Origin of the sequence: Xanthomonas sp. NCPPB 1325 (genome assembly GCF_041477645.2) — a bacterium.
Lineage (GTDB): Bacteria > Pseudomonadota > Gammaproteobacteria > Xanthomonadales > Xanthomonadaceae > Xanthomonas > Xanthomonas cannabis.
This window is the reverse complement of sequence record NZ_CM192985.1, coordinates 3033514-3264199: the sequence shown is the minus strand read 5'-3', so window position 1 is coordinate 3264199 and position 230686 is coordinate 3033514. Positions and strand designations below refer to the sequence as shown.

At 64.7% G+C, this 230686-nt stretch carries 194 protein-coding genes, 4 tRNA genes, 1 other RNA gene and 3 pseudogenes (2 of these 202 running past the window's edge); 136 read left to right on the top strand and 66 right to left on the bottom strand.

Annotation, left to right across the window (positions count from 1 at the left end; all coding sequences use genetic code 11):
- The 3 genes from ACCQ10_RS13915 to mfd form a co-directional block, all read right to left on the bottom strand.
- Positions 1-747: the 5' end (the start) of a chemotaxis protein CheA gene (locus ACCQ10_RS13915; RefSeq protein WP_372361018.1), read on the bottom strand. It extends 1263 nt beyond the left edge of the window; the window shows 747 of its 2010 coding nt (coding positions 1-747); its start codon is at positions 745-747; the stop codon falls past the left edge of the window.
- Between the two features lie 16 nt (positions 748-763).
- Positions 764-1093 carry an STAS domain-containing protein gene (locus tag ACCQ10_RS13910; protein ID WP_372361017.1) on the bottom strand — a complete coding sequence of 110 codons (330 nt, stop codon included), beginning with the start codon at positions 1091-1093 and terminating at the stop codon, positions 764-766.
- Between the two features lie 490 nt (positions 1094-1583).
- Entirely contained in the window at positions 1584-5051 is a 3468-nt protein-coding gene (gene mfd, locus ACCQ10_RS13905) for a transcription-repair coupling factor (RefSeq protein ID WP_372361016.1), read from the bottom strand.
- 564 nt (positions 5052-5615) lie between these two features.
- Between mfd and ACCQ10_RS13900 the strand changes: the two genes are divergently transcribed.
- Positions 5616-6539, top strand: a complete 924-nt coding sequence (locus tag ACCQ10_RS13900; protein WP_184386145.1) for an IS110 family RNA-guided transposase — start codon at positions 5616-5618, stop codon at positions 6537-6539.
- A gap of 980 nt (positions 6540-7519) precedes the next feature.
- Here ACCQ10_RS13900 and ACCQ10_RS13895 read toward each other — a convergent pair.
- The gene (locus ACCQ10_RS13895) at positions 7520-8062 is read right to left on the bottom strand and encodes a GNAT family N-acetyltransferase (RefSeq protein ID WP_047697449.1); all 543 of its coding nucleotides are present in this window, start codon (positions 8060-8062) and stop codon (positions 7520-7522) included.
- Positions 8063-8442: 380 nt separating this feature from the next.
- Positions 8443-9351 (bottom strand): 23S rRNA (adenine(2030)-N(6))-methyltransferase RlmJ, encoded by a 909-nt coding sequence (locus ACCQ10_RS13890; protein ID WP_372361015.1) that lies wholly within the window; start codon positions 9349-9351, stop codon positions 8443-8445.
- Between the two features lie 208 nt (positions 9352-9559).
- Between ACCQ10_RS13890 and creB the strand changes: the two genes are divergently transcribed.
- The 9 genes from creB (at position 9560) to ACCQ10_RS13845 (ending at position 18467) form a co-directional block, all read left to right on the top strand.
- The gene (gene creB, locus ACCQ10_RS13885; protein WP_372361014.1) at positions 9560-10264 is read left to right on the top strand and encodes a two-component system response regulator CreB; all 705 of its coding nucleotides are present in this window, start codon (positions 9560-9562) and stop codon (positions 10262-10264) included.
- 47 nt (positions 10265-10311) lie between these two features.
- Positions 10312-11760: a two-component system sensor histidine kinase CreC gene (gene creC / locus ACCQ10_RS13880; protein ID WP_372361013.1), complete on the top strand. Its 1449-nt coding sequence runs from the start codon at positions 10312-10314 to the stop codon at positions 11758-11760.
- Positions 11761-11882: 122 nt separating this feature from the next.
- Positions 11883-13202, top strand: coding sequence for a cell envelope integrity protein CreD (gene creD / locus ACCQ10_RS13875; RefSeq protein WP_372361012.1), 1320 nt, complete (start codon positions 11883-11885; stop codon positions 13200-13202).
- Between the two features lie 7 nt (positions 13203-13209).
- Complete coding sequence (locus tag ACCQ10_RS13870) at positions 13210-13623, top strand: hypothetical protein (protein WP_372361011.1); 414 nt, start codon at positions 13210-13212, stop codon at positions 13621-13623.
- Positions 13624-13672: 49 nt separating this feature from the next.
- Complete coding sequence (locus ACCQ10_RS13865) at positions 13673-14275, top strand: GNAT family N-acetyltransferase (protein ID WP_372361010.1); 603 nt, start codon at positions 13673-13675, stop codon at positions 14273-14275.
- A gap of 66 nt (positions 14276-14341) precedes the next feature.
- The gene (locus tag ACCQ10_RS13860) at positions 14342-15238 is read left to right on the top strand and encodes a carbon-nitrogen hydrolase family protein (protein ID WP_372361009.1); all 897 of its coding nucleotides are present in this window, start codon (positions 14342-14344) and stop codon (positions 15236-15238) included.
- Positions 15239-15382: 144 nt separating this feature from the next.
- Complete coding sequence (locus tag ACCQ10_RS13855) at positions 15383-16474, top strand: DUF3616 domain-containing protein (RefSeq protein WP_228314107.1); 1092 nt, start codon at positions 15383-15385, stop codon at positions 16472-16474.
- A gap of 69 nt (positions 16475-16543) precedes the next feature.
- Positions 16544-17947 (top strand): glutamate--tRNA ligase, encoded by a 1404-nt coding sequence (gltX, locus tag ACCQ10_RS13850; protein ID WP_372361008.1) that lies wholly within the window; start codon positions 16544-16546, stop codon positions 17945-17947.
- Positions 17948-17960: 13 nt separating this feature from the next.
- On the top strand, positions 17961-18467 hold the full coding sequence (locus ACCQ10_RS13845) for a transcriptional repressor (protein WP_039413527.1): 507 nt from the start codon (positions 17961-17963) through the stop codon (positions 18465-18467).
- A gap of 221 nt (positions 18468-18688) precedes the next feature.
- On the opposite strand, the gene ACCQ10_RS13840 is transcribed toward ACCQ10_RS13845, so the two are convergent.
- Positions 18689-19597, bottom strand: coding sequence for an AraC family transcriptional regulator (locus ACCQ10_RS13840; RefSeq protein WP_372361007.1), 909 nt, complete (start codon positions 19595-19597; stop codon positions 18689-18691).
- Positions 19598-19815: 218 nt separating this feature from the next.
- On the opposite strand from ACCQ10_RS13840, the gene ACCQ10_RS13835 reads away from it, so the two are divergent.
- Positions 19816-20019 (top strand): hypothetical protein, encoded by a 204-nt coding sequence (locus ACCQ10_RS13835; RefSeq protein ID WP_372363126.1) that lies wholly within the window; start codon positions 19816-19818, stop codon positions 20017-20019.
- Positions 20020-20161: 142 nt separating this feature from the next.
- On the opposite strand, the pseudogene ACCQ10_RS13830 reads toward ACCQ10_RS13835, so the two are convergent.
- Both ACCQ10_RS13830 and ACCQ10_RS13825 read right to left on the bottom strand, forming a co-directional pair.
- Positions 20162-20605 (bottom strand): annotated as a pseudogene (locus ACCQ10_RS13830) (TonB-dependent receptor domain-containing protein); the annotation flags it as partial.
- 164 nt (positions 20606-20769) lie between these two features.
- The gene (locus tag ACCQ10_RS13825; protein WP_039564203.1) at positions 20770-21675 is read right to left on the bottom strand and encodes a LysR family transcriptional regulator; all 906 of its coding nucleotides are present in this window, start codon (positions 21673-21675) and stop codon (positions 20770-20772) included.
- Positions 21676-21775: 100 nt separating this feature from the next.
- On the opposite strand from ACCQ10_RS13825, the gene ACCQ10_RS13820 reads away from it, so the two are divergent.
- Positions 21776-22984 carry an MFS transporter gene (locus ACCQ10_RS13820; RefSeq protein ID WP_372361006.1) on the top strand — a complete coding sequence of 403 codons (1209 nt, stop codon included), beginning with the start codon at positions 21776-21778 and terminating at the stop codon, positions 22982-22984.
- A gap of 484 nt (positions 22985-23468) precedes the next feature.
- Here ACCQ10_RS13820 and ACCQ10_RS13815 read toward each other — a convergent pair whose 3' ends face one another.
- Together ACCQ10_RS13815 and ACCQ10_RS13810 are read right to left on the bottom strand one after the other, a co-directional pair.
- Positions 23469-25850, bottom strand: a complete 2382-nt coding sequence (locus ACCQ10_RS13815; RefSeq protein ID WP_372361005.1) for a TonB-dependent receptor — start codon at positions 25848-25850, stop codon at positions 23469-23471.
- Positions 25851-26242: 392 nt separating this feature from the next.
- The gene (locus ACCQ10_RS13810) at positions 26243-28309 is read right to left on the bottom strand and encodes a TonB-dependent receptor (protein ID WP_372361004.1); all 2067 of its coding nucleotides are present in this window, start codon (positions 28307-28309) and stop codon (positions 26243-26245) included.
- Positions 28310-28470: 161 nt separating this feature from the next.
- Here ACCQ10_RS13810 and ACCQ10_RS13805 point away from each other — a divergent pair, with 161 nt between their 5' ends.
- Together ACCQ10_RS13805 and ACCQ10_RS13800 are read left to right on the top strand one after the other, a co-directional pair.
- Positions 28471-28887: a MerC domain-containing protein gene (locus tag ACCQ10_RS13805; protein ID WP_166745043.1), complete on the top strand. Its 417-nt coding sequence runs from the start codon at positions 28471-28473 to the stop codon at positions 28885-28887.
- Positions 28888-29169: 282 nt separating this feature from the next.
- Complete coding sequence (locus tag ACCQ10_RS13800) at positions 29170-29352, top strand: 30S ribosomal protein THX (protein ID WP_008571876.1); 183 nt, start codon at positions 29170-29172, stop codon at positions 29350-29352.
- Positions 29353-29611: 259 nt separating this feature from the next.
- Here ACCQ10_RS13800 and ACCQ10_RS13795 read toward each other — a convergent pair whose 3' ends face one another.
- From ACCQ10_RS13795 to ACCQ10_RS13780, 4 genes are all read right to left on the bottom strand, one after another.
- Positions 29612-30949, bottom strand: coding sequence for a chloride channel protein (locus ACCQ10_RS13795; protein WP_372361003.1), 1338 nt, complete (start codon positions 30947-30949; stop codon positions 29612-29614).
- Between the two features lie 84 nt (positions 30950-31033).
- Positions 31034-32338: an alkaline phosphatase family protein gene (locus tag ACCQ10_RS13790; protein ID WP_372361002.1), complete on the bottom strand. Its 1305-nt coding sequence runs from the start codon at positions 32336-32338 to the stop codon at positions 31034-31036.
- A gap of 37 nt (positions 32339-32375) precedes the next feature.
- Positions 32376-32921 (bottom strand): methylated-DNA--[protein]-cysteine S-methyltransferase, encoded by a 546-nt coding sequence (locus ACCQ10_RS13785; protein ID WP_372361001.1) that lies wholly within the window; start codon positions 32919-32921, stop codon positions 32376-32378.
- Positions 32918-34381, bottom strand: a complete 1464-nt coding sequence (locus ACCQ10_RS13780; RefSeq protein WP_372361000.1) for an AlkA N-terminal domain-containing protein — start codon at positions 34379-34381, stop codon at positions 32918-32920. Before ACCQ10_RS13780 ends, ACCQ10_RS13785 begins: the two co-directional genes overlap by 4 nt.
- A gap of 262 nt (positions 34382-34643) precedes the next feature.
- Between ACCQ10_RS13780 and ACCQ10_RS13775 the strand changes: the two genes are divergently transcribed.
- The 5 genes from ACCQ10_RS13775 (at position 34644) to ubiM (ending at position 38625) form a co-directional block, all read left to right on the top strand.
- Positions 34644-35816 (top strand): COG3904 family protein, encoded by a 1173-nt coding sequence (locus tag ACCQ10_RS13775; protein WP_372360999.1) that lies wholly within the window; start codon positions 34644-34646, stop codon positions 35814-35816.
- Positions 35817-35893: 77 nt separating this feature from the next.
- The gene (locus ACCQ10_RS13770) at positions 35894-36148 is read left to right on the top strand and encodes a hypothetical protein (RefSeq protein ID WP_372360998.1); all 255 of its coding nucleotides are present in this window, start codon (positions 35894-35896) and stop codon (positions 36146-36148) included.
- A 242-nt stretch (positions 36149-36390) separates the two neighbouring features.
- The gene (locus tag ACCQ10_RS13765; RefSeq protein ID WP_047695670.1) at positions 36391-36936 is read left to right on the top strand and encodes a DUF4019 domain-containing protein; all 546 of its coding nucleotides are present in this window, start codon (positions 36391-36393) and stop codon (positions 36934-36936) included.
- 25 nt (positions 36937-36961) lie between these two features.
- Positions 36962-37363, top strand: a complete 402-nt coding sequence (locus ACCQ10_RS13760) for an MAPEG family protein (protein WP_039411317.1) — start codon at positions 36962-36964, stop codon at positions 37361-37363.
- An 86-nt stretch (positions 37364-37449) separates the two neighbouring features.
- Positions 37450-38625, top strand: a complete 1176-nt coding sequence (gene ubiM, locus ACCQ10_RS13755; RefSeq protein ID WP_372360997.1) for a 5-demethoxyubiquinol-8 5-hydroxylase UbiM — start codon at positions 37450-37452, stop codon at positions 38623-38625.
- A gap of 176 nt (positions 38626-38801) precedes the next feature.
- Here ubiM and ACCQ10_RS13750 read toward each other — a convergent pair whose 3' ends face one another.
- The 3 genes from ACCQ10_RS13750 to ACCQ10_RS13740 form a co-directional block, all read right to left on the bottom strand.
- Positions 38802-39044: an RNA-binding S4 domain-containing protein gene (locus ACCQ10_RS13750; RefSeq protein WP_372360996.1), complete on the bottom strand. Its 243-nt coding sequence runs from the start codon at positions 39042-39044 to the stop codon at positions 38802-38804.
- Positions 39045-39204: 160 nt separating this feature from the next.
- Positions 39205-39852, bottom strand: a complete 648-nt coding sequence (locus ACCQ10_RS13745) for a hypothetical protein (protein ID WP_372360995.1) — start codon at positions 39850-39852, stop codon at positions 39205-39207.
- Between the two features lie 28 nt (positions 39853-39880).
- Entirely contained in the window at positions 39881-40381 is a 501-nt protein-coding gene (locus tag ACCQ10_RS13740; RefSeq protein WP_372360994.1) for an RNA polymerase sigma factor, read from the bottom strand.
- A 170-nt stretch (positions 40382-40551) separates the two neighbouring features.
- Between ACCQ10_RS13740 and ACCQ10_RS13735 the strand changes: the two genes are divergently transcribed.
- From ACCQ10_RS13735 to ACCQ10_RS13720, 4 genes are all read left to right on the top strand, one after another.
- Positions 40552-42456, top strand: a complete 1905-nt coding sequence (locus ACCQ10_RS13735) for a DEAD/DEAH box helicase (RefSeq protein WP_372360993.1) — start codon at positions 40552-40554, stop codon at positions 42454-42456.
- 258 nt (positions 42457-42714) lie between these two features.
- A complete protein-coding gene (locus ACCQ10_RS13730) occupies positions 42715-45120 on the top strand; it encodes a putative bifunctional diguanylate cyclase/phosphodiesterase (RefSeq protein WP_372360992.1) in 2406 nt (801 codons plus the stop codon).
- Between the two features lie 81 nt (positions 45121-45201).
- The gene (locus ACCQ10_RS13725; RefSeq protein ID WP_184439047.1) at positions 45202-45924 is read left to right on the top strand and encodes a pseudouridine synthase; all 723 of its coding nucleotides are present in this window, start codon (positions 45202-45204) and stop codon (positions 45922-45924) included.
- 81 nt (positions 45925-46005) lie between these two features.
- The gene (locus tag ACCQ10_RS13720; RefSeq protein ID WP_372363125.1) at positions 46006-47115 is read left to right on the top strand and encodes a GGDEF domain-containing protein; all 1110 of its coding nucleotides are present in this window, start codon (positions 46006-46008) and stop codon (positions 47113-47115) included.
- Between the two features lie 129 nt (positions 47116-47244).
- Here ACCQ10_RS13720 and ACCQ10_RS13715 read toward each other — a convergent pair whose 3' ends face one another.
- Positions 47245-48192: a DMT family transporter gene (locus tag ACCQ10_RS13715; RefSeq protein ID WP_372360991.1), complete on the bottom strand. Its 948-nt coding sequence runs from the start codon at positions 48190-48192 to the stop codon at positions 47245-47247.
- Between the two features lie 359 nt (positions 48193-48551).
- The gene (locus ACCQ10_RS13710) at positions 48552-49385 is read right to left on the bottom strand and encodes a DUF72 domain-containing protein (protein WP_372360990.1); all 834 of its coding nucleotides are present in this window, start codon (positions 49383-49385) and stop codon (positions 48552-48554) included.
- A gap of 303 nt (positions 49386-49688) precedes the next feature.
- Here ACCQ10_RS13710 and rraA point away from each other — a divergent pair, with 303 nt between their 5' ends.
- The 5 genes from rraA to ACCQ10_RS13685 all read left to right on the top strand — a co-directional run bounded on the left by rraA (position 49689) and on the right by ACCQ10_RS13685 (position 55977).
- Entirely contained in the window at positions 49689-50189 is a 501-nt protein-coding gene (rraA, locus tag ACCQ10_RS13705; protein WP_372360989.1) for a ribonuclease E activity regulator RraA, read from the top strand.
- 22 nt (positions 50190-50211) lie between these two features.
- The gene (locus ACCQ10_RS13700) at positions 50212-51807 is read left to right on the top strand and encodes a serine hydrolase (protein WP_372360988.1); all 1596 of its coding nucleotides are present in this window, start codon (positions 50212-50214) and stop codon (positions 51805-51807) included.
- A 210-nt stretch (positions 51808-52017) separates the two neighbouring features.
- Positions 52018-53283, top strand: a complete 1266-nt coding sequence (locus tag ACCQ10_RS13695) for a cation:proton antiporter (RefSeq protein WP_372360987.1) — start codon at positions 52018-52020, stop codon at positions 53281-53283.
- Between the two features lie 108 nt (positions 53284-53391).
- Positions 53392-53988 (top strand): plasmid pRiA4b ORF-3 family protein, encoded by a 597-nt coding sequence (locus tag ACCQ10_RS13690; RefSeq protein WP_372360986.1) that lies wholly within the window; start codon positions 53392-53394, stop codon positions 53986-53988.
- Positions 53989-54144: 156 nt separating this feature from the next.
- Positions 54145-55977, top strand: a complete 1833-nt coding sequence (locus tag ACCQ10_RS13685; RefSeq protein ID WP_372360985.1) for an ABC transporter ATP-binding protein — start codon at positions 54145-54147, stop codon at positions 55975-55977.
- A 323-nt stretch (positions 55978-56300) separates the two neighbouring features.
- On the opposite strand, the gene ACCQ10_RS13680 is transcribed toward ACCQ10_RS13685, so the two are convergent.
- The gene (locus tag ACCQ10_RS13680) at positions 56301-58106 is read right to left on the bottom strand and encodes a DUF885 domain-containing protein (protein ID WP_372360984.1); all 1806 of its coding nucleotides are present in this window, start codon (positions 58104-58106) and stop codon (positions 56301-56303) included.
- Positions 58107-58329: 223 nt separating this feature from the next.
- Between ACCQ10_RS13680 and ACCQ10_RS13675 the strand changes: the two genes are divergently transcribed.
- Both ACCQ10_RS13675 and ACCQ10_RS13670 read left to right on the top strand, forming a co-directional pair.
- A complete protein-coding gene (locus ACCQ10_RS13675) occupies positions 58330-58686 on the top strand; it encodes a GFA family protein (protein ID WP_372360983.1) in 357 nt (118 codons plus the stop codon).
- Positions 58683-59486, top strand: a complete 804-nt coding sequence (locus ACCQ10_RS13670) for a DUF4349 domain-containing protein (RefSeq protein ID WP_372360982.1) — start codon at positions 58683-58685, stop codon at positions 59484-59486. The genes ACCQ10_RS13675 and ACCQ10_RS13670 overlap by 4 nt, the downstream gene beginning before the upstream one ends.
- Positions 59487-59676: 190 nt before the next feature.
- Here the strand turns inward: ACCQ10_RS13670 and ACCQ10_RS13665 are convergent, their stop codons facing one another.
- Positions 59677-59970 carry a hypothetical protein gene (locus tag ACCQ10_RS13665; protein WP_039412560.1) on the bottom strand — a complete coding sequence of 98 codons (294 nt, stop codon included), beginning with the start codon at positions 59968-59970 and terminating at the stop codon, positions 59677-59679.
- Positions 59971-60375: 405 nt separating this feature from the next.
- Positions 60376-61341 (bottom strand): LysR substrate-binding domain-containing protein, encoded by a 966-nt coding sequence (locus ACCQ10_RS13660; protein WP_039412562.1) that lies wholly within the window; start codon positions 61339-61341, stop codon positions 60376-60378.
- Positions 61342-61511: 170 nt separating this feature from the next.
- Here ACCQ10_RS13660 and ACCQ10_RS13655 point away from each other — a divergent pair, with 170 nt between their 5' ends.
- Entirely contained in the window at positions 61512-62399 is an 888-nt protein-coding gene (locus ACCQ10_RS13655; RefSeq protein ID WP_372360981.1) for a DMT family transporter, read from the top strand.
- Between the two features lie 103 nt (positions 62400-62502).
- Here the strand turns inward: ACCQ10_RS13655 and ACCQ10_RS13650 are convergent, their stop codons facing one another.
- From ACCQ10_RS13650 to trxA, 4 genes are all read right to left on the bottom strand, one after another.
- Positions 62503-63423, bottom strand: a complete 921-nt coding sequence (locus tag ACCQ10_RS13650) for a peptidylprolyl isomerase (protein WP_039563969.1) — start codon at positions 63421-63423, stop codon at positions 62503-62505.
- Positions 63424-63547: 124 nt separating this feature from the next.
- Positions 63548-63787: a DUF378 domain-containing protein gene (locus ACCQ10_RS13645; RefSeq protein WP_039412568.1), complete on the bottom strand. Its 240-nt coding sequence runs from the start codon at positions 63785-63787 to the stop codon at positions 63548-63550.
- A gap of 181 nt (positions 63788-63968) precedes the next feature.
- Entirely contained in the window at positions 63969-64418 is a 450-nt protein-coding gene (locus tag ACCQ10_RS13640) for a DUF4442 domain-containing protein (RefSeq protein ID WP_039412570.1), read from the bottom strand.
- 222 nt (positions 64419-64640) lie between these two features.
- The gene (gene trxA, locus ACCQ10_RS13635; protein WP_039563966.1) at positions 64641-65498 is read right to left on the bottom strand and encodes a thioredoxin; all 858 of its coding nucleotides are present in this window, start codon (positions 65496-65498) and stop codon (positions 64641-64643) included.
- Between the two features lie 165 nt (positions 65499-65663).
- Here trxA and ACCQ10_RS13630 point away from each other — a divergent pair, with 165 nt between their 5' ends.
- The 7 genes from ACCQ10_RS13630 (at position 65664) to ACCQ10_RS13600 (ending at position 73590) form a co-directional block, all read left to right on the top strand.
- On the top strand, positions 65664-66281 hold the full coding sequence (locus ACCQ10_RS13630; RefSeq protein ID WP_372360980.1) for a DUF998 domain-containing protein: 618 nt from the start codon (positions 65664-65666) through the stop codon (positions 66279-66281).
- A gap of 67 nt (positions 66282-66348) precedes the next feature.
- On the top strand, positions 66349-68991 hold the full coding sequence (gene leuS, locus ACCQ10_RS13625; RefSeq protein ID WP_372360979.1) for a leucine--tRNA ligase: 2643 nt from the start codon (positions 66349-66351) through the stop codon (positions 68989-68991).
- Between the two features lie 351 nt (positions 68992-69342).
- The gene (locus ACCQ10_RS13620) at positions 69343-69984 is read left to right on the top strand and encodes an LPS-assembly lipoprotein LptE (RefSeq protein ID WP_372360978.1); all 642 of its coding nucleotides are present in this window, start codon (positions 69343-69345) and stop codon (positions 69982-69984) included.
- Between the two features lie 154 nt (positions 69985-70138).
- Positions 70139-71167: a DNA polymerase III subunit delta gene (holA, locus tag ACCQ10_RS13615; RefSeq protein WP_047695698.1), complete on the top strand. Its 1029-nt coding sequence runs from the start codon at positions 70139-70141 to the stop codon at positions 71165-71167.
- Entirely contained in the window at positions 71164-71970 is an 807-nt protein-coding gene (nadD, locus tag ACCQ10_RS13610) for a nicotinate-nucleotide adenylyltransferase (protein ID WP_372360977.1), read from the top strand. Before holA ends, nadD begins: the two co-directional genes overlap by 4 nt.
- Before the next feature lie 56 nt (positions 71971-72026).
- Entirely contained in the window at positions 72027-72437 is a 411-nt protein-coding gene (gene rsfS / locus ACCQ10_RS13605; protein WP_184439087.1) for a ribosome silencing factor, read from the top strand.
- Positions 72409-73590 (top strand): J domain-containing protein, encoded by a 1182-nt coding sequence (locus ACCQ10_RS13600; RefSeq protein ID WP_372360976.1) that lies wholly within the window; start codon positions 72409-72411, stop codon positions 73588-73590. Before rsfS ends, ACCQ10_RS13600 begins: the two co-directional genes overlap by 29 nt.
- 242 nt (positions 73591-73832) lie before the next feature.
- On the opposite strand, the gene ACCQ10_RS13595 is transcribed toward ACCQ10_RS13600, so the two are convergent.
- Positions 73833-75368, bottom strand: a complete 1536-nt coding sequence (locus ACCQ10_RS13595) for an alkaline phosphatase PhoX (RefSeq protein ID WP_372360975.1) — start codon at positions 75366-75368, stop codon at positions 73833-73835.
- 121 nt (positions 75369-75489) lie between these two features.
- Here ACCQ10_RS13595 and rlmH point away from each other — a divergent pair, with 121 nt between their 5' ends.
- Positions 75490-75960 (top strand): 23S rRNA (pseudouridine(1915)-N(3))-methyltransferase RlmH, encoded by a 471-nt coding sequence (rlmH, locus tag ACCQ10_RS13590; protein WP_039411730.1) that lies wholly within the window; start codon positions 75490-75492, stop codon positions 75958-75960.
- Between the two features lie 439 nt (positions 75961-76399).
- On the opposite strand, the gene ACCQ10_RS13585 is transcribed toward rlmH, so the two are convergent.
- The 3 genes and pseudogenes from ACCQ10_RS13585 to ACCQ10_RS13575 all read right to left on the bottom strand — a co-directional run bounded on the left by ACCQ10_RS13585 (position 76400) and on the right by ACCQ10_RS13575 (position 78477).
- Positions 76400-77071 carry an energy transducer TonB gene (locus ACCQ10_RS13585; protein ID WP_506191957.1) on the bottom strand — a complete coding sequence of 224 codons (672 nt, stop codon included), beginning with the start codon at positions 77069-77071 and terminating at the stop codon, positions 76400-76402.
- Positions 77072-77376: 305 nt separating this feature from the next.
- A pseudogene (locus ACCQ10_RS13580) lies at positions 77377-77587 on the bottom strand (hypothetical protein); the annotation flags it as partial.
- Positions 77588-77742: 155 nt separating this feature from the next.
- Positions 77743-78477 (bottom strand): SIMPL domain-containing protein, encoded by a 735-nt coding sequence (locus tag ACCQ10_RS13575; protein ID WP_372360974.1) that lies wholly within the window; start codon positions 78475-78477, stop codon positions 77743-77745.
- A gap of 130 nt (positions 78478-78607) precedes the next feature.
- Between ACCQ10_RS13575 and ACCQ10_RS13570 the strand changes: the two genes are divergently transcribed.
- The 3 genes from ACCQ10_RS13570 to ACCQ10_RS13560 all read left to right on the top strand — a co-directional run bounded on the left by ACCQ10_RS13570 (position 78608) and on the right by ACCQ10_RS13560 (position 84766).
- Positions 78608-79180 (top strand): Maf-like protein, encoded by a 573-nt coding sequence (locus tag ACCQ10_RS13570; RefSeq protein WP_372360973.1) that lies wholly within the window; start codon positions 78608-78610, stop codon positions 79178-79180.
- On the top strand, positions 79180-80679 hold the full coding sequence (gene rng, locus ACCQ10_RS13565) for a ribonuclease G (protein ID WP_047695708.1): 1500 nt from the start codon (positions 79180-79182) through the stop codon (positions 80677-80679). Before ACCQ10_RS13570 ends, rng begins: the two co-directional genes overlap by 1 nt.
- Positions 80680-80848: 169 nt before the next feature.
- On the top strand, positions 80849-84766 hold the full coding sequence (locus ACCQ10_RS13560) for a YhdP family protein (RefSeq protein WP_372360972.1): 3918 nt from the start codon (positions 80849-80851) through the stop codon (positions 84764-84766).
- A gap of 126 nt (positions 84767-84892) precedes the next feature.
- Here the strand turns inward: ACCQ10_RS13560 and ACCQ10_RS13555 are convergent, their stop codons facing one another.
- Entirely contained in the window at positions 84893-85642 is a 750-nt protein-coding gene (locus tag ACCQ10_RS13555; RefSeq protein WP_372360971.1) for a DUF6065 family protein, read from the bottom strand.
- 98 nt (positions 85643-85740) lie between these two features.
- Here ACCQ10_RS13555 and tldD point away from each other — a divergent pair, with 98 nt between their 5' ends.
- A complete protein-coding gene (gene tldD, locus ACCQ10_RS13550) occupies positions 85741-87186 on the top strand; it encodes a metalloprotease TldD (RefSeq protein ID WP_372360970.1) in 1446 nt (481 codons plus the stop codon).
- 95 nt (positions 87187-87281) lie between these two features.
- On the opposite strand, the gene yjgA is transcribed toward tldD, so the two are convergent.
- Positions 87282-87866: a ribosome biogenesis factor YjgA gene (gene yjgA / locus ACCQ10_RS13545; RefSeq protein ID WP_260177394.1), complete on the bottom strand. Its 585-nt coding sequence runs from the start codon at positions 87864-87866 to the stop codon at positions 87282-87284.
- A gap of 199 nt (positions 87867-88065) precedes the next feature.
- Here yjgA and pmbA point away from each other — a divergent pair, with 199 nt between their 5' ends.
- Positions 88066-89433, top strand: coding sequence for a metalloprotease PmbA (pmbA, locus tag ACCQ10_RS13540; protein WP_372360969.1), 1368 nt, complete (start codon positions 88066-88068; stop codon positions 89431-89433).
- A 228-nt stretch (positions 89434-89661) separates the two neighbouring features.
- The gene (locus ACCQ10_RS13535) at positions 89662-90051 is read left to right on the top strand and encodes a DUF4870 domain-containing protein (protein WP_372360968.1); all 390 of its coding nucleotides are present in this window, start codon (positions 89662-89664) and stop codon (positions 90049-90051) included.
- 69 nt (positions 90052-90120) lie between these two features.
- Here the strand turns inward: ACCQ10_RS13535 and ACCQ10_RS13530 are convergent, their stop codons facing one another.
- From ACCQ10_RS13530 to ACCQ10_RS13510, 5 genes are all read right to left on the bottom strand, one after another.
- Complete coding sequence (locus ACCQ10_RS13530; RefSeq protein ID WP_372360967.1) at positions 90121-91218, bottom strand: M35 family metalloendopeptidase; 1098 nt, start codon at positions 91216-91218, stop codon at positions 90121-90123.
- A gap of 719 nt (positions 91219-91937) precedes the next feature.
- Positions 91938-92813, bottom strand: a complete 876-nt coding sequence (locus ACCQ10_RS13525) for a polyprenyl synthetase family protein (protein ID WP_372360966.1) — start codon at positions 92811-92813, stop codon at positions 91938-91940.
- Position 92814: 1 nt separating this feature from the next.
- Positions 92815-93078, bottom strand: a complete 264-nt coding sequence (locus ACCQ10_RS13520) for an exodeoxyribonuclease VII small subunit (RefSeq protein WP_372360965.1) — start codon at positions 93076-93078, stop codon at positions 92815-92817.
- Positions 93079-93109: 31 nt separating this feature from the next.
- Positions 93110-94411 carry a tRNA lysidine(34) synthetase TilS gene (gene tilS / locus ACCQ10_RS13515; protein WP_372360963.1) on the bottom strand — a complete coding sequence of 434 codons (1302 nt, stop codon included), beginning with the start codon at positions 94409-94411 and terminating at the stop codon, positions 93110-93112.
- Between the two features lie 280 nt (positions 94412-94691).
- On the bottom strand, positions 94692-96425 hold the full coding sequence (locus tag ACCQ10_RS13510) for an alkaline phosphatase family protein (protein ID WP_372360962.1): 1734 nt from the start codon (positions 96423-96425) through the stop codon (positions 94692-94694).
- Positions 96426-96540: 115 nt separating this feature from the next.
- Between ACCQ10_RS13510 and ACCQ10_RS13505 the strand changes: the two genes are divergently transcribed.
- From ACCQ10_RS13505 to ACCQ10_RS13495, 3 genes are all read left to right on the top strand, one after another.
- Complete coding sequence (locus ACCQ10_RS13505; RefSeq protein WP_372360961.1) at positions 96541-97881, top strand: dicarboxylate/amino acid:cation symporter; 1341 nt, start codon at positions 96541-96543, stop codon at positions 97879-97881.
- 9 nt (positions 97882-97890) lie between these two features.
- Positions 97891-98733, top strand: coding sequence for a class I SAM-dependent methyltransferase (locus tag ACCQ10_RS13500; protein WP_372360960.1), 843 nt, complete (start codon positions 97891-97893; stop codon positions 98731-98733).
- 290 nt (positions 98734-99023) lie between these two features.
- Positions 99024-99515, top strand: a complete 492-nt coding sequence (locus tag ACCQ10_RS13495; protein WP_039406085.1) for an acyl-CoA thioesterase — start codon at positions 99024-99026, stop codon at positions 99513-99515.
- 221 nt (positions 99516-99736) lie between these two features.
- Here ACCQ10_RS13495 and ACCQ10_RS13490 read toward each other — a convergent pair whose 3' ends face one another.
- A complete protein-coding gene (locus tag ACCQ10_RS13490) occupies positions 99737-100486 on the bottom strand; it encodes a C40 family peptidase (RefSeq protein ID WP_047695720.1) in 750 nt (249 codons plus the stop codon).
- Between the two features lie 109 nt (positions 100487-100595).
- The gene (locus tag ACCQ10_RS13485; protein WP_372363123.1) at positions 100596-101138 is read right to left on the bottom strand and encodes a C40 family peptidase; all 543 of its coding nucleotides are present in this window, start codon (positions 101136-101138) and stop codon (positions 100596-100598) included.
- Positions 101139-101247: 109 nt separating this feature from the next.
- Here ACCQ10_RS13485 and ACCQ10_RS13480 point away from each other — a divergent pair, with 109 nt between their 5' ends.
- The 6 genes from ACCQ10_RS13480 (at position 101248) to ACCQ10_RS13455 (ending at position 107394) form a co-directional block, all read left to right on the top strand.
- On the top strand, positions 101248-101727 hold the full coding sequence (locus tag ACCQ10_RS13480) for an FKBP-type peptidyl-prolyl cis-trans isomerase (RefSeq protein WP_047695722.1): 480 nt from the start codon (positions 101248-101250) through the stop codon (positions 101725-101727).
- A 233-nt stretch (positions 101728-101960) separates the two neighbouring features.
- Positions 101961-103202 (top strand): DUF418 domain-containing protein, encoded by a 1242-nt coding sequence (locus ACCQ10_RS13475; protein WP_372360958.1) that lies wholly within the window; start codon positions 101961-101963, stop codon positions 103200-103202.
- 6 nt (positions 103203-103208) lie between these two features.
- Complete coding sequence (locus ACCQ10_RS13470) at positions 103209-104459, top strand: NAD(P)/FAD-dependent oxidoreductase (protein ID WP_372360957.1); 1251 nt, start codon at positions 103209-103211, stop codon at positions 104457-104459.
- Entirely contained in the window at positions 104456-105826 is a 1371-nt protein-coding gene (gene gorA / locus ACCQ10_RS13465) for a glutathione-disulfide reductase (protein WP_166751458.1), read from the top strand. Before ACCQ10_RS13470 ends, gorA begins: the two co-directional genes overlap by 4 nt.
- 420 nt (positions 105827-106246) lie before the next feature.
- The gene (locus tag ACCQ10_RS13460) at positions 106247-106654 is read left to right on the top strand and encodes an MGMT family protein (protein WP_372360956.1); all 408 of its coding nucleotides are present in this window, start codon (positions 106247-106249) and stop codon (positions 106652-106654) included.
- Between the two features lie 41 nt (positions 106655-106695).
- Entirely contained in the window at positions 106696-107394 is a 699-nt protein-coding gene (locus tag ACCQ10_RS13455) for a rhomboid family intramembrane serine protease (RefSeq protein WP_372360955.1), read from the top strand.
- A 211-nt stretch (positions 107395-107605) separates the two neighbouring features.
- Here ACCQ10_RS13455 and ACCQ10_RS13450 read toward each other — a convergent pair whose 3' ends face one another.
- From ACCQ10_RS13450 to ACCQ10_RS13440, 3 genes are all read right to left on the bottom strand, one after another.
- Positions 107606-109618: a M13 family metallopeptidase gene (locus ACCQ10_RS13450; protein ID WP_372360954.1), complete on the bottom strand. Its 2013-nt coding sequence runs from the start codon at positions 109616-109618 to the stop codon at positions 107606-107608.
- 170 nt (positions 109619-109788) lie between these two features.
- Positions 109789-111876 carry a M13 family metallopeptidase gene (locus ACCQ10_RS13445; protein WP_372360953.1) on the bottom strand — a complete coding sequence of 696 codons (2088 nt, stop codon included), beginning with the start codon at positions 111874-111876 and terminating at the stop codon, positions 109789-109791.
- Between the two features lie 399 nt (positions 111877-112275).
- Complete coding sequence (locus tag ACCQ10_RS13440) at positions 112276-114387, bottom strand: M13 family metallopeptidase (RefSeq protein WP_372363122.1); 2112 nt, start codon at positions 114385-114387, stop codon at positions 112276-112278.
- A 343-nt stretch (positions 114388-114730) separates the two neighbouring features.
- Here ACCQ10_RS13440 and ACCQ10_RS13435 point away from each other — a divergent pair.
- Positions 114731-114930: pseudogene (locus ACCQ10_RS13435) on the top strand (FAD-dependent oxidoreductase); the annotation flags it as partial.
- An 86-nt stretch (positions 114931-115016) separates the two neighbouring features.
- Here ACCQ10_RS13435 and ACCQ10_RS13430 read toward each other — a convergent pair.
- Positions 115017-118073: a TonB-dependent receptor gene (locus ACCQ10_RS13430; protein ID WP_372360952.1), complete on the bottom strand. Its 3057-nt coding sequence runs from the start codon at positions 118071-118073 to the stop codon at positions 115017-115019.
- A gap of 364 nt (positions 118074-118437) precedes the next feature.
- A complete protein-coding gene (locus ACCQ10_RS13425; RefSeq protein WP_372360951.1) occupies positions 118438-121428 on the bottom strand; it encodes a TonB-dependent receptor plug domain-containing protein in 2991 nt (996 codons plus the stop codon).
- 332 nt (positions 121429-121760) lie between these two features.
- Between ACCQ10_RS13425 and apbC the strand changes: the two genes are divergently transcribed.
- The 3 genes from apbC (at position 121761) to dcd (ending at position 123423) form a co-directional block, all read left to right on the top strand.
- Entirely contained in the window at positions 121761-122612 is an 852-nt protein-coding gene (gene apbC / locus ACCQ10_RS13420) for an iron-sulfur cluster carrier protein ApbC (RefSeq protein ID WP_372360950.1), read from the top strand.
- A gap of 60 nt (positions 122613-122672) precedes the next feature.
- A non-coding RNA gene (locus tag ACCQ10_RS13415) (sX9 sRNA) lies at positions 122673-122748 on the top strand.
- A 105-nt stretch (positions 122749-122853) separates the two neighbouring features.
- Positions 122854-123423, top strand: coding sequence for a dCTP deaminase (gene dcd / locus ACCQ10_RS13410; RefSeq protein WP_005912996.1), 570 nt, complete (start codon positions 122854-122856; stop codon positions 123421-123423).
- Positions 123424-123443: 20 nt separating this feature from the next.
- Here dcd and ACCQ10_RS13405 read toward each other — a convergent pair whose 3' ends face one another.
- The 4 genes from ACCQ10_RS13405 to ACCQ10_RS13390 form a co-directional block, all read right to left on the bottom strand.
- Complete coding sequence (locus tag ACCQ10_RS13405; RefSeq protein ID WP_166745086.1) at positions 123444-123629, bottom strand: LiaI-LiaF-like domain-containing protein; 186 nt, start codon at positions 123627-123629, stop codon at positions 123444-123446.
- 392 nt (positions 123630-124021) lie between these two features.
- The gene (locus tag ACCQ10_RS13400; RefSeq protein ID WP_003486900.1) at positions 124022-124189 is read right to left on the bottom strand and encodes a LiaI-LiaF-like domain-containing protein; all 168 of its coding nucleotides are present in this window, start codon (positions 124187-124189) and stop codon (positions 124022-124024) included.
- Positions 124190-124217: 28 nt separating this feature from the next.
- Positions 124218-124655 carry an HIT domain-containing protein gene (locus tag ACCQ10_RS13395; RefSeq protein ID WP_372360949.1) on the bottom strand — a complete coding sequence of 146 codons (438 nt, stop codon included), beginning with the start codon at positions 124653-124655 and terminating at the stop codon, positions 124218-124220.
- Positions 124652-125314: a dienelactone hydrolase family protein gene (locus ACCQ10_RS13390; RefSeq protein ID WP_039406157.1), complete on the bottom strand. Its 663-nt coding sequence runs from the start codon at positions 125312-125314 to the stop codon at positions 124652-124654. The genes ACCQ10_RS13395 and ACCQ10_RS13390 overlap by 4 nt, the downstream gene beginning before the upstream one ends.
- Positions 125315-125496: 182 nt before the next feature.
- On the opposite strand from ACCQ10_RS13390, the gene rimO reads away from it, so the two are divergent.
- Complete coding sequence (gene rimO, locus ACCQ10_RS13385) at positions 125497-126870, top strand: 30S ribosomal protein S12 methylthiotransferase RimO (protein WP_166748946.1); 1374 nt, start codon at positions 125497-125499, stop codon at positions 126868-126870.
- A gap of 183 nt (positions 126871-127053) precedes the next feature.
- On the opposite strand, the gene greB is transcribed toward rimO, so the two are convergent.
- Entirely contained in the window at positions 127054-127560 is a 507-nt protein-coding gene (greB, locus tag ACCQ10_RS13380) for a transcription elongation factor GreB (RefSeq protein WP_372360948.1), read from the bottom strand.
- A gap of 111 nt (positions 127561-127671) precedes the next feature.
- Between greB and ACCQ10_RS13375 the strand changes: the two genes are divergently transcribed.
- Positions 127672-129138 (top strand): rhomboid family intramembrane serine protease, encoded by a 1467-nt coding sequence (locus ACCQ10_RS13375; RefSeq protein ID WP_372360947.1) that lies wholly within the window; start codon positions 127672-127674, stop codon positions 129136-129138.
- Positions 129139-129344: 206 nt separating this feature from the next.
- Here ACCQ10_RS13375 and ACCQ10_RS13370 read toward each other — a convergent pair whose 3' ends face one another.
- The gene (locus ACCQ10_RS13370) at positions 129345-130616 is read right to left on the bottom strand and encodes a tetratricopeptide repeat protein (RefSeq protein WP_372360946.1); all 1272 of its coding nucleotides are present in this window, start codon (positions 130614-130616) and stop codon (positions 129345-129347) included.
- A gap of 223 nt (positions 130617-130839) precedes the next feature.
- On the opposite strand from ACCQ10_RS13370, the gene nudK reads away from it, so the two are divergent.
- Entirely contained in the window at positions 130840-131439 is a 600-nt protein-coding gene (gene nudK / locus ACCQ10_RS13365) for a GDP-mannose pyrophosphatase NudK (protein WP_372360945.1), read from the top strand.
- Positions 131440-131645: 206 nt separating this feature from the next.
- On the opposite strand, the gene ACCQ10_RS13360 is transcribed toward nudK, so the two are convergent.
- Both ACCQ10_RS13360 and ACCQ10_RS13355 read right to left on the bottom strand, forming a co-directional pair.
- Positions 131646-132167, bottom strand: coding sequence for a hypothetical protein (locus tag ACCQ10_RS13360; RefSeq protein WP_372360944.1), 522 nt, complete (start codon positions 132165-132167; stop codon positions 131646-131648).
- Between the two features lie 24 nt (positions 132168-132191).
- Positions 132192-133697: a helicase HerA-like domain-containing protein gene (locus ACCQ10_RS13355; RefSeq protein ID WP_372360943.1), complete on the bottom strand. Its 1506-nt coding sequence runs from the start codon at positions 133695-133697 to the stop codon at positions 132192-132194.
- Between the two features lie 285 nt (positions 133698-133982).
- Here ACCQ10_RS13355 and ACCQ10_RS13350 point away from each other — a divergent pair, with 285 nt between their 5' ends.
- Entirely contained in the window at positions 133983-135566 is a 1584-nt protein-coding gene (locus ACCQ10_RS13350) for a transglycosylase SLT domain-containing protein (RefSeq protein WP_372360942.1), read from the top strand.
- A gap of 405 nt (positions 135567-135971) precedes the next feature.
- Here the strand turns inward: ACCQ10_RS13350 and asd are convergent, their stop codons facing one another.
- Entirely contained in the window at positions 135972-136814 is an 843-nt protein-coding gene (gene asd, locus ACCQ10_RS13345) for an archaetidylserine decarboxylase (RefSeq protein WP_372360941.1), read from the bottom strand.
- A complete protein-coding gene (locus ACCQ10_RS13340; RefSeq protein WP_372360940.1) occupies positions 136811-137461 on the bottom strand; it encodes an SCO family protein in 651 nt (216 codons plus the stop codon). Before ACCQ10_RS13340 ends, asd begins: the two co-directional genes overlap by 4 nt.
- 80 nt (positions 137462-137541) lie before the next feature.
- On the opposite strand from ACCQ10_RS13340, the gene prmB reads away from it, so the two are divergent.
- From prmB to ACCQ10_RS13300, 8 genes are all read left to right on the top strand, one after another.
- Entirely contained in the window at positions 137542-138468 is a 927-nt protein-coding gene (gene prmB, locus ACCQ10_RS13335; protein ID WP_372360939.1) for a 50S ribosomal protein L3 N(5)-glutamine methyltransferase, read from the top strand.
- A gap of 10 nt (positions 138469-138478) precedes the next feature.
- Positions 138479-139582, top strand: a complete 1104-nt coding sequence (aroC, locus tag ACCQ10_RS13330) for a chorismate synthase (RefSeq protein WP_372360938.1) — start codon at positions 138479-138481, stop codon at positions 139580-139582.
- Positions 139575-140648, top strand: a complete 1074-nt coding sequence (locus tag ACCQ10_RS13325) for a 2-hydroxyacid dehydrogenase (protein WP_372360937.1) — start codon at positions 139575-139577, stop codon at positions 140646-140648. Before aroC ends, ACCQ10_RS13325 begins: the two co-directional genes overlap by 8 nt.
- An 85-nt stretch (positions 140649-140733) precedes the next feature.
- A complete protein-coding gene (locus ACCQ10_RS13320; protein ID WP_372360936.1) occupies positions 140734-141759 on the top strand; it encodes an aspartate-semialdehyde dehydrogenase in 1026 nt (341 codons plus the stop codon).
- Between the two features lie 200 nt (positions 141760-141959).
- The gene (locus ACCQ10_RS13315) at positions 141960-143957 is read left to right on the top strand and encodes a motility hub landmark protein FimV (RefSeq protein ID WP_506191956.1); all 1998 of its coding nucleotides are present in this window, start codon (positions 141960-141962) and stop codon (positions 143955-143957) included.
- Positions 143954-144346 (top strand): VOC family protein, encoded by a 393-nt coding sequence (locus tag ACCQ10_RS13310; RefSeq protein ID WP_184385068.1) that lies wholly within the window; start codon positions 143954-143956, stop codon positions 144344-144346. Before ACCQ10_RS13315 ends, ACCQ10_RS13310 begins: the two co-directional genes overlap by 4 nt.
- A gap of 179 nt (positions 144347-144525) precedes the next feature.
- Positions 144526-145299 carry a tRNA pseudouridine(38-40) synthase TruA gene (gene truA, locus ACCQ10_RS13305; RefSeq protein WP_372360935.1) on the top strand — a complete coding sequence of 258 codons (774 nt, stop codon included), beginning with the start codon at positions 144526-144528 and terminating at the stop codon, positions 145297-145299.
- On the top strand, positions 145296-145964 hold the full coding sequence (locus tag ACCQ10_RS13300) for a phosphoribosylanthranilate isomerase (RefSeq protein WP_184555109.1): 669 nt from the start codon (positions 145296-145298) through the stop codon (positions 145962-145964). Before truA ends, ACCQ10_RS13300 begins: the two co-directional genes overlap by 4 nt.
- Before the next feature lie 346 nt (positions 145965-146310).
- On the opposite strand, the gene ACCQ10_RS13295 is transcribed toward ACCQ10_RS13300, so the two are convergent.
- Complete coding sequence (locus tag ACCQ10_RS13295) at positions 146311-147237, bottom strand: LysR family transcriptional regulator (protein ID WP_372360934.1); 927 nt, start codon at positions 147235-147237, stop codon at positions 146311-146313.
- A 107-nt stretch (positions 147238-147344) separates the two neighbouring features.
- On the opposite strand from ACCQ10_RS13295, the gene trpB reads away from it, so the two are divergent.
- Genes trpB through trpA form a run of 3 tightly spaced genes read left to right on the top strand, consistent with a single transcriptional unit; the run spans position 147345 to position 149889 of the window.
- Positions 147345-148562, top strand: a complete 1218-nt coding sequence (trpB, locus tag ACCQ10_RS13290) for a tryptophan synthase subunit beta (protein ID WP_039566623.1) — start codon at positions 147345-147347, stop codon at positions 148560-148562.
- Between the two features lie 47 nt (positions 148563-148609).
- On the top strand, positions 148610-149077 hold the full coding sequence (locus ACCQ10_RS13285) for a hypothetical protein (protein WP_372360933.1): 468 nt from the start codon (positions 148610-148612) through the stop codon (positions 149075-149077).
- Positions 149074-149889 (top strand): tryptophan synthase subunit alpha, encoded by an 816-nt coding sequence (gene trpA / locus ACCQ10_RS13280; protein ID WP_372360931.1) that lies wholly within the window; start codon positions 149074-149076, stop codon positions 149887-149889. Before ACCQ10_RS13285 ends, trpA begins: the two co-directional genes overlap by 4 nt.
- Positions 149890-149901: 12 nt before the next feature.
- Here the strand turns inward: trpA and ACCQ10_RS13275 are convergent, their stop codons facing one another.
- Complete coding sequence (locus ACCQ10_RS13275) at positions 149902-150654, bottom strand: hypothetical protein (RefSeq protein WP_372360930.1); 753 nt, start codon at positions 150652-150654, stop codon at positions 149902-149904.
- 272 nt (positions 150655-150926) lie between these two features.
- Here ACCQ10_RS13275 and accD point away from each other — a divergent pair, with 272 nt between their 5' ends.
- From accD to ACCQ10_RS13240, 7 genes are all read left to right on the top strand, one after another.
- Entirely contained in the window at positions 150927-151811 is an 885-nt protein-coding gene (gene accD / locus ACCQ10_RS13270; protein ID WP_372360929.1) for an acetyl-CoA carboxylase, carboxyltransferase subunit beta, read from the top strand.
- Positions 151812-151932: 121 nt separating this feature from the next.
- Positions 151933-153282, top strand: a complete 1350-nt coding sequence (gene glmM / locus ACCQ10_RS13265) for a phosphoglucosamine mutase (protein ID WP_372360928.1) — start codon at positions 151933-151935, stop codon at positions 153280-153282.
- A 123-nt stretch (positions 153283-153405) separates the two neighbouring features.
- Positions 153406-154344, top strand: a complete 939-nt coding sequence (locus ACCQ10_RS13260; RefSeq protein ID WP_372360927.1) for an isopenicillin N synthase family dioxygenase — start codon at positions 153406-153408, stop codon at positions 154342-154344.
- A gap of 250 nt (positions 154345-154594) precedes the next feature.
- On the top strand, positions 154595-155278 hold the full coding sequence (locus ACCQ10_RS13255; RefSeq protein ID WP_372360926.1) for a methylamine utilization protein: 684 nt from the start codon (positions 154595-154597) through the stop codon (positions 155276-155278).
- Complete coding sequence (locus ACCQ10_RS13250; RefSeq protein ID WP_372360925.1) at positions 155275-157641, top strand: putative bifunctional diguanylate cyclase/phosphodiesterase; 2367 nt, start codon at positions 155275-155277, stop codon at positions 157639-157641. The genes ACCQ10_RS13255 and ACCQ10_RS13250 overlap by 4 nt, the downstream gene beginning before the upstream one ends.
- On the top strand, positions 157638-158510 hold the full coding sequence (locus ACCQ10_RS13245; protein WP_372360924.1) for a DUF3034 family protein: 873 nt from the start codon (positions 157638-157640) through the stop codon (positions 158508-158510). Before ACCQ10_RS13250 ends, ACCQ10_RS13245 begins: the two co-directional genes overlap by 4 nt.
- The gene (locus ACCQ10_RS13240) at positions 158510-158938 is read left to right on the top strand and encodes a group I truncated hemoglobin (protein ID WP_047693174.1); all 429 of its coding nucleotides are present in this window, start codon (positions 158510-158512) and stop codon (positions 158936-158938) included. The genes ACCQ10_RS13245 and ACCQ10_RS13240 overlap by 1 nt, the downstream gene beginning before the upstream one ends.
- 206 nt (positions 158939-159144) lie before the next feature.
- On the opposite strand, the gene ACCQ10_RS13235 is transcribed toward ACCQ10_RS13240, so the two are convergent.
- Positions 159145-159945, bottom strand: a complete 801-nt coding sequence (locus ACCQ10_RS13235) for an SDR family NAD(P)-dependent oxidoreductase (RefSeq protein ID WP_372360923.1) — start codon at positions 159943-159945, stop codon at positions 159145-159147.
- 112 nt (positions 159946-160057) lie between these two features.
- Here ACCQ10_RS13235 and tpiA point away from each other — a divergent pair, with 112 nt between their 5' ends.
- The 25 genes from tpiA to pnp all read left to right on the top strand — a co-directional run bounded on the left by tpiA (position 160058) and on the right by pnp (position 185995).
- Positions 160058-160813 carry a triose-phosphate isomerase gene (gene tpiA / locus ACCQ10_RS13230; protein ID WP_372363120.1) on the top strand — a complete coding sequence of 252 codons (756 nt, stop codon included), beginning with the start codon at positions 160058-160060 and terminating at the stop codon, positions 160811-160813.
- A gap of 33 nt (positions 160814-160846) precedes the next feature.
- Positions 160847-161320, top strand: a complete 474-nt coding sequence (gene secG / locus ACCQ10_RS13225; RefSeq protein ID WP_039407398.1) for a preprotein translocase subunit SecG — start codon at positions 160847-160849, stop codon at positions 161318-161320.
- Between the two features lie 49 nt (positions 161321-161369).
- A tRNA-Leu gene (locus tag ACCQ10_RS13220) sits at positions 161370-161454 on the top strand.
- Between the two features lie 102 nt (positions 161455-161556).
- Entirely contained in the window at positions 161557-161913 is a 357-nt protein-coding gene (locus ACCQ10_RS13215; protein ID WP_047693170.1) for an NADH-quinone oxidoreductase subunit A, read from the top strand.
- On the top strand, positions 161904-162458 hold the full coding sequence (locus tag ACCQ10_RS13210) for a NuoB/complex I 20 kDa subunit family protein (protein WP_010371165.1): 555 nt from the start codon (positions 161904-161906) through the stop codon (positions 162456-162458). The genes ACCQ10_RS13215 and ACCQ10_RS13210 overlap by 10 nt, the downstream gene beginning before the upstream one ends.
- Before the next feature lie 36 nt (positions 162459-162494).
- Positions 162495-163247: an NADH-quinone oxidoreductase subunit C gene (locus tag ACCQ10_RS13205; protein WP_039407413.1), complete on the top strand. Its 753-nt coding sequence runs from the start codon at positions 162495-162497 to the stop codon at positions 163245-163247.
- A complete protein-coding gene (locus ACCQ10_RS13200) occupies positions 163244-164551 on the top strand; it encodes an NADH-quinone oxidoreductase subunit D (RefSeq protein ID WP_047693168.1) in 1308 nt (435 codons plus the stop codon). The genes ACCQ10_RS13205 and ACCQ10_RS13200 overlap by 4 nt, the downstream gene beginning before the upstream one ends.
- Positions 164548-165075 (top strand): NADH-quinone oxidoreductase subunit NuoE, encoded by a 528-nt coding sequence (gene nuoE / locus ACCQ10_RS13195; protein WP_003485548.1) that lies wholly within the window; start codon positions 164548-164550, stop codon positions 165073-165075. Before ACCQ10_RS13200 ends, nuoE begins: the two co-directional genes overlap by 4 nt.
- Before the next feature lie 3 nt (positions 165076-165078).
- Entirely contained in the window at positions 165079-166413 is a 1335-nt protein-coding gene (gene nuoF / locus ACCQ10_RS13190) for an NADH-quinone oxidoreductase subunit NuoF (protein WP_047693166.1), read from the top strand.
- Positions 166410-168644, top strand: a complete 2235-nt coding sequence (gene nuoG / locus ACCQ10_RS13185; RefSeq protein ID WP_372360922.1) for an NADH-quinone oxidoreductase subunit NuoG — start codon at positions 166410-166412, stop codon at positions 168642-168644. Before nuoF ends, nuoG begins: the two co-directional genes overlap by 4 nt.
- Positions 168641-169732 (top strand): NADH-quinone oxidoreductase subunit NuoH, encoded by a 1092-nt coding sequence (nuoH, locus tag ACCQ10_RS13180; RefSeq protein ID WP_372360921.1) that lies wholly within the window; start codon positions 168641-168643, stop codon positions 169730-169732. The genes nuoG and nuoH overlap by 4 nt, the downstream gene beginning before the upstream one ends.
- A 3-nt stretch (positions 169733-169735) precedes the next feature.
- The gene (nuoI, locus tag ACCQ10_RS13175) at positions 169736-170224 is read left to right on the top strand and encodes an NADH-quinone oxidoreductase subunit NuoI (RefSeq protein ID WP_003485557.1); all 489 of its coding nucleotides are present in this window, start codon (positions 169736-169738) and stop codon (positions 170222-170224) included.
- Between the two features lie 4 nt (positions 170225-170228).
- On the top strand, positions 170229-170891 hold the full coding sequence (locus ACCQ10_RS13170; RefSeq protein WP_162183121.1) for an NADH-quinone oxidoreductase subunit J: 663 nt from the start codon (positions 170229-170231) through the stop codon (positions 170889-170891).
- Entirely contained in the window at positions 170888-171193 is a 306-nt protein-coding gene (gene nuoK / locus ACCQ10_RS13165; protein WP_039407444.1) for an NADH-quinone oxidoreductase subunit NuoK, read from the top strand. Before ACCQ10_RS13170 ends, nuoK begins: the two co-directional genes overlap by 4 nt.
- Before the next feature lie 7 nt (positions 171194-171200).
- A complete protein-coding gene (gene nuoL / locus ACCQ10_RS13160) occupies positions 171201-173375 on the top strand; it encodes an NADH-quinone oxidoreductase subunit L (RefSeq protein WP_372360920.1) in 2175 nt (724 codons plus the stop codon).
- A gap of 20 nt (positions 173376-173395) precedes the next feature.
- A complete protein-coding gene (locus tag ACCQ10_RS13155; protein WP_372360919.1) occupies positions 173396-174898 on the top strand; it encodes an NADH-quinone oxidoreductase subunit M in 1503 nt (500 codons plus the stop codon).
- Positions 174899-174933: 35 nt separating this feature from the next.
- A complete protein-coding gene (nuoN, locus tag ACCQ10_RS13150) occupies positions 174934-176394 on the top strand; it encodes an NADH-quinone oxidoreductase subunit NuoN (protein WP_039407547.1) in 1461 nt (486 codons plus the stop codon).
- A gap of 202 nt (positions 176395-176596) precedes the next feature.
- Positions 176597-176673: transfer RNA gene (locus tag ACCQ10_RS13145), tRNA-Met, on the top strand.
- Positions 176674-176870: 197 nt separating this feature from the next.
- The gene (gene rimP, locus ACCQ10_RS13140) at positions 176871-177461 is read left to right on the top strand and encodes a ribosome maturation factor RimP (protein WP_372360918.1); all 591 of its coding nucleotides are present in this window, start codon (positions 176871-176873) and stop codon (positions 177459-177461) included.
- A gap of 4 nt (positions 177462-177465) precedes the next feature.
- Positions 177466-178977, top strand: a complete 1512-nt coding sequence (gene nusA, locus ACCQ10_RS13135; protein ID WP_184439149.1) for a transcription termination factor NusA — start codon at positions 177466-177468, stop codon at positions 178975-178977.
- A 95-nt stretch (positions 178978-179072) separates the two neighbouring features.
- Positions 179073-181781 (top strand): translation initiation factor IF-2, encoded by a 2709-nt coding sequence (gene infB / locus ACCQ10_RS13130; RefSeq protein WP_372360917.1) that lies wholly within the window; start codon positions 179073-179075, stop codon positions 181779-181781.
- A 116-nt stretch (positions 181782-181897) separates the two neighbouring features.
- A complete protein-coding gene (rbfA, locus tag ACCQ10_RS13125; protein WP_179454090.1) occupies positions 181898-182290 on the top strand; it encodes a 30S ribosome-binding factor RbfA in 393 nt (130 codons plus the stop codon).
- A 79-nt stretch (positions 182291-182369) separates the two neighbouring features.
- Positions 182370-183296 (top strand): tRNA pseudouridine(55) synthase TruB, encoded by a 927-nt coding sequence (gene truB, locus ACCQ10_RS13120; RefSeq protein WP_372360916.1) that lies wholly within the window; start codon positions 182370-182372, stop codon positions 183294-183296.
- A 156-nt stretch (positions 183297-183452) separates the two neighbouring features.
- Positions 183453-183713, top strand: coding sequence for a 30S ribosomal protein S15 (gene rpsO, locus ACCQ10_RS13115; protein ID WP_005991399.1), 261 nt, complete (start codon positions 183453-183455; stop codon positions 183711-183713).
- Between the two features lie 167 nt (positions 183714-183880).
- A complete protein-coding gene (pnp, locus tag ACCQ10_RS13110) occupies positions 183881-185995 on the top strand; it encodes a polyribonucleotide nucleotidyltransferase (protein ID WP_039407470.1) in 2115 nt (704 codons plus the stop codon).
- 375 nt (positions 185996-186370) lie between these two features.
- Here pnp and ACCQ10_RS13105 read toward each other — a convergent pair whose 3' ends face one another.
- The 3 genes from ACCQ10_RS13105 to ACCQ10_RS13095 all read right to left on the bottom strand — a co-directional run bounded on the left by ACCQ10_RS13105 (position 186371) and on the right by ACCQ10_RS13095 (position 188640).
- Positions 186371-187429, bottom strand: a complete 1059-nt coding sequence (locus ACCQ10_RS13105) for a DUF2272 domain-containing protein (RefSeq protein ID WP_372360915.1) — start codon at positions 187427-187429, stop codon at positions 186371-186373.
- Positions 187430-187492: 63 nt separating this feature from the next.
- Positions 187493-188374 (bottom strand): carboxylating nicotinate-nucleotide diphosphorylase, encoded by an 882-nt coding sequence (gene nadC / locus ACCQ10_RS13100; RefSeq protein ID WP_372360914.1) that lies wholly within the window; start codon positions 188372-188374, stop codon positions 187493-187495.
- Positions 188371-188640: a Trm112 family protein gene (locus tag ACCQ10_RS13095; protein ID WP_372360912.1), complete on the bottom strand. Its 270-nt coding sequence runs from the start codon at positions 188638-188640 to the stop codon at positions 188371-188373. The genes nadC and ACCQ10_RS13095 overlap by 4 nt, the downstream gene beginning before the upstream one ends.
- 58 nt (positions 188641-188698) lie before the next feature.
- Here ACCQ10_RS13095 and purE point away from each other — a divergent pair, with 58 nt between their 5' ends.
- The gene (purE, locus tag ACCQ10_RS13090; protein ID WP_372360911.1) at positions 188699-189202 is read left to right on the top strand and encodes a 5-(carboxyamino)imidazole ribonucleotide mutase; all 504 of its coding nucleotides are present in this window, start codon (positions 188699-188701) and stop codon (positions 189200-189202) included.
- A complete protein-coding gene (locus ACCQ10_RS13085; RefSeq protein WP_372360910.1) occupies positions 189199-190344 on the top strand; it encodes a 5-(carboxyamino)imidazole ribonucleotide synthase in 1146 nt (381 codons plus the stop codon). The genes purE and ACCQ10_RS13085 overlap by 4 nt, the downstream gene beginning before the upstream one ends.
- A gap of 143 nt (positions 190345-190487) precedes the next feature.
- On the opposite strand, the gene ACCQ10_RS13080 is transcribed toward ACCQ10_RS13085, so the two are convergent.
- The gene (locus tag ACCQ10_RS13080; RefSeq protein ID WP_047693152.1) at positions 190488-191066 is read right to left on the bottom strand and encodes a superoxide dismutase; all 579 of its coding nucleotides are present in this window, start codon (positions 191064-191066) and stop codon (positions 190488-190490) included.
- A gap of 120 nt (positions 191067-191186) precedes the next feature.
- Between ACCQ10_RS13080 and grxD the strand changes: the two genes are divergently transcribed.
- The 12 genes from grxD (at position 191187) to ACCQ10_RS13020 (ending at position 205299) form a co-directional block, all read left to right on the top strand.
- The gene (gene grxD / locus ACCQ10_RS13075) at positions 191187-191507 is read left to right on the top strand and encodes a Grx4 family monothiol glutaredoxin (RefSeq protein WP_039407489.1); all 321 of its coding nucleotides are present in this window, start codon (positions 191187-191189) and stop codon (positions 191505-191507) included.
- On the top strand, positions 191504-192247 hold the full coding sequence (locus ACCQ10_RS13070) for an SDR family NAD(P)-dependent oxidoreductase (RefSeq protein ID WP_372360909.1): 744 nt from the start codon (positions 191504-191506) through the stop codon (positions 192245-192247). Before grxD ends, ACCQ10_RS13070 begins: the two co-directional genes overlap by 4 nt.
- A complete protein-coding gene (locus ACCQ10_RS13065; protein WP_039407493.1) occupies positions 192244-192843 on the top strand; it encodes a YhgN family NAAT transporter in 600 nt (199 codons plus the stop codon). The genes ACCQ10_RS13070 and ACCQ10_RS13065 overlap by 4 nt, the downstream gene beginning before the upstream one ends.
- 359 nt (positions 192844-193202) lie before the next feature.
- Positions 193203-196448, top strand: a complete 3246-nt coding sequence (locus ACCQ10_RS13060; RefSeq protein WP_372360908.1) for a TonB-dependent receptor — start codon at positions 193203-193205, stop codon at positions 196446-196448.
- Between the two features lie 106 nt (positions 196449-196554).
- Positions 196555-197940 carry a nucleotide 5'-monophosphate nucleosidase PpnN gene (ppnN, locus tag ACCQ10_RS13055; protein ID WP_372360906.1) on the top strand — a complete coding sequence of 462 codons (1386 nt, stop codon included), beginning with the start codon at positions 196555-196557 and terminating at the stop codon, positions 197938-197940.
- A gap of 194 nt (positions 197941-198134) precedes the next feature.
- Entirely contained in the window at positions 198135-198650 is a 516-nt protein-coding gene (locus tag ACCQ10_RS13050; RefSeq protein WP_039407499.1) for a GspH/FimT family pseudopilin, read from the top strand.
- Positions 198647-199126 carry a type IV pilus modification protein PilV gene (pilV, locus tag ACCQ10_RS13045; RefSeq protein ID WP_081419188.1) on the top strand — a complete coding sequence of 160 codons (480 nt, stop codon included), beginning with the start codon at positions 198647-198649 and terminating at the stop codon, positions 199124-199126. The genes ACCQ10_RS13050 and pilV overlap by 4 nt, the downstream gene beginning before the upstream one ends.
- Positions 199123-200289 (top strand): PilW family protein, encoded by a 1167-nt coding sequence (locus ACCQ10_RS13040; protein ID WP_372360905.1) that lies wholly within the window; start codon positions 199123-199125, stop codon positions 200287-200289. Before pilV ends, ACCQ10_RS13040 begins: the two co-directional genes overlap by 4 nt.
- 3 nt (positions 200290-200292) lie before the next feature.
- Complete coding sequence (locus ACCQ10_RS13035) at positions 200293-200802, top strand: pilus assembly PilX family protein (RefSeq protein WP_166752969.1); 510 nt, start codon at positions 200293-200295, stop codon at positions 200800-200802.
- Between the two features lie 10 nt (positions 200803-200812).
- Positions 200813-204709, top strand: coding sequence for a pilus assembly protein (locus ACCQ10_RS13030; RefSeq protein WP_372360904.1), 3897 nt, complete (start codon positions 200813-200815; stop codon positions 204707-204709).
- An 11-nt stretch (positions 204710-204720) separates the two neighbouring features.
- The gene (locus ACCQ10_RS13025; protein WP_372360903.1) at positions 204721-205170 is read left to right on the top strand and encodes a type IV pilin protein; all 450 of its coding nucleotides are present in this window, start codon (positions 204721-204723) and stop codon (positions 205168-205170) included.
- Positions 205171-205222: 52 nt separating this feature from the next.
- A tRNA-Asn gene (locus tag ACCQ10_RS13020) sits at positions 205223-205299 on the top strand.
- A gap of 47 nt (positions 205300-205346) precedes the next feature.
- On the opposite strand, the gene ACCQ10_RS13015 is transcribed toward ACCQ10_RS13020, so the two are convergent.
- A complete protein-coding gene (locus ACCQ10_RS13015) occupies positions 205347-205889 on the bottom strand; it encodes a GspH/FimT family pseudopilin (RefSeq protein ID WP_372360902.1) in 543 nt (180 codons plus the stop codon).
- 138 nt (positions 205890-206027) lie between these two features.
- Here ACCQ10_RS13015 and uvrB point away from each other — a divergent pair, with 138 nt between their 5' ends.
- From uvrB to ACCQ10_RS12930, 17 genes are all read left to right on the top strand, one after another.
- Positions 206028-208049 carry an excinuclease ABC subunit UvrB gene (gene uvrB, locus ACCQ10_RS13010; protein ID WP_372360901.1) on the top strand — a complete coding sequence of 674 codons (2022 nt, stop codon included), beginning with the start codon at positions 206028-206030 and terminating at the stop codon, positions 208047-208049.
- A 95-nt stretch (positions 208050-208144) separates the two neighbouring features.
- Positions 208145-208219: transfer RNA gene (locus tag ACCQ10_RS13005), tRNA-Val, on the top strand.
- 383 nt (positions 208220-208602) lie between these two features.
- Positions 208603-208845 (top strand): hypothetical protein, encoded by a 243-nt coding sequence (locus ACCQ10_RS13000; protein ID WP_372360900.1) that lies wholly within the window; start codon positions 208603-208605, stop codon positions 208843-208845.
- Between the two features lie 34 nt (positions 208846-208879).
- The gene (locus ACCQ10_RS12995) at positions 208880-210553 is read left to right on the top strand and encodes a type IV secretory system conjugative DNA transfer family protein (protein ID WP_372360899.1); all 1674 of its coding nucleotides are present in this window, start codon (positions 208880-208882) and stop codon (positions 210551-210553) included.
- Between the two features lie 343 nt (positions 210554-210896).
- Positions 210897-211307, top strand: a complete 411-nt coding sequence (locus tag ACCQ10_RS12990; protein WP_372360898.1) for a hypothetical protein — start codon at positions 210897-210899, stop codon at positions 211305-211307.
- A gap of 69 nt (positions 211308-211376) precedes the next feature.
- On the top strand, positions 211377-212297 hold the full coding sequence (locus ACCQ10_RS12985; RefSeq protein ID WP_372360897.1) for a VirB8 family type IV secretion system protein: 921 nt from the start codon (positions 211377-211379) through the stop codon (positions 212295-212297).
- Positions 212298-212317: 20 nt separating this feature from the next.
- Positions 212318-213064 carry a TrbG/VirB9 family P-type conjugative transfer protein gene (locus ACCQ10_RS12980; RefSeq protein WP_372363119.1) on the top strand — a complete coding sequence of 249 codons (747 nt, stop codon included), beginning with the start codon at positions 212318-212320 and terminating at the stop codon, positions 213062-213064.
- A complete protein-coding gene (locus ACCQ10_RS12975; protein WP_372360896.1) occupies positions 213061-214314 on the top strand; it encodes a TraB/TrbI/VirB10 family type IV secretion system protein in 1254 nt (417 codons plus the stop codon). Before ACCQ10_RS12980 ends, ACCQ10_RS12975 begins: the two co-directional genes overlap by 4 nt.
- Positions 214315-214325: 11 nt before the next feature.
- Positions 214326-215363 carry a P-type DNA transfer ATPase VirB11 gene (gene virB11, locus ACCQ10_RS12970; protein ID WP_372360895.1) on the top strand — a complete coding sequence of 346 codons (1038 nt, stop codon included), beginning with the start codon at positions 214326-214328 and terminating at the stop codon, positions 215361-215363.
- Positions 215364-215471: 108 nt separating this feature from the next.
- Positions 215472-216413 carry a lytic transglycosylase domain-containing protein gene (locus ACCQ10_RS12965; protein WP_372360894.1) on the top strand — a complete coding sequence of 314 codons (942 nt, stop codon included), beginning with the start codon at positions 215472-215474 and terminating at the stop codon, positions 216411-216413.
- 62 nt (positions 216414-216475) lie between these two features.
- Positions 216476-216868, top strand: coding sequence for a TrbC/VirB2 family protein (locus ACCQ10_RS12960; protein ID WP_104542500.1), 393 nt, complete (start codon positions 216476-216478; stop codon positions 216866-216868).
- Between the two features lies 1 nt (position 216869).
- Positions 216870-217172: a VirB3 family type IV secretion system protein gene (locus ACCQ10_RS12955; protein ID WP_166745141.1), complete on the top strand. Its 303-nt coding sequence runs from the start codon at positions 216870-216872 to the stop codon at positions 217170-217172.
- 93 nt (positions 217173-217265) lie between these two features.
- A complete protein-coding gene (locus tag ACCQ10_RS12950) occupies positions 217266-219698 on the top strand; it encodes a VirB4 family type IV secretion/conjugal transfer ATPase (RefSeq protein WP_372360892.1) in 2433 nt (810 codons plus the stop codon).
- A 67-nt stretch (positions 219699-219765) separates the two neighbouring features.
- A complete protein-coding gene (locus ACCQ10_RS12945) occupies positions 219766-220539 on the top strand; it encodes a TrbJ/VirB5 family protein (RefSeq protein ID WP_166745139.1) in 774 nt (257 codons plus the stop codon).
- 53 nt (positions 220540-220592) lie between these two features.
- Positions 220593-221759, top strand: a complete 1167-nt coding sequence (locus ACCQ10_RS12940) for a TrbL/VirB6 family protein (RefSeq protein ID WP_372360891.1) — start codon at positions 220593-220595, stop codon at positions 221757-221759.
- Between the two features lie 43 nt (positions 221760-221802).
- Positions 221803-222342 carry a DUF4189 domain-containing protein gene (locus ACCQ10_RS12935; RefSeq protein ID WP_166745138.1) on the top strand — a complete coding sequence of 180 codons (540 nt, stop codon included), beginning with the start codon at positions 221803-221805 and terminating at the stop codon, positions 222340-222342.
- Between the two features lie 748 nt (positions 222343-223090).
- Positions 223091-224707: an alpha-glucosidase gene (locus ACCQ10_RS12930; RefSeq protein WP_372360890.1), complete on the top strand. Its 1617-nt coding sequence runs from the start codon at positions 223091-223093 to the stop codon at positions 224705-224707.
- A gap of 297 nt (positions 224708-225004) precedes the next feature.
- On the opposite strand, the gene ACCQ10_RS12925 is transcribed toward ACCQ10_RS12930, so the two are convergent.
- From ACCQ10_RS12925 to ACCQ10_RS12910, 4 genes are all read right to left on the bottom strand, one after another.
- A complete protein-coding gene (locus ACCQ10_RS12925) occupies positions 225005-225829 on the bottom strand; it encodes an IS3 family transposase (protein ID WP_372360889.1) in 825 nt (274 codons plus the stop codon).
- Positions 225829-226143 carry a DUF1153 domain-containing protein gene (locus ACCQ10_RS12920; RefSeq protein WP_017163777.1) on the bottom strand — a complete coding sequence of 105 codons (315 nt, stop codon included), beginning with the start codon at positions 226141-226143 and terminating at the stop codon, positions 225829-225831. The genes ACCQ10_RS12925 and ACCQ10_RS12920 overlap by 1 nt, the downstream gene beginning before the upstream one ends.
- A gap of 621 nt (positions 226144-226764) precedes the next feature.
- On the bottom strand, positions 226765-229539 hold the full coding sequence (locus ACCQ10_RS12915; protein WP_372360887.1) for a TonB-dependent receptor: 2775 nt from the start codon (positions 229537-229539) through the stop codon (positions 226765-226767).
- 309 nt (positions 229540-229848) lie between these two features.
- Positions 229849-230686, bottom strand: the end of a protein-coding gene (locus ACCQ10_RS12910) for a glycoside hydrolase family 97 protein (RefSeq protein ID WP_372360886.1). It continues 1244 nt past the right edge of the window; 838 of the gene's 2082 nt are visible here — the last part of the coding sequence; its start codon lies off the right edge, out of view — the gene reads right to left on this strand; its stop codon occupies positions 229849-229851.

Here is a 230686-nt window from a genome sequence, read left to right as displayed (position 1 = left end):
GAGCAGGGCTGCCGCATCGGCGGGCGCCGGCACCGCGACGATGTCCAGATCGCAATCGTCGCGAACGAATTCGAACACTTCTTCGATCGCGGCGCGGTCGGCATCGCTGCGCAGCAGGATCTGGAAACCCAGGTAGTTGGCTTCCGGATCGAGCTCTTCAAAGCTCGGCAGCTTGCTGTGATCGGTGCTGATCGCTTCCACCGAACCCAGGCTGCGCAGATTGCGGATCAGCTTGAGCGGCGAGTTGCCGAAGCGCAGCGCGTCGGCAAACAGGGTGAGCGTGATGCGCCAGTACCCGCTCTGCTTTTCCGGCGTGCTGTGCTGGATGGCAGCGGTGGTGACGCCACAGGCGCTGGCATGCAAATAGGTCTGCAATTGCGCCAGCAGGGGTTCGGCTTCGGCGGCGAGGGCGGCCGGATCGGCATGGCCGGGGTCGGCCGCGGTTTCCACCAGCGCGTGGATGTGGTCACAGCACACCAGCAGCAGGCCGATCAGCTCCGAGCTCAAGGTCAGCGTCTCGTCGCGCACCAGGTCCAGCACGCTTTCCACCACATGGGTGAAGCCCACCAGCTGCGGCAGGTCGAACAGGCCACCCGAACCCTTGATGGTGTGCGCGGCGCGGAAGATCGCATTGACCGCATCCGGCGACGATTCGCCACGCTCGGCTTCGAGCAGGTGGCGTTCCATGTCTTCGAGCAGGTCCCGGCTTTCGGCCAGGAAGGTCTGCATCAGCTGGTTCATGTCCATGTGCGTCACCAGTCCGTTAGTGAATGCGTTCGCCGAGGCCTGCAACCGCGTGCGGGTACAGCGCTTCGAGCAGGCCGAGCAGTTCGACCACATCCACCACCGCGCGGCTGGAATCGGTCAGCGAAAACGGCCGCCCGTCGGCCTGGATGGCCTGCTTGATGGCCAGCAGCAACTGCAGGCCGGTGGTATCGATCTCGCTGACCGCGCCCAGGTCCAGATGCAATCCACCCGGATGCGCCAGTGCCGGCTGTAGCAGCGGCTTGAGTTCGGCGGCGCGACGGATGGTCATCTCGCCTTCCAGGGCAAGCGTCAACGGCGCGGGGAGATCGGAAAGCGGGCTGTTCATGAGTGCCTCGGGCGATGCCGCACGGGGAGTGCGCTGACGCGGGATGGATCGCAATGGCATGGGGTGGCGTGGCGCTGTTTTGCACACGGGGTCATGCCGGTCCATGCTGGTATCGGCGCCTGACAGGAATATTTAGGCCAAATTCAGCGCAATGACGGTTTTGCGAAATACGTCACTGCACGGGCATTAACAGCTCAGCTTCGTCGCAAGCAGGCTCAGGAAGGCACTGTCCCGGGCTGTCCTGGGACAGGCGAGACGCTGGATCAAATGCTGGCTGACGGTGCAGGTGTTGCCCTGCATGCGCGGGGCATGTGCGATGTGCTGTTCGGCGATGCCGGGCTGCGGCCGTGGCGCTGCCGACTCCGGCCGGATCGAACGGGCAGGGCGTGGCGTACAGACGCAACGAGCAGGTGATCGCTCACCTGCTCGCAGGGACTATCGCGTTGGCGGCCCTGTCCAGGGCCGCATGATCGCCAGGCTGTGCCGCGCTTCAGCCCGGTGCCAGTGCCGCCAGCAGGCCGCGTGCCGCATTGAAGCGGTCGGCGCCTTCGGGCATCGGCAGTTTGATGCGCAGCTTGTCCGGGCCGTCCATGGTGTAGATCTTGGGCTGCTTCTGGATCATCTGGATGATGGTCATCGGGTCGATCGACGGCTTGGCCTCGAACACCAGGCGTCCGCCGTTCTCGCCCAGATCCAGCTTGCGCACGCCCAAGGCATTGGCCTGCAGCTTGAGCTCGGCAATGGCGAACAGGTGCTTGACCGGGTCCGGCAGCAGGCCGAAACGGTCGATCATTTCCACCTGCAGCTCGCGCAGCGCGTCAGGATCGCGTGCGCTGGAAATACGCTTGTACAGGGTCAGCCGCGTGTGCACGTCCGGCAGGTAATCCTCCGGAATCAACGCCGCCACATGCAGCTCGACCTCCGCGCCACGCACTTCCTCGCCGGCATCCAGATCGGGCAACTTGCCCTGGCGGATGCTGCGCACGGCGCGTTCCAGCAGCTCGGTGTACAGGCTGAAGCCGACCTCGGCCATCTGCCCGCTCTGGTCTTCGCCCAGCAACTCGCCGGCACCGCGGATTTCCAGATCGTGCGTGGCCAGGGTGAAGCCGGCGCCAAGCTCGTCCATGGATGCAATCGCCTCCAGGCGCTTTTCTGCATCGGAGGTCATCGAGCGCCGATCGGGCACCACCAGGTACGCATAGGCACGGTGGTGCGAGCGGCCGACGCGGCCACGCAGCTGATGCAACTGGGCCAGGCCAAACCGATCGGCGCGGTTGATGATGATGGTATTGGCATTGGGGATGTCGATCCCCGACTCGATGATCGTGGTCGACAGCAGCACGTTGAAGCGTTGCTTCTGGAAATCCAGCATCACCCGTTCCAGCTCGCGCTCGGGCATCTGCCCGTGTGCGATGCCGATGCGCGCTTCGGGCACCAGTTCGGACAGGTCGCGCTGCATGCGCACGATGCTTTCCACATCGTTGTGCAGGAAGTACAGCTGCCCACCACGGCTGAGTTCGCGCTGGAAGGCTTCGCGCAGCAGCGCGTTGTCCCAGGCCGTGATGAAGGTCTGCACCGCCAGCCGGTTCGGCGGCGGGGTGGCGATGATGGACAGATCGCGCAGCCCGGCCATGGCCATGTTGAGCGTGCGCGGGATGGGTGTTGCGGTCAGCGTGAGCAGATGCACGTTGGCGCGCATCGCCTTGAGCGCTTCTTTTTGCCGCACGCCGAAGCGCTGTTCCTCGTCGACCACGACCAGGCCGAGATCCTTGAACTTCACGTCCGGCTGCAATAGCCGATGCGTGCCGATGATGACGTCGATCTCGCCGCTGGCCACCTTCTCCAGTTCGGCCTTGATTTCCTTGGTGCTCTTGAAGCGCGAGAGCACTTCCACCTTCATCGGATAATCGGCGAAACGGTCGCGGAAATTGCGGTAATGCTGTTCTGCCAGCAGCGTGGTGGGCACCAGCACGGCCACCTGCTTGCCGGCGCTGGCGGCCGCAAACGCGGCGCGCACCGCGACCTCGGTCTTGCCGAAGCCGACATCGCCGCAGACCACGCGGTCCATCGGCTGGCTGCTGGCCAGGTCGCGTAGCGTGGCATCGATGGCGGCCAACTGGTCGCCGGTTTCCTCGAACGGAAAGCCGGCCGCGAACGGCTCGTACATCGCGCGGTCCACCTGCAAGGCCAGACCCGCACGCGCGCGGCGGCGCGCCTGGATTTCCAGCAATTCGGCGGCCACGTCGCGCACCTTCTCGGCCGCCTTGCGCTTGGCCTTGGTCCATTGCTCGCCGCCCAGCGAATGCAGCGGCGCGGTCTCGGCCGAGGCGCCGGAATAGCGGCTGATCAGGTGCAGCTGCGCCACCGGCACATACAGCCGGTCGCCCTTGGCGTATTCGATTTCCAGGAACTCGCCGGGCATGCCGCCGGCATCGAGCACGATCAGGCCGCGGTAACGGCCCACGCCGTGATCCTCGTGCACGATCGGCGCGCCTTCGGACAGTTCGCCCAGGTCGCGGATGATCGCTTCCGGCTCGCGTCCCACCCGCCGCGAGCGACGCGGCTGGTTGGCCCGCTCGGGAAACAGCTGGCGCTCGGTGAGCACCGCAATCTGCGGGGCATCCAGCGCAAATCCGTCGTCCAGTGCGGCCACGGTGATGCCGAAACGCAGCGTGGTCGCAGCCAGGAATGCAGGCACATCGGCCACCACCTCGGGCTTCAACTGCGCGGCGGCCAGCACTTCCATCAAGGCTTCGCGGCGGCCGGCCGAGTCGGCGGCCACCAGCACCCGGCCGGGGTAATGGCTCAGGAACGTCGCCAGCGCCTGGCCGGCCGGCGCGTCCTTCGCGGCCACCGGCAAGGGCGGCAGCGGCTGGTCGCCGAGCGGGGCGGCCTCATCGATGCGCGCATGATCGCTGGCCCACACTTCGATGCGCGCCAGCTTGTTGAGCCGCTCGCGCAGCGCATCCGGGGATTGGTACAACTCGTCCGGCGGCAGCAGCGGGCGTTCCACATCGTGGCGACGCTGTTCGTAGCGGTTTTGTGCCTGGGTCCAGAACGCATCGGCCGCATTGGAGACACCGCTGGCGATCAACGGCAGGGCGCGCTTGTCCAGGTACTCGAACAAGGTGGCGGTCTTGGCGAAGAACATCGGCAGGTAGTACTCGATGCCCGAGGGCGCGATGCCGGACTTGAGGTCCTGGTACAACGCACTGCGCCGGGTATCCACATCGAAGCGTTCGCGCAGGCAGGCCAGCACGCGCTCGATGCTGGCATCATCCATCGGCACTTCGCGGCCGGGAAGCATCTTGACCGCGTCCACCTTGTCCAGCGAGCGCTGCGATTCCGGGTCGAAGGCGCGGATGGAATCGATATCCTCATCCAGCAATTCAACGCGCAACGGTGTGTCTGCGCCCATCGGGAACACGTCGAGCAAGCCGCCGCGCACCGCAAAATCGCCCGGGTCCATCACCTGCGGCACGTTGCGGTAGCCGGCGCTTTCCAGGCGGCGTTTTTCCGCATCCAGGTCCAGGCGCTGGCCCACGGTGAGATCGAAGCTGCCGCCAACGATGTAGCTCAGCGGCGCCAGCTGCTGCATCAGGGTCTGCACCGGCACGATCACCACACCCTTGGTCAGGCCGGGCAGGCGATGCAAGGCCGCCAGGCGCTGGCTGATGATTTCCGGGTGCGGGCTGAACTGGTCGTACGGCAGGGTTTCCCAATCGGGAAACGGCACCACCGGCAGCGCGGAGTCTTCGCCCAGTAGGGCGAGCAGATCGGCTTCGATCTGGTGCGCGCTCTGGTTGTCGCGGGCGATCACCAGCAACGGGCCGGCATGTGCTTCGGCGGCACGCGCGATCGACCAGGCCAGCGCCGTCGCAGACGAGGGTGCGCGCCAGTAGGCGCGGAGCTGGCCGGACTTGGGCAGCGGCGGAGAGGGGAAGATAGGCGACGGCATCAGCCCACAATTTTATCAGAGCCCCCGCCGCGGCCGGTCCATCTGGCGTGAAAGGGGGGGGGCGGTGTGTGCAGCAAGGCCCCGCAGCGTCGAGGGCGCGGTGCCCTCACCGCTCGCGGGACACGCCGTTAACCCGTCCATGGGGGCTCGATGGCGGCATCCATGCCGCCAACGGTCCCGCAATCGGCGAGGGCACCGCACCAGACAGTTGGCTGGTGGCTCTGTTGAAGAACGAAAACACACCAGAGTGTCGCTGGCAGCTGTTCTGTTGAAAACTCTGCAAACCGACCATCTCGACTGGTCCTTGCCCGCCCACCGTCGCGGGACCTTGAGCGGCATGGATGCCGCGCCAGAGCCTTATCTGTTCGGAATGTGGCAGCGTAGGTGTCGAGAGCCGGCGTGGGCTGCCGTATGAGCCTGGATCTAAGCGATCGCCTTGGAGCTTGGCACCCACGCCGGAATCTCCCTTGTTTCGCCCGAACAGTTGCCCGAGGTGACACTCGAAACGATAAGACTGGGCAGGCGAGGGAGCTCTCGACATTTCCAGCCTAGCGGAGATCTCCCATGAGCGGAATCGGGATCGATGTGTGCAAGAAGTCCCTGGATGCGGCTGTCTTTCAAGGTGAGGCCCGCCAGTTCAGCAACACGGCAAGCGGGCACTGCAAGCTCGTCCATTGGCTGAGGACACTGCCAGTTAGGCAGGTGGTGCTGGAGGCGACCGGTGGCTACGAGCTGGCCGCGCTGGACGCGCTGCATCAGGCGGGAATCCCGGTGGCACGCGCCAATGCGTCTCGGGCGCGTCACTTGGCCAACGGCTTGGGACTGGCAAAAACCGATCGGCTGGACGCGGGCATGCTGGCGTGTATGGCCGAGAAGATGGAGCTTCATCCCTATGTTCCACTGCCGCCGTGGCAGCGTCATCTGGGCGAGCATGTCCGCGCCCGCCGCCAGCTCATCGATCTGCTGAAGACGGCCAAACAACAGCTGTTGCAGGTGGCGGACAAACCGCTACGCAAGCTGCTGCAGGCCAACGTGAACCAGCTCGTGCGCAGTGTGGCGCGGCTGGATGAACTGATCGCCGGGCAGCTAAAGACGCTGCTCATCGAGCAACCGCACCTGGCGGCGTTGAAGACGCTCAAAGGGGTCGGTCCGGTATTGCTGGCCGTGTTGGCGTGCCGGTTGCCGGAGCTTGGGACGCTCAACGGAAAGCAGATCTCCCGATTGGTGGGGGTTGCCCCGCTATCGCGCGACAGCGGCAAGATGCGTGGGAAACGAGGGATCGGCGGAGGCCGTGCCGATATCCGGCAAGCGCTGTACATGGCGGCGATGTCCTCGGCGCGTCACGAGCCCCGCCTGCGTGATTTTTATAGAGCGTTACGGACACGCGGCAAGGAAGGCAAGGTCGCGATCGTGGCGGTGATGCGCAAGATGCTGGTCATCCTCAATGCGCGCGTGCGCGATGAAAGAGCCGCCACGCAGCCAGCCTGAGCATGCTCGATGGCCATGAGCAGACGCAAAAGCGTGCCGGCCAGCGGCCGCCACCTATGGATGAACACGTCTGAAGGAAACCGATCAGAGCTCGCGGATCGAGATCCTGATCAACACAGTTGCTCCATGGACGGATTCACGGCGTGTCCCGCGATGGTGGGCGGGCAAGGGCCCTGCAGCAAACGCAAAGTCGTCGAGTGCGCGGTGCCCTCACCGCTCGCGGGACACGCCGTCAACCCGTCCATGGGGGCTCGGTGGCGGCATCCATGCCGCCAACGGTCCCGCAATCGGCGAGGACACCGCACCAGACAGTTGGCTAGTGGTTTGTTGAAGAGCAAAGACACCGCGTCGCCAGTTAGCAAATCGCTTTTTGAAGACTCTGCGCACCGACCAACTCGACTGGTCCTTGCCCGCCCACCGTCGCGGGACCTTGAGCGGCATGGATGCCGCGCCAGAGCCTTCAGGGACGGATTCACGGCGTGTCCTGCGATGGTGGGCGGGCAAGGGCCCTGCAGCAAACGCAAAGACGTCGAGTGCGCGGTGCCCTCACCGCTCGCGGGACACGCCGTCAACCCGTCCATGGGGGCTCGGTGGCGGCATCCATGCCGCCAACGGTCCCGCAATCGGCGAGGGCACCGCACCAGACAGTTGGCTGGTGGCCTACTGAAAGCGATTTACTGCAGAGAGTTGGGCAATGGCTGCGGATCGCCGGCTTGTGACATTCGAAAGCGCTGCGACAGGACATCGAATGTGCTGGCAAGTGATCCATTTAAGGACGCGCAATTTACTGCTTGCGCCATGCGCACCGACCATCGTGACTGGTCCTTGCCCGCTCACCGTCGCGGGACCTTGCGCGGCATGGATGCCGCGCCAGAGCCTCCAGGGACGGATTCACGGCGTGTCCTGCGATGGTGGGCGGGCAAGGGCCCTGCAGCAAACCAACAGCCGAGCCGCTCCGACGAATCCCGAATCCCAGCCCCTCAGGCATCCAGCTCCAGCACCATCCGCACCAGCTCCGGCGAATCAGGGTGCGCCTGCGGCTTGAAGCCCAGCGATTCGGCCAGCTGCAGCATCGGCACGTTGCTTTGCAGCACATCGCCGAACAGGCAATCCAGGTACTTGCGGCGCGCCCACTTCACCAGCTTGCGCATCAATTGCCGGCCCAGGCCCTGGCCGGCAACGAAGCTGCTGACCAGGATGGTGTATTCGGCCTGGCGGGTGCCCGGCACCAACGCGGCGCGGGCGACCGCACCCACCAGCGCCTCGCCGGGCGGCAGCTGTTCGGCGGCGACCAGCACGATCTCGCTCTTGGGGTTGGGATGGGTCAGGCGTTGCACCATCTCCGGGGTGATTTCGGCGGAGGAGCGCACGAAACGCGCGCGGATTTCCTCCGGGCCCAACAGGCTGAAAGCCCCTTGCAGCGGCGGACCGTCCTCGGGACGGATCGGGCGGAGCAGAAGGGTGCGGCCATTGGGCAGGCTGAAGTTTTCATGCCAGGGAGGCATGCGATTGCGAATGGCCATGACCGGTGTTCCTTGAAGATCGGAAGATTCTGGCACCAGCCCGGCGCGCTACCGTGAATGAATCCGGTGCGTCGTCGGGGGCCAACAGAGGGGTGGCAGTGCTTCCCACTGGACTGTAACGAGCCGAGCCGTGAGCCGGTCGTGAGCTTGGCGCCCGGCTGCGGCGGCTGCCGGATGTGCCGAGCCAGTGCGTGCGCAGGCGATTGCGCTTGTGACGCACACGCGCAGCCACCACGCGGCGCGGAGGGCGTGCCCTGCCAGTGGCACACATCTGCAGCGCCCGGGAGCACGCGCGGATGCGCCACCGCAGTGCGACCGTCGCGCTGCAGCGCCTTATTCGGCTGCAGCTCCCGACAGGCGGGCAGGTGGAAGGCACCGCATCACGCGTCCTGGCGCAGCCATTCCAGCCGGGTGGAGGCACCCAGCTCGCCCAGGTGCTTCTTCAGCACCGGCAGCGCCGGCGTCAGCACCTTGTCGAATTGCCAGGGTGCGTTGACGATCAACAGCCCGCTGCCGGTCAGGCGCAGCGGCGAGTCGTCCGGGCGCACCTGCAGCTCTGCCACCAGCACCGACTTGGCCGGCAGCGTGGCGGCCTTGCGCATGAACGGCTGCAGGCTGCGGCGCAGCTTGATCGGGTACCACACCATGCAGATCGCCTGCGGCCAGCGTGCCAGCGCCTCGCGCACGCTGTGGATGATCTGCTGGTATTCGGCGTCTTGCGATTCGTACGGCGGGTCGATCAGCACCAGCCCGCGGCCGATCTTGGTCTCGCCGGCGCGTGGCGGCAGAAACGCACGGATGGCTGCATAGCCGTCGCCGGCATGCACACGCACGCGGTTGTCCTTGGCGAACAGGCCCTTGAGCGCCTCGGCTTCGTCCGGTTGCAGTTCGCAGAACGCCATGCGGTCCTGCGCGCGCAGCGCCTGCGCGGCCAGCAGCGGCGAGCCGGGGTAGTAATTGAGCTGGATGCCTGCGGTGGGGCGGGTGGGCTTGTGGCCGGGCGTGGCCGGGCGGGCGACGGCCTGGTTGTCGGCCTGCACCGCGCGCAGGTAGCGCTCGACCACCTCGGGCAAGGTGGCCTCGGCCATCAGCCGCATCACCCCGGCGTCGGCTTCGTTGGTCTTGCGGCTTTCCTCGCCACCGAGTTGATAGCGCCCGCGCCCGGCGTGGGTGTCGAGCACGAAGAACGGGGTGTCCTTGCGCTTGAGGGTGTCGATCAGGGCAAGCAGGGCGATGTGCTTGAGCACGTCGGCATGGTTGCCGGCATGGAAGGCGTGGCGATAGTTCATCGCGGCAGTGTAAGCGGGCGCGCTGGTTTGCGCTGGCCTGCGGGTCTGGATGCTGCGCATGGGCGCCGTGTGCGCCGGGTGCATACCCGCCGCGTCGGCGCTTGGTGTTGTCGAGGGGCGCCGCATTGCGCGCCGTGCCTGCAACCATCGCCTGTGCGGAGCGCCTGCGGTGCCGCGATGGCGCTACAGGCCGCGCCGGCATGCGGCTATGCTGCGCGGCATGTCCGACTCTCCTGCCCGCGTGCTCGTCGTCGAAGACGAAGCCGCCATCGCCGATACCGTGCTGTACGCGCTGCGCAGCGAAGGCTATGCGCCCGAGCATTGCCTGCTGGGCCGCGAGGCGCTGGCGCGGCTGCGCGCCCAGCCGGCCGATGTGGTGGTGCTGGACGTGGGCCTGCCGGACATCAACGGCTTCGAGGTGTGCCGCAGCTTGCGCAGCTTCAGCGAGGTGCCGGTGATCTTCCTGACCGCGCGCAACGACGAGATCGACCGCGTGCTCGGGCTGGAGCTGGGCGCCGACGACTACATGGCCAAGCCGTTCTCCCCGCGCGAGTTGGTGGCGCGGGTGCGCGCACGCCTGCGTCGCCGCAGCGTGGCAACGGTGTCCGAGCCGGGCTGGCAGCCGCATGGGGCCTTCGCGATCGACCGCGAAGGCAGCCGCATCCGCTACGGCGATGCCTTGTTGCCGCTGACCCGTTACGAATACGCCTTGCTGGCGGCGTTGCTGCAGCGCCCCGGTGCGATCCTGAGCCGTGCGCAGTTGATGGACCGTGGCTGGGACGCCAGCGCCGATAGCGCCGACCGCACCGTCGACACCCACATCAAGACCTTGCGCGGCAAGCTGCGCCTGGCCGGCGTGCCGGCCGACCCGATCCGCACGCACCGTGGTCTGGGCTATGCGCTGGAGCTGTAAGGCGATGGGTGGGCCCGCGCAGGCGTTGACCGGCGTGGCGCACTGAAATGCGGCTCGGCCTCAAGCTGTTTCTGGGCTTCTTTCTGATCGTCGGGCTGGCCGCGTTCTTCGTGATGCGGGTCTTCGTCAACGAGGTCAAGCCAGGCGTGCGCCAGGCGATGGAAGCGACCCTGGTGGATGCGGCCAATGTGCTGGCGGAGATGGCCAGCGGCGACCTGGCGGCCGGCCACATCGCCGACGGCCGCTTTGCGCGCAACCTGGCGCAGGCGCAGCAGCGTGACCCAAAGGCCTGGGTGTGGCGTTTCCGCAAGAACAACGTGGATTACCGCGTCACCGTGACCGACGCGCGCGGGGTGGTGGTGTTCGATTCGCAAGGCCGCGACGTAGGCCGCGACAATTCGCGCTGGAACGATGTCTACCGCACCTTGCGCGGCGAATACGGCGCGCGTTCCAGTCCGGAAAGCGACGGCGACCCCGGTGCGACGGTCATGCATGTGGCCGCGCCGATTTACGCGCCCGGCCAGCCGGGCACGTTGATCGGCGTGCTCACATTGGCCCAGCCCAATCGCAGCATCGACCCGTTCATCGAAGCCAGCCAGCGCAACATCCTGCAGCGGGGTGCCTGGTTGATCGGCATTTCCGCGTTGATCGGCATCGCGATGACCTGGTGGCTGATGCGCGGCATCGGCCGGCTCAACCGCTATGCGCAGGCGGTGAGCGCCGGCATTCCGGTGCCGCCGCCCAAGCCGCGCGGCGATGAGATCGGCGATCTGGGCCAGGCGCTGGAAACCATGCGCCGCAAGCTGGAGGGCAAGGCTTACGTCGAGCAGTACGTGCAGTCGCTGACGCATGAGATGAAGAGCCCGCTGGCGGCGATCCGCGGGGCATCGGAGTTGTTGACCGAGCCGTTGCCCGAGCCCGATCGCCAGCACTTCGTGGCCAGCATCCGCGCGCAGGAGCAGCGGCTGACCGAAACCATCGACAAGCTGCTGGCGTTGGCCGAAGTGGAGCAGCACGGCTGGCTGCAGACGCGCGAGCCAATTGCCGTGCCAACCCTGCTGCAGGCGGCGCTGGACGCCGCACGGCAGCGTGCCGCCAGCGCCGGTGTGCGGGTGGAGTGCGATGCGGCGTGCGCAACGGCCAGTACGCAGGCCGTGCAGGGCGACGCCTACCTGTTGCGTCAGGCGTTGGTCAATCTGCTGGAAAACGCCATCGCCTTCTCGCCGGAGGGCGGCACCGTGCGGCTGCATACCCAGGCGCAGGACGGCCAGTTGCACCTGCTGGTCGAAGACCGCGGCAGTGGCGTGCCGGACTACGCGATCGAACGCGTCTTCGAGCGGTTCTATTCACTGGCGCGCCCGCAGACCGGACAACGCAGCTCCGGGCTGGGCCTGCCGTTCGTGCGCGAGGTGGCCCGCCTGCATGGCGGCGAGGTGAGCTTGCGCAATCGCGACGGTGGTGGTGCGGTGGCAACGCTGCGTCTGCCAATCTCCTGAGGCATTGCGGCAGGACGACCTGTTGCCGGTCGACCACCCACTTCACATTCGCTTCAACTTCGCCTCAAACCCCCACCATCGATGCGGCGCAGCCTGACCACCTCCCAGACTGAGGACGGTCGATGAAATCCCTGAAACTGTTGTTGCGGTTCGCCACCATCGGCGGACTGATCCTGCTGCTGTTGATTCCGTTGTTGCTGATCCGTGGCGCGGTGCAGGACCGCGCGCGCTACCGCGACCAGGCGGTGGAGCGGGTGGCGCAGAGCAAGGCGGGCGAGCAGCAATTCATTGCGCCGGTACGCGTGCTGCCCTATACCGAAGACGTGCAGGTGACCGAGCCGGACGAGCAGGGCAACCAGCGCAAGGTGTGGCGCAAGCGCGAGGGCGCGCTGTTGCAGACGCCGCGCAGCCTGAAGCTCAGCGGCGAGATGGTGCCTTCGGTGCGCGAGGTGGGCCTGTATCGCGTGCAGGTGTATTCGTGGAAGGCGACCCTGCACGCGGAATACGCCCCCTTTGACTATGCCGCCGCACCGACCCGCGTGTATGGCCAGCCGCATCTGGCGGTGGGCATTTCCGATGTGCGCGGGCTGGTGGGCACGCCGCGTCTGCAGGTGGACGGCCGTGCGGCGACGCTGGAAAGCGGTGCCGGCGCGCTGGCGGATCGATCGACCGGTGTGCATGCCGAGCTGAGCCCCCTGGCCGACCCGCTCGCCGGGCGGCTGCAGGAAGGCAATGTGGTGGACATGCAGTTCGTGCTGGACGGTACCCGCCGGCTGGCCATCGCACCGATCGCCGACAACAACGAGATTGCGTTGCGCTCCAGCTGGCAGCACCCGTCCTTCGGCGGGCGCTTCCTGCCGAATGCGCCCACCATCAGCGATCGCGGCTTCGATGCCAGCTGGTCGTTGTCGTCCCTGGCCACCGGCGCGCAGACGCAGCTGCAATCCAGCCAGTCGTCGCTGGATACGCTGGAAGTGCGCCTGGTCGACCCGGTGGACGTGTATACCCAGGCCGATCGCGCCAGCAAGTACGGCATTCTGTTTGTGGTGCTGACCTTCGTGGCGTTCGTGCTGTTCGAGCTGATCAAGCGCTTGCCGATCCACCCGCTGCAATACCTGCTGGTCGGCCTGGCGCTGGCGATCTTTTTCCTGCTGCTGCTGAGCCTTTCCGAGCACATCGCGTTCTGGCAGGCATATCTGGTGTCGGCGGCGGCGTGCATCGGGCTGCAGTGTTTCTATCTGTCCGGCGTCTTGCGCAGCTGGACGCGCGCGGCGGGCTTTTCGCTGATGCTCACTGCCTTGTATGGCGTGCTGTACAGCCTGCTGATCTCCGAAGACAACGCGCTGCTGATGGGCTCGTTGCTGCTGTTCGGCATCCTGGCCAGCATCATGTGGGTGACCCGCAAGCTCGATTGGTACGAGCTTGGCAACAGCCTGCGCTGAGGTCGGCATGCGCGCACATGCTCAGGTGATGCGGCGGGCGCAGCGTCTGCTGCCCGCCGGGATCGACACGGTGGCGCTGCTTCCCGCAGCGCCACCTTGGTGGGACTGTTCGCCGCTGTCGGCACTGCCGTTGGCGTGCGAGGGCCGCCGTGGGGTGATCGGGTTGCGCCTGGATGCGCGTACCGTGCAGGCGTTGCGCACGCACGGCTCTGCGTTCCTGCAGCGGCAGCGGCAGGCGAGGCCAACCGGCACGCCGGTTCGTGGCTATGGGCCCTGGCAACGCCTGAGCAACGGCAGTTACTGGGCGCGCAGCAGCGACGCCTTGCTCGGCGTGCTGGTGGCCCAGGACGAAGCGGCGGTGTGGTTGCTGTGGCAGCAGCCCGCCAGCACGGCCCGCGCGCATGGCGGCTGGCTGCGCTGAGGCGCGGCGGCACGGCATCGCCCCGGCCAGGCTCGCTTACCATGGCGCCATGACCAGGACCTCGCTCACCGTTGAAACCGTGCGTGGCGCTGCGGTGTTGCCGTATCTGGACGCGCTGGCGCAGTTGCGTATCGCAGTGTTCGCCGCATGGCCATACCTGTACGAGGGCGACACCGGCTACGAGCGCGAGTACCTGGCGGCCTATGCCGCCTCGCCGCAGAGCGTGTTCGTGCTGGCGCGCGACGGCGATGCGGTGGTCGGTGCATCCACCGGCCTGCCGCTGCTCGACGACAGCGATGCGTTCCATGCGCCGTTCCGCGCCGCCGGCATCGAGCCGGCCGGCGTGTTCTATTTCGGCGAATCGGTGCTGCTGCCGGCGTATCGCGGGCAGGGGCTCGGCCACGCCTTCTTCGACCAGCGCGAGGCGCATGCCCGCGCGCTGGGCCGGTTTGCGCTCACGGCCTTCTGCTCGGTAGAGCGGGCATCGGACGATCCGCGCAAACCTGCGGACTATCGCCCCAACGATGCGTTCTGGCGCAAGCGCGGTTACGCACCGCGGGCGGGGATGCAGGTGCGGCTGGAATGGGCGGAGTTGCAACGCGGCCCGGTCGACCACAGCTTGCGTGTCTGGACGCGCGCGCTGGACCCTTGAGCGCGCGCACGCGATCGCGCCGTTGCGTGCTCGTTGCTTTCCACTGTCGTGACAGGACTCTTGCCCATGAATGCGCCACTCACCATTGCCGTTGCCAAGTATCCGATCGGCCGGCCGAAGGACTTCGACGCCTTCGCTGCGCGCATGGCGGCGCTGGTCGGCGAGGCCGCCGCGGCCGGTGCACACGTGGCCGTGCTGCCGGAATATCTGTCGCTGGAGCTGGCCGCCACGTTCGGGACGCAGGTGTCTGCCGGCCTGCCCGAATCGCTGGCTGCGCTCCAGGCGCTGCGGGGGCGCTGGCTGGAGCTGTTTGCCGGCCTGGCGCGGCAACATCGGCTGCACCTGATCGCGGGAAGTTTTCTGCTGGATCTGGGCCAGGGCCGTTACCGTAACCGCAGCGACTGGTTCACGCCTGCCGGTGCTCACGGTTGGCAGGACAAGCTGCAGCTCACCGGGTTCGAAAAGGCCACCGGGCTGATCGAGCCGGGCGATGCGCTCAAGGTGTTCGACCTGGACGGCGTGCGCGCGGCGATTGCGATCTGCTACGACAGCGAATTCCCGTTGCCGGTGCGGGCCCAGTACGAGGCCGGCGCACGCCTGCTGGTCGTGCCCAGTTGCACAGACACCGCCGCCGGCGCCACCCGTGTGCGGGTCGGCTGTCTGGCACGCGCACTGGAAAACCGCATGTTCGTTGCGCAATCGGTGACCGCGGGCGAGGCGCCGTGGAGCCCGGCGCTGGACGTCAACACCGGCGAAGCGGCAGTGTTTGCGCCGATGGATGTGGGCTTTCCGGAAGACGGCGTAGTGGCGCAGACCCGGGGCGAGGCGGTCTGGGCGTACGCGGCGCTGGATGTCGCTGCCTTGGAGGCCAGCCGCGCGCAGGCGCAGGTGGCCAACGACCGCGATTGGCCCGGCCAGTGGGCGGCCGGCCTGGCGCGTGCCCGGCTGGCGCCGTGGGAGTGAGCGTGCGGTGATCGCGGCCGCGGCTTGGGCGCGGCGCCGCGTTAGCACCGCCTCGCCACGGTCCGTTCTGTGACGACGGCGCCCACCGGTGCGGCGGCCGTGGTGTACTGGCGGTCTTCTTCCGCACCGTCGCCCACCTGCTCAATGGCCAAGAAAACCCTGATTCCGCATAGCGTCCGGCTGGAGTTCACGCCTGGCGCACTGGTGCACAGCAATCTTTCCGGCGCGGCGTTCACCGACGACTGGCTGTGGGTCGCCGGCGACGAAGCCTGTGCAGTGGACCGGCTGCGCAAGCTGCCGCCCGGCCAGCGCGAGAGCCTGCGCTTCGGCGAGGGGCAGAGTTTTCCGCTGGCCGAGCTGCTGGACCTGCCCGGCGACGATGCCGAGGAAGCCGACCTGGAAGGCATGGGCCTGTCGGACGGGTATCTGTGGGTGGTCGGCTCGCACGGGTTGAAGCGCAAGAACGCCAAGCCCGGTCGCGACGATGCCGACAACGCCAAGCGCCTGAGCAAACTCAAACTCGATGCCAACCGCCGCCTGCTGGCCTGCCTGCCGATCGAGCGCGATGCCGACGGCACGCCGCAGCTGGTGCGCGAAGCCGCCGACGGTCGCCGCGCGTTGCGGCTCAAGGGCGACGCCAGGCATAACCAGCTCACCGAGCTGCTGGCCGACGACCCGCATTTCGGCCCGTTTTTGAAGATTCCGGGCAAGGACAACGGCTTCGATATCGAAGGCATCGTGGTGGATGGCCAGCGCCTGCTGCTGGGCCTGCGCGGGCCGGTGCTGCGCGGCTGGTCGGCGCTGCTGGAGATTGCGGTGGAGGCGCATGGCGACCACCTGCGCCTGGCACCGCTGGACGAGGACGGCACGCTGCTGCGCAAGCACTTCCTGCAGTTGGGTGGGCTGGGCATCCGCGACCTGCATTACTCCGGCGACGATCTGTACCTGCTGGCCGGGCCGACGATGGTGTTGAACGGCGAAATCCGCCTGTTCAAGTGGCCGGATGCGCGCAGCGCGCTGGCCGCCAATCGCGCGCCGGTGCGCTTTCAGCACGCGCTGCTGGCGTCGGCGGTGCTGCCGCATGGCACCGACAGCGACCGCGCCGAAGCCATCTGCAACCTGCCGCCGCAACTGGCCGGCGCCACGCCCAGCTGGCTGGTGCTGTACGACGCGCCCGGCCCGGCGCGCAGCGGCGGCGATTGCGTGGTATATGGCGACCTGCTGCGCAACCGCTGAACCGGCGGGCCGGGCAGGGGCCCGCTGCGCAAGGTAAAATCGGCGCACTCCCGTTTCGCCGAGCGCTCCATGACCTGCCGCACCCGCTTCGCTCCCAGCCCCACCGGTTACCTGCACATCGGCGGCGCCCGCACCGCCCTGTACTGCTGGCTGGAGGCACGCCACCGTGGCGGGCAGTTCGTGCTGCGCATCGAGGACACCGACCGCGAACGCAGCACCCAGGAAGCGATCGACGCCATCCTGGAAGCGATGGACTGGCTGGGCCTGCACTACGACGAAGGCCCGATCTACCAGACCCAGCGCGTGGCCCGCTATCAGGAGGTCGCCGAGCAGCTGCTCGCGCAGGGCAAGGCGTATCACGCCTACGAGACCCGCGAAGAGCTCGATGCGATGCGCGAAGCGGCGATGGCCCGGCAGGAAAAGCCCCGCTACAACGGCGCCGCCCGCGAGCAGAACCTGCCGTATCGCGACGACCCCAATCGGGTCATCCGCTTCAAGAACCCGGTCGGCGGCAGCGTGGTGTTCGAGGACCTGATCAAGGGCCGCATCGAGATCGCCAACAGCGAGCTCGACGACATGGTGATCTTCCGCCCGGACGGCTTCCCCACCTACAACTTCGCGGTGGTGGTGGACGACTGGGACATGGGCATCACCGAGGTGATCCGCGGCGACGACCACATCAACAACACCCCGCGCCAGATCAACATCTATGAAGCGCTGGGCGCACCGGTGCCCAGGTTCGCGCACATGCCGATGATCCTGGACGAGCAGGGCGCCAAGCTGTCCAAGCGCACCGGCGCGGCCGATGTCATGCAGTACAAGGACGCCGGCTACCTGCCGCACGCGTTGATCAATTATCTGGCACGCCTGGGCTGGTCGCATGGCGACCAGGAACTGTTCACCCCGCAGGAACTGCTGGACCTGTTCGACGTCAAGGACGTCAATTCCAAGGCCGCGCGCCTGGACATGGCCAAGCTGGGCTGGGTCAACCAGCACTATCTCAAGACCGACGACCCGGCCAGCATCGCCCCGCAGCTGGAATACCAGCTTGCCAAGCTGGGGGTGGACATCGCCGCCGGCCCGGCCGCTGCGGATGTGGTGGTGGCATTGCGCGAGCGCGTGCAGACCCTGAAGGAAATGGCCGAAAAAGCCGTGGTCTGGTACCAGCCGCTGGAAACCTACGACGAAGCGGCGGTGATGAAGCACCTGAAGCTGGGTGCCGAGGTACCGCTGGGCAAGGCGCGCGAACTGCTGGCTGCGCTGAGCGAATGGAGCGTGGAGGGCGTGTCGGCGGCGTTGCACGATGCGGCCGCTGCGCTGGAGCTGGGCATGGGCAAGGTCGCCCAGCCGCTGCGCGTGGCCATCACCGGCACCCAGGTCAGCCCGGATATTTCTCAGACGGTGTACCTGGCCGGCCGCGAGGGCGCCTTGAAACGCATCGATGCGGCACTCATCAAGATTGGAGCGGCCTGACGCCGGAGCCTGTATGACCAAGCACACCCACGCCCAAGACCACGCCTGTACCGAGCCGCACCACCACGTCGACGACGCCAACGGCTTCGTGCGCGCGGTGGAGCGTGCCTGCAGCGAACGCGGCCTGCGGCTGACCCCCATCCGCGCCAACGTGCTGCGGTTGATTGCCGACGCCGGCAAGCCGGTCAAGGCCTACGAACTGCTGGACTGGGTGCGCGAGGGCAAGGGCGTGGGCGCCGATGCACCGCCCACGGTGTACCGCGCGCTGGATTTTCTGATGGCCAATGGCTTTGTGCACAAGCTCGAATCGGTCAACGCCTTCGTCGCCTGCCATCACCCCAACAGCGCCCAGCATTCGGTGCCGTTCCTGATCTGCGACCGCTGCCACAGCGCAGTGGAACTGGAAGACCGCGAGGTGGTCTCGCAGCTGGAAGCCCGCGCCAAGGCGCTCGGGTTCCAGCCGCAGGCGCAGACGCTGGAAGTGCACGGCCTGTGCGCCAAGTGCGCGGTGGCGGAGTGACGATCGCCTGGGCAACAGGCGGTTTATCTAGCCGGCGGCAATAGACACACGCGGTACTCCGCTGCCCGTGAATGGGTTCTGCTGCGCGTACAGCATTTCGGATTACGCGTCCGGGAAGTCCTCGTCGCGCCCGGGGGCGCTCCTACAGGGACGGATTGCTTGGCTGGATCGGTGCGCAGACGCGCCTCCACCGGTCGCTCGCCCTGTCCTGCGCGACAGCCTCATGCCGCTTCGGTGGCATCCGGTGTGCTGGCGCGCAGCCGCTGTGCATCGCGGGCCGGGGGTTCGCCCAGGATGCGCGCGTAGTCGCGGCTGAACTGCGAGGCGCTTTCGTAGCCGACCCGGAAGCCGGCGTCGGCGGCGGTGAGTGCCTCGGCCACCATCAGCCGGCGCGCCTCGTGCACGCGCAGGTGCGAGCGGTATTCCAGTGGCGTCATCGAGGTCACCGTCTTGAAATGCGCATGGAAGGTGGAGCGGCTCATGGCCGACAGGTCCGCAATCTGCTCGATGCTGAAACGCTGCGCATAGTGCTCGCGCAACCAGACGATGGCCTTGGAGATCTGGTTGAGCCGACTGTCGGCGATGGCCATCTGGCGCACCACCGCGTTGGCGGGATCGGCCATCAGACGGTACAGCAGCTCGCGGGTCACCAGCGGTGCCAGCGCGGCGATTTCCTGCGGCCGGTCGAGCAGGCGTGCCAGCCGCACGGCGGTGTCGTGCAGCGGCGGCGTGCTGTGGTTGAGCAGCAGGCCGGTTGCGGCAGCGTCGCGTTGCGGCTCGGCCAGTTCGGGGTGATGGATGGCCAGCTCGCTGAGTACGGCGGTGTCCAGATCCAGGCAGAAGCACAGGTACGGTTGCGCGGCGCTGGCCTGGGTGACCGAGCCGACGATGGGCAGATCCACCGAGGCCACCAGGTACATGTCCGGGTGATAGTCGTAGGACTGCGCGCCCAGCATCGCGCGCTTGCGGCCCTGCGCCACCAGGCACAGCATCGGCGTGTAGACGGTCGGGATGGACAGCGTTTGCGTGGAGCTGCGCATGATCTGCAGCCCGGCAATCGCGGTGGCATGCAGGCCGTCGGCCGGCGCATGCCGTAGTAACAGGGTGCTCAACTCGATCAGCGAAGGCATGCGCAACTCGTCGATGGTGCAGGGCGGCCCGGCCGCGACGGGCCGATCGTACAAGACCGCAGGTCATGCGGCCGGCAACGGGGTTGGCGAACGCAGCCGCCTGCACGAGCTCGCGCGTGGTCACCGACGCGATGGCCTGCCGGCGGCGCGGCGGCTGCTGATAGCGCGCTCACGCGCGCGCCGTATCATGGCGGCCCGCTCCCGTACCTGCGCCACCCATGCCTGCAAAGCCCTTGTCCCTGCCGACGCCGACCACCGCTGCCGAGTGGAAACGCCTCGAAGCTGCAGCCAGCGCAGAGCTCGCCCGGCGTACCGCACAGGCGCATCAGCAGATCCTGGGGCTGTTGAGCACGCATGGGCACCTGTTGAGCGATGCGCAGCGCCGCAGTCTGCACAAGCGCCTGCGACGCGGCGGGCGTTGAGCGTGTGCCGCCGGGCGCCTGAGGTAGGCGCCGCGGACTCGTCTGCGGCAGCGTGAGCCGGGATGCACACGACCGGCGCGATCAGGTCGCTGTAATAGCGCTTGCCGGTGTAGTGCGCCGACAGTTGCGCCCACGTGGCGCCATCGTCGTAGCCGAGCTGGAGATTGGCCAGCGTTCGAGCCGAGCCCACCACCTGCTTGTCGCGAATGGCCACCACGGCGCTGCCGGCCACGTCATCGTCGTCGTGGGCGTCGTTAGAGGAGCTGCTGCCGCAAAGCGACCAGTGCGTCAGAAAATTCCAGCTGGCCGCCAGCTCCACTCCCTGCAAGGTGGCGCCGCCGACGTTCTGCAGCACGGTCTGGTTGTCTACCGCCGCCGCGCTGATCGATGAGGCCAGCAAGCGATTGCGGGACTGCACGTGGTAGGCGGTGATGGCGCTCTGCACGGAGGCACCGGTGTGGCGGAAGCCCGGTTCGGTGGTGGCGGTCTTTTCCGGTTTCAGCGGCAAGGCCGCAGGCAAGGCGGCAGGGGAGTGGCATGGGCATGGAGTGACTCGCTGAGGGATGAGCTGTCGAGCAGCAGCCATGTCCTGCGGCAAGCGGCCTGATCGGTTTCTGCGGTGCGTCAGTGCTGCGCGTGCATACGGCTGCTCAACCCATTGCAGCGCCGTTGCATTCAACAGCGCTGGTGTCACGCGCCTGGTCACGCGACGCAAACCAGGCGCAGGCGCTCACTCCCGCGCAAGGTGCGTCACTCCCACGGCGGCCGCGTGCCCAACCGCTCCAGCAGGAAGTCCACGAACGCGCGCACCCGTGGTGGCTGCAGCCGGCGCGCCGGCATCACTGCGCTGATCTGCGAGGCGGGCGGCGGGTAGTCGGGCATGACCGCGACCAGGCGACCGCTGCGCAGTTCGTCGGCGATATGCCAGTACGAATGCACGGCGATGCCCTGGCCGGCCACCACCGCATCGCGCACCAGTTCGCCCAGGTTGCTTTCGAAGCGGCTCTGCATGCGCACGCGCACCAGCCCGCCGTCGGGCGTCTGCAGGGTCCACACATCCTGGCGGCCGTCGCGGCCCATCAGCAGCACGCCGGCGTGCTGCGCAAGTTCGTCCGGCGTGCGCGGCGTGCCGTGGCGATGGAGATAGTCGGGCGAGGCGGCGAGGGTGCGGCGGTTGTCGGCGATGCGCCGGGCCACCAGCCCGGAGTCGTCCAGCGGGCCGATGCGGATTGCCAGGTCGAAGCCCTGCCTGACCAGGTCCACCACGTCGTCGCTCAGATGCGCGCTGATGCGCAGGCGCGGGTGGCGCGCCTGGAATTCGGTGAGCAGCGGCGACACGAACTGCCGTCCGAAGGTGGCCGACAAGGTCATGCGCAGGACGCCGCCGACATCGTGTGCGCTCTCACGCAGATCGTCGGCCAGCGCCTCCAGATCGTCCACCAGCACCCGCCCGCGGTCGGCCAGCTGCTGGCCTTCGGCCGTCGGATGCAGGCGCCGCGTGGTCCGGTGCAGCAGGCGCACGCCGAGCTCGCGTTCCAGCCGCTTCAGGCGTTGGCTGGCCACTGCCACCGACAGGTCCAGGCTGTGCGCGGCGGCCGTGATCGACCCCAGGTCCAGCACGCGCAGGAACAAGGCGATGTCGCCGAGCCGGTCCATGCAATTCTCAACCATTTGTTGAAAGTGAATCAGGATAACAGGGCTGTTTGCACAGGGCGGCGCGGCGCAGGCTGTCGGCACTCCTTGCTGGCCAACGCCCATGTCCGCTGTAGCGTCTTCCCGTTTCCCGCCAGCACTGCTGGCATTGACCATTGGTGCCTTCGGCATCGGCACCACCGAGTTCGTGATCATGGGCCTGCTGCAGCAGGTGGCCGGCGATCTGGGCGTGTCGCTCAGCGCCGCCGGCCTGCTGATCAGCGGCTATGCGCTGGGTGTGTTCGTTGGCGCGCCGGTGCTGACGCTGGCCAGCGCCCGCCTGCCGCGCAAGGCGGTGCTGGTCGGGCTGATGCTGATCTTCACCGTCGGCAACGTGGCCTGCGCGCTGGCGCCGGATTACCCCACCCTGATGGTGGCGCGCATGCTGACCTCGCTCGCCCACGGCACCTTCTTCGGCGTGGGCGCGGTGGTGGCGACCTCGCTGGTGTCGCCGGAGCGGCGCGCGTCGGCCATCTCGCTGATGTTCGCCGGGCTCACCGTGGCCACCCTGCTCGGAGTGCCGGCCGGTGCCTGGCTGGGCCTGCAACTGGGCTGGCGGGCCACGTTCTGGGCGGTGGCGGTCATCGGCGTGCTCGCCACTGCGGCGGTGGCGCTGTGGGTGCCGGCGGCCGCAGGCGCGGCGGCGCCGGTGCCGTGGCGGCAGGAAGTGGCGGTGCTGGCACGTGGCCAGGTGCTGTTGGCGCTGGCAATGACGGTGGTGGGCTATGCCGGGGTCTTTGCGGTGTTCACCTACATCCAGCCGATGCTGGTGCAGGTCACCGGGTTCGCGCAGGCGGCCGTGTCGCCGGTCCTGCTGGTGTTCGGGGTGGGCATGATCGTGGGCAACCTGCTCGGTGGCCGGCTGGCCGACCGTCGCCCCACTGCTGCGTTGCTGGGCAGCCTGGGCGCCCTGGTGCTGGTGCTCGGGGCAATGGGATTGGTCCTGCACAGCAAGACCGCGATGGTGGTGTTTGTCGGTCTGCTGGGCGTGGCCGCGTTCGCCACGGTGGCGCCGTTGCAGCTGCGCGTGCTCGAACACGCGCGCGGCGCCGGCCAGAACCTGGCCTCCAGCCTGAACATCGCAGCGTTCAATCTCGGCAATGCGTTGGGTGCGTGGCTGGGCGGGGTGGTGATCGCCACGCGGGCCGGGCTGGTGGCCACCCCGTGGGTCGCCGCGCTGCTGACGGCCATTGGCCTGGCCATCGCGCTGTGGAGCGTGCACCTGCAACGTCGGCGCACTCTCGGGTCGGCCGGTTGTCTGCAGGCTCGCTGACGCTGCGCGGCGATCACGCTCCGCGCGTTGCCGCAGGCCTGGTGCTGCGGGCAGTGAGCGCGATGGCAGGCGCTGGTATCGAACACCTCGATCGATTCGCCCGGCAAGACCCGCTGGCAACTGCGCGTTGCCATCGCTGCGAGGCCGTTGCCGCTTGTTCCGTGCGTGTAGCGTTCGCGCTGTCGAGATAGACGCTGTGGTGATCGGAGCGTGCGCATGGCGACGGCTATTCCGGATTGCTTGCTTGGCAGCCACCGAGTTTCAGCCGTGCCGCCCGCCGTGTCCGTCCACACCGTCACCTGCAGGCGATGCGGATGGCGGCGAACGCGGCACGGCCCGCGAGCAGGCCGCGCCAGCGCTGAAGCAGTAGTGCAAGCGCCCGGCGTACCGAGCTTGCAGATGGTCTCGATGCCCAGGCACGGCCCGCGTGATGGCCGGGCGCCAGCACGCGGGACGGCTGCCGCCGTGGATCACCTGCGGCCGGTCACCAGCGGTAGGCCACCGACATCTGGTATTGCCGCCCGGCGATCGGCCGGCCCATGAACACCCCGCCGGTGGCAGCGCCGGGCACGCGCACATTGCCTTCGGTGAGCCCCAGCGTGTCGGTGACGTTGCTGCCGCTGGCGGTCACTTCCCAGTGATCGCCCACATGCAGATTGGCGCCGATATCGACCATGTCGTAAGACGGCAGGCGTTGGCTGTTGGCCAGGTCCGCGAAGCGCTCGCCGATGTAGGAATAGGTGGCGAACAGCTTGATGTCGCCGAACGGCAGCATCCAGTAATAGCTCGGCGTGAGCCGGAACTGCCGTTTGGGTTGGCGCATCACCTGGTTGCCGGTGAACTCGCGATAGTTGCGATAGTTCGCATCCAGCCACACCCCGGTACCGGCCAGCTCGAAGCCGCCGAACGGGCGGATGGCGCCTTCCACTTCCAGGCCGCGCGCGCGCGAATCGCCGACAGCGGTGAAGTTCTGGCCATTGGACAGGAATGCCTGGAACGGCGAATTCTTGAACGTGTTGTAGAACGCGGTGAGATACAGGTCGTAGCTGCTGGCGCCCGACTTCAACCCCAACTCGTATTGATCCACTTCCTGCACGCGGTTCTGTCCATCGCGCAGATTGTCGAAGCCGGGGAACTTCGCCCCCGAGTTGACCCGCGCAAACAGGCTGTTGTTCTGGTCGAGCGTGAAGTTCAGGCCGGCTGTCCACGAAAACGCTTCATCGTCCTGATCGATGCGCCGCGTGGTCGCCAGTGCCAACGAGGTGGCGTTGTCGTAAAGCGTGGCGGGGTTGCCGTCCAGGTCGACGGTTGCGGTGTCGTGCACATCGCCGGTGACACTCTGGCGCTCATAGCGCGCCCCCAGGTCCAGGCGTAGGCGCTCGTTGAGTTCCCACTCGTCGGCAACGAAGGCGGCGATATTTTCACCATCGTACTTCGCACGCAAATTGAAGAAGGCCGTGCTGGTAAACCCCTGGCGGGTGGCCTGGCGCCCGTCGTCCAGCGCCACGTCGATGCGGCGCGCATTGTTCTGGGCCGTGAGCAGCATGGTGTTGCCCAGGTACCAGGTGTCGGCCGAGGAATACTTGGCGTAATACGCGCCCACGGTGAGCGTATTGCCGGCAAACAACTCGCGGCTCAGGCGCAGGTCGTTGGTGAAGGAGTTCAGACGCTTGTCCACCGACCACCAGCCGGCTTCGAGCACCTGTTGATCTGTATCCACTGCACCGCCGCCATTGGTGTAGCTGGCGCTGCCGCCGCTGCCGTAGCTTGCAATGAAATCGCTCAAGCGCTGCGGTGCGTCGCCGGTGAACAGCGCATAGGTCGGCGCGCTGCCACTCATCACATTGAAGCGGTCGGCAACGGTCCAGCCGCCGCTTTCCCAGTTCCATTCGCCGCCGAACACATCGATATTGACGCCGCGCCCGTCGGCCAGATCGCGCCGCAACGTCTGGCCATTGGGCCCGACCAGCAGATCGACGTTGCGGAAGTCGCGGCCGAGCAGGGTGCCGGTCTGCGCATTCAGGCCGGGAAAGCTGGACAGATCGTTGCCGTTGTTGCGCGAGAGCAACGGAATGGCGGTGTAGAACGCGTTGTTGTCGTCGGTATGCCGCGCATAGAACGACAGCTCGCCGCTGTCCCAGCGCTTGCTCAGGGTGGCGCTGAACTGGCCGCCCTTGTCGGCAGCGAACTGCGGGTCGCGCACGCCGTCGGTTTCTCGGAAGAAGCCGCCTACGCTGTAGTACCAGCCATTGCCCATCGGTCCGCTGTTGAAGACGTCGATGCGACGCAGTGCGTTGTTGCCGCCGGTCAGGCGCACGCTGCCTTCGGGTTCGTCCTGGCCTTTTTTCTGGATGAAATTGACGGTGAGGCCAGGCTGGCCATTGGAGAAGATCGGGCTGGAGCCGCCACGCAACACTTCCATGCGCTCGACCGTATCGTCGACGCGGAACAGCGTTGAATTTTCCAGGAACGACAGGGTCGGCGGCGGGAACAACGGCGAGCCATCCAGCTGCATGGTCACGAACGGCGCATCGCCCTCGGACGGCATGCCGCGCACGAAGATGTTGGCGCCGGTGCCGCCGCCGCTCGGTTCGGCCCACACGCCGGGCACGATCTTGAGCAGGTCGGCGGTGCTTTGCGGCACCGCCTGCTGGATCTGCTCCGGGCTGGCGGTGGTGATCGAAAAACTGGCATCGCGTTTGGCCAGGCCCTTGAAGCGCGCGGTGCCACTGACGATCACCGCATCCAGTGTGGTGGCGTCCTGAGGACCCGCGGCGGGCGTGGCGGTCTGCGTATGGCCATCCGGTGCCAGCAGCACGGCGGCGATGGCAAGCGAGAGGGTGTAGCGGGGTGAGGAAAAACGCATGCGCAAGGTTCCTTGGTCTCGGTGCAAGAACGCTGCCGTGCCACGCAGTGGCGCGCATGCAACGGCAGGCAGTGCATGCGCGCGCCCGCGCTGTCGCGTCGCTGGGCGCCCCCTGTCAGCGCAGTGCAATGAAGTTTTAACCCCAGATGCGCCACAGCCTGTTGTGCGACGCAGCAGCTACGGCCTCGGTGTGTCGCTGCTCGCATGGCAGGGTGTGCCTGCGCTGTGGCGACCATCACATCCTGCGTCCCACGCGTCGCATGCAGTGACGGATGCAACTGCCTGCGTCGGTGCAGTGCCAATGCGCTGCGCGCCGGTACGTCGATACCGCGCATAAAAGAGGCCGCCCGAAGGCGGCCTCGCTTCCAGTCAGCGGGGGAGAGAGACCGCTGTCAGAAGAACATCCGCACGCCGAACGAGGCGCTGCGGCCGGGAAGCATCACGTCGTCCTTGAGGAAGGAGGTATGCACGCGCGCGTCCTGGTTGGTCAGGTTGTTGCCGTCCAGGAACACTTCCCACGCGTTGCTGCCGTGGTCCACGTGATACGCCAGATGCGCATCGACGAAGGTGTAGCCGTCGGTCGGGGTCTCGTTCACCGCCACCTTGTCCTGCTTCAGCGTGCGCGTGGCGCCGAGCGAGGCGCGCCACTGGTCGGCATTCCAGCGCATCTGCGCACCGAAACGGCCAGGCGCGATACGCGGCAGGTTGCCGCCGTCCTTCAGGCGCGCACGCACGGTGTCGCCGAATACGCGCAGGTCCCACGCACCGGTGTCGTTGTTGGCCAGGTGGAACGTGGCTTCGCCTTCGAAACCGTGGAAGATCGCGTCGGCCTGGGTCCACTGGCGGATCGGCAGGAAGTCGTTGTCTTCTTCGTTGAACCACTGGCCGCCGGTGTCGACGATGTAGACGAAGTCGTTGTAGCGGTTGTAGTACGCCGCCACCTTGGCGTCCACCCACTCGTTCTGGAAGTTCAGGCCCAACTCGGCCTGGTTGGCCTTTTCGGTCTTAAGATCGGCATCGCCGATCTCGAAGGCGAGCGTGGCGATGTGCGGGCCGTTGGCGAACAGCTCTTCCTCGGCCGGTGCGCGCTCGGCGTGGTCGAGGTTGGCGGTCAGTCGCCACTGTTCGTTGAAGCGGAAACCGCCGCTGGCCGAGAAGCTGGTCGGGGTGAAATCGCGGTCCACACCGATGTCGGTCTGGTACTTGACCTTGTCCACGCGCGCACCGACCTCGGCGGTCACCCGTTCCCAGCTGTTGCGCGCCACGGCGAAGGCGCCAAGCGAGCGGGTATCGGTCTTGGGCACGAAGGATTCTTCGCCGATCGCCTGGAAGGTGGTGTCGCTGCCCTGCAGGCCGAACGCAGTCTGCCAGCCGCCGCCGAAGGTGAAGGATGCTTCCACGCGGCCTTCGTTGGCGCGCTTGGTGAACACGGTGCCCACTTCGTCGCCTTCGAACTCGGTATGCGCGTAATCGGTATGGCCGAAGCTGTAGCGCAGCGCGCTGCCTTCGCCCCACGGATCGGTCAGCCCGCCCTTGAGGTCGTAGCGGTCCTGCTGCAGCTTCAACGAGACGCCGCGCTCGCCGATGGACGGGTCGCCTGGCTCGCCGGGGTTGCCGTAGTTGTCGCGGAACCGCGATGCCGACAGGCCCACGAAGCCCCAGTCTCCGGACAGCGATGCGCCGATCGAGCCCACCTTGGAATCGATCCAGCTGTTGAGCTGGCGGCCCTGCGGGGTGTCGTAATCGTTCTGGTTGCGGTACACGCCATCGGCATGAACCGACAGACCGCTGCCATTGCCGGCGTCGACGCGGAACATGTCGGTGTTGCCGTCCTTGTCGCCGCCGTCGAAGCGCACTTCGGCGCGCCCGCTGAAGCCGTCCACCGGCGTTTCGGCAATGCGCCCGTCAACCACGTTGACCACACCGCCAATGGCGCCGGAGCCGTACAGCAGCGTGGACGGGCCCTTGAGCACTTCGATCTGGTTGGCCAGGAACGGCTCGATCGCCGGCGAGTGGTCCTGGCTGACGGTGGACACGTCCTGGGTGGACAGGCCATCGCGCAGCACCGCCACGCGCGGGCCGTCCAGGCCGCGGATGATCGGCCGGCCCACGCCGGGGCCGAAGTTGGAACTCTGCACGCCCGGCAGGCTGGCCACCGTCTCGCCCAGGCTCGAGCTGCGCACTTCGTCCAGGCGTTCGCCGGCCAGCACCTCGACCGGGCGGCTCAGCTCACCGGCGGCATCGCGCAGCGGGCTGGCGGTGACGACGACCTTGTCCAGATCCTTGATATGGCGGCCGCTGGAGGGCGTGGCGTCGTGCCGGGTGTCCGAGGACGGTGGCGTCTGCGGGTCGCCAGCGGCCGACGCGTCGTCTGCCATGGCCAGGGCGGGGGACAGCAGGCCGGCCAATGCCAGCGAAAGGGCGGAGCGGCGCAGCGAGGGAACGAGGGAGGGGGACATATCGACCGGACTCTCAGAATTGTTACTGTATATCAATAGGATGGCGCAGCTTGCCTGCTGCGCCGACGGGCAAGACCCGCCCTGCGCGATGCAGTGATGCGGGGCTGGAACAAGGAAGATGTTATATTATTCCACGTCGCCGCGAGTACCTGCTGGAAGTCATGCCCCTACCCACGCTTCGCCATCTGCTCGACCGCTTCGGTGCAACCGGGTCGCTGCTGTGCGCCGTGCACTGCGCGGTGCTGCCGCTGGTCCTGGCCCTGGCGCCTTCGCTGGGCCTTTCTTTCTGGCTGGGGGACGGCGTGGAACTGGCCATCGTGGTGTTTGTGACCTTGCTGGGATTGTTCAGCCTGGTCCTGGGCTATCGCCGGCACAGGGCGCTGCATGCGCTGGCATTGCTGCTGCCGGGCCTGGCGTTGTTGTGGCTGGGCCTGCTGTACGACCCGCTGCATCACTCGGTGGTGCCGCACGCGGTGGTGATGACCTTGGGCGGCACCCTGGTGGGCATCGCCCATCTGGTCAATCTGCGTCTCAACCACGGGCACGGGCATGTCCACGATGCCAGCTGCGCGCACTGAGATCGGCTGAGTCGTTCGGCGGTCGGCAGGGTGCGCCAGCGACGCCTTGAGCTGTCGCAGGCACCTGATCGCAATGATGGGTATCCGCTACCGACCAGGCACGGGCGTGCTGCACGGGCGGGCCGCTTGCCCGGCGCCAGCGTTGGGCGGCTCTACCGTCGGGCTGCGCGCCTTGCGGCCGACGTGATAGGCTTGCCGGCCTTGCGCGAGGCGCCGCCGGTGCAAACCTCGCCAGACCCGTGCCAGCACGGGAATTTGTATTCACATTCAGGAGTCGACGAAATGGGTAAGGGTGACCGTAAGACCGCCAAGGGCAAGCGCTACAACGCCAGCTACGGCAATTCGCGTTCGCACGCGGTGAGCAAGGTTGTCGTGGGTGCAGCTGCCCCGGTTGCCAAGAAGGGTGTGGTCAAGGCGCCGGCCAAGAAGGCCGTTGCCAAGAAGACCGTTGCCAAGGCCGGTTGATTCCAGCCACTTCGCGACATCGAAACGCGGCGCTTGCGCCGCGTTTTTTTATGCCCGACATCAGCGCAACATGCTGTTCGTCTGCCTGTTGGCGTGCATGGACCGACGCTGGACCACGTGGACCATGCGGCGCATCACCGCCGTCGGTAGCCGCTGCAAATCAAGGCAAGACACTCAAGAGTGGCTTGCGCCATGGCATTCACCGGCGCTGTCCGTGATGGATCGGAGACAGCCTGCGCGCCTCACTGGTGCAACGTCTCTAGTGCGCTGTGTCCGCCGCCGGTGCGGTGTTCTTCGCCGCTGGGGTCAGCAACTGCTCGGCCAGCCCACGATAAATCGGCGTTTTGCACACCAGCCCCGACACCGCGCGTGCAATCAACACGGTGGCCAGGATCGGCAGCAGCATCTGGCTGGTGTCGGTGAGCTCCAGCGAGATCACCGCCGAGGTCAGCGGTGCCTGGGTCACGCCGGTGAGATAGGCGCACATGCCCAGCAGCACGAAGGTGCGCGGGTCCACGCCCGGCATCAGCAACGACAGGTTGTGGCCGATGCCGGCACCGACCGCCAGCGCCGGCGAAAACAGGCCACCCGGAATCCCCGCCAGATACGACACCAGATTGGCGATGAGCTTCATCAGCCCGAATTCGTGCCCCACCACCGCCTGCCCCTGCACCAGGCTGCGTGCCTGCTCGTAGCCGGTGCCGAAGGCGCCTTGCCCGAACACCAGCGCCAACCCGACCAGGGCTACGCCGCACAACGCCGCCAACAGCACCGGATGGCGCCGGCGCAGGCTGCCCAGCCAGCGCGGCTTGCCACTGACGCTGGCCAGCACCAGACGCGCAAAGATCCCGCCCAGCAGCCCGGCCACGCTGCCGCACAGCGCAATCGCCAGCCAGGCCTGGCCCAGTGGCAAGGCCACCGCCACCTTGCCGAAATACGTGTAGTTGCCCAGCACGCCCAGCGACACCACGCCGCCCACGATCACCGCGGTGAGCAGGGTGCCGGAAAAGCGGTGCTCGAAGCGCCCGCTCAATTCCTCGATCGCAAACACCACCCCCGCCAGCGGCGTGTTGAACGCCGCGGCAATGCCGGCGGCGCCGCCGGCCAGCAAAAAGTGCGAGAGCTCGCGTGGATCATGAAAGCCGAACCAGCGCCCGAACACATGCATCAGGCTGGCGCCGACATGCACGGTGGGGCCTTCGCGCCCGACCGAGGCGCCACCCAGCAACGACAACGTGGTCAAGGCAAGCTTGCCGATCGACACGCGCAGCGACAGGTTGGTCTCGCGAAACGCCGGGTCCGGATGCTCCAGCGCGGCGATGACCTGCGGAATGCCGCTGCCACGGGTGGGACGCAGGGCGCCGGCGGTGAGCCAGGCAAGCAGGGCGAAGATGCCCGGCGTCAGCAGCAGTGCCCACCAGATCGAGTGTGCGGTGATGCGCTGGAACAGGTGGAAGGCCGCATCGCTGGCCTTGGCGAACACGATCGCCACCAGAGCCACCGCGATCGCACCACCCCACAGTGCTGCGCGGCGACGCCAGCCTGCGCTGGACAACAACGGCCGCAGACGATGCGGCGACGGATCGGGAACGGACATCGCAGTGCGGCGACGGATCGGGAACGGACATCGCAGTATTGTCGCACCCACCGGCCGTCGCCGGTGAACAGTGTGCTCAGTGCATCAGTGTGTGACGTCCGGCGGCACGCGCAGTGCCGGCAGCAAGGTGGCCGGGTTGCCATCGTTCGGCGCAGCCGCAATGCCCAGCAGGCGCGTCATCAAGGCATACACATCGACGTTGTCGAAGCCGGGCAAGGTCTTGCCCTGTGCCAGGTCCGGGCCTTGCGCCACGAACACCGCACGCATCGATGGCAGCGACGGGTCGAAGCCGTGCGAGCCGCGCACGCCCTGCTGCGGGCGCCTGGCCAGTTTGTCCGGGAACAATGCGTCCCAGCCCTCATGCATCTGGCACACGATCGGTGGAATGCGCGGGTTGCTGCCGTAATGCCAGTGCGTCGGCAATTCTTCCTTGCGCCAGCAGTCGTACTGCGCATGCATGCCGAGCAGGGCGGCTTCGGCGGCGGCCTGTTGCCCGGGCATTGGCGCAAACCCGATCACCTGCCCGTCGGTGAGCGCGGTGGCCACCGTGGCCGGCGCGATGTCTTCCACGCTGATCGCATGGCCCGGCGCCACCTCGGCCATACCGTGGTCGGACACCACGATGATGTTGGTGCGCGCGCGGGTGCCGTCGCGCTGCATGCCGGCCAGCAGCCGGCCGATAGCGGCATCCACCGCGCGCACGCTGTCGGCGTATTCGCGCGACTCCGGGCCGTGGTCATGGCCGGCTTCGTCCACGTGTTCGAAGTACAGCGTGACCAATCGCTTGCGCGCGGCGCCGGAGTCGCCCAGCCAGCCGAGCACGGTGTCCACGCGTGCGTCCAGGCTGACGCCTTCTTCGTAATGGCGCCACTGGGTGGGCCGCACGCCCTGGATCGCCGCTTCGCTGCCCGGCCACGACCATGTCGCCGCATGCAGGCCGGCGTTTTCTGCGCCCACCCACAACGGCTGGCCACCCCACCAGCGCGCATCGCCTACGGCCTCGGGCTTGCTCAGCCAGAAACTGCCCAGCGCCGGGTCGCGCATGCTGTTGTGCACGATGCCGTGGTGGTCCGGGCGCAGCCCGGTGACCAGCGTGTAATGGTTGGGAAAGGTCAGCGACGGATACGACGGCGTCATCCAGCGCGCACGCACGCCCGCGCGCGCCAGCTGCGACAGGTGCGGGGTGATACCGCGGTCGAGCATGTCCGCACGCAGCCCGTCGATGGAGATCAGCAGCAAGGTGTGCGCGCTGGCGTCGGCTGCCGCGTCCTGTGCGGGCGACGCGGCAGCGGGCGAGGGTGGCGCAGCGCCACGGACGGAAGATTGCGAGGTACAGGCCGCGAGCAGCACGCTGGCCATTGCGGCGAACACAAGACGTCGGTCGATCATGCACGCGAGTGTAAGGCGCGTCGATGACGCCGCGAAGTCAGGGCGTGTGGGGCGGGTGTGCGTGGGCGAACAGATCGTCGGCGCGTGCACGCTGGCGTGGCGACCAGCCCTCCAGCTGCAACAACGCCTGCTTGGTCGGCAGGCCGCCGCCGAAGCCGGTCAACGCCCCGTTGGCGCCGATCACGCGGTGGCACGGCAACACGATCGGCAGCGGGTTGCGGCCGTTGGCGGCGCCCACCGCACGGCTGGCGGCAGGCCGCCCCACCGCCTGCGCCAGTTGCACGTAACTCCAGGTCTGGCCGAACGGAATCTGCGCCAGCGTGTGCCAGACCTCCAGTTGAAACGGCGTGCCGGCCGGCGCCAACGGCAGGTCGAAACGGCGTCGCCCGCCGTGCAGATAGTCCAGCAGTTGCTCGCGCGCCTCGCGCACCAGTGCGGCCTCCGGATCGTGCATCCAGCGCGCCCGCCCGGCGGCGTCGTAACGGTTCTGCGCGAACAGGATGTGGCGAAGGCCAGCGTGGTCGGCGGCCACGGTCAGCGCGCCGATCGGCGACGGGAAAGTGTCGTAACGCACTGCGCTCATGGGCGGGGTTCCTTGTGATCGACGGCCAGATGCCACAGGTGCAGCACCGCATACGCGCGCCATGGCCGCCAGGCCTGCGAGCGCGCCTCGGTGGCGCGCTCGCTCAGCCGCTCCGGCGCGCCAAGCACCTGCTGCAGGATCAGATCGCCGGCCGGAAACGCGTCCGGATGCGACAGCGCGCGCATGGCGATGTAGTGCGCGGTCCACGGTCCGATGCCGGGCAGGGCAGTACAGGCCGCGACGAAATCGACCAGCCGCTGGCCGGCACCGAACTGCAGCCGGCCCTGCGCACAGGCGCCGGCCAGCGCCCGCAAGGTGGCGGCGCGGGCGCGTGGCAGGCCCAGCTGTTCCAGCGGTGCGTCGGCCAGTTGCTCGGGGGTTGGAAAACTGCGGTCCAGGCCTGGCGGCATGTCGGCATGCTGGCCGCCGTGGCGGTCGACCAGGCGCGCCGCCAGCGTCGTGGCACCGGCCACGCTGATCTGCTGGCCCAACACCGCACGCACGGCCACTTCGAACCCGTCCCATCCCCCCGGCACGCGCAGGCCGGGCCGGCGCGCAATCGCCTCGGCCAGCAGCGGCTCCCGGGCAAGCGTGGCGTGCACGGCCTGCAGGTCCGCGTCCAGGTCGAACAGCCGGCGCACGCGGCGCACGATCTGCGGGATCCGGCGTGGGTCGGTGGCGCCGATGCGCAGCAGCAGCTCGGCGCGCTGCGGCGCCGGTGCGACCTCGATCACGCTGGCGTTGCCGGGCGTGCCGATCACGCGCCGGTAGCTGCCGGCGTCGATCTGCTCGATCCCCGGGATCGAGCGCCGCCGCAAAAATGCCAGCATCGCCGGCCAGTCCAGCGGCGGCCGATAGCCCAGGCGCAGCGTGAGTTCGCCGCCGGGGACTTCGGCGCGCTGCCTGCGCAAGGCCGACGGCGGCATCCCGCAGCCCTGCACGAAGGCCGCATTGAAGCGGCGCAGGCTGTTGAAACCCGCGGCCAGCGCGACCTCGGTCACCGGCAGTGCGGTTTCGGTGAGCAGTTGCTTGGCCAGCAGCAGCCGACGCGTGCCATGCACCTGGATCGGCGTGGCGCCGAGCTGCTGCACGAACTGCCGCTGCAACTGCCGCGCACTCACGCCGATCGCATCGGCCAGGGTCTGCACCGGCTGCTCCTGCAACACGCCGTCGGCGATCATCGCCAGGGCACGCTGCACGCTCTCCTCGCCCAGATGCTGCTGCGCCTGCGGCGACAGCTCCGGCCGGCAGCGCAGGCATGGTCGGTAGCCGGCTGCACTGGCCGCCGCCGCGCTCGGGTAGTAGCTGACGTTGCCCGGCTTGGGCGCCGGCGCCGGGCACACCGGGCGGCAATAAATGCCGGTGCTGCGCACGGCGGTAAAGAACAGCCCGTCGAAGCGCGCATCGCGCGCCAGGCGGGCGCGGTCGCATTGGGTCCGGTCGGGCGTGAGCGATTGCATGGCGCCAGTCTATGCGCTGCCCATCGCCCCGGCTGGCCGTTTTCGGACAGCACTGTGCTCAGCGTGACGCCGCCTCGTCCGACGCGACGATGTGCAACCGCCGCGACGTCAGCGTCGCTGTGCCGGAGTGCGATGCCGCCGGATGCTACGCACGCGTGCCGGCAGCTGGCCTGACAGGTGCCGGGTTAAGGTCGGGTTCGGGGCATGCTGCGCGTCCGCCCTAGACTGGGAGCCCGCTCACGCTCTCGATGGCCCGCACCCGATGTTGAAACCGCTTTGCCTGTCCCTTGCGTGTCTGCTTCTGCTGGCGGCGTGCGATCGCACCGGCACCTCCGCCGATGCCGCGATGGCGCAGCAGAACGGCGGCGCGCAGGCCGGCGACGGCGACCATATGGTGTCGGTGGATACGCCCGAGCCGGTGCCGCCGCCGCGCCCGCGTACCCAGGCCGGCGAGGCGGGTTGGCCGCAGGCCGAGCTTGACGCCGGCCAGGCCTGGATCAGCTGCGCCACCGATTACGGAAAGGAGGCCGGCGACGGCACGCTGCTGCCGGCGCTGGATCGCGCCAGCGTGGAAGCGGCGCTGGCGCCGTGCCGCGACACCGGGCTGCTGCGGGTGCGCTACGCCGGCAAGATCAACGCCGGCTTTGCCGCGCTGGTCTGGCGGCTGGCGGCAGTGGCCGAGCAGTGGCGTCTGCCGCATCGCATCCTGGATCTGGACTCCAGCGGCGGGCAGGTGGAGGCCGCGATCCGCGCCGGCGACACCATCGGCGAATCCAACTGGACGATCTGGGTGCGCGAAGGCTCGATCTGCCACAGTGCCTGCGTGTTCGTGCTTGCCGCCGGCGACAACCGTCTGGTGGCCGGCAAGGTCGGCATCCACCGGATGATGCGGATCAGCTCCAAGGCCACTTCGCGGGCCGAGCTCAATCGCGAGCTGCGCGAGGTCTACGGCAACGTCAAGGATTACCTGGAGCGCAACGGCGTGGCAGTGGCGGTGGCCGACCTGATGATGACGGTGCCCAACCGCAGCCTGCGCCTGCTCACCATGGAAGAGCTGCGCGAATACGGGCTGGACGGCACCAATGCCGTGCAGGACGACCTGGAGCGAATCCGCCAGATGCGCAAGTGCGGCGATGCGTTCGTGCGCCGCAAGGATGCGTTTCTGGTCGCCTTCGACCAGAAGTGCAAGGGCGAGGGCGCGGACCTGGATGCGGTCAACGCCTGCGGCCTGGCCTTGAAGCAACGCTTCGGCTTTCCGGATGCGGCCTGCCCGGAAGAAAGCCCGCTGGCGGAAACCGACGCGGCGGCCCTGCCGACCACCCCGGCGGCCGACGCGCAGCGCGATGCCGCCCCCGCAGAGCAGGCACCGGCCGCACCGGACGCCCAGCCGGCCGCCGAGTCCGCGCTGCCGTCAGCCGCCCAGGCCGACGGTTGAGGTCGGCCGCAGGTTTCACGCGTATCGCACTGGGCGCTGCCTATCGTCGCCGGAACACAACCGAGCCGGGGGGCAGTATGCGAGGGAAGACCAAAGGCGTTTTGCTGGCATATCTGCCGTCCGCCCTGCTGGTGCTGGGGGGCTTTGGCGTGGCCGAGCTACTGCGTGTGGCCGCTGCCGCACTGCGCGAGCAGTGGCCAGCCACCCTGGCGATGTGGCTGAGCCTGGCGGCCTTGATTGCGGCCATCGCGCGCGCGTTCTGGGTCAGCTGGCGCCTGTGGCGACCACGTAGCGTGGCGACGGTGCCGCCCGCATCAGGCGGTGAGGTGTAGGCGCTGCGCTCGACCGGCACCGTTCTCGCCTTCGGATGCGGCGCGCGCGATGGGCTGCCCACCTCATTCCCATCAGGCAGACCTGCGCAGTGCGCCCGCGCGGCACCGACCAGACATTTTTCGGCGATTCCTTCGCCACATCCGCAGCTGCACTTGTGTTGCGCAGGTCGCGCCATAGACTGCGCAGCGCACCGCACGCTGCGGCCGTTTCTTCCATCCGATCCGTACAAGGTCCCTGTCCCATGCTCCGTCCTCGTTTGCTTGTCGCGTTTGTGCTGGCTCCCGCGCTGGCGTTTGCCCAACAGCCGCAGCCGTCCAGCCGCCCGGCCACCGCCACGCAGGCAACGCCGTCCGCGCAGCGGCCGTCTGCGGCGCAGCCGGCTCCCGCCCCGAGCGCCGCCCAGCAGGCCCAGGTGGCCAAGCAGGACATCGAAATGACCCAGGCGGCCCTGCGCGTGGCGCAGATGGTCGATGCCAATAAAGCCGCTTCGTTGTGGGACGGCGCGTCCGCTGTCGCCAAGACCGCGGTCAAGCGCGACGCCTTCGTCGCCCAGCTGGCTGGCGAGCGTGCGCGCCTGGGTGCGGTGGTCGGGCGCGGCCAGAGCTCGGTAACGCGGGTGAAGTACGGCCCCGGCGCGCAGGTGCCCGAGGGGCTGTACGTCAACGTCAGTTTCCCGACCCGGTTTGCCAATGCGCCGCAGCCGGTGCGTGAACTGGTTTCGTTCCGTCTGGACGAAGACAAGACCTGGCGCGTTGCCGGCTACAGCCTGCGCACGGCGGCCAAGTGATGGTGCCGCTTCCCGGGAGCCTTGCATGCAACTGACCATCGAACTGCAGATGCTCGGCTGGGCCATGGTGCTTGGCCTGGTACAGCTGCTGGCGGCCTCCGGCAGCATGACGGCCCAGCGTGGCACCAAGTGGAACGCCAGCGCCCGCGACGGCGAGGCCAAGCCGCTGACCGGCGTTGCGGCGCGGCTGGACCGCGCGTTCCGCAACTATCTGGAAACCTTTCCGATCTTCGCCGCCGCCGTGCTGGCGGTGAGCGTGGCCGGGCGCACCAGCGCAGACACCGCGCTGGGTGTGCAGCTGTATCTGTGGGCGCGCGTGGCCTATGTGCCGGCCTATGCGGCCGGCATTCCCTACGTGCGCAGCGCGATCTGGGTGGTGTCGTTCTGGGGCATCGTCAAGCTGCTGCGCGCGCTGCTGGGCTGGTGACGCGTGGATGCACGCCTGATCCTGATCAAGGGGCAGGCCGGGGATAGCGTCTAGACTGGGCGCATCGGCAGTGGCGGGTGCGCAGCATGCAATCGGTGGATATTGCGATCATTGGCGCCGGGCCGGTCGGGCTCGGTTTTGCACGTGCCCTGGCCGGCAGCGGCCTGTCGGTCGCGCTGGTCGAGCAACAGCCGCGCGAGTCGCTTGCCGAACCGGCCTTCGATGGACGCGAGATTGCGCTCACGCACGCCTCGCGTAGCGTGCTGGAGCAGTTGGGCATCTGGCAGCAGTTCCCCGCAACGGCAATCTCGCCACTGCGCGATGCGCGCGTCATGGATGGGCACTCGTCCTTTGCGCTGACCTTTGCCGCGGCTGCGCCCGCTGCCGGCGCGCTGGGCTGGCTGGTACCCAATCATCTGATCCGTCGCGCGGCCTGGCAGGCCGTGCAGACGCAGGATGGACTGCAGATCCACTGCGGTTGCAGCGTGCACGCGCTGCACCACGGTGCCGGGCGCGTGGAGCTGCAACTCTCCGATGGGCAGCGGCTGTCGTCGCGCCTGCTGGTTGCGGCCGACAGCCGGTTTTCCACGACCCGGCGGCTGCTCGGCATCGGGGCGCAGTTGCGCGATTTCGGCAAGACCATGCTGGTGTGCCGGATGCGCCACACGCTACCGCACCAGCATGCGGCGTGGGAGTGGTTTGGCTACGGCAAGACGCTGGCGTTGTTGCCGTTGCACGGTCACCGCGCCGGCGCCGTCCTCACCCTGCCGCCGCGACAGGTCAACGCACTGCTTGCGCTGGATGAGGACCAGTTCAGCGCCGCCGTAAGTGACGCATTCGAGCATCGCCTCGGCCGCATGCACCAGGACGGCAGCCGGCATGCCTATCCGCTGGTTGCCGCCTACGCGCACCGGTTCGTGGCCGAGCGCGCGGCCTTGATCGGCGATGCGGCGGTGGGCATGCATCCGGTCACCGCGCACGGGTTCAACTTTGGATTGCAGAGCCAGGCGCGCCTGGCCGAGCGCGTGCGTGCCGCCGCCGTTGCCGGGTGCGACATCGGCAGCGCCGGGCTGTTGCATGACTACCAACGCGTGCACCGCCTTGCCACCCGGCCCTTGTTCGAGGCGACCAATGCCCTGGCTGCGCTCTACACCGATGACCGCCTGCCGGCGCGCGTGTTGCGAGGCGGCGCGTTGCGTGCGGCGCATGCGGTCGCTCCTTTCCGGCGCGCGATTGCGGCACATTTGACCCAGCGCAGCTGACGCGACGAAAAGACCTTCCCAGGTTGATCGTCACCACATCGCGGGTCGGGTGGCGTGGTCACAAAGGCCAGGCTGTGCTGCGCGATGCCGCTCGATGCAGGCGGTTCGCCCGTGTTGCAGCCATGCGCCGGATCATCCGGGAACGGCGCGATGTTGCGCTTGCCGCTCAACGCGCGTCATGCAGGGCGGTCGGCATCCGGGTCCATCGCCAGCACACGAATCTCCACCTCTTCCAGCTGCACCAGCTGGCCCGGACGAATCTTCGCGGTCTTGCGCAGTTCCTGCACGCCATCGACGCTGACGGCACCACTGGCGACGATCGCCTTGCCCTGGCCGCCACTGTCAGCAATGCCGGCCAGCTTGAGCAGTTGATTGAGTTCGATGTACTCGCCGTCCAGGTAGAATTCCAGGAATTGCATGCTGCGCTCGATGACAGGAAGACGGCGATTATCCGCCTGTCGCCGTCCACAACACCACCGTGGCAAGACGACGGGGCCGGCGGCTGCAATCGGTAGCGCAGCGGTACCCAGGCCACTGGCTGCATCCATTGCACGATCGTCGTAGGCGGCGTCTACCCACCTATTCGCGTCGAAAGCGTGCGATTTCATCGAGCATGCCTTCGGCACGCACGACCCCGGGGCCGGCATGCGCGTTGTCGATGCGCTCCAGCCACGGATGGCGGCTGCGCTGAAGCCGTCGATAGCCGAGCCAGGTGCCAATGCCGCCGAGCACACCCACCAGCAGATTGAGCAGCAGCCAGTCGTGCGGCAGGGTCAGGCCGGTCAGTGCGCGCCAGCCGGCGTCCGCCACCGCTACCCACAGCACCCAGAACGCCACGCCCAGCCACGGGGTTACCCGCGTGCGCCAGCGCCGCAACTGCGCGAGCGCGCGCTGCGTGGGCAGCAGCGGTCCGGCAAAGTCCAGCTGCGCCAACAGCTGCAGCTGCCGTAGTGCGGAGATCGCCAGCGCAATGCTCCACAGCTGCAGCAGCACGCCGCCGATGATCGCCGCGGCCTGATCGGTATGGGCAAGCCAGCTGTGCGCGATCAGGAAGTGCAGCACCACCGCGCACAGCAAGTGCGCCGATTGGCTCAGCCACAGCGGGCGCAGGCTGGCGCGCGCTGCATGGCGACGTAGTTCGCCGCTGATGTGGCCGATCTGCGTGGTGTGCTGATCCAGGCGGTGTTCCATCGCGCGCCAGGCGCGTTGCATGTCGTCGAGTTCCATCGAGTGTTCCTTCGGTTAAGTGGGGTGGTCAGAGTTCGGCGCGGATGCGTGCCTTGAGGCGGCTGAGTTTCGTGGCGACGTTGGTCTCGCTGATGCCGAGCACCTCGCCGATCTCGCGGTAGCTGTGCGCGTCCAGGTACAGCAGCATCAAGGCCCGTTCCAGTTGCGGCAGGTGCGCGATAAAGCCGTAGAGCGCGGCGACCTGCTGTTCGTGCGCCGGGTCGCGTGCCAGCGGGTCGGCGATGCTGTCGGCCACCGCCTCCAGCGGAAGCGGGTCGTGCGGCACGCGGCTGCGGCCGCGCAGATCGCTGATTGCCACGTTCAAGGCGATGCGGTACATCCAGGTGGAAAAACGCCGGCCGGTGTCATAGCCGGGAAATGCACGCCATAACTGCACGGTGATGTCTTGCGCCAGCTCGGCACGGTCGTCCGGGTTCCAGCAATAGCTGGCCGCGACCTTCAGGACGATGCCACGGTGCTGCTGCAACAAGGCGTTGAAGCGGGTGTGCAGGTCTGTTTCCAGGGGCATGGCTCCGGCCAGGCGGGTGGATGACAAGGGTCGAACAGATGATTCGTCGCAGCGGGCGAATCCTCACAACCTGAACGGAACGTCACGGCCCTTCGACAGGAGGGGGTCTAAGGGCGCACACTATGCTGCTTTGCGCCTGCCGGCTCCGTGCGGCGCCTCCGGAGTTACCCATGACCCAAGAATCTTCCGCGCCGCTGCTGTTTGCAGACCTCGGCCTCTCGGACGCTGTGATGAAAGCCGTCGCCAACGTCGGCTACGAGTCGCCGTCGCCGATCCAGGCCGCCACCATTCCCGCGCTGCTGGCAGGCCGCGACGTGCTCGGCCAGGCGCAGACCGGTACCGGCAAGACCGCCGCGTTCGCGCTGCCGGTGCTGTCCAACGCCGACCTCCACCAGGTCAAGCCGCAAGCCCTGGTGCTGGCGCCCACCCGCGAGCTGGCTATCCAGGTCGCCGAGGCATTCCAGAAATATGCCGAGGCCATTCCCGGCTTCCGCGTGCTGCCGGTGTACGGCGGCCAGCCCTATGCCCAGCAGCTGAGCGCGCTCAAGCGCGGCGTGCATGTGGTGGTGGGCACCCCGGGCCGGGTGATCGACCATCTGGACCGCGGCACGCTGGACCTGTCGCAGCTCAAGACCCTGGTGCTGGACGAAGCCGACGAAATGCTGCGCATGGGCTTTATCGACGACGTCGAAGCCGTGCTCAAGAAGCTGCCGGAGCAGCGCCAGGTGGCCTTGTTCTCGGCCACCATGCCGCCGGCCATCCGCCGCATTGCGCAGACCTATCTGAAGGACCCGGCCGAAGTCACCATCGCGGCCAAGACCACCACCTCGGCCAACATCCGCCAGCGCTACTGGTGGGTGAGTGGGCTGCACAAGCTGGATGCGCTGACCCGCATCCTCGAGGTCGAGCCGTTCGACGGCATGATCATCTTCGCGCGTACCAAGGCGGCCACCGAAGAACTGGCGCAGAAGCTGCAGGCACGCGGCATGGCTGCGGCCGCCATCAACGGCGACATGCAGCAGGCCGCGCGTGAGAAGACCATCGCCCAGCTCAAGGACGGCAAGCTGGACATCCTGGTCGCCACCGACGTGGCCGCCCGCGGTCTGGACGTGGAACGCATCAGCCACGTGCTCAATTACGACATTCCCTACGACACCGAAAGCTACGTGCACCGCATCGGCCGTACCGGCCGTGCCGGGCGTGCCGGCGACGCGATCCTGTTCGTGACCCCGCGCGAAAAGGGCATGCTGCGCTCGATCGAACGCGCTACCCGTCAGCCGATCGAAGAAATGCAGCTGCCGAGCGTGGATGCGGTCAACGACACCCGCGTGGCGCGTTTCATGACCCGCATCACCGAGACCCTGGCCGGTGGTCAGATCGACATGTATCGCGATCTGCTGCAGCGCTACGAGGCCGAAAACAATGTGCCGGCGATCGATATCGCTGCCGCGCTGGCCAAGCTGCTGCAGGGCGATGCGCCGTTCCTGCTGACCCCGCCGGTGCGTGGTGCGCGCGAAGAGTTCGCACCGCGCGAGCGCAGCGAACGCGCCGACCGTGGCGAGCGTCCGCGCTTCGAGCCGAAGTTCGAGCGTGGTCCGCGTGCCCACGACGGCGAGCGCGCGCCGCGTCCGCCGCGCGGCGACGATGCCGGCGGCGAGCGCCCGCGTCGCGAGCCGGCACCACGCGGCGAGCCGGAGTTCGGCATGGAAAGCTATCGCATCGAAGTGGGCCACACCCACGGCGTGAAGCCGGCCAATATCGTCGGTGCCATCGCCAACGAGGCCGGCCTGGAAAGCCGCTACATCGGCCGTATCGACATCCAGGACGATTACTCGATCCTGGACCTGCCGGCCGACATGCCGCGCGAGTTGCTCACGCACCTGAAGAAGGTCTGGGTGTCCGGTCAGCAGCTCAACATGCGCAAGCTGGAAGACGGCGAAGCCGCAGCGTCGGCGGCCAAGCCACGCTTCCCGCGAGGCGGCAAGCCGTCCGGTCGTCCGAACGGCCCGGGCCGCCCGATGGATCGCTCCGGCACGCCGCATCGCAAGGGCCCGCCCAAGCCGCGCGGCGAGTAAGCGCGGCCGGGGCCGGTGGCAGCCGGCAGGCGCTGCAAGTGGTTGATTTGGCTATGCCTATAAGAGCATAGAAAGCCCGGCGTCGTTGCCGGGCCCGTTCCAGCGCCGCCCTGGACGCCGTCCCGCCGCCTGCAGCCGGCCCGACCGGCCGTCCGGCACGCGAACCCTGCCATACAGACTGGGCCATTGCGGCCGTTACTGCCTTCAGGCGCCCACTGGGCGCCTGAATCGCATCGGGGCGGCGAAGGACGGATGGCAATGGGGCAGGCGGCACGCGGCAAGAGTGGTGGGCAGACCCTGCATCTGATGCGCGGCTGGCTGACGCTTCCTTTGGCGCTCCTGATCGGCATGGCGGTGGCGATGGCGGTGATCTCGGCGCTGGTGATCGAGATCCAGTCCGGAGCCACTGCCTGGATCGTCGGCGAGAGCCACTGGTCCAAGGCCCAGCAGGAATCGGTCTACTGGCTGGAGCGCTATCTGGGAAGCGGCGACCCGGCCGATCTGCAGGCGGCCTGCCGGGCGCTGGAGGTGCCGCTGGGCGATCGCTCGGCGCGCATCGCGGTCGAGCAGCCGGTGATCGACTGGGACACGGTCTACGCCGGGCTGGCCGCCGGCCGCAATGCCCGTGAGGACATGCCGCAGATGGTGCGGCTGTACCGCTACGGCCAGCGCGTACCGCATCTGGGCGAGGCGATCGCACTGTGGCAGCAGACCGACAGCGATATCCTGCAATTGAATGCGCTGGCCGACCGGGCCGCGTCCGCGCAGGCCACTGCCACGCCCGACCCACGCACCCTGCAGGCGCTGCGCGATGAGCTGCATCTGCTGGACGCACGCATGCGCCGCATCGCGGCGGAATTTCTGGTGTTGCTGACCCGCTGTGCGCGGCTGCTGCACGATGTGATGGTGGTCTGCAGCCTGGCCACCCTGCTGCTGGTGCTGACCACCTGCGTGCTGGCCATGCGCCGTATCCGCGATTACCTGCTGTCGCACGAAGGCCGCTTCCGCACCGCGTTTCAGCAGGCGGCGCTGGGCATGGTCAAGTTCGATCTGCGAGGCCACGTGCTGGACGCCAACGCCTCGATGGCCAACATCCTGCGCTATCGCCCGGAGGAACTGCAGGCCTGCACACTGGCGCAGGTGATGCACCCGGACGACATCGTGCTGGACAGCCGCGGCATGATCGACTGGCCACGCCTGCTGCAATCGGGCGAGCTGCGCTTCCTGCGCGCCGATGGCGGGGTGATGTGGGGGCGCTGGAGCGCGTCGCTGGTGGAGCCTGGCCCGGAAGAACCCACGCTGGTGCTGGCGGTGATCGAAGATGTCTCGCACGCGCACGAGCTGGCCGACGAAGTCGCCTACCATGCGCGCCACGATGCCTTGACCGGCTTGATCAACCGCCGCGAGATCGAACGCCGGTTGCTGAAGCTGATCGAGCTGCCGCAATCGCCACAGTTGTGCCATGCGCTGTGCTTCGTGGACCTGGATCATTTCAAGCTGGTCAACGACACCTTCGGGCATGCGGTCGGCGACAAGTTCCTGTGCCACTTCGCCGATGTCATCACCATGCAGCTGCGTCCGGGCGACTGGCTGGGGCGGCTGGGCGGCGACGAATTCGCGATCCTGCTGGCCAATACCGATCTGGCGCAGGCGCAGGCCCTGCTGGAGCGCATGCACGGGGTGCTCGGGCAGCCGTGGAGCCATCAGGATGGCAAGCCGCTGACGCCGAGCTGCAGCTTCGGCGTGGTGGAAGTCTGCCACGGCGCCAGCGATGTCAACGCACTGATGACCGCGGCCGATCTGGCCTGCTATGCGGCCAAGGAAGAAGGCCGCAACCGGATTCGCTGCTTCAGCGAAAACGATCTGGCATTGGCGCGCCGCCGCCATGACGGTGGCTGGATCAGCGCGGTGCAGCAGGCCATCGCCGAAAGCCGGTTGCTGCTGTATGCGCAGAAGATCCAGGTGCTCAGCGACCCGGGGCGGGTGCAGTACGAAGTGCTGGTGCGCATGCGCGCGCGCGACGGGCGCGTGCTGAGCCCTGGCGAGTTTCTGCCGGCGGTGGAGCGCTACGGGCTCGGGCGCATGGTCGATGCCTATGTGCTGGAAACCCTGTGCGCGCACCTGGCCGACAACCCAATGCATGTGGCCACGCTGGACCTGTGCCACGTCAATTTGTCCGCGCAGTCGATCGCGCAGCCGGATTTCCTGGATTTTGTCTGCGCCCTGTTCGAGCGCTATCCCACCTTGGTGCCCAAGCTGTGCATGGAAATCACCGAGACCGCGGTGATCGGCGATCTGGAGCACGCGCAGCGTTTCGTGCAGAGCGTGCGCGCACGCGGCTGCCACGTGGCGCTGGACGATTTCGGCAGCGGGCTGGCCTCGTTCGGCTACCTCAAGCAGTTCACCGTGGATGTGCTGAAGATCGATTGCGGGTTCGTGCGTAATTACGCGCACGATGCGGTGGACCGCGCGGCGGTGCATTCGATCGCCCAGGTCGGCCTGGCCCTGGGGATCGAGGTGGTGGCCGAAGGGGTCGAGTCCGAAGCCGATATTCCCGGCCTGCGCGAGGCTGGCGTCGGCCAGGTTCAGGGCTTCAGCCTGCACCGCCCATGCCCGCTGGAAGACCTGGTCGCGCCGCAGCCGCTGCTGGCAAGCACCGGATGAGGCCTGCGGGCAGACGTCGCGGTAGCGGCGCACGGCGATGCGAGAGTGCGTTGCCGGCGCCAAATCGCCGATAATCCGACGATGACGATCCGACTCAACAAACACATCGCCGATACCGGCTTCTGCTCACGCCGCGAGGCCGATCGGCTGATCGGCGAGCGCCGTGTCACCGTCAACGGCGTGGTGGCCGGCACCGGGGCGGTGGTGGGCGAGCAGGACACCGTGCTGGTGGATGGCCAGCCGCTGCGCGCGCGCGAAGCCAAGAAGCCGGGCGGGCGCAAACATGTCTATATCGCGCTCAACAAGCCGGTGGGCATCACCTGCACCACCGAGAGTTCGGTCAAGGGCAACATCGTCGACTTCGTCGGCCACGAGCAGCGCATCTTTCCGATCGGACGGCTGGACAAGGAGTCCGAGGGGCTGATCCTGCTGACCAGCAACGGCAACATCGTCAATGACATCCTGCGTGCGGAAAACCGCCACCAGAAAGAGTACCTGGTGGCGGTCAACAAGGCGGTCACCGACGAATTTCTGCGCGGCATGGCACGTGGCGTGCGCATCCATAACGAGACCACGTTGCCGTGCCGTACCGCGCGCATCGCCAAGTTCGGCTTTCGCATCGTGCTGGAGCAGGGCCTGAACCGGCAGATCCGGCTGATGGCCGCCGAGTTCGGCTATCGGGTGACGCAGTTGCGGCGGGTGCGCATCGACAACATCAAGCTGGCGGCGCTCAAGCCGGGGCAATGGCGCAACCTCAGCGATGCGGAACTGCGCGGATTGCTGCCGCAGCGCACCGACTGGTGAGCCGGCGCGCCGGATGAACCGCAGACTGCGCGGACGGCCAGCCGTTGCCTGCGCAGAGCGCTCGCCCGACGGGGCTCCGGCATACTTCCGACGCTAACGACTCAGCAGGGGGCTGACCGCGTGATCAAACCGCAATTGCCAGGGAACGAAGCCGAACGGCTGATCGCCCTGCGTCAGTACGAGCTGCTGGATTCGCCACCCGAACGCGCCTTCGACGACCTCACGCTGGTGGCGTCCACCGTGTGCGAGACGCAGATGGCGGCCGTGGTGCTGGTGGATGCGCATCGGCAGTGGTTCAAGGCGGCTCATGGCGTGCCGCGTAGCGAAGCCCCGCGCGATATCTCGTTCTGCGCACATGCCATCCTGCGCCCGGACGAGGTGATGACGGTCGAAGACACCTTGCTGGACCCGCGCTTTTTCGACAATCCGATGGTGACCGGGGAAGGCGCGGTGCGCTTCTATGCCGGTGCGCCGCTGGTCACCAGCGACGGCATGCCGCTGGGTTCGTTGTGCGTGTTCGATCAGGCGCCGGCGCATCTGCGCGACGCGCAACGCGCCGCGCTGCAGGCATTGTCGCGGCAGGCCTCGCATCTGCTGGAACTGCGTTTGGCAGGCAAGCAGCTGCGGCAGCAACTGCGCGAGCGCGACTGGTACGAGCAGCAGATGGCGCAGTATTACGCGGCGATGGAGGCGGTCAATGCCGATCTGGTCGAGCAGACCCGCACCGACCCGCTGACCGGCCTGCCCAATCGTCGCGCGTTCACCGCTGCGCTCGCCGCCGCCACGCAGCAGACGCGCGTGGCCAATCAACCGCTATCGGTGGCCTTGCTGGACGTGGACCACTTCAAGGTGGTGAACGATGTCCATGGGCATGACCAGGGCGATCTGGTGCTGCGCGAGCTGTCGGCGCTGTTGCGTGCGCATGCGGCCGGCGCGGGCACGATTGCGCGCTACGGTGGCGAAGAGTTCGTATTGCTGCTGCCCAACGTGGACCTGCAGCAGGCGCGGGTGCAGTGCGAATACCTGCGCCAGAGCGTGGCGACGATGACGCTCGCGCTGCCGGTGACGGTGAGCATCGGCGTGGCCATGCTGTACCCGCACGAGAGCGTGGAGGCGGTGATCAAGCGTGCCGACCAGGCCTTGTACGCGGCCAAGCGCGGCGGCCGCGATCAGGTGGTGGCGCTGGAGTAGCGCGTGGCTTGCCGGGTGGAGCTTCGTGGCCGGGACAGCGCAGGACGCGTGTGTGCAGCGCCGCGACGGTGCTGCAGCTGTACGGCTGGCCAGTGCGGATGTCGCTGGCGCACCCTCGTGACGATCGGATCAATCGACGATGTTCTTCGCCTCGGCGGTGCCGAGCAGTTCCGGATGCACCACCTTGCGCCGGCGTTCCAGCACCGGATGCAGGAACACGGCGCCGAGAATGATCGCCACGCCCAGATAGAACTGCAGGGTCAGCTCGCGCTGCTCGCCGAGCAGGGCGATGGCCAGCACGATGGCGTAGACCGGTTCCAGGTTGGTCACCAGTTGTACCGAATACGCGCTCAGATGACGCAGCGCCATCAGCGCCAGCGCAAACGGCAGCAACGTGCAGGCCAGTGACAGGGCGAGCAGCAGCACACCGTCGTGCAGGCTGGGCAGGACCAGCAGGCTGCCATGCAGCGATGGCAGCAACAGCGGCATGGCCGGCGCCAGCACGGTCAGGGTCAAGGTGCCGGCACCCAACTCCAGTGCGGTAACGGTCAGCGGGTCTGCATGCGCGACCATGCGCTTGTTGAGCGAGCCGAACAGGCCGACGAAGACCGCCGAGATCGCGCCGACCACCACGCCGGCTCGCATGCCATCGGGCACGCCGCCAACCACCAGCGCCACCCCCGGCAGCACCACCAGACCGAACAGCAACTCGCGCGGACGGAACGGCCGCTGCGTGACCCACGGCTCGATCACCGCGGTGAACACCGGCGCCAGGGCGATGCAGGTCGCCGCCACCGAGGCATTGGCCAGCTTGATCGCGCCGTAGAAGGTCAGCCAGTGCAACGCCACCAGCGCGCCGATGCCGCAATAGCCCAGCACCACGCGCCCGGACAGGCCGTGTAGCCCGCGCCACACGCGTGGCCACAAGGCCAGCGCCACCACCACGATCAACATCCGCCACCACACCAGCGGCAAGGCCTGCAGCGTGATCAATTTGCCCAGGATCGCGGTGATGCCCCAGAGCAGCACGCAGAAATGAATTTGCAGTTGCGCCTTGCGCAGGTCGGTCGTGGGCATGCGCCATTGTCGCCGAAAAGTTGCGGGCCGACGTCGGGCGGCGACGGCAGCTTGGCTGGCGATGGCAGTCCCGCTCCCGGCTGCAGCGGGTACCGAGTACCAAGTACCAAGTCCCTCTCCCCCTGGAGAGACGCGAGGGTACGGCTTACCCATTGCCCATGACTGCTGCACCATGCACGGTGTCGCTGGGGGCCCAACGCCACGGTGAGCGCGTAAGACCATTCGCATGATCGGTGCGAAACGATCATGGCGATCATGGCCAGGCAGCAGATGTGAGGTCGTCGCATATCGCCACTTGTCTGCCACGCGCCACCGTTAAAAACTGCCGCACGCACAACGGTGCAACGTCGGCGAGGCAGCTAACCTGCCGACAACGCCTTCAACAACGCCATCGCCGCCGCCGGATTGCGTTCCTTTGCCGCACTGATGAAGAACACGAACACCTCGCGCGGCGCAGCAGGCGTTTTCGACGGATCTTCGATGTGCGGCAGATCGTCCGGGTCTTCGCCGCGGCGCCATGCCTGGATGCGTTCGGCCCAGCGTGCCAGCGCAGGCGCGGGGTAGCCCGCATGCAGGCGCGCCTGGCTTCGCATCAGCCGCGCGTAGACAACGTCGGTGGAGAGGTCGGCGAAGGAGGGGTGTTCGTCCGAATCGGTGAATACCGTCGAGACGCCATGGCGGCGCACCAGCGCCAGCAACGACGCATCCACCGCATCCGGATCGCGGATTTCCAGCACGTGGCGCAGCGTGCGGCCGCCCGTGTGCCTGGGCAGCAGTGCCAGGAAGTCGTCCAGGTCGTCGGCCTGCAGGCGATGCCCGTGTTCGAACTGCCACACCAGCGGGCCAAGCGTGTCGCCGAGCTCGACAATGCCGCCGACGAAGTCCTCCACCTGGGCCCTGGTGCCCGCCAGTCTGCGCGACTGGGTAATACGTCGCGGCGCCTTGGCCGAGAACACGAACCCGGGCGGCACCTCGTCGCGCCACTTTGCATAGGTTGCCGGCTTCTGCGCGCCGTAATAGGTGCCGTTGATTTCGATGGCGGTGACGTGGCGGCTGGCGTATTCCAGCTCGCGGCGCTGCACCAGTCCTTCCGGATAGAACATGCCCGCACGCCAAGGCGCGTACACCCAACCGCCGATGCCGACGTGGATGCCATCCAGGGAGGGCGGGGCGGAAGCGAACAGATCAGTCATCGCAGGGGTACTCGCTGGCAGGAGGGCACGGTTGCGGCGCGTGCTGCGCGAATCCGGCAGCGACCGCAGCGCATAGCCTGGCGCATCCGGACTGGATGGCGCGTGAGAACGGCGGCGTTGCAGCGGCAACGGCCGTGCGCGTCGCGACGGACTGCAGCGGACGCAAGCACATCGATCGCGCAACCGTCAGCCACGCCATTTCGCACGCTTGCCGTCCTGGCCCCACCGCGACATGCGGCAGCCAGCGCCCGCACGCCGGCGCAGCCGGCTACCATGCCTGCATCGCCGCATGAGACCGTCTCGATGACCTGGACCACTCCCGATCTGTGCGACCGCTTTCCCGAGGTGAGCGTTGCCGAGCCATTGTTCCGCCACTTTGGCGGGCGCACCGCGTTCTGCGGGCCGATCGCAACGGTGCGCTGTGTTGAAGACAACTCGCGCGTGCGCGAACTGGCCTCCACGCCGGGCGACGGGCGGGTGCTGGTGGTGGACGGGCAGGGCTCGTTGAAGCATGCGCTGCTGGGCGACCAGATCGCAGCGCAGGCGGTGGCCAACGGCTGGGCCGGGGTGGTGATCCATGGCTGCGTGCGCGATGTCGAGATCCTGGGCACGCTGCCGCTGGGCGTGCTGGCCTTGGCTGCCTGCCCACGCCGTACCGAACGGCGCGACCTGGGCGATGCGCAGGTGCCGGTGAATTTTGCCGGGGTCCCGTTCGTGCCCGGGCACTGGCTCTACGCCGACGCCAACGGCGTGCTGATGACGCCGCTGCCGCTGTCGCTGGACAGTGCCGGTGGCACACCCTGATCGACAACAGGAGGACGTGGTGGTGATCGTGAACCGATGGCTGACGGGAGGTGTGCTGATGCTGGCAACCCTGGTGACAACGACGCATGCGGCCGACCTGCCGGCCGGCATGCAGCAGTTCGACGCGCAGATGGAACGCGTGCGTACCCAGTTCGACGTGCCCGGCATCGCCGTGGCCATCGTCAAGGATGGCCAGGTGGTGCTGGAGCGTGGCTACGGCGTCCGCGAGATCGGCAAGCCCGATCCGGTGCAGGCCGATACGCTGTTTGCGATCGCCTCCAACACCAAGGCGTTCACCGCTGCCTCGCTGTCGATTCTGGCCGACGAAGGCAGGCTCTCGCTCGACGACAAGGTCATCGACCACCTGCCGTGGTTCCGCATGTCCGACCCATATGTCAGCGACCAAATGCGCATCCGCGACTTGCTGGCGCATCGCAGCGGCCTGAGCCTGGGCGCAGGCGACCTGTTGTTCTGGCCAACCACCAGCTACAGCACCGAAGAGGTCGTGCAGCGGCTGGCCAAGGTGCCATTGAAAGGCGGTTTCCGCGATCGCTATGCATACGACAATATCCTGTACGCCGTGGCGCAGAAGGTGATCGAGCAGGTCTCCGGGCAACCCTACGCTGGGTTTCTGCAGCAGCGCATCCTTGCGCCGGTGGGCATGCGCGGTACGCGCTTCAACGCCGATCATCTGCAACCCGGTGACACCGCGGCGGTGGGCCATGCCAAGTACGACTTCACCGAGTTGCGCACGGTGGCGCCGTTGACCTGGTCCAACAACTCCGGTGCCGGCGGCATCTACTCCAGTGCGCACGACATGGCGTTGTGGATGAAGGTGCAACTGGCCGGCGGCGTGTTGCCGGACGGCACACCGCTGTTCAGTGCAAAGCGGCAGCAGGAGATGTGGTCGATGATCACGCCGATCGCCGTCGCCGCTCCGGCAGTGCCCGAACTGGCCGGCGCGCAGCCCAATTTCGCCGGCTATGGCGAAGGCTGGAGCCTGAGCGACTATCGCGGCCATCGTCTGGTGTGGCATACCGGCGGCTGGCCCGGCATGGTGTCGCGGCTGACGCTGGTGCCCGACCAGAAGCTGGGCGTGGTGGTGCTGACCAATCAGGAAGTCGGCGCGGCGTTCAATGCGGTGACGCTGCAGGTGCTGGACGCATTCCTGCAGGTGCCACCCACCGATTGGACCGGGGCGTACGCCAAGGCCGTGGCCAAGGCCGGCAGCGAGGCCGATACCAGTTGGAAGGCGCATCAGGACGCACGCGCGGCGCGCTCCACGCCGTCGTTGCCGCTGCGCGGCTATGCGGCGACCTATCGCGACCCCTGGTATGGCGATGTGGTGATCCGCCAGGACGGCAAGCGGCTGCGCCTGCAGTTCACCAAGACCGCCCAATTGGTGGGCACGCTGGAGCATTGGCAGCATGACAGCTTCATCGTGCGCTGGGACGACCGCTCCTTGAACGCGGACGCCTTCGTCGACTTCGCGTTGACCCCGGACGGTGCGGTGCGCGAGATGCGCATGCAGGCGATCTCGCCGCTGACCGATTTCAGCTTCGATTTTCAGGATCTGCTGCTGACGCCCGTGCAGACGCAGGCCGCTGCGCCGAAGTGAAGCGGCGCTCGGTTGCCGGGCGCTCGCTGTCCTGCAGTGCGCTGGTGCCGGAGTCGGTTGCGGCCGGCGGCCACCGCAGCGCAGCTCTGCACGCTGAAGTGGTCATGGCGCCCGGCGCGTGCAGCGTTGCAGCGACCGCCGCCGCCTCGCTACCGCCGGGCGGCACGTGTGGTTATGATCCGCGCACTTCTCAAGGATGTCGCCGTAGGCATGACCACTCCACAGATGTCGGTGTATTTCTTTCTGCAGGCTGCAGCCATCCTGTTGGTGTGCCGGTTGGTCGGGCTGCTGGCCAAGCGCCTGGGGCAGCCGCAGGTGGTTGGCGAGATGATTGCCGGGGTGATGCTGGGGCCATCGTTGTTCGGCCTGCTGGCGCCGGGCGCTCAGGCGGCGTTGTTCCCCAAACAGACCATGGATGTGTTGTACGTGTTCGCGCAGTTCGGCGTGGGCCTGTACATGTTTCTGGTCGGGACCGACTTCCGCGGCGATCACTTCCGTGCGCGCTACCGCAGCGCGATGAGCGTGTCCCTGGCCGGCATCGCGGTGCCGTTCGCGCTGGCATTTGCGATGTGCCCATGGCTGCTCACCGTCGACGGCCTGTTCTCCGAGAAGGCCAAGCTGACGGAAGCGTCGCTGTTTCTGGGCGCAGCCATCGCCATCACTGCCTTCCCGATGCTGGCGCGCATCATCCACGAAGGTGGCCTGACCAAGAGCCCGCTGGGAACGCTGGCGTTGACGGCTGGCGCGTTCGACGACGCCGCGGCGTGGTGCATCCTGGCGGTGGTGCTGGCCAGCTTCGGCGGCAGCTGGGGCAGCGCCTATCTGGCCATCGGTGGCGGCGTGGGCTACGCGGTATTCATGATTTTCGTCGGACGGCATCTGTTGCGTCGCCTGGCCGATCACGTGGTGCCGGATCAGCCGCTCAGCAACAGCGTGTTGGCGATCGTGCTGATGCTGTTCTGCGTGAGCGCGTGGGCGATGGACGCGATCGGCATCCACGCGGTGTTCGGTGGCTTCCTGCTGGGTGTCTGCCTGCCCAAGGGGCCGTTGACGGAAAAACTGCGCGAGATGATGCAGCCGTTCGTGGTGGTCTTGCTGCTGCCGTTGTTCTTTACCTATTCGGGGCTGAAGACCCAGCTCAGCGTGCTGTTGCAGCCGCAGATCATGCTGGCCGGTGTCGCGATCCTGGCCGCATCGTTCGTTGGCAAGGGTGTGGCCTGCTGGGCCGCGGCGCGCGTTACCGGTGAAAACAACCGCGACGCGATGGCGATCGGCTCGCTGATGAATGCACGCGGCCTGATGGAGCTGATCATCATCAACATCGGCCTGCAGGCCGGTGTGATCGAGCAGGGCCTGTTCTCGGTACTGGTGCTGATGGCGATCCTGTCCACGCTGATGGCGACGCCGCTGTTCAACTGGATCATGCGTCGCCACGCCAACGTGAGCGATGCGGTGCCGAGTCTGCAGCAGCGCTGAGCATTGGCAGCGGCGTCGATGGCGACGCCGCTGCATGGGCGAGTGGACCTCATCCGGTTCTGGGCTGGCTACGCCATACTGGCATCGGATATCCGCAATCGAGTCGTCATGACCAAGGCAAGAAAGAAGGCCGCGCAGCAGGCGGTGCAGGCGCCGGCGCCGATCTATCAATTGCAGATCGCGCTGGCGGGCAGTGCGCCGCTGGTGTGGCGGCGGATGGTGATTGCGGGGTCGCTCCGTCTGGCGACCGTGCACCGCGTGCTGCAGGCTGTGATGGGCTGGAGCGGCGCACACCCGTACGAATTCGACTTCGGCGGTGGCCGCTATGGCGAGGCCGGGCTGGATGTGCCGGAGCGCTCGCGGCTCAAGCATGCCGCCCGGGTCACGCTGGAAAGCGCGGTGGGCGAGCTTGGCGAATTCGCCTATTTCTATGGTGCCGGCGCTGGCTGGACGCACACGCTGCAGGTCGAGGCCGTGCTGGCGCCGGATGCGGGCCTGCGCATCGCGCGCTGCATCGAGGGCGCCAATGCCTGCCCGCCGGAACGCAGTGGCGGGATCGAGGCCTACCAGGCGCTCTTGCAGATCATCGCCGACACGGACCACCCGCAGCACGTGCAGGAGCTGGCCACGCTCGGTGGGCGTCTGGATCCAGCCCATTTCGATCTGGCCGAGGTCAACCGGCTGCTGGCGCGGATTCGCGAGTAGATCCAGATGCCGGCAATGCCGTGGCGTGTAGGTGCAGCAACATGGGCACCCACGCACGACGCTGCCACCGCGCTACGCCAGGCTGCCGGAGCAACGCACTGCGGCTTGACGCCCGATCGGCTAGCCTGACGACCCGGTGTTAGCGAAGTATGTGCAATGTTCCGCTGGTTCGAATCCCTGATCGACATCTTTCCGCCCATCGAGCGGGGGATGCCGCCACGTCGCGTTTGGCGGTTCTATCTGCACTACCTGCGGCCGCTGTGGCCGATCCTGCTGGCCACGCTGATCGCGGGCTTGTTGCTGGCCTTGGTGGAAGTGGCGATGTTCGACTTCCTCGGCCGCATCGTGGACATGTTGAATGAGCGGCCAGGGCCCGACTTCTTCCGCCGCCACGCCAGCGAACTGGCGTGGATGGCGGGGATCACCCTGATCGCGCGGCCGTTCTTCACCGGCCTGCACAATCTGCTGGTCAACCAGGCGATCGTGCCGGGATTGAGCAACCGCTCGCGCTGGTTGATGCACAACTATGTGGTGCGGCAGAGCCTGGGGTTTTTCAATAACGATTTCGCCGGCCGCATTGCGAACCGCGTCATGCAGACCGGCACGTCGCTGCGCGAATCGGCGGTGCAGATGGTCGATGCGCTGTGGTACATCGTGGTCTATACCGGCAGCGCGTTGTGGCTGTTCGCTCAGGCCGATCCGTGGCTGATGGCGCCGCTGTTGATCTGGCTGGTGGTGTATGTCGCGCTGATGGCGTTCTTCGTGCCGCGCATGAAGGCGCGCGCCTGGATCGCGTCGGATGCGCGCTCCAAGGCCACCGGGCGCATCGTCGATGGCTACACCAATATTTCCACGCTCAAGCTGTTCGCCCATGCCGGCCGCGAGGAAGCCTATGTGCGCGAGGCGATCGACGAGCTGGCGGTCAAGCATCGCGGGCAGACGCGCGTGACGACCTCGATGGACACGGCCATCGCGGTGGCCAACGGGTTCCTCATCGTCGGGACGTGCGGGCTGGCGCTCTGGCTATGGAGCCGCGGGCAGATCAGCGTTGGCGCCATCACCCTGGCGACCGGGCTGGTGATTCGCATCCACAATATGTCCGGCTGGATCATGTGGACGGTCAACGGCATTTTTGAAGATATCGGCACCGTGCAGGACGGCATGCAGACCATCTCGCAGCCGGTGCAGGTGCAGGATGTGCCGACTGCGGTGCCGTTGCAGGTGACGCACGGCCAGGTGCGGTTCGAGCACATCCATTTCCATTACGGCAAGCGCGGTGGCGTGATCGCCGGGCTGGATCTGCGGGTGCGCGCCGGCGAAAAGATCGGCCTGGTGGGGCCCTCGGGCGCCGGCAAGTCGACGTTGGTCAACGTGCTGTTGCGGCTGTACGACCTGGAGCAGGGGCGCATCCTCATCGATGGGCAGGACATTGCGCAGGTCACGCAGGATAGCCTGCGCGGGCAGATCGGGTTGGTGACCCAGGACACCTCGTTGCTGCATCGTTCGATCCGCGACAATCTGCTGTACGGCCGGCCGCAGGCCAGCGACGCGCAGATCCTGGATGCGGTGCGCAAGGCGCGCGCGGAAGGTTTCATCGACACGCTGATCGACGGCGAAGGCCGTCGCGGCTTCGATGCGCATGTGGGCGAGCGCGGCGTCAAGCTCTCCGGCGGTCAGCGCCAGCGCATCGCGATCGCGCGGGTGCTGTTGAAGGACGCGCCGATCCTGGTTCTGGACGAAGCGACCTCGGCGCTGGATTCGGAAGTGGAAGCGGCGATCCAGGACAGCCTGGATGCGCTCATGGGCGACAAAACCGTCATCGCGATTGCGCACCGGCTGTCGACCATCGCGCGCATGGACCGGCTGGTGGTCATGGATGCCGGCCGCATCGTCGAAACCGGCACGCATGCCGAGCTGATCGCGCATGGTGGGCTATATGCACGGCTGTGGGCGCGCCAGACCGGCGGATTTGTTGCGGCAGATGCGTGACGCAAGGCGGTGCGCGGTCGTTGCGTGACACGTGCGCGGTCGTTGCGCGACAGCTGGGCGCCGGCTCGCCGCTCGCCAAGAAATAGCAACAGAGCAAGCCCCTCTCCTGCGGGAGAGGGGTTGGGGTGAGGGTACGGGGCGAAGCCACTTGGCACCTCGTCTCCGAAGCGCCTGGCGACGCGTTCCACAGCGCCGGCCGCAACAACGTCACCGGGCGCCCCTCATCCGCCCCTACGGGGCACCTTCTCCCGCGCGCGGGAGAAGGAAGACTTGCAGTCTTTGATCGACCAGCAGCAAGCCCTCTCCTGCGGGAGAAGGATCGATCACTCGATCGGCTGATCCAGCATCAGCTCGCGTGCGAAGCGTACCGGTGGCGCGCCGTAGGACAGCATCTTGTCGTGATAGGCCTTCAGGTTGAAGCTCTCGCCCAGCTTGTCCTGCACCGCCTTGCGCGTATCCAGATGCTCCTGCACACCGACAAAGTAGGTCGGCAGCTGTGCGGACGACAACTGCGCGCGCACCCACTTGCCCGACGCTTCGCTTTCCTGCTGGAAGGTGTCGTGGGTCATCAGGTGCATCGCCTTGTCGCGATCCCAGCCGTCCACATGCACGCCCTGGTCGAGGATGGCATTGGCAATGGTGCGCAGGTAGAACTTGAGCTGCACCAGGTGGAACAGCGGGTCGTTATCCAGATAGCCCTGTTCCTGCATCATGCGCTCGGTGTACACCGCCCAGCCCTCGGCGAACATGCCCGAACGCAGCACCGCACGCAGCGTGGAGGGGAACTTGGCCGAATGCCAGCCTTCCAGGTAATGGCCCGGCGTGCCCTCGTGGATGCTGAGCAGGTGGATCATGCGGGTGTTGTACTCGCGCAGGAACGAATCGACCTGCTTGTCGTTCCAGTCGTCGGGAATCGGCGACACCGCATAGAACGTCTTCAGATTCTTGTCCAGCGGGCCGGGCGAATCGCAATACGCCACTGCCACGCCACGCTGGAATTCCGGCATGAGGATGATGTCCACCGGCGAATCGGGCAGCGTCATCAAATCCTTCTGGCGCACGAACTCGGTGGATTGCGCCAGTGCGGCCTTGGCGGCGTCCACCACCTTGTCGCGCGCGGGCTTGTCGGCATAGGCCAGTTCCAGCGCGGCCTCGATCGCGGCCTGCTGCTGGTCGTCGTTGGGCGATTCGGGCAGCTTGGGAGCGCCGGGCTTGTCCTTGAGCACGGTGCGCGCAATGCCGTACATCTCGCCGCGCACGCGCTTGAGTTCGGACTCGGCGCGTTGCTTGATCTCGGCACGCGACAGCGACGACAACAGCGCAAATTTCAGCTTCTGGTCGTATTTTTCCGCACCGACGCGGAAGTCGCCCTTGGCGTTGGGCACCAGCACGGTGTCCAGCCAGGTCTGCTGCTCGGCCACCGCCTTGCGCAGGTTGTCGATGGCCGCCTGCGCGCGCGCCGCCTCGATCGGGCCAAGCTGGCTGATGTTGGGCGCGATGAAGGTATCGACGATGCTGAGGATGCCCTTGTTCTGCTTGGCCACCGTCTCGGCATGGATCTTCGGCACGCGCGCCGGGTCCAGGTTCTCGCGCGACCGCGCAAAGATGCTGGGAATCTTTTCCATGCGCTGGGTGGCCGCGGCAAGGCGCTCGGGCAGCGGCGCGAACTCGCGCGCCATCAGGCCGTACAGCGCGCTGCCGGCCAGGCCGTTATAGACCTGCGGGTCCCAGGCCCAGCTTTGCAGCACCTCGGTATTCCAGATTTCCGACTGCAGCTGGTTGCGCAGGATCGCCGCATCCACCTGGTTCTCGCGCGAAAGCTTGGCCACGTCGATGGCATCCAGCTCGCCCAGCAGCTTCTTGCCGGCGTCCAGGCTGCGCTGGCGTCCTGCTGTGCTGAGGTCGTCGATCTGGGTGTCGAAGCGGTGGTCGCCGGTCTGGGTGGCGGTCACTGGCGACAGCTGCATCCAGGTGTCCAGCGCCTGTTTGGACAACGCCGCAAAGCGCGCATCCGGGGTCTGTGCGTCCTGGGCGGGAGCTGCGGTGGTGCCGGCTTGCGGCGATTCGGGCTGCTGCTGGCAGGCGCTCAGGCCGGCGATCAGGGCGAGGACAAGCAGGCGTTGACGCATCGTGGGTCCTGGTGGAAGCAAACCGCCAGCATAGGCAACTGTGCGGTTGTCCGCATCCGCCATTGGTTTAGAGTGGCGATCGCATCTACACCGCCCATCCGCCAGGCGGGCGCGGCCGCGGTGCATCCAGCCGAGCTGGCGCTCGCCCAGGCGGCAGCGCCTTCGCCAGGCACTACGCCCGATCGTCGCCGCGTTGCGGTGGCGCTTCCAAGGAGGAATACCCATGCACTACGCCGGTAGCTGTCATTGCGGACGCATCGCGTTCGATCTGGAGACCGAGACGCCGATCACCGAGGTCTACGACTGCAATTGCTCGTTCTGCCGCCGCCGCGGTGGCCTGCTCTGGTTTGGCGCGCGTACCCAACTGCACTTGCAGGCGGCCCCGGATGCGCTGGGCAGCTATCGCTTCAATCGGCAGCATATCGAGCATCATCATTGCCCGCAGTGCGGCATTGCGCCCTTCAGCGAGGGCGCGGACCCGAAGACCGGCGAAGCCGGCGTCGCGGTCAACGTGCGCTGCCTGCCCGGGCTGGATCTTGCCGGCCTGCGCGTCCACATGGTCGACGGGGCTAGCCGATGAGCCGCCGCTTGCGCAGGTACGCTATTGCGTTGCTGGTTGGTTGGGGGCTGAGCGGCTGTGCGCGTCCACCCGCAGAGATGGGTGGAGATGGTGGCGCCCCGGCCCCGGCGCCGCCCGCCGCGCAGGGCAACGCGCTGGCGTACGAACACGATGTCCGTATCGAGCTGCCGGCCGATCAGATCGGTCAACGCATCGCGTCGGTGCGCACGGCCTGCCAGAACGCGCAGTTCGGCAGCTGCGCGCTGCTGGCGGTGGAGCAGGAGGGCGGGCGCGATGCCAGCGGCAGCGTGCGCGTGCGGGTGGTGCCCGACGGGATCGAGCCGCTGGTGCAACTGGCCGGCCAGCACGGCGAGGTGGCAGCCCGCAGCACGCGTGCCGAAGACCTGGCGCAGCAGATCGCCGATACCGGCCTGGCCCAGGCGCGGCTGCAGAAGGAACACGCCCGCCTGCTGGAGTTGCAGCAACGTCGCGATCTGTCGGTGACCGATCTGCTCGCGTTGTCCAAACGACTGGCAGAAATCGAGGCCGAAGCGCAGCAGACCCAGCAGGACGCCGCGCAGCAGCAACGCCGCGTCCGCACGCAATTGCTGACGCTCACCTTCCGCAGCACCGGTGGCGAGCAGGGCAGGGGCGAGATTGCCGAGGCCGCGGCAGGGTTTGGCCAGGTGTTTTCGTCGAGTGTCGCGTTCGTGATCCGCGCAGTGGCGGCGCTGCTGCCGGTCGTGCTGCTGGCGGCCATCGCCGGCTGGCTGCTGTTGCAGGGGTGGCGCTGGCGCGCGCGGCGGCGCCGGATGTCCTGACCTATAGGGGGCCGGGCGGCGGTGCCGCTCCGGCTGGCGTCGTGCAGCGTTGGTGCTGCGCAGATGAAGTGGCCGCCTGTGGTGTGGTGGCGGCCGGTAGCACGCCGATCGACATGCAGACCTCAAGACCTCACGACAGGTCGATTACACGCACCGTTGGGTGCCGCAGCGCAGGCCTTGCCGGTGCGGCTCAGCCTTCGTCGAGCTCGTATTCGACAAACACATCCAGCTGCAGTGCCAGTTCCTGCACGGCATCGCGCACCTTTTGCGCGGTGGCCTCGTTGCCGGCTTCCACCTCGAACTCGTGGCTGCCCGGACCTTCATCGTCGGACAAGCCGGCCGAGCTGGAATCGTCGTCGTCCAGATGCGGCATCAGGTCGTCGACTTCTTCCACGTGCTCGATGCCTTCGATGCTCTGCAGCAGGTTGGCAATGGCACGCGCGTCGTCGTCGGTGCCGGTGATACGCATGCGAAGCGTGGGCATGGGACAGCTTCCTTGGGTTGGGGACCCAAAGCCTAGGCAGCGAAGAGACAAAATCAGGTGATGGCGCCGATGCCACGCCCGACTCCTTGCCACCCACGTCGCCGATCGGCGCATCTCCGCATCGGGAGCGCTGTGCACGTCGGAGGGGAGCGGCCAATGCGATGCAGTGTGTGCAGTGGAATGCGCACGCTCACGTGGGCGGGAGCGGGCCGGGTGCACGCATGGCAGGCGTGGCCAGACGTGCAACGCCTGCCATCGACCTGCGCAGCGAGTCGCGGCGGTGTCACCGTGTGCTCATGAAGATGGGGGACGTCACCCAGCGCAGTGCGTAGAGATGTGACAGCGCTGGCGTGCCGGTGCGTCAGATCCGCTGCAACGTAGCTGCGTCACCGTTGCCCGAGGCGATCATCGCCGTGCACCTGGCCTTTCGGGCGTCCGGCGCGCCGGCAACGCGACCAGCTCTGCCGGCAGCGCCGGCATCGGGGTGCGTTCGTCCAGTGCTTCGCGCTTGAGCCAGTCGATGAACAGTGCCGCCGCCGGGCTGGGTTCGCGGTGGCTGGGGTGTACGATGTAGTACGCGTAGCGCGCCTTGAGCGTGGGGCCCGGCAGGCGCACCAGTTCGTAGCGCTGCAGGTAGGGTTGGGCGATATGCTTGCGTGCCAGCACCGCGCCCAGGCCGTACACCGCCGCGCGCATGGCGTCGGTGCTGTCGTTGAAGGTGTGCATGGGCGGCAGCGTGGTGCCGCGCACCTGTGCGGCGCGAAACCAGTCGCGCCAGCCCTGCGGCGACATGTCGCTCAGCAGCGGCAACTGCGCGATCTGCGCCGGCGTGCGCAGCGCGGCCACTTCCGGCAACGACGGCGAAGCCACCGGAAACAGTTCGTCATCCATCAGGTGATGCGAGGTCAGCCCGGGCCAGGCGCCTTGTCCGTAGCGTATGCCCAGCTCGGGGCCGCCTTCTTCGAAACGCGAGAACGCCGGGTCCGACTGCAGGTCCAGCCGGATATGCGGATGCGCGCGACAGAAGCGCGGCAGCCGCGGCAATAACCAGCAGTACGACAGCGAGCGCAGCGTGGTCACGCGCAGCGGGATGGCGTCGTCGCGCGGATGCAGGTTGCCGGCCACCGCGGCGATCTCGGCCAGTGCGGCGGTGGCGGCATCGGCCAGCTGGCGGCCTTCGGCAGTGAGCTTGACGCCGCGCGGCAGGCGCTGGAACAGGGTCGCGCCGAGCAACGCTTCCAGCTTGCGCACATGGTGGCTGACCGCACTGGCGGTGAGGTGCAGTTCTTCGGCCGCATGCGCGAAATTCTGGTGGCGGGCGGCCGCGGCGAACACGCCCAGCGCAGGCAACAGGGTCGGACGTAGGTTCATCGAGGCATGAGTCAGATTTGTGGCTGACCCCGATACTACGCGCTTGTCGCGCCTGCGGCCGCAGCCGATGCTGCGTCATCCCATCGCGATGATCGTGCCATGTCCACCTGCCTGCCGGATGTCGTTGCCTGCCGTTTCAGCACATTGCGGCGCGTCGCAGGAGCCTGCCCGTGAGCGCACACCCCTCGACGCAGCCGCAGCTGGCGGCACGCGAATGGCGTACGCCGCTGGAGCTGGGGTTCCTCGGCATCGTCTGGGGCTGCTCGTTCCTGTTCATGCGGGTGGCCGCACCCAGGTTCGGCACCGTGGCGCTGGTGGAGATCCGCCTGGCATTGGGCGCATTGGTGTTGCTGCCGTTCCTGTGGCTGGCACGCGAGCGCTTCCCGCTGCGGCGCTGGCCGATGCTGGCGGCCATCGGCGTATTGAATTCCGCGTTGCCGTTTCTGCTGTTCGCCTGGGGCGCACAACACGCCCCGGCGGCCGTCGGGGCGATCTGCAATGCGATGACGGTGTTGTTCACCGCATTGATCGCGTTTTTGTTCTTCGGCGAAAAGATCGGCACGCGGCGCGCATTGGCCTTGCTGGTGGGCTTCATCGGCGTGCTGGTGCTGGCCACCGGCAAATCGGCGGGGCTGAGCGTGGGGCCGGCAGCACTGGCGGGCGCCACTGCCTCGTTGCTGTACGGCATCGGCTACAACCTGGTGAGGCGGCACATGGGCGACCTGCCACCGGCGGCATCGGCGGCGTCCACGCTGGGTTGCAGTGCGTTGCTGCTGGCACCGCTGGCGTGGTGGCAGTGGCCGACCACGCCGGTGCCGGCAGTGGCCTGGGCCTGCGCCACCGCGCTGGGCGTGGTCTGCACCGGGCTGGCGTTCCTGATGTACTACCGCCTGATCCAGCGCATCGGCCCGGCACGCGCGTCCACCGTGACCTATCTGGTGCCGGTGTTCGGTGCATTGCTGGCATGGTCGCTGCTGGGCGAACCGCTGACCTGGACCATGCTGGTCGCCGCAGTGCTGATCCTCGGCAGCGTCGCCTTCAGCCAGCGCGCCCGCTAGAACGAGCGCGCCCGCAGTTGCGAAGATGTCCGAGACCGGCTCTGCTTTCCCGATTCCCGATTCCCGATTCCCGATTCCCGATTCCCGATTCCCGATTCCGGAACTAGCCGGCAGGCGGCGCCCGCACCGGCAACGGCACATTGCACAGATCGATATGCCCGGCCGGGCGCTTGTAAAAAGCGTCCTTGCGATTGCGGCGGGCTTCGGCCACCTCACGGAAGGTCTGGCTGTCGGTGCGCAGCACCTGCAAGGGCGTACGTTCGGGCACCGGCACTTCGCTGGCCAGACGCATCGCGCGGATCGGCGAGCGCTGGGCGGGGTCTTCGTAAAAGCCCATCGGGTCCGGGCCACGCGGGATCACGCTCAGCAATTCCATGCCTTTGACCACGCGGCCAACCACAGTGATATTGCGGTCGAGCTGGCGCGGCGACTGCCCGGTGACCACGTAGAGTTCGGCGCCGATGCTGCTGTCGTCGTCGTTGTTGCGACCTGCACCCAGGGTGCCATAGCAGTGCGCCAGCCAGGTCTTGCCGTTGGCGCCGTCGCGGCCGACCGGAAAGCCATCGACGAAGCCGACCTGCGGCGCCCAGCCGTCGCTATCGGGCAGACGCTGGAAGTCCAGGCCCTGCGAGGTGCGCTCGAATTCGGCCGGCAGATGCGTTTTGGCCGATCCCAGTGACTTGGCCTTGCCCGGCGTCTCGCCGTCAGGGTCGCCGAACTGCACCACGAAATTATCCTGCGAGCGGTAGATGGTGAGCCCGTCCCAGAAACGTTCGTGGGCCAGCGTGCGGATGTTGCCGACATGCTCGGGCGCAAATTGTGGCGCCAGTTCGATGATGACCCTGCCGGTATCCAGCTCCAGATAGAGCGTGCGCTCCGGGTCGAGGACGCGCCACGCGTTGGCCGGTGAGCTGTCCAGGATCTGCTGCGGGCTGCGATAGGCCGCCTCGGCAGCAGCGGGCAGTGCGAGTGCGACGAGGCAGGCAGACGCCAGGCAGGCAGAAGCAACGGTGCGCAGCAGCATGAAGGCAACCAGCAGGGGAGATGGCTGATTCTTGACCAATGCGCGCAAGGACGCAAAGCGCCGGTGCGCAGACGGCAACGCCGGCGCGATGCGCCGGCGTCGTGTCACGCGTGCAGCGGGCAGGTTACGGGTTGCGCACGTGCGGGCTGGTGTGATGCGCAGCTGCGCCATGGTTGTTGCGGAACAACGGCACCAGCTGCCAGAGCGCGGAGATGCCGACCAGCGTGTAGACCACACGTGACAGCAGCGCATCCTGTCCACCGAACAGCGCCGCCACCAGATCGAACTGGAACAGGCCGACCAGGCCCCAGTTCAATCCACCGACGATAAGAAGCACCAGGGTGATGATGTTGATCGCTTTCATGCAGGCATTCCATGTGGGTTGGGAGGCCCCAGGGTCCGCATGCGGCAGCGAGTGTGTCGTGAGCATGGTCGCCGCGTGGCGCCGCGTGCAGACATTACGCTCACATCCGGGCACCCGGCGCGCGGCCTTGGCGCGGCTGAAACATCGATCACCGGCGCTGGCATGCAACGGCAGCGCGCCGTCACCGCGCGGGTTTGCGCCTGACGTAGAGCTGCTTGCGAACGCGTGCCACCACCTCTCCATCGCGGTTGTGCACTTCGTTCTCGAACCAGCGCAGATGCTTGCCGCCACCGGCAGTGGCTTCACGCAGCTCGGCCAGTACCTGGTCGTCGATCACGAAGTCCGCACTGACCGTTCCGCGCCCGGGTTTGATGAAATCGATGCTGCCGGCCTTGTCCCAGACGTAATAGTCGCGGCCCAGGTTCTGCATCACCAGCAGCATCCAGAACGGGTCGGTCATGGCGAACAGGCTGCCGCCGAAATGGGTGCCGACGTAGTTGCGATTCCACGGACGCTGCCGCAGTTCCACCCGCGCAAAACGGTAGTCGGCCGACAACACGGTGACGTGGATACCTGAAAACAGATACGGCGGCCACAGGTTGACGCCGAGTTTGAACAGGGAGGCGCGCATGCGGGCCGGAATCCATGGCGGGGCGGGTGCCCAGCATAACATTCGCATACGTATGGATGGGGCTTGGCCCGCACCTCGGCCTGCCCGCCGGTGTTCGTAGGAGCGGACCTGGCCGCGACGAGGTATGACCGCTGGTCGCCAATCGAGAGCTTCCCCGGTAAGGCTGCGTCGCGGCCAGGTCCGCTCCTACATGTCCATCTGGCGCCGCAGTGCCATCGGCTGTCAGAACACCAGCGCCGACATCTTGCGGCGATACCGGCCGACCAGGTCTTCGTCCTCGATCACACGGAATGCATCGATCAGGCTGCGACGCGGCAGGTTGTCCTCGAAGCTACGGTCCTGGCGCAGCATTTCCAGGAACTGTTCCAGCGCTGCCTCGTCGTTGCCGTCGAGCAGGTGGCGCACGCCGAGCAGGTGGCGGGCGCGCAGGTCGGCGCCATTGGCGGCCACGCTGGCCTGCAAGGTGTCGGCATCGGGGGCGTCCTTGAGCACATTGGCAAAGCCCAGTCGGGCCTTGGCGCGCACCGCGCGGTCGTCGGTGGCCAGGTTGGCGGGCAGGGCGTCGATCAACTGCTCGGCCTCGGCGGTGTCGCCGGTCTTCAGCAGCGCCAGCGCCAGGTCCAGCTTGAGCTCGTCCTTGTCCGGCTCGGCGGCGATGGCCTCACGCAGGGCCGCTGCCTGCGCCTGCGGGTCGAGCGGGGTGGGAGCCACTTCTTCGACCACCTGCGCCTCGGCCGGCAGCACGCCATGCTGGGTCAGGAATTCGCGCACCTGGCCTTCCGGCATCGCACCGGGAAAGCCGTCCACGATCTCGCCGCCCTTGACCAGGAACACCGTCGGCACCGAGCGGATCTGGAACGCCGCCGCGACCTGCTGTTCCTTGTCCACATCGACCTTGGCCAGCTCGAAGGCGCCGTGGTAGTCGGCGGCCAGCTTTTCCAGGATCGGCGTCAGCGTCTTGCAGGGCCCGCACCAGGTGGCCCAGAAGTCCACCAGCACCGGTGTCGTCAACGATTTCTGCAGGACCTCGGTCTCGAAGGTGTCGGTGGTGACATCGAATACATGCGGTTTGTCGGACATGGGCTTCCTGAAAGTAGTGACGGCAACAGTGGAGGGTAATGGTGGCAAACCCGGCCGACACAAGTCCGGCGCGGCTGCCAGGCCCAAGGGGTTCACGCCGCGCCCGCCCGGCACGACAATGCCGCGTCCTGGTGGCGCGCATGCGCCCCGCACCGGAGCACCACAATGGCAAGTACCGACAGCGCACAGCGCTACCTGGGCCTGATCGCGGCCACCGTCTTCGTGCTGGCGGTGGCCGGGTTTGGCGCCACGCTGCCCGGCTATCTGCAGGCCAGCCACCCGGTCGCGCTGCTGGGCGCGGCCGGCGTGCCGCACGCGCTGGGCTTCAACCTGCTGGCCTTCGTGCTGGTCGGCGTGCTGGGCATGGTGACGGGGGTCAGCCTGCTGGCGCGCATGCCGCCCAAGGCCGGCTGGAGCCTGCGCGTGGGTGGGCAACTGATCGTGCTGGCGGGGCTGGCCTTCGTCGGCATGGGCATGCTGCCGCTGGACCCCACCGACCTGGACGGCCGCGCCAGCCAGGCGCATGCCACGGCGTGGCTGTTGTGGGCGGTGGCCTTCGTGCCGGCCATGCTGTTGATCGCCGCGGCGCTGCTCAACGGGGCCGACACCCGTGGACTGGCCTGGCTCAGCCTGGTGGCCGGGCTGCTGGTGGCGGTGCTGGCGTTCGGCCCGCCCGGCCTGCTGCGGCAGGCGATTGCCCAGCGGCTGGCGTTCCTGGCCTGGGTCGGCTGGCTGGGGTTGGCCGCCTGGAGTTGGCCGGCCAAGCCGCCCGTGCTGCGGTAACGGTTTGGAGCACCTGCTGCACTGCGGTACCCTGTACCGCTTTGCACCGCCCGAGCATCCGCTCCCAATGTCCACCGTCGAACCGAACGCCTACGACCCCCAGCAGGTCGAATCTTCCGCCCAGCAGTTCTGGGATGCCACCCGCGCCTTCCAGGTCGACGAGAACTCGGACAAACCGAAGTTCTATTGCCTGTCGATGCTGCCGTACCCGTCCGGTGCGCTGCACATGGGCCATGTGCGCAATTACACCATCTCCGATGTGGTGAGCCGCTACAAGCGCATGACCGGCCACAACGTGCTGCAGCCGATGGGCTGGGATGCGTTCGGGTTACCGGCTGAAAACGCCGCGATCAAGAACAAGACCGCGCCGGCCAAGTGGACCTACGCCAACATCGAGCACATGCGCGGGCAGCTCAAATCGCTGGGCTACGCCATCGACTGGTCGCGCGAGTTCGCCACCTGCACGCCGGACTACTACGTGCACGAGCAGCGCATGTTCACCCGGCTGATGCGCAAGGGCCTGGCCTATCGCCGCAACGCGGTGGTGAACTGGGACCCGATCGACCAGACCGTGCTGGCCAACGAGCAGGTGATCGACGGTCGCGGCTGGCGCTCCGGCGCGCTGGTGGAAAAGCGCGAGATTCCGCAGTGGTTCCTGCGCATCACCGACTACGCGCAGGAGCTGCTGGACGGCCTGGACCAGCTGGACGGCTGGCCGGATTCGGTCAAGACCATGCAGCGCAACTGGATCGGCCGTTCGGAAGGCCTGGAGATCCAGTTCGACGTGCGCGATACCGACGGCGCCGCACTGGATCCGCTGCGCGTGTTCACCACCCGCCCGGACACGCTGATGGGCGTGACCTTCGTGTCGATCGCCGCCGAGCATCCGCTGGCCTTGCACGCGGCCAAATCCAACCCGGAACTGGCGCGTCTGCTGGAAGAACTCAAGCACGGCGGCGTCTCCGAAGCCGAGCTGGAAACCCAGGAAAAACGCGGCATGGCCACCGGCCTGACCGCAGTGCATCCGATCAGCGGCGAGCAGGTGCCGGTGTGGGTGGCCAACTTCGTGCTGATGGGCTACGGCACCGGCGCGGTGATGGCGGTGCCGGGCCACGACCAGCGCGATTTCGAATTCGCCAACAAGTACGGCCTGCCGATCGTGCAGGTGGTCAAGCTGCGCGAGCCGCGCAACGATGAAGAGCAGACCTGGGACGCCACCCAGTGGCGCGACTGGTACACCGACAAGAGCCGCGAGCTGGAGCTGATCAATTCGGCCGAGTTCGACGGGCTGGATTTCGGCGGCGCCTTCGAGGCACTGGCCGAGCGCTTCGAGCGCAAGGGCCAGGGCCAGCGCCGGGTCAACTACCGCCTGCGCGACTGGGGCGTGAGCCGCCAGCGTTACTGGGGCTGCCCGATTCCGGTGATCTACTGCGCCAAGTGCGGCGCGGTGCCGGTGCCGGAAGACCAGCTGCCGGTGGTGCTGCCGGAAAACGTGGAATTTGCCGGCACCGGCTCGCCGATCAAGACCGACCCGACCTGGCGCCAGACCACCTGCCCGGACTGCGGCGGCCCGGCCGAGCGCGAAACCGACACCTTCGACACCTTCATGGAGTCCAGCTGGTACGTGGCGCGCTACACCAGCCCCAATGCGCGCGACATGGTTGACCGCCGCGCCAACTACTGGATGCCGGCCGACCTGTATGTGGGCGGCATCGAGCACGCGATCCTGCACCTGATGTATTTCCGCTTCTATCACAAGCTCATGCGCGACGCGCGGCTGGTGGACAGCGACGAGCCGGTGACCAACCTGCTCACCCAGGGCATGGTCATCGCCGACACGTTCTATCGCGATGCCGACAACGGCGGCAAGGACTGGATCAATCCGGCCGACGTCGAGATCCAGCGCGACGAGCGCGGCCGCGTCACCGGCGCGGTGCTGATCGCCGACGGCCAGCCGGTGCACATCGGCGGCACCGAGAAGATGTCCAAGTCCAAGAACAACGGCGTGGACCCGCAGTCGATGGTGGCCAAGTACGGCGCCGACACCGTGCGCCTGTTCTCGATGTTTGCCGCACCGCCCGAGCAGTCGCTGGAGTGGAACGAGGCCGGTGTGGACGGCATGGCGCGCTTCATGCGCCGGCTGTGGGTGCAGGTGCACAAGCATGTGGGCGAGGGCGCTGCGGTTGCGCTGGATGCCGCCAGCCTGAGCGCCGAGCAGAAGGCGATCCGCCGCAAGACCCACGAGACCATCGGCAAGGTCAGCGACGACTATGGCCGCCGCCACAGCTTCAACACCGCCATTGCCGCGGTGATGGAACTGTCCAATGCGCTGGCCAAGTTCGACGATGCCAGCGACCAGGGCAGGGCCGTGCGCCAGGAAGCGCTGGAAGCGATGGTGTTGCTGCTCAACCCGATCACCCCGCATGCCAGCCACGCGTTGTGGCAGGTGCTGGGCCGTGGCGAGACGTTGCTGGAAGACGTGGCGTTCCCGCAGGCCGATGCCGGCGCGCTGGTGCGCGATGCGCTGACCCTGGCGGTGCAGATCAATGGCAAGCTGCGCGGCACCATCGACGTCGCTGCGGACGCCACGCGCGAACAGATCGAAGCGCTGGCGCAGGCCGAACCCAATGCCGCGAAGTTCCTCGACGGACTGACGATCCGCAAGATCATCATCGTGCCGGGCAAGATCGTGAACATCGTGGCGGGGTGAGGGTGGCGCAGTGGCCGGGTTGCCATGCCCGGTCCGGGCGGTGTGCCGGATCGGCGCTTGGCAGGCCCGGCTAGGTTTTCATTTGGTGCTGGCGATGCATTGCATCGGTAAGTCGCGATGCGCCGTTGCGCGTGTTGCCGCGTTTCCCGTGCATCACTTCCCTGGCGCTCGGCAACCGCACGCCAGGGTTGCCTCGGTGGTTCGTGGCATGCATTGCAGTGCCGCGTGGCGACGCGGTTTTCATTTCTTGGCGCCGCAATCCGTTGCGGCGCTTATCAAGCCCCGTTCACGCGTGCTGCGTCAGGCTAGCCGCCTGTTGCCGCCGCCGGGGCGCTCATCCAGACTGTGCCCATGATTCGATTTCCTACTGCCTTCGCTGCGTCCCTCGTGCTGGTCTCCAGCCTCACCGCCTGCGGCTTCCATTTGCGCAATTCGCTTGCGTTGCCGCCCGACACCCCGGCAGTGAAGGTGCAGTCCGCAGTGCAGTACAGCGAACTGGCCAAGTTGCTGCGGCGCGGCCTCAAGGGGGCTGGCGCCACCCTGGCCGATGAAGACGCCAAGACCGGCTTTGCGCAGGTGCAGGTGCTGTCCGAGCGGTGGGGCGACCTGCCGATCGCCATCGACAGTCAGGGCCGTGCCCAGGAATACAGCCTGCGCTATGCCGCCATCTTCACCGTTACTACGGCCAACGGCTCGGTGCTGGTGCCGCAGCAGGTGATCGAGCTCTCGCGCGACTACGTGTCGCCACCGGTGGATGCCACCGGTACCGCCACCGAGCGCGAGATCCTGGCCGACGAACTGCGCAAGGACATGTCCGCATCGATCCTGCGTCGCATCGACAGCGTGGTGCGTGCGCGTATCCAGCGCGGCGAAAGTCTGGAGAGCACCCCGACCGCGCCGCTGCCGCAGGCCACCACGCCGCCGGTGCAGCCGTCCACGCCCGAGTCGAGCGTGCCGGCGTCGCTGCCACCGGCGCCGACCTCGAACAACTGAGCGCGTGGGTATCGATACGACGACGCAGTGGCCAGGCGGGTACTGCCGACTAGCGCCGGCACGCGCGCTGGCGGCAGCGCGACTGCTGACTCCGCGGGCCATGACGCACCAGCGGCGCCTGGTCGCTGCCGGTCTGCACGCGCGGTCGTAGCCCATGGAACTTCGCCCAGAACAGCTGGCCGGCCAGTCCAGCCAGCCATTGCAGCCGGCCTATCTGATCGCCGGCCCGGAAACCTTGCGTGTGCTCGAAGCCGCCGACGCCATTCGTGCGCGCGCGCGCGCCGAAGGCATTGGCGAGCGCGAGGTGTTCGATGCCGACGGTCGTGATTTCGACTGGAACCAGCTGGATGCCAGCTTCAACGCGCCTAGCCTGTTCAGCCCGCGCCGTCTGGTCGAGGTGCGCCTGCCCAGCGGCAAGCCCGGCAAGGACGGCGCCGAGGTCATCACCCGTTTTTGCGCCAATCCGCCGCCGGACGTGGTGCTGCTGATCACCGCCAACGACTGGAGCAAGGCGCACCAGGGCAAGTGGGCCGAGGCCGTGGGCCGCATCGGCACCATTGCGGTGGCCTGGGCGATCAAGCCGCACGAATTGTCCGACTGGATCGAGCGCCGCCTGCGTGCACACGGCCTGCGTGCCGACGCGGCCGCCGTGCAGCGGCTGAGCGAGCGGGTGGAAGGCAATCTGCTGGCCGCCGCGCAGGAAATCGACAAGCTCGCCCTGCTGGCCGACGGCAAGACACTGGATCTGGAGGCGATGGAATCGCTGGTGGCCGATGCCGCGCGTTACGACGTGTTCCGCCTGGCCGAAACCACCTTCTCCGGCCAGCCGGTTGCGGTAGTCCGCATGCTGGCCGGGTTGCGCGCCGAAGGCGAGGCAGTGGCCGCGCTGATGCCGATCCTGATCAAGGAACTGCTGCGCACCGCAGCGCTGGCCAAGGTGCAGGCCAACGGCGGCAACCTGGCCGCCGAAATGAAGTCGCAAGGCATCTGGGAAGCGCGCCAGGCCCCGTTCAAGCGCGCGCTGCAGCGCCACCCGGAACCGCGCCGCTGGGAGCGTTTCGTCGCCGAGGCCGGCCTGGTCGACCGCATGGCCAAGGGGCGCGCCGACGGCGATGCCTGGGTCGGCCTGGAACGCCTGCTGGTGGCGGTCGCCGAAGCGCGTGCGGTGAGATTGCTGGCGTGAAGGCCGGGAGAGCCGGGACCCGGGACCCGACTCCCGGGTCTCGGGAAGGACAAGGGCAGCGAGCGCATTCCGATCACCTTGTGCAGCCCAGCCTTGCAACCGGCTCTCCCGGGTCCCGGGTCCCGGGTCCCGACTCCCGGCTCCACCTCTACTACGGCGGCACCTTCGACCCGATCCACCTGGGCCATCTCTCGATCGCCTGTGCGGCGCGCGACGAGCTGCAGACGCGCGTGCAGCTGATCCCGGCGGCCGATCCACCGCATCGCCCGGCGCCCGGCGCCACCGCCGCGCAGCGCGCGCACATGCTGGAGCTGGCGCTTGCCGATCGCCCGGGGCTGCTGCTGGATACCCGCGAACTACAGCGCGCCGCGCATAGCGGTGCGCCGTCCTACACCGTGGACACCTTGCGCGACCTACGTGCCGAACTTGGCCCCGGCGCGCCGATCGCCTGGCTGCTCGGCGCCGATGCCTTCGTAGGGCTGGAGCATTGGCACGAGTGGGAGGCCTTGTTCGGGCTGGCTCACTTTGTGGTGGCCGCACGTCCGGGCACCGCGCTGGAGCTGGCCGAAGCGCCGCAGCTGGCTGCGGCGGTGCAGGGCCGCTGGGTCGCCAGCGCCGACGACCTGGTCGCGGCGCCAGCGGGTCGCCTGTATCTGCTGCATCAACCGTTGCGCGGCGAATCGGCCAGCGCCGTGCGCTCGCGTATTGCTGCGGGCGGCGCCTGGCAGGCGCTGGTGCCGCCGTCGGTGGCCGGAGTGATCCAGCGCGAGGGTCTGTATGGCAGCGCTCGGCCGGCTAGCTGAACACGCGTCCGCCCGGACCGGCCTATAATTCACGCCAATTCCATCGAGTCGCCGCTTTGACCAGCCAAGCCCAAGTCATCAAGACCTCCCTTCCGAATCCGCCGCCGTCGGTGCCGGCCCTGTTGGCCACCGTGCGCGAAGCCGTCGAGGAACTGAAAGCCAAGGACGTGGTCGAGATCGATGTGCGCGGCAAGTCCAGCGTCTGCGATTACATGGTGATCGCCTCCGGCACCTCGACCCGCCACGTCAAATCGATCGCCGACGAAGTGGTCAAGTTCGCCAAGCGTCTGGACGTGATGCCGCTGGGTGTGGAAGGCGAGCGCGAAGCCGAGTGGGTGCTGGTCGACCTGGGCGATGTGGTGGTGCATGTGATGCTGCCGCGCGTGCGCGAGTTCTACGCACTGGAACGTCTGTGGACGGTGGGCGACCAGCGTCCCGATGAAGATTTCGCTGCCGACGCCGAGTAATCAAGTCTCAATGCCCAAGAAGCCCGCTGTTTCTTCTTCCGCGCTGCCGGCTTCGCAGGCGCTTCAACAGCTGAGCCGGCAACCGGACAACGCCGATACGCTGTCACCAGCGCGCAAGCGCTTCGATCGGCTGCTGCGCGATCTGCAGCAACATCGCACGCAGCTGCATGCCTGGCGCGATGCTGTCGAGCGTTGGCGTGCTCGCTATCACGCCGAGGTGTTGCCGCTGTTTGAGCAGCAGCGAGCGCTGGAGATCGAGCAGATCCACGCGCTGGACCGTGTGTATGCCTCGGTGAAGTTGAGCAAGACCGATCGTCGCCGCTTGTCGGACGAGATCTGCGAGTTGGCCGGCCCATTGATAGAAGCCGGTCATGTCGAACTCAAGCCCCTTTATGAGCGGCACAGCGAGATCGGCTACGACGAAGAGATGGCCGAATCCGATGAAATGATGAAACACGTCATCGGCGAGTTGTATGGATTGGATTCCGACGAGGTGGCTGGTGCGGATTCGCCCGAAGAGCTCTTCGAGCGGGTCAACGCGCGTCTGGAGCAGGCACAGGCACAGGCCGAACACGCCCGCTCCCAGGCCGAGCAGCAACACAGCGCCACGCGTCGTCGCTCCGCCAAAAAAGTCGCAGCGGTGTCCACCGAACCGCCTCCACTGCGTGAGTTGTATCGCAAACTTGCCAGCAGCCTGCACCCGGATCGCGCGACCGACGCGGACGATCACGGTGCCCGCACCGGGCTCATGCAGCGCCTCAATGCCGCTTACAAGTCCAACGATCTGCTTGGCCTGCTCGAACTACAGGCCGAGATCGGTCTACTGGATGCAAAGGGTGTGGATGCGATCAACCCGGTGCGCCTGCAGGAATACAACCGTGAGCTCGACCGGCAATGCAAGGAACTCAAAGACCAGCTCACTCAGCACGCGATGGAGTTTTGCTACACGTACGATCTTGATCTGCCGTCGCAGCCCAAGCCTGAGCGGTTGGATGCATTAATGACCCGTTACAGACGCGATGTCGCCCGAGATCTCGACGAAGTGCGGCGTGAGCGCCGGATTGTGGATGCCCTGCGCGATGCGCCAGCGGTCAAGCGCTGGCTCAAGTTTCGCAGCGCCACAGCGGGCATGCTCGACGCACCCTGGTTCTGACAGGCGCGCATTCGCCAGTCGGCGGTACTGAGTCAATGCTGCAGGTTACCTGATCGATGCCGCACGCAACACGTGGTCCGTCCGGTATCGTCGCTTCGCGACACGCTGATAAAAGTAGGCGTACAGCAGACATCTCAAGGCGGATGACCAAAGACACGTCGACAGCCGCTTTCCGCCAACGACGGGCAAATCCTGGCCGGACACGCACGGCCTGCCACGACCGCGCGTGTCCTCCACACCGCTTACAACGGTCCGCGTTCCCACGGCCCGGTGATCGCCAGGGTGATGCCGGGGGTCTGGATGTTGACGAACAAGGTGCGCGCCAACGGGTCCCAGCACGCACCGCAGAACTCGGTGTCGCGGTAGTCGCCTTCGGCAATGGTCTTGCCGGCACCGGCGATCTGCTGCGAGGTCAGCTGCACGTTGTTCTTCGCAAGATAAAACGATTCGCCGTTGCGGGTCAGGCCCAACAAGCGTGCGCCGGGGCCGTATTCGTCCGGGCTTTCGCCGCCGTCTTCGCACAGCACCACACCACCGCGCGCGCTGACCGTCACGTTGTCCGGGTTGTGCGCGGCCAGCTGATTGCCGCTGACGAATAGTGCGCTCAGGCGTTGGGTAAACAGGTCCAGCACCCACACCGCGCCATTGCCGTAACCGCGGCGGCCCTGCGCATCCACACCGGTGCTGGTGTCGACGATGAAGATCTTGCCGTAGCTGTACCAGATGCCTTCGCCGCGGCTCATGCGCAGCGCGCCATCGGCCCAGGCCTGCGCGAACGGCCCGCTCAAGGTGTCGTTGGCGCCGATGTCGGCAAAGCCGGCCGGTGCGGCGATGCTGTCCAGATCGGGCTCGGCGATATCCACCCACTCCAGCTGGAACTGCTGGCCGATGCTGGCCACGGTCAGGTCGGCATTGCGACGCCCGCGCACGCGTGCGGCCTGCAGCCGGCCGCCGTTTTCCAGCGACCCGTTGCGGCCGCGCCGGTCGTTGGGGATGAAGCGATACAGGCCGGCCTTGTTGCGGTCGTCTTCGGTGAGATAGACGATGCCGGTGCGCGGGTCGATCGCCACCGCCTCGTGGCTGAAACGGCCCAGACCCACCAACGGCCGGCCGGTGGTGCGATGACTGTCGGGGTCCACTTCGAACACGTAGCCATGCTTGCGACCGGTGCTGGACATTGCGTTGGTCTTGATCTCTTCGCAGCTCAGCCAGGTGCCCCAGGGGGTCGGGCCGCCGGCGCAGTTGACCAGGGTGCCGCCCAGGCTGGGCTCCAGGCTGCCCCAGCCGCGCCGGCCGTAACTCAGCGTGGTGGTGCCGCCGCCGGCCTGCTGGGTGCCGCTGACGATGCCGGTGTCGTACATCGCCGGCGCGCGGAACGGCGTGGTGGCGCCGCGTTCGTGGTTGCGGATCAGCACGTATTCCAGGCCGCGCAGCGGATCGCTGCCCGGGTGCCAGTCGGGCCGGCGCAGGCCGACCACGGCCATGCCGTCGTGGCGGTCGGGGCAGGGCTGTCCGTCGTCCATGCGGTCACCGCTCCAGCCGAACGAGCGGTAGCTGAAACCGCGTGGCAATTGCAGCAATGGCAAGCCGGTGCTCTGGTCGGCCACCGGGGCGAGCGGGCCGTAGCGGCTGGGAACCGGCGCAAGCCGCGACGACGGCGAGGTGGCGGCCTGGGCCTGGCGCGATTGCAAGGCGCTCAAGCTGCCAAGGGCGCCAGCGGCCATGACGGCGGCGCTGCCCTTGAGAACCTGGCGGCGGGCGGGATCGAAAATCGGCATCGAACGACTCCTGCGGGGCTGGGTGGTCGGGCGACACTAATTGCCGGCTGTAACGACACCATGACACGCAGCGACACATCGGCACGGACTGCCCAGGCTGTGACGCGGATATCATGTCGCCATGAAATGCCGACTCATCGCCACCGGCGAGCGCGCACCAGCCTGGGTGGCGCAAGGTTTTGCCGAATATCAAAAGCGTCTGTCGCACTGGATGCCGCTGGAGCTGGTCGAGATCGAACCCGGCCTGCGTGGCAAGGGCCGCGACGCGCAACGCGCCATCGATGACGAGGGCCGCCGCGTACTGGCCGCACTGCCCAAGAACGCGCATGTCGTGGCACTGGATGTGCCCGGTCGCCCCTTGAGTTCAGAGCAGCTTGCCCAGCGCATGGAGCACTGGCGCGGGCAGGGCCGCGATCTGGCGTTTCTGATCGGCGGCCCGGAAGGGCATGCGGCCGAGGTCTTGAAGAGCGCCAACGAAAGTTGGTCGATCGGCCCGCTCACGCTCCCGCACATGCTGGTGCGCCTGATCGTGGCCGAACAGCTGTATCGCGCCGCGGCGATGCTGGCCAATCATCCGTACCACCGCGCGTAAGCGGTGGGCGCCTGGTGGCTCTCGGCATGGCTGTATCTGTGCCGGCCTGAGGCAGGCTGCCAGCGGTCGGCCGGCACAGGAATGGCTACCGAACCTGATTGCGCACGGCCATCCGCCCCCGATTGACGGTCATGCGTCTGCACGTGACCGTACGCCCGACTGCCGGTCACAGGTATTTACTGACTGCCAGGTAGGCGCGTCGCGCCGTCTCGGCATTAGACATGACGCTATCGGGCATCTTTGCTGGGAACGGTGGAGCCTGCTACGCGCGCGTCATCGACATATCGATCGCTACTTTGTCGCCAGGATTCGCGCCTGCGCGGTGCACTGCCGTGGCTGGTTCCAGACCATGGCCTTACGCCAGAGTGGTAGGCCGATGCCCTGCGCAGCGCATCGAAGACGGTGACCCGATGCCCGGGCCACCGCATTCGACCACGCATCAATTCAACGAAAAACTCACCGGCACCAGGCCGTAGGCCTGCACCGCCTGGCCGTTCTGCATCGCCGGCTGGAAGCGCCAGCTACGCAGCACCTGGCTACGTGCGGCCAGATCGAGCACCCGATGACCGCTGCTGGTCTGCACGCTCACTTCGGCCGGGCGTCCATCGGTGCCGACCAGCACGCGTAGCAGGACCGTGCCTTGTTGGCCGGCGCGCAATGCGGCCGCCGGGTAGCTCGGCGCTGGCGAACTCAAATATTGCAATTGGCCTGCTTCGATCGGCCCGCTGGGCGCAGTTGTCGTCGGGGTGCTTTCTGCGACGACGTCGGAGACTGTTGCCGGAACGGCAAACGCTGCGTGATCGACAACGGGCTCCTGACTGAACACCGCGGTCTGCACCGGTACCGGTAGCGTTTTGGTGGGCGAATGCGCTTTCGGCTTGAACGTCACTTCGACCGGAAACACCGGTGGCGGTGGCGTCGGGATGCTCATCGGCATCACCCACCGCTCCTTCGGCACGGTCTGCTGCGGAATCGCCCGATGCGAGAGCGGAATCAACAACAGGCCACCGGCCAGGAGATGCAGTGCCACGGCGGTGCTCATCGCCAGGACGCGCGAGCTGTCGATGCCAAGGGGACGGGAAGAAACCTGCGATTGCGTGCGAACCATCATCCACCTCCAGAACGGAACTGCGGAAAGGACCAGCGCGGCCCGGACGCCTTACACCATCCGGTGGCGTAGGTTTACCGCAGCGCGCGCACCGGCACAAGCACGGCGCAGACATTCGTCTGGCGCAACGGATCGGCACGGGCCTGCGGATGCACTCCATCAAGGTCGCGGCGTCAATCCGCCGGCATTCTTCGAGGTGCCAGCTTTGATCGTGTCGCCACTGAAAACGCCCAACCGAAGCTGGGCGTTTTGGCAGAAAAGCCCGGCCGCTTGCAGGGCCGGGGAAACGACATTGACGGGAGAGGGCGTCAGTAGTCGTAAGACACCGAGAACATGGCGTAGCGCGGCTGGGTGAAAAACCGGCCCATGTTGTAGGTGTTGGACAGCGTGAACGTGTCGTCTTCCCAGGTGGAATCAACCTGCAGCGGCTTGCGCTCATGTTGAAGGCCTGCAGGGCCACCGCAAGCTTGTTGTCTGCAAAGGCAGGCGGTAGGTCAGGCACGGGTCGACGATCTTGGTCTAGGGCAAGTCACCGACCCTCACATTCGAACCAATCTGATCGCCGGCAGCGAGCGGCTGCGATGGTCCTTGGCCGATGATCCGTTTCGCGCCCACAAACGACGCTGCCCTCCGAAGAGGGCAGCGCGGAACGGCGATTGGCGGAGTCCGTTTTCTTAGCGACCGAGCTCGAATGTCACGTCCAGAGTGATCGAGAGTGTGCTTTCGCCGGGGGCCACCGGGGTGTCCATTTCGGCCTTGGCCGAGCGCATCGAGGCGGCCATCATCATCGGGCGCGCGCCGCCGCCACTGCGGCCTTCGGAAATGCTGACGATACGGCGCACCTTCAGACCCAGCGATTTGGCGTAGGTCTCGGCGCGGGTCTGCGCCTTCTTCAGTGCGGCGACGCGGGCTTCGTCGTACACCGGTTCGGGTTGGTCGATCGAGAAGCTGGGACCATTGATGTCGTTGGCGCCGTGTGCGACCAGGGCGTCGAGCACCTTGCCGAGCTTGGCGATGTCGCGGACCTTGAGGCTGACCGTGTTGCTGGCCTGGTAGCCGTTGATCTTGGGTGCCTCGTTTTCCTCGTAGGTGTACTGCGGGCTCAGGTTGATGCCGCTGGTCTGCACGTCCTTGTCGGCGATTCCGGCCGCCTTCACGGCGCTCATGACCTTGCTCATCTGCTCGGCGTTCTGGCGCATGGCGGCGTTGCCGTCGGCGGCCTGGGTGACGACGCCGGCGGATAGCGTGGCGATGTCCGGCACGCGCTTGGCCTCGGCCTCGGCCGACACGTTGAGCAGGGTGCCGTCGTTGGGAATGGTGTAGCTCGGGGCAGTCTGGGCGTGGGCGGTCATGGCGGTTCCGGCGGCGATGGACAGGGCCAGCAACAACGGCTTGAGGGTGGTACGCATGGGATCTCCTTGTCTGTGGCGAGAGCGTGTTGGGAGGTCGATGAATATGTTGTGAGCCGGACGCCACCGCGCAGCGCGGACGCGAGTGCCGAGTCAGCGGGCGGGCACGGGCAACAGGTATGCTGGGCGGATGCTCTATCTCGCCTCGCGCTCGCCGCGCCGACAAGAACTCCTGCAACGCCTGGAGGTGCCGTTCCAGACGCTGGAGCTGGACGTGCCCGAGCTGCGCGCGCCGGACGAATCGCCCGAACACTACGTGCAGCGCGTCGCGCTGGACAAGGCGCACGCCGGGCTTGCGCAGGTGCGCGCGCGCGACCCCGACGCCATCGTGCTGGGCTCCGACACCGAGGTGGTGTTGGGCGATCGGGTATTCGGCAAGCCGGTCGATGGCGCCGATGCGGTCGCGATGCTGCGCGCGCTGTCCGGGCGCACCCACCAGGTACTCACGGCGGTGGCTCTAGTCTGCACGCAGCGGGCGCCGGCGCAGGCCTTGGTGGTGTCGGAGGTGACCTTCGACACGCTCGATGACGCGCAGATCGCTGCCTACGTCGCCTGTGGCGAGCCGATGGGCAAGGCCGGCGCGTATGCGATCCAGGGGCGCGCGGAGCGTTTCATTCGCCATCTGTCCGGGAGCTATTCCGGCGTGATGGGATTGCCGCTGTATCACACCTCGCAGTTGCTCACAGCCTTCGGAGCGCATTGATGTCGGAAGAGATCCTGGTCAACGTCACCCCGCGCGAAACCCGCGTGGCGGTGATCGAGAACGGCATGCTGCAGGAGCTGCATATCGAGCGCGGTTGGCGTCGAGGCGTGGTGGGCAACATCTACAAGGGCAAGGTGCAGCGGGTGATGCCGGGCATGCAGGCCGCGTTCGTCGAGGTGGGGCTGGAGCGCGCCGCGTTCCTGCACGCCAACGACGTGGTGCGCCCGGCACCGGCGCCGGCCAGCGTGGTCGATACCGAAGAAACCCCGATCCCGCCGCCGCCGCCCGCTGCGGTGCCGATCGTGGAGCTGCTGCGCGACGGTCAGGACATCGTGGTGCAGGTGGTCAAGGACCCGATCGGCACCAAGGGCGCGCGGCTGACCACGCAGATCAGCATTCCTTCGCGCTATCTGGTGCTGCTGCCGCAGTCCAAGGTCGTCGGAGTGTCGGCACGGATCGAGGACGAGGCCGAGCGGCTGCGCCTGAAGACCATCGTCAGCGAGGTCTCGGCCCAGCACGGCGGGTTCGGCTACATCATCCGCACCAACGCCGAGGGCCAGCCGGCCGAAGCGTTGGCCGAGGACATCGCGTATCTGTCGCGGGTCTGGAACGTGGTCGAGCGGCGCGGTCGCGAAGCGCCGTCGTGCAGCATCATCTATGAAGACCTGAGCCTGCCGCTGCGGGCGGTGCGCGATTTGATCCGGCGCGACGTGGAGAAGGTCAAGGTCGATTCCAACGAGACCTTCGCGCAGCTGCAGGCGTTCGTGGCCAAGTACATGCCGGTGCTGGCCGAGCGGCTGGAGCTGTACACCGGCGACCGGCCGATCTTCGACCTGTACGGGGTCGAGGACGAGATCGGGCGTGCGTTGAACAAGCAGGTGCCGCTCAAGTCCGGCGGTTATCTGGTGATCGACCAGACCGAAGCGATGACCACCATCGACGTCAACACCGGCTCGTTCGTGGGGCAGCGCAATCTGGAAGAAACCGTGTTCCGCACCAACCTGGAGGCGGCGCAGGCAGTGGCGCGGCAGCTGCGGCTGCGCAACCTGGGCGGCATCATCATCATCGACTTCATCGACATGGACGACCCGGAGCACCGCCGCCAGGTGCTGCGCACGCTGGAGAAGGCGCTGGCGCGTGACCATGCCAAGACCACCGTGTACGAGTTTTCGCCGTTGGGCCTGGTGGAGATGACCCGCAAGCGCACCGTGGAAAGCCTGGAGCGTCAGCTGTCGGAAACCTGCGGCCAGTGCGGCGGGCGCGGCACCATCAAGACCGCCGAAACGGTGACCTACGAGATCTTCCGCGAGATCACCCGTGCCGTGCGCCAGTTCGACGCCGCGCGGCTGCTGGTGATCGCCTCGTCCAAGGTGGTCGCGCGCATCACCGACGAGGAATCGGCGGCCGTGGCCGAGCTGGAGGAGTTCCTCGGCAAGAGCATCCGCTTCCAGTCCGACGACCAGTACCTGCAGGAGCAGTTCGATGTGGTGTTGCTGTGAATCCGGGAATCGGGAATCGGGAGTGGGGAATCGGCTTGAAGCGACAGCCGCTCCACGTCACGTCCGCCATCCCTTCAGCGCCAATGTGCGATCAGACGGCTAAGCGTTCGTACGCCAGCGCTGGTGCTCTTACGATTCCCCATTCCCTAGTCCCCATTCCTCGCCGTTAATGCCCACCCCGCTGCGCCGCCGTCTGCGACTGTTCCGCCGTTATGCGATCACTGCCGCTGCGCTGGCGGTGGTGGCGGTCGCGTTGTTGGTGGGCGCGGCCAGTCAGGCATTGCCGCTGGCCGAGGAGCATCCGCAGCAGATTGCCGCGTGGCTGAGCCAGCGGGCCGGGCAACAGATCGCCTTCGATCATCTCGATACCGAGTGGACCCGGCGCGGGCCGTTGCTGCGGCTGGACGGCCTGCGGATCGGCCCGCACGGCGAGGTGCGCGTGGGGCAGGCCGAGATTCTGCTGGCCATGTATGCGGGCCTGCTGCCCGGGCAGTCGCTGACCGAAGTACGGCTGCGCGGGCTGGCGCTGACCCTGCAGCGCAGTGACGACGGCGTGTGGTCGGTGCAGGGCCTGCCGAGCGCCCGACGCGCCGATCCGCTGGAGGCCCTGCGCCGGCTGGGCGAGATCCAGCTGACCGAGGCGCGCCTGCGCGTCGCCGCGCCCTCGATCGGCCTGGACGCCACCCTGCCGCGCCTCGACCTGCGCCTGCGCGTCAATGGCTCGACCGTCCGGGTCGGCAGCCGGAGCTGGATCGATCTCAAACGCGCGCCGTTGACCGGCGTGCTGGTGTTCGACCGCGACAGCGGCGATGGCAGCGTCTATGCGCAGGCCGACCCGGCCGATCTGGCTGCCTGGACGTCGCTGCTCATCGTTGGTGGCCTACGGGTGGAAGGCGGTAGCGGACGCGTGCAGGCCTGGGCGCAGTTGCGCGCGCGCCGGATCACCGGCGTCACCGTGGATGCGGACCTCACCCAGCTCGCGCTGTCCGGCGCACCGCTGGCAGGGGAGACCGCGCGCCGCACGCTGCATTGGGAGCGGCTGCAGGTGCGCGCGCGCTGGCAGACCATCGATGGCGGCTGGCGACTGGATGCGCCCCGGTTGCGGCTGGGTCAGGCCGGCACCATGCAGCAGCTGGACGGGCTGAGCATCGCCGGTGGGCGCCGCTATGCGGTGGCCGTCGGCAAGGCGGATGTCTCCGGCCTGATCGCCGCAGCCGCGCTGAGCGACCGATTGTCGCCCGCCTTACGGCGCTGGCTGATCTTGTCCAAACCGCAACTGCGGGTGGCCGATGTGCAGATCGCCGGCGAGCAGGGCGGGCCGGTGCGCGCGCAGGGGCAGATCGAAGAACTCGGGTTTCTGCCGGTGGGCAATTCGCCCGGCATCAGCGGCCTGCGCGGCCGCGTCGACGGCGATGCGCAGGGCGGCGAGCTGGACACCGCGCCCGATGCCACGGTGCGCTTCGACTGGCCTACCGGCTTTGGCGTGGTGCACGAGATTCAGCTGGCCGGCAAGATCGTCGGCTGGCGCGACGGCGCCGGCTGGCAGGTGGCCACGCCCGCGCTGCGCGTGCAGGCCAGGGAGTACGGCGCCAACGTGCGCGGCGGCTTGTGGTTCCAGAACGACGGCAGCCGCCCACGCATGCAGCTGGCCGCGCAGCTGGACGATGTCGCCCTGCCGGTGGCGCGCAAGTTCTGGATCCGCTCCAAGATGAGCAAGGCCGCCATCGACTGGCTGGACATGGCCGTGGCCGGTGGTGTCGTCACCGGCGGTACCGGCCTGGTCAGCGGCGATCTGGACGAGTGGCCGTTCGACAACAACGACGGGCGCTTCGAGGCGTTTGGGCACATCCGCGATGGCGTGATCCGCTTCCAGCCGGACTGGCCGGCGATGGAACAGGTGCAGGCCGACCTGCGCTTCGTCGCCAATGGATTCTCCCTGCAGGGCAGCGGCGATCTGGCCGGCACCCCGATCAGGCAACTAGAGGCCGGCATCCCCAGCTTCACCACCTCCGAGCTGTACGTGCGCGCCTCCACCCAGGCCGATGCCGCGCAGCTGTTGGGCATGCTGCGCAAGAGCCCGTTGGAGCGCCGCTACGGCGACACCCTGCGCAATCTCACGGTGTCCGGCCCGGCGGCGGTGAGCTTCGATCTGCTGCGGCCGTTGCGCACCCACGGGGTGGGCGGTCACCTGCAGGGCACGGTGGCACTGCAGGGCGCCAGGCTGGCCGACGCACGCTGGAACCTGGCCTTCGACCAGGTCAGTGGCCAGGCCGAGTATCGCGACAGCGGCTTTGCGGCCGAGCAGTTGAGCGTGCAGCACCAGGGCCGCAGCGGCACGCTGGCGCTGCGCGCCGGTGGCTTCGTGCAGGACCCCGGGCAGGCGTTCGAGGCGCGGCTGGGTGCCACCCTGGATGCCAAGGAGTTGTTCGACCGCGCACCGCAGATGGAGTGGCTGCGCCCCTACGTGCATGGCAGCGCGCCATGGCAGGTGGGGGTGGATGTGCCACTGCCGACGCCCGGCCAGCCGGATGCGCAGGCCATGCTGACGCTGCGTTCCGAGCTGGTGGGCACCACCCTGGACCTGCCCGCGCCGCTGGACAAACCCGCCGCCCGGCCGCTGGATACCCAGGTCAAGGTGGCGCTGCCGGTGGGCGATGGCGATATCGATGTGGCGTTCGGCAAGCTGGTGGCGCTCAAGGCCAGCAGTCACGGCGAGCAGACCGGCGTGCGCGTGGTGATGGGCACCGACACGGTGAGCGAGCGCCCGCCTGCGAACGGGTTGGTGGTGACCGGCCGCACCGCCTCGCTGGATGCGATCGACTGGATCAGCCTGGCGCGCGGCAGCAGCGCTGCGGACATGCCGCCGCTGCCGGGCCAGCCGGCCACGCCCAAAAAAGATGCCGTTCCCCTGCAGCAGGTCGACGTGCAGGCAGACAGGTTGCTGATGATCGGCGGCGTGTTTCCGCAGACGCGGCTGCGGTTGCGGCCGACCCGCGATGCAGTGGCGGTGACGCTGGATGGCCCCTCGCTGGCCGGCCAGCTGACCGTGCCCAATGCCGACGGTGGCACCGTGCAGGGCAAGCTCGGCACCGTGCGCTGGCAACCGGTGGCCGAGGCCCCCGAGCCTGCGGCGCCGGAGCCCGGCGATCCGCTGGCCGGTGCCTTGCCCGAGCCGGCGCGACGGGCGGTGGCCGAGTTCGACCCGGTGTCGATCCCGCCGCTGGCGCTGGATATCGATGACCTGCGCGTGGGCAAGATGACCTTCGGCGCGGCCACCCTGCGCAGCAGCCGGCTCACCGATGGCATGCAGGTCGATCAGCTGCAGCTGCGCTCGGAGGACCAGAGCATCGGCCTGACCGGCGCCTGGCGCGGCAAGGGCGAGGCGGCCAGCACGCGGCTGTCGGCGCGGGTGGACAGCCGCAATCTCGGCAATCTGCTGCAGAACCTCACCCTGGGCGGCCAGCTGCGCGGGGGCGAAGGTCAACTGGAACTCAATGCCGGCTGGCAGGGCTCGCCGACCGGCTTTGCGCTTGGCTCGCTGGACGGCAACCTCAAGGTCGATGTCCGCAATGGCCAGCTGCTGGAAGTGGAGCCGGGCGCCGGGCGCGTGCTGGGCCTGCTCAGCGTGGCGCAGCTGCCGCGCCGGCTGATGTTCGACTTCCGCGATTTCTTTTCCAAGGGGCTGGCCTTCAATACGCTGGACGGCGAGGTGCGCTTTGGCGAAGGCTTCGCGCGCACCGACGCCATCCGCATCGCCGGCCCGGCGGCGGATATCGCCATCCGTGGGCAGACCGACCTGCGCGCGCAGACCTTCGACCAGACCGTGGACGTCAACCCCAAGGCCGGCAATCTGCTGACCGTGGTCGGCGCCGTGGCTGGCGGCCCGGTCGGCGCAGCGGTGGGCGCGGCCGCCAACGCGGTGCTCGGCAAACCGCTGGGTGCGATCGGTGCCAAGACCTACCACGTCACCGGCCCGTGGAAGGACCCGCAGGTGGATGTGGTCGAACGCGACGTGCGCGAGCGTGCGCCGGGCAAACCGGCTGCGCCAACGACAACCCCAGGCACCCCCGGTCGGTCGCCCCGCTGACGCGCTCGATTGCGTGCGCGTCAGCGAGCAATGGTGCTGAGGCGCCTCAGGCTCTCAATCCTTGCATCGACCAAATGCAGCACGCGCGCCAGCCGGCAAGCCGTGCATGCCGACGCTTTGCCGCATTCATTCGGCAGGGCTGTCGCTGTCGGCGCGCGTGAACATCGGCAAGCGCAGCCGCGAGCGGTGCCCAGGCGCCGGCGGTTGCCCAGGTGCGGGCACGCCCAGAAAGTAGCCGCGTTGCCATTTTTCACGCGCCGCCGCCGATTGCGCATCCGGCAGTGCATCCAGAAAGCGCGTACGGCTGTGGGTCCAGTCGGCATGTTGCTGCGCCAGCTGCGGCGCTTCGGAAAGCGGCTTCCATTGCGGCTGCACCTGCTCGATCAACTGCCGCTGCAGCGGGAACAGATGGCAGAACGGCTCGCCCGCCTCGAAGCGCACCCGCCCTGGCCGGGTGAAGCGCCAGTTCATGGTGAAGGTGTGCGGGCTCCAGTCGGTTTCCACCAGGCCGCTCAACGCGCCGATGCCGTCCTTGGGCCGGTTCAACGGGCCGGTGACGAACAGGTCGATGCCGGTGTCGGTGCGGAACAGGCAGGGCACATGGAAGGTCAGCACGCCATAACCGAAGTGGCTGATCGCCGGCGCGACCGTCTCTGGATCAGCGTTGATGGTGATTGCCGCCAGCGCGTCGCCGCCGTCCCAATCGGCGTCGAAACCGGACTGGCACAGCAGCTCCCAGCCGTGCGCATTGGCGATCGCCAGCGGCAGGCAACGGTAGGCGTAACGCTGGTCGGTGGCGTCCATCCACGCGCGCTCAGGCGGGGCGGGGCGGATGTCCAGCGTGTGGCCGTCCAGAACGTGGGCGATGAGCTTCATGCGCGGGCGATCGATAAAGAGCTGGCGGCGATGATAGCGGCGCCGCATGTTCAGCCGAACGACTTGTCTCCCCGGCGCGCGGGCCCCATCCTGACCGCATGACCGATCACGCACTCACTCTGGCCGAAACCCGGCTGTTGCTTCCTTCCGGCCTGGATGCCGGCCATCTCGACCGCACCTTCGGCGCCCTGCTGGGCCCGGGCATCGACTTCGGCGATCTGTATTTCCAGCATTCGCGGCGCGAGAGCTGGAGCGTGGAAGACGGCATCGTCAAGGACGGTGCGCATTCCATCGAACAGGGCGTAGGCGTGCGCGCCATTGCCGGCGAAAAGACCGGGTTTGCGTATTCCGACGACATCCAGCGCGAGACCTTGCTGGAAGCGGCGCAGTCGGCCCGTGCGATCTCGCGCGACGGCGGTGCGCAGTCCACGCGCGCGCTGGTGCGTGGCAATGGCCGGGCGTTGTACCCGGCCACCGATCCCATCGACGACATGGACAGCGCCACCAAGGTGGAGCTGCTGCGCCGCATCGACCAGTACCTGCGCGCTGCCGACCCGCGCGTCAAGCAGGTGATGGTGAGCCTGTCCGGCGGCGTGGACACGGTGTTGATCGCCCGCAGCGACGGCGTGCTGGCCGCCGACGTGCGCCCGCTGGTACGCCTGAACGTGCAGGTGATCGTCGAGCACAACGGCCGCCGCGAATCCGGTTATTCCGGCGGCGGTGGCCGGTATGGCTACGCCGAGCTGTTTGCCGAGGGCCGCCCGGAAGGGTTTGCGCGCGAAGCGCTGCGCCAGGCGTTGGTCAACCTGGACGCGATACCGGCGCCGGCCGGCGTGATGCCGGTGGTGCTCGGCCCCGGCTGGCCCGGCGTGCTGCTGCACGAGGCAGTGGGCCACGGGCTGGAAGGCGACTTCAATCGCAAGGGCACCAGTGTCTACGCCGGCCGCGTCGGCGAGCGCGTGGCGTCGCCGGGCGTGACCATCGTCGACGACGGCACCCTGGACGGCCGGCGCGGTTCGCTCAATATCGACGACGAAGGCATGCCGACCCAGTGCACCACGTTGATCGAAGACGGCGTGCTGGTGGGCTACATGCAGGACAGCCACAACGCGCGCCTGATGGGCGTGGCGCCCACCGGCAACGGCCGCCGCGAATCGTTCGCGCACCTGACCATGCCGCGCATGACCAACACCTACATGCGCGCCGGCCAGCACGACCCGGAAGAGATGATCCGCTCGGTCAAGAAGGGCATCTACGCCGTGAACTTCGGCGGCGGCCAGGTCGACATCACCAGCGGCAAGTACGTGTTCTCGGCCACCGAGGCCTACCTGATCGAAGACGGCAAGGTCACCGCGCCGGTGAAGGGCGCCACCCTGATCGGCAACGGCCCGGAAACCATGCAGAAGGTGCGCATGATCGGCAATGATCTGGCGCTGGACGAAGGCGTGGGCGTGTGCGGCAAGGACGGGCAGAGCGTGCCGGTGGGTGTCGGCCAGCCATCGCTGTTGATCGACGGCATCACGGTTGGCGGGACGCAGGCGTGATGTTGGTCGGGACCCGGGACCCGGGACCGGGGACTCGGAAAGATCAAGAGCTGCCGCTCGGGTGCCTGGAAGAACAAGGCGGGGCGCTGCGGCAGTTATCCGGGTCCCGGGTCTCCGGTCCCCGGTCCCGGCTCCTGACCTGCTTCGTCAACTTCTTCCCCCGCCTGCGTCGACAGCTCGCGCAGCACCTGGAACAGTTCGCGGTAGGCGCGCGGGGGTTTGTTCTTGGCGCGTTCGTGGATCGCGTTGCGCACCAGCTGGCGCAGCTGCTGGCGGTCGGCGGCCGGGTAGGCTTCCAGCAGTTCGGCCAGCGCGACGTCGCCTTCGGCGAGCAGGCGCTCGCGCCAACGCTCGACCCGGTGGATCGCGGCCACCTCGCGGCGCGCGGTGTCGCTGTTGGCGTCCAGCGCATCGCGGATCGCGGCCAGGGTTTCGTCGTCCTCGCGGCGCATGTGCTTGGCCAGAAATGCCAGCTGTCGCTTGTGGGCGATGTGTGAGGTGATGCGCTTGCTCTCTTCGATATGCGGGATCAGCGACTCGGGCACCGGCAGCTTGGCCAGCTGCGCCGGGGTCAGCGCCACCAGCTTTTCGCCCAGGTCGAAGATTTCCAGCGCCTCGCGCCGCTGCTGGCTGCGGCTGGCGCCGCGGAATTCACCGGTCTCTTCATCACGTCCGCGCATTGCCACTACATCCCGAAACTTGGTTAGTTGATTGTCCGGCCACGAACGGCCGGACTCCGGCGGAAGACTCCGCACCAAATTCAGACACTCCGGCCACGGATGGCCGAGCTTTCGCGGACGGATCCGCATCCAAATTCAGACAGTCCGACCATGGATGGTCGGGCTTTTGCGGACGGATCCGCATCCAAAGGATAAAGCATTGAACGCACTCTCCTCCGAAACCCGTGTCGCCGACGACAGCCTGCAGCGTCTGGACGCATTGACCGATATCTCGCAGCGCCTGCTCGAGCGCGCCCGTGCAGCCGGCGCCACCCAGGCCGAAGTGAGCTGTAGCGAAGAGCGCGGCCTGGACGTCAACGTGCGCCTGGGCGAGGTGGAAACGGTCGAATCCACCCGCGACCGCGGCATTGCAGTGACCGTCTACTTCGGCAAGCGCAAGGGCAGTGCCAGCACCGCCGACCTGCAGGAGTCCAGCCTGGAAGCCACCGTCGCGCAGGCCTGTGCCATCGCGCGCTATACCGAAGACGACGTGGCCGCCGGGCTGGCCGATCCGGAGCTGATGGCGCGCGAGTTCCCCGACCTCGACAGCTGGCACCCGTGGGCGCTGGACGCCGACACAGCGGTGGATCTGGCCCTGGCCTGCGAAAGCGCCGGGCGCGAGGCGGACGCGCGCATCAGCAATTCCGACGGCGCCTCGGCCAGCACCGGGCTCAGCCTGGCGGTCTACGCCAACTCGCATGGGTTCATCGGCCGCGAACGCGGCACCCATCATTCGATCAGCTGCGCGTTGATTGCCGGGCAGGGCGACGGCATGCAGCGCGACGGCTGGTACAGCAGTGCCCTGGCGCGCGAGGACCTCGAAGCGCCGGAGGCCATTGGCCGCCGCGCTGCCGAGCGCACCCTGGCGCGCCTGCAGCCGCGCTCCCTGCCTACCGGGCAGTTGCCGGTACTGTTCGCGCCGGAAGTGGCGCGTTCGCTGGTCGGCCATCTGCTGGGTGCGGTCTCCGGCGGCGCGCTGTATCGCCGCGCCAGCTTCCTGCTCGACAGCGTCGGCACCAAACTGTTTCCGGATTGGTTCAACATCGAAGAACTGCCGCATCTGCGCCGCGGGCTGCGTTCGGCCGCGTTCGATGGCGAAGGCGTGGCCACGCGGCGTTCGGCGCTGATCACCGACGGTGTGTTGCAGCGCTATGTGCTGGGCAGCTATTCGGCCCGCAAGCTGGGGCTGCAGACCACCGCCAACGCCGGCGGGGTGCACAACCTGCAGGTCAGCGCCAACGCGGGCGATCTGGCCTCGCTGATCGGTGGCATGTCGCGCGGGCTGCTGGTCACCGAGCTGATGGGCAACGGCGTCAACCCGGTGACCGGCGATTACTCGCGCGGCGCCGGCGGTTTCTGGATCGAGAACGGCGCCATCGCCTATCCGGTGGATGGGCTGACCATCGCCGGCAACCTGCGCGACATGTTCGCCGGTATCGAAGCGGTGGGCAGCGATGTCGACCCGCGCTCACACGTCAAGATCGGCTCGGTGCTGATCAACCGCATGACAGTGGCCGGCGATAGCTGAGCTAGGCGTTCGTGTGCTGGGTCAATGCGCCTCCTGCGTTCGGGCGCAGTGACGCATGAATCATGCAGGCGCCTGTCTCGCCATGTCGTGGATGGGGACGTCGGGTCCGGGTGGTGCGCACTGCACTGACCGGACCTGGCTGCCGTGAGAGACCATGTCTTCCCGCACTGGTGGCTGGCTGAATCGTTGTTATGGTCCGCCGCACCACAATCATGTTCGGGGAGACATATGAGCGAATTCGACACCCACGCCGCACCGCCGCCACCGCCGATCGGCACCAGCACGCCGTCGGAAGAACGCACCCTGGCGCTGGCCGCGCATCTGCTCGGCATCCTGACGTCCTTCATCGGTGCGTTGGTGATCTGGCTGATCAGCAAGGACGCCAGCCCGTCCAAGCCGTTCGCCACCGATCAGGCCAAGGAAGCGTTGAACTTCCAGATCACCGTGATCATTGTCTATGTCCTGGCGGTGATCCTGACCATCGTCTCGTTCGGCATCCTGTTCTTCGTGCCGACGCTGGTCTGGGTGGCCAACCTGGTGTTCTGCATCCTGGCCGCGGTCAAGGCCAACAACGGCGAGCATTACCGTTACCCGTTCGCGCTGCGCCTGATCAAGTAATCGACGCGGCGGTAAACACAAAGGCCCGGCAGCGATGCCGGGCCTTTGTCGTTTCAGGCGATGGCGCGATCAGTTCTGCGCCGGGGTGTTTTCGGCGAAGTATTCATGGCTGTCGGCATTGGTGATCGCCTGGGCCGGGTTGCTTTGGGCCAGGCTGCGCGCGCCGGACTGACCGTAGACGCGGTCCTGGGTGCCTGCCACCACGGTGAAGTGGCTGGTCTCGTGCACCAGCGTGCCCGCCTTGGAGTCGGTGCCGGTGGTGGACGCGCTCCAGAACGCGTTGCAGACATGGATCTCGTACGGCTGGTTCGGATAGACGTAGGCGAAGGCGTCCGCCAGATCCGCTTCGCAGCTGCAGTTGATCGTCAGCTGGCCGTTGTTCTGGTCCAGCGCATTGTCGATGTTGACGAAGTTGGAGCTGACCCGGCTGTAGCGCGAGGCGTTGTAGGCACCGAACCAGGTGGTGTAACGCGCGCCGGTGCTGCCCGCATTGAGGTAGTTGCGCGAGTTCTGCGAGTAGTTGCGCGCGGCAGTGACCGCACTGGCGGCCTGGTTGGTGCGGGTGGTGCTGCAGTTGAGGTAGTTGATGCCGTTGACCACGGCGGTCGGGCCGACTGCGAGCTGGCGCTGCACGCCGCGGCGCGCGCCGTCCAGCCACACGGTGAGCGGGGTGCTGGTGGCCACCGCGGGCAGGCCGTTGGCGGCTTTCATCAGGCTGCCGTCGGACAGCGAGGCGTACTGCAGGGTGGAGCGCACCTGGATGGTGTAGTTGCCGCTGGTGGACAGGTCGTAGGCGCCGGCCAGATCAACTTCGCCCTTCACGCTCTGGCCCGGCTGCAGGATGGTGAAGTCGGCCGCCTTGGGCAGGCCGCGCTTGACCAGGCGCCCGGTGTAGTCCACTGGCGTGCCATCGCGGCTCACTTCCAGAATGCCGTTGTCCAGCGACTTCAGCGGCAGCTGATAGGTCGGCACGCGTGCGATCTGGCTGCCGTTGTTGGTGACGGTGACGGCGATCTTGCCTTGATGACGGCCAGCCTGATCGGCCACTGGCGACAGTTCGATGGTCAACGGAACCGGGCCGCGCACGGACTGCGCCTGCGCCGAACCGAGCACGCCACCAACGGCGAGCGTGCCTGCTGCAAACGATGCGAGAAAAACATTTTTCACCAGTGACTCTCCTTGGTCGGGGGATGCCTGCGAGTGCAGGCCAGCCAAACCTAGGTAGCGCGAGCGGGCGCGACAAGTCGTTCAATTGACGATATTTCTGATGACAGATAATCCAGATGTCCGAGAAAATCGCTGCCAATGTCGATAATTCAGGAATAAATCGTGATGCTCGTCGTCTCTTGAGGCTGGCCGTGTGTCAGCGGCTGACACAAACCCCGGTGATGAAAGTTTCATTTTGTGACCTTCTTCTCCGGTCGCTTGATCGCCCTAACGGCAGCAACCGTGCGCTGGCGCACGGAGTGCGCAGATTGGGGTGTCTTCGTCAGTGCGAGCCGATCAGCCCGGCTGCCAGCGGGATGCCGGAAGCCGGCGAGGTGCGAGTGGGCTGCCCACTTCGGCGCCGTGTTGGAGTGCACCCAAGCGTCACTGCGATGCTCGACGGCAACCGCGAGCAGGTCGGCCGGCCATGTCGCAGCCACCGGCATTGGGTCGTGCCGATGCACCGGGCAGCCGGATGCCTGCGTGCGACATTGACCCGGTTGTATGCGCCAGTGCTGGCTCGCGGCGCCAGCGCACAGGTGCCCTGCATATGTCGGTGAGGCAGTGAACGAGCAGCGGCTTTCGGCGCACCGTCTCCCGACCGAGCAGAACTGTCCAATGGAGGAGTGTGGTCGGGCACCACCGTCGTCGGCTGACGACGGTGGCCGTGGCGAGGCGCTTCAGTGCGCCCGGTCCACCGCGAACCGGCCCAGGCTGGCCAGGATGTCGCCCGGCTGGCCATAGGGCTGCAGGATGTCGTGCATGCGCGTCGCCAGCTCCGCCAATTTGGATTTGGCGCCGTCCATGCCAAGTAAGGCAGGGTAGGTTGACTTGGACTGTGCGGCGTCCTTGCCGGCGGTCTTGCCCAGCTGCGCCGAGCTCGACTCCACGTCCAGGATGTCGTCACGGACCTGGAAGGCCAGGCCCAGCGCGTCGGCAAAGTCGTCCACGCGCTGCTGGTCGGCCGCGCCGGCGTTGCCGGCCAACGCGCCCATGCGTACCGCCGCGCGGATCAGGGCACCGGTCTTGAGCGCATGCATGCGCTGCAAGGCGTGCAGCGATTGCAGCTGGCCGGTGGCATCGATATCCAGTGCCTGGCCCCCGCACATGCCGGCAGCACCGGCAGCAGTGGACAGGCTCTGCAGCCAGCCCACACGCAGCTCGGCACTGACAGGTGCGGCGGCCAGCAGCTCGAAGGCGCGGGTCTGCAATGCATCGCCGGCCAGGATGGCGGTTGCTTCGTCGAAGGCGATATGCACGGTGGGCTGGCCGCGGCGCAACGCGTCGTCGTCCATCGCCGGCAGGTCGTCGTGCACCAGCGAGTAGGCGTGGATCAGCTCCACGGCCACCGCTGGTGTGTCCAGCAGGTCTTCCTCGGCGCCGAACAATGCGCCGCTGGCATACACCAGCAGCGGGCGCATGCGTTTGCCGCCGCCGAGCACGGCGTGCCGCATCGCGGCGTGCAGCCGCTGCGGCGCCAGTGCGGCGTCTGGCAGGCCGGCGTCGAGGCTGCGTTCGGTACGGGCGATCCAGTGTTCGAACAGCGCGGAGCTCACCTCAGCCGCCGTCCAGCGACGGCGGCTCGAACGCTTCGGCAAGCTCGGGGTGGGCGGGGTCGGTCAGCAATCGCACGCGCAGTTCGGCCTGTTCCAGCGCCTGCTGGCAATCGCGGTACAAGCCGATGCCACGTTCGTAGGCGGTGAGCGACTGCTCCAGGCTCAGGTCGCCGACTTCCATTTTCTGCACCAGTTGCTCGAGTTCTTCCAGCGACTGTTCGAAGCGGGCAACCGGGGATGTTTCGTTCAAGGACTTCTTGGCCATCGCTAAAGTGTGCGGCGCGCGCGCAGGCGGGTCAATTCGCCGTGGTGTCCGCGCGCCAGACCAGACGCGCCGCATTGGCCTGCAACCAGTGGCTCAACGTGGCCGAGACGACGCAATCGCCCGCGGCCAGGACCTGGTCGCCAGCCCACAGGATCGGCAGGCGATCGCGCTCCCACGGCGGCAGATCCGAGGCCTGCAGCAGATGCTTGAGCCGATGCGAATGCGCGCGCTGCGGCAGCACGATGCGCTCGCCACCGTGTCGGCCACGCACCAGCAGCGGTTGCGCAAAGCACAGCCCCGGCGCGCCCAGCAACTGCAGCTGCGCGCCATCGGGCAGGCAGAGCGGCTGCGCGCCGTCCCATGGCGCAGACCACTGCGCCGGCCATGGGACGGACGGGCGGCGCAGGTAGAGACGGTGCCGCCAGCGGCGCACTTCGACCTGCTGCCACGCAAAACAGGCCTGCCGGTCGGCGGCGTGGTGCTCGATCTCCTGCTCCAGGGCTGCCACGCCGTGGGCGGGCAGCGGTGGCGCGCCGGCTGCGCTTGCCCATGCGCGCAGCAACCGCGGCCGGCGTGCCGCGGGCTGTGCGCGCAGCAGCTGCAGGTCCAGGGCGCCCGTGGCCGTCTGCATATCAGGCAGCAGTCTCAGGTCCTCGTGCAGCAGCAGCTCACCGGCGTCGGCACTCAGCTGCGCGCTGCGTGCCAGTGCGTCGGCCGCCTGCGGCCAGCGTTGCTGCAGCAACGGCAGTACCCGGGTCCGCAGGAAATTGCGGTCGTAGCGCGCATCTGCATTGCTCGGGTCTTCGATCCAGTGCAACCGGTGCACCTGTGCATACGCCTGCAGGTCGGCGCGTGCCCGCGTCAGCAACGGGCGCCACGCCATGCCGTCGGCGAAGCGCCGTTGCGCGCGCATGGCACCCAAGCCATCCGGGCCGGAGGCGCGCAGTGCGCGCAGCAGGAAGGTCTCGGCTTGGTCGTCGCGGTGGTGGGCCAGTGCCAACCATTCGCCGGGCGCAAGGCTTTCTGCAAAGGCGGCATGGCGGGCCTGGCGCGCGGCGGCCTCCAGGCCCAGCCCGCTGTCGCGCGCGACCTGCACCTGCACGATGCGCAGCGGCACCTGCAGCGCCGCGCAGGTGTGCTGGCAATGCAGCGCCCAGGCATCGGCGTCGGCGTGCAGGCCGTGGTGTACGTGCAGCGCCCGCAGGCCGCGCGCACGGTAGGCCGGAATCGCAGCCAGTGCGTGCAGCAAGACCGCCGAATCCATGCCGCCGCTGTAGGCGATCACCACCGGGCCGGGGGGAGTGGCGGGCAGTAATGTGGTGGCGTCGGTCACCGGGTGCTCACCGAAGGCCGAACGCCGCGTCGCACGCGAGCTGCCGGTGTCTGCGAAGCAGCGGTGTGCCAGGCGGGTGTGGATCGCACTGCCTGGCCCGCGCGCATGGCGGCGCCATGGCCATCGTGGTGTGCCGCGCATCGGCAAGCACAAGCCGATGCGGCCAGTCGCCCAAGCCGCTGCGCGTCATGCCCACCGCCGTCCGTTGATGCGGCAGACACGCCGGCAGGGTGAGGCTGGTCGCCGGCCCACCGGCGGTCATCGCGCCGCAAGCCGCCCATCAACGCGTGGCCGCCGCCTCGAACATGGCCGGCTTGGGCAGCTCCACCGGCACGCCGGCGCTGTTGCAGGTGCCGGCCTTGCACAGGCGCGCACGCAGGCGGGGGGTGGCCTGCACGATGACGTGGTAGATCACGTTCTCCTCCAGGGTGCCGCGGAAGGCCGCGCTGCCCGGGCCGGTGGCCCAGATGCCGACGTCTTCGCCGCCATGGCTTTCGGACTTGGTCGGCACCAGCGACTCCTGCATGTAGCTGGGCGCCTCGGTGTCGACGTGGGTCAGGTCCGGGCGGCCGGCGGCCGGCTCGCTGTTGCTGGGTTCGTGCGGATACTTCTTCGGCCCGGCCGGCTGCGCGTTGCTGGCGCCGGTATAGCCTGGGCCGTTGGCATAGCTGAGGGTGGTGTAGGGCTGGCCGGCCAGGTCGGTGGCCAGCTGGGTGCGGTCGCCTTCTTCGCCGCCGGTGCCGCGCACCTTGCCCAGAATCGGGTTGCCGCGCACCGGGTAGCCGACGAAGTTGAGCGTGTGCGAATGGTCGGCGGTGACGATGATCAGCGTGTCCGGCGGCGCGGTCTGCACGGCGGTGCGCACCGCATCGGAGAGCGACACGGTTTCATCGAGCGCGCGGTAGGCATTGCCGGCGTGATTGGCGTGATCGATCCGGCCGCCTTCGACCATCAGCACGAACCCGTTCGGGTCACGCGACAGCGACTGGATCGCGGTGTGTGTCATCTCGGTCAGGCTGGGCTCGCCCTGCGGGGTGCGGTTGCGGTCGTGGTCGAACTGCATGTGGTCCGGTTCGAACAGCCCCAGCAGCGCCGGCGCGCCGGTCGCCGCTTTCAATTGCTGCGCGTTCCAGACATACGCGCCCTGCGGGTGCGCCTGCTTCCATTCGGCCACCAGGTCGCGGCCGTCCAGGCGCAGGCCCACCTTGTCGTCGTATTCGGGGTCGCGCTCCTGCACGGTCTGGAACTGGCTGCGTCCTCCGCCCAGCACCACCTGCGGGCCGCGTCCGTAGCGGGCGGTGGACAACAGCTGCTGGGCGATGTCCTGGCAGCCGGCGGTGCGCGCGGACTCGGAAAGGTCGGTGTCGTTTTCCCAGTTGCGGTCCGGCGAATGCGCATACGTTGCCGCAGGCGTTGCATGGGTCAGCCGCGTGGTGGTGACGATGCCGGTGGCCATGCCGGCGCTGTCGGCCAGTTGCAGCCAGCTCAGCAGGCCCTTGTTCAAGCTGTCGGCGCAGTCGCTGCGACTGCCGCTGCTGACCCCGATCGCGCCCATGTGCGACTTCACACCGGTGGTGATGGAGGTCATGGTGCCGGCCGAATCCGGCGTCTGCGAATCGGTGTTGTAGGTCTTGCTGAAGGCGGTGGCCGGGAACTGCTCCCACGACAGCAGGTTCTCCTCGCCGGGCCCGCCCTTGCGCTGACCATCGAGGATGCGTGCAGCCGCCACGGTGGTCAGGCTCATGCCATCGCCCAGGAACAGGATCACGTTACGCGCCTTGCCGGCCATGGCGCCGTTGCCGGCGGCGCGCGCCGCACCGGAGCGGTACCACCATTGCGGGGTCTCGCCGGCCGGATGGGTCACGGGTGGCACATCCACGTTGATGGCAGCGGGTGCAGAGGCGCTGCGTCCGGCAGTGGAGGCGCAGGCGGCAACGCAGAGCGTGGTGAGGGCGGCGAGGGCAGGCAGGCGGTAACGCATCGGGGTCGAACTCGTGGCTGAATCAGCGCCCATTATGCCGGCCCGCGTCCGTCGCACAGATGACACGCCGCTGTTCCAGTCGTGGCCTCGCGGGCAGGCCGGGCCTGCGATAAGGTGCATGCACTCTCCCCCCGGATGATTCGACGACATGAGACTGGTTGCGGCCTGGTTGCGCATTCCGTTCTGGCAGCGCGTGGTGGCCGGCTTCGTCCTGGGCGCGCTGGCTGGCTGGGCCATGGGGCCGGCGGCCGACGTGTGGTTCGGTCCACTGGGCGATCTGTACGTCACCCTGATCAAGATGATCGCCGTGCCGCTGGTGTTCTTCGCGGTGATCAATGCGATCTCCTCGCTGCACGGGCAGAAATCGGTGGCTGCACTGGGCGGGCGCACCTTCCTGTGGTTCGTGATCACCGCGGCCTTGGCCGTTGGCGTAGGGCTGGCGGTGGGCACGCTGCTGCAGCCGGGCGCCGGCCACTTCAATCTGAGCGTGGACTCCACCTGGAAGCCGCGCGATGTGCCCAGCCCGATCAAGGTGCTGCTGGACGTGGTGCCGTCCAACCCGTTCTACGCACTCACCGGCATCGGCACCAAGACCAATACCGCTGGCGAAACCGTGCTGGCGGCCGGGCGCGGCTCGATCCTGCCGGTGATCTTCTTTGCCGGGCTGCTGGGCTTTGCGATGGTCAAGCTCGGCGAACGGGTGGCCGAGGCGCGCAAGCTGACCGGGCAACTGAGCGACATCATGATCCAGGTCACCCGCTTCGTGCTGGAGATGACCCCGCTCGGCACCTTCGGCCTGATCGCCAGCCTGGTCGGCAGCTACGGATTCGCCAAGCTGTTGCCGTTCGGCAGTTTCGTGCTGGCGCTGTATGTGGCCTGCGCGATCCATATCCTGGTGGTCTACAGCGGCCTGTTGCTGGTGCATGGGCTCAACCCGTGGAAGTTCTTCCGCGGCGCTGCGCCGGGCATGCAGGTGGCCTTCGTCAGTTCGTCGAGCTTTGCCGCCATGCCGGTGGCGATGCGCTCGATCACCCATAACCTGGGCGTGAGCAAGGACTACGCCGCGTTTGCGGTGCCGTTGGGCGCCAGCATCAAGATGGATGGTTGCGGCGCGATCTTCCCCGCGCTGTGCGCGGTGTTCATCGCGCAATACACCGGCGTACCGCTGACCGCCAACCAGTACTTCGTGGTGCTGATCGCCTCGGTGTTGGGCAGCTTCGGCACCGCCGGCGTGCCGGGCACGGCGGTGATCATGGCCACGGTGGTGCTGAGCGCGGCCAACCTGCCATTGGAAGTGATCGGCTACCTGTACGCCATCGACCGCATCCTGGACATGATGCGCACCATGACCAACGTCACCGGGCAGATGCTGGTGCCGGTGCTGGTGGCCAAGGAAACCGGCCTGCTCGACAAGACCATCTACGAATCCGCCTCCACCAATGTGGGGCTGGAAGATCCGCCGGCGGACAGCGCCAAGCCGCTGCGCTGAGCGCCCTCGATGACGGCAGGATTTCCCGTGCTGCGCGAGCGCCTGGCGCAAGTGACCGAGCTGGAGATGGTCGACGGTGTGTTCGTGCAGCGCAGCCTGGCGCCGGACCCGTTCGAGGATCGCTATCTGCAGGTGCGGCGCAAGGAAGGCCGCCTGTATACCGATGCGCAGGTCCGCAGCCTGCCGCGCCCCGGCGGCAAGCTCGGCGCCAGCCTGGAATGGCAGGTGCGCGCGCTGTCCAGTGACTTGCTGCTGCAACACCTGCGCGCGCGCGCAGGGGAAGGCGCCATTCTTGAACTGGGCTGCGGTAATGGCTGGCTGTCGCAACGGCTCGCCCAGTCGCTGCAACGCGACGTGTGCGGCATCGACGTCAATCGCACCGAACTTGCGCAGGCCGCACGCGTGTTCGGTCACGACCAACGCCTGAGTTTCGTTGCCGCCGATATCCACACCCTGGCATTGCCGCAGGATGTGTTCGACGTCATCGTGGTGCCGGCGTGCATCCAGTATTTCGCCGACCCCGGCGCGCTGCTGGTGCGCCTGCTGGCGCAGCTGCGCGATGGCGGCGAGCTGCACATCCTCGACAGCCCCTTGTACGCAAGTTCGCAACGCGCCAATGACAGTGCCGCGCGCAGCCTGCGGTATTTCACCGGGTTGGGCGTGCCTGCATTGGCCGAGCAATATCACCAGCACACCTACGCCACCTTCGACCGATTTGCAGTGGAATGGCGGTTCGATCCGCGCCGGCTGGGTGCGCGGGTGCGGCGCCTGCTGGGGCTGCAACAGCCGCATTTCCCGTGGCTCTGCCTTCGCAAGCAGGACAACGTCGCGGCGGCGCGCGCGACGGCCTAGCGGTGCCTGCAAGCCGCATTGGACGAGGCTGCGATATAGCGGCCGGTGCGCAGGCCCGTCGCTTGCGGACGTCGACAGCCAGGTGGGTGCCGCGTCGACATCGCAATGGTGGCCGGCGTTGCGGTTCTGCTCGCAGGGCTGCAGAGCTCGCGCCGGATCAGCGCAGGTTACCGCCTTGCAGGTAGGCAACGTCGCCCAAATTTGCGAGCAGTGGACGCTGCCGCGCAACGCGTGCCCGCCGTTGCAGCCACATGGCACACTGCCGGCTCATCCATTGAGGGAGGCGGGCGGTGACCGGCCAACAGCGTGATCTGACATTTCGGTTTCTGGCCGAGCCCAGCGACGTCAATTTCGGCGGCAAGGTGCATGGCGGCGTGGTGATGAAGTGGATCGACCAGGTCGGCTTCGCGGCGGCCAGTGGCTGGAGCGGGCATTACTGCGTGACCGTGGCGGTGGGCGGCATCCGCTTCGTGGCGCCGGTACGGATCGGCGACCTGGTCGCGGTGTCGGCCAAGCTGGTCTACACCGGGCGTAGCAGCATGCACTTCGCTATCGATGTGCGTGCGCGCAGCCCGATGGGTGGCGACTCGCGCCTGTGCACGCACTGCATCATCGTGTTCGTGGCGATGGACCCGGACGGCGTCACGCCGGTGGAAGTGCCTTCCTGGCGGCCGGATACGCCAGAGGATCAACGCCTGGCCGAGTACGCGCTCAAGGTGATGGAGCTGAGCAAGGGCATCGAGGACACCATGGCGCATTACCAGGCCGATACCTCGCGGTAACTGGCACCGCAGGTTGCACTGCCGCTGGGGTCCACGCATGCCCGAGATCCGCACTTAGCGTGAGGCCCGGCGCGCGCAGTGCAGCCGGCGGCGGGTGTACCCGTTGCCACGCAGCGGTCGCGGCCGATGCAGGACTGCAACGTGCCACGGCACTGCAACAAAAAGGCCGCGGGATCGCCGCGGCCTTTGTCATGCAATCGACGCAGTGTCTATACCGGCAATCAGAGCACCCGACGCGCCTGGATGAACTTCTCGCTCCAGTAGCCGCTGGCCAGCGAATCCACACGCACGTCCTTGCCGCGGCTGGGCGCGTGCAGGAACTTGCCGTCGCCGACCACCAGGCCGACATGATCGATGCGGCCACGCTTGCCGAAGAACACCAGGTCGCCTGCCTTCAGGGCGTTCGGGTCCTTGATCAGCTCGGCCGACTCGTCGCGGGCAATGTCGCGCGAGACGCGCGGCAGGTCGATACCCAGCGCGGTCTTGAAGACGTAGCCAACCAGGCCACTGCAATCAAAACCTTCGGTGGACTCACCGCCCCAGACGTAGGGGGTGCCGAGCAGGGCCATGGCGCGTTGCAGGATCACCTGCACGCGGCTGTCGGCCACGGCATTCTGCGCAGCGTTGGCGGCGCTCTGCGACACGTCGTAGTTGGCCAACAGGCGGCTGAGGTCGCCGGCGAACATCGCCGAGCGGTCCATCAGCGGAATGGCGTCGTTGGCGGCCAGGTGCGGAAGCAGGGCGGCCAGTGTTGCGGTGGCAGCGGCGTCGGCGCGGCTGCGGGTTGCGGCTTTCTCGGCGGCGACGGCGCTGTCTGGCGTGGTCGTCTGCGGAGTGGATGAGGCGCTGGTGGCGGTCTGCGCCAGAGCGGGAAGTGCTGCAATCCAAAGGGCGGTGGCGCAAAGCAGGCGGAGCGGTTTCCGGAGCGGAAGCGGGGCGGCGCCAGGGCTGATCTGTTCGTCGTTCGTCACGCGGGAATCACAATTCTGCTGTCGATGCGGGATGATGCCCTGGTGAACGAATCGTTACGTTCAAAAAAAGTTAACTTTCCGTTTTATGACTTGTGATATTCATCACATTTCAGTGTAAAACCCGCTTTGAACCTGAATAATGGTCACGCCAGTAGGCACCGTCCAGGAAATCCAAGCGGACCGTACCGCCGGTGGTCGGGGCATGCACGAAGCGACCTTCACCCACGTAAATGCCGACGTGGGTCACGCTGCCGCCGGCTCCGAAGAACACCAGATCGCCGGTGGCGAGCCGTTCTGGCGGGATCGGCGGGCCCTGGATCGCGGCCAGCTCGCGCGAGGTGCGCGGCAGCATGACGGCCGCCACGTCCTTGTAGACATAGGTGACTAGCCCGCTGCAGTCGAACCCGGTCTCCGGTGTGTTGCCGCCAAACCGGTACGGAGTGCCGACCAGGCCCAATGCGCGCATCAGGATGTCGTTGGCCGCCGCAGGATTGGCCGGCGCCACCTGCGGCCAGACGCGCGGCGGCGGGGGCGCGGCGGCCGGACGCCGCACCGGAGTCTGCTGCGCGCAACCACCCAGCAGGAACAGGCCCAGCAGCAAACAGGCCGCGGCGCGATGGATGCGGGCGGCGAAAACTGGCGTGATATGCATGGAGCCGGGATAATGGGCGGTTCGAAAGGTCGCCATGATGGCGGCGCACCCGGCGGCCGACAAGCCGTCCTCAACCGTCTGCCACCGGGCAGCCCATTCAGAGCCAGGCATGAAGATCGAAAAAGACAGCGTCGTCCGCTTCCACTACACCGTTTCGGAGATCGGCCAGGAGCCGATCGAGAGCTCCAAGGAGCGTGACCCGTTGGTGATCCTGATCGGCCACGGCAATATCATTCCCGGCCTGGAAGCGGCCATGATGGACAAGGAAGCCGGCGAAAGCTTCGGCGTCGACGTCAAGGCGACCGAGGCCTACGGCGAGTACCGCGAAGGCCTGAGCCAGCGCGTGCCCAAGAAGCATTTCGGTGCCACCAAGCTGGTTCCGGGCACCCAGGTGGTGCTGCAGACCAACTTCGGCCCGCGCGCGGTCACCGTGCAGAAGGTCGGCATGAGCGTGGTCGATGTCGACCTCAATCACCCGATGGCCGGCAAGGACCTGCACTTCGATGTGGAAATCATCGAAGTGCGCGAAGCAAGCCAGGAAGAGCGCGACCACGGGCACGTTCACGGTGACGGCGGTCATCACCACTAAGCATTGCGGGCAGGGTGTCAGCGTTGCCGGTGGCGGTGAACGGCTGGATTCCGGGTTCGGTCTGCACCTCGGATGCGTCCCGGGCCGCCGGAGCCGACGCTTCCTTGCCAGCGGGCACGCGCTGCGCCACGCTCGATGCAGCCGGTAACGGTGGCGTTTCCGACGGCCCGCCCTCCAGGCGGGCCGTTTGCGTTGTGCGATGTGCGCCATCGCACCCGATGGCCTGAGTTGCAATGACCCGACCCGATCTGCTCCCGATTGCCGCGACCGAGCGCATCGTCGTGTTGGACGTACTGCGCGGCTTTGCATTGCTCGGCATCCTGCTGATGAACATCGAGGCCTTTGTCGGACCGCTCGATCTGGCATTGAGCGGCGTGGAGCCGCACTGGCACGGCGCCGACCGCATCGCCGATGCGCTGGTCTATCTGTTCGTGCAGGGGAAGTTCTACACCCTGTTCTCGATGTTGTTCGGCATGGGCTTTGCGGTGATGGCGCAGCGCGCCGATCAGGCAGGGCGCGGATTCATCGGCATGTACCTGCGCCGCACTGCCGGCTTGCTGGTGATCGGTCTGGCGCATGCGCTGCTGCTGTGGTCCGGTGACATTCTGGTGACCTATGCCGTGCTGGCGGTCCTGCTGCTGAGCGCGCGCAAGGTGCCGACGGTGACGTTGCCGTGGCTTGCCGCGCTGGTGTACCTGTGCGCGCCGGCGCTGGTGATGCTGTACGGCAGTGCGATCGCGCTGATGCAGTCCGATCCGGCAGCGGCGAGCGACTGGAACACCGCCATGGCCGACGTCGCGCAGCAGGCAGCAGCCAACGTACAGGCACAGCGCGCCGCATTTGGACACGGCACCTACCTGCAGGCCACCGCGCAGCGTTGGCATGACCTGCGCCAGGCGATGAGTGGGCTCAGCATCAATGGTCCGGCCATGCTGGGCATGTTCCTGTTGGGCAGCTGGTTCGTGCGCAGCGGCGCGATCGCGGCGCCCGAGCGCTTTCCACAGCTGTTTCGCGCGTTGCGCTACGGGGCCGTGCCGCTGGGGCTTGCCGTCATGGTGGTCAGCTACGCGCTGGAACCGTGGATGGACCCTGCGCGTGCGACGCTGCGCCTGTCCGGCGCGTTCGCGTTGGCGTTGATCGCGGGGCCGCTGATGAGCCTGGGCTATGCGGCATGGGTGGTGCGCTTTGCGTCGCGTCTGGCATGGCTTGCGCCTGCCGGCCGCATGGCGCTGAGCAATTATCTGTTGCAGTCGGTGCTGTGCACGTGGCTGTTCTACGGGTACGGGCTGGGCTACTTCGAGCAATTGCCGCGCGTGTGGCAACTGCCGTTTGCACTGGCGCTGTTCGCCGCGCAGGTGGTGCTGAGCCACCTGTGGCTGCGCTGGTTCCGCTTCGGGCCACTGGAATGGGTCTGGCGGAGCGTGACCTATCTGCGCGTGCCGCCGATGTGGCGCAGCAACGCCCGGGCCGGGTAGCGGCAGGTGAACGCCGTGCGCGAGGACGTGGTGGTGATCGGTGCCGGCGCGATCGGCCTGGCCACTGCGTTGGCGCTCGTGGAAGCCGGCCGTCAGGTGCGCGTGCTCGATGCCGGTGCGTTGGGCGCTGCCACCTCGCACGGCAACTGCGGCACGATCACGCCAAGCCATGCGCCACCGCTGGCGGCGCCGGGCATGATCGCGCAGGCGGTGAAATGGATGCTGACGCCGGACGCGCCCTTGTACATCCCGCCACGCCTGGATCCGGCGTTATGGCGCTGGCTGTTGCGGTTCGCACGGCGCTGCAATGCGCGCGACTGGCACGCCAGTGCGCATGCCCGTGCGGCCCTGCTGCACGACGCGCGCCACCGCCTGGATGATTGGGTGAGGCGTTACGCGCTGGACTGCGACTACCGGACCGATGGGCTGGACTATGTGTTCGGCGACGCACGCCGCTTTGCGCAGTACCGCGCCGAATGCGAGGTGCTGGCGCAGTGGGGCATCCAGACGCAGGTGATCGAGGGCGCCGACTACGCGCGGCAGGATCCGGCATTTCGCGATGGCATCGCAGGTGCGATCCATTTCCCTGGCGACGCGCATCTGCGCCCGGAACGCTATACCGCGGAACTGGCCAGGGTGCTGCGCGCACAGGGCGCGGTGATCGATGAGCACTGCCGCGTGCATGCCGTGCTGCCGGAGGCATCCGGTGTCTGCGTGCACACCGACCCGGCGGTGCTGCACGCACGTGAGGTGGTGATCGCCACCGGGCCGTGGTCGCCGCAGCTGGCTGCGCAGCTCGGGCTACGCCTGCCGGTGCAGGCCGGCAAGGGCTATTCGATCACTTACAGCGCACCACCGTTGATACCGCGCCGCCCGGTGGTGCTGAAGGATCGCTGGGTGTTCGTGGTGCCGTGGCGCGACCGGCTGCGCATCGGCAGCACGATGGAATTTTCCGGCCACGACACCCAGCTCACGCCCGCGCGCCTGGCTGCGCTGGAACGTGCGGCCGCCGACTATCTGCATGCGCCATGCGGGCCGGCAGTGATCGAACGCTGGTATGGATGGCGACCGATGACCTGGGACGATGTGCCGGTACTGGGCGCCGTGCCGGCGCGTCCTCACGTCTGGCTCGCGGCTGGCCATGGCATGCTCGGGATCAGCATGAGCACTGCAAGCGGAAAATTGATGGCCGACCTGATCACGGGCCGCGCACCTGCGCTGGACCCGCATCCCTACCGGGCGGAGCGATTCGCATGAGTGCGCGTTACGACTACGACGTGGTGATTCTGGGCGGCGGTTCCGGTGGGCTGGCGGCCGGTTTTCGCGCGGCAAAACACGGTGCGCGCGTGGCGATCATGGAGCCCGGCGAGCTGGGCGGGACCTGCGTCAACCTGGGTTGCGTGCCGAAAAAAGCGATGTGGCTGGCGGCCGATCTGGCCGGCAAGATCGAGCTGGCCGGGGCGCTGGGGTTCGATGTGCCGCGCCCCGCGTTGGCATGGCAGGAGTTGGTCACGCATCGGCAGGGCTACATCGCCAACATCCACGCCAGTTATCGGCGGCGTCTCAATGAAGATGGCGTGGTCCTGATCCCGCAGCGTGGCGTGTTGCAGGACCGTCATACCATCCTGGGTGGCGACGGTGTGCCAGTCACTGCCGAACACATCGTCATCGCCACCGGCGCGCACCCGCTGCGGCCGGGCGTGGACGGCGCCGAGCACGGCGAGGTTTCCGACGATTTCTTCAACCTTTGTCATGCGCCAGCGCACGTGGCGATCGTTGGGGGTGGCTATATCGCGGTGGAAATCGCCGGCCTGTTGCAGGCACTTGGCAGCCGTGTGCACCTGTACGTGCAAAGCGATCGCCTGTTGGAGCGCTTCGATGCGGAGTTGACGCTGCAGTTGGCCGACAACCTGCGCCACCTGGGCGTACGCCTGCATTTCGGTTTCACCACCACCGGTCTGGAGCGCGATGCGCAGGGCGGGCTGCGCGTGCATGGTCATCCTGCGCATCCGCGCGAGCAAGGCAACGACGTGTTCGACAAGGTGTTCTTTGCCATCGGCCGGCGCGCCAACACGGCCGGCCTGGGTCTGGATGGCGTCGGGGTGACGCTCGGCGACAAGGGCGAGGTAGTGGTGGACGACGGGCAGACCACCAATGTGCCCAACATTCATGCGATCGGCGATGTGGCTGGCAAGGTCGGGCTGACGCCGGTGGCGATCGCGGCGGCGCGCAAGCTGATGGACAGGTTGTTCGGCAACCAGCCCGATGCGCGCATGGACTACGACGGCGTGCCCAGCGTGGTGTTCTCGCACCCGCCGCTGGGCCATGTCGGGCTGACCGAGGAGCAGGCACGCGAACGTTACAACGGCGAGGTGCGTGTCTATCGCAGCAACTTCCGCCCGATGCTGCATGCGCTGGCCGATGCGCCGCAGCGCAGCCTGTTCAAGTTGGTATGCGCAGGCCAGGAGGAGCGTGTGGTCGGCGTGCATCTGCTGGGCGAGAGCGCCGACGAGATGCTGCAGGGCTTTGCGGTTGCGGTGAAGATGGGCGCGACCAAGCGCGACTTCGACGAGACGGTGGCGATTCATCCCACCTCGTCGGAAGAGATCGTGTTGATGCATTGAGGGATGGCGACGCGGGTGTCGCTATCGATGGTTGGTTGCCATGTGGCGGCGCATAAGGCGATGCCGCGTTTAATCCCAGACTGCGATCTCCAGTGGCAGCCGTGCCCGCATCCGGCGCTGGGCGCCACCTTCTCTCCCATAAAGGGGCAATGTCCCGATGTGAGAAGGAATGAAGCCTCTCCCAGCGGGGAGAGGCCTCAGCACAAGCGACTCATCGATCGAGCTCGATCTGATGCTCAAAGCTTTTTGTACTCTCATCGGGCGAATGACGACGTATTGCGTTGCCTGAGCGGTTTGCTTGCTGCGCCCGTACTCTCACCCCAACCTCTCTCCGGGGGGAGAGGGGCTTGCAACTTTTTCTTAGCCTACGGGGCGATCCACACGCGCATATGCACCCCCGTCAGCTGGCATGCTTGCGCCATGTCCAGATCTCGCTTTTCAACGCCATTTCTATCCGCCACCTCCGCAGGGCATGCCGCCTCCAAGGGTGAGTCGTTGTCCGGCGAGCAGGCGCGGCTGCGGATTCTCCAGGTGATCCGCGCGATTCCCGTGGGCGAGGTCGCCGATTATGGGGACGTTGCCCAGCGCGCCGGCTTGCCGGGCCGTGCGCGGCTGGTGGCGCGCGTGCTCAGCGGCAATGACGACCCGCAGCTGCCCTGGCACCGCGTGGTGCGCAGTGACGGCCGGATCGCCCTGCCCGAAGGCTCGGCAGGCCATCGCGAGCAGTGTCAGCGGCTGCGTGCCGAGGGCGTCCAGGTGGAGCGGGGCCGTGTGCGCCGGGCCAGTGCCGCACAGCGGCTGGATGCGGCCGTGTGGGGGCCTTCATAGGGCTGCCGTTATCATCTGCAGCATTCTGAAGGAATGCCGCCATGCCCCAACTGCCGCCCGTCACCAAAGCCTTATTGATCGCCAACATCGGCCTGTTCCTGCTGCAGTGGGCGGTGGGCGACCTGGGTGCGGGCATGCTGCCATCCGATAGCACGCTGTCATGGCTGATGCTGTGGCCGTTGTCCAACGGCTTCGATGCGTTTTCGCCCGGTGCCAGCTTCATGCCGTGGCAGTTGCTGACCTATGCCTTCCTGCATGGCGGTTTCAACCATCTGTTCTTCAACATGCTGGCGCTTTTCATGTTCGGTGCGCCGCTGGAACAGACCTGGGGCCAGAAGCGCTTTCTCACCTATTACCTGGTGTGCGTGGCCGGGGCCGGCGTGTGCCAGTTGCTGATGGCCTGGTTCACCCAGAGCGGTGCGCCGGTGGTGGGGGCCTCGGGCGGTGTGTTCGGGCTATTGCTGGCCTACGGCATGCTGTTCCCGAACCAGCGCGTGATGCTGCTGTTCCCGCCGATTCCGATGAAGGCGCGCACCTTTGTGATCGTGTTTGGCGCGATCGAATTGTTCCTGGGCGCGACCGGCTGGCAGCCGGGCGTGGCGCATTTCGCGCACCTGGGCGGCATGCTGTTCGGCTGGCTGATGATCCGCTATTGGCGTGGCCAGCCGCCGTTCGGTGGCAGCGGCGGCCGCAAGAGCGGTGGCAAGGGCCGCAAGCCGCCGTTGCGCGTGGTGCGCTGAGGTCGGAACGCATCGATTCGTAGGAGCGGATCCGGCCGCGACGGCGGTTACCGGTAAAGCCGTGTTGCGGCCAGGTCCGCTCCTACGTTCAGCGTGTTTCAGGCTGGTCGGTAAATCGACAAACGTGGAGACAAAAAAGAGCGCGGATTCCGCGCTCTTTTTCATTGCCTGCCACTGCGTGTTGATTGCCAGTGACTTCCTGGCGCGTGAATCAACGCCAGATCTTGATCTGGTCGGCATCCACGCGCTGCATCGGCTGGCCCGGCTTGCAGGTGAATGCTGCTCCGAACTCCGGCAGGTTCGACAGCGGGCCATTGGTGCGCCACTGGCCCGGTGCACGGATGTCGGCGCTGGCGCGCTGCACCGCTTCGTTCGGCGACAGCTGCTGTGCCCACAGGCCGGCCCAGGCAGTGAAGAAGGCCTGCTTGTCGGCTTCGGTGGCGGCGGGTTGGGCCTTGCTGAAGGCCTGCCAGGCCAATTCGACGCCGGCCAGATCGGCCAGGTTCTCTTCGGCGGTCTGCGCGCCGTTGACCTTGGCATTGGGCACGCCCGGGTACGGATAGGCAGCGAACTGATTGGCCACCTTGCCGGTGAGCAGCGTCCAGCTGGTCTTTTCGGCCGGCGTCCACCAGCTACGCAGCTCGCCCTTGGCATCGACCAGCGAGCCCTTGGCGTCGATCGCGCGGGTCAGCTCGTGCGCCACCAGCGCACCGTAGGCGCCGTATTGGGCCGCCGGCGTGCTGCCGCTGGTCAGCACAGGTGCCTGCAACACGGCAGCGGTGACGATCAGGCGGTTCTGCGCAATGTCATAGGCGACGGCGGGCTGCTGCGGCAGCACGTCCCAGCGGCGGTCGGCGTTGCCCTTGCCGATGCGCTTCATTTCCTCGCGGTGACGCCAGGTCGAGGCGATCAGCATGTTGCCGCCGAAGCTGCCACGGCCCATCGGCTGCACGGTGTAATCCAGATCGCGACGCGGTGCGCCGACTTCGATTTTCATCGCGGTCAATTTGGCCTTGGCTTCTGCCACTGCCTCGCCGTTGCCCCAGCCGGTGCGCTCCAGCGCGGCCAGCTGTGCGTCGCGCACCTGGTCGGCGATGGCTTCGGCCTGGCGGCGGGTGTCGCTGCTCAGGTAACGCGCCACGTATTCGCGACCCAGCATCGGGCCGGCAGCCACATTGATGGCATCCAGCACCTGCTGCCAGCGCTGCGGCGCCACGGCGTCGCCACGCAGCAGGCGGCCGCGGAACTGGTATTCGGCATCGTGGAAGCTCTTGGACAGGTACGGCGCCATCGCATCGCCCACGCGCCAGCGCAGGTAGGCCTTCCACTGCTCCGGCTTGATGCTGACGATCATGCTGTCGAGCTGCTTGAACATGGCCGGGTCGGCCATCGACACCAGGTCGTCCTTGACGCCCTGGGCCTCCAGGAAGTCGGCCAGGCGCAGGTTCTTGTACTGCTTGGTCAGCTCCTTGGTGGCGATCGGGGCGTAGTTGTTGAACGGGTTGTTGATGCCCTGCACCGACTGCGCGCTACGCGCCAGCGCGGTTTCGATCTGCAGCACGGAGGCGGCATCGGCGTCGAGCTTGTCGCCCGGGGTGCCGGTCAACGCCAGGATCTGCTTGACGTAGGCGCGGTAGCGGCCCATCAGCGCCTGGGTGTCGGCATCGGTGCGGGTATAGAACGCCGGGTCGGGCAGACCCATGCCGCCCTGCATGAAGTAGCCGATGTGGCGGTCCAGCGCCTTCAGGTCCACATCGGGACCGAAGTTGAAGCCGACCGGAATGCCGACCTGATGCAATGCGGCGATCGAAGCGGGCACATCCTTGGCCTTCTTGATCGCGTCGATGCGCGACAGCAAGGGAGCGATCGGGTTGGAGCCGTCCTTTTCCACGGCGGCTTCATCCAGGCCGCTGGCCCAGAAATCGCCCAGCAGCTTCTGCACATTGCCCTGCGGCGCCTTCATCGAGGCGTCCAGCAACTCACGCTGCTGCTGCAGCGCGCGGTCGGACAGTTGGCCCAGCGCGGTCACGGCGCCGGCCTGCGGCACCGGGTTGGCCTTCAGCCAGCCGGCATTGGCGTAGTCATAGAAATCGGTGCAGGCCGCGGAGACGGCCGGGGCCTTGGGAGCTGCCTTCTTCTTGCGAGCGGCGTCGGCGTCGGGGGCGGACAGCAGCGTGATCAGGCTGAAGCCAAGAGCGAGGGCAAGCGGGCGAATGGTGGGCATCGAGAAGACAGGTGGCCAGAGTAAAGTCGGCGGAGTTTAGCAAGGCTGCGTGCTGCGCAGGCGTGCGCCCGCTGCCGTTCGTCTCCGGTACCGGCCGTTTGCATGAACGCGACAGGCCCGCGTGTGCGGGCCCGTGCGTGCGCTCATGGGTTGGAAGCGCTTGCAGGCGCTTACCAGATCACCACGCGGTCCTTGTCCGGGCGCACCATCGCATCGCCTGGCTTGCACGAGAACGCCTGGGCGAATTGCGGCATGTTGGACGGCGAGGCGATGGCACGCAGGTGGCTTGGCGAATGCGGGTCGGAGGCCAGATAGACCAGCTGCTGCTGCTCACGGACCTGTTCGCGCCAGTTGCGCGCAAAGCCCAGGAAAAACCGTTGTTCCGGGCGGTAGCCATCGACCGTACGGGCACGCTCGGGATGCGTGCGCAGTGCGGTCTGCAAGGCGTCGTAGGCAATGTTGAGGCCGCCCAGGTCGGCAATGTTTTCGCCCAGGGTGAGCTTGCCGTTGACGTGCAGGGTTGGATGGTTCGGCAGCGGCACATAGGCGTCGAATTGCTTGACCAGCACATCGGTGCGCGCTTCGAAGGCTTTGCGATCCTGCGGCGTCCACCAATTGACATTGTTGCCCGCGCCATCGAATTGGCTGCCCTGATCGTCGAAACCATGCGAGGCCTCATGGCCGATGATCGCGCCGATCGCGCCGTAGTTCAGTGCGTCATCCGCGTTGGCATCGAAGAACGGCGGCTGCAGGATGGCGGCCGGGAAATTGATCGTGTTCGTCTGGGGGCTGTAGTACGCGTTGACCGTCTGTGGCGTCATCGCCCAGCGCTTGCGGTCGGTGGGTTTGCCGATCTGCGCAATATCGTAGTGATAGTTGAACTTTGCCGCGGCCTGCAGATTGCGGTAATACGCGCCGGGCACGATCTCCAGCCCGGACCAGTCGCGCCAGGTGTCCGGGTAACCGATCTTGGGCAGGAAGGTTTCCCACTTCGCCAAGGCCTTGGCCTTGGTCTGCTCGCTCATCCAGTCGACGTGCTCGATCCGTGTCTTGAGTGCGGCACGGATGTTGTCCACCAGTTCGGCGGCGCGTTGCTTGGTGTCGGGCGTGAAGACCTTGGCGACGTACAGTTCGCCCAGGCCTTCGCCCATGGCCCCGTTGACCGCACGAAGAACGCGCTTCCAGCGTGGCCGTTGTTCGGGCTGCCCGGACAGCGTCTTTCCATAAAAGGCAAAGTTGTTGTCGACGAACGCCTTGCTGAGCTGCTTGGATGCCTCATCGATGGTGTGGAAGCGCAGATATGCCTGCCACTGCGCCACCGGCGCGGTGGCTAATTGTTGATCGAACGCCGCAAAAAAGCGCGGTTGCGACAGCGAGAAGCCGGGGCCGACATCCACGCCCTGCGCGGCGAAGAATGTTGTCCACGAAAAGTGCGGCGTGATCTTGTCGGCATCGGCGACGCTGAGGAAGTGGTACTGATTCTTGGGTTGGCGGGCGTCGGTCGGCGCAAGCGATGCCGCGGCCAGGCGCGATTCGAGCGCCATGACGTCTTTGGCCTGGCGTTTGGCCGTGTCGGCATCGCTCCCGGTGAGTTCGAACGATTTGGCGATGTAGGCGAGGTAGGCCGCGCGGATGGGAGCGTATTGCGCAGCGGTGTAATAGTCCTTGGTCGGCAGGCCCAGGCCACCTTCCTGGGCGAACGCGATCTGCTGCTCAGCCTTGTGGAAATCGGGGCCGGCACCGAAATCGAACACCAGTGTGTCGCCTTCTGCGTAGCGTTTGGTGATGTAGTCGGCAATCGCGGTGCTGGAGTTGAGTGCGGCAATTGCCTCCAGCTGCGGACGAATGGGGTCGTAGCCCGCTGCTTCGATGGCGCGTTCGTCCATGCCCGAGGCGTACAGCAAGCCCAGCTTGCGGGCCAGGGGATCAGTCTGTTGGTCCACCTGCTTTGCAGCGGCTTCGACAATCTGTCGCTGCGTGGCCAGGCTCCTTTCCACGAGCTCGTCGAACACCCCCCAGCTGGTCTGGTCGGGCGGGATCGGATTGGCCTTGTCCCACTTGGAATTGACGAAGTTATCCAGATTCGTGCATGCGCTTGACGCGGTATCCAGCTCTTCGATATCGAAGGCAGGCTTGGATGGAGTGGCGGCCGCAGTGGGTGCCTGCGTCGGTACGCTGCTGTCATCGGATGCGCGCTTGCAGCCCGTCAAAGCGACCAGCAGGGCAAGGGCGAGTGTGGAAGTCTTGATGGCTGACATGGCAGAAAGTGGCAGGAAGGAACACCGAGAATAGGCGGGCTCTGCCGTGCTGGCACATGCGTTGAGCTTTGTTGAGACTTGTAGTTAGGGTGCTGATTGCTGGGCAACAGATGTCTGATGGCGCAAGAAAAAAAAGGGCAGCGGGCTTGCTCCGAATCCGAACCTGCCGTCGCAAACGTCAGCGGTGCGGTGCAGATCAACGCATGACCGCACGAACCATCTGTCGCCGATGCGTGCACCTGGTGCTCGCCGGGACCTGATGCGTGCAGTCAATGCATCGTGCACGGCGCTGGCCCGGCGCGTGAAGGCGCGGACCGCATTGCGCAGCGTCACAAGGCATCCCCAAATAAAAACGGGCGGCGACCTCTCGATGCCGCCCGTCGTTTGCAACGACCGCAATTACCAGATCACAACCTGCTTGTCGCCCTGACGCACCATCGCATCGCCCGCCTTGCACGAGAACGCAGCGGCGAAGGCCGGCATGTTCGACGGTGCACCGATGGCGCGGAAGTTGGCCGGCGCATGCGGATCGGTCTTCAGGCGCACGACGAGTTCTTCCGGGGTGAAGTTGCGGCGCCACACCGTGGCCCAGTTGAGGAAGAAGCGCTGGTCGCGGGTGATGCCGTCGGTCTTCGGGTCGTCCTTGCCGGCAGTGGCGGTTTTCATCGCGTCGTAGGCGGTGTTGAGGCCGCCCAGGTCGGCAATGTTTTCGCCCAGGGTCAGGTCGCCCTTGACCTTGTCACCGGCCGGCGTGCGGTAGCTGTCGAACTGCGCTACCAGCTTGCCGGTGCGCGCCTTGAACGCGTCCAGATCCTTCTGCGTCCACCAGCCCGGATCGGGGATGAAGTTGCCATCGGCACCGAAGCGGCTGCCCTGGTCGTCGTAGCCGTGGGTCATCTCATGGCCAATCACCGCGCCGATGCCGCCGTAGTTCATTTCCTCCGGCGCATTCGGGTCGAAGAACGGCGGCTGCAGGATGGCGGCCGGGAACACGATCTCGTTCTGCAGCGGGTTGTAGTAGGCGTTGACCGTCTGCGGGCTCATGCCCCATTCGGTCTTGTCCACCGGCTTGCCGATCTTGGACAGGTCCCACTTGTAGTTGTATTCGGCCGCGGCCTGCACGTTGCCCAGGTAGCTGTCGCGGGTAGTGGTCAGCCCATTCCACTCACGCCACTTTTCCGGGTAGCCGATCTTGGGCGTGAAGCTTTCCCACTTGGCGATCGCCTTGGTCTTGGTCTCCGGGCTCATCCAGTCCAGCTTTTCGATGCGGGCCTTGAGCGCGGTGCGCAGATTGCTCACCAGGGTTTCCATCTTGGCCTTGGACTCGGCCGGGAAGGCGACCTTGACGTACATCTGGCCCAGCGCTTCACCGGTCTGGCCGTTGATGGTGGCCAGCACGCGCTTCCAGCGCGGCTTGATTTCCTTCTGGCCGCGCAGGGTCTTGTTGTAGAACGCAAAGCTCTCATCGACGAAGGGCTGGCTCAGGTACGGCGAAGCGCCATCGACGGTGTGGAAGCGCAGGTACGCGCGCCAGATCGCCGGGTCGGTGTCGGCAATCATCTTGCTCACTTCCTGGTGGAAGGCCGGGATCGCCAGCGAGAACATCTCCGGCGTGGTGACGCCCTGCGATTTGAAGAACTCGGTCCACGACCAGTTCGGGGTCAGCTTGTCGGCGTCGGCCGGGGAGATCGGGTTGTAGGCCAGCGAGGCATCGCGCGACAGTTGCGTGCTGGTCTTGGACACCTTGGCCAGGCGGGTCTCGAACGCGACCACCTGCTTGGCCTGCGCGGCTGCATCGGCCGCGGCCACGCCGGACAGTTCCAGCACCTTGGCCACGTGCGCCTGGTAGGCATCCAGCTTGGCCTTGTTGCCGGCGCTGGTGTAGTACTCCGGGTCCGGCAGACCCAGGCCGCCCTGCATGGCGTAGGCGATGTTCTGGCTGGACTTCTTGAAGTCCGCCTCGGCGCCGAAACCGAAGAGGTCGTTGTTGCCCTTGGCCGCGCTGCTGCGCAGATAGTCGACCAGCTTGGCCTGGTCGCTGATGGCGTCGATGGCAGCCAGCTCCGGCTTCAGCGGCTCGATACCCTGCGCGTTGATCTTGGCTTCGTCCATGCCGGTGGACCACAGGTCGCCGACGATCTTCTCCACGCCGGTGGCGCTGCTGTCGGCTGCGGCCTGTTCCACCAACTGCTGCTGGATGGCGTTGGAGCGCTCGTCGAGCATCTCGAATGCGCCCCAGCTGGTGCGGTCGCCCGGCACCGGGTTGGCGGCCAGGAACTTGGCATTGACGTAGGCGTTGAGGTCGGTACAGGCATTGCCGTTGGGGTCGAGGTCTGCCGCAGTGAACTGGTTCACCGCCGGCAGCTTGCTCTGGTCCAGGGTCAGCGTCTTGGGCGCCGCCGGCGCAGCGGCTGCCGCAGTTGCGGCGTCGCCGGCCGGGGCCGCCGGTGCAGCGTCGTCGGATTTCTTGCAACCACTGAGCGCGGCCGCCACGGCCAGGGTCAACGTCAATAGATGAGGTGTTCGAATCACAAAGGCTCCAGGAGCAGCAGTCGATTGGGAAGCTCCGTCGCCGGAGCCGTGGCCGGCACTCTACGCCTCGCCAGCCGGATGGCATGGTGTCGAAGGTCATGGGTGCGGCGTGTGTAAGGGCCGGACAAGGCGCCAGCCTTTGGGGCGCGGTAGGGTCGAACATCATTTGTGCCGCCACTGCCAGCAAGGAAACGGCGGCGCAGCCGATTTCAGTGGCGCGGCGGTGATCGAAGAATTCCACCCGGGATTTCGTAACTCGGTCGCCGCCTCACCATGTCGCTGATAAAGCCCAAAGCGATTGCCGATCTGACTCCGGAGCGGCACGGTTGCGCCGCCTTGGCGGAATGTGGCCAGCCTGTTTTGTCAGCACGCCGCATCGTAGAGGCCGGAAGGCCGGCGTTGGACGACCACCGAGAGGAAGTCGCCGACCTGACGATCGCAACGGTCGAGCGCTAGGCACCCGGATTCGCGGCCTCAGTGCTGGGCCGGCAAATCCTCAGCCCGCTCAATCTGGAACGCATAAAAAAATAAGGGGCCCTGGAGAAACCAGGGCCCTTTCTGTGCGCGTCCTGCAGCACGAAGCGCCTTGCTGCGCTCCGGCTTCACCTTTAGAAGTCGTACGCTGCGGTCAGGCGGACAAAGCGCGGGGTGTTGTAGTTATACGGTTCCGTGCCAATGCCGTAAGTATTGCGAACGGTGAAGGGGGCAGTGTTGTAACGGCTTTCTACACGGTTGACCGAGCGATCGTTCAACACATTGAACACCTGAAGCCCGAGTGCCAACTTGTGATCGGCAAAGGAAGGTCGGTAGGTGATGCCCAGATCCAGGTTCTTAATCCATGGTGTGCGCCCAGCATCGCCCGGAGGCGACGCCTGGCCACCGCAGTAATGGTACGCAGAACCATAACCGATGGGGTTGCCTTCATTGGAGCCGAAGTATCCCAGGCATGAAATCGGCGTGCCCGACATGACGCGAACGGTTGCCGATGCCATCCACTCTGGCGAGATCTGATAGGCACCAAATGCCTTGAACTGATGCCGGCGATCATTGGCCAGACTACCTCCTGCGTAATACATCAGCTCGGCAGCGTCCCAATCTTGGGTCTTGGATACATCCGATTGACCGATGTCGGATTTTACCTGGCCTTCGGTGTTTCCGTAGCTATGCGACCACGTGTAATCGACACGGCCGTACCACTTTTCATCGAACGGATGTTCCAGGAACAAGTCCACCGCCACGTAGTTGCGGCGCGCCTTGTCAGTGAATCCCCAGTCCGACTGACTCATGCGCAGCTGCGTGTAACCAGAACCGTCAACGTTGGCGAGATTGTAGGTGTTGGTCTGACCAGGGTTGAACATGACGCAGCCCGGGATGCTCACGCTGCTGACATCGCCGCCGGTGGCAGCCAGCTTTGCGGACATCTTGCCCGGGTCGCAGACGTCATCGATGGCGCTCTGCAGTTTGCGGTACGTTACCTTGGCGCCGGAGTTCCAGCTTTCGCCCAGCGTCTTTTCAAAACCAAGAATGATTTCGTCCTGATATTGCGATTTCAGATCGCTCGGTGCAAATGCGTTGGGATCGGGCGCCTGTCCGTATTCGCCGTTGCTCGATACCGGGCCAGGACCAATGGCTCCAAGCCCCGTTGGCTCGCCATTTGCATCAATTCCGGTATAGGTAAAGTACTCGTCTGTATACGTAGAGGCCGATGCGCCGCGGATTGCCACGCTGTTGGGCAACGCAAGGTAGTAACGGCCAATATTGGCAAATACCTTGAACGACGAATCACCAAAGACGTCCCAGCTTGCCCCCAGGCGTGGGGCCCATTGGTCGCCGCTATCTACATAAGCAACATGGTCGCTGTTGTAGTTGGTGAACTTGTCGTTGCGGATGCCCAAAGTGAGCAGCCAGTTGTCGCTGACCTGCCAACGGTCTTCCAGATAGTAGGCCTTTTGCTCGACCGACATACTGGTGGTGGTGGAAAAGATACGACGTTGAGCATAATAGCCCTGATCGCCCGGTGCGCCAACGCCAAGTTCGGGGTTGATGCTTTCGACTGGATTATCCTGTCTGCCATAAATCCACTGGTAGCCAGGGCCGGTTGTACGGACACCTTCGTCATACGCATTGAAGTACATGTTATCCACGCCTGCGGTCAGGTCGTGGTCGCCAAGGCGATATTCCAACTCCAGGCGCAGGCTGCGCGTTTTGTTGATTGGGTCTTCGGCCTTAGCCCGATTGGTCGCTTGATTGTTGCGGATCGGAGTGGTGCCCACAATCGCCGGGTTTTGTTCGGTCACACCATCCAGAAACGGAAGTTCCGAGATGTTTGGATTGAACTGGCGATTATGCTGAGTGCTACGGCCCCATGTGGCATTCAGAGTCAGATCATCGGTGAGATAACCCGTGTACTTAAAGATGTCGTATTTATCGGTGATCTTGAACGTGTCCGGGAATGTGCCGGTCGCATCGCCGCTGCTCAGATCGTTGTAATCGAATGCGGTGTAGTAGCCGCCACGTCGATCCGTGTTCTGAATGCGCGTGTATTCAAGGATATTGGAATCGTTGATGTTCCAGTCCAGCTTTCCGTAGAACTTGGGAGAGCTGTAACCGTAGTTGTTCTGGCCCTGGATTGCATTGGTGCGTGAATTAGTGGTGACGCCGTCGGTCTTGTCCGTTTCGCCGGCCACAAAGATGAAGAGCTTGTCTTCTATCAATGGGCCGCCTGCATAGGCGCTGTAGACAGTACGTGTCTGATTGTTGTCTTCCCCACTCCTGTAAAGCGTTCCCGGCTGGGTGCGATTGGTGTAGCCATAGCCGGCAGGCAGCGTCCTGTTTGGAAACCAGACGTCGCCAGTGGAGCTTGCCAGCGAGTCCGGCTCCCATACCGCTTGCGCACCGAAATGCCATTCGTTGGTGCCGCGCTTGCCGAGCTGATTGATTACGCCGCCGGTGGAGCGGCCGTACTTGGCGCTATATCCACCGGTATAGGTTTCCTGCTGGTCGATGGCGCCATAGGGCAGGCTGACACCGCCCAGGTTGCTCAGCGGATTGCTGACGTTGAAGCCGTTGATGTAATACGCGTTTTCGGTAACGCCCGAGCCGCCGAAAGACACGACGGAGCGCGAACCGTTGTTGAATGCGCCGGCACCCGAGACAGCACCGGGAGCAAGCAGCGCAATCGCTTCCGCACTGCGTCCTAGCGGCAGGGTTGCCAGCTGTTCGGACGTGATCACCGACCGCGAGCTGGTGGAGCTGACGTCGATCTTCGGTGCATTGGCGGCAGTGACCGTGATCGCGCCGAGCGTGGTTGCATCGATGTTGCCGCTGGCAGCTGCGCCAGCAAATGACACCTCGGTGCCGGATCCCACGCGCAGCTGCACGTTCTTGCGGGTGTCGACGACCTGATCGCCACGCTTCAAGGTGACGGTGTAAGCGCCGACCGGCAACGAGCCGAGGTTGTAACGGCCGTTGGCGTCGATGGTGATCGCCCGGCTGAGACCGGTGTCGCTCTGTACGACAATGGTGCTGCCAGCTTCGGCAGGTGCGCTGCCGTAGATGCTTCCGGTGGTGCTTTGCGCGTTGACCGCGCCGTTGGCTAGGCAGGCACCGAGCACGACGGCGAGGGCGGTGCGCTTGAGGACCTGGCGACGAAACTGATTGCTCATTCCTGACCTTTCAACTGGATTTCGGATAAGGGGCGGTCATCGGGAAGTCAGATGGCCTTAACCCGAACGTAATGAATCTGTGTCTGACGGTGCAAGCGATTGAAACCTTTTCTTAATGAAATAGATGAAATCCGCGCACGAAGCGGTGAATTCGGCACAAAAGGGCGGCAGAGAGCACGCCGAAACAAACAACCTCGACAATTGCCCGCGTGAGCTAGTTACATTCGATACAGATACGCCGACCCTCAGGCAGCAAGCTCGACCTGCTGAGGCGGTTGCGACCGGCGCATCCGCTACACGAGGAACCTTGCTGCGTCTGGCAAAAAAGAGCCCCGACCAGCGGGGCTCTTCTTCCTCACATCCCTCAAAACCGCACGGTCGTCCCGAGATAGAAGAACCGGCCCACGTTGTCGTACAACGCGGAGTTGAAGTCCGAACCGAAGTAGTTGCGCGGCGGGTCTTTGTCGAAGGCGTTGTCGATACCCAGGTAGACGTCGATCTTCGAACCGGGGAACTGATAGCCGAACTGGAAGTTGTGGTAGACGTACGAGCCGTTCTTGATCGGGCTGGCCGAGCCCGGGTTGCTGTTGTAGCTCTCCGGGGTCACGCGCAGGTTGCCGTCCACGTAGTTCATGTCCCACGAGGCGCGCCATTCGTTCCAGGTGTACTTGGTCTGGAACTGCGCGCGCCAGCGCGGGTCTGTGACGTAGGTCACGTAATCGTCGTATTCGGCCGGGAAATCCTGGAACACCCATTCCCGGGACTGGATCAGGCGCGTGCCGACAAAGCGCAACACGGTGTTGCCTTCGCCGAGCTGGAAGCGATAGTCCATTTCCAGGTCCACGCCCACACGACGCGAACGCGCCAGGTTTTCGTTCAATGCCTGCCAGCCGATGATGCTGTGCTCGGGATAGATGCGGCCCTGCGGGTCGGTGAAGCCACCCAGCGGTGCACGCTGCACGAAGCCGCAGAAGCTGTTGCCGATGCCACCGGGGTTATCCACGCAACGCGTCGCATTGGTCTCGGCCGTCACGGTGCCGATGGCATCGCGCAGATCGATGCGCCAGTAGTCGATCGACATGCCGAAGCCTTCGAAGAACTCTGGTTGCCACACCAGGCCATAGGACAGGCTGCGCGCACGCTCCGGCTTCAGCTCCGGATTGCCGCCGCTCACGCCGGGGCGGGTGGCCGTGTAGGTGTCGATCCAGCCCACCGGGACACCCAGCGCACTGCAGTTGGCCTGACGCAACCCTACATCGCCAGCCGTGCCCGGGCGATTGGTATTGGTGGGCAGGTAGTTGCAGGGGTCGTTGATGGTGGCGAAGTTCTCGCTCTGCGAGTCGTACAGTTCGCCGATGCTGGGCGCACGCACCGACTGAGCGAGGGTGCCGCGCAGACGCAGCGACGGGATGATGGTCCAGTCCAGGCCGATGTTCCAGGTCTTGGTCGAGCCGATGCTGCTGTAGTCCGAATAACGGCCAGCCACATCCAGCGCCAACCGATCCACGCCCGGCAGCCCGGCCAGCAGCGGAATGGTGCTTTCGACGAAGACGTCCTTGACGGTGTATTCGCCGCCGCTGTTGGGGATGGCATTGAGGAAGGTCACGCCCGATGCTGCCAACGGGTCGGTGATTTCCTCGCTTTGTTCCTTGCGGTATTCCACGCCGCCGGCAATGCCGATGTCGCCGGCCGGCAGCGACAGCAGGTTGCTATTGGCCACCGAGGCGCTGAACACGGTTTGCTGGATCTTGGCCTGCGAGCGGGCGGTGGTGTTGAACCACGCGGCCGCTTCCGGAGTGACCGCACCGTTGCCGAAGATGCTGAAGGGCACGCAGCCCTCGCGCGCCAGTGCCGAATACACCCGGCCGGTGTTGGGGTTGATCGCGCTTGGATCCAGGGTAGTGCGGCAGACGATGTTGCCGCCGGCATCGCGCGCGGCATCGATGCCGGCCTGCCAACGTTCGTTGATGCGGTTGTTGAGATTGAGCCGGTCCACCGTGGTCTTGCCGTAGTTGGCAGACACGTCGTAGGTCCAGTTGTCGGTGAAATTGCCTTCGGCTCCGAGCACCGCACGGTAGGTCTTGCGCTCGATGTTTTCGCCACGGCGGCCGGCGTCGACGTTGAAGCGGTTCATCAGGATCTGCGTGGCCCCGCGCGAATCCATCAGCGCGCCAAGCTCGGGGCTGACATACGGGTTCTGGCGGCGCACGCGCAGCGAGCTGTCGAATGCCGGCTGGCCGAAGAATTCCGAATCGGTTTCGCTGTATTTGCCTTCGAAGAACAGGCGATGGTTTGCGCTGATCTCGAAGTTGATCATGGTATTGACGCTCTTGCGGTCAAAGCCCGGCTGCAGGTCGGCCACCGCGTTGAGGTCGGCAAAGTCGCAATCCACACACGAGGTGTTGCTCACCACCGTGCCGCTGTAACGGTTACGACGGAAGCTGCCGTCATCGTTGAACAGATAGCGGTTGCCGTACGTGGCCGGGTTGCGGAAGTCGAACGTGCCCAGGTTGAAGGTGCCGCCGTAGGAGGTGCCGTGGTTGCCACCCGGGCCGCTGAGCACGGTCTGGGGGTTGCTCTCGCTTGGCGGGCGGCTTGGGTCGAAGCTGGGGTTCTGCACGCTGACCAGGTACTCGCGGCCGATGGCACGATTACCGCGGCCGAAGCGGTCCTGCTTGCTGTATTCGCCCGAGATGGCGATGTTGCCGCGGCCTTGCGCAAAGTCGGTGCCGGCAGAGAAGCTGGCAAACGAGCGGTTGTAATTGCCCTCATCGGCCAGGCCGGTCTGGGCGCGCGTCTCGAAACCGGTGAAGTTCTTCTTGAGGATGAAGTTGACCACGCCCGCCACCGCATCGGCGCCGTAGACGGCTGAGGCGCCGCCGGTGATGACTTCCACGCGTTCGACCCATTCCACCGGAATGGTGTTGACGTCCACGGCGGTCGAGCCGGGGCTGGCGCCCACATGGCGGCGGCCGTTGACCAGCACCAGCGTGCGGTCCACGCCCATGCCGCGCAGGTCGAGCAGGCCCAGGCCGGCAGTGCCGATGAAGCGGGTGGAATTGCCCAGGGTGTAACTCGGCGCCAGCGCTGGCATGCGTGCCATCAGGTCACTGATGGTGGTCGCCCCGGTGGCGCGGATTTCTTCGGCACTGATGGCGGTGACCGGGGAGGGTGTGACGAAACCGGTACGTGCGATGCGCGAACCGGTGACGGTGACCTTGTCCAGGTCGGTGGTGCCGGGCGCCACGCCATTTTCCGATTGCGCGGCAACATGGCCGGCCGGTGCGACCAGCGCGGCCAACAAGGCGGCGCTCAAACGATGACGACGGGTGCGTTGCTGGGGACGACTCGACATGACCTTTGCAGATTCCTGTACTGACGATTTGGGGTAACAGCTGGGCTCGCTGAGCGCTGGCTGAACTGAATCTCGAACGTAACAACTCCTTAATCGTGTGTCCACAATTGTGAAATATGTCGGCGGTTGACACGCGCTCGCATCAAGGCCAGCTACCGCTGTAGAGCCGGGCGTGTACGGCGATGTCGACACGAGCCGGTAAACTGCACCGCTTCGCGAGCGCACGGTCAGGCAGTGACCGCGTGCCGCATACGATGAACCGGGTAGACAATGGCGATGAAGTTGAAACAACACGTGCGCGCCGCGACGGGTGCAGCTCAGGGCTGCGACGCATGAACGGCGAACGCAGAATTGCCGCGCATGCAGTGCAGGGCGCACTGGCTCCGCATCCGCGCATCCGCAATGTCATTGCGGTGGGGTCGGGCAAGGGTGGGGTGGGCAAGTCCACCACGGCGGTGAATCTGGCGCTGGCGCTGCGGCAGCAGGGCGCACGCGTGGGCGTGCTGGACGCCGATATCTATGGCCCCAGCGTGCCGGCGATGCTGGGCCTGAGCGGGCGCCCGGATAGCCCGGACAACAAGTCGATCGAGCCCTTGCGCGCGTTCGGGATCGAGGCGATGTCGATCGGCCTGCTGGTGGATCAGGACACGCCGATGATCTGGCGCGGCCCGATGGCCACCTCCGCCCTGACCCAGCTGTTCAACGACACCCTGTGGGACGACCTGGATTATCTGCTGATCGACCTGCCGCCCGGCACCGGTGATATCCAGCTGACCCTGTCGCAGAAGATTCCGGTAGCCGGTGCGGTGATCGTCACCACGCCCCAGGACATCGCCACGCTGGATGCGCGCAAAGCCTTGAAGATGTTCGAAAAGGTCGAGGTGCCGGTGCTGGGCATCGTCGAGAACATGGCGGTGCATACCTGCAGCAACTGCGGGCATCGCGAGCACCTGTTCGGCGAAGGCGGTGGCGAGCGCATGGCCGCGCAGTACGGCGTGCCGCTGCTGGGGTCGTTGCCGCTGGCGATCGGGATCCGCGAGCAGGGCGATGCCGGTCAACCCATTGTGGTGGCCGCGCCGGAATCGACAGCAGCGCAGGCGTATCTGGCGGCTGCCGCGCGCCTGGCCGAGGAATTGGGCAAGCGCCCGCGCGCCAGCATCCCGATTTCGGCCTCGCTGCTATAGAGCAGCCAACTAAACGACTGCGCTCACTTCCAGGCGGGCGCGGCCGGTGTTCGAATCGGCATGTACCTTTCGCACGCTGCGGCTCCCCAGCGCCGTCTACGCCCACCTGAGGTCTGCTCGCGACGTTGTGTTCGCTACTCTCAGTACACCGGCCGGCCGCCGATGCCGGCCGCTTGCTAGAATTTGCCGTCTTTCGCGCGGGCCGCCCGGCCCGCCGCCTTCCGTCTTCAAGGAACACCGCATGAGCATCAAGAGCGACCGCTGGATCAAGCGCATGGCCGAACAGCACGCGATGATCGAGCCGTTCGAGCCCGGGCAGATCAAGCACGACGCCGCCGGGCAGCGCATCGTCAGCTTCGGCACCTCCAGCTACGGCTACGACGTGCGCTGCTCGCGCGAGTTCAAGGTCTTCACCAACATCAACTCGACGATCGTTGATCCGAAGCATTTCGACCCGGGCAGCTTTGTCGACATCGAATCCGATGTCTGCATCATCCCGCCGAACAGCTTCGCGTTGGCGCGTACGGTGGAATATTTCCGCATTCCGCGCGACACATTGGTGGTGTGCCTGGGCAAGAGCACTTACGCGCGCTGCGGCATCATCGTCAACGTGACTCCGCTGGAGCCGGAATGGGAAGGTCACGTGACGCTGGAATTCAGCAATACCACGCCGTTGCCGGCGCGCATCTACGCCAACGAAGGCGTGGCGCAGATGCTGTTCTTCCAGTCCGATGAAGTGTGCGAGACCTCGTACAAGGACCGTGGCGGCAAGTACCAGGGCCAGACCGGCGTGACCTTGCCGCGGACCTGAGGCATGGGCTGCCGTGGCCTTCAGCAGGTCGCGGCGGCTTTTTCGCGATAACGCAGCAGCTGGCGCACGCCGGCAGCGATGAGAAAGGCCGGCCACCAGGTGGCGATCAGGTGGCCCACATCCAGATCGGCCAGCCCCAGGTTGTCCAGCAGAAACAACGCGCCCAGGACGATCAGAAACAGAGCGGGAATCAGGCGGTAGTGCATGGCGACATCCTCGGTTGGTGTGAGGCCATGCTGCGCGCGATACGGCTGCCGATCAGGTGCCAGAAGTCAACAGTTGCGGATGACAAACGTCATGTCCGGTGGCTGCAGGCTACCTGCGCTAAGAGCAGGCATCAGTCCAAGGGTAGGGCGGGCTTTCCTGCGATAAGCACATGAGGTGCGGGTTGGGTGCTGCCACTAGTGAGCGCATGAGGCGTCGCCCGTTCCCTCATTCGCCCCTGCGGGGCACCTTCTCCCCCCATAAAGGAGGACAATGTCCCAAGGGGAGAAGAACAGGCGCCAGGGTGCCGCCGCAGAACGGCCACGCTAGCCATCAGCACCTGGGCGCCGCTGTTGCGATGCCCCCAATCCCGATTCCCGAATCCCCGCCCGACCTACTTGCCGCGCCCGAACAGCATCCCGATGCCGCAGGCGACCAGCGCCGCCGGCCACCAAGTGGCGATCAGCCGGCCAAGACTGAGATTGGTCCAGCCCAGGTTGTTGGCCAGGAACAGCAGACCCACCAGGATCAGGATCAGCGCGGCGACGACATTGGATTTCATGCGAGAAGGCAGGTTGGCGAACGGGCGCCTATCGTAGCCGTTGCGCCCATGCCGCGACACGCTCCCGCAGGGCGTCGGCGGCAAATCGCTGCGCGCTGCCGTTGCCCCAGACCGGCCCGGGCCAGGCCGCATCGCCGGGATGGCGGCCGACCAGGTGCACGTGCAGCTGCCGCACGATATTGCCCAGCGCACCGAGATTGAGCTTGCCCACGCCCGGCTCCACGCGCAGCAACTGCGAGAGCTGGTTGATCTCGGCCAGCAACAGGCGCTGCTGGCCGCCATCCAGATCGATCCACTCGCTGACATCGGCCACCCGTGGCACCAGCACCAGCCACGGGAAGCGTGTGTCGTCCATCAGGCGGACCTGCGACAATGGCCCGTCGGCGACGAACACCGTGTCGGCCGCCAGGCGCGGATCCAGCTGAAACCCGTCCGCTGCAGCACCGCCGGATGCCGGTGCACTCATCCCAGGTGCGCTTCGAAGAAACCCAAGGTGCGTTCCAGCGCGCGTTCGGCGCTGTCGGCGTCGTAGTGGGTGGGGTCGATGCTGCGATTGAAGGCATGGCCGGTGGGGTACACGAAGGTCTCCATCTGCGGCAGCTTCTCGCGATGCGCCTGGATCGCTTCCGGCGGAATGCTGGCGTCCTGCTCGCCGAAGTGAAACATCACCGGGGCCTTGGGGGTTTCGTCCAGCAGCTGGGTGTTGCGGCCGCCGTAGTAGCTCACCGAGGGCAGGCCCAGACGGATGGCCGACAGCAGCGCCACCGAGCCGCCCCAGCAATAGCCCACCGTGCCCACCTTGCCGGCGCGGGTCAGCAGCGTGGCGGCGGATTTCACCACCTCCACCGCGCGTTCCAGGCCGACCGCATTGGCCAATGCCAGACCGCGCTGGAGGCTTTCCTGGTCGTAGGGCAGCTGCACGTCCTTTTCTTCCAGATCGAAGAAGGCCGGTGCCAGCACCTCGTAGCCGCGCGCGGCGTAATCGTCGGCGACCGCGCGGATATGTTCGTTGACGCCGAAGATCTCCTGAATCACCACCAGGCCGCCGCGCGGGCTGGAGGCGGGGGTGGCGTGCCAGGCGGCAACCTGGCCGTCGGGGGTGTCGAGCGTGGTCCAGTGACCCATGGGAATTCCTGATGTGCAGCGGGGTAGGCGCGCATTATCGACCGGACCGGCATCGTGAAAAGTGAGGGTTTCGCAAAGCCGACCCCGCTGGCGAGGCACGGCGGTTCAGAGCGCTGCCCGCGCGCCGCTATAATTGGCCCTGCCCAGGCCCCAGGCCGCTCCACTCCCAGGCTCCTGCTTCCATGTCCCAGCTGAACCCCAAAGTCGGCTTCGTCAGCCTTGGCTGCCCGAAAGCGCTCGTCGATTCCGAACGCATCCTCACCCAGCTGCGCGTGGAGGGCTACGACATCGTGCCCAGCTACGACGCCGCCGACGTGGTGGTGGTCAATACCTGCGGCTTCATCGATTCGGCGGTGACCGAATCGCTGGATGCGATCGGCGAGGCGATGAACGCCAACGGCAAGGTGATCGTCACCGGCTGCCTGGGCAAGCGCCCGGAGCAGATCCGCGAGGCCTACCCGCAGGTGCTGGCGGTGTCCGGCCCGCAGGACTACCAGAGCGTGATGGAAGCGGTGCACGCCGCGCTGCCGCCGCGGCACGACCCGTTCGTGGATCTGGTGCCGGACTACGGCATCAAGCTGACGCCGCGCCATTACGCTTACTTGAAGATTTCCGAAGGCTGCAACCATCGCTGCAGCTTCTGCATCATCCCCTCGATGCGCGGAGATTTGGTCTCGCGCCCGGTGGACGAAGTGTTGCGCGAGGCCGAACGGCTGGTGCGCGGCGGGGTCAAGGAGCTGCTGGTGGTCTCGCAGGACACCTCCGCCTACGGCGTGGATCTGAAGTACGCCGAGCGCCCGTGGCGCGACCGCATGTACCAGACCCGCATGAAGGCGTTGTGCGAAGGCCTGTCCGAGCTGGGCGTGTGGACGCGCCTGCATTACGTCTACCCGTACCCACACGTGGACGACGTCATTCCGCTGATGGCCGAAGGCAAGCTGCTGCCGTATCTGGACATCCCGTTCCAGCACGCCAGCCCGCGCATCCTCAAGCTGATGAAGCGCCCGGGCGCGGTGGACAAGACCCTGGAGCGCGTACAGCGCTGGAAGGCGATGTGCCCGGAGATCACCGTGCGCTCGACCTTCATCGTTGGCTTCCCCGGTGAAACCGAGGCCGAGTTCGCGTCCATGCTGGACTTCCTGGACCAGGCACAGCTCGATCGCGTCGGCGCGTTCGCATACTCGCCGGTGGATGGCGCCAGCGCCAATGCGCTGCCGGATCAGGTGCCGGAAGAGGTCAAGCAGGAGCGCCTGGCGCGCTTCATGGCCAAGCAGGCGGAGATCTCTGCGCTGCGTCTGGAAGCCAAGATCGGCAGCGTGCAGCAATGCCTGGTGGATCTGATCGAAGACGACATCGCGGTGGCACGTTCGCGCGCGGACGCACCGGAAATCGACGGCCTGGTGCATATCCAGAACGGCGGCGAGCTCCAGTTGAAGGTGGGCGACCTGGTCGACGTGGAAATCACCGACAGCGACGAGCACGACCTGTTCGGCGATGCGCTGCCGGCCAATGGCGCGATCCAGCAAGGGCGGTCGTTGAATCTGCAGATGGTGTAACCGGCCACGTGTCGGGACACCGCCGTCCGTAGGAGCGCACTTGTGCGCGATGAGGCGTTATCGATGATGCCCCCATCGCGCACACGTGCGCTCCTGCACGCGCCAAGGTCATCCTGGCCCCGGCCGCCGGCCGCCGGCCGCCGGCCGCCGGCCGCCGAGCGCCAGCGGAATGCGATCACGCGGCTACTGGCCGGTGTAATCGACCGACACCACTACGAAGCTGTGCTTGCCAGACGGCAGTTGCGCGTCGAATTCGTCGTCCACGCGCTTTTTCAGCAGCGCGCGCGCCAGCGGCGAATCGATGCTGATCCAGCCGCGTGCGGCATCGGTTTCGTCCGGGCCGACGATGCGGTAGCGCAGCAGCTCGCCGCTGTCGGCATCTTCCAGTTCCACCAGCGCGCCGAAAAACACCGCCTGCGGGTCGGTGGGCGCGGTGTCCACCACGCGCAGCGCTTCCAGGCGCTTGCTCAGGTAGCGCACGCGGCGGTCGATCTCGCCCAGCTGCTTCTTGCGATAGGTGTACTCCGCGTTTTCCGAGCGGTCGCCTTCCGCAGCGGCCGCAGCCAGCGCGCGCACCACCTCCGGCCGGCGCACGCGCCACAGCTCTTCCAGCTCGGCCTTGAGGCGCACATGGCCTTCCGGGGTGATCAGTGCGGTGCTTTTTTCGGCAGGCGGGCGCCAGCGGCTCATGGTCGGGCGGGGCATCGAACGGCGGGGGCGCGATGCTAGCGCGCATGGCGTGCTTGCGCATCTGCCGCCGCACAGCGAAGCTTTGCGCCATTCTCGGACACGGATGTCGTCATGCTGCTCATGCCGCTGCACAAACCCTGGTCGCGCCAGAACATTCCCTGGGTGACGCTGCTGCTGGTGCTGATCAACGTGGTCGTCTACGTCGGTTATCAGCGCAAGGACGATGCGCTGGTCGAGGATGCCGTGCGCTACTACGTCGACTCCGGGCTGGGCACGCTGGAAGCGGCGGCGCACGCCCGCTATCTGGAACAGACCAGCGACCTCAGGTTGCGTGCTGCGCGGCAGGGCAAGCTGGCTGCCGCTCCTGCGCGCCAGCGCACCGCCTATCTGGCCCACCTGACGATGCACGATGTCGCCTTTGCGCAGGCATTGCGCCGCGGCACGCTATTCAACAACGAAGAACAGCTGCGCCAATGGCAGGGCTTGCGTGCGCCGTACGACGCGCGGCTGTCCAGGGTATTCACGTTGCGCCATCTGCAACGCAGTTCCGAATGGTCGCCTGCGCGCATGCTGTCGGCCACCTTCCTGCATGGAGACCTGAATCATCTGTTCGGCAACATGGTGTTCCTGCTGGCGCTGGGCACCTTGCTGGAAGGTGCGATCGGCAGCGGATGGTTCCTGCTGCTGTACCTGGCGGGCGGCTTCGGCGCCAGTGCGGCGAGCCTGTGGTGGCGTTGGGGCCAGCCCGGTGGCGGGCTGGGCGCGTCCGGCGCCATTGCCGCACTGATGGGCGCATTTTGCGTGGTCTGGGGCCGCCGCCGGGTGCGGTTCTTCTACTGGTTTTTCGTGGTGTTCAACTACGTGCGTGGGCCTGCAATCCTGTTGCTGCCGCTATGGCTGGGCTGGGAAATCTACAGCCTGCTGTGGAGCGAGAACGGCTCGGTGGCGTTCGAGGCGCATGCCGGCGGCCTGGTCAGTGGCGCGCTGCTGGGCGCGATCCTCGTAGCCACGCGTCAGATCCGCCCGGGGTTCATGGACGAGCACGCGCCTGCGCAGGCCGATGACCGCTGGGCGCGCGCGCAGTCGCATCTGGGGCGTATGGAAAACCGTGAGGCAGAGCGGTTGCTGGCCGAGCTGGCCGATGAAATGCCGCAGAGCCTGGAAATCGCGCTGGCGCGCTACCGCGTTGCACGCAATGCCGGGAGCAGGCAGGACACGCTGCGACACGCGCAGACCATGTTGCGGCTGCCGTCGCATACGGCAGAACAGACGCGGCTCCAGTTGGGCGTGGCAGCAGAGCTGGGCAAGGACCTGGCCCTGTGCGAGCTGCCGGCTCGCATGGCCTTGGTCGACGCCTGCCTCAGCAACGGGCTGCTGGCCGATGCCGAGCGTGTGTTGAAGGACTGCGAAAGCGACGCGCCCCGGGCCGAGCTTGCCCAGCGATGGTTCGTGCTGGCATTGCGCCACGGCGACCTGCACGCCGGGGAGCAGCGCACGCGGTTGCTGCGACTGGTGCTGGACCAGTTTCCCGAGCAGGGGCAGGCGGCCAAGGCACGGTTTCTGCTCGAGAACGGATGAGCGTGGCGAACGACACCTGGCGGCGCGTTGTCAGGTGGGGGGACGACGCGGAGAAGGCGGAGTGCGCGCGAGGTATCCGCTGATTCGAACGCATGCCGCGCCCGTCTGGCAACGAGCGCAGTGGTTTTGTCAGCGGCTATCAGTTGGCCGCAGCCATCGGCCGACGTGCCACGCTGACGATCGCTCGCGCCCCTGCGCGGCTGTCTTTACGCCGGCTGGATCGCAACCGCGCGCAATGCCGCATCCAGCTTTGCGCGCTGCGCTGCATCGTCGCAGCGCTCCGTTGCGTGTTGCAGCAGCGCACGTGCCTGGTCGTCGCGGCCCAAGCGCTCGGCCAGCATCAGGCCCGCGTCCAGCGACCAGCTCGGCAGCATCGGGTCGCGCGGCCAGGCTGCGATGGCGGCCAGCAAGCCATCGGTGGCCAGCTGGAACTGCCCGGCCATCTTGGCGCGCTCGGCCAGCAGGGTGGCCTGCTCCGGCAGCAGCGGGGTGAATGCAGGGTCGCTGTCCAGCGCTTCGCGCTGCAGTGCGAGCGCGCGGCGTTCCTGCTTTTCCTGCAGCAGGCGGTTGATGTAGTGCCGGGTGTGTTCGTGTAGTTCGTCGCTGCGATGGTGCTGTCGGAGCAGGCGCTGATACAGCTCGTGCACCGCCAGGCTCACCGCACGCGAGCGCACCGCACCGCGCACTGCCTGAAAGGCCTCGTCGGTGTGACCCTCGCGCACATGGTGTTCGGCCTCATCGAGCAGGCGCTGATCCGGATCGGCACGTTCCTGCACGTCGCCGCCGTTGGGGGTATAGCCCAGCGCTTCGTGGTACTGGTAGACCAGATACCCCATCAGATGGAAGCTGGCGAACAGGGCCCAGATGGAGGCCACCAGCGTGGTCGCCTCGCGCACGATGGGCGGCAGATATGTCAGTGCAATGAACGCCGCCGCCGTGCCGCTGCCCTGGATCACATACAGCAGCCCGTAGGCGGCCAGATATGGCCAGCCGATGCGCATCGCCATGTCGATCGAAACCGCAGGGTTCAATGCGCGCCGCAGGCTGCCGTCGATGGCAAGCGAAATGAGCATGCCGGGCAACAGCAACAGGGTTGCCACATAGGCGATGGTCAGCCCGAACGGGCCCGCGACCACGGCGGCCGCGCCGATCACGATGCCCAGCGCGATGGCCAGCAGGATCAGGCGCAGCACCGCGCTGTCGAAGCTGTTGTATCCGAGCCGGGGCGCATCGGCTTGCCCATCGGCGGTGTGGCGCAGGATGTCGAAGGCGTAGGTGTAGGTCGCCATGCCCAACACGCCCATGACCAGCAGCTTCAGAATGCCCGGCAACACCAGCAATGCACTGCATAGCGTCAGCGCGATCAGCGCATACAGCGCCGAGCCGCGCAGCGGGTAAGTGGCAATGGCGGGAATGCGGGTCCAGAACGGCGCAGGCGCGGCCTGCACGGCCTTGCGCGCGCGAAAACGGTCTTCCATGACGCTCCCCACGCGTGTGATGTGAAGGGATTGTGCGACGATGCGCGGCCTCGTGCAATTGGGCGTTGAGGCCTTTCGGCCGCTGCGGTCCGGGCGGGTCAGTTGCCTGCGGCCTGCGGCTCGTTGTCGCCGGTTCGCCGCGTGGGGCCGCGCGCCCCAGATGCCCTGCGCTTCCCATGCCATCCCATGGCGCCTGTCCTTTTCCTATCGCAAGGAGCTCCGCGTGAATCCATCGACCCTGGACACCCCGCAGGTCCGTATTCGCAGCATCGATGTGCTGTCCGACAACTGGTATGTGCTCCGCAAGGTCACCTTCGACTTCCTGCGCAAGGACGGCCGTTGGCAGACCCTGTCGCGCGAGGCATACGACCGCGGCAACGGCGCCACCATCCTGCTCTACAGCCGCGCCAGGCAGACGGTGATGTTGACCCGGCAATTTCGCCTGCCTACGCTGCTCAATGGCAATCCGGACGGCCTGTTGATCGAGGCCTGCGCCGGCCTGCTGGACCGCGACGATCCGCAGACCTGCATCCGCAAGGAAACCGAAGAGGAAACCGGCTACCGCATCGATCACGTGCGCAAGGTATTCGAGGCCTTCATGAGTCCGGGCTCGGTCACCGAGCGGCTGTACTTCTTCGTCGGCGAATACTTCGACGGCGACAAGGTGAGCGACGGCGGCGGCGTCGAAGAGGACGGCGAGGAGATCGAGGTGCTTGAACTGTCACTCGACGATGCGCTGGCAATGATCGGCTCCGGCGAGATCGCCGATGCCAAGACCATCATGCTGCTGCAGTACGCCAAGCTGCATGGCGTGCTGGACTAGCTCGCGGATGAGCACCCGTGAGCGCAAGCGTTGCTAGGCGGCTTGTCGTGCGTTGGAACCTGCAAGACGACAAAGTCACGCGGCTTACGCGTGACAAGGCAGGTGAACCGCATCAGCAGAATCGTGACGGCCAGTCCACCAGGAGCCTGCTTGAAGTCGCTTGTCTCGCGGCAAAGGCCTTCGCGCGAAGATAGGGCGCGCCGCCGTCAGCGCGTTTTTCTCAGTACCTTGTCGTCGTATTCCGGTGATCTGCCGCTATGGCAGTTCTGCCCGTCTTGAACGAGGAGGTACTTGGGATGCTGGTCGTCGCTGGAGGGAAGATCCTCTTCGACGGCAAACGCGTAGATGTTCGGCCCTACCAGCCGATCGTCGACATCAATGAAGTTGAGCACGAGACAGCTGCCGATCCGCTCGTCCATGTCCCAGAAACCTGTCATGGTCCGCGGCGCGTCATTTACTTGGCCGCCAGCGATACAGAAGGTTTTCAACGTATAGCGCTGCATCTTTCTGCTCGGAGTGGGCATCGAAAGCGAAAGTTCGGCACTGACCACCCGGCAGTCTTGCGCATAGGACTCGAGTTGCCCGGTGTAATGACCGGTCAGCAGTTGCTGACGCTCCAGGGGCCATAGATCGCTCTGGTTTGCCGGTTCGGCTGCGGCCGTACCGGCGGCGACGATCGCGATGGCCATCGTGCAGGCCAGTCGCGTGTTCTTTGCATCCTTGCTCATGGCATTCCTTGGTGGGCGTCGAGCTCAGCGCTTCCCGCCAAAAATGCTTCCAAAAATACCCCGCACGATCTGCTGGCCGATCTTGCTGCCGATGGTGCGCGAGGTCTGCTTGGCCATCGTTTCCAGCATGCCCTGGCGGCGTCCGGTGCCGAACACGGCATCCTTGACCGCCTTGCCGAAGCCGCTGTCCTGCGCGTCCTCCTGCGCGCGGCTGCGGGCGGGTGGGGCGGCGGTCTGCGTGGCCACCTGTTCCACGCGGCGTGCCAGCAGTTCGGCGGCCGATTCGCGATTGATCGCGGTGTCGTAGCGGGTACCAACCGGGCTGGCCGCGCGGACCTGCGCGCGTTCGGGCGCGCTGATGGCGCCCATGCGGCAACGCGGCGGCGCGATCAGCGTCTGCTGCACCGGCGCCGGCACGCCCTTGCCCTGCAATGGCGATACCAGGGCTTCGCCGGTGCCCAGGCTGGAAATGGCGCTGGCCACGTCGAGCTTGGGATTGGCCACGAAGGTTTGCGCGGCGGTCTTGACCGCCTTCTGGTCACGCGGGGTGTAGGCGCGCAACGCGTGCTGTACGCGGTTGCCGAGCTGGCCGAGGATGGTGTCCGGGATGTCGTCGGGAAACTGCGAGCAGAAATACACCCCGACGCCCTTGGAACGAATCAAGCGCACCACCTGTTCGATGCGCTGCACCAGCGCGGCCGGCGCATCGTCGAACAGCAGGTGCGCCTCGTCGAAGACGAACACCAGCTTGGGCTGGTCCAGGTCGCCCACTTCCGGCAAGCCCTCGAACAGTTCGGACAACAACCACAGCAGGAAGGTGGAATACAGCTTCGGCTTGAGCACCAGTTGATTGGCCGCCAGGATGCCGATCACGCCGCGACCATCCGGGGCCACGCGCATCAGCTCGGCCAGTCCCAGCGCCGGTTCACCGAAGAACTGCTCGCCGCCGTCCTGCGCCAGCCGCAGCAGCGCGCGCTGGATCGCGGCCACCGACTGCGCCGACACCAGTCCGTAGCTGGTGGACAGTTCCTTGCGCTCTTCCACCACCAGCGCCAGCAACGCGCGCAGGTCGTCCAGATCCAGCAGCAACAGGCCACGGTCATCGGCGAGTTTGAACACGATGTCGAGTACGCCGGACTGGGTGTCGTTGAGTTCCAGGATGCGCGCAAGCAGGGTGGGGCCCATTTCGCTCACGGTGGTGCGCACCGGGTGGCCGAGCTGACCGAACAGGTCCCAGAACACCACCGGGCTGGCGGCCGGCGCGTAGTCGGCGATGCCCACATCCGTGGCGCGCTGCAGCACAGCGGGCGCGCCGTCGCCGGCCGCGGCCAGCCCGGCGACGTCGCCCTTCACGTCGGCCAGGAACACCGGCACCCCCAACCGCGAAAAGCCTTCGGCCAGGGTCATCAGGGTCACGGTCTTGCCGGTGCCGGTGGCGCCGGCTACCAGGCCATGCCGATTGCCGAAGCGGCCTTCCAGGGTGACCGGGATGTCGTCGGTAACGCCTTTGCCGAGCAGGAATGAGGCCATTGCGCAGATCCGGTGGAAGAAAGGCAGGATTCTAGCGGGCAACCTCGCCCGTCCAGGCAGGCGATAAAGAATTTTGGGGGCTGGCTCTACGATCAGGTTGGCACGCCTGCGGCGCGGGGCGGTCGGCGCTATGCCGTCCCGTCCTCGAACCGCCGTACCGATGCGATGTGGCTGCGTGTCGCCCGCTCGCCAAGCTAACGGGCCACTGACCCTGGCGTCCGCCGCGCCTTGCCCCGGTATCGCCCCGGCGGCTACCCTGCCTGCCTTTCCGCTGTACTGCCTACGATGCCGCTCGCTCATTTTGGTTTGCGCCCATGGCCTGTCCTGGCTGTGGTGGCGCTGATGTCTGTCGTCCCCGCCGCCCACGCGATCTCCAAACGCGACACGGAGAAGGCCGCCGCGCTCGATGCGCGCATGGCCGCCGCCGAAAAGCGCTACCGCGATGCGCTGGTGCTGGTGAACAACTCCGATCCGAAGGGCACCGCCGAGGGCGACGCTGCACTGGAAGACATGGAGGACGTCATCGACGCCTGCATCAAGCAGCGCGGTTGCCTGGTCGCCAATCAACTGGCCACCTACAAGCGCCTGCTCAAGGCGCGCGCCGACGCCGAAGCGCCGGCCGCCGAAGACCCGGAAGATGACGACACCCTGCTGCAGGCCGACCCCGACCATCTCGGCCCGGCTTCCAATGGCGTGCCCGAAGCGGCGCGGGCGGCGACGCTGCTCAACGACCAGCGCCACGAGTTCGACAAGATGGTGCAGTACAACCCGGCGGTGCAGGCCGGCATCCGGCGCTGGCTGACCGACATGCGCCCGGCGCTGATGACCAGCTACGACAACTACAGCAACCTGCGCGGGGTAATGTGGCCGGAATGGCAGAAGCGCGGGCTGCCGGAGGCGCTGCTGTTCGGCATCATGGCCAAGGAATCCAACGGCAAGGTGCACGCCAGTTCGCGCGCCGGCGCGGCCGGACTGATGCAGTTCATGCCGGCCACCGGGCGCCGTTTCGGGCTGGGCCCGGACGGCACCGGCTTCGACACGCGCTTCGATGCACGCAGCGCCGCCGAAGCCAGCGCCGCCTATCTCAACGAGCGCATGGCCGGGCTCAACCGCAGCATCGAGCTGGCACTGGCGGCCTACAACGGCGGCGAAGGGCGCGCGGCACGCGTGTTTTCGCAATTTGGCGGGCGCGGCTTCTGGGAACAGGATGTCTATAACCAGTTCCCGGCCGAAACCAAGGACTACGTGCCGATGGTGATCGCGGCGGCGTGGATCTTCCTGCACCCGCGACAGTACGGCGTGGACTTCCCCAAGCTCGACGCGCAGCCGGCCACGCTCAAGCTGGCCAAGTCGACCACGATCTACGAACTCACCATCTGCCTGGGGGGCATGGGCGCACGTGATGGCTACATGCGTGCGCTGCGCAACCTCAACCCGCGCTACGAATCCGATGGCTGGATTCCGGCCGGCACCGTCATCAACGCCACCAATCGCATCGCCAGCCTGTACACGCGTTACTGCGTGAGCGGCCCGCGTGCGGACCTGGCACGCACCCTGATCACGGCCGATCTCAACAACGCCATCGTGCGCAGCAGCAGCGCGCCCGAATACGTGCCCAGCGTGGCAGTGGGCGATGTCAGCCAGATGGCCGGCGTGCCCACCACCGTGGCCACCGGCCAGCCGGCGGTCGCCAAGCCCAAGGCCAGGCAGGCGCGCAGCTACACCATCGCCAAGGGCGACACGCTCGGCCGCGTGGCGAACAAGTACCAGTGCGAGATCAAGGAGCTGGCCAAGGCCAACGGCCTGAAGGCGCCGGCGTACGCGCTCAAGCCGGGGCAGAGCATCAAGCTGGCGGGCTGCGACCGCTGAGTTGCGCAGGTGGTGCCGTGCTGATGGCCGCACCCTTTAGACGGCGGTGCGCATCGGCCTGAACCCGCTGGCGTGGGAGCAGGCCAGGCCGCGCGAACGCCGCTCCGTTAGCCCGGGTCTGGGCAGCGTGTTTTCAATCGAAGGCTTGGCAAACGGCGCGCGGGTGTGCGACGCCTTGTCGGGAATGCCTCGTCGCGGCCAGGTCCGCTCCTACGATGGCGGCGAGCGCACGACAAGGCTGCTTGCCGTAGGAGCGGACCTGGCCGCGACGAAGCCGTCCAGGTAGTCCTGTTGTGCGCAGTGTGTTGCGTTATCTGGGCTGAGCAAAACGGCGCGTAGGAGCGCCGCATCGTTGGGAATGCCGGGCCGCGACCAGGTCCGCTCCTAAGACGGTGTCGTTGCAATTCACTGGCGACGCGCAAGCGCTTGCCCCAGCCGCACCGATGTCTCGGCCGCAAGTGCACCATTGAGCGTGGCCACACCCGGCGGCAGCAACACGATCACGGTCGAGCCGTAGTTGAACCTGGCCATCTCCGCAAACCGTTCCAGCACGATGCCCTTGCCGCAGTAATCCTTGCGGGTGATGCGGTCGCCATAGCGCGGAATCTCCACGCCGCTCCAGACCGTCTCCACGCCGGAGACCAGCAGCGCGCCCACCATCACCGACGCCATCGGGCCAAAGTCGGTGTCGAAGTGGCACACCAGGCGCTCGTTGCGGGCGAACAGGCGCGGCACATTGCGCACCGCATCCGGGCCCACGCTGAACAGCCGGCCGGGCACGTGCACCGTTTCGCGCAGGGTGCCGGTCCACGGCATATGCACGCGGTGATAGTCCTTGGGCGACAGGTACACGGTGGCGAACAGGCCGTTGTTGAACGGCACTGCGGCCGCTTCATCGCCGAGCAACTCGGCGGCGGTGAACGACTGCCCCTTGGCCTGGAAAATGCGACCGTTTTCGATCGGGCCAAGCTGGCTGATGCGGCCGTCGGCCGGCATCAGCAAGGCTGCCGGGTCGGCATCGGGCACGCGCGCGCCGGGCTTCAAGGCGCGGGTGAAAAACGCGTTGAAGGTGGGATAGGCGCGCGGGTCAGGCTGCTGCGCTTCGCTCAGATCCACGCCGAACTTGCGCGTCACCGTGTCGATCAACCACTGCTTGGTGGACGGTGTCTCGGAATAGGCCAGCGCGCGCGCCAGCGAGGACAGCAACCGGTGCGGCAGCACGTAGGTCAGGGAAGTGACAAGACTCACGGAGCGGTTACCTTGGTCAGCTGTTGGAGGTCGGCGGCAATCGCCTTCGGGTCGAGCGGGGGACGGATCAGGCCGGCCAGGCGGCCTTGCGGATCGAGCACGGCGATGCCGGCCGAATGATCCATGCTGTAGTCGTTGGGATTCTGCGCAAACCCCTTGCCCGGCACCTTCTGGAACACGAAGCCCAGCGCGGTGGCAAAGCGCTCCAGCGCCGGTACGTCGGCGGTGGCGGCCAGGGTGTCCTTGTGGAAGGCGTGCGCGTACTCGCCCAGGCGCGCAGGCGGGTCGCGCTGCGGGTCCACCGAGACGAACAGCACGCGCGGGCGCAAGCCATCGGGAATGCTTTCCCATTGCTTCTGCGCCACGGCCAGATCGGTCAAGGTGGTCGGGCAGACATCCGGGCAGAAGGTAAAGCCCAGAAACACCAGCGTCCAATGCCCCTTGAGCTCGCCGGGCACCAGTTGGGTGCCGTCGGACTGGCGCAGGCTGAATTGCGGCAGCGGGCGCGGCTGCGGATAAAAGGTGATGGTCTTGGTGGGCGGCCAGGGCGAATCGGGCGCGCCGCCAAGGAACTTCTGGCCGAGCAACAACCCCAGGCCGGCGGCCAGCGCCACCAGCAGCACGATGCCGGTATTGCGATTGAACATGGCGGTTTCCAGTGCAACGGACGCTCATGATACCGATCCGACCTCTATAATCGGGGGCCGATTCCTCTTTAGTTGTTGCCATGACTGCCGCCGCGGCCGACGAACTGCACACCATCATCGACCTGATCCGCTACGGCACCAGCCGTTTCAACGCAGCCGGTCTGACCTTCGGCCACAGCTACGACAACGCGCTGGACGAAGCCACTCAGCTGGTCCTGCACAGCCTGCATCTGCCGCACGATCTGGGCCCGGCCTACGGCCAGGCGCGTTTGCTGCGCTCGGAAAAAGAGCAGGTGCTCGGCTTGTTCGAACGCCGCATCAGCGAGCGCGTGCCGGCGGCCTATCTCACTGGCGAGGCCTGGTTTGCCGGTCTGAGTTTCAAGAGCGATGCGCGCGCCCTGGTGCCGCGTTCGCCGATCGCCGAATTGATCGAAGCCGGCTTCGAGCCCTGGTTGGGCGGCCGTGAAGTGACCCGCGCACTCGACCTGTGCACCGGCTCAGGCTGTATTGCCATTGCGATGGGCCACTACAACCCGCAGTGGGATGTGGACGGCGTGGACATCAGCGACGATGCGCTGGCGCTGGCGGCCGAAAACAAGGCGCGCCTGCATGCCGACAACGTCAGCCTGCTCAAGTCGGACCTGTTCGCCGGGCTGGGCGGTCGCCAGTACGACCTGATCGTCACCAATCCGCCGTACGTCACCAACGACGAAACCGACGCGCTGCCGCAGGAGTATTCCTACGAGCCCGAACTCGGCCTGCGTGCCGGCTACGATGGTCTGGACCTGGTGCTGAAAATCCTGCGCGATGCGCCGCAGCACCTGAGCGAAGATGGCTTGCTGATTTGCGAAGTAGGCGAATCCGAGCAGCATCTGATCAAGCTGCTGCCGGAAGTGGACTTGGCCTGGGTCGAGTTCAAGGTCGGGCAGATGGGCATCTTCGCGGTGGAATGCCGCGAATTGATCGCGCACGGCGCACGCATCGCCGAGCTGGCCGCGCAGCGATGAGCCTGCGCGCATGAGTGCCAATTCGTTCGGCAAGCTGTTCACCGTCACCACCTTCGGCGAATCGCATGGGCCGGCGATCGGCTGCGTGGTCGATGGCTGCCCTCCCGGCCTGGAAATTGCGCCGGAAGAGTTCAGCCACGATCTGCAGCGCCGTGCCAGCGGCAAGAGCCGGCACACCTCGGCGCGCCGCGAGGCCGATGAGATCGAGATCCTCTCCGGCGTGTACGAAGGCCGCACCACCGGCACGCCGATCGGCCTGCTGATCCGCAACACCGATCAGCGCAGCAAGGACTACAGCAACATCGCCCAGCAGTTCCGTCCCGGCCATGCGGATTACACCTATTGGCAGAAGTACGGCATTCGCGATCCGCGCGGCGGCGGGCGCTCGTCGGCGCGCGAAACCACCATGCGCGTCGCCGCAGGCGTCATCGCCAAGAAGTGGCTCAAGCAGCGCTACGGCGTGCTGGTGCGCGGCTTCCTGTCGCAGCTGGGCGAAATCCGCCCGACCGGTTTCGACTGGAATGCGGTGGAAGACAACCCGTTCTTCTGGCCGCATGCCGCGCAGGTGCCGGAGCTGGAAACCTACATGGATGCGCTGCGCAAATCCGGCGATTCGGTCGGTGCACGCGTGGACGTGGTGGCCGGCGGCGTGCCGGCAGGCTGGGGCGAGCCGATCTACGGCAAGCTCGATGCCGAACTTGCGGCTGCGTTGATGAGCATCAATGCGGTCAAGGGCGTGGAGATCGGCGACGGCTTCGCCAGCGCCGCGCAGAAGGGTACCGAACACCGCGACCTGATCACGCCGGAAGGCTTTCTCAGCAACCATGCCGGCGGCATCCTGGGCGGTATTTCCACCGGCCAGGCGGTCACTGCTTCGATGGTGCTCAAGCCCACTTCCAGCCTGCGCCTGCCCGGCGCGACGGTGGATGCCGATGGCAGTGTGGTCGATGTCATCACCACCGGCCGGCACGACCCGTGCGTGGGCATCCGCGCCACCCCGATCGCCGAGGCGATGATGGCGCTGGTGCTGATGGACCAGGCACTGCGCCACCGCGCGCAATGCGGCGATGTGGGTGAGATCTCGCCGCGCATTCCCGGTCAGGTCGATGTCTGACGCGGGTCGCGCCAGGGTGTGGGTCAGCCAGCCGTTGTTCGACGATGTCGTCGCGCAGCTGGGCGAGCATTTCGAGCTGACCACCACGCAGCGCGTCAGCGCGTATTCGCCGGCCGAACTGGCCGCGCAACTGGCACCGCTGGACGGCGCCCTGATCACCCTCAACGAGCGCATCGGCGCGGCCGAAATCGCCTCGGCCCCGCAGTTGCGCGCCATCGCCAATGTCGGCGTGGGCTACAACAATCTGGATCTGGATGCGCTGAGCGCGGCCGGCATCCTGGCGAGCAATACGCCGGATGTGCTCACCGAAACCACGGCCGATCTCGGCTTTGCGTTGCTGATGGCCACCGCGCGCCGCATCACCGAAGCCGAGCGCTGGCTGCGCGACGGGCAGTGGGGGCAGTGGTCGTTCAAGACCATGCTCGGTGCCGATATCCATGGCAGCACGCTGGGCATCCTGGGCATGGGCCGGATCGGGCAGGGCATCGCACGGCGCGGCGCGCACGGCTTCGGCATGCGCGTGCTGTACCACAACCGCAGCCAGTTGCCGGCCGCCACCGAACAGGCGCTGGGCGCGCAGTACGTGGATTTCGAGACCTTGCTGGCGCAGTCCGATCATCTGGTGCTGGTGGTGCCGTACACCAAGGACTCGCACCACATCATCGACGCGGCGGCGCTGGGCAAGATGCGCGCCACCGCCACGCTGGTGAACATCGCGCGCGGCGGCATCGTCGATGAGCTGGCGCTGGCCGATGCGCTGGCCAACGGGCGTCTGGCCGGTGCCGGCCTGGATGTGTACGAAGGCGAACCCCGCGTGCGTCCGGAGCTGCTGGCGCTGCGCAACGTGGTGCTCACCCCGCATATCGGCAGCGCCAGCCTGGCCACGCGCCGTGCGATGGTGCAGCTGGCGGTGGACAACCTGATCGCTGCGCTGGGCAAAGGCCCGCATGCCGGCCATCCGCCGAGCGCGCTCAATGCCGATGCGGTTGCCGCTGCCAAACATGGCGGCACCGGCGCGGATGCGAAAAAAGCCGGCGTCACCGGCACCATCTCGACCAAACGATAGGGAACCTCCGCGGCCAGCTTTGGAGGTTCCCCGAACCCAGCGCGCAGTGCTTCCTCTTTCCCCCTTTTCGATAAAGACAAACCTCATGAGCAACGAAAACCGTCGTTTCAACGTCGCGGTCGTGGGCGCCACCGGCGCTGTCGGCGAGACCATGCTGAGCATCCTGGCCGAGCGCAACTTCCCGGTCGCCACCCTGTACGCGCTGGCGTCGTCGCGCTCGGCGGGCGGGCAGGTCGAGTTCAATGGCGGCAAGGTCGATGTGCAGGATCTGGCCGACTTCGATCCGACTGGCGTGGACATCGCGCTGTTCTCCGCGGGCGGCAGCGTGTCCAAGGAATACGGCCCCAAGTTCGCCGCGGCCGGTGCGGTGGTGATCGATAATTCGTCGGCGTTCCGCTACGACGACGACGTGCCGCTGGTGGTCTCCGAGGTCAACCCGGAAGCGCTCAAGCAGCGCCCGCGCGGCATCGTCGCCAACCCCAATTGCTCGACCATGCAGATGCTGGTGGCATTGGGCCCGATCCACCGCACCTACGGCATCGAGCGCATCAATGTGGCGACCTACCAATCGGTCTCCGGCGGCGGGCGTTCGGCGATGGAAGAACTGGGCAAGCAGACCAGCGAATTGCTGAGCTTCCAGGAAATCGACCCGCAGCGGTTCCCGGTGCAGATTGCCTTCAATTTGATCCCGCACATCGACGACTTCCAGGACAACGGCTACACCAAGGAAGAGATGAAGCTGGTCTGGGAAACCCGCAAGATCCTCGGCGACGACAGCATCCAGGTGAACCCCACCGCGGTGCGCGTGCCGGTGTTCTACGGTCACTCCGAAGCGGTGGCGATCGAAACCCGCGACAAGATCACCGTAGAAGCGGCGCGCGCGCTGCTGGCAGCATCGCCCGGCGTGGAAGTGGTGGACGAGCGCAAGCCCGGCGGCTACCCGACCCCGGTCACGCACGCCTCCGGCAAGGACGCAGTGTTCGTCGGCCGCATCCGCGAAGACTTCTCGCATCCGCGTGGTCTGAACCTGTGGATCGTGTCCGACAACATCCGCAAGGGTGCTGCGCTCAACGCCGTGCAACTGGCCGAACTGGTCGCCCAGGAAGGCTGATCCGTCGGCTGCGTAGGAGCGCGCTTGCGCGCGATGGGGCTTTCCCGGTGAAGCCCCATCGCGCACAAGCGCGCTCCTACCGATGACCTGACGCATGGATGTCGCATTGCGACAGCTTATGCGCTCTGCACAGGGGCGCCGACTTTTTCGCTCATCCAGCGGCTATATTGATGCCCATGAAACATAGGGGCAGGGGCGCGATGCGTCCGATACACGGGTTGGGTGCGTTGCTGCTGATGGCCTGCAGTGGCGCAGCCATGGCATTGGGACTTGGCGATATCCGGGTGCTGTCCAAGCCCGGGCAGCCGTTGGTGGCCGAAATTCCGGTCATCTCCAACGAGCCGGGCGAGCTCGACAACGCGCGCGTGGCACTGGCGTCGGCCACTACTTTCGCGCGCGTCGGACTGGAGCGGCCGCAGGGTCTGGTCAGCAGTCTGCAGTTCCAGTTCGCGCAGGATGCGCGCGGGCGGGCGGTGATCCGGGTGACCAGCAGTCAGCCGGTGGACCAACCGGCGATCAACTTCCTGATCGAAGTGGAGTGGGGCCAGGGCCGGCTGGTACGCGAGTACGCCGCCCTGGTCGATGCGCCCAACACCGCTGCCGCGATCGCCGAGCCCGCCATCGAAGCGCCGCGCGCCGGCGCCAGCAATACCATCGCCCGTGAGCCGGCGGCTGCCCAGGCAGCGGTCGAACGCGCTGCGCAGGGCGCCCCCAGCGCCGCTGCGGCGCCCTCACGGCCCGCCCCGGCTAGCGCCGCGGCGTCGCAGACCGGCGATGCGCTGCCGGCCGTGCGCTCGGGCCAGACCTTGTCGGAGATCGCGGCGCGCCTGGCACGTTCCAGCGGGCATTCGCTGGACCAGACCATGCTGGCGCTGCTGCGCACCAATCCCGATGCCTTCGTCAACGGCAACATCAATCGACTGAAGCAAGGCGCAGTGCTGCGCACCCCGCAGGAAGACGCGCTGGCGCAGGTCGGTGCGGCCGAAGCCACCGTGATGGTGCGCGAGCAGGCTGCCCAGTGGCGTCAGTCGCGGTCGGCCATTCCGCAACCGGCCGATGCCGGTGCCGCGGCCGCAACAGCCCCGGCCCCGCCCGCGTCCGCCGCGCCCGGTGCCGGCGCGCGGCTCGAAATCGCCCCGGCAGTGGCGAGTCAGACCAACACCGCCGGCGCCACGTCCGGCACCAGTGCCGAAGGCGAGGGCGAGATGGCGGCCAACCAACAGTTGCAACAGGCCAAGGAAGACATCGCCACCCGCGATGCGGAATTGCAGGACCTGCGCTCACGCGTGGCCGATCTGGAAAAGCTCAAGCAGCAGCAACAAGCCTTGATCGCGATGAAGGACACCGACCTGGCCGCCGCGCAGAAGCGTCTTGCCGAGGCGCCGCAGGCAGCACCGCAAGGTGGTGGCTTCCCGCTGTGGCTGATCGGTGGGCTGGTGCTGATCGTGGCTGCGGTTGTCGCGTGGCTGGCCGCGCGTCGCCGCAAGCCCTCGCCGTTGCCGCCGTTGCCGCGGCGCCAGTTCGACTTCGTGCCGCCGGTCGCGCCGGCCGACGGCGGCGAGCCGCAGGACGACGTGCACGCCACCGAGCCGAGCGAGCGCGATGTGGTGCACGAAACCGAATTCGAACAGGTCGACCTGCGCGAAGACGAGCGCACCCATGACGTGCAGCCGCCGTTGTCGGAGGTGCTGCGGCGCGAGCCGCTGCTGTCCGAGCCAGCCGCTGCGCCGCCGGTGGTCAACAGCGACGAGTGGCGTTCGCTGCGTGCCACTCCGGCGGCAACGTCGCCACCGGTAGCCGCGTTCCAGGCCGCCGATTCCCCGTTCCCGTCTGACGCGTCGCAGGCGCCCGAGCAGGCCGAGCCTGTCCAGCCCGTGCACGCGGAGCGCGCGCCCGACCTCGGCGCCCCGTCGGCGGCAGCGTCGACTGCGCACGATGGCGTCCAGGACGGCTTCGACGTCGACCGCGCCCCCCAGGATGTCGTTCCGGCTCCTGCGACTCCGCTGGCAGCGGCTGCACCCGGCGCGGTGGGCCGCAGGGAAGTTGCCTCCGCAGGCCGTGACCGCCTGGAGCTGGCAGTGGCGTACATGGACCTGGGCGACAAGGACACGGCGCGTGGCCTGCTGCTGGAAGTCGCGGCCACCGGCGATGATGCCACCCGCGCCGAAGCCGCCGAGCTGCTGGAACGCCTGGCATGAGCCCGGCCATGGACAGCCTTGCGGTACGCGAGCGACGGATCGACTACGTGGAGTTCGCATCCACCGATCCCGACGCCAGCCGGGCCTTCTTCGAAACCGTGTTCGGCTGGCAGTTCCAGGCCTACGGGCCGGATTACCTGGCCTTCAACGACGGTCGCCTGGATGGCGGCTTCTACCGCGCCGGCACGCCTGCTCCGGCAGAAGGCGGCCCCTTGGTCGTGCTGTATGCCGACGACCTGGCGCCGATGCTCGATCGGGTGCGCGCCGCCGGCGGCGAGATCGTCAAGCCGGTCTTCGGCTTTCCGGGTGGCAGCCGGTTCCACTTCCGCGAGCCCGGCGGCGCCACGCTGGCCGTGTGGTCCGAGCGCACGATCGCGTCAAGCGACTGACCACGCGCCTGTGTGAGCCGCGTGCTACCGCGGCTCGCCATCGGCCGATGCTATCGGACAACGCTGCTCGTACACTTCACCTTCTCCGCATAGCGGGGCTGTGCTGGCACCTGCCTGCGATGGTGGCGTCGGCATGACCGGCGTTCGGTTTCATCGATTCATTCATAGGGCAGGTACCGATGCGTTACGCGCTGGGCGTGGAGTATGACGGCAGCGAGTTTCAGGGCTGGCAGCAACTGGGCGAGCATGGCGGGCCGAGCGTGCAGGCCAGCCTGCAGACGGCGCTGTCGTCGGTGGCCGATGCCCCGATCCAGGTGGTCTGCGCAGGGCGAACCGACGCCGGCGTGCATGGCGAATGCCAGGTGGTGCACTTCGACAGCGATGCGCGACGTCAGCCGCGTGGCTGGATGCTGGGCACCACGGCGCGGCTGCCGGCTTCGATCGCGGTGCGCTGGTGCGTGCCCGTTGCCGACGACTTCCATGCACGCTTTGCCGCGCGCGCCCGGCGGTATCGCTACCGCCTGCTGAATCGTCAGATCCGCCCGGCACTGTATCGGCAGACGCTGAGCTGGGAACGTCGGCCGCTCGATGCCCAGGCCATGCATGCTGCCGCCCAGGCCTTGCTGGGCGAAAACGACTTCAGCGCGTTTCGCAGCGTGCAATGCCAGGCCTTGCATGCGCGTCGCAACCTGCAGGCAATCAGCGTGCAGCGCATCGGCGAAGTGGTGGAGGTGCAGGTGCAGGCCAATGCATTCCTTCATCACATGGTGCGGAATATTGTGGGCTCGCTGATGTTGGTCGGAACCGGCGAACAGCCGGCCGACTGGATCGCGACGTTGCTCGCCGGGCGCGACCGCACGGTTGCCGGGCCGACAGCGCCGCCACAAGGTCTGGTGTTTATCGGGCCTCTGTATCCTGCAGAGTGGCTTCTGCCCGCCGAGGTGACCCAATGAATCGATCGCTGTACCGCACCCGTATCAAGTTCTGTGGCATGACCCGCGCCGGTGACATCCGACTGGCCGGGGAGCTGGGTGTGGACGCGGTAGGTTTCATCTTTGCCCACGGCAGCCCGCGCCGCGTGGCGCCGGCCGAGGCGCGCGCCATGCGCCAGGCCACCGCGCCGATGGTCGACGTGGTGGCCCTGTTCCGCAACAATTCCAAGGAAGAAGTGCGTGAGGTGGTCCGCACCGTGCGCCCGACCCTGCTGCAGTTCCACGGCGAGGAAGACGACGCGTTCTGCCGCAGTTTCAACCTGCCTTATCTGAAGGCCGTGCCGATGGGCAGCACCGGCGTGAACGGCGAAGACGCCAATGCACGCACGCTGCAGCTGGCCTATCCCAATACGGCCGGCTTCCTGTTCGACAGCCATGCGCCTGGCGCTGGCGGCGGCACCGGCAAGACCTTCGACTGGTCGCGACTCCCCACCGGCTTGCACCGCCCATTTCTTCTTGCCGGCGGCATCACCGCCGACAATGTGTTCGACGCGATCGTCGCGACGCTGCCCTGGGGCGTGGATGTCTCCAGTGGTGTGGAACTTGCGCCCGGCATCAAGGATGGCCACAAGATGCGCAAGTTTGTCGAAGAGGTGCGCCGCGCCGATTGTCACGAGATGGGGTGAGGGCGGGATTCGGGAGTCGGGATTCGTAACAGCGGTGGGTTGAGGCGATTGGTTGATGGGCAGACCTACGCGTTTGCGCGCTGGCAGGTTTCTGACTTCGATCCGTCGGCAGTTGCGCGCCCCGCGTTGTTGGTGTGCCGGCTGCGCCGAGGTGGCGCCTATCCGCTAGAGCGATTCAGCCAGTGACTGCATGCCTTCGCGCTTGCGAAGCTCAGACGTGTCGTTTCGCACCTTCTTGGTAGCGACATCGGTGCATGGTCTTGCGCCTGGTAATCGTGTCGTCGGTGCATGGTCGTAATCAGCCGTGCTGGCGCTGCGGTCGTGCGACGGCCGCCCGCGATGCCGCTCAGGTGGCTGCGGCATGCATGGCCGGCGAGGTGTGCTGATCGTTTGCCAGGGCGCTGCCTAGCCAATCCGCCAGCTGTGCAATACGTGGGTCAGGATTGCGCTTTGCGGCGCATAGCACCCAGCGGCCGCGGGTGGCGGTGAATCCCCAGGGCGCCAGCAGGCGCCCGGCCGCCAGATCGGCCGCGACCAGGGCCTGCGGGGCGATCGCGATGCCCAGGCCCGCGGCGGCCGCCTCCAGCAGATACACCAGATGTTCGAACTCGGTTCCCAGCCGTAACGCGTCGCGCGCCAGGCCGTGGGCCTGGGCCCATTCCGGCCACGCCTGTGGGCGCGAACGGGTGTGCAGCACGGCGTGATCGAGCAGGGCGGCCGGGTGGTTGCCAGCGAGCCGCAAGGCCGAGGCAAGGTGCGGGCTGAGCACCGGCCCGATCCATTCCACGCCCAGGTCATGCACTTGCCAGTTGCCGGGCCAGGGTGGGGTGTCCAGCAACAAGGCCGCGTCCAGGCCATCCAGATCCGCGCTGGGCGGTTGTTCGTTGGCCGACAGGTGCAGGCGCATGTCCGGAAGGTCGTGTTGCAACTGGCCCAGGCGCGGGATGACCCAGCGTGCAAGCAGGCTGCCGGAGCAGCCCAGCACCAATGGCGCCTCGGTGGCCGGGCGTCGCAGACCGGCCCAGGTGTCGGCAATCAGGGCGAACCCTTCTCCGGTGGCATCGCGCAAGCGCGCGCCGGCAGCGGTCAATACCAGGCCGCGGCCCTGGCGGACAAACAGGGCCGCACCCAGGGCGTGTTCCAGCGCGCGGACGTGGCGGCTGATGGCGCCATGGGTCACGTGCAGCTCCTGCGCCGCGCGGCTGAGGCTCTGCAGACGCGCGGCGGCTTCGAAGGCGCGCAGGGCCGCCAGCGGTGGGAGTAGGCTGCTCATGTGTGAGTCCAGGTCACAGGTTGCAGCAATCTTATCGATTTATCGCCGCCCCGGGCTGGGGTAGAGTGACGGCCTCGCGTATGACCGCACCGTTGCAGAGGATTCCCATGTCGGCCCAGCCCATCAGTGACTTTTACGCCTACCCGGATGCTGCCGGCCATTTCGGCAAGTTCGGCGGCCGCTTCGTCGCCGAAACCTTGATCGGTCCATTGCAGGAGCTGTCCGCCGCCTATGACCAGGCGCGCCAGGATCCGAGCTTCATCGCCGAATACGACAAGGACCTCAAGCATTACGTCGGCCGGCCCAGCCCGATCTACCACGCCGAGCGGCTCAGTCGCGAAGTGGGCGGGGCACAGATCCTGCTCAAGCGCGAAGACCTGAATCACACCGGCGCGCACAAGATCAACAACACCATCGGCCAGGCACTGCTGGCCAGCCGCATGGGCAAGACCCGCATCATCGCCGAGACCGGCGCCGGCCAGCATGGCGTGGCCAGCGCCACGGTCGCAGCGCGCCTGGGCCTGGAATGCGTGGTCTACATGGGCGCCACCGATATCGAACGGCAGAAGATCAACGTCTACCGCATGAAGCTGCTGGGCGCGACGGTGATTCCGGTGACCTCCGGTTCGGCCACGCTCAAGGACGCGCTCAACGAAGCGATGCGCGACTGGGTAACCAATGTGCGCGATACCTTTTACATCATCGGTACCGTTGCCGGCCCCGACCCGTATCCGCGCATGGTGCGCGACTTCAATGCCATCGTCGGGCGCGAAGCGCGCGAGCAGATGCTGCAGGACTACGGCCGGCTGCCGGATGCGATCAGCGCCTGCGTGGGCGGCGGCAGTAATGCGATCGGCCTGTTCCATGCCTTCCTCAACGACCCCGGCGTCAAGATCTATGGCGCCGAAGCGGCCGGCGACGGCATCGCCACCGGCCGCCACGCGGCATCGATCGCCGCCGGGCGCCCCGGCGTGCTGCACGGCAACCGCACCTACGTGATCTGCGACGACGACGGCCAGATCACCGAAACCCATTCGATCTCCGCCGGCCTGGATTACCCCGGCGTGGGTCCGGAGCATTCGTTCCTGTCCGACAGCGGCCGCGCGGTGTATCAGGGCATCACCGACGACGAGGCGATGGCCGCCTTCCACCTGCTGGCGCACACCGAGGGCATTCTGGCGGCGCTGGAGTCCAGCCATGCGGTGGCGCAGTCGATCAAGCTGGCGCGCGAGCTGCCCAAGGATGCGCTGGTGCTGTGCAACCTGTCCGGGCGTGGCGACAAGGACGTGCACACCATCGCCGCGCGCGAGGGTCTGGTGTTGTGAGGGCAGACCGGCTGCAGCAGTGGGGCGGCGGTATCGCGCTGCTGTGCATGTCTAGCCTGGCGGTGGCCGCGGTCGCGGGCTCCGCGCTGGATCGCAGCGGCGCGGTGCGGGTCGGTCAGCGATTCAGCGAGCTGGCGCCACAGGCGGCCTGGAAGCCGCTCAACGCCGGCCCGATCGGACACTGCGACTATGTGCAGGCCGGTCTGTTGCCTGATGGAGTTGCGATGATGGTGGAAGACGACCGCGTCGTCCGCTTCGACATCAGCGACGCCGGTCCGGTGGGCCCGTTCGGCATCCGTGTCGGCGACAGCGAAGCCGCCGCGCGTGCGCGCCTGCCAGCGGGCTACAGCGTCCAGCCCCATAAATATGGCAGGGACGGCGGGACTGATCTTTATCTGACTTGGCGCGACCCGCAAGGCGAGTTCGCCCTTCGCTACGAAACCGGAGAAGGCACTGTGACATCGATGTACTGGGGAAGCTGGGACGCCGTGCAACTGGTGGAGGGCTGCGCATGAGCCGCGCGCCAGGCCGTATCGCTATGCGTTTTGATGCCTTGCGCCACTCCGGCCGCAAGGCGCTGATCCCCTTCATCACCGCCGGCGACCCGTCGTTGGAAGCCACCGTGCCGGTGATGCACGCGCTGGTGCGCGCCGGTGCCGACGTCATCGAGCTGGGCGTGCCGTTCTCCGACCCCATGGCCGACGGTCCCACCATCCAGCGCAGTTCCGAGCGCGCGCTGGCACGCGGTGCCGGCCTGGCCTACGTGCTGGAAGCGGTGCACGAATTCCGCCGCGAAGATGCCACCACCCCGGTGGTGCTGATGGGCTATCTCAACCCGATCGAAATCCACGGCACGCGCCGGTTCGCCGAAGCCGCCGTCGCGGCGGGCGTTGACGGTCTGTTGCTGGTCGACCTGCCGCCGGAAGAGGCGGACGAAACCCGCCACATCTTCAGCGAGGTCGGGCTGGCGCTGATTGCGCTGGCATCGCCGACCACCAGCGAGCAGCGCCTGGACATGTTGTGCAGCACGGCGCAGGGCTACCTGTACTACGTCAGCTTTGCTGGCGTCACCGGCGCCTCCAACCTGCTCGACACCCATGCCGCCAGCGACCGCCTGCGCCAGCTGCGGCAACGTGCCGGTGCGCCGGTGGTGGCCGGCTTCGGCATCAAGGACGCCGCCAGCGCGGCCGCGATGGCCGTCGATGCCGACGGCGTGGTGGTCGGTAGCGCCCTGGTGGCGGCCCTGGCCGAAGCGGGCGACGTCCGCAGCGCCCGCGAAGGCGCCGAAGCCTTTCTGGCCCCATTGCGTCGGGAATTGGACCGCTGATCTGTCCCGCGATCAGTAAGTCATGCTGCAGGTCGCGCATGCGGCTGCGTTGCATACCTTGACCCCGAAATTGGATTCAAGCTTGCAACTTCCTCCGCTGCTGCAACTGCATTTCACTGCAGCCGAAGGAACCCGAATAGATTGGCTTACCAGCAAGCCGAGCGCCATGTTTTCAGTCGCAGAGCCAGTCATAGGGATCTGATAGCCGTCGGGAACGTCCATTGGTGCGACATAACCGTATAGGCGGATCCACACGGCATCGCGCCCGCTAGCCTCTACCGGAATGCCAAGGGTCTTTTTGAATGCAAGTAGATCCTTTCTGACATCGGGGATCGACAAAAAGCGTGGATCGACCCGTGGCAAGCGTTTGACTTCATCGACGCTGGCGAAAGTCACGCCGATTTGATCTTGCGGAACCGGATACATCGCGGTGCTTCCGCCGCGATTGCACTGGGTGCAGTCTGAGCTCATCGCACAAAAAGTCTGCCCATTGGGAAGCAATGTGGGACTGCATCCAGACCCTCCAGGACATGCGCAGGTCAGGACGGCAGTCGGGCTGATTGCCCAGACACCTTTTTCCTGGGTAAACATGAACCATCCAGTAGGTACCCGTATTGTCATCGAGCCATCTGGATTGATGTGCGACGTTGTCTTGCTCGGAAGCGGTGCGCTGGTCTCGCTTCCGCACATTTTTACCTGAGCCTGGCTGCTACCGACAACGGAGACCAGGAGTAAGAGGGCTGCAAGGCATGCTGGAATTTTCATGATCGATCCTTGTTCACGTTTGTCTATAGGGGCTGTTCCATTTGTGGCTACACGTACCTGATTGGGGTATGACTGCTGTAGCGCACCATATAAAACTCTCGGTGCCGATTTTCCCATTATCACAATGGCGTTCCTCATGGAAGTTCTTACCGACTGGCGGCTGCCTGTTTAATTTTCTTGATGGTGTCTCGATACTCGGACGTACGAAAGCGTCGGGTGTCGGACTGGTACACTGCTACTGTCGCCCCGTAGGGGTGCTTTTACGAAATCGAATGAGCTGGCTCAGCAAATTGATGCCCTCCGGCATCCGCACCGAGAACACCCCGGCCAAGAAGCGCAGCGTCCCCGAGGGGCTGTGGGAAAAGTGCAGCAACTGCGGTAGCGCACTGTACGGCCCGGAACTCGAAGAAAATCTCGAGGTGTGCCCGAAGTGCGACCACCACATGGCGATCCGCGCGCGCGCGCGTCTGAACTCGCTGTTCGACCCGGAAACTGCAACCACCGAGATCGCCGCCCAACTCGGCCCGGTCGACGTGCTCAAGTTCAAGGACCAGAAGCGCTACGGTGAGCGCATCAAGGCCAGCCAGAAGGCCAGCGGCGAATACGACGCGCTGATCGCCATGCGCGGCACGCTCAAGGGCAACCCGCTGGTCGCCGCCGCCTTCGACTTCGCCTTCATGGGCGGCTCGATGGGCTCGGTGGTCGGCGAGCGTTTTGCACGCGCTGCCGAGGTAGCGCTGGAAGTGGGCTGCCCGTTCGTGTGCTTCTCCGCCAGCGGCGGTGCGCGCATGCAGGAAGGCCTGTTCTCGCTGATGCAGATGGCCAAGACCTCCGCGGCACTCGGGCGCCTGCGCGAAGCCGGCCTGCCGTACATCTCGGTGCTGACCCATCCCACCACCGGTGGCGTGTCGGCGTCGTTCGCGATGCTGGGCGACATCAACATCGCCGAGCCGCATGCGCTGATCGGTTTCGCCGGCCCGCGCGTGATCGAGCAGACCGTGCGCGAGACGCTGCCGGAAGGCTTCCAGCGTTCGGAGTTCCTGCTCGACCACGGCGCCATCGACCAGATCTGCGACCGCCGCCAGATGCGTGACCGCATTGCCGAGCTGAGCGCGATGATGATGCGTCAGCCGCGTCCGCAGGAGGCGGTGGCATGAGGGGGCTGACGGGGCCCGGGACCCGGGACCGGGGACCCGGGAAAAGCGTGGTCTGCTGCCTGCGTACGTCCGATGGCTGCTCCTCCCGGGTCCCCGGTCCCGGGTCCCCGGTCCTGGCTCCATGAGCGCCCGCAAATATTTCGGCACCGACGGCATTCGCGGTCGGGTCGGGCAGGGCGCGATCTCGGCCGATTTCGTGCTGCGTCTGGGCAATGCGCTCGGGCGCGTGCTGACGCAGGGCCGCAGCAAGCGGCCGCTGGTGTTGATCGGCAAGGACACGCGCATTTCCGGCTACATGTTCGAAGCGGCGCTGGAAGCGGGCCTGGTGGCGGCAGGTGCCGATGTGCAGATGATCGGCCCGATGCCGACGCCGGCCATCGCGTTTCTGACCAGCACCTTGCGTGCCGATGCCGGCGTGGTGATCAGCGCCTCGCACAATCCCCATTACGACAACGGCATCAAGTTCTTCTCTGCCGAAGGCGAAAAGCTCGACGACGCGACCGAGGCGGCCATCGAAGCCGCACTCGACGAGCCGTTCCATACCGTGGAATCCGAGCGCCTGGGCAAGGCGATCCGCACCCGCGATGCGATCGGTCGTTACATCGAGTTCTGCAAGGCCAGCGTGGCGCGCGGCTTCACCCTGCAGGGCCTGAAGATGGTGCTGGACTGCGCGCATGGCGCCACCTATCACATCGCCCCGATGCTGTTTCGCGAGCTCGGCGCTGAGGTGGTAGTGATCGGTGCAGCGCCGGACGGGCTCAACATCAACGACGGGGTCGGTTCCACGCATATCGACAATCTCGCCGCCAAGGTGCGCGAGAGCGGGGCGCAGCTGGGCATCGCCTTCGATGGCGACGGCGACCGCGTGCTGATGGCCGACGACCAGGGCAACCCGGTCGATGGCGACGACCTGCTGTATGTGCTTGCGCGCTCCTGGCAGGCCAGCGGCCGGCTCACCGGCACCGTGGTTGGCACCTTGATGACCAATTACGGGCTGGAGCCGGCGCTGGCGGCGCTGCGCATCCCGTTCCAGCGCGCCAAGGTGGGTGACCGTTATGTGCATCAGGCGCTGGTCGAAGGCGGCGGCACGCTGGGTGGAGAAACCTCCGGCCATCTGCTGTGCCTGGACCGCGCGAGCACCGGCGACGGCATCGTCAGTGCGCTGCAGGTGCTCGAAGCCCTCATCCGCGATGGTCACAGCCTGCGTGAGGCCTTGCGCGACCTGACCAAGGTGCCGCAAAAGACAGTCAACGTGCGGCTGGGTGGCGGCGCGGCAAACGCCATCGTCGAGGCGGCGAGCGTGCAGCAGGCGCTGCAGCAGGCGCAGGCGGCCGTGCAGGGCCGGGGGCGTGCATTCCTGCGTCCGTCCGGTACCGAGCCGGTGGTGCGCGTGACCGTGGAAGCCGACGACGCCGGCCTGATGCAGGACACGCTCGACCGACTCTCAGGTGCGGTGCGTGACGCGGCGTGAGTCAATCGTCATCGGCGTCTGCGTGGTCTTCGCCAAGGCCGCGACGTTCTACCTGTTGTATCGCCTGCTGATCTGAGCCGCAGGCTCTCTCGACCTTTTCAAACTTCCATTGCAGACACCCGTATGAGCGCCCGCATCCCCACCCTGGACATCACCCGCTTCGACAGCGACCGCGACGCCTTCGTCGCCGAACTCGGCGCAGCCTATCGGCAGTGGGGCTTTGCCGGCATCCGCAATCACGGCATCGCCCAGGCCGACATCGATGCCGCCTACGAGGTCTTCAAGGCGTTTTTCGCCTTGCCAGAGGAGGTGAAGCGGCGCTATCACGTGCCGGGCAGCGGCGGCGCACGCGGCTATACCGCCTTCGGTGTGGAAACCGCCAAGGATTCCAAGCATTTCGACCTGAAGGAGTTCTGGCATATCGGTCGCGAGATTCCGGACGATTCGCCGTATCGTGCGGTGATGCCGCCGAACCTGTGGCCGGAGGAAGTGCCGGAGTTCCGTGAGCGTGGCTATCAGCTGTACCAGCAGCTGGATCAACTCGGCTCGCGCGTGCTCTACGCGCTGGCACTGCATATCGGTCTGCCGCAGGACTATTTCGTCGACAAGACCAACAACGGCAATTCGATCCTGCGGCCGATCCACTACCCGCCGATCACCAGCGACGACATCCCGAACGTGCGCGCCGGCGCGCATGGCGACATCAACTTCATCACCTTGCTGGTCGGTGCCAGTGCCGCCGGGCTGGAAGTACGTTCCAACGATGGCGAGTGGGTGCCGTTCACCGCCGACGCCGACACCATCGTGGTCAACATCGGCGACATGCTGCAGCGCCTGACCAACCACGTGTATCCATCCACGATCCATCGCGTGGTCAATCCGCCCGGCGAGGCCGCGCGCAAGCCGCGCTATTCGGTGCCGTTCTTCCTGCACCCCAACCCGGATTTCCTGATCGACGTGTTGCCCTCGTGCATCAGTGCCGACAACCCGAGCCGGTATCCCGAGCCGATCACCGCACACGGCTTCCTGGAAGAGCGTCTGCGCGAGATCAAGCTGAAGTAAGCGGTGTCGTCGTCGCTGGTGCTGTGGGTGGCAATGGCCGCGCCGCACTTGGGCGGCAGGCAGCGCGCACAACCCGTAGTCGCGCTCGCAACATTGGCCATGACAGCGACCACAGTTCTGTTCATAAATTTGTGCTCGCGTCTGGTTAAAGCTTGCGTTCACCCGCGCCGATAATCCAGTCTGATCGCTAGCGCGACGTCGGACTCGCCTGGCGCCCGCTGCCGATTGCACGGCCAGGGGGCGCATACGGATGCAGGGGATCAAACACATGGGGGCGGTGGGCTTGCTTGCGCTCTGCGGCGTGGCAGCGCCGCTAGCAGCAGCGCCGGTGAGCGTGGCGGTGGCCGATGCCAACGGCGTCCTGGTCGATGCGGTGGTCAGCCTGGAGTTGCCGCGGCCCGCCGCGGCCAGTGCCGGCAAGACCATGGAGATGGACCAGGTCAATTCGCAGTTTGTGCCTGCGGTGTTGGCGGTGCGCACCGGCACGTCGGTGCGGTTTCCGAACAACGATCAGATCCGCCATCAGGTGTATTCGTTCTCGCCGGCCAAACGCTTTGAACTGCCGCTGTTCCAGGGCACCACGGCCGCGCCGGTGCGCTTCGATCAAGCCGGTCTGGTGACGGTGGGCTGCAACATCCACGACTGGATGCTGGGCTATATCGTGGTGCTGGAGACCCCGTATTTCGGCAAGACCGGCAGCGACGGGCGCGTGCAGCTCGACGCGCCCGCCGGCAACTACACGCTGCGCGTGTGGCATCCCCGCATCAGGGGCGCTGCCGTGACCGAGCCGCTGGTCGTCGCACGCGACCCGGTGCAGCGCCGCATCACCTTACAGACCACGGGCGCGGCACCGGTGGTGGCGCCACCGGATGCGCGCGTCCGCGTGTTGCAGGACAAATTTCGCCGCGCCGAGCCGAAGAAGACCCATCCATGAGGGCGATGCGACTGCATACCCGCATCGCGGTGCTGCTGGTGCTGGTTGTGCTCGCCACCCAGGCACTGACCTTCATTGCGGTGCAGCTGGCAACCGATCGCAGCGTCAAGGCGCAGCTGGGCGAAGAACTGCAGATCGGCGAGCGCGTCTGGCAGCGCATCAACCTGCGCCGCGACGAACAACTGCTGCAATCGGCCTCGGTGCTGGCCGATGATTTCGGCTTTCGTGCTGCGGTGGCCAGCGGCGATGTGCCCACCATGCAGTCGGCGCTACGCAATCATGCCGCGCGCATGTCCGCGCAGACTGCGGTGCTGCTCTCGCCGGATGGCGAATTTTTGACCGGCCTGGCCGATCTGCCCCAGGCCGAGCAATTGCGCGCGGTACAGGCCCTGTTGCAGCAGGCGCAGCGCGATGGTCGTGCGGTGGGGGTGGTTGCACTGAATCGGCAGATCGTGCGGCTGGCCGTGGTCCAGGTGCTGGCGCCGAGTCGCGTCGGCTGGATTGCGATCGGCAACGAATCCGGCGAGGGCCTGGCCCAGGATTTCCGCACGACCACCGGGTTGGATGCCACGTTCTTTACCGACGGCCCGCCTGTGCAGGTGCTCGCGTCGACGTTGGAGCCGCCGGCGCGTGCCGAATTTGCGCAGCAGTTGCCGACCGCCGAGCGCACCCAGGCAACAGCGATTGCGCTGACGCTGGGTCAGTCGCGCTACCTGGTCAAGCTGCAAGCGATCCAGGGCGACAGCCATGTGCGGGTGGCCTTGCAGGCGTCGCTGGACCGGGCGATCGCGCCGTATCGCATTCTCAAGTTGCGCATCCTGTTGCTGGCCGGTCTGGCCACGGCTGCGGCCCTGGGCGTGGCAATCTTTCTGGCGCGTAGTGTCAGCAAGCCGGTGGCGCAATTGGTGCAGGCCGCGCGGCGCATCCAGCGTGGCGATTACCAGACGGCAGTGGACGTGCCGCCGGGCCGCGAGCTGGCCGAGCTGGCCGACAGCTTCGGGCGGATGCAGCAGCAGATCGCCAGCCGTGAGCAGCACATCCTGCATCAGGCGCGGCACGACGCACTCACCGGCTTGCCTAATCGTTTGTGGCTGCTGGAGCGGTTGACGGAGGTGGTCGAACACACCGTCGCTTCCGGTGGCACCGCGGCCGTGCTGATCCTGGATCTGGAGCGTTTCAAGGAGCTCAACGACAGCCTGGGCCATGATTTTGCCGACCAGGTGCTGGTCGAGGCCGGGCGGCGGCTTGCCGATGTGGTGCACGCGCCCAACCTGGTCGGGCGCCTGGGTAGCGACGAGTTCATGGTGGTGGTGGCGCAGGCCGATGCGAACAGCGTGCAGCTGGACGCACAACGGCTGCTGCTGCAATTGCGCCGCCCGCTGGCTTTGCCGCAGGCACGCATCCAGCTCGAAGCCAGCATCGGCATCGCGCTGATTCCAGAGCATGGCGCCGACCCGGACACCTTGCTGCGTCGCGCCGATATCGCACGGCGCCAGGTGGGCGATGTGACCACCATCGGCGCCAGCGTCTACCGCATGGGCCAGGACGAGCAGCATCTGCGCCGGCTGCGGCTCACCGGCGATCTGCGCCAGGCCATCGGCGGCAACGAGTTGACCTTGCGATTCCAGCCCAAGATCTGCCTGCGGACCGACCGTGTCGAACAGGTCGAAGTGCTGGTGCGCTGGCATCACCCGACGCTGGGCCCGATCGGCCCGGACGAATTCATTCCGCTGGCCGAGCATTCCGGCGTGATCCACCCGTTGACCCGCTTCGTGCTGGACGAGGCACTGCGCTGCCAGGCGCACTGGCGCGCGCAAGGCCTGGAGCTGGGCATGGCGATCAACCTGTCGGCCCTTGATCTGTCCGATCCAGGTCTGCCCGACTACGTGCGTGCGCGGCTGGAGCAGCACGCCGTGCCGGCGCAGTCGGTCACGTTGGAGTTGACCGAAAGCGCGCTGATGCGCGATGTCGAATCTGCGCTGCACATGCTGCATCAGCTGCGTGGCGTGGGCGTGCGTCTGTCCATCGACGACTTCGGCACCGGCTATTCCTCGTTGGCCCAACTCAAGCGCATGCCGGTGAACGAATTGAAGATCGACAAGAGCTTCGTGATGCAGCTGGCCGAAGGCACCGACGATGCATTCATCGTGCGCAGCACGATCGACCTGGGCCACAACCTCGGCCTGAGCGTGATCGCCGAAGGCGTCGAAAACACCACGGCCCTGGGCCTGCTACGCGGCTATGGCTGCGACATGGTGCAGGGCTACCTGTACGCGCCACCACTGGAAGAGGCGCCGCTGGTGGCGTGGTGCATGCGCCAACTGGGCATGCCCTTGGCAGCCCATGCAGGCATGCAGCGATGAGCGCGTGTCTGCGTGTCGCCCTCATCGTGACGGCTGCTGCCGGTGCGTTCGCGCCATTGAAGGCAATGGCTGGCGACGGGCGCCTGCTCGCCACCGGTGGCGTGTCGATGATCGAAGGCAGCAGTGGTGGCGGCATCGTGCCGTGGGCCACGTTGTCGGGTTACGGCACGCGCGATGAGTTGGGCGCCGTGCTGTTTGCCACGCATGTGGATAGCGGCGATTACCGCCTCGATGTGCAGGGCGCGGCGCTTACGGTTGGTAATCGGCTGGAGCTGTCGCTTGCGCGCCAGCGTCTGGATCTGGGCGCGCTGCAGGACCGGCTCGGCTTGCCGTGGAATGCGCTCGGCCAGGACGTGTTCGGTGCCAAGGTGCGACTGGCCGGCGACCTTGTCTACGGGCATGCACCGCAAGTCAGCCTGGGCGTGCAGTACAAGCGCTTGCGCGACGGGACCTTGCCATTGGCGATCGGTGCGCGCGACGATCACGGCACGGACGTCTACCTGAGTGCAAGCCGCTTGTTGCTGCAGGGCGCTGGTGGGTACCAGCTGCTGCTCAACGGGACGGTGCGCGCCACCCGCGCCAACCAGACCGGCTTGCTCGGTTTCGGCGGCGACCGGCGTAACGGCTATCGTCTGGTGCCCGAGGCCAGTGCCGCCGTCGTGCTGTCGCCATCCTGGGCGGTGGGCGTGGAATATCGCGACAAACCGAACAACCTGCGCTTCGCGCGCGAGCAGGCGTGGGCAGATGTGTTCGTCGCCTGGTTCCCCGGCAAGCACGTTTCGCTGACTGCCGCCTGGGCCGATCTGGGCAATGTCGCCACGCTGGCCGACCAGCGTGGTCCTTATCTCTCTTTGCAGGTGGCGTTCTGATGAACCTATGGCTGCGCTGGTGCCTGCTGTGCGTGCTGGGCCTGACGAGCGCCTGCGCCAGCACGCAACCGCGCCAGACACTCTACGACGAGCTCGGCGGGCAAGCCGGCATCGAAGCGCTGGTAGAAACCATGCTCTCGCGTATCGCCGACGACCAGCGCATCGTCGACAAGTTCGCCCGCGTCAACATCGTCATGCTCAATGCACGCCTGGTGCAGAAGTTCTGCCACGTCGCCGACGGCCCCTGCCCGGACACGGCCAAGTCGATGCAGCAGGCGCACGCGCACCTGGCCATCCGCGAAGGCGATTTCAACGCACTGGTCGAAGACCTGAACTGGGCGATGGATCAGCAAAAGATCCCGCGCCGCACGCAAAATCGCCTGCTCGCGCGGCTGGCAGCCATGCATGGCGAGATCGTCAATCGCTGAGAGCGACGGGTCTCCTGCCGTCGTTCGCCGGGCGTGCATGAGTCGCGAGCGCTGCGGCATGCGATAAGCCTGTGTTCGAGCACTTGCACGTTCCTCAACTGCGCGCTTGCGCGGTCATCGCGCTTTGCCAGCCGGTGCACGTCGAAGCCCGGCACACGGGCACCTGCACAGATGCGATGCCTTTCCACCGATCGTCCATAGCCGCTTCACTCCAACGGCCGCACCCGGTGCGAGCCGCGTGCCATCAGCCGCAGGGCAAGCGCATGCGACAGCAGGCGCAGCGCCGCATGGACCAGCCGATAGCGCCAGCCCGGCACCGCCAGCACCTGGCCGCGCTCCAGCGCCTGGATGCCGTACTCGGCCACGTCATCGGCCTGCAGCCAGGCCCAGCCGGGCAGGGTGGACATCGCCTCGCGCGTGCCGGTGACATCGTGGAATTCCGACCATGCAAAGCCGGGGCACAGGGCGCAGACCTTGACGCCGCAATCGGCGTTTTCCAGCGCCAGCGATTCGCTGAAGCGCAGCATGAAACTCTTGCTGGCCGCGTATAGCGTCTGCCCATCGGCACTGGGTGTCAGTGCCGCGAACGAGGCGACGTTGAGAATGCGGCCCTTGCCGCTGGCACGAATCATCGGCAACAGCCGCCAGGTCAGTTCGCACACTGCGCCCACCATCACCTGCAGAAAGCGCGCATGCGTGGCCCAGTCGTTGCGCAGGTAGCGGCCCGGCACACCGTAGCCGGCGTTGTTGACCAGGGTACCCACCGTCCAGCCGTTGCGCTGGATTTGCGTCGCCAGTGCTTCGGCTGCGGCAGGGTCGGCCAGATCGGCCGGCAGTACTTCCACCCGCACGGCGCTGCGCAATTCATCCGCCAGCGCCTGCAGCCGGTCCACCCGCCGCGCGGTCAGGATCAACGGCACCCCGCGCCGGGCATAGGCCCGCGCAATCTCGCGGCCGATGCCGCTGGACGCACCGGTGATCAGCGCAAAGACAGGCGAAACGGACATGACGGGTTCCTGGTGGGGGAGGGATGGGACATGCAGCGGACAGAAGTGTGCCGGTTGCCGACAGGCCATGGGCTATTCTGTCGCCTGTCTTCAACTCAGGAACCTGCGCCTGATGCCTCGAAAGATCGTTGCTGGAAACTGGAAGCTGCATGGCAGCCGCAGCTTTGCCACCGAACTGGTGGCAAAGGTCGCCGCGCACATGCCCCTGGAGGGTGTCGACGTCGTCATCCTGCCACCACTGCCTTACCTCGGTGACCTGATCGAGGATTTCGAGGCACATCACCTGTCATTTGGAGCCCAGGACGTCAGTAGCAACGAGAAAGGCGCCTACACCGGCGAAGTCTCGGCCACCATGTTGGTGGACGTGGGCGCCGGCTATGGCCTGGTCGGTCATTCCGAGCGGCGCCAGTACCATCAGGAGAGTAGCGAGCTTGTCGCGCGCAAGTTTGCCGCTGCCATTCACGCCGGATTGATCCCGGTGCTGTGCGTGGGCGAATCGCTGGAACAGCGTGAGGCCGGTCAGACTGAGGCAATCCTACGTGCCCAGCTCGAACCGGTGCTGGCCCTGGTGGGCAGCGAAGGCTTTGCCCGCGCGGTGCTGGCTTACGAGCCGATCTGGGCGATCGGCACCGGCCGCACCGCCAGCCCCGAGCAGGCCCAGGCCGTGCATGCCTTCCTGCGTGGCGAAGTCGCGAAGGCGGATGCTAGAATTGCGGATGGTCTGCCCATCCTGTACGGGGGCAGCGTCAGGCCCGACAACGCCGGCGAGCTGTTCGCACAGCCCGATGTCGATGGGGGGCTGGTCGGCGGCGCATCACTGGTTGCCGAAGATTTCCTGGCCATTGCACGTGCGGCGGCTGCTTGTTAACCCATTAAGTTTTGTCCGGGGACGGATTTCGAAATGCTGATGTTGATCCTCAATGTGGTCTACGTGCTGGTCGCGCTGGCGATGATTGCGCTGATCCTGATGCAGCGTGGTGCGGGTGCGGCGGCCGGTTCCGGCTTCGGTGCCGGCGCGTCGGGCACGGTGTTCGGTTCGCAGGGTGCGTCGAACTTCCTGTCCAAGTCGACCAAGTGGCTGGCCGTGGTGTTCTTCAGCATAAGCCTGTTCATGGCGTGGTACGCCACGCATGGGGCACGTCCAACGGACCAGAACCTGGGCGTGATGTCGCAGTCGGCAACGCCGGCTCCGGCCGCCGCAGGCGAACTCACCCAGCCGTTGCCGCAGGCTCCGGCCGCTGGTGCCGTGCCGACCGCTCCGTCGCAGCCGGCTCCTGCCGCTGCGCCGGCGGCAGCCCCGGTGCAGTCCGCCCCGGCACAGCCGGCGCCTGCGGCCAGCGAAGAAAACGCTTCAGAACCAGCACAAAAACGCTGAAGCCGGTTACAATACGCTGCGCACTGGGATGCCCAGCGGCGCAACGTATGCCCAGGTGGCGGAATTGGTAGACGCACTACCTTGAGGTGGTAGCGACTTAGGTCGTAGGGGTTCGAGTCCCCTCTTGGGCACCATTGTTTGGCTGCAGTTCCTGCGCATCGCTTGTCGCGCGCGGGGCCTGCCTATACCCCATGCCGGCACGCGGCGCGTGCGGGCAGAGGCAAGAGAGAATCGCTGTGCTGGCCGAATATTTGCCGAGTCTGCTGTTTCTGATCGTCGCCACCGGTATCGGCATCGTGCTGATGTTGGTCGGTCGATTCCTCGCTCCACGCACCCCGGACGCGCGCAAGCTCTCGCCTTACGAGTGTGGCTTCGAAGCTTTCGAAGACGCGCGCATGAAGTTCGATGTGCGCTATTACCTCATCGCGATCCAGTTCATCGTGTTCGACCTGGAAATCATCTTCATCGTGCCGTGGACGCAGGTGTTCATGGAGATCGGCGCACGCTCGCTGGTCACCATGGGGCTGTTCGTCGGCATGTTGTTCCTCGGCTTTATCTACGTGTGGAAGAAGGGAGCGCTGGAATGGGAGTGATTCAGACCCTGGATCGTCTGATGACCAACCCGATGCCGGAAGGCCGGGTGGAAGACATCCTGCGCCCGGAAGGCGAAAACCCGTTGCTCGAAAAGGGCTACGTGACCACCAGCGTCGACGCGCTGCTGAACTGGGCGCGGACCGGTTCGATGTGGCCGATGACCTTCGGCCTGGCCTGCTGTGCGGTCGAGATGATGCACGCCGGCGCCTCGCGTCTGGACCTGGACCGTTACGGCGTGGTGTTCCGCCCGTCGCCGCGTCAGTCCGACGTGATGATCGTGGCCGGCACGCTGGTCAACAAGATGGCCCCGGCGCTGCGCAAGGTCTACGACCAGATGCCCGACCCGAAGTGGGTCATCTCGATGGGCAGCTGCGCCAATGGCGGCGGCTACTATCACTATTCATATTCGGTGGTGCGCGGTTGCGATCGCATCGTGCCGGTGGACATCTATGTCCCGGGCTGCCCGCCGACCGCCGAGGCGCTGGTCTACGGCATCCTGCAGCTGCAGAAGAAGATCTGGCGCACCCAGACAATCGCACGCTGACACCCGTCTTCTCCTACCGAGAGCAGCCAAGCCCCCATGGCAGAGCAAGCATCTTCCTTCACTGACCGACTTGCGGCACGTTTCGCCGGTGCGCAGATCGCCGTGGCATTGCCGCGCGGCGAAGTGACGCTGGAAGTCGCTGCCGCCGATTGGCATGCCACCTGTCTGGCCCTGCGCGATGAGCTCGGTTTCGAGCAGCTCAGCGACCTGTGCGGCGTTGATTACCTGGGCTATGGCAGCGACGAGTGGGATACCGCCGACGTGTCATCGCAGGGTTTCAGCCGCGGCGTCGAAGGCAAGGCCGTCGGCCGTTTTGCCTGGGGCGAATTCCCTAGCCAGGAAAGTTCCGATGGTGCCCAGCCGCAGCAGCTGCCCAAGCAGCGTTTTGCTGTGGTCGCGCAACTGATTTCCTACCAACACAACCAGCGTCTGCGCGTGCGTTGCTACGCACCGGACGAGCAGGTGCCGGTGGTGGCGTCGGTCACCGATATCTGGCCGGGCGTGAACTGGTTCGAGCGCGAGGCGTTCGACCTGTTCGGCATCGTGTTCGATGGGCACCCGGATCTGCGCCGCATCCTGACCGACTACGGATTCGTCGGCCACCCGTTCCGCAAGGACTTCCCGCTGATCGGCAACGTCGAAGTGCGTTACGACGAGGAGCGCAAGCGCGTGGTGTACGAGCCGGTCACCTCGGTCGAGCCGCGCGTCGGCGTGCCGCGTGTGATTCGCGACGATGCCCGTTATGAGACTGCCGCTGGTGAAGTGGGCAAGTCGGAGACTGCCAAGTGAGTGAGTTCCGCCAGGCAACCGAAGCCTTCGCGAGCAATCCTGTGGAAAGCAAGCAGGAAATCCGCAATTACACGATGAACTTCGGCCCGCAGCATCCTGCGGCGCACGGCGTGTTGCGCCTGATCCTGGAAATGGACGGCGAAACCGTGGTGCGTGCCGATCCGCATATCGGCCTGCTGCACCGTGGCACCGAGAAGCTGGCCGAGTCCAAGCCGTTCAACCAGTCGGTTCCGTACATGGATCGCCTGGACTACGTGTCGATGATGTGCAACGAGCACGCTTACGTGCGCGCGATCGAATCCCTGATGGGGATCGAGGCGCCCGAGCGTGCGCAGTACATCCGCACCATGTTCGACGAGATCACCCGCATCAAGAACCACCTGATGTGGGTCGGCTCCAACGCGCTCGATCTGGGAGCAATGGCGGTGATGCTGTATGCATTCCGCGAGCGCGAAGAGTTGATGGACGTCTACGAGGCAGTCAGCGGTGCGCGCATGCACGCGGCCTACTACCGCCCCGGTGGCGTGTACCGTGATCTGCCCGACTTCATGCCCAAGTACAAGGAATCCCGTTGGCACAAGGGTGGGGCACTGAAAAAGCGTAACGCCGGTCGTGAAGGCACGATGCTGGACTTCCTGGAGGAGTTCACCAATACCTTCCCGGCGCGCGTGGACGAATACGAAACGCTGCTCACCGACAACCGTATCTGGAAGCAGCGCACCGTCGATGTCGGCATCATCAGCCCGGATCTGGCGCGTGCCTGGGGCATGACCGGCCCGATGCTGCGTGGTTCGGGAATCGAGTGGGATCTGCGCAAGAAGCAGCCTTACGCCAAGTACGACGCAGTTGATTTCGATATCCCGGTCGGCACCAACGGCGACTGCTACGACCGCTACCTGGTACGCGTGGCCGAGATGCGCGAGTCCAACCGCATCATCAAGCAGTGCGTGAAGTGGCTCAAGGCCAATCCCGGTCCGGTCATGGTCACCAATTTCAAGGTCGCTCCGCCCAGCCGCGAAGGCATGAAGGACGACATGGAAGCGCTGATCCATCACTTTAAGCTGTTCAGTGAGGGCTATTGCGTGCCGGCCGGCGAAACCTATAGCGCGGTCGAAGCGCCCAAGGGCGAGTTCGGGTGCTACCTGATGTCCGACGGTGCCAACAAGCCGTTCCGCGTGCATCTGCGCGCGCCGGGCTTTGCGCATCTGTCGTCGATGGACGCGGTGGTGCGTGGCTATTTGCTGGCCGACGTCGTGGCGATGATCGGTACTTACGATTTGGTTTTCGGTGAGGTTGACCGATGAAGGCGACGGGTAATTTCGAAGCGGCGCGCGACGTCGATCCGCAGGTTGTGCTGAGCGACAAGACGCGTGCGCACATCGATCACTGGCTGACCAAGTTTCCGCCGGACCGCAAGCGGTCGGCGGTGCTGCAGGGTCTGCACGCTGCGCAGGAGCAGAACCAGGGTTGGCTGACCGACGAGTTGATCGTCGGCGTGGCCAAGTACCTGGAACTGCCGCCGGTGTGGGCCTACGAGGTCGCCAGCTTCTACTCGATGTTCGAGACCGAACGCGTCGGCCGCCACAACGTGGCGTTCTGCACCAACATCAGCTGCTGGCTCAATGGCGCCGAAGATCTGTTGGCGCACGCGGAAAAGAAACTGGGTTGCAAGCTGGGGCAGTCGACGGCCGATGGCCGCGTCTACCTCAAGCGCGAGGAAGAGTGCCTGGCGGCCTGCTCTGCAGCGCCGATGATGGTCATCAACGGCCATTACCACGAGCACCTGACGAAAGAGAAGGTCGACGCGCTGCTGGACGGGCTGGAGTAAGACATGGCACATCATCACGCACCTACCGGTCCGGTCGGCCCGGCGCCGTTGCCGCACCAGGTCGTCTACACGACGCTGCACTACGACACCCCGTGGTCGTACGAGAGCTATCTGAAGACCGGTGGCTACGCAGCGCTGCGTAAGATCCTCGAAGAGAAGATCGCGCCAGCAGACGTCATCGAAATGGTCAAGGCATCGAACCTGCGCGGCCGTGGCGGCGCAGGCTTCCCGACCGGGCTGAAGTGGTCGTTCATGCCCAAGGGCACGATGCAGAAGTACATCCTGTGCAATTCGGACGAATCCGAGCCGGGCACCTGCAAGGACCGCGACATCCTGCGTTACAACCCGCATTCGGTGGTGGAGGGCATGGCAATCGCCTGCTACGCCACCGGCTCGACGGTGGGCTACAACTACCTGCGTGGCGAGTTCCACCACGAGCCGTTCGAAAACTTCGAGCTGGCACTGGCCGATGCGTACGCCAATGGCTGGCTGGGCAAGAACATTCTCGGTAGCGGCGTGGATATCGATATCTACGGTGCGCTGGGCGCTGGCGCCTACATCTGCGGCGAAGAAACCGCATTGATGGAATCGCTGGAAGGCAAGAAGGGCCAGCCGCGCTACAAACCGCCGTTCCCGGCGAACTTCGGCCTGTACGGCAAGCCGACCACCATCAACAACACCGAGACCTATGCGTCGGTGCCGGCGATCATTCGCAATGGCCCGGAGTGGTTCCTCGGCTTGAGCAAGACCAAGAACGGCGGCCCGAAGATTTTCTCGGTCTCCGGTTGCGTGCAGAAGGGCGGCAATTTCGAAGTGCCGCTCGGCACCACCTTCGATGAATTGCTGGAAATGGCCGGTGGCCTGCGTCCGGGTCGCAAGCTCAAGGGCGTGGTGCCCGGCGGCGTGTCGATGCCGGTATTGAAGGCCGACCAGGTTGCTGGCCTGCAGATGGATTACGACACCCTGCGTGCGCTGGGCACCGGTCTGGGTTCGGGCGCCATCGTGGTGCTGGATGACAGCGTCTGCTGCGTGCGTTTCGCCTGCCGCATCTCGCAGTTCTTCCACAAGGAATCCTGCGGCCAGTGCACCCCGTGCCGCGAAGGTACAGGCTGGATGCACCGCGTGCTGGAGCGCATCGTCGCCGGAAAGGCAACGATGGAAGACCTGCATCAGCTGCGCACGGTTGCCGGCCAGATTGAAGGCCACACCATCTGTGCGTTCGGCGAAGCGGCGGCATGGCCGATTCAGGGCTTCCTGCGCCAGTTCTGGGACGAGTTCGAGTACTACATCGTCAACGGTCGTTCGATCGTCGATACGCAAGTCGGAGTGGCTGCATGAGCGCCCAACCAGTGAACCCGAACGTGCCACCGGACCACGTCACCGTCGAGATCGACGGGCAATCCCTGGTGGTGCCGAAGGGCTCGATGATCATCCAGGCGGCCGACAAGGCCGGTATCCCGATTCCGCGCTTCTGCTACCACGAGAAGCTGCCGATCGCGGCCAACTGCCGCATGTGCCTGGTCGATGTCGAAAAGTCGCCCAAGCCGTCGCCTGCCTGCGCCACGCCGGTGATGGACGGCATGAAGGTCACCACGCGTAGCGAAAAGGCGTTGAAGTACCAGCGCAGCGTGATGGAATTCCTGCTGATCAATCACCCGCTGGACTGCCCGATCTGCGATCAGGGCGGCGAGTGCGAGCTGCAGGACGTCTCGCTCGGCTATGGCCGTTCGGTCAGCCGCTTCAACGAGCGCAAGCGCGTGGTGCCGGATGAAGATATCGGTCCGCTGGTCGCCACCGAGATGACCCGCTGCATCCAGTGCACCCGCTGCGTGCGTTTCACTGCAGACATCGCCGGCACCTACGAGCTGGGCGGCATGTATCGCGGCGAGAACCTGCAGATCGGCACCTATGACGGCAAGCCGCTGACCACTGAAATTTCCGGCAACGTCATCGACGTCTGCCCGGTGGGCGCGCTGACCAACAAGGTGTTTCAATTCCGCGCACGTCCGTGGGAACTGATGGCACGCGAGTCGCTCGGCTACCACGATGCGATGGGCTCGAACCTGTTCCTGCACGTGCGCCGCGGCGAAGTGCTGCGCACCGTGCCGCGCGAGAACGAGGCGGTCAACGAATGCTGGCTGTCCGACCGCGACCGTTATTCGCATCAGGGCCTGTACGCCGAAGACCGTGCGGTCAAGCCGCTGAAGAAGGTCAACGGGCAGTGGACCGAAGTGAGCTGGACCGAAGGTCTGGCCGCAGCGACCCAGATCTTGCGCGAAAACGCGGGTGATGCGCTTGGCGTGCTGGTGCACCCGTCCACCTCGAACGAAGAGGGCGCGCTGCTGGCGCGTCTGGCCGAAGGGTTGGGCAGCGGCAATCTGGATCACCGTCTGCTCAATCGTGACTTTTCCGACGCTGCGGTGGCGCAAGCCTTCGCAACGCCGCTGGCCGAGATCGAGCAAGCCGATGTCGTCGTGCTGTTCGGCAGCAACGTGCGCCACGAGCTGCCGCTGCTGCATGCACGCTTGCGCAAGGCGCACATCCAGAACCGCACGCAGATCCACTCGGTCAATCCGGTCGATTTCGATTTTGCCTTCACCCAGGCCTCGCGCACCGTGGTCGCGCCGTCGCAGCTGGCTGCGGCGCTCGATGACGCCGCGTTGCGTGATGCGGTCAAGGGCGCAACCCGCGCCGTGATCGTGGTCGGCGCGCTGGCTGAAAATCATCCGCAGGCTGCTGCGCTGCGTGCGGCCGCACGTGATTTTGCCGCTGCAACCGGCGCATCGCTGTGCCGCATTCCGCAGGGCGCCAACGCGGTGGGTCTGGTGTCGCAGGGCGTCTTGCCGACCGCGCGCGATGTCGCCGGCATGCTGGCCCAGCCGCGTCAGGCCTATGTGCTGTACGGCATCGAACCCGGCCTGGATTTTGCTGACGCCGCTGCCGCGCGCAGTGCGCTGGCCGGTGCCAAGGTCGTGGCGTTCAGTCAGTTCGCTTGCGCCTCGACGCGCGACGTGGCCGACGTGATCCTGCCGATTGGTGCGTTGCCGGAAATCGATGCGTCGCTGACCAATCTCGATGGTCGTGTACAGACCGCACGCGCCGCAGGGCGCCTGCCGGTCGAGGCACGCGAAGGCTGGCGGGTGCTGCGTGCACTTGGCGGCGAGCTGGGCCTGGCCGGTTTCGAATTCATCGATCTGGTCGGTCTGCGTGCGGGCATGCAGAACCGCAGCGTCAGTCCGGTCGCGTCTGCGCAGCCGGCCACGGCGAGCGACGGGCTGGAGGTTGCGGCAACCGCTGCGATCTATCGCACCGATGCTGTCGTACGCCGGGCCGCTGCGTTGCAGTCGCATCCGCTCAACATCGCGCCGTGTGTGGCAATGCACCCGGAGCAGGCGGCGCAGTTGCAGCTTGGCGCGGGTCAGATGGTCAAGGTCGGTACGGATGCTGGTAAGGCGACGTTGCCGGTGGTGCTGGACAAGCGCGTTGCACCGGGCACGGCGTGGATCGAATCCGGCCATGGCGCAACTGCGCCGCTCGGCGCCGGTCGGGTAACGGTGGTGGCTGCATGAACGAATTGCTGTTGAACGTGGTCGACCCCCTCCACCAGTGGTTCCTCGGGCTGGGCGATGGCGGCGTAGTGCTCTGGACCGTGCTGAAGATCCTGCTGATCGCCGTGCCGGTGATCGTGGCGGTGGCCTTCTACGTGGTATGGGAGCGCAAGCTGATCGGCTGGATGCACGTGCGTCACGGGCCCATGTACGTGGGCATGGGCATCTTCCAGGCCTTCGCTGACGTCTTCAAACTCCTGTTCAAGGAAATCCTGCAGCCGGCCAGCTCGCACAAGGCGATGTTCATCATCGCGCCGTTGCTGACACTGGCGCCGGCCTTCGCGGCCTGGTCGGTGGTGCCGTTCGATGCGCAGCTGGTGTTGTCCAACGCCAACGTCGGTCTGCTGTATCTGCTGGCAATGACCTCGCTGGGCGTGTACGGCATCATCCTCGCGGGCTGGGCGTCCAACTCCAAGTATGCGTTTCTGGGTGCGATGCGCTCGGCCGCACAGGTGGTCAGCTACGAAATTGCGATGGGCTTTGCGCTGGTCGGCGTAATGATCGCTTCCGGCAGCGTCAACCTCAGCCAGATCGTGTTCGCGCAGGCCGGCAACTCCGGCTTCTTGGACTGGTTCCTGATTCCGCTGTTCCCGCTGTTCATCGTGTACTGGGTGTCCGGCGTAGCCGAAACCAACCGCGCGCCGTTCGACGTGGTGGAAGGCGAGTCGGAAATCGTTGCCGGCCACATGGTGGAATACTCGGGCGGTGCATTCGCGCTGTTCTTCCTGGCCGAATACGCCAACATGATCCTGGTCAGCTTCCTGATCTCGATCTTCTTCCTCGGCGGCTGGCTGAGCCCGATCCAGGGCTGGGTCACTGCGGACGTTTCGCCGTGGATCAACTGGCTGTGGACCGGTGGCTGGCCGTGGTTGCTGATGAAGGTGTTCTTCTTCGCCAGTGCCTACATCTGGTTCCGTGCCAGCTTCCCGCGCTACCGCTACGACCAGATCATGCGGCTGGGCTGGAAGGTGTTCATTCCGCTCACGATCGTGTGGATCGCGGTGACGGCATTGATGGTGTTTTACGGCGTGATCCAGAAGGGCGTGTAATTGATGAACAAGATCACCCATTACTTCAAGAGCCTGCTGCTGCTCGAACTGCTCGGCGGCTTGTGGCTGACGTTGAAATACACGTTCAAGCCCAAGTACACCGTGCTGTATCCGATGGAGAAGTTCCCGCAGTCGCCGCGCTTCCGTGGCCTGCACGCACTGCGTCGCTATCCCAATGGGGAAGAGCGCTGCATCGCCTGCAAGTTGTGCGAAGCGGTGTGCCCGGCGCTGGCCATCACCATCGACTCGGCCAAGCGCGAAGACGGCACCCGCCGCACCACGCGCTACGACATCGACCTGTTCAAGTGCATCTTCTGCGGCTTCTGCGAAGAAAGCTGCCCGGTGGACTCGATCGTCGAGACGCACATCCTCGAGTACCACTTCGAGAAGCGTGGCGAGAACATTGTCAATAAGCCGCAGCTGCTGGCGATCGGAGACCGGTTAGAAACCGAGATCGCCGAGCGTCGCGCTGCCGATGCCGCCTTCCGTTGAGGTCATGATGGACTGGGTCTCTATTGCTTTCTACGCCTTCTCCGCCATCGCGGTGGTGTCCGCCGGTGCGGTGATCAGCGTACGTAACCCGGTGTACGCCGTGTTGTGCCTGATCCTCACCTTCTTCTCGATGGCGTGTATCTGGCTGTTGGTGGGTGCCGAGTTCCTTGGCGTCACGCTGGTACTGGTGTACGTCGGCGCGGTGATGGTGCTGTTCCTGTTCGTGGTGATGATGCTCGACATCGACACCAGCCGCCTGCGCGAGGGCTGGGTCAAGTACATGCCGTTGGGCGTCATCGTCGCGGTTGCGATGCTGGCGCAGATGGTGACCCTGATCGGCGTCAAGTCGCGCAGCGCCACGCCGTTTCCGGCCGACAATGCGGCTGCACAGGCTGCAGACGTTTCGAACCTGACCTGGTTGGCCAAGAGCCTGTACACCGAGTTCCTGCTGCCGTTCGAGTTTGCTGCGGTGATCCTGACCGTGGCCGTGGTGGCTGCAGTGATGCTCACCTTGCGCAAGCGCACCGGCATCAAGATCCAGATCGCCAGCGAGCAATCGCGCGTCAAGGCGACCGACCGCCTGCGCATCGTCAAGATGGCAGTGGAAAAACCCGCACAGGTTGCGCCGCGCGTCGATGCGGTGGACGGACAGGAGGCGAAGTCTTGATTACCTTGGGCCACCTGCTGGGACTGGGCGCGGTGCTGTTCTGCATCTCGCTGGCCGGCATCTTCCTCAATCGCAAGAACGTCATCGTGCTGCTGATGTCGATCGAGTTGATGCTGCTGTCGGTCAACATCAACTTCATTGCGTTCTCGCGCGAGCTCGGCGACACCGCCGGCCAGCTGTTCGTGTTCTTCATCCTGACCGTTGCCGCTGCGGAGGCCGCGATTGGCCTTGCGATCCTGGTGACTCTGTTCCGTACGCGCCGCACGATCAATGTGGCCGAAGTCGACACGTTGAAGGGCTGACCCGTAGATGGAAATCACTCTCTCCAAGAGTCTGCTGATTGCAGTGGTGCTTGCACCGCTGGTCGGCAGCATCATCGCCGGCTTGTTCGGTCGTCAGGTGGGGCGCAAGGGCGCGCAGTACGTCACCATCCTCGGCGTTGCGGTCAGCTGCGTGCTGTCGTGCCTGACGCTGTACCAACTGGTGGAGCAGGGCGCCAGCCCGTTCAACCAGAACCTGTATACCTTCTTCGACGTCGGCAACTACTCCGCGCATGTCGGCTTCATGGTCGATCGCCTGACCGCGATGATGATGGTGGTGGTGACCTTCGTGTCGCTGCTGGTGCACATCTACACCATTGGCTACATGGAAGAAGATCCGGGCTACCAGCGTTTCTTCAGCTATATCTCGTTGTTCACCTTCTCCATGCTCACGCTGGTGATGAGCAACAACTTCCTGCAGCTGTTCTTCGGCTGGGAAGCCGTGGGTCTGGTGTCCTACCTGTTGATCGGTTTCTGGTTCAAGCGCCCGACCGCCGTGTTCGCCAACATGAAGGCGTTCCTGGTCAACCGCGTCGGCGACTTCGGCTTCATTCTGGGCATTGCCGGCGTGTTGCTGTGGTTCGGCTCGCTGGATTACTCCACCGTGTTCGCCAACGCGACCACCATGGCCGGTGCCAAGGTGCAGTTGTTTGCCGGTCACGAATGGAGCGTGATGACGCTGATCTGCATTTGCCTGTTCATTGGCGCAATGGGCAAGTCCGCGCAGGTGCCGTTGCACGTGTGGCTGCCGGACTCGATGGAAGGCCCGACGCCGATCTCGGCGCTGATCCACGCCGCGACGATGGTGACCGCCGGCATCTTCATGGTTGCGCGCATGTCGCCGCTGTTCGAGCTGTCGGAAACCGCGCTGAACTTCATCCTGTTCATTGGTGCGACCACGGCCTTCTTCACCGGCCTGATCGGCATCGTGCAGAACGACATCAAGCGTGTGGTTGCATATTCGACGCTGTCGCAGCTCGGCTACATGACCGTGGCATTGGGCGTGTCGGCCTATTCGGCGGCCGTGTTCCACCTGATGACGCATGCCTTCTTCAAGGCGCTGCTGTTCCTGGCGGCCGGCTCGGTCATCATCGGCATGCACCATGAGCAGGACATGCGCAAGATGGGCGGCCTGCGCAAGTACATGAAGGTGACGTACTGGACCAGCGTGATCGGCACCCTGGCGCTGGTGGGGACTCCGTTCTTCTCGGGTTTCTACTCGAAGGACACCATCATCGAAGCAGCCGCGCATCATGCGCACGAATCGCATAGCTGGATCGCGACCTACGGTTACTGGGCGGTGCTTGGTGGCGTACTGGTCACCAGCTTCTACAGCTTCCGTCTGCTGTTCCTGACCTTCCACGGCAAGGAGCGTTTCCGCGATGCCCATGCGCACGACGCGCATGCGCACCACGACAGCGCGCATACCGATGCCGAAGCACAGGTGCATGCGCATGACAGCCAAGCGCATGACGCACACGCCCATGACAGCCACGGTCACGACGACCACGGCCATGGTCACCACGGTGCCCACGAGCCGCACGAGTCGAAGTGGGTAGTGACGTTGCCGTTGATCCTGCTGGCGATTCCGTCGGTGGCGATCGGCTTCTTCACCATCGGCCCGATGCTGTTCGGTACCGATTGGCAGGGGCACCATGCGGCGCACGCGCTCAAGGGCCAGGCCGTCTCGTTCTTCACCGGCATCGTCGATTTCTACGATCCGGCACGCGACACCGTCGGTGCGCTGGCGGAAGAATTCCATGGCCCGGTGGCCTTTGCACTGCACGGCATGATGGCCGCCCCGTTCTTCCTGACGGTGGCCGGTCTGCTGCTCGCGGCGCTGTTCTATTTGTGGAAGCCGGACCTGGCCACCAAGTCGCGCAAGGCGTTCGCGCCCATCGTGTGGCTGCTGGAGAACAAGTACGGCTTCGACAAGCTGTGGATCAATGGCTTCGCCGGTGGCGGTGTTGTCCTTGGCAAGGCGTCACGTGCCGTCGATACCCATGTGGTCGACGGTGTGGTCGTCAATGGTTCTGCCCGACTGATCGACCTGGCTGCAAATCTGCTGCGTCGCACGCAATCCGGTTTCCTCTATCACTACGCCTTCGCAATGATCATCGGTTTGATCGCCTTGTTGGCGGTACTGATGCATTTCTGGCGTTGACCTGTACGGAATAAGAAAACGTGTCGAACTGGCCTTTACTGTCTATCTTGATCTGGCTGCCGATTATCGGTGGCGCCCTGATCCTTGCGTTGCGCAACGCCGAGACTGCCCGCTGGGCGTCCCTGGCTGTGGCAGTGGCGACCTTTGTGCTGAGTCTGCCGCTGCTGGGCTACGACACGGCCAATGACGCCCTGCAGTTCATCGAGCTGCACGCCTGGATCCCGGCCTACAACATCGGCTACAACCTCGGCGTGGACGGCATCGCGGTCGCCTTGATCGTGCTGACCACCTTGGTGACCGTGCTCTCGCTCATTGGCGCCTGGCGCTCGATCGACAAGCGTGTCAATCAGTACGTGGCTGCCTTCCTGATTCTGGAAGGCGTCACCGTGGGCATCTTCGCTGCCACCGACGCGATGCTGTTCTACGTGTTCTTCGAAGCGATGCTGATCCCGATGTTCCTGATCATCGGTGTCTGGGGCGGCCCGCGTCGCATCTACGCAGCGACGAAGTTCTTCCTCTACACCTTCCTCGGCTCGGTGCTGATGCTGGTGGGCCTGGTGTACCTGTACCTGAAGGGCGGCAGCTTCCAGCTGGCCGATCTGTATGCGCTGCAGCTGACTGCCAAGGAACAGACCTGGATCTTCTTTGCGTTCCTGATCGCATTCGCGGTCAAGGTGCCAATGTTCCCGGTACACACCTGGTTGCCCGACGCGCACGTCGAGGCACCCACCGCCGGTTCGGTGATCCTGGCTGCCATCGCCTTGAAGATCGGTGGCTACGGCTTCCTGCGCTTCAACCTGCCGATCGTGCCGGACGCCAGCCACGAGTTCGCCTGGCTGGTGATCGCCCTGTCGTTGATCGCCGTGATCTACGTCGGCCTGGTGGCGCTGGTGCAGGAAGACATGAAGAAGCTGGTGGCGTACTCGTCCATCGCGCACATGGGCTTCGTCACGCTCGGTACCTTCATCGCCTTCACCCTGGTGCGCGAATACGGCAGCACCGACGCCGCACGCCTCGGCCTGCAGGGTGCGATGGTGCAGATGATCTCGCATGGCTTCGTGTCCGGCGCAATGTTCTCCTGCATCGGCGTGTTGTACGACCGCATGCATACCCGCCGCATCGCCGACTACGGCGGCGTGGTCAACGTGATGCCGTGGTTCGCCACCTTCGCGATGCTGTTCTTCATGGCCAATGCCGGTCTGCCTGGCACCAGCGGCTTCGTCGGCGAGTTCATGGTGATTCTGGCCAGCTTCCAGAAGCATCCGCTGATCGCCTTTGCCGCTGCCACCACGCTGGTCATTACCGCCGCCTACACGCTGTGGCTCTACAAGCGCGTGTTCTTCGGCGAAGTGGCCAACGCACATGTGGCCGAGCTGAAGGACATCAATGGCCGCGAGGCATTCGTGCTGGGGGTGTTCGCCGCTGGCGTGCTGGCCCTGGGCCTGTACCCGAAGCCGCTGACCGATCTGATGGAACCCTCGATCGCCAAGCTGGCGACCCAGATTGCCGCGACCAAGCTGTGACTGCTTGCCGTACGTTTTGACTCCAGGATTTGATGATGACCACGCCAACGCTCGCGCCGTTGACCACCGCTGACCTGGCTCCGCTCGTTCCGGAGCTGGTGCTGATCGGCGGCGCCTTCGCACTGCTGATGCTCGACCTGTTCGTGAGCCAGCGGAACAAGGTCTGGACCCACCTGTTTTCCGTCGCCGTTCTCGCCGTGGTGTTCGCACTGCTGGCGACCGGTACGGGCGGGCAGGGCGAGATCTTCCACGGCATGTTCGTGCGTGATACCGCTGCGGACGTCATGAAGACCGTCATCGTGCTGGTCAGCGGTTTGAGCCTGGTGTACGGCTGGACGTATCTGCGCGAGCGCAATCTGTATCAGGGCGAGATTCCGGTACTGGTGCTGTTCGCCACTGCCGGCATGATGCTGCTCGCCTCCGCCGGTAGCCTGTTGATGGTCTACCTCGGCCTGGAGCTGTTGGCGCTGTGCTCCTATGCCCTGGTGGCCTCCAACCGCGACAACGGTCTGGCTACCGAAGCGGCAATGAAGTATTTCGTGCTCGGTTCGCTGGCGTCGGGCTTGCTGCTGTATGGCATGTCACTGGTCTATGGCGCCACGGGCACCTTGAGCCTGGCCGGCATCCATGACGCAATCGATGGCTCGGGCGAGCGCACGCTGCTGTTGACCGGTACCATCTTCATGATCGCCGGCGTCGCGTTCAAGCTGGGTGCGGCTCCGTTCCACATGTGGCTGCCCGACGTCTATCAGGGCGCGCCCGCTCCCATCGCCCTGTTCATCAGCTCGGCGCCCAAGCTGGCGGCCTTCGGTATGGCGTACCGCCTGCTGGAAGTGGGCATGGGACCGCTGTCGCCGCAGTGGCACCTGCTGATCGGCGGCCTGTCGGCGGTGTCGTTGGTCATCGGCAACCTGATGGCCATCGCACAGAGCAATCTCAAGCGCATGCTCGCGTACTCGACGGTCTCGCATATCGGCTTCCTGCTGATGGGCGTGGCCGGTGGTGGAGAGGAGGGGTATGCCGCCGCGATGTTCTATGCGGTCAGCTACACCATCATGTCGACCGCCTCGTTCGGCGCCATCATCGCGCTGTCGCGCAATGGCTTTGAAGCCGAAAACATCGACGACTTCAAGGGGCTCAATGCGCGTAATCCCTGGATGGCGGGACTGGTGCTGTGCATCATGGCCTCGCTTGCAGGTATTCCGCCGTTTCTGGGCTTCTGGACCAAGCTGGCCGTGCTTGGCGCTGCGGTGAAGGGTGACATGCTGTGGCTGGCCTTGGTCGGCGTGATCTGTGCCGTGATCGGTGCGTACTACTACCTGCGTGTCATCAAGGTCATGTACTTCGACGAGCCGGTGGGCGAGCCTTTGCCGGCCAACAACGACCGCGTGCTGGGGACGGTGCTGGGCGTCAACGCACTGGCCTTGCTCGCGCTCGGCCTGGCCTGGAGCCCGATCATGGTGTGGTGCCAGCGCGCCTTCGCCGGTCTCGCGTAAGCAGGCTGCGTTGCGCCGCACGCGCGGCGGCTCTCGCCCCAGGCATGCGGCGAGAGATTGAAGGAAAGTCGTGATAAGTGTTTCGTTTTTGTTGCGGTGCGGGTATCATTCGCCGCGACGTTAGACACCCGCCACGGTGTCCAACAGATGAAAAACTAGGGCTTGCAATTGCCGCTCAAGTTCTTCATAATTCCGCTTCTGCTGCGGGGTGGAGCAGTCTGGCAGCTCGTCGGGCTCATAACCCGAAGGTCGCAGGTTCAAATCCTGCCCCCGCTACCAAGTTTCGAATTGTTGCTTTACCGCAGTGATTCAACTTCTTGGATCGTAAAGACGCTTGTTCCCGTCTTTACGCCGACCCTGAGAGGTCGGGCTTTTTTCACGCAAGGGGCCCATCGGGCCCCTTGTTTTTTCCGGAACCGGAAAGTTAGCTGCCGGTTGCCGGGGTTCTACTGGCAATCATCTGATCAGGGCAGTCTGTGAGCGAAAAAGCGACCGAAATCGCGAATCTGCTGAGTCCAACGGTTGAGTCCCTGGGCTTGGAACTGCTGGGCGTGGAGTATCTTCCCGCTCCAGGTGGCGCCACATTGCGCCTGTATATCGATGTGCCGCTGGCCGAACAGCCCGAGCGCGTGATCAACGTCGACGATTGCGAACGCGCGAGCCGCGAAGTGTCGGCCCAGCTCGATGTCGAAGACCCGATCAGCGGCAATTACACCCTCGAGGTGTCGTCGCCGGGTGTGGATCGTCCGTTGTTCACCCTGGAGCAGTTCGCGCGTCACGCCGGCGAGTCCGCCAAGATCGTGTTGAAGCTTGCGCAGGATGGTCGGCGCCGCTTCCAGGGCCAGATTCTGCGGATCGAGGCCGACGCCGATGCTGTGGTGTTTGCGGTGGACGGCAAGGACCTGCAGATCGGTTTCGACAATATCGACAAGGCGCGCATCGTGCCGGATTGGGTCGCTCTGGGCCTGGCACCGCAAAAACCGAATAAGCCCGGCCCGAAAAAACCCGGGCACGACAAGAAGAAACCATCCAACGAGTCGGCGGCTGGCAAGCCGCGCGCGGAGTGACGAAATGAGCAAGGAACTTTTGCTGGTAGTGGATGCGGTGGCCAACGAAAAGGGCGTGCCGCGCGAAGTGATCTTCGATGCGATCGAGGCCGCGTTGGCGTCCGCAGCGAAGAAGCGCTATGCCGACCAGGACGTGCTGACGCGCGTGACCATCGATCACAAGGACGGTAACTACGAAACCTTCCGCCGTTGGGAAGTGGTGGCCGACGATGTGGTGATGGAGTCGCCGGACCGCCAGGTGCGCCTGATGGATGCCATCGACGAAGCCGACGGCGTGGATGTGGGCGACTACATCGAAGAGCAGATCGAAAACCCGGATTTCGGCCGCATCGCCGCGCAGGCCGCCAAGCAGGTGATCGTGCAGCGTGTGCGCGAGGCCGAACGCCAGCAGGTGGTGGATGCATGGAAGGACCGCGTGGGCGAGCTGATCACCGGTGTGGTCAAGCGCGCCGAGCGCGGCAACATCTTTGTCGATCTGGGTGGTAATGCCGAAGCCTTCATTCCGAAGGACAAGGGCATTCCGCGCGACGTGCTGCGCCCGGGCGACCGTGTGCGCGGCTACCTGGCCGAGGTGCGTTCCGAGCCGCGTGGCCCGCAGCTGTTCATCAGCCGCGCTGCGCCGGAGTTCATGATCGAGCTGTTCAAGCTCGAAGTGCCGGAAGTGGGCCAGGGTCTGGTCGAGATCAAGGCCTGCGCACGCGACCCGGGCGACCGCGCCAAGATCGCGGTGATTGCGCACGACACCCGCACCGATCCGATCGGCGCGTGCATCGGTATGCGCGGTTCGCGCGTGCAGGCGGTGTCCAACGAGCTCAATGGCGAGCGCGTGGATATCGTGTTGTGGAACGAGAATCCGGCCAACTTCGTGATCAACGCGATGGCGCCGGCCGAAGTGCAGTCGATCATCGTCGACGAAGAAAAGCATTCGATGGACCTGGCCGTGGCAGAAGACCGCCTGGCCCAGGCGATCGGCAAGGGCGGCCAGAACGTGCGTCTGGCCAGCCGCCTGACCGGTTGGCAGCTCAACGTGATGACCGCCGACCAGGTGGCTGCCAAGTCCGAGGCTGAACAGGCGTCGGCACGCCAGCTGTTCATGGACCGCCTGGAAGTGGACGAGGAAATCTCCGCGATCCTGGTGTCCGAAGGCTTCAACACGGTGGAAGAAATCGCCTACGTGCCTGTCGGCGAGTTGCTGGCGGTGGAAGGCTTCGACGAAGACATCGTCGAGGAACTGCGTGCCCGTGCCCGCGATGCGCTGCTCAACGCTGCGCTGGCCGAGGAAGAAGGCCTGGAAGGGACTCAGCCCACCGAGGACCTGCTGGCGCTGGAGGGGATGGACGAGGAAACGGCCTTTGCTCTGGCCGAGCACGGCGTGCGCACCAGCGAGGACTTGTCCGACCTGGCCGCGGACGAGATCGTCGACTTCGGCATCGAGGGCATGACCCAGGAGCGCGCCGCGGCGCTGATCCTGGCGGCCCGCGCCGAGGAGATCGCCCGTTTGGAGCGCGGCGAATGAGCCGGCAATGAACCGCGCCCTGACCCCATCAGGGCTTAGAATCAGCGTATCCCTTGCTCTGGGCGAGGGGGCGCCAACCAGATCATAGGATCCGAATGTCGCAGCAAACCACCATCCGCAAGCTTGCCGAACTGGTCAATACGCCGGTCGATAAACTGCTGGTTCAACTGGCCGAGGCCGGAATGAAGTTCAGCGGTCCCGACCAGGTCGTGACCAGCACCGAGAAGATGAAACTGCTTGGCTTCCTGCGTCGCACGCATGGCAAGGCCGACACGCCCGCCGATGCGGCCAGCGAAGCAGCCAAGAAGATCACCCTCAACCGGCGCAAGCTGCAGGAAGTCACGGTCAACGCCGGTCGCACCAAAACCACGGTCAACGTGGAAGTGCGCCAAAAGCGTACCTACGTGAAATCCGAGAACGAAGGTAGCGGCCGCGCCGCGCCGATGACGCCGGACGAGGAGCGCGCCGACATCCTGCGCAAGCTGGAGGAATCGCGTCAACGTAACCTCGACGAGCAGCAACGCCTGGCCGAAAGCGACCGCGTGCGCGATGAGGCGATTCAGCGCAAGCGCGAGGAAGAGCAGGCGGCAAAGGACCGTGCAGAAGCCGAGCGCAAGGCTGCCGAGGAAGCCGCTGCGGCTGCCAGCGCGCCGGCCCCGGTTGCTGCTGCGCCGACGCCATCGGCGCCTGCCGCACGTGCACCGTCCTCGCCGTCTTCCGCGCCGCGTCCGGCCCGTCCGGCTGGCGCCTCGCCCGCATCGCGCCCGGCGACGCCGGCCCGTCCGGACGACCGCAACAACGCGGCCAAGCACAAGACGCGCGGTTCGCACGTCATGGTGGCCGGCGTCGAAGATGACGATGCGACCAAGCGCTTTGCCGGGCAGTTGCATCTGTCGGCCGCCGACCGTGCCCGCCGTTCCAATGTGCGTGGCAAGCCGACCGGGCGTCCGGGTTCGTCGTCGTCGCGTCGCGGCAACGATGGTGGCCGTGGTGGCAACCAGGGCAACAGCGGCCCGCACGGGTTCGAGCGTCCCACCGCACCGGTGGTACGTGAGGTGGCGATCGGCGAGACCATCACCGTGGCCGACCTGGCGCAGAAGCTCGCGCTCAAGGGCGGCGACGTGGTCAAGGCCTTGTTCAAGATGGGCGTCATGGCGACCATCACCCAGAGCATCGATCACGATACCGCCGCGCTGGTGACCGAAGAACTCGGCCACAAGGCCGTGCGTGCCGACAATGCCGACTTCGAGGATGCGCTGCTGGCACACGCCGAAGATGCGCAGGGCGACGCCTCGCTGCGTCCGCCGGTGGTGACCATCATGGGTCACGTCGATCACGGCAAGACCTCGCTGCTGGACTATATCCGCCGCACCAAGATCGCCTCCGGCGAAGCCGGCGGCATCACCCAGCACATCGGTGCGTACCACGTCGAAACCGGTCGTGGCGTCATCAGCTTCCTGGATACGCCCGGCCATGCCGCGTTTACCTCGATGCGTGCGCGCGGCGCCAAGATCACCGACATCGTGGTGCTGGTGGTGGCTGCCGATGACGGCGTGATGCCGCAGACCAAGGAAGCGGTGGCGCATGCCAGGGCGGCCGGTGTGCCGCTGATCGTGGCAGTGAACAAGATCGACAAGACCGGCGCTGATCCGTTGCGGGTCAAGAACGAACTGCTGGCAGAAAACGTGGTGGCCGAAGAGTTCGGCGGCGACACCCAGTTCATCGAAGTGTCGGCCAAGGTCGGTACCGGCGTGGACACGCTGCTGGATGCGATCTCGTTGCAGGCCGAAGTGCTGGAACTCAAGGCAGTGGCCGAAGGCCGCGCCAGCGGAACCGTCATCGAATCCTCGCTGGACAAGGGCCGTGGCCCGGTCGCGACGGTGCTGGTGCAGCAGGGCGCGCTGAAGCGCGGCGATTACCTGGTGTGCGGCATCCAGTACGGCCGCGTGCGTGCGCTGTTCGACGAGACCGGCCATCAGCCGGCCTCGGCGGGCCCGTCGATTCCGGTGCAGGTGCTCGGCCTGTCCGGCGTGCCGGAAGCCGGTGACGACTTCGTGGTCGTCGACGACGAGCGTCTGGCCAAGGACGTGGCGCAGCAGCGCGAAACCAAGCGTCGCGAATCGCGCCTGGTGGCCTCGGCCAGCAACCGCATGGAAGACATCCTGGCCCAGATGGGCAAGGGTGAAGGTCAGCAGGTGTTGAACCTGGTGATCAAGGCCGACGTGCAGGGTTCGGTGGAGGCACTGAAGCAGTCGCTGGTGGCATTGTCCAACGACGACATCCGCATCAACGTGATCCACTCCGGCGTGGGTGGCATCACCGAGTCGGATGCGAATTCGGCAGCTGCGTCCAAGGCCACGATCATCGGCTTCAACGTGCGTGCGGACGCATCGGCGCGCAAGATCGTCGAATCCAACGGTATCGACCTGCGTTACTTCTCGATCATCTATGACGTGATCGATCAGGTGAAGCAGGTGGCCTCCGGTCTGCTGGGTGTTGAAATCCGCGAAGAGATCATCGGTATTGCGCAGGTGCGCGATGTGTTCCGCAGCTCGAAGTTCGGCGCGGTTGCAGGCTGCATGATCGTCGAGGGCGTGGTGAAGCGCAGCAAGCCGATCCGCGTGCTCCGCGACAGCGTCGTGGTGTTCGAGGGCGAGCTGGAATCGCTGCGTCGCTTCAAGGAAAACGTCGACGAAGTGCGCAACGGTACCGAGTGCGGTATCGGCGTGAAGGCCTACAACGACGTCAAGGCCGGCGACCAGATCGAGTGCTTCGAGCGTATCGAGGTTGCCCGCACGCTGTAACGAACACGGGACCCGGGACCCGGGGCCGGGGACCCGGGAGAAGCGAAGGCCACGGCTCTTGCTCTTCCGGGTCCCGGGTCCCGGGCCCCGGGTCCCGAACCACAAGGTTCCCGACCATGCCAACCAAATCATTCCATCGCACCGACCGCGTGTCTGCACAGGTGCGTCGCGACCTCGGCACGATCGTGCACGCGGCCGTGCGCGACCACGGCCTGCCGTCGGTCAGCGTCTCCGACGTCGAAATCAGCCGCGACCTGGCGCATGCCAAGGTGTTCGTCACCGCGTTGCAGCAGGAGCGCTCGGCCGAGGCAGTGAAAGGGCTCAAGGAGATTGCCGGCCAGCTGCGCTCGCAGTTGGCGCGCGCAATGAAATTGCGTCACGTGCCGGAGCTGCACTTCCACTACGACGACTCGGTCGATCGCGGCGAGCGCATCGACAATCTGTTGCGTGACCTGGACGACGTTGGCCCCGACGCCACGTCCAGCGACGAAGATGCCGAACAGCGCTAAGCGCTGTGACGGCCTGCCGCCTTTGCTGCGGCCCTGATTCCCGCGGGCGCGCACGGCGCCCGATTCGAGCACCGATCCTTTGAAACCCCGCATCGTCTATCGCCCGTTGCACGGCATCCTGTTGCTGGATAAACCGGCCGGGCTGAGTTCCAACACTGCGTTGCAGGCCGCGCGCCGGCTGCTGCGGGCGGAAAAGGGCGGCCATACCGGCAGCCTGGATCCGCTGGCCACCGGCTTGCTGCCGCTCTGCTTTGGCGAAGCCACCAAGATCGCTGGTCTGCTGCTCGGCTCGGCCAAGGCCTACGACGCCGAGATCGTGCTGGGCGTTACCACCGACACCGACGATGCCGATGGCGAGCCGCTACGCGAGCGTGCGGTGCCCGATATCGGTGATGCCGCGCTGCAAGCCGCACTGGCGCCTTTCATCGGGCGCATCCAGCAGCAGGCACCGATCTATTCCGCGCTCAAGCAGGGCGGGGAGCCGCTGTACGCCAAGGCCCGGCGTGGCGACGTCATCGAGGCGCCGGTGCGCGAGGTCGAGGTGCAGGCGATCGAGGTGCTCGGCTATCGCGCGCCGCGTCTGCAACTGCGCGTGACCTGCGGCTCGGGCACCTACATCCGCAGCCTGGCGCGCGATCTGGGCGAGGTGCTCGGCTGCGGTGCGCATATCGCGTCGCTGCGTCGGCGCTGGGTGGAGCCGTTCCGCGCGCCGCAGATGATCACCCTGGAGCAGCTGGCCGCCGCGCTGGAGATGGGCACGCAAGCGCAAGATCTGCTGCTGCCGATCCACGCCGGGCTGGCCGATTTTGCGCAGATCACGCTCGATGAGGCGCATGCGGCCCGGTTCCGGATGGGGCAGCGGCTGCGCGATCCGGCCTTCCCGGTGGGGCAAGTGGCCGTGTTCGGGCCGGATGGAAGCCCGTCGGGACTTGGTCTGGTGGACGCCGACGGACGTCTGTCGCCGCAGCGATTGTTCAACGGACTGAACCAGGAATTGACTTGTTAAGGTTTAGTCAACTTGTTACCCGGGCCGCGCGACGGTACAATTTCGCGGCCCCGATCGGGGCACCTCAGCGCCAAGCGCGCTCATCCCAAGCAAACGGCGAGTCCGGCGGTGCGTCACGCACGTTCCTGTCGACCACGCGTCTATCGAGAAAACATCATGTCCGTCGACACCCAGAAAGTTATTGAAGACAACAAGCGCAGCGCCCAGGACACCGGTTCGCCGGAAGTGCAGGTCGCTCTGCTGACCGCCCGCATCGAGCTGCTGACCGGTCACTTCAAGACCCACAAGAAGGATCACCACAGCCGTCGTGGCCTGCTGCAGATGGTCAACCGTCGCCGCAGCCTGCTCGACTACCTGAAGAAGAAGGACAACGATCGTTACAAGTCCTTGATCGAGAAGCTCGGCCTGCGCCGCTAATCGAGTCCAACCGCCGCGGCGCAGCGATGCGCCGCGGTTTTGTTTTGGTCAATCGCACTACGTTACTGCAACACGCATTCTTGGGCCGGAGCCTCCCGGCCGCCCGTTCTCGGCATGGGTCGACGACGGTCCAACGCAGACAGCAACACCTAAGGGAAAAAACCTCCGTGGCAAAAATCACCAAAACCTTCCAGTACGGCAAGCACACCGTCACTCTTGAGACGGGCGAAATCGCTCGCCAGGCAGGCGGCGCCGTCATCGTCAAGTTCGACGACACCGTACTGCTGGTCACCGCCGTCGCCGCCAAGAGCGCGCGCGAAGGGCAGGACTTCTTCCCCCTGACGGTCGATTATCAGGAGAAGTTCTACGCCGGCGGCCGCATCCCGGGCGGCTTCTTCAAGCGCGAAGGACGCGCGACCGAGAAGGAAACGTTGATCTCACGCCTGATCGATCGCCCGATCCGTCCGCTGTTCCCGGAGGACTACAAGAACGAAGTGCAGATCATCGCCACCGTGATGTCGATGAACCCGGACATCGACGGCGATATCGCTGCGCTGATCGGCGCATCGGCCGCGCTGTCGCTGGCCGGCACCCCGTTCAACGGCCCGATCGCTGCGGCGAAGGTCGGTTACAAGAATGGTGAATACATCCTCAACCCGACCGTGACCGAGCTGAAGGATTCGCAGCTGGAGCTGGTCGTGGCCGGTACCGCCAACGCGGTGCTGATGGTCGAGTCCGAAGCCGAGCTGCTGTCGGAAGAAGTGATGCTGGGTGCAGTGACCTTCGGCCATCGCGAGATGCAGAAGGTCATCAACATCATCAACGAGCTGACCGTCGAAGCCGGCACCAAGCCGTCCGATTGGGTGGCTCCGGCGAAGAACGACGGCATGATCGCCGCACTGAAGGAAGCGGTGGGCGAGCAGCTCGCGTCGGCTTTCCAGGTGCGCGACAAGCTGCAGCGCCGCGATGCGATTTCGGCGATCAAGAAGGACGTGCTGGGTTCGCTGGCGCCGCGTGCCACGATCGAAGGCTGGGCTGCCGGCGATCTGGCCAAGGAATTCGGCGAGCTGGAATACCAGACCATGCGTGGCTCGGTGCTGAGCACCAAGGTGCGTATCGACGGCCGTGCGCTGGACACCGTGCGTCCGATCAGCGCCAAGGCCGGCGTGTTGCCGCGTACCCACGGCTCGGCACTGTTCACCCGTGGCGAAACGCAGGCGATCGTGATCACCACGCTCGGCACCGCGCGCGACGGTCAGGTCATCGACGCCGTCTCGGGCGAGTACAAAGAGAACTTCCTGTTCCATTACAACTTCCCTCCGTACTCGGTGGGCGAGTGCGGTCGTTTCGGTGCGCCGAAGCGCCGCGAAATTGGCCACGGCCGTCTGGCCAAGCGCGGCGTCCTCGCCGTGATGCCGAGCCTGGAAGAATTCCCGTACACCATTCGCGTTGTCTCGGAAATCACCGAGTCCAACGGTTCCTCGTCGATGGCATCGGTCTGCGGCAGCTCGCTGGCGCTGATGGACGCCGGTGTGCCGATCAAGGCGCCGGTTGCGGGTATCGCGATGGGTCTGGTCAAGGAAGGCAACGACTTCGTCGTGCTGTCGGACATCCTGGGTGACGAAGATCACCTGGGCGACATGGACTTCAAGGTGGCCGGTACTGCCGAAGGCGTGTCCGCGCTGCAGATGGACATCAAGATCGAAGGCATCACCGAAGAGATCATGAAGCAGGCATTGCAGCAGGCCAAGGCCGGCCGTCTGCACATCCTGGGCGAGATGGCGCATGCACTGACCGCCCCGCGTCAGGAGCTGAGCGACTACGCGCCGCGTCTGCTGACCATCAAGATCCACCCGGACAAGATCCGCGAAGTGATCGGCAAGGGTGGCTCGACCATCCAGGCGATCACCAAGGAAACCGGTACCCAGATCGACATCCAGGACGACGGCACGATCATCATCGCCTCGGTCAACGCCATTGCTGCGCAGGCTGCGAAGTCGCGCATCGAGCAGATCACCTCGGACGTGGAGCCGGGCCGCATCTACGAAGGCAAGGTCGCCAAGATCATGGACTTCGGTGCGTTCGTCACCATCCTGCCGGGCAAGGACGGCCTGGTGCACGTCTCGCAGATCTCCAGCGAGCGCGTGGAGAAGGTCGGCGACAAGCTGAAGGAAGGCGATCTGGTGCGCGTCAAGGTGCTGGAAGTGGACAAGCAGGGCCGTATCCGCCTGTCGATCAAGGCAGTGGAAGAAGGCGAGGGCGTGCCGGCTTCGGCCGAGTAAGCGCTGCTGGCTGATGCATCACGCGTGACGCGTGATGCATGACGAAAAAGCGGGCTTCGGCCCGCTTTTTTGTTGTTGGTTCGGAATAACTCGTGCGTTGTCTCTTTCCCAGCGGGAAAAGTGCCCTGCAGGGGTAACGCGGCTACGAGCGAAGCCGCGTGCAGTTTCAATGCTGCAACGGCTTCGCCCCATACCCTCACCCCAACCCCTCTCCCGCAGCAGAGGGGCTTTGATTCCTTCTCCCTCCGGGAGAAGGTGCCCCGCAGGGGCGGATGAGGGGGCGCGCGAAGCCTTGTGATATCTGGAATGTAAGTGGCTTCGCCCGTAGCCTTACCCCAACCCCTCTCCCGCAGGAGAGGGGCCTTGAATACGGCTTTACTCAGGTTGCTGTTGCTGCGTTTGCGCAGGCTGCGTCTCCGGCCGCGGCGGCACAACGCGTGGAAAGCCTGGCGGCATCGTTTGTTCCGCGGGCGCGATGCCGGGTGCGGGCAACGGCGTCGTCGGTGGCGGGCTGACCACTGCCGCATCCGGGCGCAGCTTCAGTAGTGCGGCCCAATCGCGTCGGTTGAAGTCGCAGAGTTCCTCGTGCGCCGGCGTGCATTCGCTGGCGATCCCGAGACTGTCTTCGTTCTGGTCCTGGCTGCTGTCGGACTGCGGGGCGGGTAACACCACACGACCTGCGCGATCCAGCGTCATCTTGCGCATCATCACCGTGTTGAACACATTGCCGCCGACCAGGTACAGGGTGCGATCGCCGCCGACGTTGGCAGCGACCACCACATCGCAATGCGATTGCCACGGCATCGGTGCGCTGCCACCCAGCGCAGCCTTCAGACCCGCATAGCCGAGCGCCGCGCTGCGGCCGCGCAACAGGCACAGCATGTCACCGGGCGCAGGCTTTTCGACGGCGGGATCGGCGAACTGATACGGCCCGGTGGCACCGTCGTTGTACGCGCTACGGATGTAATCAAGATGGCGCGCGGAACGATGGAAGCCACCGAGGCCGGATTGGGTCATCACCCACGAAATAAAGGCGGCCGACCACGGGTTGTCGATCAGGAACGCGCGGCAATCGCTGGCGGTGTAGCGCGTGCCATCCAGTGCGGCGCAGCTGGATGCACCGGGGCGGCCGCCCATCGAGGCGAGCGTGCCACTGTCGCGCCAGTAGCCGGCCACGCGTTGCCATGCGACAACGCCATGGTCGGCCAGGTATCCGGATTCGGCTTCGGTCACGCCGAGGCTGGCCAGCCGCCCCTTGGCATCGATAAACGGGTGCTGCCACAGACGGTGCTCATTGCAGGCGGTGCGCACGATGGCGATGGCGGCGGGGCTGGTGCCGAAGCGCGGCGGCATATCGCACACTTCCGCAGCCGCCGCGCTGCCTCCCAATCCAGCAAGCAGCAAGCACATCCACGGCCAGGATCTTACAGTCATCGAACATTCCGCACGAAATCAGTCCGCGCAGGCTGCCAGAGCGGCCTGCGCGCACGCGTGAAATTACGGCGGGGGCGGGCCGAGTTTGAGCGAGAGATCCACCGCCTGCACATGCTTGGTCAGGCCGCCGATGGAGATGCAGTCCACGCCGTCCTGTGCAATTGCGCGGATGCCCGCCAGGTCGACGCTGCCGGAGACTTCCAGTGGAATGCGTCGATCGCGCGGCAGCGACGCTGCGATACGCACGGCCTCGCGGCGCATGGCCGGGTCGAAGTCGTCGATGAGGATGCGCGTGCAACCGACCTGCAATGCCTCGCGCAGCTGCTCTAGCGTTTCCACTTCCACCACCAGCGGCAGCTGCGGTTGCTGCGCGCGTGCGGCATGCACGGCGGCGCTGAGCGAGCCCGCGGCGCGGATATGGTTTTCTTTCAGCATCACCGTGTCGAACAGTCCGATACGGTGATTGTCGCCACCGCCGCAGCGCACCGCGTATTTCTGCGCCATGCGCAAGCCTGGCAGCGTTTTGCGCGTGTCCAGGATGCGCGTGCCGGTGCAGGCGACGGCTGCCACGTACGCAGCGGTGGTGGTGGCGGTAGCAGACAAGGTCTGCAGGAAGTTGAGCGAGGTCCGCTCGGCGCTGACCAGGCTCCGGCTGCGCCCATGCAGCAGCGCGAGCACGCTGCCGGCGCTGACCTGCTGACCTTCGTGCACCTGCCAGTCGATGCGCACCTGCGGGTCGAGCATGCGATGGGTGGCGTCGAACCACGGCCTGCCGGCGATCACCGCGTCCTGTTTGCACAGCAGATACGCGCTGTCTGCCTGGTCGGGCAGCAATGCCGCGGTGACATCGCCGCTGCCGATGTCTTCGGCCAGCGCGCGCGTCACGTCGGCATCGATCAGCGCCGCGGCTGGCGGCTCCGGCGCGGTGCGGACGGGCGAACTCACTTTTCGGGGAAGTCGGTGATCTGCGCGGTGGCGATGGCTTCTTCGGCCAGCAAGACCGGGATACCGTCATCGACGCGGAAGATCTGCTTGCGATCGCGGGTGATCAACGCCTCGCGCAGCGGCTGTGCCTGCACGGTGCCGTCGGCGCTCTGCAGGCGTCCGCCGGCGATGGCGGTGTTGAGTGCTTCCAGGCCCTTGCCGTCCAGCAGCGAAAGCGGCTGACGGGTATCGGGCGAGCACAGCAGGTCGAGCAATTTGCGATCCATCGAAGTCTTGTCGTGCGTGGAGATTGGCTAGAATACGTCTTTACCGCAGGGCAGGGCCATGACCTCCAACCACTCCGCGCCGCTGGTCGGCATCGTGATGGGCTCCCGTTCGGATTGGGAAACCATGCAACAGGCAGCTCAGAAGCTCGATGCGCTGGGCGTGCCGTACGAAGTCAAGGTGGTCTCCGCGCACCGGACCCCGGATGTGTTGTTCGCCTATGCCGAGCAGGCAGGCGAGCGCGGCCTGCGCGCAATCATCGCCGGTGCCGGCGGCGCGGCGCATCTGCCGGGCATGCTGGCCGCCAAGACCGCGGTGCCGGTGCTTGGCGTGCCGGTGCAGTCCAAGGCGCTCAACGGCATGGATTCGCTGCTGTCGATCGTGCAGATGCCGGCCGGGATCCCGGTGGCCACCTTTGCGATCGGCAATGCCGGCGCAGCGAATGCGGCCTTGTTCGCAGCGGCGATGCTGGCGCGGGAGCTGCCGCAGGTCGGTGATGCGCTGGCGCAGTTCCGTGCCAGGCAGACCGACGATGTGATGGCCAGCGACGACCCGCGCCAATGAGCACCGTTGGCATTCTCGGTGGCGGCCAGCTGGCGCGCATGCTGGTGCTGGCCGGTGCGCCGCTCGGCCTGCGCTTTGCGGTGTTCGACCCGGCGGCCGATGCCTGCGCAGGGCAGCTGGCGCCGCTGCAGGTTGGCGCGTTCGACGATACGGCGGCCCTGGCCGCATTCGCCGCGCAAGTGGATGTGATCACCTTCGATTTCGAGAACGTGCCGGCCGCCGCCGCGCAGCACCTTGCCGCGCAGGTACCGGTGTTCCCAGGCCCGGATGCCCTGGCGGTGGCGCAGGACCGGCTTAGCGAAAAGACCCTGTTTCGCGAGCTAGGCATTCCGGTGCCGGCGTTCGCCGCCATCGACGATCGCGCCGACCTGGATGCGGCGATGGCGCAGATCGGTGCGCCGTGCGTGCTCAAGACCCGCCGCTTCGGCTACGACGGCAAAGGCCAGTTCCGGATCAAGACGCTTGCAGACGCCGATGCCGCCTGGGACGCGCTGGGCGCGCAGGCGGCCACGGTGGGACTGATCCTCGAGGCGTTCGTGCCGTTTCAACGCGAAGTCAGCGTGGTTGCCGTGCGTGGCCGCGACGGTGAATTCCGTGCCTGGCCGCTGACCGAAAACTGGCACGTGGACGGTGTGCTGTCGGCCAGTCTCGCGCCCGCCCGGGTGGACGAGGCGTTGCAGACGGCTGCCGAAGCGCATGCACGTGCGATTGCCGACCGGCTGGACTACGTGGGCGTGTTCGCGCTGGAACTGTTCGTGCGCGATGGTCAGCTGCTCGCCAACGAGATCGCGCCGCGGGTGCATAACTCCGGCCACTGGACCATCGAAGGCGCCGAGACCTCGCAGTTCGAAAATCATGTGCGTGCGGTGCTTGGCCTGCCATTGGGCAGCACCGCGATGCGTGGACATGCCTGCATGCTGAACTGGCTGGGCAGCATGCCCGCTGCGGGTGCATTCCTGGCCGTGCCGGGCGGGCATTGGCACGACTACGGCAAGCAGGCACGCGAGGGTCGCAAGGTCGGGCATGCCAGCGTACGTGCCGATACACCGCAGGCGCTGGCGACTGCGCTGGTGCGGGCGGGCAAGGTATTGCAGCGCGATGCACAGGTCGCGCCGGTGGTCGGGCGTCTGCAGGAAGGCTGACCTGGCGCGTTGCGGTTACGCGGCGGTGCCCACGTTCGGCAGTGTGCCGGGATGCCGCTCAAGGACGGGAAAGACGGGCGTGCGCTGTTGAAGCGCGTGGGTTGTGCCGCGAGCGGTAACCGAATCGGTTGCCGCTGCGAGGGTCAGCTCAATCGGCTGCCCACGAAGTCCCAATTGATCAGTTTCCAGAACGCGTCCAGGTACTGCGCGCGATCCTGCTGGTAGTCCAGGTAGTACGCATGCTCCCAGATGTCGCAGGCGAGTAGCGGGGTGTCTGGCCCGGTGAGCGGCGTGGAGGCGTTGGGCGTGGCGACGATGGCCAGGGTGCCGTCCGGGCGCTGCACCAGCCAGGTCCAGCCCGAGCCGAAGGTGCTCAAGGCCACGCGATTGAATTCCTGCCTGAAATGCACGAAATCGCCGAACGATGCGGCGATGCTGTCGGCCAACCTGCCCAGCGGCTCGCCGCCGCCGCGTGGGCGCAGGCACTGCCAGTAGAAGTTGTGGTTCCACACCTGTGCCGCCAGGTGGAACAGCGTGCCTTGCGCCTGCGCGATGATCTCTTCCAGCGTCAGCTCGGCAAACTCGCTGCCTTCGATGCGCGCATTGAGCCGTTCGACCTCGTTGCGATGACAGATGCCGTGGTGCGACTCCAGTGTCGCGGACGAAAGGTGCGGCTCGAGGGCGGCGCGGGAGTAGGGCAGTGCAACGTGTTCGATCGGCATGGTGGCAAGGGCAGCGAAAGGAGTCCGGCGGCAGGTCGCGTGAAGGCTTACAATGCGCGCCTTTGCGGAAGTTTATCCGACCCAGCGGTCGGGCCTGCCGCTCCCAGTCAGGAGAGTCCAATGCCGGTGATGGAACGGATCCAGGCCGAAGTCGAACAACACCCCATCGTGCTGTTCATGAAAGGCACCCCGCAGTACCCGATGTGCGGCTTTTCCAGTCGCGCTGTGCAGGCGCTGGTCGCTGCCGGCGCCGACCAGCTGCGCACGGTCAACGTGCTGGAAGAACCCGAAGTGCGCGCGAATCTGCCGCGCTATTCCAACTGGCCGACCTTCCCGCAACTGTTCATCCACGGCGAGTTGATCGGCGGTTGCGACATCACGCTGGAACTGTTCGAAGCCGGCGAGCTCAAGCGCATTGTCAGTGAGGCCTATCAGCCGTGACCCAAGTGCAGGGCCAGCCTGAAGCGGCTGCCTTGGCCCGGCGGGTCGTGCTGGTGACCGGCGCCGCCGGCGGGCTGGGCAGCGCTGCTGCACAGGCGTGCGCGATGGCCGGTGCCACGCTGGTGCTGCTCGGCCGCAAGCTGCGGCCGCTGGAGCGCGTGTATGACGCGGTGGCCAAGCTCGGCCCCGAGCCATTGCTGTATCCGCTGGATCTGGCAGGTGCCACGCCCGACGACTATGCGGTGCTCGCGCAACGGTTGCAGAGCGAGCTGGGCGGTCTGCACGGCTTGCTGCAGTGTGCGGCCGAGTTCGGCGGTCTGACGCCGGCCGAACTCGCGGCGCCGGCCGACTTCGCCCGCAGCATCCACGTCAACCTCACCGCACGGGCATGGTTGACGCAGGCCTGCCTGCCGCTGCTGCGGCAGCAGCGCGATGCGGCAGTGGTATTCGTCGTGGACGATGCTGTACGGATCGGTCAGGCGTACTGGGGCGCGTATGGAGCTGCCCAGTACGCCCAGCACGGCTTGATCGCCAGCCTGCACTACGAGACCGCCGCCGGCCCGGTGCGTATCCACGGCCTGCAGCCCGGCCCGATGCGCACCGCGTTGCGTGCGCGTGCCTTTACCCATCAGGAAGACAGCCAGGCGGCCGACCCCGCAGTGGCGGCGTCGGCCTGCGTCACCCTGTTGTCCATGGCAGGTGCTCCGCACCGCGGTGCGATCTGGAGCCCTTCGGCATGACCATTCTTTCGGCAGCCCTGCTGCTGTTCTTGATTCTCGACCCGCTGGGCAACATCCCGGTGTTTCTCAGCGTGCTCAAGCCGCTGCCGCCCAAGCGCCAGCGTTTCGTGCTGGCGCGCGAGCTGCTGATCGCCTTGTGTGTGTTGATGGCGTTCCTGTGGGGCGGTAAATACGCGCTGGAGTTGATGCATCTACGTCAGGAATCGGTGGCGATCGCCGGCGGCATCGTGCTGTTCCTGATCGGCATCCGCATGATCTTCCCGCGGCCGGAGGGCCTGATGGGCGAGATCCCCGATGGCGAACCCTTCATTGTGCCACTGGCCATCCCGCTGGTGGCTGGCCCGTCCGGCATGGCCGCGGTCATGCTGATGGGCAGCAACGAGCCCACCCGGCTCTGGGACTGGAGCCTGGCGCTGATGATCGCCTGGATTGGCGCCTCGTCGATCCTGGCCTCGGCGCCGTTGCTGTACAAGCTGCTCGGTCACCGCGCATTGACCGCTGTCGAGCGTCTGATGGGGATGTTGTTGGTCGCCATCTCGGTGCAGATGTTCCTGGATGGCCTGGGCACGTACTTCAAGCTGCCGGTTTCGATTTAAGACGCTTGTCATCAGGCCGGTCGCCTGACGGTTGCTGCCATCCGCGCGGAAGGGCGGGGTGAGTGCGCGACCAGACTTCGAGCCGCGACTTCCCGATATGCCGAGACGCATGTCTCGCTCTCTCTGCGACCCCGTGCAAACTGGCATGTGCGCCTTCACATGGCAGTTCATGTTGCACTGCGCGAACTTTGTCACGCCGCCGTCACAATCAGGCCTTAGCGTGTTAATCTGTTGTTAACCGTTGCGGCAGCAACCAGCCGCGCGGCAAGGGACCCCAGATCATCGGCAGCCCACCCCCGGGAACGGTTGGGCTGACTGCGCCTTTTTGTCACTGCCCAACCTGTATCGAGGCTACCGAAATGACCCACCCCCGTTGTCTCCGCATGTCCAAGCTCACGCTTGGTCTCGTTGCCGCGCTCGCCGCCGCCCCTGTGTTCGCGCAAAGCACCTCGGCTGGCGTCGCCGGCCTGGTAACCGGAAGCGGCGGCCAGCCGGTCCCGAATGCCGAAGTCACGATCACCCACGTCGAATCGGGCACCGTCAGCCGCGCCACCACCGATGCCAGCGGACGCTACAACGCGCGCGGCTTGCGTGTGGGTGGCCCGTACACGATCACCATCACCAAGTCCGGCGAAGGCACCAAGACCGAAGAGGGCGTGTACCTGAACCTCAATCAGGTCAATAGCGTCGATGCTTCCCTGGGCGGCGATGTGACCACGCTTGGCGCGGTGCAGGCCATCGGTGGCGACTACGGCTCGGCGCTGTTCAGCGCCAACAAGATGGGCACCGGCACCAACGTGACCCGCGAGCAGATCGAATCGCTGCCGTCGATCAACCGCAACCTGCAGGACTATGTGCGCCTGGATCCGCGTGTGGCGCAGACCGACAAGGCGCGTAACGAGATTTCCGTGGGCGGCCAGAATCCGCGTTTCAACCTGATCCGCGTCGATGGCATCAGCACCAACGACGCGTTCGGTCTCGAATCCAACGGCCTGCCGACTCCTCGCCAGCCGTTCTCGATGGATGTCATCGACGAAATCTCCGTCGACGTGGCCAACTACGACGTGACCATCACCGGCGCCACCGGCGGCGTGATCAATGCGGTCACCAAGTCCGGTACCAACGAATTCCACGGATCGGTGTACGGCACCTACCGTGAGAACGATTGGTCGGGCAAGAACCAGAACGACATCCGTCCGCAGCTGTTCGACAACGAAACCACCTATGGTTTGACCCTGGGCGGCCCGGTCATCAAGGACAAGCTGTTCTTCTTCGCCAACTACGAAAAGTACAAGGGCAAGGGCGTGTTCACCGGCGCTTCCGGCTACGGTCCGCTCGGATCGGGCGAGAGCAATATCGTCGGTATTTCGCAGGCGCAGGTCGATCAGATCATCGACATCTCGCGCAATGTCTATGGTTTCGACCCGGGAACCCTGGCGCTACCGGCATTGGATTCGGACTCGGAAGAAAAGGGCTTCAAGCTCGACTGGAATATCTCCGACAAGCACCGTGCGTCGGTTCGTTACGGCGAGAGCGAGCAGAGCACTGCCAACCTCAATGGTTTCGGCAATCAGGCGCTGTCGCTGAATTCGTTCCACTACGTTCGCGATTTCAGCCTCAAGACGTATACGGCGCAGCTTTTCAGTGACTGGACGGACACGTTCTCCACGGAAGCCAAGGTCTCGTACCGCGACTACTCCGCAGTGCGTACCGCTGCATCGCAGCTCCCGGCCATTGCCGTGCGGATCGGTAACAACACCGTCAACCTGGGGACTGAGCAGAGCACCCAGGCCAACGAACTGCGAACCGAAACCTGGAACGCCTTCTTTGCCGGCACGTTGTTCTTGAACGACCACACCGTCAAGTTCGGCTTCGACTATGAAGATAACGACCTGTTCAATCTGTTCGGTCAGCGTGTCTTCGGTTCCTACACGTTCAACTCGATTGCCGACTACGCCGCCAATCGCCCGCTGAACTATCGTTATTCGCGCTCCAACAGCGGCAACATCGACGACATCGCGGCCAACTGGGGCATGCGTAATGTCGGCGTGTTCTTGCAGGATACGTGGGCCGTCAACAACAACCTGACGCTGACGTTCGGTGTGCGTTATGACGAGCCGATGGTCAAGAACAGCCCGGCCTACAATGCAACCGCGTCGACGCTGTTCGGCTTCCGTAACGACCAGACCATCGATGGCAACGGATTGTTCGAGCCGCGCTTCGGTTTCAATTACACCTTCGACAGCGATCGCCCCACCCAGTTGCGCGGCGGCGTAGGCCTGTTCCAGGGTGCCGCGGCAACCGTGTGGTTGTCCAACCCGTACTCCAACACCGGCCTGGCGTATACCGATTACAACTTCTCCAGCCAGACGCTGGTGAACACCAATGGCATTCGTTTCACGCCTGACATCAATAACCAGCCGATCGGTAATGGTTCGTTGAATGGCGCTACGCAGTCCGTCGATTTCGTCGACAGCAAGCTGGGTCAGCCGTCCGTATGGAAGGCCAACCTGGCATTCGATACCGAGCTGCCCTGGTACGGCATCGTGGCATCTGCCGAGGCGGTGGTGACCAAGGTCAACGAGGCGATCTACTACCAGCAGCTCAATCTGGGCAATACCAGCCGCGTGGGTCAGGATGGTCGTAACCTGTACTGGAATACTGCAGGCTTGAATCCGGCCTGCTGGCTGGAGGATGGCCGTAACCCGACCGGTGCCGGCGCTCCGGCGGCTTGTGTGCGCGGCACCGCCTCGGTGGTCGATGCGCGCGGCTCGCGTGATCCGCGCTTCAACGATGCCATCATCGCGCGTCCCACCGACAAGGGCGGCAGCGAGAGCTTCACCGTCGGCCTGAACAAGCCCTTCAATGGTGGTGACTGGTCGTGGGGCCTGTACTACACCTACACCGACGCTGATGAAGTCAGCGGCCTGACCAGTTCGACCTCGGGCTCGCAGCTTGGTAACAACGCGGTTTTCCAGGCCAACGAAAACGTCGCCTCGACCGCTGCGTATGAGGTCAAGAACAGCATCCTCGGCACCTTGAACTGGAAGCATGCGTTCTTCGGCGACTATGAAACCAAATTGGGCCTGATCTACCAGGGTCGCAACGGTCGTCCGTACAGCTACGCCTTCGATAACGACGCCAATGGCGACGGTCGCTTGAACGACCTGCTGTACATCCCGGCCGGTCGCGGCGATGTGCTGTTCGGTACCGCTCGAGAAGAACAGGCGTTCTGGAACTACATCGAAGGCAACGAGTATCTGGCTGCCCGCCGTGGTCAGGTCGCCGAGCGCAACGGCGCACGCAACTCCTGGATCAACCAGTTCGATCTGCATATCGAGCAAGAGATCCCGGGCTTCTTCAAGGACAACAAGGCCTCCCTCTGGCTTGACGTCATGAACGTGGGCAACCTGCTCAACAAGAAGTGGGGCCGTGTCGAGGAGTATGGCTTCCCGGGCATGCGTGGTGTCGTGGAATACGGCGGTATCGATGCGGCCAGCGGCAAGTACGTGTATCGCTTCAATACACCGGACCAGTCCACGGTCTATGACGATCGCGGCATCTCCCGCTGGGCGCTGCAGCTGGGCTTCCGCTATCAGTTCTGATTGCGGTTAGCGTGTCGTGTGTTGCGGAAACGGCCGGGGCAACCCGGCCGTTTTCTTTTCGGCGGGTGAGTACGCTAAAGTTCCTGAGATACGACAGGAGCAAGCTATGGAACTCAGCAGTACGGCAGCACGGGCGCTGCCGGTGGTGGATGCGCGGATCTACCCGCGTGGTGGCCTGGACGTCTTGTCCAAGGCGGAAGTGGCCAGGCTACGCGATGCCTCCAGTGGCGGCATGCACGAGCTGTTGCGCCGTTGCGCGCTGGCCGTGCTGACCAGTGGCAGTGCCTCGGACGACCCGCGCGCCGCGCGCGACCTGTATCCGGACTTCAATATCCAGGTGAACCAGCAGGACCGTGGTATCCGCATCGATCTGATCAATGCCCCGGCGATGGCATTCGTGGACGGCGAGATCATTCGCGGCGTGGCCGAGCTGCTGTTCGCCGTGGTGCGCGACCTGGCCTACATGGCCATCGAGCTTGAGGCCCAGCGCGGCGATCTGGACACCAGCGAAGGCATCACCAATGCGGTGTTCGGCCAGCTGCGTAACGCGCGCATCCTGCAGCCGTCGGACCCGAACCTGGTCGTGTGCTGGGGCGGGCATTCCATCTCGCGCGACGAGTATCTCTACACCAAGCAGGTGGGTTACGAGCTCGGCCTGCGCGGCCTGGACATCTGCACCGGCTGCGGCCCGGGTGCGATGAAGGGCCCGATGAAAGGCGCGACGATTGCCCACGCAAAGCAGCGCAAGCACCACACGCGCTACATCGGCGTGACCGAGCCCGGCATCATCGCGGCCGAATCGCCCAACCCGATCGTCAACCACCTGGTGATCATGCCGGACATCGAGAAGCGCCTGGAGGCCTTCGTCCGCATCGGCCACGGCATCCTGGTGTTCCCAGGCGGTGTCGGCACGGCCGAAGAGATCCTTTACCTGCTTGGCATTCTGCTGCGTGAGGAAAATGCGGGCCTGCCGTTCCCGCTGATCTTGACCGGCCCGACCATCGCCGCGCCGTACTTCGCGCAGATCGACCGCTTCATCCGCCTGACCCTGGGTGATGCCGCCGCCTCCCGTTACGAAATCATCGTCGGCGACCCGGTCGCCGTGGCGCGCCGCATGGCCGAAGGCATCCACGAGGTGCGCGCGCACCGCAAGGACCAGAAGGATTCGTACTACTTCAACTGGTCGGTGCACATCCCGCTCGAGTACCAGCAACCGTTCGAGCCCAGCCACGAAGCCATGGCCGCCCTGGACCTGCACCACGGCCGCCCGGCACCAGCCCTGGCCGCGGACCTGCGCCGCGCCTTCTCCGGCATCGTCGCCGGCAACGTCAAGGAAGACGGCATGCGCCGCATCGAAGAGTTCGGCCCGTTCGAAATCAACGGCGACTCCGACATCATGCAGGCCCTGGACGAGCTGCTGCGCGGCTTCGTCGAACAGCGCCGGATGAAGATCTCGGGGGATTACCGGCCTTGTTATCGGGTGGTGACCTAAAGGCCGTCTAAAGCGAAGGCCCCTCGATGGGAAGGGGTAAGGGTTTGAGCTGGGTGCGGCCCGCCCACATGGAACCCCCCCGGGGGGGGGGGGAGGGGCACGTCGGTGCCCCTGAAATGACCGCTCATCCCCTGGACGCTTGTTTCCAGCGGGTGGGCGATGCATTTTGAGCAAGTCACGCTGGGGAGCGTCCAATGTCTTATCGCCGATCTACCGGCTTCACACTTGTCGAATTGATGATTGCGATCGCCGTATTGGCGATTTTGCTTACCATCGCGTTTCCAAGCTTTCGTGGAGTGATTCGCTCCAATCGCGTCGCGAGTAGCGCCAATGAGACCATCGGGCTACTGTCTCTTGCCCGCAGCGAAGCGATACGCAATCGCCGAGGGGGAGGAGTTTGCGGCAGTGCGTCGGGAACGGCCTGCGACAATAACTGGGCGAGCGGAATGCTGGCTTGGGCGGATACCGATGGAGATGGCGCTTTCAAGAGCGGCGACACCGTTCTGCGTTTCGTTTCGATAGACCGGTCGCTGAGCAATTCCGGCCCGTCCGGCACTGCGATTGCTTTCGATGGGAGGGGGCGTAGGCTTGCTTCCACCAACCAGCAGATCACGCTGCAGCCAACCATGTGTGATGGGCAGGCATTGCGCCGCACGTTGGTCGTCAATGGCGCCGGTCAGATCACGTCCCAGAAAGGCGCCTGCCAATGATGCTTCCCCGATCCTTCGTATCGCGCTCCCGGTCCGATGGCTTCAGCTTGCTCGAAGTGCTGATCGCCATCGTCGTTCTTGCGTTTGGTCTGCTTGGGTTTGCACTATTGCAGACCGCTAACGTGCGGTTCGTGCAGAGCGCCAACTATCGTACTCAGGCCACTAACCTGGCTTACGACTTACTAGACCAGATGCGCAGCAATCGCTTCCAATCGGCCTGGTATACCGACGCTACCTTTTCCGCGAACACGGTCACAGTTGCCAGTTGCAGCCGACCCCTTGGAACCGATCTCACGGTTGCAACCAACATCGCACGCTGGAAGTGTCAGGTGGTACAGGCGTTGGGAGAGGGCGCCAGCGCGACAGTGCTGAATACCAACGGCCAAGTCACCGTGGGCATCAGCTGGGGGGATCAGCGCTGGGATGCAAGCAACCCGAATGCGCTCACAACCTTCACCTTGGTGTCTCAGCTATGACTCCCAGCTTCCCGTCCAAGCTTGCAATTGCCGGCATCAGCCTGATCGAAATGATGATCGCCATGGTGATCGGCCTGGTGTTGATGCTGGGAGTGATTCAGGTCTTCTCGGCATCCCGTACCGCATCGATGCTTGCAGAAGGAAGTGCGCGTGCGCAGGAGAACGGACGGTTTGCGTTGGAGTTCCTGCAGCGCGACATCCGCATGGCAGGGCACTTCGGCTGCGTTAATGACCAAGCGCACTTTGTGCGTGGTGAGGGGGATCCGGTGGTAACTACCGGGGCCGCTAGTGGCTCAGGCCATCCGCTGGATTTCAGTGTTAGCGTGCAGGGCTATGAAGCGCCCAACACCAAACCGACCGGTACCCTGACGATCGGAGCCAACTGGGCGGTACCAACGAATCTGCCAGCATCGATTTCCAAGCTCAACCCGCGCGGAGGTAGCGACATCCTAGTGTTGCGCTATCTGGCGCCAGAGAGCGTGCCGATCACTGGGCTGACGTCGGGTAGTAACAGCGTGGTCAACTTCAATGCTACTAGTGGCCTACGCTTGACCGAGGGCGGCCAGGCCGCTCCCAGTGTGTTTGGAATCGCTGATTGTGCACATGCAACGGTGTTCAAGGGTGTCTATGCCAATGGCAAAGTCACTGCCAACGGAACCAATTTGTCGAACTACTCGGCAAGGCCAACTGGCCAGGCCTTGATTTACCGAGCCGAATCAATCGTGTACTACGTGGGAACCTCGGCAACAACGGGCGAGCCGGCGCTCATGCGTGCGCGCTCGAACGGCCTTGACGATTACGGAACACCAGAGGAACTGGTTGAAGGTATCGAAAATCTGCAGTTGCTGTTTGGTCTCGATCAGACCGCCAATATGTCCACAACCTCCCCGCCATTGGGCAACATCAACACTCAAGCCATCGCAAGCGATGTTTCCACTGGTGCAGATGTTGCTGCAGCTGGCCAATGGAGACGCGTGGGACAGGTCCAGGTCGGCATTCTTGCCCGTAGTCCTTTACCTTCCGCCGCTGAGAAGCCAACGACTGCGGTGCGCTATCCAAGCGCCCTAGGAGTATCTTTTGCGCCACCTGCTCAAACTGACGGGCGGTACAGAATGACGTACGAGTCCACGATCGCCTTGCGCAATCGACTGTTCGGAAACTGACTCATGAATACATATGCTCGCATGCGACCTCTGTCCGCTCGCCCTCGTGGCGCGGTGCTCTACGTTGCCCTGATCATGCTGATCCTGTTGGCCCTGATTGGCATTGCGGGGATGCAAGTGGCAGGGATGCAGGAAAAAATGGCATCTAATTACTTGGCGGCCAATATCGCATTTCAGAATGCCGAAGGGGTGACGCGTCGTAGCGAGCGTGCCATCGAGGCCATCGCTAATCGTACAGATGCGCCGACAGGCGCCCCTTTAGTCGATACCGATATCCAGCAGAACTGTGATGCGGCATTTGACCCGGTTGCATGGGGGCGCAGCAAGGCAACCACGGTGAATGAAGCGGTCAATGTACGGCGCATCGACTCGTGCATCATCGGCGGAGGATCGCTTGCGATGGGGGATCCACTCGACCCCGTGACGCCGGTGTACCAAATCACCACTTTCTCCAACGATGCCGCGACGGATGCCTCGTCATCGGCATCGATCGACACCATCTTCAAGCTCTGAGGCTGCCGGCATGTCCCCTCGCATTTTCCGAACCGCTGTCGTCTCCGCGATCGTGCTTGCCGCAGCTGGTGGCTACTTCGTCTGCAGCCTGATTGCCGCGCAAGGTCAAGGTGCGTTGGCGCAGGCCCCGCTAAATAATGTGAACTCGATTCCTCCTGCTTTTATTATGGCTGTGGATGACTCGAATTCGATGACGTTTGAACGAATCTTTAGAGGGGGGGACGGTCGTTTACGTTGGAATGGCACCAGTTTCTTCAGTGCGGCCGGAACTTTTTTTGATGCCGCTCAGGGATGCGCGAGTAACTCGGCGGATTGCTATCTCTACTTATATCCGCATAGTGGCTATAACGCTGCTTATACTCCGGGAGATGCGATTCCTCCGCTTGACATCTTCGGGTTTGCGCGATCGCCAACCTACAATGCGAGCTATTACAATCCAAATGTTGTCTACAATCCTTGGGTACTTCCCCCTAAATTAGGGGAAAGCGGCCCAACTCTTTGGGCAAATGCTAATTTTAATGAGGCCCGGGTCGATCCCCGTGACCCCTCTATCTACGGCAATGACTTCTCCACTGGTTACTTCACTACGTACGACCTTGCATATCGTGAGGCTAATAACGAATTCTTTCAGTTTCTTACTGGGATGAGGATACCGGCAGGCACCCGTTACCGATCGTCTGCTCGATCGTGCAATACATTCAATAATTCAGGTTTTGCGAATAATGATGGACTGCCAAGTAGTAACGGCAATTGGACTACATTGGCTTCGACCGTCACTGTTGCAGCGAACTGTCAAGTGCAAATCGGCTATGTGCCTGCTACCTTCTACTTGCCCGAAGCTGCTCCGGCTCCTGCGAATTATCTTGCCAATGATATTAATCGGCCTGTAATTCAAAATGCCTGCGGTCCCGGCTGCAATATGAGGCGTTATCAAATTACTTTGCGTAATTATAACAACAACGTGAATGCCTATAACGCAGCAAGTACGAACTTCGCAAACTGGTTCCAATACCATCGCAATCGTATTCTTGCTGTCATTGGATCGGAGACGCGAGCTTTATCGTCTGTTGAAAAAATGCGCGTGGGTTATTTTACGATCAATAATCGCACTAATGTTACCATGTATGATGTAGGTGTCGATTCCGAAATTGCCGCACTATATGATAAGGTTTATAAGTTGAAGCCATCGGGAGGAACGCCGAATCGCACGGCTGTGGATTACTTAGGTAAGCAGTTCTTGCGCGTCGGGGATGGTGCTCCGGTGTTGCGCGCATGTCAAAAAAACGGCGGCATGTTGTTTACTGATGGTTATACGAATAGTTCGGACGCGGTCTCTGGGTATGATAATGCAGATTCGGTTGGCACCATGAATTTCCCTTCCGTGCCTTTTGCTGATAATTACTCAAACACTATAGCCGACATTGCGGCGTCATACTATTCGGGGGCGTCGACACCGTTGGTATCCGGGCAGGGGTTTCAAGCGGGTTTGGTGCCAGTGGATGAAAAATGCGCAACACTCTCAAAGGAATCGCCAGACTGGAAGCGGCTGGACTGCCAGAAAGATTTGCATATGAATTTTTATGCAATCACGCTTGGTGCGCAAGGCAATATCTATGAAGTCAACCAGGCCGCTACCGCCGACCCCTATACGAACGCGCCCGACTGGAATGCAAATGGTGATCCAAACGATGGTGACGACGGTCGGGTAATTGATGAGCTTTGGCATGCTACCGTAAATAGTCGAGGGCAATTCATCAATGCAAAAAGTCCGGCAGAAGTAACGGCCGCAATGCAGCGTGTTTTGTCTGCGGCAGGTTCGCCGAGCTCGCCTTCCGGAACATTGGCGCTGACGGGGGCACGAATCGGCGCGGGTTCCTTGTCGGTCGCGCCTGAGTATCAGATAAGGAACAACGGGACCGATTGGTCAAGTAAGCTTAAAGCAAGCCAGGCCTCGGTCGATCCCGCTACACGGGAAGCCCGCTTCGCTCAGCTGTGGGAGGCTTCCGGGCAGATTCCCGCGCCTAATGCTCGCAATGTTTTTTTTAACGATGGCAGCAATGTACGAAAGTTCGAAGGAACGGCCATTAGTCTCGACGGCCTTTGTGGGCTCTCTCAGACGCTTTATCGCGGCCAAACGCTCTGTTCAGCACAGCACCTAACCGATCTCGGGGCAACCGCTGCGACGGCGGCGAGCTATCTATTGGGTGATCAAAGTGGGGAAGTTCAGCAGAAAGGCAGGTTTCGTGATCGCAGCACCGTGCTCGGTGATATCATCAACTCTGCGCCGCTGATCAGTGCTCCTACCGACGATTACGGATACAGGGCTCTAAGTGGAACGTTGGGTGCGACCTACACCGCTTACTTGGAAAGCAAGCGTGCCAGTCGGGGGTACATGGTATATGCCGGTGCAAATGATGGAATGTTACATGCTTTCGATGGAGGAATTAATAGCAGTGGTACGGTGACAGGTACTGGCGGCCGCGAACGCTTTGCTTATATCCCTGCAACATCCTATGGGCATATGGGCGATTTATTGCTGCCGTACCAGGCAGTCAAGGGAACTATCCCCTCGTTCGACCATCGCTATTTCGTCGATGGCCCGCTAGCGGTGGGAGACACCTACTACAGCAATAGTTGGAAAACGACACTGGTTGGCACGACCGGAGCCGGTGGTCGCGGCGCATTTGCTCTGGATGTGACCAATCCGGGTGCGTTCGGTAGTGGAAGCCGACTGTGGGAAATCAACGATCTCAGCGGTGATGCCGTAGTGCGTTCCAATATCGGACACGTGCTCGGCAAGCCCGTCATTGTCCCGGTGCGTGCCGCCAATGGCTCGGTGAGCTGGAAAGCGATCTTCGGTAACGGCTATGACAGCGCCAGCGGCAAAGCTGTCTTGTTTGTAGTGGACATCGGAACGTCGTCGACTCCGGTCGTTCGTATGATCGAGGCGACGGAGCCGGGGAACACGATTAGTGGCCGGAACGGGCTTGGCAATATCATTGTTCTGGATCGCGTGGACAATTTGACAGTCGACCCGTCCGGTGTGCCGGCTCGCACGCGGGATGGCTATGCAGACACGGTTTATGCCGCAGACCTTCGTGGTGCAATCTGGAAGTTCGATCTTACGTCGACCGCAGCTTCGGTAATCGTTCCTGCGTTCACGACGGGGCTGTATACCGAAGGTGGGCGCACCTATCGGCAGCCCATTACCGGTGGACTGCAGGCCGCTTCTGGTGAAAATGGCGGGGTCCTAGTGCTGTTTGGTACTGGTAGCTTTTCGTTCAACGACGACAGCCTGCCAAGTTCCGCGCAACACATACAGAGCCTGTACGGCTTTACGGATCAGGTGGATGGGGTGATCGCCACGACCCTAAGTAGGGCGAACTTGACCCCCTATTCGGTCACGACTGCTACGGGCGGCGCGACGCGCAGCTTGCAAGTAGGTACTGCTCCGACAACAGCGCTTGGGTGGTATGTGGATTTGCCCGCCGGCGAGCGATTCGTAGGTTATCCGGAGCTTGTCTCGGGAATTCTCTTTATGCCTACATATGCGCCGCTCGCTGCGAGTAGCGGCTGCATCCCCGATGGCGTGAATTGGCTATTCGGCCTGAATCCGCGTACTGGCGTGGGCGCATTGTCTGGTGTTCGAATGGGCGGGATCAGTGGTTCCACGCTTGCTAGCGGTTCTGCCGGTATTTCGCTCAACACGGGCGGAAACGCCCCTGTGAAGGATGTGGGGGTATCGGTCGTACCTAGGCTTGAACCCAAGGTCAATCCAAAGGATGGCTCAGCCGCCCCAGTTGTTCCGGCAGGTTCCGGATGCTGGATGGTCGCCAACGTGGCAGGCGCTGCGCCCATGTATGTTCCTTATCCTTGCGGCCGCCAATCCTGGCGCCAGATTCAGTAAAGGAGGTTCCAATGTCGCCACGCCTATCTCGCTTCGCTGCTCGTCGGCTGTCTCAGTATGCCGGGGGTCATGGTTTCACCTTGATTGAATTGATGGTGGTGGTCGCTATCGTGGGGATCTTGGCTGCGGTCGCGTACCCTTCTTATGCTGAACACATACGCAAGTCACGCCGTGCACAGGCAAAGGCGGATCTTGTCGAATACGCGCAGCTGGCCGAGCGCTCGCATACCACAAACAATACGTATGCAAACTTCCGCTTTGGGAATGGTTCGACCACCATCCAGTCGCCGCGTGAAGGTGGGACTGCGCAGTACTTGATCACGGTCGCTGGTAGTCAATCCGCCTTTACTTTGACTGCGACGCCGCAAGGCAGTCAGCTGCGGGATACATGCGGCACAATGACCTTGAACCAGGCCGGGGTGAAGACTCCGAGCGCTTCAACCACCGCCGGCTGCTGGTAGCTCACTCAAGGTGTTGCACTGACGTAAAGTTGCGTCTAGAATACGCCTCCCCGCCCGAATAGCTCAGCCGGTTAGAGCACTTGACTGTTAATCAGGGGGTCGTTGGTTCGAGTCCAACTTCGGGCGCCAAGATGTGAGAAAAGGCCGCGACTAGTCGCGGCCTCTTTGTTTTGGGCCTATGAGCGCCGGCAGCCGGTGGGCGTGGTATAGCGCACGGCGCGTACTCTCCCTGTGTTGTTGACCACAACGTCTGCGAGCCGCTTGGCATTGCTGCACAAGCTGATGGTGATATTGGTGCCGCTGCTTCGGCCGCTGGGAAGGAACCGCACGACAGGCCTGCCGAGGTTCGAGGTGACGTCGATATCGCCGGTCGCCGGATACTGGATGACTCTTAGAACGGCGGCGCTCTGCGCTGGTTGTCCGTGGCGGTCAGGGTCCTTGAACAGGATCCAGCCCTGGCTCCACACCCGGTCTGGCCGACAGGTTGCCCCATCGGCAGATGGGCATATGCTTATGGGGACGCGCTGTGTAATGGCCAGACTTCTCGCCATCGCAAGATGTGCCGTGAGCAAATGCACTCGTGTCGTCGCCCGATGCCACTCCAGAACGCTCTGGAAGCTCGGCAGGCCGATGGCTGACGTGATGGCGATGACTGCCATCACGACCAACAACTGCACTGCGGTGTACCCTCTCGCGCTCGAACGAGTCACTGCTTCCATCGCGCTCTCCCTGAGGTCGAGCGAGCAGTCTCCGTGTTGGCCGCATGTCAGGAAACGCTTGCTTCACTCAAGTGTGCGTCAGGTTTTTACCGGCATCGACCTACGAGATTTCGTACCGTCCCCCCCGAGATCCGCTCCATGACCGACCGCTTTGAACTCGTCTCCCCGTACTCTCCAGCCGGCGACCAACCCGCTGCCATCGAGAAGCTGGTGGCCAACTTCGAGGCCGGCCTGGCCAAGCAGACCCTGCTGGGGGTGACGGGTTCGGGCAAGACCTACACCATCGCCAACGTCGTACAGCAGGTGCAGAAGCCGACCCTGGTGATGGCGCCCAACAAGACGCTGGCAGCGCAGTTGTACGGCGAGTTCAAGTCGTTCTTCCCGCACAATGCGGTCGAGTACTTCGTCAGCTACTACGACTACTACCAGCCCGAGGCCTATGTGCCGTCGTCGGACACCTTCATCGAGAAGGACAGTTCGATCAACGAGCACATCGAGCAGATGCGCCTGTCGGCGACGAAGACGCTGCTCTCGCGTCGTGACTCGCTGGTGGTCGCAACCGTCTCGGCGATCTATGGACTGGGTGCACCGGAGGACTACCTGTCGCTGCGCCTAATTCTGTCGATCGGCGAGCACATCGACCAGCGGCAGTTGATCCGTCATCTCACCGATCTGCAATACACGCGCAACGAATTCGAGCTCACCCGCGGTGCGTTTCGCGTGCGCGGGGAGGTGGTGGACGTGTTTCCGGCCGAATCCGATACCGAGGCATTACGGATCGAGCTGTTCGACGGCGATGTCGAGCAGCTGACCTTGTTCGATCCGCTGACCGGCGAGACCCTGCGCAAGCTGCAGCGGTACACTGTCTATCCAAAGACGCACTACGCCACCACGCGCGAGCGCACGCTCAGCGCTGTCGATACGATCAAGGAAGAGCTGAAGGAACGGCTGGAACAGCTGTATTCGCAGAATAAGCTGGTGGAAGCGCAGCGTCTGGCACAACGCACCCAGTTTGATCTGGAGATGATGGCCGAGGTAGGCTTCTGCAACGGCATCGAGAACTATTCGCGCCACCTCACCGGCAAGGCGCCTGGCGAACCGCCACCGACGTTGTTCGACTACCTGCCGCCGGACGCATTGCTGGTCATCGACGAATCCCACGTGACCATTCCGCAGATCGGCGCGATGTACAAGGGCGATCGTTCGCGCAAGGAAACGCTGGTGGAATTCGGCTTCCGCCTGCCGTCGGCACTCGACAACCGGCCACTGCGCTTCGAAGAATGGGAAGCGCGCTCTCCGCGCAGCATCTATGTGTCGGCGACCCCGGGACCCTACGAGTTGCGCGAGTCCGCCGGCGAAATCACCGAGCTGGTCGTGCGTCCAACGGGGTTGATCGATCCAGTCGTAGAGATCCGCCCGGTGGGCACCCAGGTCGACGACCTGATGTCCGAGGTGCACGAGCGCATCAAGCTCGGTGACCGCGTGCTGGTCACCACGCTGACCAAGCGCATGGCCGAAAACCTCACCGAATACCTGGGAGAGCACGGCATTCGCGTGCGCTACCTGCACTCGGACATCGACACGGTCGAGCGCGTGGAGATCATCCGCGACCTGCGCCTGGGCAAGTTCGATGTGTTGGTCGGCATCAATTTGCTACGCGAAGGCCTGGACATGCCGGAGGTGTCGTTGGTAGCGATCCTGGACGCGGACAAGGAGGGTTTTCTGCGTTCGACCGGCTCGTTGATTCAGACCATTGGCCGCGCCGCGCGCAACCTGCGCGGCAAGGCCATCCTGTATGCCGACAAGATGACACGCTCGATGCAGGCGGCGATCGACGAAACCGACCGGCGTCGCGAAAAACAGGTCGAGTACAACCTCGAGCATGGCATCACACCGAAGTCGGTGGCGCGCCCGATCTCCGACATCATGGAGGGTGCCCGCGAGGACGCCGCCGAGAAGAAGGCTGGCAAGGGACGTTCGAAGTCGCGTCAGGTGGCCGAAGAAGCGCCGGACTATCGTGCGATGAAGCCCGCCGAGATCGCCGGCAAGCTCAAGAGCCTGGAGCAGAAGATGTACCAGCACGCCAAGGACCTGGAGTTCGAGGCTGCGGCCCAGATTCGTGACCAGATCCAGAAGTTGAAGGCGGCAAGCCTGGGGTAGGGCAGGACGTCGCCCAAGTGCAATGAGGGCTTGTGATCCTCAAAACCCTGCGCTAGAATGCGCGCCCTGCACAGCGCAATGCTGGCGCAGGATTCGGGCGGTTAGCTCAGCGGTAGAGCACTACCTTGACATGGTAGGGGTCACAGGTTCGAACCCTGTACCGCCCACCACTTCAAGTCCAGATGACATCAGGGCTTGGGTGGCTTGGAGATCGGCAACGACGTTGCCACTGACTCCAGAAGTGCCGTTGCTCAGAAGCTTCTCCTGCTTAGGCCTGTCCTTGGCCAGATCTTCGATGATCGACTTCAACCCTTCTTCGCTGCACTTGGATGCCTCGGATCTAGCCTTGTGCAACGGTGGTTGGTTGTGCCTGCTGGGCGGCGAGCCTGCAAGACGCCACTCCCCGAGGCTTGATCCAATCCAGACTCACCCGCACCGCTTCCGGACCGGTGCTGTACGGCCAGCGCGGTCGCGTGAGTCCAACGAAAGCGCTTTCTCCGTCACACGTCCTGCTTTAACATCCCACCCGCGCTGACGGAAAGGAAGGCTGGCGATGGAAGAGTATCAGCACACCGTGCTGACCAGGGGGGGGTATCGCGTCGTGGCGATCACGCGCGATGAGATGTATGCACCTGATGCTGTTGTGGCGTACGCGGTCGTTACCGATGCGGGGGCGCGAATCACGCCCGATCTGTCCCTGGATCAGGCGAGGGTATGGATCGACTCTCTCGTCGAAAGTGAGAGCGGGGGGCGCAAGTCCGGCCTGATCGATCATAAGCCCGTCGTTCGTCGCTAGTTGTCGTCAGATGCAAGCCTAAGGAGAAGGGCGCATGTCCAAACCCAAAACGATTGCGATTGCCACCTTGGTCGCTGTGCTCACCGGGTACTTGCTGTCCGGCTATATCACGCTGCTCCTGCTGCGGCTTGATACGGCCCTGTACAGCTGGGATACCTATTACCGCTATTTCAGCGCATTGGGTTTGCCGCAGGTCGCTCCGTTCGCCGCCAAGATCAAGATGTCCGGTGTCATTGGCTTCGGTCTGCCGGGAATCGTGTGGCTCATTGCGATTGCATTGATCCTCAAGCCGAAGGCGCGAGCCCTGCATGGTGACGCACGCTTCGCTGGCGCCGCCGATCTTGCCAAGCACGGGCTCTTCAAACCCAGCGGGAACGGCATCGTCGTCGGCAAATTTAACGGCAAGCTGGTGCGTCTGAGCGGGCAGCAATTCGTGATCCTTGCGGCGCCGACGCGCTCGGGCAAGGGTGTCGGCGTCGTCATCCCCAACCTGCTCGAGTACCAGGAATCGATCGTCGTCCTGGACATCAAGCAGGAAAACTTCGATCTCACCAGTGGTTGGCGTGCGAGTCAGGGCCACGAAGTCTTCTTGTTCAATCCGTTCGCCGAAGACCGGCGCACGCATCGCTGGAATCCGTTGACCTACGTGTCGAACGACCCGGCTTTCCGCGTCTCGGACCTCATGAGCATTGCCGCGATGCTGTATCCGGATGGCTCGGACGACCAGAAATTCTGGGTCAGCCAGGCGCGCAATGCGTTCATGGCTTTTGCCCTGTATCTGTTCGAGAACTGGGACGAAGAGCTGTCGCTGGGCTTCCCGGGCGGGGCAGGGGCGCCGACGCTGGGCGGAATTTACCGGCTCTCGTCGGGCGACGGCACCGACCTGAAGAAGTACCTGAAGTCGCTGTCGGAGCGGCGGTTCCTCAGCAGTAATGCCAAGTCAGCTTTTGCCAACATGCTGTCACAGGCGGATGAGACCTTCGCCTCGATCATGGGCACCTTGAAAGAACCGCTCAACGCGTGGATCAACCCCGTGTTGGACGCTGCCACCAGCGCCGACGACTTCCTGCTGACGGACCTCCGCAAGAAGAAGATGACGATCTACATCGGCATCCAGCCCAACAAGCTGGCCGAGAGCCGCCTGATCATCAACCTGCTCTTCAGCCAGATCATCAACCTCAATACCCGTGAGCTGCCGAAGTCCAATCCGGAGCTCAAGTATCAGTGCTTGCTGCTCATGGACGAATTCACCTCGATCGGCAAGGTGGACATCATCGCCACCGCTGTAGCCTATATGGCCGGCTACAACATCCGCTTGCTGCCCATCATCCAGAGCATGGCGCAGCTGGATGCGACCTACGGCAAGGACCTGTCGCGCACCATCATCACCAACCACGCACTGCAGATCCTGTACGCACCGCGCGAGCAACGGGATGCGAATGACTACTCGGAGATGCTGGGCTACACCACCATCAAGAAAAAGAACGTCACGAGGGGGCGTGAGACCACGCACAGCGTGTCAGAGGAGCGTCGAGCGTTGATGTTGCCCCAGGAGCTCAAAGCAATGGGAAACGACACAGAGGTCTTCCTCTACGAAGGCATTCCTCACCCTGTCAAATGCGAAAAAATCAAATACTACGAAGATAAACACTTCACGTCTCGTCTAATGGAAAAAGCCGACGTGTCGGTGCTTAGCATAAAAATGTGATTCTTGTCACAATTTATGATAATTTTTTTTCATAAATTAGTGACTGTTATCACTTTTGGCTTGACACGTTGTCCGGCATTAGGCAAATTAATCGCTTGAGCTGGCAGTCTGGCGGTACCTCAGTGTGCTGCTCTTAGGACTGGGGATACATGGAGTGTAGGGGTTTTATGTTTGACAAAACGAATTCAGAAACTTTCCGTCACGTTCGCTTTAAGCGCGAACGATTTTCTGTTTCTGAAATATCTCGATGCGAGCAGGTTTTAAGAATTGGCTTGCGATGGACTGCCCGCGCGTTTTCGCCGGCGTGGAATCAGAATAACTTGTTTGTTATGGAGATTAGGGCGTGAAACAGGTCCATCTTTTAAAGGTTTCAGTTCTTCTGCTGGCCACGGCAGCGCTGTCTTCCTGCGCAACGAAACCTGCCGCGGACTTTGGGGGGCGATGGAAGCCGGTAAATCGTTTCGCCGAAACTCCGACGGAACTCCCGCTGCATTCTTCTTACGTCTATCAGGCAACTCCTATGGATGGGACGCTGAAGACAATGCTAGAGCGGTGGGCTAAAGACTCCAATATGACTCTCGCTTACAACATAACATCTGACTACACCCTTTATTCTGCTGTTGCAAAAGTTGATACGACTAGTATCAAACAGGCCGTAGAGGAGCTTAGCGCGGTTTATGCGACGCAGGGTGTGCTCGTTTCAGTTGTTGGAAATCAAATTATAGTTCAGCCTGTTTCTAAGGCGGCTGGTTAATTACCGTCGTCGTCGCGGTGCCAACCAATCCCGCAGTATTTCTGTAAATTAGGTGGAAGCGGATTATTTATGTTCCGTAAGAAAGAACCAAGTCGCCAGGTTGATCAAGTAGTTGCCAAGGCGGTTAACTATGAGCTGACAATTGCAGATCTCGCGCAGCGTAGCCAGAAGCGTGCTTGGATGGTTGCTACTGTCTCGTTGGCAGTTTCCGTCATGCTAGCAGGCGGTTACTACTACATGCTGCCGCTGAAGGAAAAGGTGCCCTATCTGGTGATGGCGGACGCCTCAACGGGAACTGCGACCGTCGCTCGACTGCAGGGTGATTTTTATAACCAGCAAATAACCTCTAGCGAAGCAATAAATCGAAGCAATGTTGCTCAGTACGTGACGGCGCGTGAGTCTTATGACTCAGAAATAATGACGCTGCGGGATTGGAACCTCGTCTTCATCATGTCCACGCCGCAAGTGGGTGCTGGACACAAGCAGCTTTACATGGAAAATAATCCCGATAACCCCTTCCTGAAGTACGGTAAGGGAAAGTCGATTAGGGTCAAGATTTTGAGTATAACCCCACTGGGGCAGCGAGCTGGAGGCGGATTCAGGGGGGCTGCTGTCAGAATACAGCGCAATCTGTACGAAAAAACCACTGGTATCTCGACGTTCATTGACAATAAGCTGGTTACCCTGGCGTTTGACTACAACGATAATCTCAAGTTGGATGAACAAGACCGATTGCAAAATCCCTTAGGATTCCAAGTGACTGAGTACCGCATCGATAATGATTACGACAAGGCTCCGCCGGACGTGGGCGCGCCCCCTTCTGGTGCCAGCGTAGCTGCCGGTGTAGCACAGCCCCAGGTTGTTGCGATTCCGAATTCAGACCTAGCCGTCCCGGCGATTGGCGTTGCAGTGCCAGCAGGGACCAATCCAGATGTAGCAGGGGCGGCCGAAGGGATTTCGATTGGAACTGACGGAGCAAGAGGTCAATGAAGTATAGACAAAAATTAATAATGTGGCTCCTTGCTGCAGTCACAGGAGTTGGATCGGCAGGAAGCGTTGGCGCTCAAGCTGTAGACTACTACGACTACAAGGCTGATCAAATCTACCCGATCCGGGCGGGCTTGGGAATTACAACTCAAATCGAGCTAAATCCCAATGAGAAAATTTTGGACTACAGCACAGGTTTCAGTAGCGGGTGGGAACTGACCCGTCGAGATAATGTATTTTATTTAAAGCCAAAAAACATCGATGTTGATACTAACATGATGGTGAGAACTGAAACGCACTCATACATCTTCGAGCTAAAGGTGGTTGCGACTGATTGGCGCGAACTTGAACAGGCGCGTCGCGCAGGAGTCCAGTACAAAGTTGTCTTCAACTACCCGAGTGACTCCCAATTCTCAGTCGCGAAGGAAACGACTGAGGAAGAAGCGAAGCCGCTGCTAAGTACCGAGTTGTCCAAAGATAGGCAATATTACTTTGACTATTCTTATGCCACTAGAAGCAAGTTAGGCTGGCTTGTGCCTGTAAGCGCATATGATGATGGTCGTTTTACATACTTGAAGCTCACAGAGTCAAATAAATTCCAGACCGGGAATTTCCCAGCGGTATTCGGTCGCGAAAAAGAGCATGGCGAAGATTTTGTGGTCAATACAACAGTCGAGGGGAATGTACTTATCGTGCACGGTACATATCCCTATCTAGTCATCAGACATGGAAGTAATGTCGTTGGTTTGCGGAGGAATGTAAAAAAATGAGCCAAAATAATCCTCCTGAGAACAATGAAGGTCGCTTGGATAGCGGCGACTTGGGACGCGACCAGGCTCAGGGCAGCGGCCAGGATCCGAACAACCCCTATTATGCGCGTACCCAAGCGCAACCACTTCCAGATTTGGATGCCTCAGCTCCTGAGCTTCGTTCGGTGGAAGATCAGCGACTTAACAGGAAAGCGTTGTTTTTTCTCGGGGCAATTGTCTTAGTTTTGCTCGTGCTCGCTTTTTTCCTTTACAAAAGCGCGACCAATCGGAACTCCGCAGAAGCGAAGAAAGAGCCCACAGCCGCCGTAACTGCACCAAGCTTGCCAAAGATGGCAAATATGCCTCCACAGGCTGAGGTTCAGCCAGATGTACCGCCGATTTCACTTGCTGCACCGCCGTTGCCTCCGGCGCAAGCCCCCGATTACCCACAGCCGGTTTATTCACCAAGCAGCAGGCCTGCCGGTCCCACTTTGGCTGAACGACGTATGGCTTCAGCTGGAGGTGCCCCGGAGTCTGGTGGTGGCGCACCAATGGGTGCCGAGGAGTACTCCAAGTCTATTCTTGCCGGACTCAATCCCACAGGTGAAGCCGGATCTGCAAACTCGGAAGGCGGTGCCGACGCAGACAAGCAGAAAGTGACGAATGCTCAATTCATTCGACACCCTGATGCACTGCTTGTGCGGGGAACGTATCTGCGATGCATTTTGGAGACTCGGGTAATCACCGATATCCCCGGTTTTACGTCTTGTCTCATTACAGAGCCGGTTTATTCGATAAATGGTCGTACCCTGCTGCTGCCTAAGGGATCAAAAATTTACGGAAGCTACAGCGGCGGCCCGACAGGGCAACGCGTTTCTGTTATTTGGGATCGTATTACCACCCCGACTGGCATAGACGTGACTATGTCAAGTCCCGGCACCGATGGGTTGGGCGGAGCTGGACACCCTGGGCAGTACGACGCGCATTGGGGGCAGCGTCTTTCGTCGGCGTTGATGATCAGTCTGCTGGCAGACGCTTTCAAGTACGCAGCTGCCGAGTACGGTCCCGAACAGACGACAGTTTCGCAAACAGGCGTAGAAGTCCAGTCGCCTTATGAAAGTGCTACAGCCAGAACGATGGAGCGTATTGCTAATGATGCAGCTACGGAAAGCATGAGACGGCCAGCGACTGTCACCATTAATCAGGGATCACTGGTTAATGTGTATGTTGCGAAAGACGTTGATTTCACGAACGTACTGCCAAGAAGGTAACGAGAGCGCACGTGGACGTAGAAGTTTCGCCCGTCTCAAAGGCATCTAGCGAGTTTCTTGAATACCAGTACAGCGTGCTTGGTATTCAGGAATACATGCTGTCGTCCGAAGTGACAGAAATTTGCATAAATCGTCCTGGAGAGGTTTATCTGGAGACGCGCGGGGGTTGGGAGCGCGTAAAAGTGCCCGGTCTGACATTTGAGCGCGCCCGTCAATTTTGTACAGCAGTGGTAAATGAAAGTAATACTGGTCAGCGGATTACTGACGCTGATCCAGTTGTTTCATTAACCTTCCCAACCGGTCAGCGTGCTCAGTTTGTGATCCCTCCTGCCTGTGATGCCGGGAAGGTATCCATCACTATTCGTCTGCCTTCCAAGCACACAAAGACTCTTTCCCAATACCAGGAGGATGGGTTCTTCGATCAAATCTTGGAGCATAGCGGGGAAGTAAGTGAGCACGATAAAGAGCTCTTAATGCTCCGTCAGTGCCGACAATATGCGGAATTCTTCAAGCAGGCAGTGCTTTATAAGAAGAATATTGTCGTCTCTGGCGCGACCGGTAGCGGCAAGACGACTTTCATGAAATCGCTGGTCAACCACATTCCCGGAAGCGAGCGTTTGGTCACGATTGAGGATGCACGTGAGCTCTTCATTTCGCAGCCCAATGTGGTGCATCTCTTGTATTCCAAGGGTGGTCAAAGCGCCAGTAACGTGACGGCCAAAAGCTGTATGGAAGCTTGCTTGCGTATGAAGCCGGATAGAATCATTTTGGCAGAATTGCGCGGCGATGAAGCCTTTTATTTCATAAGAAACTGTGCGTCCGGTCATCCCGGGTCGATTACCAGCTGCCATGCCGGTAGCCCGGAGCAGACGTGGGACCAATTAGCTCTGATGGTAAAGGCTTCCGTGGAGGGTTCTGGGCTGGAATTTAACGTGATCAAACGATTGTTGATGATGACAATCGATGTGGTCGTGCACATCAAGGCTCACGAAGGTCGTCGATACATCACCGGTATTGACTTTAATCCTGAGAGGAAATTTCAATCGTGATAAAAAAAAGCGCAGCGATTTTTTTATCTTTGGGTTGGTTTTCTCCAAGTCTCACCACGCGTGCGTCAGTAGCTGGCTTCCAAAATGAAGCATCAAGGGGGATGTCTCATGCTGCCCGGAATTGAAATGATGGCTTGCGGAGAAATGTCAGCACCACTTTCTGTGATGCAGCATGTTGTTCAAGTAGAGTCCTCTCATAATCCTTACGCCATCGGCGTTGTGGGCGGGCGACTCGTGCGACAACCAAAAAACTTGGGCGAAGCTCTCTCCACGGTTCAAATGCTTCAGGAAAAAGGCTACAACTTTTCTCTTGGGCTGGCACAAGTGAATCGTTACAATCTTTCAAAATATGGCTTGCTATCTTATGAGCAGGCTTTCCAGCAGTGTCCGAACCTGAAAGCTGGATCAGCCATTCTCTCAGAATGCTATCAGCGCTCTGGGAGGGATTGGGGGAAAGCACTGAGTTGCTACTATTCAGGGAACTTCGTGACTGGCTTTCGGCACGGTTATGTTCAAAAGGTGTTTGATTCCATGGCACGGACCACGGCACAGGCGGGAGCTGCAGCTATTCCGTTGGTGGGCCAGGCTCCGATGCATATCAGGCAGACGGCCAGGTCGACGAAGGAATTGACACAGTCCTTGCCTGATCGAGTGTTGTCGCGTGTGTTGGATGAACGAACGCAGAGTGTTAACCCAGCGGCGCAGCATGATCCCGCGCAGGTATTCGCCCGGAACAGTGCTGCCTCAAATGTCGGAACTTCTCGATCAAACAAAGAGAACCTAACTGATTCAGCCACTCCTGGGATACGCAGATTGGAAGTTTCCGCGCAATTGTCTGGTGGCAGAGCTGCCCCCTCTTCAAGATCATCAGCTGAATCCCAAGCATCTCCGGGCCTTTCGAGCGATGGGGAGGTCGCTGTGTTGATGAGTTCACGGACACCGGTGATACTAGGTGCCCCTCCAACGCAAGCTGCCACCTCACACGTTGCGGCAAGTCCCCCTCGGCAGCAGCCACTTGTAAAGGCAGGAGACGCTGCATTTGTTTTTTAGCCTCCGGTTTGGCCAATCCGGTAGGTGCATCATCATGTTGGGCCTTAACAAGGAGAGTCACAATGAAGCACGGTAAATTTATGTCACTGGAAACCGAGCGTACTGCGAAGACTGTTGTGAAGTCTGCAATATTTGTTGCAGCCCTCTCTGCTTCTTCAGCTTTCGCACAAAATTTCGGTGGTACTGACACTAAGACATGTGAGTTTTTCACGAGTATCACTGGATTGCTCAATATCGCTTCCATCGCGGTAGTAACGATCGCGGTCATTTTTGCAGGCTACCAAATCGCGTTTGCGCACAAGCGAATTGGCGACGTGGCACCAATTTTGATTGGCGGCGTTCTGATCGGAGCCGCAGGCCAGATTGCCCGCATGCTACTGGGTACCGGCGCAGGCGGCTCCTGCGGAGCTGTAAACGCGTTTATTACTCACAGCGTGCCGTTCCTGACCGTTTAATATGAAGAAGAATGTCGTCTTCCGCGGTTGCACCAGGCCTGCCATGTTCTTGGGCGTGCCATATGTTCCGTTCTTCATTGGTGCAGGCGGAACGCTGGTATTTTCTATGTATACGAATTTGCTATATCTCTTCCTTATTCCAGTCATTATTTTCATAATGCGCCAGATGGCGCGTCGCGATGAAATGATTTTCCGGTTATTAGGATTGCGCTGGCAGTTCAAGTTCAAGGTCAGGAACATTCGTTCAAATTCAGGGAAGTGGGTCTTTACACCCAATAGTTATCGGAAGAACCCGCCACCGTGAAATTGTTGGGTTTCTGATGGAGTGGAAGTCGGCGTCGTCAGACGCCGACTTCCCTGCGTTCACAGTATTAGCTACAGGGGCTAGAGCAAGCTGATGTTTAACCCGGATACTTCCATAAGCGAATTCATTCCTTTTTCGTCCCATGTCTCGACCAATGTGGTAAAGACAACTGGTGGCGACTATCTGCTTACCTGGCACTTGGAAGGTCTGCCATTCGTTGGTCGTGACGAATGGGAACTGGAACATCGGCATAATACATTTAACAGATTGTTACAGACTCTTCGTGCTCCCGACTTTGTTAATGTGGCCTTTTGGGTGCATGACGTCCGCCGTAGACGAAAGCTGACTCAAAAAGGCAGCTACAGCAATCTGTTCAATCAGCAACTATCCGAAAAATATTTCGAAATGTTGTCTTCACAGCGGCTTATGCAAAATGAGCTGTATTTGACAATGTTGTATCGCCCGATGGTCGGCGGAAAAAGGTTTGCAGAGAAAACGACCGACATCAAGCGATTGCAGGCTGCCCAAGAGCAGGCAATTGCAAAGTTGATGGAGCTAGCAGGCAACGTCGAAGCTGTCATTCGTGACTATGCACCTTATCGACTTGGTATCTATGAAGCAAAAAACGGCGTCGTTTTTTCCGAAACTCTCGAATTTTTTGCTTATCTCATCAATAGGATTGATGAGCCGGTCCCGGTTCTTACTGCCCCAGTGAACGAATATTTGCCGGTCAGTCGGCACATGTTTTCGGCCAAAAGCGGCGACTACGTAATTAATACTCCCAATGGAGCGAATCATTTCGGGGCGCTGCTGAATGTCAAGGAATATGCTGAAGGTACTTACCCAGGAATTTTGAATGGGCTGAAGTATCTGGACTTTGAGTACGTGATTACGCACTCTTTTAGCCCTATCGGGCGTCAGGACGCTTTGCGTGTATTAGATCGCACAAAAGGAATGATGATTTCATCCGGGGACAAGGCAGTCAGTCAGATCATTGAGCTGGATATGGCGATGGACCAAATCGCATCCGGCAATTTTGTACTTGGAGAATATCATTTCACAATGGCGGTTTATGCTGATAGTCAAGAGGCTTTGACGCAAAACATCGCTGCTACGCGCGCAGAGCTTTCGAATGGGGGGTTTGTTTCCGCCAAAGAAGATCTTGCTGTCGCGTCGTCGTTTTATTCACAGCTTCCAGGTAACTGGCGATATCGCACGCGTATTGCCAATGTCAGCTCATTAAACTTTCTTGGGCTATCGCCCCTCCATAATTTTGCGACTGGCAAACGAAATAATAATCCTTGGGGTGACTGCGTTACGACGCTCCAGACCACAAACGGTCAACCCTACTTCTTCAATTTTCACGCAACTCACCCGAGCGAGAATTCGCTGGGCGAGAAAGCAATTGCGAACACGATGGTGATTGGTAAGTCTGGTACTGGCAAGACTGCACTTATCAACTTTTTGCTAAGTCAGGTCCAAAAGTATGAGCCATCGCCAACCATTTTTTTCTTTGACAAAGACCGTGGTGCTGAAATCTTTGTGCGCGCGTGTGGTGGAAATTATCTTGCGCTCGATAACGGCATGCCAACAGGTTTTAACCCGTTTCAGTGTGAAAGAAACGAAAGCAATGTGCAGTTTCTCGCTGACCTGATCAAGGTGCTGGCTGGCAAGCGAGAGTACAGCTCTCGTGAAGAAGAGGATATCTTCCGGGCGGTTGAAAACATGCTCGATACGCCTATGCATTTACGCAGCATGACAAACTTCCAGAAAAGTTTGCCTAACATGGGCGATGACGGTTTGTTTGCGCGCATGCGTCGCTGGACCTCCGGTAATTCTCTGGGATGGGTGTTTGACAATCCGGTCGATACGATCGATTTGTCGCGTGCCAATATTATTGGTTTCGATTATACCGACGTTATCGATAATCCTGAGGTCCGTGTTCCGGTTATCAATTATCTGCTCCATAAGCTGGAGACGTTGATCGATGGTCGGCCATTGATCTATGTGATGGACGAGTTCTGGAAGATCCTTGATGGTGGCGGCGGATTGAAAGAATTTGCAAAAAATAAACAGAAGACCATTCGAAAGCAAAACGGTTTGGGCATCTTCGCCACGCAGAGTCCGGAAGATGCGTTAAAAAGTGATATTTCGGCTGCGTTGATCGAGCAAACAGCGACTTTGATCCTCCTGCCTAATCCAAATGCGGATCGCGAGGATTACATTAACGGTCTTAAGTTAAGCGAGGCGGAGTATCAGGTCGTGATTGGGCTGGACGAGCGTTCGCGTTGTTTCTTAGTCAAACAAGGACATGCGTCCAGCGTCTGTCAGCTCAATTTACGTGGGATGGATGACGCTTTGGCGGTAATTTCAGCCTCAACCGATAACATCGAAATCATGCACTCGATAGTCAACGATGCAGCTGCGCGTTTGCATGTTTCCGCGCATGATGTGCCTCCGGAAGAATGGCTCCCAGCGTTTTACCGGAATAGAAAGGGTTCTGGTAAAGGAAAGGTTATTGCCTAGTTAGTAACTGATTTCGAACTTTGCTGTCGTCACTGCTGTTGCAACCATAAATGATAGGAGAAATTCCATGAGTCCTCAGTTGAAGGTTGGATTTCCAAAACTAAAAGCCCGGATCTTGGCAATGTCTCTATATGCCGGTCTTGGCTTGACATTGGTGCCGCTTAATGCTGGAGCTGCTGGCGTTCCGGTTATTGACGTGGCTGCAATTGGAGAATCTGTCAGGAATATGCTTGCCACTGTACAACAGTGGGGGGTTGAATATACCCAATACACTGCGCAGTTCGAGCTTCTTCAGAAAAACTTGGTGCAGTTGCAGTCTATGATCAACACATTTGGTCTGCCGACTGGGGTCAAGCTTGAGCCTGTAGCGCCTAACTTTGGGTTCGAGCGTTGCGGTGGCGGCATCAGCTTCAGTATGTCGTCAATTACAAGCATGCTAAGTAGCTCTGCCGGGTTTGCGAATAGTAATCCACGTGAGCAGCAAAAGCAGCTTTGCGTGGCAATTCAATATATGAAGAATCAGCGTTACAACTATGTTGTTGGATTTCTAGCTGAAACCATGCCGACGATGGATCAAAGCTTGAATAAGTTGATGTCGTTGCGAAATTTCAGCGCAAATCCTGGTGATTTGGGTGCGTCCATGTATTCGTTGAACGATACAAACACCCGTATGACCAAGACCTTTGAGCAGGTAAATAACCAAGTGAAGGGTTATGACACGTACATTGCTGCATTAGAAGACAATCAGCGTGCGCTTACGCAAGATATGTTGCGCGGAAAACAGAGTATTTTAGGGACCGTGGTGAAAACCGCCGCGCTCGCTAAAGCGCTGGAAGATTAGATCGCGTTGGTTAGATGTTCGTCCTTGCCCGAATCGTTGATTGAGGTGTTGTAATGGCAAATGGAATTTCAAATTTTGGGCATTGGATGAATCATCTGAGTGTTCAGGCATTTAGTCCATATCCGGCGGTTTCATCGGTCGGAGACTTCGTGTTCTATCGTCAGATCATGAGTTATCTGACGAATAGAATTTCGGAGTTTGAGGCAGATCTGCTGGGACGGTTTACCCTCTGGGTCTCAGGCATCGCGATGATCGTGTTGACGATTTGGGTAATGATCCAAGGCTTCAATATGATCACGGGTCGTAGCCGGGAATCGATGGCTGCCTTCATTGTAACGATGTGCAAAAGCGCACTGATCGTCACGATAGCCGCTTCGATCGGCATGTCGAGTCCCTTTATCCAGAAGTTCGTCAACGACGATGTCAAGAAAGAGATCGCGTATGCGATCACGGGTGAAAACAAGACTCCGGAAGATCAGGTCGACGAAAGCCTGGGGTGGATGCAGGTAGCTCTGTCTAGTATTGACGTGCTTGACGTTGTACAGGATCCGACGTTGGATTCGCAGAAGTCCCGCGCAATGTGGATGGTCGGCGTTGGAACGGGGGGGCCGGCGGTCGTTGCCGGTTCCATGATGTTGCTGTATCGCATTGCGATGGCATTGTTTGTCGGCTTTGGGCCGTTGTTCATTTTGTGTCTGTTATTCGAGCAAACAAAATCCCTGTTTCAACGGTGGTTGTTCTATGGGATCGGCACATTTTTCTCAATGTCAGTCCTTGCGGTCATGACGTCCATCGCGTTGGACATGGTCACCAAAGTGTCTTTGGCCTTCTGGGGCTCTTCACTGATAGGTAGCGTCTTAGGCCAGGATTTCAACTCGGGTATCAGCAGCCAAGCCCTGCAGCAAGGGGGTATGGGCCTGATCCTGACCACATTGATCTTGACCGCACCTCCCATGGCTGCGATGTTCTTCCAAGGAACACTTGGAGCGTTTACGCCGTATGCAGCGATGGGAGCAGCTTCTGGTGCTGCAAGTCGACCGGGACCTCAGGGGCAGCCGCCGGGTTCCTACGGGTATACCCCCGCCCGGATTGAACAGGACAGCGAAAGTCGGAGTACGGCGCCCGCGCAGGTTATGCCGACCATAAGAACAGGTGGCAACCAAACTACCTCTCAGGTTTTAGCTGGAGCTCGCGGGCAGGCACCCTCTGATAAAGCATGATTCTTAGAAAATTGGCTAAGACTTATGAGATGAGGTGGATGATATGAAGATTTTTGAAACTAGAAAACTTATGCTTCTCCAGCTATTTTTGTTTAGCCCAGTAATTATTTCTTTTGCTGAAGCTCAGACGGCATGTCCAATAGGTACTAATGCGGGCAGTGCTGTCTGTGGTCCTTCGCAAGATTCTTCTGGTGGTTACGGAGCTTCTCAAGAGATATCGCCGCCACGTGCTGTTCCTAATGGGCGTTGGATAAAGACCTGGGGGGCAATTGCGAGTTCGCCATCTAGCGGGGGGGGCTCCTCTGTAGGGAAGTTTTCTAAGGCTGACGCCGAAAGAGAGGCGCTGGATCGCTGCTCAGAGCAAGGGGTAACTGACTGTAAGGTGGCACTTTCATACAGGAACCAATGTGTTGCTTTTGCATTTCCAATTGCGGGTAAAGGTAATAATTCTATAAACACGGGAAAAACAGTTGAAATTGCGTCCCGGGATGCCAAGGAAAAGTGTGAGAAATGGAAGGGAGGAGGAGGGGATTGTCAGATAATTTACTCGGCTTGCTCTGAACCCTTCTTTGAAAAATATTGATTTTTCCGCATTGGTGGCTTTAATCCTTTTTTCGATTATTTCGGCGAGGCTTGTACATGAAAATTAGGAAGTTTTTTTTTCTGCTATTTTCGCTTCTGTCTACACCTGTTTGGGCAAGTGATTCCTGTACTACATTGATGTGTATGTCTGGAAAATTGGCTGGTGCAAATACCGGTGAAAGTTGCGCCGGCCCCATGGTGGATTACTTCAAGATCGTCAGATTTGATCGTCACGGTTACAGTGAAAGTAAGACAAGAAATGCTCGGCAAGCATACCTGGACTCCTGCAGCTCGGAAAGGACGGGCGAGGGTAAACGCATCAATGATAAATTTGGAACCATGCGTTTGGGTTTTTAAAGTATCTGTTGATGATTGATGCTCATTTTGGCGGCATATGCCGCCAAATCTTGTCAACCTGTCGATCAGGACCGGTGGCCAATTACTCAATTCGGAGCGAAGGTTGCTTGTCAGCGTCCTCACAGCCTTCTATTGAGCCTTAGGGATTGGCCTAAGGCAATTCCCCATCCGCTAACATTGCTGCGGTTACGGCGCCTCGTTGTGTCGGCTCCCCTTAATTCAGCTCCAACTAAAATTAGAGGTGTGCGGTGGCTGATCAACGTCTGGCGATCTCTCAGCAATAGCGATGAATACGTATGCACCCGCACGCCCTATGCGCACTGCGCCGCTAGGCTAACGCCCTTGGCTGGCGGCCGTGTTGGCCGCTAGCAAGTGGCCCTGGAGGGGCGTGCATGTTGCAGACACCATGGTGGCGTGGGGCTGTCATTTATCAGATCTATCCGCGTAGTTTTCTGGATTCCAACGGCGATGGGGTGGGCGATCTGCCGGGCATCATCGCCAAGCTCGACTACATCGCTGGGTTGGGTGTGGATGCGATCTGGATCTCGCCGTTCTTCAAGTCGCCGATGGCCGATTTCGGGTATGACATTGCCGACTATCGGGCGGTGGATCCGTTGTTCGGGACATTGAACGATTTTGATCGATTGCTCAACAAGGCGCATACGCTCGGGCTGAAAGTGATGATCGACCAGGTGCTGAGCCACACCTCGATCGAACACGCGTGGTTCCAGGAAAGCCGTCAGGATAAAACCAACGCGAAGGCGGATTGGTACGTGTGGGCTGATCCGCGTGAGGACGGTACGCCGCCTAATAACTGGCTGTCGCTGTTCGGCGGTGTGGCGTGGCAGTGGGAGCCGCGGCGCGAGCAGTACTATCTGCACAATTTCCTGGTGGATCAGCCCGATCTCAATTTCCACAATGCCGAGGTGCAGCAGGCGAGCCTGGACAATGTGCGGTTCTGGCTGGATCGTGGGGTGGATGGCTTCCGGCTAGATGCGATCAACTTCTGCTTCCATGATGCGCAGCTGCGCGACAACCCGGCCAAGCCGGCGGACAAGCGGGTGGGGCGCGGCTTCAGTGCGGACAATCCGTACGCGTACCAGTATCACTACTTCAACAACACGCAGCAGGAGAACCTGGTGTTCCTGGAGCGTCTTCGCGCGTTGCTCGATCGCTACCCGAACGCGGTGAGCCTGGGCGAGATCTCTTCCGAAGATTCACTCGCGACCACCGCGGAGTACACCGCCCACGGCCGCTTGCACATGGGCTACAGCTTCGAATTGTTGGTGCAGGATTACAGTGCGGCCTACATCCGCGAGACGGTGAGCCGGCTCGAGGCGACCATGCTGGAAGGGTGGCCGTGCTGGGCGATTTCCAACCACGATGTGGTGCGTGCTGTGACGCGGTGGGGCGGCGCCGATGCGTCGCCGGTCTTTGCGCGGATGGTGCTGGCGTTGCTGTGTTCGCTGCGTGGTTCAATCTGTCTTTATCAAGGCGAGGAGCTGGGGTTGGGCGAGGCGGACGTGGCGTTCGAGGATCTGCAGGATCCTTATGGCATCACGTTCTGGCCGACCTTCAAGGGGCGCGATGGCTGCCGTACGCCGATGCCGTGGACCGACGCGCCGTCTGCGGGCTTCACCAGCGGCAAGCCGTGGCTGCCGTTGTCCGAGCCGCATCGGCTCGCGGCGGTGAGCGTGCAGCAGGACGATGCACACTCCGTGCTGAGCGCCGTGCAGGCGTTCCTTGCCTGGCGTAAGGGATTGCCAGCACTGCGCGAAGGCGCGATCACGTTTTACGACACGGCAGAGCCGGTGCTGATGTTCCGGCGCGAGCATGCAGGACAGGTCATGCTGTTGGCTTTCAACTTGTCCTCCAACGTTGCCGAGCTCGCGCTGCCTGCAGGTGCGTGGAGCCAGATCGATGTGCCGGGGGTGGAGCGCGGCGTGATCGAGCATGGCCGCATGGGCTTGCCTGGGCACGCGATGGTTTGCGCGACGGGCGGGGAGTGACGCCATCGCGTGCAGGTGTGGGCGAGATTGAGTGATACCAGCGAGGCATTCCATCGGGATGCCTCGCTTCTTTTATAGGTCGTCAGGTTGCGAAACGGCGCGCACGCAGGGCAGCGTGCCGGGCAAGCGGTTCAAGACGCGTCACATGCCGCTGCTGTTGCAGGCGACGGTGATGCATCTCTGTTGAACCGGTCTAATTTTGGCCTGATCAAAGTGCTTCAAATGGTTGCCCGATCAAGCTGACTGCAACTGGCGGCCCTGCCAGTCAGTGTAATGACCCACCGGTTTCTGCTCAGGTCATGGGGTTAATGTAGCGGCATAGGCCGCGTCCGGGGTCATCATCTTCAGCGCCTGGTGAGGGCGCTGTTGGTTGTAGAAGGCGATCCAGTCAGCAATCACTCGCAGCGCGTGGGTGTGGCTCTCAAAGCGATGTCGGTGCACGCACTGTTCCTTCAGGGTCCGGATCACACGCTCCACCATCCCGTTCTGCTGTGGGCAATGCGGGGTGATGAACTCCTGCGTCAGCCCATAGCTGCGAACTAGTCGGGTGTAGTCGCGGCTGGTGAACACCAGACCATTGTCCGAGCGGAGCAGAAATGGCTCTTGCACCCGGCCCAGCGTGCCGTAGCGCGTGATGAGCGCCTGCTCCAGTGCGGCAGATGCCGTGCTGGCTTTACCGGTCCGTGACAGGTGCCAGCCGAGCAGTTGCCGCGTGCTGCAGTCGATCACCAGCGCCAGACTCAGCCAGCCGTCCTTGCCGCCCCAAACGCGACACAGATCAGTGGCCCAGCGTTGATCCGGCTTCTCGGCGCGGGAGACCTTAGCTTCAATGCGCGGGCGCTGGCCAAGGGCACGCTTGCGCACCTGCCAGCCCTTCAGCTGGAAGATCCGCTGCACCGTGTTCTTGTTCATGCCAAGCAGCGCAGCGACCGTGCGATAGCCAAAACTCGGCTCCGTCTCGATCATCTTCTTGATCGGTTCGGCCAGCTCCGGCTTCACTTTGGCGGGCGATCTGGTCGGCTTGTAGTACGTCGTGCGACGTGCCACACCGAACCATTGGCACAACTTGGTCATCGGAACCGAAACACCTTCGTCCTTCAAGCCCTGCTGGACCGAGAGCATCAGCTCTCGTCCTTTCCCAGCAGGGAGGCCAGCTTTTTTCGGGCGCGTATCTCCAACATCGCCTCGCCGTAGGCCTCCTGCAAGTCCTTCAGCTGCCGCTCGTACTGCTCGCGCACGTCCTCGGGCTTCGCCCGCAGGGCGTTCTCCATGCCTCGCTTGCCCTCCTCAACCCAGTTCTCGATCTCGGCCGGGGTCAGGTCGAACTGCCGGCTGGCCGCTGCTACCGTCGTCTTGCCCTGGATGATCTCAAGCACCAGCGCTGACTTGCGCCGGGCGGTCCAGCGCTTGATCTCCTCTTCCATCACTTCGCTCATCGGTGTCTCCTTCGGGGAAAGTAACACCTGAGCAGGAAATCAGTGGGTCATTACATCAGCGCAGTGACTCCTGTCTTGCAGCCTGTTTTGCGTTTAGGTGACAGGTAGTGGGACATACACATGTCTGCTTGGCGCTGAGTCCATCTGGCTTGTGGCGATCCCGTTTGTCCGAATTGCGATGTTGCTCTTGTAAAGAGAAGGTCGCCGTTGTGTAAACGGCGGCTTTTCTCAAAACGATATTTCGACGTCTAGACCGATGTGCCCGTGATTGCATTGCGATAGTAGTTCAATGCTTCTGCCGATGAATATGCAGGCGGGTGACCCGGTGCATCTCGGGCGATGATTCTGTTTCCTTGGACGCTGTACCCTCACCCCAACCCCTCTCCCGGTGGGAGAGGGGCTTTGGCGCCTCGAGTGGCGAGGGGGGACGTCAGGGAAGTAGTGCATCGCTGGTCAGTGGTTGACTGGTCAATTGGCGCGGAACGTCCAGTTCGGCTCACATCAGAACTTTCAGTCCACGTTACATCAGAACTGCCAGTTCACGTCACGTCAAAAATTCCAGTTCATGCCACATCAGAACTTCTAGTTCACTTCACATCAGAACTTCTAGTTCAGTTCACGTCAGAACTTGTAGTTCACACCCAGCACAAACGTGCGGCCCCATTCGATGTATTCCAGCGGGCGGTCCTTGGTTTCTGCGTAGGTGCGATACGGCGAGTTGCTGAGGTTGCTGGCCTGCAGCAGCAGGGTCAGGCCGGACAGGCTGCTGGCTTCGCTGAAGTTGTAGCTGATTTGCGCGTCGGTGATGTTTTCGCCGACCACGTAGCGCAACGTGCGATTGCCGTTGAAGTTGCCGATCTCGCCGATGAAGTCCGAGCGCCGGCGCTGGCTGACACGCGCTTCGAAGCCCTTGTGCTCGTAGTAGGCGGTCAGGTTGTAGACGCGCTTGGACAGGCCGGGCAGGCTGATTTCACCGTCGCCCACGCTGGAGGCGCTTTCCGGGTCGCGGATCTTGACGTCGCTGTCGTTGAAGGTGGCGCTGGCCTGGATGCCGAAGCCTTCCAGCGGGGCGAAGATCAGGTCCAGCGGCAATGAGGCGGTGAGTTCGGCGCCGCGCAGGGTGCCGCCCTTGCCGTTGAACGGGGCGCTGAAGGTGCCGGTGGTCAGCACCGGCGCAGAGCCCGGTGGCGGCACGTAGCCGGCGACCAGTGCGGAGAAGTCGTAGTTGTCGCGGCTCTGGGTGTAGATGTAGCTCTTCAGGTCCTTGTAGAAGAACGCCGCAGCTACATACGCGCGATCGGCAAAATACTTCTCGTAGGAAATATCCAGGGCGTTGGCACGCCACGGGTCGAGCATCGGGTTGCCGCCGCTGGCGCCGGGGCGACCGGTGGAGGTGTCGACACCGAATTCCAGCGAGGCACGCAGTTGATCCACGCGCGGGCGTGCGACCTGCTTGGCCATCGCAAAACGCAGGGTCTGCTCATACGGGAACTGGAAGGCTAGGTTCAGGCTGGGCAGCCAGTCGCGGTAGGTCTTGCCATCGTCGATGGGCCGCACTTCGCTGCCAGCCGGCTGCGAGGCATCCCAATAGTTGGCCTGTGACGATTGGTCGGCGCTTTGCAGCTGCACGCCGATATTGCCGCGCACGCCCACCTGGCCCCATTCGGTATCGATGTTGGCGCGCAGCCAGGCGGTGGTGATCTTTTCCTCGACCGTCCATGCCTTGGACACCAGGAACGAGGCATCGTCACTGGGATTGAACAGCATGTAGCGCGACACGGCCGCCGGTACATTCCATGCAGGCAGCGAGCCGAGACCGGCAAAGCCGAGATTGACCGGAGCATATTGCAGGTCCGCACCGACGGTGGCTTCGCCCTGTGCGCCAAGGGTGATGTTGCCTTCCGGCTGTGTCTTCTGCTTTTCGCGGTTGGCGTAATTGACGCCGACATCCAGGTCCGAGAACCAGCTCAGCGCCTCGGGCATCGGGAAGCTGGCCTGCAGGCGCGCGCCCTTAAGCACGTCTTCCACGCGCGGCACCTTGCCGTAGCCGGAGCCGTAGATGGTGTTGGTGAGGAACAGCTCATCGGGATTGGAATAATTCATGCCCGGCGACAGCTGCGAGAAGCCGTTGCCGACGACCGACACGCCCACGGTGTCCAACTGCGGCATCGGGGCACGCTGGAGATTGTTCTCCAGATTCAATTCGTCGCGGGTGGCCTTGGAGTAGTTCAGGTCGGCGACGATCTTGACCGCGCCGGCGGTGATTTCGTTATTCCAGCCGAAGGCCTCGATCTTGTCTTCGCGCTTGTTGTACATGCCGCGGACCAGCGGATAGACGCCGCTGGCGGTGCCGCCGACGAAGCTGCCGTTATCATTGATGCGCACGTCGGTGATGTTCAAGCCCGGCGTATAGCCGCCGTTGTAGTTGCTCAGGTTGAGCTCGAACTGGTTGGCGGTGTCGATTTGCTCGGCTTCGGTATGAAACGCGTCGAACGTGCTGGTCCAGGCGTTGGAAGGGCGGTACTGCAGGGTGGCCATTACGCCGTCGCGCTTCTGGTTGCCGGTACGCCGCAACGCCTTGATGCCATCGGAGAAATACACGCCATCGGCCACGCCGGGGCGTTGACGTTGCGCGTTGACCTGCTGCCAGGGTTCGTACAGACCCACCTGGTTTTCCTGGATCGGCATGTCGGTGTGCGCGTAGCCGATGGTCAGGCCGATGGTGCGGTCGGCGAACTGGTCGATATAGCTGACGTTGAAGCGGTTGCCGTACGGGTCGACGTTGGCGGCCTTGCCCAGCGAATTGCGCTGGTAGCGGCCACCGATGGCGATCACGCGCTCGTTGTAACTGAGCGGGCGTGCAGTCTGCATGTCGACGGTGCCGGAGAGGCCCTGGCCGACCAGGCCGGCGTCGGGTGTCTTGTAGACGGTGACGCCGCTGACCAGCTCGGACGGGTATTGGTCGAATTCCACGCTGCGGTTGTCGCCGGTGCTGACCACTTCGCGTCCGTTGAGCAGCGTGGTGGAAAAGTCCGGTGACAGGCCGCGCACGCTGATGACCTGCGCACGGCCGGCAACGCGTTGCGCAGCCAGGCCGGGCAGGCGTGCCAGCGATTCGGCGATGCTCACGTCCGGCAGGCGGCCGATGTCTTCGGCCGAGATGGCTTCCACAATCGAGGTGGAGTCGCGCTTGACCGAAATGGCACCCTCGATGGCGCGGCGCAGGCCGGTGACCTGGACCTTGTCCAATTCGGTGACGGCGCCGGCGGGCTGTTCGGTAGCGGATTGTTCGGTGCTGCCGGTCTGTGCTGGCGTTGCCGATTGCGCGGCAGCCAACGTCGGCGCCATGGCAACGGCCAGGGCGATACTCAGCGCAGAGCGCTTGTGCTTCAACATTTTCCCCTCCCAGGTACATGTTGTTCTTTGATTTTTGATCCGGCAGACGCCTGGATGTCATGCGTCGCACGCCCGGACGGACGTCACGACGGCAACGTATGGTAGACACCGCGCCCGTGTGCAAACGCGGGCTGCATACGTATTCAACCGCGCTGATGGCGATGAAATCGATTCCACGCGCGCTGTTCACCCGATGCGGCACAGTGGCTGCCAATCCGCCATGCGGACGCGGCGCTCACGCCATCGCGGCGCCGCTGTGGTTCGCGCGTTGGCCTTGCGGGCGCTGCGGCAGCCTCGTAGCGGTATCGCTCAGCGCCTGGCCTCCAGCGGAACAAAGCGAATCGCCTGGCCGCCGCCCGGCGCCAGACGCAGCTCCAGGGTGTCGCTGCTGCTCACCAGGCGCTCTTCGCGCACGAAGGCGAACGGCTTGCTGACGTAATCCGCGTCGTCGCCATCGCGATAGATCTGCGCGGTGTAGCGCACGCCGGGTTCCAGGAAGCCCAGCGGTACCTGCAGCACGCGGCCATGCTCGTCAGTGATACTGCCCAGGAACCAGTCGCGGCTATGTCGGTCCTTGCGCGCGATGGTGACGTAATCGCCCACCTCGCCATTCAGCGCCCGGGTCTGATCCCAGTCCACCGCCACATCCTCGATGAAGCGGAACGCCTCGCGGTGCTGCAGGTAATGCTCGGGCAGGTCGGCGGCCATCTGGATCGGGCTATACAGCGCCACGTACAGTGCCAACTGCCGCGCCAGCGTGCTGGGGATGGCCTGGCCGTTGCGGCCCTTCAGGCTGACGATGCCGGGTGTGTAGTCCATCGGCCCGGCGAGCAGCCGGGTGAACACCAGATTGACCTCGTGTTCGGGTGGATTGGGCGGCTGGCCCCAGGCGTTGTATTCCATGCCGCGCGCGCCTTCGCGCGAGATCCAGTTCGGATAGGTGCGGCGCAAGCCGGTGTCCTTGATCGGCTCGTGTGCGTTGACGGCGATATGGCGCTGCGCCGCCTCCTGCACCACGTGCAGATGGTGGCGCGCCATCCATTGGCCGTCGTGCCATTCGCGCAGTGGCGTGCCGCCGGCAGGATTGCGGCGCTCCACCTGGCCGTCGTCGCAGACATAACCGGTCTTCACCGAGTCCACGCCGAAG

What these genes read in the sequence shown, in the direction of transcription:
- creB (WP_372361014.1), top strand. Translation starts at nt 9,560, where the DNA reads ATGCTGCGCGGCATGTCCGACTCTCCTGCCCGCGTGCTCGTCGTCGAA.
- ACCQ10_RS13105 (WP_372360915.1), bottom strand. Translation starts at nt 187,429, where the DNA reads ATGACTGTAAGATCCTGGCCGTGGATGTGCTTGCTGCTTGCTGGATTG.
- ACCQ10_RS13450 (WP_372360954.1), bottom strand. Translation starts at nt 109,618, where the DNA reads ATGCCCACCATTCGCCCGCTTGCCCTCGCTCTTGGCTTCAGCCTGATC.
- ACCQ10_RS13275 (WP_372360930.1), bottom strand. Translation starts at nt 150,654, where the DNA reads ATGAAAATTCCAGCATGCCTTGCAGCCCTCTTACTCCTGGTCTCCGTT.
- ACCQ10_RS13245 (WP_372360924.1), top strand. Translation starts at nt 157,638, where the DNA reads ATGAGCGCGTGTCTGCGTGTCGCCCTCATCGTGACGGCTGCTGCCGGT.
- ACCQ10_RS13325 (WP_372360937.1), top strand. Translation starts at nt 139,575, where the DNA reads ATGTCTGACGCGGGTCGCGCCAGGGTGTGGGTCAGCCAGCCGTTGTTC.
- accD (WP_372360929.1), top strand. Translation starts at nt 150,927, where the DNA reads ATGAGCTGGCTCAGCAAATTGATGCCCTCCGGCATCCGCACCGAGAAC.
- creD (WP_372361012.1), top strand. Translation starts at nt 11,883, where the DNA reads ATGAAATCCCTGAAACTGTTGTTGCGGTTCGCCACCATCGGCGGACTG.
- ACCQ10_RS13315 (WP_506191956.1), top strand. Translation starts at nt 141,960, where the DNA reads ATGCGTCCGATACACGGGTTGGGTGCGTTGCTGCTGATGGCCTGCAGT.
- nuoI (WP_003485557.1), top strand. Translation starts at nt 169,736, where the DNA reads ATGAACAAGATCACCCATTACTTCAAGAGCCTGCTGCTGCTCGAACTG.
- ACCQ10_RS13725 (WP_184439047.1), top strand. Translation starts at nt 45,202, where the DNA reads ATGACGATCCGACTCAACAAACACATCGCCGATACCGGCTTCTGCTCA.
- ACCQ10_RS13600 (WP_372360976.1), top strand. Translation starts at nt 72,409, where the DNA reads ATGAAGATTTCGCTGCCGACGCCGAGTAATCAAGTCTCAATGCCCAAG.
- ACCQ10_RS13740 (WP_372360994.1), bottom strand. Translation starts at nt 40,381, where the DNA reads ATGCCCCTGGAAACAGACCTGCACACCCGCTTCAACGCCTTGTTGCAG.
- ACCQ10_RS13500 (WP_372360960.1), top strand. Translation starts at nt 97,891, where the DNA reads ATGACGGCAGGATTTCCCGTGCTGCGCGAGCGCCTGGCGCAAGTGACC.
- purE (WP_372360911.1), top strand. Translation starts at nt 188,699, where the DNA reads ATGACCTCCAACCACTCCGCGCCGCTGGTCGGCATCGTGATGGGCTCC.
- ACCQ10_RS13760 (WP_039411317.1), top strand. Translation starts at nt 36,962, where the DNA reads ATGCAACTGACCATCGAACTGCAGATGCTCGGCTGGGCCATGGTGCTT.
- pilV (WP_081419188.1), top strand. Translation starts at nt 198,647, where the DNA reads ATGATGCTTCCCCGATCCTTCGTATCGCGCTCCCGGTCCGATGGCTTC.
- creC (WP_372361013.1), top strand. Translation starts at nt 10,312, where the DNA reads ATGCGGCTCGGCCTCAAGCTGTTTCTGGGCTTCTTTCTGATCGTCGGG.
- ACCQ10_RS12995 (WP_372360899.1), top strand. Translation starts at nt 208,880, where the DNA reads ATGTCCAAACCCAAAACGATTGCGATTGCCACCTTGGTCGCTGTGCTC.
- ACCQ10_RS13430 (WP_372360952.1), bottom strand. Translation starts at nt 118,073, where the DNA reads ATGAGCAATCAGTTTCGTCGCCAGGTCCTCAAGCGCACCGCCCTCGCC.
- ACCQ10_RS13675 (WP_372360983.1), top strand. Translation starts at nt 58,330, where the DNA reads ATGCACTACGCCGGTAGCTGTCATTGCGGACGCATCGCGTTCGATCTG.
- ACCQ10_RS13250 (WP_372360925.1), top strand. Translation starts at nt 155,275, where the DNA reads ATGAGGGCGATGCGACTGCATACCCGCATCGCGGTGCTGCTGGTGCTG.
- ACCQ10_RS13390 (WP_039406157.1), bottom strand. Translation starts at nt 125,314, where the DNA reads ATGGGTCACTGGACCACGCTCGACACCCCCGACGGCCAGGTTGCCGCC.
- ACCQ10_RS13735 (WP_372360993.1), top strand. Translation starts at nt 40,552, where the DNA reads ATGACCCAAGAATCTTCCGCGCCGCTGCTGTTTGCAGACCTCGGCCTC.
- ACCQ10_RS13775 (WP_372360999.1), top strand. Translation starts at nt 34,644, where the DNA reads ATGTTGAAACCGCTTTGCCTGTCCCTTGCGTGTCTGCTTCTGCTGGCG.
- ACCQ10_RS13750 (WP_372360996.1), bottom strand. Translation starts at nt 39,044, where the DNA reads ATGCAATTCCTGGAATTCTACCTGGACGGCGAGTACATCGAACTCAAT.
- ACCQ10_RS13050 (WP_039407499.1), top strand. Translation starts at nt 198,135, where the DNA reads ATGTCTTATCGCCGATCTACCGGCTTCACACTTGTCGAATTGATGATT.
- grxD (WP_039407489.1), top strand. Translation starts at nt 191,187, where the DNA reads ATGCCGGTGATGGAACGGATCCAGGCCGAAGTCGAACAACACCCCATC.
- rpsO (WP_005991399.1), top strand. Translation starts at nt 183,453, where the DNA reads ATGTCCGTCGACACCCAGAAAGTTATTGAAGACAACAAGCGCAGCGCC.
- ACCQ10_RS13575 (WP_372360974.1), bottom strand. Translation starts at nt 78,477, where the DNA reads ATGCGTACCACCCTCAAGCCGTTGTTGCTGGCCCTGTCCATCGCCGCC.
- ACCQ10_RS13640 (WP_039412570.1), bottom strand. Translation starts at nt 64,418, where the DNA reads ATGCGCGCCTCCCTGTTCAAACTCGGCGTCAACCTGTGGCCGCCGTAT.
- ACCQ10_RS13805 (WP_166745043.1), top strand. Translation starts at nt 28,471, where the DNA reads ATGCCCCTACCCACGCTTCGCCATCTGCTCGACCGCTTCGGTGCAACC.
- ACCQ10_RS13480 (WP_047695722.1), top strand. Translation starts at nt 101,248, where the DNA reads ATGAAGATCGAAAAAGACAGCGTCGTCCGCTTCCACTACACCGTTTCG.
- ACCQ10_RS13670 (WP_372360982.1), top strand. Translation starts at nt 58,683, where the DNA reads ATGAGCCGCCGCTTGCGCAGGTACGCTATTGCGTTGCTGGTTGGTTGG.
- ACCQ10_RS13855 (WP_228314107.1), top strand. Translation starts at nt 15,383, where the DNA reads ATGGCCAAGAAAACCCTGATTCCGCATAGCGTCCGGCTGGAGTTCACG.
- ubiM (WP_372360997.1), top strand. Translation starts at nt 37,450, where the DNA reads ATGCAATCGGTGGATATTGCGATCATTGGCGCCGGGCCGGTCGGGCTC.
- ACCQ10_RS13340 (WP_372360940.1), bottom strand. Translation starts at nt 137,461, where the DNA reads ATGTTCAATCGCAATACCGGCATCGTGCTGCTGGTGGCGCTGGCCGCC.
- ACCQ10_RS12980 (WP_372363119.1), top strand. Translation starts at nt 212,318, where the DNA reads ATGTGGCTCCTTGCTGCAGTCACAGGAGTTGGATCGGCAGGAAGCGTT.
- ACCQ10_RS13040 (WP_372360905.1), top strand. Translation starts at nt 199,123, where the DNA reads ATGACTCCCAGCTTCCCGTCCAAGCTTGCAATTGCCGGCATCAGCCTG.
- trpA (WP_372360931.1), top strand. Translation starts at nt 149,074, where the DNA reads ATGAGCCGCGCGCCAGGCCGTATCGCTATGCGTTTTGATGCCTTGCGC.
- ACCQ10_RS13560 (WP_372360972.1), top strand. Translation starts at nt 80,849, where the DNA reads ATGCCCACCCCGCTGCGCCGCCGTCTGCGACTGTTCCGCCGTTATGCG.
- secG (WP_039407398.1), top strand. Translation starts at nt 160,847, where the DNA reads ATGCTGATGTTGATCCTCAATGTGGTCTACGTGCTGGTCGCGCTGGCG.
- ACCQ10_RS13780 (WP_372361000.1), bottom strand. Translation starts at nt 34,381, where the DNA reads ATGCAATCGCTCACGCCCGACCGGACCCAATGCGACCGCGCCCGCCTG.
- ACCQ10_RS13405 (WP_166745086.1), bottom strand. Translation starts at nt 123,629, where the DNA reads ATGCACTACCGCCTGATTCCCGCTCTGTTTCTGATCGTCCTGGGCGCG.
- ACCQ10_RS13895 (WP_047697449.1), bottom strand. Translation starts at nt 8,062, where the DNA reads ATGGCCATTCGCAATCGCATGCCTCCCTGGCATGAAAACTTCAGCCTG.
- trpB (WP_039566623.1), top strand. Translation starts at nt 147,345, where the DNA reads ATGTCGGCCCAGCCCATCAGTGACTTTTACGCCTACCCGGATGCTGCC.
- ACCQ10_RS13570 (WP_372360973.1), top strand. Translation starts at nt 78,608, where the DNA reads ATGCTCTATCTCGCCTCGCGCTCGCCGCGCCGACAAGAACTCCTGCAA.
- ACCQ10_RS13210 (WP_010371165.1), top strand. Translation starts at nt 161,904, where the DNA reads ATGGGAGTGATTCAGACCCTGGATCGTCTGATGACCAACCCGATGCCG.
- ACCQ10_RS13400 (WP_003486900.1), bottom strand. Translation starts at nt 124,189, where the DNA reads ATGAAATCCAATGTCGTCGCCGCGCTGATCCTGATCCTGGTGGGTCTG.
- ACCQ10_RS13665 (WP_039412560.1), bottom strand. Translation starts at nt 59,970, where the DNA reads ATGCCCACGCTTCGCATGCGTATCACCGGCACCGACGACGACGCGCGT.
- ACCQ10_RS13350 (WP_372360942.1), top strand. Translation starts at nt 133,983, where the DNA reads ATGCCGCTCGCTCATTTTGGTTTGCGCCCATGGCCTGTCCTGGCTGTG.
- ACCQ10_RS13170 (WP_162183121.1), top strand. Translation starts at nt 170,229, where the DNA reads ATGATGGACTGGGTCTCTATTGCTTTCTACGCCTTCTCCGCCATCGCG.
- ACCQ10_RS13375 (WP_372360947.1), top strand. Translation starts at nt 127,672, where the DNA reads ATGCTGCTCATGCCGCTGCACAAACCCTGGTCGCGCCAGAACATTCCC.
- ACCQ10_RS13080 (WP_047693152.1), bottom strand. Translation starts at nt 191,066, where the DNA reads ATGCCGATCGAACACGTTGCACTGCCCTACTCCCGCGCCGCCCTCGAG.
- nuoF (WP_047693166.1), top strand. Translation starts at nt 165,079, where the DNA reads ATGGCACATCATCACGCACCTACCGGTCCGGTCGGCCCGGCGCCGTTG.
- ACCQ10_RS12920 (WP_017163777.1), bottom strand. Translation starts at nt 226,143, where the DNA reads ATGAGCGAAGTGATGGAAGAGGAGATCAAGCGCTGGACCGCCCGGCGC.
- yjgA (WP_260177394.1), bottom strand. Translation starts at nt 87,866, where the DNA reads ATGCGCGGACGTGATGAAGAGACCGGTGAATTCCGCGGCGCCAGCCGC.
- rimO (WP_166748946.1), top strand. Translation starts at nt 125,497, where the DNA reads ATGTCCCAGCTGAACCCCAAAGTCGGCTTCGTCAGCCTTGGCTGCCCG.
- ACCQ10_RS13295 (WP_372360934.1), bottom strand. Translation starts at nt 147,237, where the DNA reads ATGAGCAGCCTACTCCCACCGCTGGCGGCCCTGCGCGCCTTCGAAGCC.
- ACCQ10_RS13460 (WP_372360956.1), top strand. Translation starts at nt 106,247, where the DNA reads ATGTCCAGATCTCGCTTTTCAACGCCATTTCTATCCGCCACCTCCGCA.
- rraA (WP_372360989.1), top strand. Translation starts at nt 49,689, where the DNA reads ATGACCTGGACCACTCCCGATCTGTGCGACCGCTTTCCCGAGGTGAGC.
- ACCQ10_RS13650 (WP_039563969.1), bottom strand. Translation starts at nt 63,423, where the DNA reads ATGCTGCTGCGCACCGTTGCTTCTGCCTGCCTGGCGTCTGCCTGCCTC.
- nuoG (WP_372360922.1), top strand. Translation starts at nt 166,410, where the DNA reads ATGAGCGCCCAACCAGTGAACCCGAACGTGCCACCGGACCACGTCACC.
- ACCQ10_RS13260 (WP_372360927.1), top strand. Translation starts at nt 153,406, where the DNA reads ATGAGCGCCCGCATCCCCACCCTGGACATCACCCGCTTCGACAGCGAC.
- ACCQ10_RS12915 (WP_372360887.1), bottom strand. Translation starts at nt 229,539, where the DNA reads ATGTTGAAGCACAAGCGCTCTGCGCTGAGTATCGCCCTGGCCGTTGCC.
- gorA (WP_166751458.1), top strand. Translation starts at nt 104,456, where the DNA reads ATGAGTGCGCGTTACGACTACGACGTGGTGATTCTGGGCGGCGGTTCC.
- ACCQ10_RS13900 (WP_184386145.1), top strand. Translation starts at nt 5,616, where the DNA reads ATGAGCGGAATCGGGATCGATGTGTGCAAGAAGTCCCTGGATGCGGCT.
- leuS (WP_372360979.1), top strand. Translation starts at nt 66,349, where the DNA reads ATGTCCACCGTCGAACCGAACGCCTACGACCCCCAGCAGGTCGAATCT.
- apbC (WP_372360950.1), top strand. Translation starts at nt 121,761, where the DNA reads ATGAACGGCGAACGCAGAATTGCCGCGCATGCAGTGCAGGGCGCACTG.
- ACCQ10_RS12965 (WP_372360894.1), top strand. Translation starts at nt 215,472, where the DNA reads ATGCTGCCCGGAATTGAAATGATGGCTTGCGGAGAAATGTCAGCACCA.
- ACCQ10_RS13690 (WP_372360986.1), top strand. Translation starts at nt 53,392, where the DNA reads ATGACCAAGGCAAGAAAGAAGGCCGCGCAGCAGGCGGTGCAGGCGCCG.
- ACCQ10_RS12935 (WP_166745138.1), top strand. Translation starts at nt 221,803, where the DNA reads ATGAAGATTTTTGAAACTAGAAAACTTATGCTTCTCCAGCTATTTTTG.
- ACCQ10_RS13030 (WP_372360904.1), top strand. Translation starts at nt 200,813, where the DNA reads ATGTCCCCTCGCATTTTCCGAACCGCTGTCGTCTCCGCGATCGTGCTT.
- ACCQ10_RS12950 (WP_372360892.1), top strand. Translation starts at nt 217,266, where the DNA reads ATGTTTAACCCGGATACTTCCATAAGCGAATTCATTCCTTTTTCGTCC.
- ACCQ10_RS13800 (WP_008571876.1), top strand. Translation starts at nt 29,170, where the DNA reads ATGGGTAAGGGTGACCGTAAGACCGCCAAGGGCAAGCGCTACAACGCC.
- trxA (WP_039563966.1), bottom strand. Translation starts at nt 65,498, where the DNA reads ATGTCCGACAAACCGCATGTATTCGATGTCACCACCGACACCTTCGAG.
- ACCQ10_RS13395 (WP_372360949.1), bottom strand. Translation starts at nt 124,655, where the DNA reads ATGAGTGCACCGGCATCCGGCGGTGCTGCAGCGGACGGGTTTCAGCTG.
- dcd (WP_005912996.1), top strand. Translation starts at nt 122,854, where the DNA reads ATGAGCATCAAGAGCGACCGCTGGATCAAGCGCATGGCCGAACAGCAC.
- ACCQ10_RS13255 (WP_372360926.1), top strand. Translation starts at nt 154,595, where the DNA reads ATGCAGGGGATCAAACACATGGGGGCGGTGGGCTTGCTTGCGCTCTGC.
- ACCQ10_RS13535 (WP_372360968.1), top strand. Translation starts at nt 89,662, where the DNA reads ATGAGCGAATTCGACACCCACGCCGCACCGCCGCCACCGCCGATCGGC.
- infB (WP_372360917.1), top strand. Translation starts at nt 179,073, where the DNA reads ATGTCGCAGCAAACCACCATCCGCAAGCTTGCCGAACTGGTCAATACG.
- ACCQ10_RS13685 (WP_372360985.1), top strand. Translation starts at nt 54,145, where the DNA reads ATGTTCCGCTGGTTCGAATCCCTGATCGACATCTTTCCGCCCATCGAG.
- ACCQ10_RS13505 (WP_372360961.1), top strand. Translation starts at nt 96,541, where the DNA reads ATGAGACTGGTTGCGGCCTGGTTGCGCATTCCGTTCTGGCAGCGCGTG.
- ACCQ10_RS13730 (WP_372360992.1), top strand. Translation starts at nt 42,715, where the DNA reads ATGGGGCAGGCGGCACGCGGCAAGAGTGGTGGGCAGACCCTGCATCTG.
- ACCQ10_RS13205 (WP_039407413.1), top strand. Translation starts at nt 162,495, where the DNA reads ATGGCAGAGCAAGCATCTTCCTTCACTGACCGACTTGCGGCACGTTTC.
- uvrB (WP_372360901.1), top strand. Translation starts at nt 206,028, where the DNA reads ATGACCGACCGCTTTGAACTCGTCTCCCCGTACTCTCCAGCCGGCGAC.
- truA (WP_372360935.1), top strand. Translation starts at nt 144,526, where the DNA reads ATGCGTTACGCGCTGGGCGTGGAGTATGACGGCAGCGAGTTTCAGGGC.
- greB (WP_372360948.1), bottom strand. Translation starts at nt 127,560, where the DNA reads ATGAGCCGCTGGCGCCCGCCTGCCGAAAAAAGCACCGCACTGATCACC.
- ACCQ10_RS13085 (WP_372360910.1), top strand. Translation starts at nt 189,199, where the DNA reads ATGAGCACCGTTGGCATTCTCGGTGGCGGCCAGCTGGCGCGCATGCTG.
- ACCQ10_RS13710 (WP_372360990.1), bottom strand. Translation starts at nt 49,385, where the DNA reads ATGACTGATCTGTTCGCTTCCGCCCCGCCCTCCCTGGATGGCATCCAC.
- ACCQ10_RS13810 (WP_372361004.1), bottom strand. Translation starts at nt 28,309, where the DNA reads ATGTCCCCCTCCCTCGTTCCCTCGCTGCGCCGCTCCGCCCTTTCGCTG.
- ACCQ10_RS13845 (WP_039413527.1), top strand. Translation starts at nt 17,961, where the DNA reads ATGACCAAGCACACCCACGCCCAAGACCACGCCTGTACCGAGCCGCAC.
- ACCQ10_RS13425 (WP_372360951.1), bottom strand. Translation starts at nt 121,428, where the DNA reads ATGTCGAGTCGTCCCCAGCAACGCACCCGTCGTCATCGTTTGAGCGCC.
- ACCQ10_RS13320 (WP_372360936.1), top strand. Translation starts at nt 140,734, where the DNA reads ATGAGCAACGAAAACCGTCGTTTCAACGTCGCGGTCGTGGGCGCCACC.
- ACCQ10_RS12985 (WP_372360897.1), top strand. Translation starts at nt 211,377, where the DNA reads ATGTTCCGTAAGAAAGAACCAAGTCGCCAGGTTGATCAAGTAGTTGCC.
- ACCQ10_RS13355 (WP_372360943.1), bottom strand. Translation starts at nt 133,697, where the DNA reads ATGGCCTCATTCCTGCTCGGCAAAGGCGTTACCGACGACATCCCGGTC.
- rbfA (WP_179454090.1), top strand. Translation starts at nt 181,898, where the DNA reads ATGCCAACCAAATCATTCCATCGCACCGACCGCGTGTCTGCACAGGTG.
- ACCQ10_RS13000 (WP_372360900.1), top strand. Translation starts at nt 208,603, where the DNA reads ATGGAAGAGTATCAGCACACCGTGCTGACCAGGGGGGGGTATCGCGTC.
- ACCQ10_RS13095 (WP_372360912.1), bottom strand. Translation starts at nt 188,640, where the DNA reads ATGGATCGCAAATTGCTCGACCTGCTGTGCTCGCCCGATACCCGTCAG.
- gltX (WP_372361008.1), top strand. Translation starts at nt 16,544, where the DNA reads ATGACCTGCCGCACCCGCTTCGCTCCCAGCCCCACCGGTTACCTGCAC.
- ACCQ10_RS13765 (WP_047695670.1), top strand. Translation starts at nt 36,391, where the DNA reads ATGCTCCGTCCTCGTTTGCTTGTCGCGTTTGTGCTGGCTCCCGCGCTG.
- ACCQ10_RS13370 (WP_372360946.1), bottom strand. Translation starts at nt 130,616, where the DNA reads ATGGAAGACCGTTTTCGCGCGCGCAAGGCCGTGCAGGCCGCGCCTGCG.
- ACCQ10_RS13285 (WP_372360933.1), top strand. Translation starts at nt 148,610, where the DNA reads ATGTCTAGCCTGGCGGTGGCCGCGGTCGCGGGCTCCGCGCTGGATCGC.
- mfd (WP_372361016.1), bottom strand. Translation starts at nt 5,051, where the DNA reads ATGCCGTCGCCTATCTTCCCCTCTCCGCCGCTGCCCAAGTCCGGCCAG.
- holA (WP_047695698.1), top strand. Translation starts at nt 70,139, where the DNA reads ATGGAACTTCGCCCAGAACAGCTGGCCGGCCAGTCCAGCCAGCCATTG.
- ACCQ10_RS13835 (WP_372363126.1), top strand. Translation starts at nt 19,816, where the DNA reads ATGCCTGCAAAGCCCTTGTCCCTGCCGACGCCGACCACCGCTGCCGAG.
- ACCQ10_RS13555 (WP_372360971.1), bottom strand. Translation starts at nt 85,642, where the DNA reads ATGAAGCTCATCGCCCACGTTCTGGACGGCCACACGCTGGACATCCGC.
- ACCQ10_RS13890 (WP_372361015.1), bottom strand. Translation starts at nt 9,351, where the DNA reads ATGAACTATCGCCACGCCTTCCATGCCGGCAACCATGCCGACGTGCTC.
- ACCQ10_RS13240 (WP_047693174.1), top strand. Translation starts at nt 158,510, where the DNA reads ATGAACCTATGGCTGCGCTGGTGCCTGCTGTGCGTGCTGGGCCTGACG.
- ACCQ10_RS13790 (WP_372361002.1), bottom strand. Translation starts at nt 32,338, where the DNA reads ATGATCGACCGACGTCTTGTGTTCGCCGCAATGGCCAGCGTGCTGCTC.
- tpiA (WP_372363120.1), top strand. Translation starts at nt 160,058, where the DNA reads ATGCCTCGAAAGATCGTTGCTGGAAACTGGAAGCTGCATGGCAGCCGC.
- ACCQ10_RS13025 (WP_372360903.1), top strand. Translation starts at nt 204,721, where the DNA reads ATGTCGCCACGCCTATCTCGCTTCGCTGCTCGTCGGCTGTCTCAGTAT.
- rlmH (WP_039411730.1), top strand. Translation starts at nt 75,490, where the DNA reads ATGAAATGCCGACTCATCGCCACCGGCGAGCGCGCACCAGCCTGGGTG.
- ACCQ10_RS13860 (WP_372361009.1), top strand. Translation starts at nt 14,342, where the DNA reads ATGAATGCGCCACTCACCATTGCCGTTGCCAAGTATCCGATCGGCCGG.
- ACCQ10_RS13475 (WP_372360958.1), top strand. Translation starts at nt 101,961, where the DNA reads ATGACCCGACCCGATCTGCTCCCGATTGCCGCGACCGAGCGCATCGTC.
- ACCQ10_RS12960 (WP_104542500.1), top strand. Translation starts at nt 216,476, where the DNA reads ATGAAGCACGGTAAATTTATGTCACTGGAAACCGAGCGTACTGCGAAG.
- rng (WP_047695708.1), top strand. Translation starts at nt 79,180, where the DNA reads ATGTCGGAAGAGATCCTGGTCAACGTCACCCCGCGCGAAACCCGCGTG.
- ACCQ10_RS13065 (WP_039407493.1), top strand. Translation starts at nt 192,244, where the DNA reads ATGACCATTCTTTCGGCAGCCCTGCTGCTGTTCTTGATTCTCGACCCG.
- ACCQ10_RS12940 (WP_372360891.1), top strand. Translation starts at nt 220,593, where the DNA reads ATGGCAAATGGAATTTCAAATTTTGGGCATTGGATGAATCATCTGAGT.
- ACCQ10_RS13630 (WP_372360980.1), top strand. Translation starts at nt 65,664, where the DNA reads ATGGCAAGTACCGACAGCGCACAGCGCTACCTGGGCCTGATCGCGGCC.
- ACCQ10_RS13820 (WP_372361006.1), top strand. Translation starts at nt 21,776, where the DNA reads ATGTCCGCTGTAGCGTCTTCCCGTTTCCCGCCAGCACTGCTGGCATTG.
- ACCQ10_RS12975 (WP_372360896.1), top strand. Translation starts at nt 213,061, where the DNA reads ATGAGCCAAAATAATCCTCCTGAGAACAATGAAGGTCGCTTGGATAGC.
- ACCQ10_RS13715 (WP_372360991.1), bottom strand. Translation starts at nt 48,192, where the DNA reads ATGCCCACGACCGACCTGCGCAAGGCGCAACTGCAAATTCATTTCTGC.
- ACCQ10_RS13485 (WP_372363123.1), bottom strand. Translation starts at nt 101,138, where the DNA reads ATGCATATCACGCCAGTTTTCGCCGCCCGCATCCATCGCGCCGCGGCC.
- ACCQ10_RS13585 (WP_506191957.1), bottom strand. Translation starts at nt 77,071, where the DNA reads ATGATGGTTCGCACGCAATCGCAGGTTTCTTCCCGTCCCCTTGGCATC.
- ACCQ10_RS13310 (WP_184385068.1), top strand. Translation starts at nt 143,954, where the DNA reads ATGAGCCCGGCCATGGACAGCCTTGCGGTACGCGAGCGACGGATCGAC.
- glmM (WP_372360928.1), top strand. Translation starts at nt 151,933, where the DNA reads ATGAGCGCCCGCAAATATTTCGGCACCGACGGCATTCGCGGTCGGGTC.
- ACCQ10_RS13910 (WP_372361017.1), bottom strand. Translation starts at nt 1,093, where the DNA reads ATGAACAGCCCGCTTTCCGATCTCCCCGCGCCGTTGACGCTTGCCCTG.
- ACCQ10_RS13510 (WP_372360962.1), bottom strand. Translation starts at nt 96,425, where the DNA reads ATGGGCGCTGATTCAGCCACGAGTTCGACCCCGATGCGTTACCGCCTG.
- nusA (WP_184439149.1), top strand. Translation starts at nt 177,466, where the DNA reads ATGAGCAAGGAACTTTTGCTGGTAGTGGATGCGGTGGCCAACGAAAAG.
- ACCQ10_RS13595 (WP_372360975.1), bottom strand. Translation starts at nt 75,368, where the DNA reads ATGCCGATTTTCGATCCCGCCCGCCGCCAGGTTCTCAAGGGCAGCGCC.
- ACCQ10_RS13645 (WP_039412568.1), bottom strand. Translation starts at nt 63,787, where the DNA reads ATGAAAGCGATCAACATCATCACCCTGGTGCTTCTTATCGTCGGTGGA.
- aroC (WP_372360938.1), top strand. Translation starts at nt 138,479, where the DNA reads ATGAGTGCCAATTCGTTCGGCAAGCTGTTCACCGTCACCACCTTCGGC.
- ACCQ10_RS13060 (WP_372360908.1), top strand. Translation starts at nt 193,203, where the DNA reads ATGACCCACCCCCGTTGTCTCCGCATGTCCAAGCTCACGCTTGGTCTC.
- ACCQ10_RS13235 (WP_372360923.1), bottom strand. Translation starts at nt 159,945, where the DNA reads ATGTCCGTTTCGCCTGTCTTTGCGCTGATCACCGGTGCGTCCAGCGGC.
- ACCQ10_RS13795 (WP_372361003.1), bottom strand. Translation starts at nt 30,949, where the DNA reads ATGTCCGTTCCCGATCCGTCGCCGCATCGTCTGCGGCCGTTGTTGTCC.
- ACCQ10_RS12925 (WP_372360889.1), bottom strand. Translation starts at nt 225,829, where the DNA reads ATGCTCTCGGTCCAGCAGGGCTTGAAGGACGAAGGTGTTTCGGTTCCG.
- ACCQ10_RS13745 (WP_372360995.1), bottom strand. Translation starts at nt 39,852, where the DNA reads ATGGAACTCGACGACATGCAACGCGCCTGGCGCGCGATGGAACACCGC.
- prmB (WP_372360939.1), top strand. Translation starts at nt 137,542, where the DNA reads ATGACTGCCGCCGCGGCCGACGAACTGCACACCATCATCGACCTGATC.
- ACCQ10_RS13695 (WP_372360987.1), top strand. Translation starts at nt 52,018, where the DNA reads ATGACCACTCCACAGATGTCGGTGTATTTCTTTCTGCAGGCTGCAGCC.
- ACCQ10_RS12955 (WP_166745141.1), top strand. Translation starts at nt 216,870, where the DNA reads ATGAAGAAGAATGTCGTCTTCCGCGGTTGCACCAGGCCTGCCATGTTC.
- ACCQ10_RS13455 (WP_372360955.1), top strand. Translation starts at nt 106,696, where the DNA reads ATGCCCCAACTGCCGCCCGTCACCAAAGCCTTATTGATCGCCAACATC.
- ACCQ10_RS13360 (WP_372360944.1), bottom strand. Translation starts at nt 132,167, where the DNA reads ATGAGCAAGGATGCAAAGAACACGCGACTGGCCTGCACGATGGCCATC.
- nuoN (WP_039407547.1), top strand. Translation starts at nt 174,934, where the DNA reads ATGACCACGCCAACGCTCGCGCCGTTGACCACCGCTGACCTGGCTCCG.
- ACCQ10_RS13035 (WP_166752969.1), top strand. Translation starts at nt 200,293, where the DNA reads ATGAATACATATGCTCGCATGCGACCTCTGTCCGCTCGCCCTCGTGGC.
- ACCQ10_RS13445 (WP_372360953.1), bottom strand. Translation starts at nt 111,876, where the DNA reads ATGTCAGCCATCAAGACTTCCACACTCGCCCTTGCCCTGCTGGTCGCT.
- ACCQ10_RS13620 (WP_372360978.1), top strand. Translation starts at nt 69,343, where the DNA reads ATGATTCGATTTCCTACTGCCTTCGCTGCGTCCCTCGTGCTGGTCTCC.
- ACCQ10_RS13785 (WP_372361001.1), bottom strand. Translation starts at nt 32,921, where the DNA reads ATGAGCGCAGTGCGTTACGACACTTTCCCGTCGCCGATCGGCGCGCTG.
- ACCQ10_RS13825 (WP_039564203.1), bottom strand. Translation starts at nt 21,675, where the DNA reads ATGGACCGGCTCGGCGACATCGCCTTGTTCCTGCGCGTGCTGGACCTG.
- tldD (WP_372360970.1), top strand. Translation starts at nt 85,741, where the DNA reads ATGACCGATCACGCACTCACTCTGGCCGAAACCCGGCTGTTGCTTCCT.
- nuoH (WP_372360921.1), top strand. Translation starts at nt 168,641, where the DNA reads ATGAACGAATTGCTGTTGAACGTGGTCGACCCCCTCCACCAGTGGTTC.
- nuoE (WP_003485548.1), top strand. Translation starts at nt 164,548, where the DNA reads ATGAAGGCGACGGGTAATTTCGAAGCGGCGCGCGACGTCGATCCGCAG.
- ACCQ10_RS13815 (WP_372361005.1), bottom strand. Translation starts at nt 25,850, where the DNA reads ATGCGTTTTTCCTCACCCCGCTACACCCTCTCGCTTGCCATCGCCGCC.
- ACCQ10_RS13770 (WP_372360998.1), top strand. Translation starts at nt 35,894, where the DNA reads ATGCGAGGGAAGACCAAAGGCGTTTTGCTGGCATATCTGCCGTCCGCC.
- ACCQ10_RS13865 (WP_372361010.1), top strand. Translation starts at nt 13,673, where the DNA reads ATGACCAGGACCTCGCTCACCGTTGAAACCGTGCGTGGCGCTGCGGTG.
- ACCQ10_RS13870 (WP_372361011.1), top strand. Translation starts at nt 13,210, where the DNA reads ATGCGCGCACATGCTCAGGTGATGCGGCGGGCGCAGCGTCTGCTGCCC.
- ACCQ10_RS13840 (WP_372361007.1), bottom strand. Translation starts at nt 19,597, where the DNA reads ATGCCTTCGCTGATCGAGTTGAGCACCCTGTTACTACGGCATGCGCCG.
- ppnN (WP_372360906.1), top strand. Translation starts at nt 196,555, where the DNA reads ATGGAACTCAGCAGTACGGCAGCACGGGCGCTGCCGGTGGTGGATGCG.
- ACCQ10_RS13015 (WP_372360902.1), bottom strand. Translation starts at nt 205,889, where the DNA reads ATGGAAGCAGTGACTCGTTCGAGCGCGAGAGGGTACACCGCAGTGCAG.
- ACCQ10_RS13520 (WP_372360965.1), bottom strand. Translation starts at nt 93,078, where the DNA reads ATGGCCAAGAAGTCCTTGAACGAAACATCCCCGGTTGCCCGCTTCGAA.
- ACCQ10_RS12930 (WP_372360890.1), top strand. Translation starts at nt 223,091, where the DNA reads ATGTTGCAGACACCATGGTGGCGTGGGGCTGTCATTTATCAGATCTAT.
- ACCQ10_RS13680 (WP_372360984.1), bottom strand. Translation starts at nt 58,106, where the DNA reads ATGCGTCAACGCCTGCTTGTCCTCGCCCTGATCGCCGGCCTGAGCGCC.
- nuoL (WP_372360920.1), top strand. Translation starts at nt 171,201, where the DNA reads ATGGAAATCACTCTCTCCAAGAGTCTGCTGATTGCAGTGGTGCTTGCA.
- ACCQ10_RS13660 (WP_039412562.1), bottom strand. Translation starts at nt 61,341, where the DNA reads ATGAACCTACGTCCGACCCTGTTGCCTGCGCTGGGCGTGTTCGCCGCG.
- ACCQ10_RS13300 (WP_184555109.1), top strand. Translation starts at nt 145,296, where the DNA reads ATGAATCGATCGCTGTACCGCACCCGTATCAAGTTCTGTGGCATGACC.
- ACCQ10_RS12945 (WP_166745139.1), top strand. Translation starts at nt 219,766, where the DNA reads ATGAGTCCTCAGTTGAAGGTTGGATTTCCAAAACTAAAAGCCCGGATC.